Here is a 215,813-nt window from a genome sequence, read left to right as displayed (position 1 = left end):
AAAAAATAAATTAAATTTTTAATTTATTTTACCCCCCAGTTATTGATTTAACTGGGGTTTTTATTGAATGATATAAGGGTTCATTGCCTTGAAATTATCAATCATATTGCATCTAATTAACCCAAAGTTACCTTGATATAAAACTAAAATTATCTACAAATTTTACACAATTCATTTCACTCCACTTTCAATAAAAAAGCTATTTTATTAGCTGAAAACCTATGACTAATTAAAATCAATTGGGATGATAACTGGCTAATTCAGTTAATATTAACGCTGATTGCGTTTTGATTGAAAGCTAAATTGATTCAATATAGTTTAATAAACTAACTGAAGAAATAAAAAAATGATTACTGTAGAATTGAGTAAAAAACCTTAGGTATTAAAAAATATTGAAATTTCAGAATTATTGGTTTAGTATAAAAGTAGGTTAGTCTAATTCACAATGTTGAGTTATATAACTACCTACTGGTGAAGTATTCACAAATTTAATTAATTTATTCCATTATGTCAAATTTTGTAATAATCGGATTTTTATCCGAACAAGAAGAAGAGGGAGTATCAATAGCAATATTGATGGAACCTGATCGTTCGATTGTTAAATTAGTAGCAATGCGAAACGGCAAGAAAATTGAAGGTACTATTGAAGTTAAATTAACCTCAAAGGATTTTGATAGACTGTTATATGATTATCCAGATCCAACAGAGCGTAAGTATTATGTCTATGGCTTGTGTAAAGTAAATAAAAATGTATTATATCCTAATACGTTTCGTACTGTACCGAGAAATCATAGAACGCTAGAACATGTATTTATACATATACTCTTCCTTATTTGTATATCTGGAATTCTGGCTTGTTTACTCTTTGGTTTAGGTAAATTTGTTCTATATATAGTAGAATTATTTTCTTGGCCATAGTTTTGGAATTTTATTAATTCAACAAAATAAACCTCAGTTATTTAACTGAGGTTTATTATTAAAGTTTGGTCTTTCATGAATAGTTATCATTATTGCGCAACAAATTAAAATTCTATAGCAAATAAAGACTACGATGAATAAATAGGTTACTCGTATAAATATGATACTTTTAATAACTTTAAGACTTTTAACAGGTAATCTTTTAAAGATTTAACAAAACTATTGAATTAATTAAATAACATATCTTTATAAATTATCAATCATATTGCATCTAATTAACCCAAAGTTACCTTGATATAAAACTAAAATTATCTACAAATTTTACGCAATTCATTTCACTCCTCTTTCAATAAAAAAGCTATTTAATTAGCTGGAAATCTATGATTAATTAAAATCAATTGGGATGATAACTGGGTAATACAGTTAATATTAACGCTGATGGTGTTTTGATAAAAAGCTAAATTGATTCAATATAGTTTAATAAACTAACTAAAGAGATAAAAAAATTATTACTGTAGAATTGAGTAAAACAGTTTGGGGGATTAAAAAAATATTGAAATTTAACGATTATCGGTCTAACATAAAAACAGGTTAGTCTAATTCACAATGATGAATTATATAACTACCTACTGGTGAAGTAATTCACATGCCTAATTAAAAAAATTGCATTATGTCAGATTGTAAAATCATCGGATTTTTATCCGAAAACAGTGAAAGGGGAGTATCAATAGCAATATTGATGGATCCTGATCGTTCAATTGTTAAATTAGTAGCAATGCGAAACGGCGAACAAATTGAAGGTACCATTGGAGTTGAATTAACTTCAAAGCGTTTTGATAGACTGATAGATGATTATCCTGATCTAAAGAAACGTAAGTATCATGTCTATGGCATGTGTAAAGTGGATTACAATGTATTATATTCTGATTCATCTGATGAAACCACAAATGAAATTAGTTCAAATTCTAATGATCATCTACGGATTCAAAATAAAATCGTAGATGCACTTGCAACTACTTTGGCGTTTCTTTTCCTAATAGGATTAGTGTGTATTTCTGTTTATCTTATAGGCAAATTCGTACTTGCTGTATTAGTGTACATTTTTGACCATTTGAAATTTGATTAATCTAACCAAATAAACCTCAGTTATTTAACTGGGGTTTATTGTTATAGTTTGTTCTTTCATAAATAGTTATCATTATTGCGCAACAAATTAAAATTCTACAGCAAATAAAGACTACGATGAATAGATAGGTTACTCGTATAAATATGATACTTTTAATAACTTTAAGACTTTTAACAAGTAATCTTTTAAAGATTTAACAAAACTATTGAATTAATTAAATAATATATCTTTATAAATTAAAATCCAATATAACAAGATAAAAAACAAGTTAAATTATGTACTTTTTATTGATACACTTCTAAATTAAACACAAAACCCTAACATCATTGTATTCTATGTTTTATGATAGAATATATGTTTAGTTATTTGCTTCATAATTTAATTACCGCTTTAAATCTGGTACATAAATGAAATCAACAAACAATAAATTTTCTGTAGCGCCCATGCTCGATTGGACCGATAAACATTGTCGGTATTTTCATCGGATATTGACCAAACAAACTTTACTGTATACCGAAATGGTAACAACAGGAGCAATCTTATTTGGTAAAGGGAATTACCTTGATTTTAACGTCGATGAACATCCTATTGCTTTACAACTTGGCGGAAGTGATCCCAATGCATTAGCACAGTGCGCTAAATTAGCTCAAAATCATGGTTATGATGAAGTAAATCTTAATGTTGGCTGCCCTTCAGATCGCGTTCAAAATGGCATGTTTGGTGCGTGCTTAATGGGAAATGCTGATTTAGTGGCTAAATGTATTGAGTCCATGCAAGAACAAATTGATATCCCCGTAACGGTTAAAACACGAATCGGGATCGATGATCTAGATAGCTACGCTTTTTTATGCCAATTTATTGAAACAGTGCTACCTTATACTAACACGTTTATTGTACATGCACGTAAAGCATGGTTATCCGGACTTAGCCCTAAAGAAAATCGTGAAGTTCCACCACTTGACTATGAACGAGTTTATCAACTCAAACGAGATTACCCTAACTTAACTATAGCCATCAATGGTGGTGTTAAAACGATCGACGAAATAAAACACCATTTAAATTATGTTGATGGCGTCATGGTGGGACGAGAAGCCTATCAGAATCCCATGTTATTAGCACAAATTGACTCCCAAATCTTTGGCTTAGATACGCAACCCATAGATCCAATAGCGGCAATACGATGTCTTTATCCTTATATCGAACAACAACTTTTACAAGGTGCTCAACTTAATCACATTATGCGTCATACATTGGGTATTTTTAATGGACAAAAAGGTGCAAAACAATGGCGACGCTATCTTAGCGAAAATGCACATAAAAAAGGGGCAGGGATTGAAGTTGTCGAACATGCTTTAAACTTTATTCAGTAACATTGCCAGCGTCATCCTGTTATTATGGTTGTTTAAAAATTAAGCGTAATTGCAGGTGACAAGCAAATCGTTATATACTATTAAGCCATTTTCATGAAGGTCTAAATTCTGTGCGGTTAAATACAAGTCAGCAACAAGCTGTTGAATATGTTTCTGGCCCTTGCCTGGTCTTAGCCGGTGCAGGTTCGGGAAAAACACGGGTTATAATAAACAAAATTGCTTACTTAATTCGTGTTAAGGAATATTTGCCACGCCACATTGTTGCTGTGACCTTTACCAACAAAGCCGCGCGTGAAATGAAAGAGCGTATTGCTCAATCACTCAGCAAACAAGAGGCAAGAGGGCTCAAAATCTCGACTTTTCATACACTGGGTTTGGATATTGTTCGTCGAGAATATAAACATCTTGGCATTAAAGCTAACTTTTCCTTATTTGATGATCATGATCAAACGGCATTACTTAAAGAACTGACTCAACAATGGTTAGATGGCGATAAAGATCTCATAAATCAATTGCGTTCAACTATTTCGAATTGGAAAAATGATATTGTCGACTCAACAATAGCCATAGCTAGGGCTCAAACCAACAAAGAAAAGTTATTTGCTCATTGTTATCAGCTTTATGAAAAACAATTAAAAGCTTGCAGTATATTGGATTTTGATGATCTTATCTTATTGCCTACCTTATTATTAAAAAATAATGAAGAAGTTCGAGAAAAATGGCAAAATCGAGTTCGTTATCTTCTTATTGATGAATATCAAGATACTAATACCAGTCAATATGAATTCATTAAATTATTAGTCGGTAATCGAGCCAAATTTACTGTTGTAGGCGATGATGATCAATCGATCTACTCATGGCGAGGAGCCCGCCCTAAAAATTTAATTTTACTCCAACAAGATTTTCCTAATCTAGAAGTTATAAAACTCGAACAAAATTATCGATCTTCCGGGAGAATTTTAAAAGTTGCAAACATTTTAATTGAAAATAATCCCCATATATTTGAAAAAAAACTATTTTCAGAACTGGGTTATGGTGAACAGCTTAAAGTTATCTCTGCCGATAGCGAAGAGTCCGAAGCCGAAAAGGTGATTAATGATTTAATTGGTCATCGATTTGCGAATAACAGCCAATATGGTCAATATGCAATTTTATATCGTGGAAATCATCAAGCCAGATTGATCGAAAAAATGTTAATGCAATACCGGATCCCTTATCGAATTTCGGGGGGGACTTCCTTTTTTGCTCGAACTGAAATTAAAGATCTCATGGCCTACCTGCGATTATTGACAAATCCCGATGATGATAATGCGTTCATACGCATTATCAACACGCCAAAACGTGAAATAGGGCCAGTCACGATCCAAAAACTAGGGGAATGGGCAAATCATCGAGCTGTCAGTTTATATCAAGCAAGTCATGATATGGGATTTACGGAAGTATTATCTGGCAAACGAATGGAAACGCTACAACTCTTTATTCAATGGTTTGATTCACTAATTCAAAAATCCCATAATGAACCCATGGAAGCTATTCACGAGTTACTGCATGGAATCCATTATGAAAGTTGGATTTATGAAACATCGCCTTCACCAACCGCAGGACAAATGCGAATGCGCAATGTAGAGCAATTAATCAGTTGGTTAAATGATATGTTACAAGGTGATGACATTGACGAAGGCATGACACTTGAACAAGCTGTAGCAAGATTTACCTTACGGGATATGCTAGAACGCAACGAATCCGAAGAAGAACTCGATCAAGTTCAGCTTATGACGCTTCATGCATCTAAAGGACTAGAATTTCCTTATGTTTATTTGGTCGGCATGTCTGAAGGGGTTTTACCGCATCAAAACAGTATTGATGAGGACAATATAGAAGAAGAGCGCCGTCTTGCTTATGTTGGCATTACCCGTGCACAACAAGAACTCACTTTTTCCTTTAGTCGTCAACGCAAACAATTTGGCGAAACAGTCTACGTAGAGCCAAGCCGTTTTTTGCTGGAACTTCCTCAAGATGATCTCAATTGGATAGATGAACGAACAAAATTATCCCCTGAGAAGAATATGCAACAAGGACAAAGCAGACTTGCTATGTTAAAAGCGCAGATAGCCAATGCTAAATAAATATCAATTACAATTAAACTTGATTCGAAAAAATTTAAAAACAGGCGGAAAAAAGCAGATAGAAATTTAAAATTAAAATTTCCAAATAGAAAATGTTTAAGTGATCGATAGAAGTTAAATAAAACCGATAAACAGGTAACCTAAAAATACCGTTATAACGATTAGCAAATATAGACAAATAAAACGATAAATTGATGATATTTTGATAATCTAAGCAGACAAACGACTAAAAATCATTGACGGATCGAAATAGCTTTATATAATACACAGCGTTAAATCAACAAATCAATGATAACATGTCTCCTTAGCTCAGCTGGATAGAGCAACGGCCTTCTAAGCCGTAGGTCACAGGTTCGAATCCTGTAGGGGACGCCATTTCATCAATGACTCACAATGCCCGACCAGGATTAAATCCTTATCTAGACTATACTTTTTATAGTTTCCAACACGACCTAGTACGATCATGAACGATTGACAATGCCAATCTATTAACGGTATAGTTACGGTAAATTCTAATACAGCAACAAAAAATACTGTAAATAGGCTAATTGTAAAAGCCATTGAATCTGCAAAGCCAAGACAAACATCCAGTAGAACAAGCCAAATAATCCACCTAGATTCACCACGTATGTGCAAAGTAAGGTGAAAATTAATCTTGCAGTTTATTAACTCATAAACTTTCTAAAACCTATCTTTGATTTTCACATTAACAAAATTTTTTTAGTCATAATCATCTCTAAAAAAGCCCTCAAAAGAAGGCAAAGTATATAAGATGCTCGCCTTTTCGAGCTATCAGTATTCATAAATTCACCCGTAAATAATTTTGTGAATAATGTATTTGGCTGTATAGTGTGCTTTATTTATACACGAGAAACAGATATGAATATATTTAAGAGATTAGTGAAAGGCGATCTAGGCCTAGCTGTAACTTTTTGGGTGTTCGGTGTTTTATTTAGTGTGATTCTAATTGTAATTTATTTTGCAATTACTTCTATTTTCAACGCATATCACGTTCCAACATCGTTTAGAATTAGCGTAATTTTATTTATTTATTCAATTAATTTTTTAAATTCGATTCTGGTTCTTGTCGGTTTATTTAATCTATTAAAAAATAATGGCGTTACTTATTGGAGAGTGATAGCTATGGTTGTTTGGTTATGCGCGACAGCATATTCAGTCTATGATGACAGCTGCGACATACTACATTTAGTTACGCAGTAGTCTTGCAACTGTTTACATCTGTATTTTTAACATGTAAGCACTCTGAAGCGTTATAAATCGAAGCATGTAATTAGAAAAATTCTCTAATTATTAGGCCATCCATTAAGGTGGGGTGACCAACATCAATTCTGTTCAAATTAGATATCTCTCACTGAAGGGCATTTATTTTGAATATTATCTAGACCATTCAGCCTGTGTGGTGGTTTACTTTCACAGTTTATCATGTCACCCTTCACTAAGCGGGATCAGCAAACAGTAATCGCCTCTAATCACTGGTTACTGCATAATCGTAGCAATTTATTTACTAAAGAACTTGGTGTCTCGAGGCTAGAAGTGATTAGGTCGCTTAACCAATGTGTGCTGTTGATAATTATTCTCAATAACTTCTGTGTGATCATATGTCCTAATTAGCTATTTTAATATTTTTAACTTTTTAAATAAATTGTATTTTTTCTCTAACTATATTGCTGACTTCTTTTATTTTGATGTCAAAATATAATTCAATTTCATTAAGAATAATTAGATATCGTAATATTATTTGTTTATTGTACACGCCGTGCAATAAATGTTAGTGAGTACAAATTTTAGGCATATCTAAACCGCATCGTGCGGTTTGAATATGGATTTTTAATACTGATATTGAGCATTTATTTTGGTAAACGCAATATAATATCTTGTAATACAGATATAGCCTTTTCATCCCTTTTCTTAAAGTAATCGATTGATTTATAGTTGATCCAATTATTTAATTCAATATTGAATTTAGTTATTATTTCATTTGGATATAGTCTTGCTTTAACTGGTTGTCTTTTCCCATCATCAAAGACATGTTCATATGTCGGGAAATTTGTTGGATCATAGCCATTGTTGCTAAGCCAATTGCTAAACATTTTACCTAATGCTATGTCTGGCATTATATTGTTAGGAATAGTATAACCTCTTTGCTCTAAAGGCGCTAACAGTTTTAAAGTCATTTGGTCAAGCATGGAAAAGTGTGTTGGCGGGATTTTTTCTCTATTTATTAAATATCTTTTAATATGGAAAGGTAGATTGGAATAATTTTCGTGTTTACCGCTCATCCAATCAACAACCCATTTTGATATTAAAACAGCAAATTGAGGAGATGCCCATTGACCTAGATTAATTGCCACTTGTGGATGGACCCATACTCCTTGATTTTTTGGTGCTCCTTTATTAACCGTATGAATTAATTCAGAAACATTAATCTTTATTTCGGAAGAAAGGGCAATTAAGAAATCAGTTGTTTGCTTTAATCCGACATAATCATTTAATTTTTTGCCGCACGACTTACAAATAGCAGTAGCATTAACATATCCATCGAAAGCTCGTTGTGGTATTACATCAGTTCCTGTTTTATGTACTATGAGTGGGAAATCAAAAGCTAATTGTTTATCCATAATTTCATCCATTATAAATTTATTTTTTAAACTTTGTACACTACTTTAAATTGTTTGTGTTATCTATTTTATTGCAAGAAAAACCACCAAATCGGTTATCCATGCTTCCTCAATAACATGGATTGGCTTAACATAACCTTTCCATGTATATAAAGTTGATCAATCTCATCTTCGCTAATATCCCATTCTTTGTATTTTTTATTATCGGATATTACAATAAGTTTGTTCTTGATTTTTTGAAGACGTTTTACGTATAGACACTGTCCAAAAGTAAAAACATAAATGCCATCACCAATGAACTCCTTCTTTGAGACATCGACATAAATAGCATCACCACTATCGAATGTTCCCTGCATCGAATCACTGGCTATATTAATAATTTTCAAATCACTAGCATTAATACCCTTAAATATTATTTTTGCTTGATCTAAATCATATTTCACCAATTTAATAACTTGCATAACATCAGAATCAATATAACCTTTACCTGAATAAGAAGTAATATCTAAAACTTCGATGTAAAAATTATCGTCATTGAATTCGTTCGGGGTGATGTTTTCTGAAGCAGAACCATCGGAATTTATAATGATTTTATTAATTTCCAATGTTTTCATTATTGAGCTGATTATATCGGTATCTGGTTTTCGTCTACCCGACAACCAGTGAGCAATACTACCTTGGGTAACATTTAATTTTTCAGCCAAACTCTCCTGAGTTTCACCTAACATTCTCATTTTATTTTTTACTATATTTTGCCATGTGTTAAGCATAAAACTTCTCCTTAACTTAAATTATTACAGTTTGTTTTTAATAGACAACTAACAAAATGTAATATTTTTGATCAAATTAAATTACATTATGTAATACTATCAATGGGTTGTTATTAAGCAACAGAATTTAAAAATTAAGGCAAATAGTAATCATGCTATATGCTTAAGCGATAAAATTTGTTTTTTGAAAGTTCATATTTTGTATTTTGAAAAAGAGATAGGTATTTAATCAATATTTTTAAATTTTGATTCGAACTTAACGACGTTTAAATTAATGATTTGGTTTTTACTAATCCAACTCATTGCGTGTTTTGAAGAGCAATATATTGCTTCAACGGAAGATGGAACTTACCCTGAATTATGATCAATTCGTTCAATATATTGGACATTTGATAATCACTTAAAAATTGCGAGAAATTTATTATTCTGTGACAACATTAATTAATTAAGGATTCATGCATGATGCGAAAAATTTTACTCGTTTATATCAATATATGATGATAGAACAGTTAGTTTTAAAATTAATATTATATTCTTTGGTGAATTATTAATTAAAGAATAAAGATCCTTATTCACCTGAATTAAAAATGAATATTTATGTGTCTTCTGAATTAATGAATTTGATGTTATTAAGTTAAACTTCTTGATTATTGTCTGGTTTAATTGTTTATCAATTTTGTTTTAACCTAACTGAATAATCATGGTCATCATTTTCTAAGAAAAAGCGGAAAATTCATTTCCGCTTTTTTAATAAAATAACCAGTTTATAACTTTAATGCTTGAACACTTTGTACTAAGTCAGCTAGTTGGGTAACAATTTGGTTACCGGTATTCGCTTCGTCACCACCTAGTGTTTTATTGCGCATAAAGTCAGCTTTGATTTGTTGCCAACGTTTAGTTTGTTCTTTTGTTAACACCCCTCGAATTTCAGCAAGTTTAAGCAGATTTTCTTCTGCGCCGTTGGTCAGCAGTTGTGCCTCGCCCAAGTAGTGATCTTCAATAATTTGATTGAGTTCATCATCATTCATTACGGAAGAAACTTTTTCGGCTAATTTGTTCATGTTTCGATAACTACCTTGTAACTTGAACGGCGGTTCTGTTCGATATTTATCGGATTGCGCTGCGCTAATAATGTATTGCTGGTTGACTTTAAAGACCACTTCTCGAATTTTCAGTAAATGACGCAGTACGGCTACAATTTCGCTAATTTCCGCTTGGCTATAGGCATAGCTAAGTTCGTTGGTGTTGAGCGGTTTTCCTTGCGCATGGTCGATAAACTGATATAGGTCATTAAGATCACGCAGTGCCAATGGCGATAATATTGGATTTGATGTTAAGCAGTTTTCAATGTAACTTGATGCAAACACTTCATCCATGCCACCTAAAACTTCACCTAAGTTATAAATATCTGCACGGTTGGCTAACATGTCAGGGATTTTGAAAACTTCACCCGATTCGGTATAAGGGTTGCCAGCCATAATGACACAGAATTTTTTACCCCGTAGGTCATAGGTTTTGGTTTTTTCTTTCCATACCCCTTCAATTCGGCGAGAACCATCACATAACGAAATAAATTTTTGTAAAAATTCTGGGTTAGTGTGTTGAATATCGTCAATATAAAGCATGACGTTATTACCCATTTCGAGCGCTAAATTGAGTTTTTCAAGTTCTTGTCGTGCGGTGGCATTTGGCGCTTGCTGTGGATCGAATGATAATACGCTGTGTCCTAGTGCCGGGCCGTTAATTTTCATAAATATTAAGCCAAGTCGATTAGCCACATATTCCATTAAGGTTGTTTTACCGTAACCTGGTGGCGAGATAAGTAGTAATAACCCCATTAAGTCAGTACGGCGACTTTCACCGACAGTGCCCATTTGTTTTGCTAAATTGTCCCCAATGATTGGTAAATAAACTTGGTTGATCAGTTTATTACGCACAAATGAACTGAGTGGTTTAGCTTTGAATTCTTCAAGATGTAATTGCTCACGTTGTTCATCCAGCACTTCTTGACGCAGGCTTTGGTAATGTTGGAATTGCGGTATAACGACACGTGATTGTTTACGCATGCGACTAAAGAAGTCATCAAGATTGATTTGTAACACCCCTTGTGTAATTGAAGGGTGTTCACCTAATAAATCATTGACGGTGATATCCAGTTCAATTTCGCTGATTGCTAAAGTGATGTTACTTTCTTTATCCAACATGCATAGTAAAGTGGCTTCGGCGATGTATTCACTCAATTTTTGATATTGGGGTAGGGTACAAAGCCCTTTAAACCAACTTTCAATAAGATTCCAACGGTCAGCCAGTCGTTTTTTGAGATTTAATTGCGATTGGTTAAAATCACTCCACATGTGCGATTCTTCTAATCGAGTATTTAATTCTTCATATAAATAATGGCTATATTTGCTTAACGTAAATTGTTGTGGAATTTCAGCTAAGACATAGCTTAAGTATTCGCTTGCCTGTTTAATATGGTAAGGTTCATGTTCGATTGGCTGTTTTTGTAAGAATAGAGTGAGTTCAACCGATATTTCGTGTTGTAGATTTTTTAATCCTTCTTCATGTCCAAATAATGCTTGTATATCCTTACACGTTTTGGCTCGTTCTGGCCATAATCTGACGATATCATTTTTTTGGTTGTGATACCAAAATAGTATCGCTAAGCTACGTGCTAGAGGATTGTATCTGAGTAGTTTGGCGGCTTCACCAAGTGGAACAATTTTCGATAATATTTTTACCGCATCGTGATCATGTATCCCTTTTTCATAACCTTCTCGATAGCGTAAGGCAGCGTAGTCACGTACCGTTTTATTTAGAATTTCGGGTTGATTCAGTTGGCTGATTAAATCTTCATAACTTAAATTATGTTCTTTTTTTAATGCCGAGTTGATGATCGAATAGGCAAGATACTCTGCTCGATAGACAGTAGGGGATTCAGATTCAAGCGAAATAGTCCAAAAAGGTTGATAACTTTCTAATTTTGGATGGACTATTTTTTCTTGGTAATCTGTACCGGTCAATTGTAAGTAAAGATGATGTTCTTTGGGTACAATGGTTAGGTCAAGTTCTTGTGTGTTGACGCTAAATTTATGTCTTGGCCCTAATTTAATGACATTTCCACCCGATTCAAAAATTTCGGATTTGTCACGTAAAGAACGTATTGCTTGATCTCTGGCACTTTTGAAGCGTGATTCAATATCATCAGCTTTGACATTATCAAAAAGCGCACGTAATTTTTCGACTATTTCACGAATTTTCAGCGCTAAAGGATCGGCAACAAAAAAGGCATTGAGTTCGTTTTGATCTGAAAATTTAGCGGTTCGTCTTGGAATACTGTCTAAAATTCTATCAGCAGCAGTGAGTAGCGATTCCGTTCGTCTTGTTCGATCTTCCAGTAGCGCTTGTTTGTGCGTTTCGAATGATTCTAAGATTTCTTCACGTTTTGCCAGTATGTCATTTAAAAACTCTTCACTTTCGCTAAACTGATTTTCCAGTTCTTCAAGTTGAACTAATAGCCTTGATAGTTCATCGTCACATTTTTCTGGCGTGGTGGCTAAGCTTAATGCACTGGCAATACTTTGACTAAATAGTTTGAATTGCGCACCAAATTGCGCCACCATTTCAACACTGGATAGATTTTTCCGTTTTTGGTTAATGCGTGCTTTGGTTTGATTGAGTTTGGCATAAACTTCGGCGATCGATTCAATGATTTTGGTTTGTAGTGTTACGTCATCAAATTTTAATGATGCCATTAATTGCGAAAGCATATCTAAGTTTTCAGACATTTGGTCAGTGGTTTTTATCGGTTCGATAAGTTTGGCGACTGTGTCTGCTTTAGTAAGATATTTTTCAATTTCATCTATTTGGGTGATAAACGGTTCAAGGGCTTTATCACTGCCTAAAAATTCGGCTGTCGCTAAAGATACGATAGATTGGCGTTCTTTTAAGGCTTTTTCCATTATGTCGATCTGATTCAAATCAATATAACGGTAGGTTCTTAATGTCACTAAACTACCTAACTGCATTTTTATCGCATTTAGCGCATCGACATATTCTTGTGTTTCTTGCCAGCTGTCGGGATAGAGTTTGGCTAATAAGTCTTGTTGGTTTGAAATCGCTTCACGCATGGCGCTTTCAGATTGTCGGCGTATGCTTTCCACTTTTTCATATTCATCTATCACTAATTCACTCGTTTGTATAATGTTACGTAGTACAGGCGTAAAAGATAGATTTTTCTCGTCGTTGAGCCAAAAATAGCTGTCAAATAACCGTTTTGTGTCTTCACTTAGTTTGCTGTATAGTTGGGATGAAACCGATTGGTTATCAATTTCACGTGCAATAAAGTAAAGATCTGAAATCCCTCTGACCAGTTCTGCATTACCAATCTTGCCTAAAAAACTGTTGTTAGTTGGTTGTGTTGCTGCAAATTCGTCACTATAAAAGGGGGTTTGCCAAATTTGCATTGGATGAACACGAGTCGGGTCGTTATTTTCACCTTCAAATACCACCATTCGACCGTCTTCAAACACTGCATAACCATGACCTAAAATTGGATTATCAAGTTTTCGTTCGATCATATTGTAGTTGAACAATGCTAAGCGACCTGAACTTGGTTCATAAAATATGTAGAGAACATCTTCCCCATTAGGTGAACGTCTGATACGTCTAAATCTCATACCCGACATGGATTGATCGAAAGTTTTATATTCCCCATTTTGTAGATAATATCCACCAGGAAAGATTACACCATGATCTTCTGGTAGCTGAATACAGGCTTGTCCAATAAAATCGATACGTTGGGCTTTTTGAGTGAGGGTGTTATAGATTAAATAGCGCCAGTTTTCTTCACGATACGGTAAGACTTTTAGCAAAATTAAGGATCCGACTTTTGCGTATTCAATTTTGGCATCATTAATGGATTGATTTTTATCGAGTACTTCTTCACTGTAGATTCCCAGCCCGTCATTGGTGTTGTTTTCACATTTTATGGTTAAGTCACCGCCAATGGTTTCAACAAAAACAGTATCTAAAATATTTACATGAGGGAATCGTCCATTGACGATATTGTCACGTGTGGTTTCAATCCATTCAAAATCGTAAGCTGGTGGTAGCGCTATATCACGTTCACCACGATTATCAATGTAATCAATGGTTTTTTTATCACTCGAAATTGACCAACGAAAAACACGAATGTCACTGACTCGCTCACCAATTTGGAAACTGGCAAGTAGCTTTCCATCTCGTTCAACTAATTGAAGTAATTGTGCATTTTTATAATAGGTGTAGAGTTCATTAAAATCTTGAACAAAACGATCAATATTTAAAAAGGTATTGGATAGATCAACTGAATCGGCTTCGTAATTGCCATCTCGTTCTACAAGTTGATAAAGCGAGAATACGTCTTCGATTTTGGTCTCTTTTTTTAATCCTAGAAAGACGTTGTAACCAAAAAGTAACCAATCACCAAATCGAACTATGTCTCTGGCAATACAGTTATTTTCAGTTCTGATGCGAATACGTCCGATAATTGACATGTCACTTTTGCCAAATTCGGTCAGTCGTTGTTGATTTAGGGCTTCGGTTTTTTGGTTTAGTTCTTGTCCTAGCGAAGTCAAACGTTTACGAAGGATTTCATAAGCACCGCCTTCGGCGACCGCTTTATCGAGTGTTGTTTGTTGTTCGTTTTCTTGTTCTATTTCTGCCATTTTTAACTCTTGATCATTATCCAGAAAGGCGATTGTTTTCGGTAGGCTATGATTGCCTTACCGAAAACAGGTGATAGTGATAATGTTGTTTTAATCATTATCAATAATGTGCAGTTGGGTTAGCTGTCACTTTCTTTTTTGCTATCCGATGGTAAAAATTGTTTAGCTAATGCTTTTAAATCAGTATTTTTTAATTTGTCTTTGATATCAATGTCTTTATTTCCGGATAGGCGTGATAAGACTGATTGTAGAACAGATTGCAGAACAGGGCTTTGGTTAACTGTTCCTTCAATTGCTTTACCTACGCTAATGGCTTTAGAGAAGCTGTTAAAGAAGTTGTCATTACCGCCAACAATTTCAATATTTGCTTTACTAAATGCAGCTGCAAGTACGTCTGCTTGTTCTTTAGCGATTTCTTTATTCGCTGCAATTGCTGCCATTGCTTGTTCAAAGCCTTTTTCGAGTGCCAAGCGGAACTCTTCATGATTTTTAGATTGTTCACTCATAGTGCCCATTGCTTGGAATTTTTCAATTAAACCATTTGCTTCAGCGGTTAGGCGTTCACGTATAATCAGTGCTTCAGCCAGACCTTGTTCTTTCATTGCAGCGGCTTTAGCAAATCCAATGCGTTCATCACCACGTGCTTGAGCGGATAGTTTTTCTTCCAGTATTTTCGCTTCAGTTAGACCTTGTTTTTCAGTTGCTGTCGCTTTCGCTTCAATGACTTTTGCTTCAGATAATCCTTTTTCTTGATTTCCTCTTGCTTCTGCTAATAAGGTTTCAGCGGTAATGTTGGCTTTGACTAATCCTTCTTTTTCTTCCGCTTCGGCACGTGCTTTACGAACTTTTGCTTCAGCAAGTCCAATTGCCGCTTCTTCCGCTTCTATACCTTGAGCAAGTTGTTTTTTCGCTTCGGCTTGTTTTGCAGCAGCTTCAAGTTCGGCTTGTGCCATGGTGCTAAGTTCGACCGCACGATGTTTCGATGCTTGTTCATCCGCTTCGGCTTGTTTAACTTGTTTGACTAATTCTTGCTCTGCTCGTGCTTCGGCTTCGATAATTGTTGTTTGTTTTTCTCGATCCGCTTTGGATACTTCACGCACTTCTTTGATGTTTTCTTCTTCAATCGCAACGGTTTTTTCAACGGCAACACGTTCACGAATCACATTGGCAATATGTTTCTTTTCTTCTTCAAGAACTTTATCTTTTTCGATTCGTTGTAATTCAACTTCACGTTCACGAGCGACGATTTCAAGTGAGCGAGCACGTTCAACACGTTCTTCTTCAATGGCAATTGCACGTAGGCGGTTTTGTTGTGCAACTTCTACTTCACGTAGACGATTTTCTTCACGAACTTCGATTTCTTGTTGCGATTGAATTCTTGCTTGTTCAGCTTTTAATCGCTCTTCTTCTTGAACTTTTAATGTTTCAGCTTGTTCACGTGCTCGAATCGTTTCAATTTCACGTTTTTGACGGGCTTCTGCATCGGCTTGTTGACGCTCAAGTTCTAATTTAGCTTCAATCGTTTCTGTGTCTTTTTTCTTTAAAGCTAATTCAAGATCTCTTTCCCGTTTGTTGGTTTCATCTTTATGAATAGCGGTGATAGCCGTGATTTTGTTAATCCCTTCCGCATCGAATATATTATCGGGATCGAGTGATTTAATTGGTGTTTGTTCTAAGTAATCGATAGCGACATCTTCTAACGCATAACCGTTAAGATCTTTTCCAATCACATCAATGATTCGTTCACGGAAATTCATCCGATCTTCAAAGAGTTTGGCGAGTTCGAATTGTTTACCAACTGTTTTCAACGCTTCCGAAAATTTAGCACTAAATAGGGTGCTGACCGCTTTTTGATCTGACGCACGATCAACGCCGATCGATTTTGCCACTTTTAACACATCTTCAGTGGTTTCATTAACACGTAAATAAAAGGCTACACAAATATCTGCACGTAGATTATCTTTACAGATTAATCCGTCTTTGCCTCGACGTTCTACATCAAAAGTAATCAATGATATTTTCATAAATTCTTTTTTGTAGATTACAGGATAGACTAACGCGCCAGTAAAGTGTACCTTCGGTCTTGACGTCATATCGTTAACAATAAGTGCAGTACCTTGCGGCACTTTTATATAAAATGCTTTAAATAATAAGAAAAATCCAACAATAACAATGAATATAATTCCGATTGTTAACAAGAAAAATATGACTGTATCTTGATTGATTGACATGATTTGTTTTTCTCCAAAAAAATAATTTTGTTATCCATTAAACTCGTCGAGGCTAATAATTTCATAGCTATTATTTGTTTTATCATAGCTTAGCAAAATGGCTTTATCGCCACGTTTGAATTGATATGATTCGTTACATCTAACTTGTAAGATTAGACCTGCTCCACCGTCTTCATACGTTGCTTCACCTTTGGTTTCGCTGACAGTACTGGAACGGATTTCAACAGTTTGACCTAATAATGATTTATGACTATTGGCTGTATTGAGTTTGCTAAAAATAGGGCGTAGAGGTTTTATTGTAAATGCGGTTAAGTACACCGCCGCGATGAAGGCAGTTATGAAAATTATTAATCCTAATAAGTAGTAAATTAGCGCATAATGACTAATTGGTATCATGAAAAAACGAAAAGAAAAATAGCAGATTGACCATCCAAATAAAGAGATTAGGGTAATGACTAATGTCATGGGGACTTCGTTGAATCCTAACTTCATGAGTAAACCGCTAAATCCTGAAGCTGGATTATCAGTTGATAATTGTTTGACATCTATATCAAAATCAATGTCTAAGCAATCAACCGTTAAAACGCCAATTGATGCAACCAACCAATACAGTACGCAAATCGTGACTAATCCACTAAAAATGACGACTGGAAAAGAAAAAAAGATTCCCCAGAAAAGATCCATTATATTTCCTTAAATTTCATTCTTCCAAATAGCGATATTTATAATTTTTAAGTTTAAAAAATAAATAACTATTTTAGTTTGTTTGTTTTTCTTTTAATCTGGCTAAAATTGCCATCGCGCTTTGATTGCCTGTTTTAATTCCTGCTGCTTCGAGCTTGTTATCAAGTGAACTTTCATTTTCTGCTGTTGCCAGTTCATTTTTTGCTTCAATAATGGCAGCATTTTTTTCCTGACGTTTTTTGATACGTTCTAAAGAATCTAACGCCGTTTGTAATTTAGCGGTCGAACTTCCATAACGTTGAGCAATCGCAGTTTGAGCTTTTTGCACGCTTTCGGTCGCTTTGACAATATCAACTTGTTGTTTTAAATTGCGAATGTTAATTTCAGTTTGTGAAATGGTTTGACGCAAGTTTTTTACACTGTCAGAAAAATAGATCACTTGTTTTTGGTAGTTATCATGTTCGTTTTCAAGTGTCACTAATTTTTCAGCAATTTCTAATGCAAGTTCTTCATTATTTGAATCTAATGCTTTTACTGCGTAGCCTTCATATTCAGTAATTTGAGTTTTAACTCTTTTTGCTTCTTTTTCCGCTATTTTTTGTTGAGCAAGAACGTTGGCAAGCGACTCTTTCGCTTGTTTAAGTTCTGCATCGGCGTCTCGGATTTCTTGATCCAATATGCGCAAAGCTTGGGTATCGATAATGGATTCACCGGCTTCGTTAATACCGCCTCGTAGTGCCGTAATCAGTTTTTTGAAAATGGTCATTGTTTAATCTCCTTATTGTTGATATTTATTCTGTAGTTAAATATTAAAGTAATGTTCGTAAGCTTCGGTCGCTTTGATCACATTATCGGATAAGGTTTCTAATTCATAAATGACATTACTTAGTATCGATGTCGCACTAAGCGCACCATACATAATATAGTTAACTGAGCCATCTCCCGTTTTTTCAATCGCAATGGTTGATAATGGGAAAAGTTTACGAGTGCATAAAATTTCTTCGTTAAATTGGGATTGTTGTTTAATTATATTAACAGGCCAAAGTAGCGCTTCAACAATAATTTGTTGATTTGATACACTTAAAAATAGTGGTAAGTCACCATATTCATGCATGATAATATGCAAACAAGCATCAACACCATCAATGATTTCGATACTTGCAGAACCTTGTTTAACTAATTCAGAATTGTTTAATTCATCATAAAGATCTGTAATTAACCAAACTTTATTATTTTTCATTTCGTTATATTCCTGTTTATCATTAAAACGCTGGTTGTTTATTACCAAAGGTTGTCGAAATTGCTTTTCAATGTCGAGTAACCTTGAAGTATTTTCTGGCAAAATCCAAACTTCTTTTTTGATTAAGCCCTGATCACGCAGACGTTGTCGATACTGCTGCTGATAAAAAGCCGAGCTTTTTGTCTCTTTCATTTTTTTCATAAAAATTAGTTAAGATTTTGTTAGTGTTTAATGTGAACAATATTATCATAAAAACATTACATGTAAACATTACATGTAATGTTTTTTTATGATGATTATTTATTCATGAAAAATTGAGTTATTTTTAAATAATTATTTGATTAATTGTGCTTTATTAATAGTTGTCTGTTGAGCAGCCATTAACGATAGGATAATTAATCTTTATTCAGCGCCATATTATTGAATAAATTTGAAACGTGTTCAATTCGATTTGTTGTTTTTTTTGATGTACCGAATTTTAGGCTAGCTTGATCTCCTTTTCTAACAAAAACCCGCATAAGCGGGTTAATTGTCAACATTATGTTATCAGGCGATTTTAAAAATCGATATCTAAGCCGAGTTGGAATGTTCGACCCGGTGCAGTAAATAGATCGAGGTATTTACGATCAGATGAACGATATAACTTGTTATTACTTAAATAATCCCAGTATTTTTGGTCGGTAAGATTATAAATACCACCACTTAACTTGACGTTTTTAGTGATGTTAACATAGCTGGTTAAGTCAATGACACCATGTCCTGCGATTCTAAAATATTCTTCTTTTGAATCAGGAATGGGTTTACCATCATTGTTATAGGATTCCCGTGAAGTTGGGGTGGTTTTTTTGCCTTTTTGGAAAGTTGCATTAATTGCAATACCATAAAATTTATTTGGATCATCCCATGCTAAACCAATGGTACTTTTGAGTGGGGCGATAGAGTCCATTTCAACATATTTGTCACCTAAATAGCTCGATTTTGATTTACCTTGGTTGTAGCCGATTGCAAATTTAGCTGTTAAGCCATTAGCTTGGTCGAACCATGAACCAAAATTAAATTCACTGCTTAATTCGGCACCATAAATGTGCGCTTTATCACGGTTTTCGGCTTGATAAACCAGTCGATTACCCGTTCCGACAAAATCTTTTTTATAGCGTGTGTAAGCGATAAAATTTTTGTATTTATTGTAGAAAGCTGCGGTGGATAAGGTTATTCCTGTCATGGGATGACCTTTAACACCTAATTCAAAATTGTCGCTTGTTTCGGTTTTGAGATTAGAGTCACCAACCAGTACATACATGGTGCTATGCGCTAAATAAGAACCATAAAGTTGATTTTGGTTTGGCATTTGTGCGCTGCGTTTATATTGTAGGTAAGCTGTAAAATTAGGATTGATGTCGTACATCAAAGCGAGTGAAGGTAATAGCTGGAAATCACTGTTACTTTTATATTGTTGGCTTAGTCTAGATGCATCTGCAATGGTGACAGCCATATTTTCTAAATGACGTGGCTTTGTTTTTTGATAAATTGCTCGAATGCCAGGTACTAAGTAATAGTTATGATGATCATTAATATTGAAGGCGATTCGGTCTTCAATAAATCCACCAAGTTGATAAGTACGGCTGTCAGCTTGGGGTTTAGTGTAATCTCCGTCAGGGAAAATCTTTCCATATCTTGGTTTGGCTGATGTATAAAATGGCGATTCGTCCTCACTCCATTTACCATTTAAACCAGCACTTATTTTTTGATTATTATATTGTTTTAGCAAGGTGGTAATAAAATTATAGGCTTTAGTATTGTAATTGGTTTGAATGTTATATTGACCATTTGTTGTATGATTTAGATAGGTGCTGTCATATACATTCGTACGTTGATAATTTAATTGCGTTGTCAGGCTATCTATCCAATTAATATTGGTTGGTGTCCAGTGATCTTTAATTGCCAAATTGAAGCGGTTGTTTTTACTTCGTTGCTTATCATGCGATTCAATTTTTTTACCATTTTTGTCCCATGTATCATAATGAGAATTTTTGGTTTTGTTATTGTAATCAATGGTCGTATTAAGCTGATGCTCATCGGTCATTTGCCAGCTGAAACCCGCAAGAATTGAATTTGAATGGTAGTTTTCCGGATAGTTATTAATTGAGTTTCCGTAATTTCTTCCTTGCTGTCCATCACGACGACTTAATACGATAATTCCGTTTAGTTCATCATCACCGCCTGCTAATGTGATACCTTGATGATAGCTTCTGTCGGTGCTGTCATAATTATTTTGGAATCCAAAATAGCTGGTTTTTCCGGGGTAGAGGTAATAGCTAGCAGTTTTAGTTTGAAACGACACCGATCCACCAAGTGCATTATTGGCATTACTTACCGAAGTTGCACCAGATTGAATATCGACTTTGTTATACATATAGGTATCGATGTAATCGCGTCCTATTCCATACGAGCCAAAACCCGCTCGCCCGACAGAATTGACGCGTCCTTGTGCAATAGGCAGTGGCATTCCGTCAATATCGATAGAAACGCGATTAGCATCTAATCCTCGAATGTTGTAACCTGTAAAGCCTCCTCTGTCCCAACTACTTTTACCACTGCCAGAACCCGATATGTTGCCCGATGCTGAAATCAATGGTTGGTAGCGCATAAGCGTGCCAAAATTAGTTCCGCCGTCTCGTCGAATATCTTGTTCGGAAATTTCAGTATTGATACCCGGCTGTTTGATTGATTCGTGTGCCGTTACTGTCATGACATCGTTGATTTTTTCATCATCATGTTTTTCTGTTGCTATGGCAGGCATAACGAATGTTAAGCCTAAAGCTAGTGTGCCCGTTTTTTTTAAGTTCTTAATGTATAACATGTTTAACCTTCAATCTTACTAATCTAAATTAAATGATTTTTATCATTCGTTAAAAACAGTTTTCGTGATGCTTGATTGTTTTATCGTTACTGTTAAATGCCTTTAATGCTGAATAATCTAAAGTACTTTCAATTGATTATTCTGGGTAAAAAATTTGATAAAGCTGGGTAGCAACTTCATCCACTCGTGGCCCAATGCCAAAAAGATAACTGTCATCAATGGTTTTAATTCGATTATTTTTGTAAGCCGATGTTTCGGTTATGCCAGATATCGTTTGTAATTTATCCATACCCCCTAATTGTTGTATGGAATGGCTGTTTAATAAAATAACATCAGGATTCATCGCAATTAGCGATTCGGCGCTGTAATTTTTATAGCTGTTATGCGTCGCTAGATTTTCACCACCTGCAATGGTGATTAAGGCGTCAGCGGTGGTATTTTTACCGGCAATGGCATTACTTCCTCCCATTGTCATCATGAATAATACTTTGGTTTTTTGGGGATGCGTTTTAATCTTGTCTTGTAGCTTGGAAAGATGGGTTTTTATTCTGGTAATTAATTGATTACCCTCATGTTGCTTGTTGAGTTTTTGAGCAATCTTTTCAATGTTTTGATAAAGTAATTCAACTGTGCCTGGGACACGTGGTAATGCCAATACGTCAACGTTAGCTTGATGCATTTGTGTTAAAACGTTGTCGGGTTCAATATCATTAAAGGCAATAAATAGCGTTGGTTTAAGCGATAATATACCTTCTATGTTGAGCAGTTTCCAATATCCAATTTGGGGTAGATGTTGAGTTGTTGCCGGATACGTACTGGTTTTATCAACACCGACCACTTGTTGATCTTCTCCCAAAGCATAAACAATCTCTGTTAACGATCCCCCAGCAATGACAATTCTTTGATTAGCTGAACTGATATTTATTAAACCTGATAATGTAAGTATAAGTAAAATAACACTCAGGTTTGTATATATTTTTTTAATCATTACATAATTCCTATAGCTAAAATACAGTTGCATTACACTATATTGAAAATGAGAACTATTATCAATAGTGATATGGTGATATTTTTACGTTTTAGTTGGATATTCGGTTTAAAACTAAGGGGAAATAGAGTAAGAACAATGAATGTTATAAGTGATTATTTTGTTAAAAATGGCAAAAAATTGAAAAAAGGAGATTCAAATTGGTAGTAAAAGAATCTCATCACTCATTGAAAAAATAAAAATATCTATCAAAGTATCAAATGGTTAATAAAAAATTAAATAAAATATATTGATAAATGATAATAATTATTATTTAATCTTTACAGAATATTTAATCAGAATGGCAGTTATGAAATCTTTAGATGTTAGTCCTTTTTATGCGTTAAATTCAGCACTTCCTTTTAAGGATCGCTGGGCGGTTATGCCCTTACAGGCAAGTTTACCCGTTGCCCCACACGAAATTGAACAAAAATGGCAAGAAATTCAAAATGCTGATTTGCGTGGTCGAAAGCGTCTTATTTATATTCATATTCCTTTTTGTGATATTCATTGTCAATTTTGTGGCTTTTATCAAAACCCCTTGCGTAAATTTGATACAAGTACTTATATCGATTATTTATTGAAAGAAATTTCATTGGAAATTAATAATAAAGCCATGCAATCCGCCCCCGTTCATGCCATTTATTTTGGCGGTGGTACGCCTTCGGCTTTAGCTGCCGGGCAATTAGCACGCGTTATCCGTTATCTTAAGCAATATGCGCCTTTAGCCCCCGATTGCGAAATTACGGTAGAAGGGCGTATTTCTGATTTTGATGATGAAAAAGTGGATAGCTATATTGAGGCGGGTGCTAATCGATTTTCAATTGGCATACAAACCTTCAATACGACAATCAGACAGAAGTTAGGTCGTCAATCAACAGAACAAGTAATTATCAAAAATTTTGAGCGTATTGCTTCACGTGATAGTGTGGCATTAGTCTGCGATTTGATGTTTGGTTTACCTAATCAAACTATTGAAACTTGGCAACGTGATCTTGAAATCGTCAATGATCTTCCGTTAGATGGTGTTGATCTTTATTCACTAAATTTACTACCTACCACACCGTTAGCAAAAGGGGTAGAAAACAACCGTATAGCGTTGCCGTCAGTAAGTGACAAATGTCATTTTTATCATCAAGGTGCTGAGTTTTTAGCTAAACAGGGGTGGGTTCATTTGACCAATGCGCATTGGGCTAAAACAAGTCGTGAACGTAACTTGTACAACTTTTTGATTAAGCAAGGTTCGCATTTTTTTGGCTTTGGATCGTGTGCTGGTGGTAAATTAGATTCGCATTCGTATATGCTTCATCGTGACTTAAATCAGTATTATATGCAACTTGATCAGGGCAAAAAACCCCTAATGATGTTAACAGGTAAATCCTTATTAGGGGATTGGTTACATCAATTACAAGCAGGCATTGAGAAAGGTCGAGTGGATTTGACTAAATTGACCGAGCATAGTCATTTATTTGATCCTTTAATTAAACAGTGGCATCAAGTTGGTTTACTTCAAGATGAGGATCATTGTTTACGACTGACATTATCTGGTCGTTTTTGGTCAAGCAATATTTTACAAGCTTTGCAGCAGTTGTTATTACAACTGAACAACCCCGAACATATTGAATTACAGCATAAAATGGCAAAGGCTAAGCAAGCAATGAAAGGTCATCCTGCTATGCCTGGTGCACATTCTGAAAAGAAAAATAATCAACCTATTTCACATCATTAAAGGATATTAACATGGTAGATAAGCAAACTCATCTCAGTAATCTTTCAACTTATATGCAAACAAATCCCGAGGAGTTATTAGAAAAAATTGCTCAAGATCATCAAGTGACTTTGACGCAAGTTATTCAAGCCTTACCGGATGCGAAAATTGTTGATGGTTCATATTTTGATATGATTTGGGATGAAGTGACAACTTGGGGCGATGTGTTATTTTTGATCCATACCGGAGATGTGATTGCTGAAATTTCAGGTGAATTACCGCCAGGTTCGCATAGTCAAAAATATTTCAATTTACGTCATCAAAAAGGATTAAGTGGTCATATTAAAGCTGAACATTGTCAATATATTGCTTTTATTGAACGTAAATTTATGAAAATGTCGACAGCTTCGATGATCTTTCTTAATCATATGGGACAATCAATGTTTAAAATTTTTGTGGGTCGTGATGAAAAACATCAGTTAAAACAAGATCAGTTAGAAAAATTTAGAGCATTAGCAAATAAAATTAACTAATGTTGAGATGATAATAGCATGAAAACAATATTAGTTTTTGGTGTCAGTCCAAAATTGGGTACGGGTTATCAGATTTGTCAGTTAGTTAAACAGTGCCAACCAAGTTGGCGTTGTATTGCATTGGTACGAGACGAAACTTTTGCCAAGCAGTTAAGTGAGCAAGGTATTGAGTGTCATGTCGGTGATGCGACCGACTCATCTATGGTTAGCCAGCTTTGTGCATTAGCCGGACCTGACGCCACAATTATTTCAACACTGGGTGGGGAAACCGGAAATTATCTAGCACAACGTATTATTATTGATTGTGCTGAACAAGCCAATATAAGGCAGATGGTGTTAGTCACATCCTTAGGTTGTGGTGATACATGGTCAACATTGTCGCTGCGAGCTAAACAAGCGTTTGGACATGCGGTACGTGAAAAATCGTTAGCGGAAGTTTGGTTACAAACTAGCACGCTAAAATACCTTATATTAAGACCGGGCGGATTACAAAATGGGGAACTAACAGGTAATGCAAAATGCTATTTTCAGCAAGAGGTACATGGACTGATTCATCGTATCGATTTAGCGAAAGTCATTATTGATAAAATAGCGCATCAGCAACTTAATAATAAAGCTTATACTGTTATTGATCCGAATCTTAAATTTGAACATTAAAATAGCATGAATGTAATTAAATCCATATTTTTAGCGAGGATAGTGAGTGCAACGTTATAGTCATCGTTCATTGTTATGGGGACTGTTTATCGTGCTGTTGGTTTTGATGGTTTTATCAGCTAATACGGGTGCTTTAACATTTCCAGTTTCTCAGTTATTGTCATTATCATTTGATGATCCATTGATGAATATTTGGTTGAATATACGTTTACCTCGTATTTTATTAGCAGTGATTGTCGGTATGGCATTAGCAACTTCAGGCGCTGTCATGCAAGGATTATTTCGTAATCCTTTAGCGGATTCAGGTTTGTTAGGCATCAGCAGTGGCGCTGGTTTATTGGTTGGTTTGTCAGTTTTATTTCCGACTATATTTCCACCAATTATGATGCTGTATGGAAAAATGTTTGCTGCTTTTTTGGGTAGTTTATTCATCTGTTTTCTGATCTATCTTTACAGTCTTCATGCCGAGTGTAATTTGGCCAAAATGGTGTTGTTGGGTGTAGCAATCAATGCCATTATCGGAGCAGTAATGGGATGCCTAAGTTATATTAGTGATGAAGCACAATTAAGACAAATGTCACTTTGGTCAATGGGGCATTTGGGTAAAGGATCGTGGGAATTAGTGTTAGTTGCTACTTCGTTAATTATCCCTGCTTTGTTAGCCATTTTGGTCCTTTCTCATCAGCTCAATATATTGCAATTGGGGGATGAAGATGCACACTATTTAGGTATTAATGTTATTCGTTTGAAGCAATATTTGTTGGTGTTTAGTGCCATTTTAATCGGTACATCGGTTGCAGTAAGTGGCATTATTGCTTTTGTTGGTTTGGTGGTTCCTCATATGATTCGATTACGTATTGGGGCTAATCATAGCGTGTTATTACCTGCATCAGCATTGGCAGGTGGCTGTTTATTACTCTCTGCCGATACTCTGGCAAGAACGGTTGTTGCACCGACTGAAATACCGGTAGGGTTATTGACAAGTTTAATTGGTGGACCTTATTTTCTTTGGCTCATTTTAAGGCACAAATAACGGGTATAATTTGACGATGTTGACAGCAAAAAACTTAACTTTTTATTGTGGTACTCGGTGTTTAATCGATGATGTGTCTTTAGATATTCAAGCTGGCGAAATTGCCATTATCATTGGTCCTAATGGTGCAGGTAAATCAACTTTATTACGGCTTTTAACGGGTTATCAGACACCATCATCTGGCGATATTTATCTTTTTGATAAAGCGATGACACAATGGTCTGCTAAGCAATTAGCTAAAGTGAGAACGGTGATGTTACAGCATAGCCAGATGACGTTTCCTTTTACGGTAAAAGAAGTGGTGGCAATGGGGCGAGCACCTTACGGTAAACTTCATTGCGAGCAAGCCATTCACGAAACTATGCAACAAACTGATTGCTTGAAGTTGGCCAACCGAGATTACCGTAGCTTGTCAGGCGGAGAACAGCAACGTGTCCAATTGGCTCGCGTTTTAGCCCAATTGTGGCAAGAGGAGCCAACTGAAAAGCTACTTTTTTTAGATGAACCCACTTCAGCATTAGATTTGTATCATCAGCAACATACATTGCGATTATTAAAACAACTCGCCAAAGAACAGCAACTGGCAGTGTGTTGTGTGTTACATGATCTTAATTTGGCTGCCTTGTATGCGGATAAAGTGTTGCTTCTTAGTCAGGGAAAAATCGTTAAGCAAGGTGCACCTGCTGAAGTATTAACTGTTGAAAATATTAATCATTGGTATGGGGTTGAATTAGGTATTATTCCGCACCCTAGTAATGCTTTGGTTCCGCAACTCTATTTAATGCCTTAATTTTGATAAATTAAGTTAATCAATCGCTCCATTTTTAAGCAATTTCAGTATATAATTAAGAAAACTTAACAAATGGGGCTTATAATGACGAATGAAAATAGTGAAAATTCCGTTCCTGTTTCAGATCTTATATCAGCAAAACCTGTTTTTAGTTGTCAATTTGATGGTAAAGGTAAAGCCAATCCTTTAAGTAATGATTGCCAAGCGACGGTGCAAAAGCCATGTTGGATCCATCTGGATTTTGCTAAATCCGAAACGATTAAGTGGATTAATCAGACAAAATTGATTCCGGATTTAGTGAAAAATGAGTTAATTAAACCCAACCAAATATCGAAAGAAATTCGTTTTGATACGGGTATTTTAGTCGTATTAAAAGGTGTCAATTATACGCCAAATGAATTACCCGATCCGATTGTAACCTTCCGTTTTTACATTACCGATAATTTAATTGTTTCGACCCGACATCAACAAATCGATGCGATTTTCCAATTAAAAGATAATTTAGAAAAAGGAATAGGGCCTGTTGATGTTGCTGATTGGTTAATTCAAGTATCCGAACTCATTAGTGATCAAGTCAATTTATCGTTTGATAGTGTACATAACAAAATTGTTAAACTTGAAGACTTAGTATTAAATCAGCGAATTCTTTCACATAAAGAAATTGGTCGAGTACGTAAACAGTTGATCATTCTTCGCCGATTATTATCTCCGCAGCGGGATATTTTTGTTAAAATTTCAACCGAAAGGATTTCTTGGATTGATGATAACGATCGCCAACGTCTACATGATATTTCTAATCAACAAAGCCACTATGTGTCAGATATCGATAGTTGCTTATTGCGTCTTGCCTCGATTATGGAGCAAATTAATAGCTTTTTGGCAGAATCGACCAATAAACGAATTTATTTAATGTCACTATTTACCATTATATTTACACCAATCACGTTTATAACCAGTTTACTTGGTGTCAATCTTGCCGGTATTCCTTTTAGTGAGCATCCTTGGTCTTTTGTTGGGTTAATCTTGATTCTTATTGTTATTTCTATTGTGTCTGCCATTTGGCTTAAGTTCAAAAAGTGGTGGTAAAAACCCGTTTTAAAATCACGACAACTAAAAAATGATAAAGCTGAATCTTGTAACATAATTAATCAATTAAATGATATTTTAAAAGCTTTAACATGCATTGTTGACGAGGTATTGGCAAAGTGATAAGTGTTGTGCTTTCAATCTTAGTTGATTTTAGCCTTGTGATAAGATTATAAATAATAACTGTCCTCTTTAGGGTATTAGGATTACTTAAGCAGGCTAAGCTTAGTCCCGTTCTTTTAATGCATTGTAAAAATTAGGTTATTTTTGTGTTTATTGTTGAGAATGATTTTCTGCAAATTATTGCGCTTGAATGGCGTTAAGACTTATGTAACAATTTTCAACCTTATTGAGCATTAATAACAGACTCAGCAGGATTGGAAATTTTAAAGGATAATATGATAATTTATGGAGCCTTACCGTATTTGGCCTATCACACTGGTTTTAAGATTGAATGGTACACGACAAAGCAAAAAAGTCGAAAAGAACAAAGTTTGATGTGTTTAGACAAACATATTTTAATTTGTTTTTATTGTCGCATTCTGCCTTGTAGGGATGCTGACAAGGCATTGTTATTGAAGATGTTAAATCATTTAAATTTTAGCGTTAAATCATCCTATCAAACTTATTTTGTTTCAAATTTATGATTAAGACTAATAATTATGCAATCTAATCAAACTTATCGTCTGTTTATTGCTGAAAAGCCCAGTCTAGCAAGGGCTATTGCCGATGTTTTGCCTAAACCACATCAAAAAGGAACGGGTTTTATCAAAGCCGCTAATGGCGATATTGTGAGTTGGTGTATCGGACATCTTTTAGAACAAGCCACCCCAGAAGTGTATGATGATCGCTTTAAAAAATGGGTGATTGATGATCTTCCTATTGTTCCGGAAAAGTGGATTTTGATGCCAAAAGGGAGTACAAAAAGTCAATTTGATATTTTAGTCGAATTGATTAAATCTGCCGATCAGATTGTACATGCAGGCGATCCAGATCGAGAAGGGCAATTATTAGTCGATGAAGTTTTGAATTATTGTCAACTCACGCCCGATAAACGCAAAACAATTAAGCGTTGCTTGATTAGTGATTTAAATGCCAGTGCAGTTGAAAAATCGCTTGAACAATTACGCAGTAATCAAGATTTTATTCCGCTCTCTACGTCAGCGCTTGCAAGAGCCCGTGCTGATTGGTTGTATGGTATTAATATGAGTCGTCTTTGTACACTGGTGGGGCAACGAGGCGGGTATCGAGGAGTGTTATCCATTGGACGGGTACAAACGCCTATTCTTGGTTTAGTGGTAAGGCGTGATTTAGATATTGAAAAGTTTGTTCCCAAACCGTTTTATGAAGTTTTTGCTGTACTTCAAACCCAGCATAATGAAATATTTAAGGCCAAGTGGCAACCTAGCGAAGCTTGTGCTCCCTATCAAGATGAAGAAGGGCGAGTTTTAGTCAAAGCATTAGCCGAAAATGTTTGTCAAAGAATTAAAGATCAAACCGGTATTATTGAGAAAGTCAGTAACAAAAAGAAAGAAGTTGCACCGCCTATGCCATTTAATTTATCTGCTCTTCAAATTGAGATGGCTAAAAAAAATGGGTTAAGTGCACAAGATGTGCTTGATATTTGCCAGTCATTATATGAAAAGCATAAACTGATCACCTACCCGAGATCCGATTGCCGTTTTTTACCCGAAGAGCATCTTAACCAAATAATCAGTGTAAAATTAGCAATCGAAAATAATTGCCCGGATTTACAGCCTGCTATTGAAAACGCTGATTTTAGTTTGCGGACAAAAGCTTGGAACGATAAAAAAGTTGAAGCGCACCATGCCATCATTCCAACACAGCGCAAGGCTAAAATGGACAATTTAACGGATAATGAAAAATTAGTTTATCAGGTGATTGCAACCCAATATTTAGCACAATTTTATCCTGTATATAAATACGCTGAATTACAAATTGATGTTGATATTCAAGGTGGAAAATTTATTGCTAGAGCAACGCAAATGCTTGAAGCAGGCTGGAAAGCGTTGTTTGGAACGAAAACTTTACAAGCTGATCAATCCGAAGCGGATGCAGAGAGTAATGGATTGTTAACTAAATTAGTGAAAAAAGGGGAGGCAGTGCAATGTATCGATGCTGAACTTATCAGTAAAGAAACACAACCCCCTAAACCTTTTAATGATGCAACTTTACTTTCCGCAATGACAGGTATTGCAAGATTTGTTAAAGATCCAGAGATTAAAAAAATATTGCGGGAAACCGATGGTTTAGGCACAGAAGCAACTCGAGCAGGAATAATAGAACTGTTATTTAAACGTCAATTTTTAACTCGACAAGGCAAAACAATTCGTGCCACTCCAGTTGGACGTAAGTTAATTTTATCGTTACCGGATATTATGTCTATCCCCGATATGACTGCGCATTGGGAACGACAATTAGATGAAATCAGTAAAAAGGCGTTTTCTTACCAACAATTCATGAATCAGTTAAATCAATCATTGCTTGAACTTGTAGAGCAGCTTAAAAATGCCCGTTTAAATATACGTGCTTAGTTCCCATATAACTATTAAGGCGACGTAAAGCTTAGATTTGTCGCCTTATTTATTACCACAGCAGATAAAGCCTTCGAAATTGGGTTATGATTGATGCGATTCTTCTTTACTCATTATGGATTTTTCAAAACCAGGATTACTATTATTACTTTCTTGAATAATGCGAACTAGTTGGTCATTAGCACGCTTTAAAAAAGTGTCGTCTTTCAAAATCAATCGATAGGTATTAAGCCTTTTTAAAGGTGCTATGGCGAACTGAGTTGCAATCAGTAAGATAATAAAAATGGTTATCGCGGCAATGATTATATTAATCATTGAATTTGATCTAAAAACGGTATCAAGATTCGATATCACCATAATAAAAGCGAGAATGAACCCAACACATAATAGGATGACTTCTTTAACTAAAAAAGGATTGACTGCCGTTATTTTATTTTGTCTGATACAAAAGTATTGGGTTAGTGAATTTAATTGTAATAAATTGATGATGTTTTTAATGTCAGCATTAATTAACGAAATTGCGATTCTTTCTTTATTCATGTCACCGGTTTGATAAAAACAGACCTTGTCCCAAAGAAGTTTACTTTTAATATTATTCAAGTAATCCTTTTGGTATTTTGGCTTAGGTGTCTTTTCTAAAATATCAGCATATATAATGATATTATCGAGGTATTGATTGGGTGATCTTTTTCGATTGAAAAACCATAAAAATGAAAGTGCGAAAATGATCACGAAATTTAACCAATTAGTCTCGAGTAATGTTATGAGTTCCACTTTCGTTTTCCTTGCGTTGAACAGTATTAGTTATTGTAAATGATATTAAGTTTTGTGTGTATTATTTATATACAAAAAAGCATTTATTGGGGCGATAAGTGCTGTTTTTAAGCTGTTATGACGTTTTTAAAGGATTATTGGTTGACTTATTTTGGCTAAAGGCGTATAAATTGCCCGCCTTTGAGCTTTTCTTACTTTTTTAACTATTAGGTGGTTAAAAATGAGGGTTAAGAAAAGTTGAAATACAAAGTGTTGAGTTCAATTTTATAGGAGAACTATGGACGCTCAATCGGGTCACCCCATATATGGGGAGATGTATTCAAACACAAATCATTATCGGTTAATGAACCTGTCTAAATAATCATTTTTTCAGTTCACGCGCCGAAATTGATCGAACGGTAACGGTGAACGATATGCAATTTTTTACACGCTATCACACAAATTCAAAACATCATGGTGCGCACATCTTAATGTTGTGTTCATTACTTTTTTCAGAAAAACATTTAGAACCACCGAGTTGTATCTAATTCTTAATTAAATTATCTCGCTAAATTATTTTTTGCTCAGCCATCGCTTTGAGTGCGGTCATGCTGTTGCATTAAAGTCTTAGCTATTCAATTAGTTACTTTGCTTATTGTTATTTTTTAACAGTGAGTAGGCATATTTTTGTCTAAAAAATTATGAATATAGGTACATAAGATGACCAAAAACACTACAAAAATTCATTCACAAACAAGCTCAGATATTAAAGCAATTCATGAAGCTCAACATAGCTTAGATAGCATTTTATCTAAATTTCAATCGAGCTTGTCCGGTTTAACGCAAGAAAATGCAAAATCAAGATTAGAAGAGTATGGTAAAAACGAAGTAGCCCGAGAAAAAGTCCCTTCAGTATTTATGCAACTATTAATGGCGTTTAATAATCCATTTATTTTTGTGTTACTTATTTTAGCGGTGGTTAGTTTTGTCACGGATTTCTGGTTACCTTTACAAAAGGGGGAAGAAACCGATCTAACCAGTATTATTATCATTTTAACCATGGTTTCATTAAGTGGTTTATTGCGTTTTTGGCAAGAGTTTCGATCTAATAAAGCCGCTGAAGCGCTCAAATCGATGATTCGAACAACGGCAACGGTATTAAGACGTCCGCATAAGGATATGAATCCTGAACATTTTGAAATTCCGTTAAGCGAGATTGTGCCTGGCGATATTGTCTTTTTATCGGCAGGGGATATGATTCCTGCGGATATCCGCTTAATTGAATCACGGGATCTTTTTGTTAGCCAAGCGGTACTGACAGGTGAGTCTATACCTGTTGAAAAATATGACACTTTAGGCGCCGTTTCACAAAAGACAACCGATGAAATTAATGCATCGGATATTGATAAAGATAATGTTCTTGATGTGAATAACGTCTGTTTTATGGGGACGAATGTGGTAAGTGGAACAGCTAAGGCAATTGTGGTTGCCACAGGTGCAGACACGCATTTTGGATCATTAGCTAAATCCATTGTTGGTTCCCGTGCTGAAACGTCATTCGATCGAGGTGTGAATAGTGTTAGTTGGTTACTGATCCGTTTTATGCTTATTATGGTGCCAATTGTTTTTGTGATAAATGGTATTTCAAAAGGAGATTGGGGCGATGCGGCTTTGTTTGCTTTGGCGGTAGCGGTTGGATTAACGCCTGAAATGTTGCCGATGATTGTCAGTGCTAACCTGGCTAAAGGTGCGGTTGGAATGGCAAAGCGTAAGGTTGTTGTGAAACGTCTTAATGCGATTCAAAATTTTGGTGCAATGGATATTTTATGTACCGACAAAACGGGAACATTGACACAAGATAAAATTATCCTTGAACATCATCTTGATAGTCATGGTCAAGTTGACCCAGCTGTATTAGAACTCGCTTGGTTAAACAGCTATTATCAAAGTGGTATGAAAAACCTAATGGATAAAGCCATTATCCGTTTCACTGAAGAGAAAACCAGTGTTAAAAAAGTCGGGGTTGGACTTTATAAAAAGATTGATGAATTGCCATTTGATTTTGTTCGTCGTCGTTTATCGGTTGTGGTGCAAAATGGTAATGATGATCATTTGATGATTTGCAAAGGTGCCGTTGAAGAGATGCTGTCTATTTCTCGTTATGTTTATCAAGACGGTGAATATTTGCCATTAGATGAAAAACGCAAACAAGAGTTAATCGAACTTGCTCATAACTACAATAAAGAAGGATTTCGAGTTTTAGCGGTGGGATTAAAAAATATTTCTGCTTCACAAACAAAAACGCAATACAGTGTCCAAGATGAGACTGACCTTGCAATTCGAGGGTTCTTAACGTTTTTAGATCCGCCAAAAGAGAGCGCATACGAAGCCATTTCTGCATTAAATGAACATGGTGTAGGGGTAAAAGTTTTAACTGGTGATAATGAAATTATTACCATAAAAGTGTGTCGTGAAGTGGGTCTAGAGCCAGGAACTCCCTTACTGGGTACCGAAATTGAAAAAATGGATGATGATGAACTCAAAGAACAAATTGAGCAACGTACTATTTTTGCTAAATTAACACCTTTACAAAAATCACGAATCATCCGTTTATTACAAGAAAATGGTCATACAGTGGGCTTTTTAGGCGATGGTATCAATGATGCGCCTGCATTACGTGACGCCGATGTTGGTATATCGGTGGATACGGCAACCGACATTGCGAAAGAATCAGCGGATATCATTTTGCTTGAAAAGAGTTTAATGGTGTTAGAAGAAGGGGTAATTTGCGGTCGAGAAACATTCGGTAATATTATGAAGTATTTGAATATGACTGCCAGTTCAAACTTTGGTAATATTTTTTCGGTGTTAGTTGCCAGTGCATTTTTACCTTTTTTACCTATGCTAGCAATTCATTTGTTGATCCAAAATTTATTGTATGATATTTCACAATTATCATTACCTTGGGATAAAATGGATGATGAGTTTTTACAAAAGCCTCGTAAATGGGATGCGCAAAATATCAAACGATTTATGATTTGGATTGGACCAACATCTTCTATTTTTGATATTACTACCTATGCGTTAATGTGGTTTGTGTTCAGTGCAAATAGTGTCGAAGTACAATCATTATTCCATTCTGGTTGGTTTATTGAAGGGTTACTTTCACAAACTTTAGTTGTGCATATGTTAAGAACACAAAAAATTCCATTTGTTCAAAGTACAGCAGCGTTTCCGGTCATTGTGATGACATTATTGATAATGATCGTAGGTATTTATATTCCATTTTCTCCAATAGGAAGTTTGATTGGTCTTGCTCCTTTACCTTGGTCATATTTCCCATGGTTAATTGCCACACTACTATCTTATTGTTTTGTTGCGCAGTTAATGAAACGAATTTATATAAAACGTTTTGGGCAATGGTTCTAAATTTGTTGGTAGCGCAAGTAGGCGATATGGAAGTCGCTTACTAAATAACCAAAATAATTGGTAATACCGTTAATTTATGCTAAAGTAACTACCATTATTGGAGATGGCGAGTATTTTATACAAAATACCTGATAAGGATATTGCTAGTCACTCTTTAAAAATTCCATACATTTTCGTGGTGTGATAACTATAACAAAAAGAGGAAATTAAAATATGAAAACTCCACATAAAAATATTATTGTATTGATTAAAAATCGTAAAAAAAGAACGACAAAAGAACAATTAAGCAAGTAAAAATTCGCTTTATTATTAAATTTTTTAGTTTTTGTTTTATCTGTTATCATCATAAACCCCTTGTTTGGGGTTTATTTATATTTATTGCTTTTTATAAAAGCACCTACATCAACATTGTTTTCACAACACTAATTTTTTGAATAAAGATTGACTAATACGCTATTGATGTTTTATCCCGTATTTATGCCTGATTTTTTAAGATTGTGTGTATTTCATCTTTAAGTTTAAGTTTCTGTTTTTTTAAGTTTTCGATAGTTTCGGATGTGTCGATTTCGATACCTGACTCAATATTTTTAATTTTTTGATCCAAAGCATTATGTTGATCAAATAATTTTTGAAATCGTAAATCTGTATTTTTTAATTTTGAAATTAATTCTCGATATTCTGGAAACATAGTGGCTCCTTATGTTGGCTAATGAATGGTTAAATCGTCGATATTGCATTCTTAGCTTACAATATTACTGATTGTTTTAATAGCAATTTAATGAGGATTTAATGTATGAGTGAATCTATCGTTATAGCCAAAAGCAATGGCAAGGATTTATCTATTATCAGCGCATTAGCCAATCGTCATGGTCTCATTTCTGGTGCAACAGGTACCGGTAAAACAGTGACGCTTCAAAAAATGGCAGAGAGTTTTTCTCATATTGGTGTACCGGTATTTTTGGCTGATGTTAAAGGGGATTTGACCGGTTTGGGTGAGAAAGGGATTTTAACAGATAAACTTAAAGCACGCCTAACAAGCATTGGGGTAACTGATTGGCAACCTGAAGCCTCGCCCATTGAATTGTGGGATGTGTTTGCAGAAAAAGGGATTCCGGTGCGAAGTACCGTTTCGGATATTGGTCCAATTTTATTAGCACGATTATTAAATCTTAATGATATTCAATCAGATGTATTACAACTGGTATTTAAAATTGCCGATGACAATAATCTTTTATTACTGGATTTTAAAGATTTACGAGCCTTAGTACAGTTAATTGGTGATAATGCAAAAAAATTTACGTCTGAATACGGCAATATTTCTTTATCATCGATTGGTGCCATACAACGCAGTTTATTATCGCTTGATCAAGAAGGGGCAGAATATTTTTTAGGTGAACCTATGCTTGATATTCAAGATTTAATGAAAACCGATGCCAACGGTCACGGTATGATTAATATTTTAGCTGCAGATAAATTATATAACTCACCTAAATTGTATTCTGTTTTTTTGTTGTGGTTGCTGTCAGAACTGTTTGAACATATGCCTGAAATTGGTGATCCTGATAAACCTAAATTAGTCTTCTTTTTTGATGAAGCGCATTTACTATTTAATGATATTACCCCCGCTTTATTACAGAAAATTGAGCAGGTAGTCAGACTGATTCGCTCTAAAGGCGTTGGTATCTATTTTGTTACTCAAAATCCTACCGATATCCCCGATACCGTTCTTGGTCAGCTTGGCAATCGTGTCCAACATGCGCTTAGGGCATTTACGCCTAAAGATCAAAAAGCAGTAAAAGCCGCGGCTCAAACTATGCGAGCTAATCCCAATTTAGATACCGAAAAAGTGATTATGGAATTAGCTGTCGGCGAAGCCTTAATTTCTTTTTTAGATGAGAAAGGGCGTCCTAATATGGTCGAGCGTGGTTTTGTTATTGCACCAAATTCTAAAATTGGTCCAATTACACCTGAAAAAATTCCTGAGATTATTAAACAATCGCTATTTTATGATAAATATGCTAAAACTGTCGATCGGCAATCCGCTTATGAGAAAATAAAAGCAGGTTTTTCATTGGATAATTCAGCTAACGTTCAATCAGCTGATGATGATAATTCAACAGAACCAGCTGAAAAATCCAGTAGTGGTGGTTGGTTAGATATGCTAAGTTCTCTGTTTTTTGGTCATAAAGGCCCAAGAGGTGGTCAACAAGATGGCTTTGCGCAAAAAGTTGCTCGAAGCGCAACGCGACAAGTAGCCAATGAAATCGGTCGACGCATTACTCGTGGTATTTTAGGTGGATTTAAACGATAAATGCATTGGGCTTATAATTTATCGTATTGAAACTTAATCTAATATAAACAGCAAAATAGGAGTGTTTGCAATGTTTAAATTGTTTGTGGAATGGTATAAAAGACGATTCAGTGATCCGCATGTGGTATCGTTGATAGTGGTTTTAGTCTTCCTGTTTTTAATTATTTATTTTTTTAATAAAATTCTTTTACCCGTTTTCATTGCAATCGTGCTTTCCTATTTGCTTGATACCCCAGTCAATTTTTTGTATCGAAAGGGCATTCCACGCACTTTTGCGGTTATCATTGTATTACTCATTTTTCTTCTTGTTGTTTTAGCATGTTTTATGATTCTGGTACCTTTAGTTTGGCAACAAAGTATTAGTTTGATAACCAATATTCCAAACATGCTCAATTTTGCTAATAAGTTTTTGACATCACTGCCGGAACACTACCCCGAACTGATTGATGTTGGATTATTTGATTCTATTATTCAAGGCATTACTAGCAGGGTCGTGCAAACCGGAAATTCGTTATTACAATTCTCTATTGTTTCCCTGTTTGGTCTTGTTTCAGTTGCAATTAATGCCGTGCTAGTCCCTATTATGATGTTTTTCTTTTTGAAAGATAAAGCAAAAATATGGGGATATTGTTCTCGTATTCTGCCTAAAAATCGAGGAGTGTTAAATAAAGTCGCCGCTGAAATGGATACGCAAATTGCTAACTATATTGTAGGCAATGTTTTGCATATTCTTATTCTTGGTATTAGCGTGTATATTCCATTTTGGTTTTTTGGTTTAGATTATGGATTATTATTGGCGGTAATTGTTGGGCTTTCGGTGTTGATTCCTTATATTGGGATTATTATTTCAAGTATTCCGGTTATTCTTATTGCTCTATTCCAATGGGGCATCAGTCCAGAATTTGGGTATTTGATTTTCTTTTATGTGCTTATTCAGGCTTTAGACGGTAATTTGTTAGTTCCTTGTCTTTTTTCCGAGAAATTGAATCTTCATCCATTAGTAATTATTTTAGCGGTGATTGTATTTGGTGGATTATGGGGATTTTGGGGAATATTTTTTGCTATCCCACTTGCCACTTTAGTCAAAGCAATTATTAATGCTTGGCCAAATCCGGATGAGATTAATAGTTTTGATAAAGTAAAAGCAGATTAGGTTAATCTGCTTTTAAGATGTCTATTTTGAGTGGTTTTTGAGGTAATCTAAAACCACTTCATGGTGATTACTGGTTTTGAAATCGTCAAAGACTTTTTCGATTTTTCCATCAGTCCCAATTAAGAAACTAATACGGTGAATGCCGTCATAGGTTTTTCCCATAAACTCTTTTTCACCCCATGTGCCAAAAGCTTCACATAATTCATGATTTTCATCAGAAAGCAACGTAAAGTTTAATAATTCTTTTTCTGAAAATCTTGATAACTTTTCTGGCTTATCTGTACTAATGCCAATGATTACCACATTGTATTTTTTGAGGTCATCAGCACAATCCCGTAAATTACAAGCTTGAACTGTACAGCCAGGTGTCATGGCTTTGGGATAGAAATAGATCAACATACGTTGACCTTTAAAGTCTTTAGAGCTTATTAGCTCTCCATCTTGGTCAGGCAACGAAAATTGAGGTGCTTTTTCACCTTCTTTAAGTGGATTAACCATAAATTAATTACCTATGTTAATAGTTTAATATTTTAATCGCTAATGGTATCAAAAACTTTGTGTCATCAATTTAACTTATCTTACTAAAAAAACGACTTGCTGCATCAATAGTATGATTGATTTCTTTATCTGTGTGCATAAGTGACATGAAACCTGCTTCAAAAGCTGACGGTGCAAAGTAAACACCTTCAGTGAGCATATGATGATAGAATTTTTTGAATAATTCAATATCACAATTCATTACATCTTGATAACTGCTTACTTCGGAAGCATTTGTAAAGAAAAATCCAAACATCGCACCCGCTTGATTAACCGCAAAAGGAACTTTATGCTGTCTGGCAGCGGATAAAAGTCCGTTTGTTAGCGTTTTAGTTTTCTCCTCTAATTCTTGATAAATACCTACGTCCATCAATTTGGTTAAGGTTGCATATCCGGCTGCCATGGCAACAGGATTACCCGAAAGCGTACCAGCTTGATAAATTGGTCCGGTTGGCGCTAATTGTTGCATGATATCTGCACGACCACCAAATGCGCCCACAGGCATTCCCCCTCCAATGATTTTACCTAAACAAGTCAAATCGGGGACAATGTCATAATAATCTTGCGCTCCACCTAGTGCTACCCTAAATCCTGTCATCACTTCATCAATAATTAACAATGCCCCATATTCATCACAAAGCGCTCTTAATCCTTGTAAAAACGATTTTTTAGCCGGGATACAATTCATGTTGCCGGCAACGGGCTCAATAATAATCGCGGCAATTTCATTTGGATATTGTTCAAACTGTTTTTTAACTGATTCAAGGTTGTTATAATCACATACTAAAGTATGCTTAACAAAATCATTAGGTACGCCGGGTGACGTCGGATGTCCAAAAGTAAGGGCTCCTGATCCTGCTTTTACCAATAGATAATCAGCATGACCATGATAGCATCCTTCAAATTTAATGATTTTATCACGCCCGGTAAAACCCCGTGCCACGCGTATTGCACTCATGGTTGCTTCAGTACCTGAGTTGACCATGCGTAGCATCTCTATCGATGGCATAAGTTCAGTGACTAAATTGGCGACTTTAGTTTCAATTTCGGTCGGAGCACCAAAACTGAGTCCATTACGCACAGCGTGAATGACTGCGTCAGCTACATCTGGATCATTGTGTCCAAGGATCATTGGCCCCCATGAGCCTACATAATCGATATAGGCTTTTTCATCAACATCATAAATATAAGCACCGTTGGCACGTTCAATAAATAAGGGTATTCCACCCACGCCATTAAAAGCCCGTACTGGTGAATTTACGCCACCAGGTAAAACGGATAAAGCTTGATGAAAGAATATTTCGGATTTTAATGATTTTGTAAACATATGTTGTATTCTCATTGAAGAAATATGGTGGTATTTATTCATAGTTTCAAAATTATTTCAAGCAACTAAACAAAAATTTAAATAATAGAGTTTTTCATTTTGTAATTTCTTTTTTACACAGTATATAATAAGCAGATCAAGACAGTAGGAGAATAAAATGGGCAATGCTTTACCAATTAATTTTACTGATGCTGCAGCGAATAAAGTAAAAGCGTTAGTCACCGAAGAAGAAAACCCAAATCTTAAATTAAGGGTTTATATTACAGGTGGAGGATGTAGTGGATTTCAGTATGGGTTTACTTTTGACGAGAAAGTAAACGAAGATGATTTAGCCATAGAGAAAAATGGGGTATCGTTGGTTATCGATCCTATGAGTTTACAATACTTAGTTGGCGGTACCATTGATTATGTAGAAGGATTACAAGGATCACGTTTTGTGGTTGATAATCCTAATGCAACAACGACTTGTGGTTGTGGTTCGTCATTTAGTGTTTAATCTTCAGACCCAAAAATTTTGGGTCTGCGTTCTAAGCAATAATTCATTTTAGAGTTGTTAATATCATAGATAAAAGTTACTCCAATAACATTTCCTTACCAAACTAATCTTGTCACTAAAAAGTTTAATTATAGCGCTATTTTTTGAGCATACTCAGCCGTTAGCTATTGATCCATTAAACATTATGGATGATTACATTATTTTTGTTCAAGCAGTGGATCTGACTTATCTAAAAAATTGAATTTTATTAAACAACTAAAACATCTTTAATTAAATGATTGATAAAGTTTTTTAGTAAAATGTTGATATAAGTTAGTAATAATATGCTTACAAAGGTGTCGTTAAGACAGTGATAAAATAAGTCGATGAAAGAAGGATAAAGAGAGATAGATGTGGTGCCCGGGGCGAGACTTGAACTCGCACGGCCAAAAAGGCCGAGGGATTTTAAATCCCTTGTGTCTACCGATTTCACCACCCGGGCTCAAAACGATTCGTTAAAAATAAATGCGTTTCGAATGCAGTGCATTTTACCCATCTTAATTTCTACGTCAATAGAAATTTAAAAAAAATTGATTAACCGCTCAATGTTTATCATATTTCCGTTTTATTTTAGTCTGTTTCTCTATAACCTTATCGTTGCGTTATAGAATTATTCTGTAAAAGTTGGTCTTGATTAATTCCTTATTAGGAATCTAATTTATTGGTGATCCATTTAACTAATTTCATTTTCCTTTCTCTTGAACAATAGACCCAATAACCTTTTATCACTGAGGGTATAGTTAATTTTATCAGCCATCTGTCATCTTTTTCGATATCATTAGGAAGAACAATGTCCCGTAACACAATATCGATGTCTGAATTAAGTTTTTTTACAATCCAGTCTGATAACGTCATATTGGCTTTTTTGGCTAATTTTTTCCATTTTATAAATTTTTTTTTCTGAGTATGAAAACAAAAACTTATTTGTTTAGTGTTTGAATCAGTAAACATATTTCTTTCCTGTTAAAACTTCATTAATTTTAAGATTTTAACCTCTATTCCTTAATAGATTAACGCATACTAGGTTAAGATTTTATTTTTGAGATTATTTTTTTGTTTTTAATGGCATTAAATTGATGCTTAAATAACAACAATTACTTGTCATTTGACTGGGTTCGGTCAACTTGAGGAACAACCAAGGATATTTACTCCATTAACATTTGATGTCATCTTTTATGGTTTGTATTTATAACAAACTGCTTACCCGTCTAAGTATATTGTAGTTCACCTTTTTTATAATGACATGAATATCAATTAATATTTAATCAATAATCATGCATGATTAAAATAATCGGTTTAGCATTATTTCTGATTTTAATCACTTAATCAAATTTATTTTGGCGATTAATATTAGATATTTCTTACATGTAACCTATTGAATTAAGTTAAAATAAGTAAATAATTTTAATTCTTTATTTAAGAAATGAATGGAAAAGCAAATTTTCGATCTGGCTTGAAAACCGATTTTTATCGAATTCATCAGACAACATCCTAACTAGGCTTAGGATGAGCGAAGGGTTTCTAGTATTCCTTAATTGTAATTATCAAACTGTCTATCTTTTAAGTAGCATAACAATATGAATTCTGACTCTTAGTTTCAATATAAGTTCAAATTTTTCACGTTTATTAAAAAAATTAAATTGGTAAATTCACTTTTCTTTTTTATTTTAAACATGTATTTTATATACCTGTTTTAGTAAGAGGAAAGAAAACAGGAGTAATAATGTTTTGTATTCAGTGTGAGCAAACAATAATAAAATCAAATGAAAAAGGGTGTAGTTATTCTAAAGGAATGTGTGGTAAAACAGCAGAAGTTTCTGATCTTCAAGATGTTTTAGTCGCCAGTTTGCAAAAGGTTTCATTTTGGGCGGCCATTTGTCGTAGACATGACATTGTGGACAGACAAATCGATAGATGGTGTGCACAAACATTTTTCTCAACGTTAACTAATGTGAATTTTGATGCAGACAGAATGTTGGCGTATCTTGCAGAAGCCGATATCTATTCTCAAAAATTAGAACAGCTAGCCAAAGTTGCTGTACTACAATTTAATGAACATTTACCTGCGTTAACCTATGTAGCCCAATTAAATTTTCCTAAAACTAAGCAAGAATTATTGGATTTTTCTTCTTTAGTGATGTTAAAGCACGATCAAGATAAAGTCGGAAAGGATGTCATTGGACTGCGCTTATTAGCACTATATGGATTGAAAGGGGCAGCTGCTTATATGGAACACGCTGCTGTTTTGGGGCAATTTAATCAAGATATTTACACCGAATATCATGAAATGATGAGTTTTCTTGGCGATAATCCTTCTGACATTAATAAATTATTTCAATTATCCATGCAAATAGGACGATTGAATTATAAAGTAATGGGAATGCTTGATGCCGGCGCTACCAATACTTTTGGCGATCCTATCCCAACTAAAGTCAATACTAGACCTGTTAAAGGTAAATGTATTCTTGTCTCTGGTCACGATTTTCATGATTTGCGTTTGATATTAGAACAGACTCAAGATAAAGGCATTAATGTGTATACACACGGCGAAATGTTACCGGCTCATGCTTATCCTGAGTTAAAAAAATATTCACATTTAGTTGGAAACTACGGTACAGCTTGGCAAAATCAACAGACCGAATTTGCTAATTTTCCTGGTGCTATCGTTATGACGTCTAACTGTATTATTAATCCTTTTACTAAAGGCTATGCAGAGCGCATCTTTACCCGAAGTATGGTTGGCTGGCCAGGTGTCACTCATATTGAAACAGATGATTTTAGTCCCGTTATTGAGTGTGCATTGAACCAACCCGGATTTGATTACACGGAATTAGAGCATTTTATTACTGTCGGCTTTGCCCGTAATACTCTATTAAATGTAGCACCAACGGTTGTCGAACAAGTTAAAGCAGGTAATATTAAGCATTTCTTTTTAATTGGTGGATGTGACGGCAGTAAAAGTGAACGGCATTATTATACCGAAATGGCAAATCAAGTCCCTAAAGATAGTGTTATTTTAACTTTAGGTTGTGGTAAATATCGGTTTAATATGCAAAATTTCGGCAATATTAACGGCATTCCTCGATTAATTGATATTGGGCAATGTAATGATGCTTATTCCGCAGTGCAATTAGCATTGGCGTTGGTTGAAGCTTTTGGATGTGGCGTGAATGAATTACCATTGACTTTGGTTTTATCATGGTTTGAACAGAAAGCTATAGTTATATTATTGACATTATTGTCGCTAGGTATCAAAGGAATTTATGCAGGGCCTTCAATGCCTGAATTTTTAACCGACAATATATTGAATATTTTACAAGATAAATTTGATCTTCGTATGACTTCTCAAGCCAGTAAAGATCTAAATCAAATACTAAATTATTGTGCAGCATAACAAAACTTAAACTGATTGTTATCCTCATATTGTTGATGAGGATAACACCATGATAATTTAGTTTTTTAACTTGGTAATAAAAATTTAATTAGTCATAAAAAGAGGGTTAATTTAATCATTGATATTGCCTATAATGTGAGATGATAAGTTTTTTAAGTAGATAGGAAAAATCAGTGCAATTATCAAGTTTTACCGATTACAGTATACGTGTGCTTCTTTATTTATCCACGGTAGATGGTGATCAGCTAGTCAGTATCGCAGATATTAGTCATTATTTTAAAATTTCTAAAAATCATTTGGTTAAAGTCGTTTATAATTTAAGTAAATTAGGTTATGTCGAGACCAAGCAAGGAAAAAATGGTGGCATTAAATTAAAAATAGAAAAAAAACTGATTAATATTGGTACTGTGGTTAGACAAATAGAACCGCTAAATCTTCTTAATTGCAGTTTATCATTTTGTCATATCAGTCCTGCTTGTCGTTTAAAATACTATCTGTCGGATGCTAAAGAAGCATTTTTGAAAGAGCTCGAAAAGTATACGATAGAAGATATTATGGATCCCAATGTGCAATTAAATAACTTTAACTAACAAGTTTAATTAGCTAAAGTTAATTTAATTAGGTGATTATTTTTTTAAGTGGGTTTTAAGCTGACTTATCTTCAGTTTTATTATATGGGTAGATGATGAGTTTATTATCAAACCATTCTGCACAAAAAATGTCTTCGACTTTTTCATATCCTTGTTTATGGATTTCCTGCATGAGCCAATCTTCATCTTTTTTGAGTTGTTCAAGATTATCTTGACTAATACAGCCATTTTCGATGATCAGTTCAGCAATATCTTTTTCACCTTTCTTAATAATGGTTAGCGAACCATTTAATTCATACCAAACTTGTTTTAATTGACTAAATGAGGATATTCCTTGTATGTTCACTAAAGTTTCAAAATCACGTACAGGCAAGTTTGCCTTGGCAAAATTATCTGTTAATAATTTTCCGTTTTTAACTAACTGAATTGCTTCACCGTCAATCGCATCTCTTAATCGAGAATTTTTTGATTTAATAAAGCGAATTAAAATTAATAACGCTGCCCAAATTGCTACAAGCCCAGCGGCTTCCCAAGCTGAAACGGTTGGACTGAGTAAAGCTCCCCCGACTAACGCACCGATTACCATACTACCAACCTGATCTAACTGAGACATCGGGGCAATTTGACTTTTACCCGATAGTTTCACGTAAATAAGCAAAATGATGAGTGCAAGTAAAAATTTCGGTGCCATTTGTAGTAAATACATTTCCAACCTCCAAATTAAAAAGTTATTTTAAGTGGCATTGATCCATGCCTTTTTAGAGAAATAAAAAATTAAATTTAAAATGGTCGAGATTAAATTTAGTGAGTTCTAATTTATGAAGAATTTTTGTTAAAAACGTGTTTTTTCTTGAAATGCAGGTTTTATTATATCTGATTTTTGAAAAATTAATGAGAAAATTATTGTCAGTTGGATTGTAAATTAATCAAATCTAAACTTGATTTTTTACTGATAGACGTTTATATATAATAGTGATAAGTAATGTGCTTATCACTAACCTACAACATACGAGGAGCTAATAATGGTACAAAAATTTGCTTCATACGGTAGTGATGTTTCAGCTGGCACTTATAAGTGTGCTGATTGCGGTTATACTTTTTCCAATCAAAGTAAAAAATCCTTGCCACCATGTCCGGATCATAACAAAAAACCACATATCAAAAATGGTTGGTATATTGTTTCAGGACAGGGCGATTCAGTAAAAGATCCTCATCCAGATAAAAAAAAGTAGACGACCATTGCTAAAATACATTCGCTATCTATGTGTTTTGGTTATGAATAGTATAAAAAAAGGAGCGTTGCTTGTTTTTCTACTTATGAAAGCTGCATGATGAAATCAGTAACGCTCTAATCATGATTTAATCCTTATCTTTATATGTAAGCTGATCTAAAAAAAGTGATTAACTTAAAGGTGTTAATAAGCGCAAAACGTGTTATCTTTTATAAGATAACGATTTTATTAAATCGAAAATAGTTGCGGATTTTCAGTTTTCAACATCACAATGAATTTTATAATTAGGCAATAAACAAAATATTAACGTAGTTAACTGTCTTTGCTGCCTCGACGATTATATAAAATCGCCGCTTTAGCAGACTTTTTATCCAGTTCTTGTTGGCAGTTTAAACAATATTGTACGCCAGGTAATGCAAGCTTTCGTGCTTTTGGAATAGGATCACCGCATTCAATGCAGAAATCAGCACTTTGAGCACCTTGTTTAAGTTGGCGTCTAGCATTTTCGATAGCATCTGCAATGGTGCTTTCAATTTGTTGATTAACGGCATCGTCAGATGCCCAACCACTAGCCATATTCGATCCTCCTAAAACTGAGATGGTTAGCTTGTGAAATGGTGATTTTTTAAGCTTTTTCAAGGGGTGTCTTTTAAAATCATTTTTATTGGAGATTATTATGCAACAATATGAGCAAGCAACATTCGCCGGCGGTTGTTTTTGGTGTATGGTCAAACCGTTCGATCAATACGAAGGTGTTATTAGTGTGGTGTCGGGTTATACGGGTGGGCATGTAGTAAACCCTACCTATGAACAAGTATGTCAAGGTGATACCGGACATACTGAAGCCGTTCAAATTACGTTTGATCCAAAGAAAATTAGTTATAAAAAGTTATTAGATATTTTTTGGCAACAAATTGATCCTACGGATCAACATGGTCAGTTTGCTGATCGAGGAGATTCTTACCGTCCGGTTATTTTTTATCATAATCAATTCCAACATAATTTAGCACTAGAATCGAAAAAAGAGTTAGAGGCAAGTGGTCGTTTTACTCACCCGATTCAAGTCGCTATTGAACCCGCTGTCGCTTTTTATCCAGCTGAAGAGTATCATCAAGACTTTTATAAAAAACAGTCACAACATTACAATCGTTATTATCAATTGTCCGGGCGTTCGTCATTTTTGTCACAGCATTGGCAAGATAAATCTAAACCTAAAAGTGAGTAAGTTATGCAAGATTACCCTCAGTATCGAAGTCAACAAAAATTAATACATTGGCTATCAGCAGTGCTAGTTATATTAGCGTTTTTGCTGATTATGTTTAAAATCATTCTATCTCATTTTTTGGGAGGGATGCCGAATATCTATTTGTTACATAAATCAATTGGTGTTTTAGTCTTCATTGTAACAATATGGCGTATTAAAGTAATTATCCAATATGGTATCCCTGATGTTTTAGATAAACATCAAAGACTACAGCGAATTTTATCAAAATCTACCCAAGGCTTTATCTATATTTTTCTGTTAATTGTTCCGTTATCTGGGTATTTGATGAGTAGTCGCCCGCTCAATGTTTTTGGTCTTGTTTCCATCCCTGCTATCGATATGCCAAATGAGTTTTATCTGTTTTTCCATAGCACTCATTTAGTCAGTTCATATTTGCTAGCCGTATTAATTTTGGTACATATTCTCGGGGCTTTATATCATTACTTTTGGCTTAAAGATAAAGTTTTACAATCGATGTTGGCAAAATAGTTAGCTTTAAAGGCTGTTTTGCTAATTAAGTTCTTCAATATTAGCTATTAGGTGACTTATGAATAAACTTACGAAAGACCAAGCCATTTCTAAATTAACCGCTATGCAATATCATGTGACGCAACAAAATGGCACAGAACCACCGTTTGAAAATGAGTTTAATGATAATCATGAAGAAGGATTATATGTCGATATTGTATCCGGTGAACCTTTATTTACTTCTTACGATAAATTTGATTCTGGATGTGGTTGGCCAAGTTTTTCTCGTCCTGTTAATGATCATCATATTCTTGAAAAAGCAGATAACAGTTATGGTATGCATAGAACCGAAGTCCGATCCGTAATAGGGGATTCTCACCTTGGGCATGTTTTTAATGATGGGCCTAAAGCGTTAGGTGGATTGCGTTATTGTATTAATTCTGCTGCTTTACGTTTTATTCCGGTTAATAAACTGGTCGAAGAGGGGTATGGGGAATATTTATCTCTTTTTGAAAAACATAAATCTTGATTTCCTATCATTCATTTATTGAATGATAGGCGTTAAATGGTAAATAATAAGATCAACAAACATTAAGGGTATGTTGGTTTAATTTCTTCTTTTAAATAGTGCATAACTTATCAGTAAAAAAACAAAACTGGTTATTAACGATCCTATGATTGGATAGATACCAATAACGATACTCATTTGAGCAAATAAGTTATCGGCTATATAGAAAATAAACCCAAAACTAATGCCGATGATGACCCTAACACCCGTTGACACACTTCGCAGTGGGCCAAATATAAACGAGAGGGCAAGTAACATCATGACAGCAACAGAGACCGGTTTTATGATTTTTTTCCAGAAAAGTAAATCATAATAGCTCGTATCTTGTCCCGAGTTGTGCAGATATTGTGAATATTTATAAAGTCCTGTAGCAGAAAGCGAGTCAGGATCAAAAGCAACAATGTTCAATTTATCCGGCGTGATGTTAGTTTCCCATTTCATGGACATCAGATTTGTTCCATTTACTTTAACCGGATCACTAAAGTCATTTTTTTCAACTTGCGTTAATGTCCATTCATTTTTTTTAAATATGCCATAATCAGCATGGGTTATAGACAATAATTGATTATTATCTGTCGCATAAATTGAAATATCGTTAATGGAATTATCGTCATTAACACGACCAATATAGATATAATTGTTTCCATCTTTTGCCCATAAACTACCTTGTTCAGCTAATAACGAATTGCCATATATTTTTACAGAACGCATATTACGGGCAGTTTGTTCACACTCAGGGGCTACCCATTCACCGATTGCCATAGTAATAATCACTAATGGTATAGCCGTTTTCATAACGGCTTTTGCAATTTTAAAACGGCTAAAACCAGACGTTTCCATAACGATAAGCTCGCTTCGAGATGCCAGTAACCCTAATCCAATTAAGGCGCCTAACAATGCTGCCATTGGAAAAAAAGTTTCCAGATCTTTAGGTGTCATTAAGGCCGTATATATACCAACTGAAAAAGCATCATAATCACCTTTTATTCTTCTGAGTTGGTCTATAAAACGAATAATCCCTGACAAGCTAATAAGTAAAAACAGGCTCAGACCTATTGAGCTTAAAATTGTTCTACCAATGTAGCGATCTAAAATCGAAAACACATTTTTCCCCTTTATGATTTACTGAATTTTAGACGAAGTTTACGCATGAAGATGCTATCCCAGCAATTTAATATCAATGCAATAATAAAATAGGTAATATTAATTAAGTAAAACCAAAATTCAGCATCCATACGGCCTTTCCCAGCATTTGCTTTTATTGAACTGGCTAACAGAAAATAGACCAAATAGAGCAGTAAAGCGGGTAAGATTTGCGAAAGCCTGCCTTGCCTTGGATTTGTGACACTCAGTGGAATAACTAAAAAAGCCATTAATGGAACGGAAACAATCAGTGTTAACCGCCAATAAAACTCAGCTTTGGTTTTGGGCGTTTTCAGCGTTTGCAATTCAGTTAATCCGAGCTGTTGTACATCAATTTTTTCATCATCACTATTCATATCCAATTCTTTAGGTTTGATAATTCCCAAATAATTATGAAAATTTGATATACGAAAATCTTGTAATTGTATGTTTCCTTCGTAACGATTGGCGCTTTCTAACGTAATAATTTGATTGCCTTCTTTGTCATGGCCGGTTTTGCCTTTATTCGCAATTATGATCGAGGGTCTTTCGTTATCTTTAGTTTTTACTTTAGCGATAAAAACATTTTCTAAATTGTTATTATTGACATTACCAATATAGATGACCGAATTTCCGTCAGGAGTTTGTTGAAATTGTCCGGATAATAATCCCGCTAAACTTGGATTTAATTTAGCATTTTCAATTAATTGACTTTGCTTGATATTTGACCAAGGCCCGAACCATAAAGTATTTAGCATTGTTAACGAGCAGGTGAAGATACATAGTAAAAAAACGACTTGATAAGTGACATTTTTTTTCACGCCGCAGGCATGCATAGCAACCATTTCACTGTCTGAATATAAGCGGCCAAATGTAATAAGCACCCCTAAAAAAAGACTTAAAGGTAAAATCAAATCAGCCATATTAGAAATACCCAAGACTAACAAGGGCATGATTAAGTCACGAGGAATATTTCCTTCGATCGCGCTCGATAAAATTTTAATTAATTTTTGAGAAAAGAAAATAAGGAGCAAGATAAACAAAATAGCACCTTGTGTTTTCAATGTCTCTTTAACTAAATATCGACGAATTATCACATTTTACCTATACAAAATTAAACGTTTTTTCAGATCTAATTATTATAAACTGAAATAAGAGTAATTAGTTATCTTTTTGTTGCTATCCCATGATGAATCGATAAAATATTACTATTCGCATTATCTTTTACACGAGAAACATTATGGAATTCTTAATCAAAAACAGTCATACTTTAACGAATCAAAAAACAGAATGTTTAGTTATTTCAATAGATTCAGGTAAGAAACAATCAGACATTGTTAATGAAATCGATGAATTGACTCATGGCATGATTAGCCAACTTATTAAAAGTGGTGATATTAGTGGTGAATTAGGAAAAACCACTCTGTTGTACCCTTGTATAACTGGTTTTACTCAAAAGTTATTATTGGTTGGCTGTGGCAAATGTAAAGAATTTGATTTTTCAAAAGCCAAAAAAGTGATTCAAAATGTGGTGAAAGAGCTAGTTGCTAAAAATATTAAGAGCATCACTTGGGATTTACTAACCGTCAATACTGCCTATAGTTCAATCATTGCAAAACAATTACCGCAAATTGTGAATGATATAACGTATCACTTTGATCTATTCAAAACGGAAAAAGCACCCAAACTGAATCTTGCTAAAGTTAATTTGATTTATGGTGATAAAGAACAAACGCAATCGATTAGTTGCAATTTACAACAGGGTAAAATTATTGCTGATGCTATCTTGGCTACAAAAACGCTGGCTAATATGCCTTCAAATATCTGTAATGCACAATATTTAGCAGAACAGGGTAAATTGCTAGACAAAACTTATGAATCATTAAAAACGACGTGCTTAGGTGAAAAAGAGCTCGCTAAATTAAATATGAATGCTTATTTAGCTGTAGGTCGAGGTTCACAGAATGAATCGATAATGACAGTTATCGAATACAACGGTGCAAAAGACAAAAAAGCGCAACCTATTGTTTTAGTCGGTAAGGGATTAACGTTTGATTCTGGTGGTTTGTCAATTAAACCAGCTGCAAGTATGGATGAAATGAAATACGATATGTGTGGCGCAGCTACCGTTTATGGCGTAATGCAAGCTGTAGCAGAATTAAATTTACCAATTAATGTGGTTGGTGTTATGGCTGGATGTGAAAATATGCCCGATGGTAATGCTTATCGTCCTGGCGATATTTTAACGACAATGTCAGGTACAACGGTTGAAGTGATTAATACAGATGCGGAAGGTCGTTTAGTTTTATGTGATACACTAACTTATGTTGAGCGTTTTAATCCAAAAGCGGTGATTGATATTGCAACGCTAACTGGTGCATGTATTGTGGCTTTAGGACATCATTATACGGGCGTGATGGGAAATGATGAAAAGTTAGTAACACAATTAGTGCATGCATCCAACAAAGCGGATGATAAAGCATGGGCTTTACCAATGGATAATGATTTCCAAGATCAGATTAAATCAACGTGTGCCGATATTGTCAATGCTGGTGGGCGTGATGGTGGTACGATTACAGCGGCATGTTTCTTGTCTCGTTTTACTCAAAAATACCATTGGGCACATTTAGATATTGCGGGTACAGCATGGAAATCAGGTGCAAACAAAGGTGCGACAGGGCGACCGGTTGCTATGTTGATTCAATATTTGTTAGATCAATAAGACGGCATTACTATTTTTATGAAAAAAGTGATTTTCTATCTGTTAGAAAACCAAACAGAAGCAAGCGAAACAGGCATATTGTTTTATGAAAAACTCGCTTGCCAAAAAATTGTCGAGGCATGGCAAGCAAAACAAAGAGTGTTGGTTGCTTGCCAAGATCAAGTTCAAGCTGAACGTATCGATGAATACCTTTGGCAACTGGATACCGATAATTTTGTTCCTCATAATTTAGTCGGTGAAGGAATGAAAGGGGGATCACCTGTTGAAATCTGTTGGCCTCAAAAACGCAGCAGTGGTAATCGTCAATTATTGATTAATTTGCAGGAACAGTTCCCTGAATTTTCTGGATTATATCATGATATTATTGATTTTGTGCCTGTTGAGGAACGATTGAAATCACTTGCCAGAAATAGGTATAAAACGTATAAAGAAAGTGGTTTTAATCTGAAAACAATACCCATATTATGTACATAATGGCTAGTATTGCTATGCTTGGTCATTAAGTTTTCAAACAGTAAATTTAATACTTTATGATAGTATTAAGCCAATTTATTGTTTATCTATTTTATAGTAGAATAATTCCATTTTTATGCCTTGAATTAGGATTAATGCATTTATATGAAAAATTCGACTTATAATCCACAAGAAATCGAACAGCCCATTTACCAACATTGGGAACAGAGCGGTTATTTTAAACCCAACGGTGACAAATCCCAGCCTAGCTATTGCATAGCGATTCCACCACCTAATGTGACAGGTAGTTTACATATGGGACATGCGTTCCAACAAACGATTATGGATGCGTTGATTCGGTATCATCGTATGCAAGGTCATAACACATTATGGCAATCTGGTACTGACCATGCCGGTATTGCAACGCAAATGGTGGTAGAGCGTAAAATCGCAGCCGAAGAAAGTAAAACCCGTCATGATTATGGTCGTGAAGCTTTTATTGAAAAAATTTGGCAATGGAAAGCCGAATCAGGGGGAAGCATTACTAAGCAAATGCGTCGTTTAGGTGATTCGGTTGATTGGGATCGTGAGCGTTTTACCATGGATGAAGGTTTATCTAATGCCGTTAAAGAGGTATTTGTAAGGCTTTATCAAGAGGATTTAATTTATCGTGGTAAACGTTTAGTAAACTGGGATCCGAAGTTACGTACAGCTATTTCTGATTTAGAAGTTGAAAATCGTGAAGTAAAAGGGTCTATGTGGCATTTGCGTTATCCCTTAGCTGACGGCGCAAAAACTGCTGATGGCAAAGACTATTTAGTGGTTGCAACTACTCGCCCCGAAACGCTATTTGGGGATACCGGTGTGGCTGTTAATCCTGAAGATCCGCGTTACAAAGATTTAATTGGTCACTATGTGATTTTGCCTTTTGTTAACCGTCGTATTCCGATTGTTGGCGATGAACATGCTGATATGACCAAAGGTACCGGTTGTGTAAAAATTACACCTGCGCATGATTTCAATGACTACGAAGTCGGTCGTCGACATCAATTACCGATGATCAACATTTTTACATTTGACGGTGATATTCGTGCACAAGCTGAAGTTTTTGATACCAATGGTGAAGCAAGCGATATTTATTCAACTGATATTCCGTCTGAGTTCCAAAATTTAGAGCGTTTTGCAGCACGCAAAGCGGTCATTGCTGCATGTGAAGCTCAAGCTATTTTAGAAAAAATCGAACCGCATGATTTAACCATTCCTTATGGTGATCGTGGTGGAGTAGTGATCGAACCAATGTTAACTGACCAATGGTATGTTCGAGCTAAAGTGTTAGCTGAGCCAGCTATTGATGCGGTGAAAAATGGCGATATTCAATTTGTACCAAAACAGTACGAAAACATGTACTTTTCTTGGATGAATGATATTCAAGATTGGTGTATTTCACGTCAATTATGGTGGGGACATCGTATTCCTGCTTGGTATGATGAGCAAGGTCGTGTTTATGTTGGACGAGATGAAGCTGAAGTTCGACGTGAAAATAATTTATCTGACGATATTATTTTATCTCAAGATGAAGATGTACTTGATACGTGGTTTTCATCTGCGCTTTGGACATTCTCAACATTAGGTTGGCCAGAAAATACGGATGATTTAGCAACTTTTCATCCAACGAATGTTTTAGTTACAGGCTTTGATATCATCTTCTTCTGGGTAGCTAGAATGATCATGATGACCATGCACTTTATTAAAGATAAAGATGGCAAACCTCAAGTTCCGTTCAAAACAGTCTATGTGACAGGCTTGATTCGTGATGAAGAAGGGCAAAAAATGTCTAAATCTAAAGGAAATGTTATCGATCCTTTAGATATGATTGATGGGATATCACTTGCTGATTTACTCGAAAAACGTACTGGTAATATGATGCAACCTCAATTGGCTGAAAAAATAGCCAAACGTACGGAAAAACAGTTTCCAAACGGGATAGAAGCACATGGTACTGATGCATTACGCTTTACTTTAGCGGCGCTTGCATCAACTGGGCGAGATATCAATTGGGATTTAAAACGTTTAGAAGGTTATCGTAACTTCTGTAATAAACTTTGGAATGCTAGCCGTTATGTGCTAATGAACACCGAAGCACATGATTGTGGTTTCAAAGGTGGCGATCTGGCTTATTCATTAGCGGATAAATGGATACTAGCTGAATTTAACCAAACCGTAAAATCTTATCGTGAAGCTTTTGATACTTATCGATTTGATTTAGCTGCTAATATTTTATATGAATTTACATGGAATCAGTTCTGTGACTGGTATTTAGAATTGACTAAATCAGTATTAGCCAATGGTGGACAATCCGAACAACGTGCTGCCCGTCATACCTTAGTCACCGTTCTTGAGGCATTATTACGACTTGCACATCCAATTATTCCTTTTATTACAGAAGTGATTTGGCAAAGTGTTAAACCTTTAATGGAGATTAAAGCCGATACCATTATGTTACAGCCGATGCCTGCATTTGACAGCAAGCATACTGATGACCAAGCCGTTGCGGATATTAACTGGATTAAAGATGTGGTTATTGCTGTTCGTAATATTCGTGCTGAGATGAATATTGCACCAAGTAAACCATTGCAACTATTGATTCGTAAAGCTTCGCCTACAGTTCATCGAATCATCAGTGATAATATCAATTTCATTGAATCGTTAGCCAGATTATCCGAAATTGTCTTATTAGATGAAGGTGAAACGGGGCCATTGTCAGTAACTAAATTGGTGGATGGCGCTGAGCTATTAATGCCAATGGCTGGCTTAATTAATAAAGACGATGAATTAGCGCGTCTTGAAAAAGAGATAGCCCGTATTGACGGTGAAATAGCCCGTATTGCCGGTAAATTATCGAATGCCAGTTTTGTAGATAAAGCACCGGCAGCAGTCGTTGCCAAAGAGAAAGAAAAACAACAAGGCTATATTGATGATAAAACCAAATTGCAAGAACAATATCTTGCGATTAAAAATTTATAGTCTTGCCAATAAAATCTCTCGCTAATTTAGCGAGAGATTTTTTTACCTTGCTCCATTATTGCTTATCGATGATACCTGAAATTGTATATTAACTGACCGCTATTAGGGTTGATAAAGTACCACCATTATAAAATGATACATGTTATATTTGTAATTAGACCATGTGGGCGTTAAGGTAAGAAATGATATATTAAGATTAATATCAATGTTTTACAAAAAAAATTGGTGTTGCTAATTTGCTTTTGAATTAAGTTTACTATATACTTCGAAAATACTTTTATGGGTTGTTAGCTCAGTCGGTAGAGCAGTTGACTCTTAATCAATTGGTCGCGGGTTCGATCCCCTCACAACCCACCATTTTAATATTCCTTTTTCATAATTTTCTAGCTTTGATAGCTTTCAAGTTTACCTGTTTGTTCAAATTAGCATGATGAAATGAAACCATAATTAAGCTTTAATATTATTGATTAAGGTTGTGATAGGTTAATAAAACATCAAAAAGTTAAGGTTTTAAACTTAACCAATAAATTTGTTTTTCAAATGACTATAGGTATTATTATGAATGCATATCTTTATCTTTTTTTCGCTATTATTTGTGAAGTTATCGCTACATCTTCATTAAAATTATCGAATGGGTTTACCCATCTTATTTATTCTATTATTACAATTGTTGGCTATAGCGCATCATTTTATATTCTTTCCTTAGCATTAAAAACCATTCCCGTAGGTATTGCTTATGCGATTTGGTCAGGAATTGGTATTGTGCTTATTAGTTTGATTGCTTGGATCTTCATGAAACAAACTTTGGACTTAGCGGCTGTAATCGGTATGGGATTTATCATGTTTGGGGTAATTATTATAAACTTATTTTCTAAAGTGTCAGGGCACTAATATTATTAATGTCGATTTTGAGATGAATAATTAATCAGTATAACAGTTTGTTTTAATTAAGTTAATCAATAAACAAGGTTAGATGATTGAATAAACTTCAGGTTTAATGGCTATTGAGTAAAAGCACGCTATTGACGTCATAATTAGATTGTCAAAAAGTTTTAGTTATTACCTTTGTTTCAGTATAAAAAATTACATGCTAAGCTTGAATGGTTGCGTTTATCGCTATATCATAGCGCAGCTTAAAAAGACTTTAATCATCAAAATTATAAACGAGTCATCATGTTAATTAATGCTAAAAATATACTGGAAAAATTAAATCCTCATAACAAAATCAATTACGATTCTGTTTTACAAGAAGTCATCGCAGATTGGCAGCACGAAGCAGTTCGCCCTAAATTATTGATTCATAGTTGCTGTGCACCATGTAGTACCTATGTTTTAGAGTATTTGGCGCAGTATGCTGATATTACTATCTATTTTGCCAATTCGAATATTCATCCAAGAGTTGAATATGAACATCGTAGTCTGGTCCAACAAAAATTCATCAACGATTTTAACCTGAAAACAGGGCATCATGTCCAGTTTTTAGAAGCACCTTACCAACCGGCAGAGTTTGTTAAACAAGTTGGGCATTTGCGTGATGAGCCCGAAGGAGGAGAGCGTTGTCATCTCTGCTATAAAATGCGGTTAGATTTGGCAGCGATTAAAGCGCAAGAATTGGGATACGATTATTTTGCGAGTGCATTGACGTTAAGTCCTAAAAAAAATAGCCAGAAAATCAATCAACTGGGTTTTGAAATTCAAGAAATTTTTTCGGTGAATTATCTACCTTCCGATTTTAAAAAAAATAATGGTTATAAACGTTCTATCGAGCTTTGCAAAGAATATGATGTCTATCGACAATGTTATTGTGGTTGTATTTTTGCTGCTAAAGCGCAAGGCGTCGATTTAAAAAATGTTATCGCGATCGCCAAGCAGGGATTAGAAAAGATGAGTTAATACATATTATTATCCTCATAAAAGATGCAAAAAAATAGTTAGTTCACCCTATTAAAAATGGTTTTAACTAACTATTTTCTCTGATAGAAATTAATTTAATAGGATTTTAAAAACGCAACTTTATAACAAGATATTTTTTAACCAAATTGATTAAAAAAAGTAAGATTCGGCTATAATTATTACATATAAAAAATAAAGCGATATTGATTATATCGATTAAAAAGTAATGGATGCTTTGGGGATTATGTGCTGCTTATGTCAAAATTATTTAAATTTGGTTTAGATGTGGGTTCCACAACAGCGAAATGTGTTGTACTTGATGAGTTTGACAATTTTGTTTATACCAATTACATTCGTCATAATACACATATTGTGGCGACAGTCCTCGATTTACTTAATGAAATTAAACAGAAGTTTGGTAATAATATTTGTCTATCCGTCAAGGTAACGGGTTCGGCTGGTATGGGAATATCTGAAAAAGCCGATATTCCTTTTATCCAAGAAGTGGTGGCGGCATCGGAAGTTGTGCAGCGCAACTATCCCGAAGTCAGAACCTTAATTGATATTGGCGGTGAAGATAGTAAGATGATTTTCTTCTTTCCCGATCGCCCGCCCGATATTCGAATGAACGGTAGCTGTGCAGGTGGGACAGGGGCATTTATCGATCAAATGGCAACCTTATTAAACACGCCTGTTCAACAATTTGATCAACTCGCTCAACATCATGACAAAATCTTTCCGATTGCTTCTCGTTGTGGCGTTTTTGCCAAAACCGATGTCCAAAATCTCATTAGTCGTAATGTCTCAAAAGAAAATATCGCCTATTCTGTTTTACATGCTGTTTGTATTCAACTCGTTAATACCTTAGCACGTGGTTATGATATCGTTCCTAAAGTGATGTTAATTGGTGGGCCATTTTCCTTTATTCCAACCTTAGGTAAAGCAGCGCTTAATACGTTGAAATTAGGTGAAGATCAGCTAGTTGAAACGCCTTATCCAACATTGTTGTCTGCTTGGGGGGCGGCAATTCATCCGATTGAACGTGCTGAACTTTCAATTAATAGTTTTATCGAGAAATTAAATGCTTCAACAAAAATTGCAGTGAATCAATCTTTTCGATTATCTCCTCTTTTTAATGAAACCTTATCATTTGATGACTGGAAAAAAAGACGGAAATATATCGATATTCCTCGATTAAATATCGCAGATTATAAAAAGCAAAATGCTTTTTTGGGCATAGATAGTGGTTCAACGACAACCAAAATTACGTTAATTAGTGAAGATGATGAACTACTGTTTACTTATTATGCCCCCAATAACGGTCATTCAATTAGTGCACTGATTAAAGGATTATCTCAATTAAAAAAAGAAATTGAGACATCCAATAAAGATATTGTGATTTTGCGTACGGGTGTCACCGGTTATGGCGAAGAGTTATTAAAAGCCGCATTTGGTATTGATGATGGTTTAGTTGAAACGATGGCGCATTTTGCCGCAGCAAAGCATATTGATCCAGATGTCAGTTTTATCATGGATATCGGTGGTCAAGATATGAAAGCCATTTTTATTGCCAATGGTGTGGTTAATCATATCGAACTTAATGAAGCTTGTTCATCAGGGTGTGGTTCCTTCATTGAAACTTTTGCTAAATCATTAAACTCAAATACCATTGATTTTGCCGATGCGGCCTGTCAATCAACTCATCCCTGTGATTTAGGTACACGCTGTACTGTGTTTATGAACTCTAAAGTTAAACAAGCCCTACGCGAAAATGCCACCATGGGGGATATTTCGGCTGGACTTGCGTTTTCAGTGATTAAAAATGCAATTCATAAAGTGCTTAAACTGCACGATATGCGTAAATTAGGTAATAATATCGTCGTGCAAGGTGGAACTTTTAAGAATCCTGCTGTTTTTCGAGCCTTAGAACAATTAACCGGTGCGCAAATCACCAGCTCAAATATCCCTGAATTAATGGGCGCCTATGGCTCGGCTTTAGTGGCAAAAAATCATTTTGTTGAAAATAATACACCTTCACAATTTATTGGGCTGGATAACTTAGCAAAAGCTGAAGATAACAAAGCGAAACCTTCTCGTTGTAAGGGGTGCGAAAATAATTGTGATATTATGATCTACCGTTTTGCCAATGGACAAAAATATTATTCCGGTAATAAATGTGAACGTTTCTTAAGTAATAATCAATATAAAGATAATCATGCTTTTAACATGTTTGATTATAAAAACGCGCTCTTGTTTGATCGAATCACTGTCGAAAATCCTCAGGCAAAAATTAATATAGGCATACCTCGTGTTCTTGGACAGTATGAAAATTTTCCTTTTTGGCATACTTTATTGACTCAAAGCGGTATCAACGTAATACTTTCACCTTATTCGACCCATAAAATTTATGAACAAGGAGCAGGTACAGTGATGTCTGATAGTATCTGTTTTCCTGCTAAATTAGTACATGGGCATATTATGGAATTAGTTGGTCAAAAAGTGGATCGTATTTTTATGCCTATGGTCGTATTTGAATCATCCCAGTTTGATAATGCAGTAAATAGTTATAATTGTCCTATTGTGAGTAGTTATGCAGAAGTCATACATAGTGCTATCAATCCAGAATTAAAATATGGTATTCCGATTGATTATCCTGTGATGAATTTCACGGATGTGAAGTTACTCAAAAAAAGTTGTGTTCAATATTTACGGTCATTAGGTATAGCGAAAAAAGTCATTGATAACGCCTTTTCGGCAGCATTAATGGCACAGTCCCAGTTTAAACAGAATCTTTACAACAAAGCGATTGAAGTATTAGATAATGCCAAACAAACAGGGCGATATGTATTTATTTTAGCAGGACGGCCTTATCATAGTGATAGCTTAATAAACCATAAAACACCTGAAATCTTAAATGCGCTTGGTTGTGATGTGATTACTGAAGATTCTGTATTAGGTGGCATTAGCCAGTTATCGCCAGAACTTCAAATTTGTTCACAATGGAGCTACCCGAATCGTTTATATGCTGCCGCTTCATTCGTTGCAGAGCAACCCAATAATATCCAATTTGTTCAACTTAATTCATTTGGTTGCGGGCCTGATGCTATTGTTACCGATGAGTGTAAAGCAATTTTAGAATCAAAAGGTAAAACCGGTACGATAATTCGTGTTGACGAAATTACCGCAACGGGTTCTGTCAGATTACGTTTACGTTCCATTATTGAATCGATACGAATGAATCATCAGCAACCGTTAAAAACAGATGAACGTAAAAAAACGGCTATTTTTAGCAAGCAAGATAAGCAACGTCGAACCATTTTAGCACCGTTTATCTCCGATTTTTATTCTCCGCTTTTAACGCCAATTTTTGCGTTATCGGGTTATAAACTGGAAACATTACCTAAACCAGATAAGCGTTCAGTCGAATGGGGATTAAAATACTGCAATAACGAAATCTGTTATCCAGCAACAATTATTGTTGGGGATATTATTAAAGCATTGCGTTCAGGTAAATATGACCGTAATGATGTGGCAATAGGGATAACTCAAACGGGTGGACAATGTCGAGCGAGTAGTTATTTATCGTTGATCAAAAAAGCGATGATCAGTAATGGTTTTGAAAATATTCCCATAATTTCACTTAGTACTGGAAATATTAATGAAATAGAACAACCTGGCTTTAAGCTAAATTGGTTTAAAACATTACCGATAACTTTTTTTGCGATGCTTTTTGCTGATTCACTATCAAAAATGTATTACGCCATTGCGCCAAGAGCGAAAGTTAAACAACAAGCTGATCAGCTTAAAGCGCTTTATATGCATAAATTGCAACAACTTATTCAACAAAAGCAAGGTAAAAAGGCCATCTTCGAACTATTAACGCAAGCCGTTGTACACTTTAATCAAATTGAAACACACCATAAAGATTGTCCACAAATCGGTATAGTGGGCGAAATTTACGTTAAATATAATAGTTTTGGTAATCAACACAGTATTGAATGGCTAGTCGAGCAGGGTATTGAACCGGTTATTCCACCAATGATTGAGTTTTTTGCGCAATGTTTTGTTAATTATGATAGTAATGTCAATAATTATCTCTCATCAAAGAGTTATATCTCTTATCTAATATCCTTTTTTGAAAAGATTGCACATCGGTATATTGATAAAACAAATAAAATTTTGTCCCAATTTAAGTATTATCAACCTTTCCATAATATTCGCGATATGTCTAAAAAGGCTGAAGAAATCTTAAATCTGGCGAATCAATATGGTGAAGGTTGGTTGATTCCTGCTGGCATTATGACATTTGCTGAACAGGGAATTAACAATGTGATTAGCCTGCAACCGTTTGGATGTATTGCGAACCATGTTGTATCTAAAGGTGTTGAAAAACGAATGCGAGATCTTAACCCAAAACTCAACTTACTCTATTTAGACTTTGATGATGGTGCAGGTGAAGTTAATGTGCTTAATCGTTTGCATTTTATGGTAAGTTCATTAAAGTATACCCAGTTACAACGGATTGTTTAAATGTTAAAGTACATGACGATTCAGTGTAAATCATAGTTAAAAAAAGTAATTTATAAAAGGATTGTTTGTGTTATCAATTTATCAATTAAAATCACGATTTCAATCGTTACTTCGTCCCTGCGTTGAGAAATTCTATAGTGTGAACATTACCGCTAATCAGGTCACCTTATTCGCTTGTATGGGCTCTATTTTTATCGCCTTGATTGTGAGTTATTTTATTGAATATCTTTGGCTATTTTTCTTAATTCCAGTATGGATGTTTATTCGAATGGCGCTCAATGCCATTGATGGCATGTTAGCACGAGAGTATCATCAAAAATCTAATTTAGGCGCATATCTAAATGAAATAACGGATGTTATTTCCGATTGTGCGCTATTATTAGTATTTATTCAGGTGCCAAGTGTCAATACTGGTTTAGTGATATTGATTGTGTTACTGTCTTTTTTAACTGAATATAGTGGTGTTTTAGGGTTACTAATTGGTGCATCCAGACGGTATGACGGTCCAATGGGAAAAAGCGATAGAGCTTTTATTTTTAGCTTAATCAGTTTAGGTATTGCTACCGGTTTGTTACCATTGAATTGGATAAATGCGTTATTAGGGATAATTATTTTTTTACTCATATGGACGACTGTGAATCGAATTCGAAAAGGTTTGCAAGAAGCTAAAATTTAACAAGGAGTTGTCGATGCGTCAACAGCAACAAAAAACATTCACAAGCCATGATGGTTGCCAAATATTTTATCGCTACTGGCCTGCAATAGATGCCGATATTCAACCTAATCAAGCGATTGTGCTTTTTCATCGAGGACATGAACATTCTGGTCGAATAGCGCATCTTGCCGACGAACTTGAATTACCTAATTTTCAAATTTTCGCATGGGATGCTCGAGGTAATGGACAATCAGAAGGTGAACGAGGCGATGCCCCCAATTTTGCCACGTTGATCAAGGATGCGAATGCTTTTATTGAACACATTACCCAAGAATATAGTTTAAGACAACAAGATATTGCAATAATTGCACAAAGTGTGGGTGCCGTCATTGCAAGTGCATGGGTACATGACTATACCCCTAATATTCGAGCCTTAGTACTAGGAGCGCCTGCTTTTCGTGTAAAACTTTATGTTCCTTTGGCAGTGTCTGGTTTAAAATTATTATATAATCTGAAAGGTAATTTTTTTGTTAATAGTTACGTTAAATCTGGATTATTGACTCATGACAAACAACGAGCAGAATCATTTAATCAAGATCCATTAATCACTCGACCAATTTCAGTCAGATTGCTACTTGATTTATATTCTGTAGCTGATCGTATTGTTAAAGATGCTAATGCAATAACAGTGCCGACTCAAATACTTGTTTCTGGTTCTGATTTTGTTGTCAGACGCAAACCTCAGAAACAGTTTTATGAAAATTTAGGTACCACTCAAAAAGAATTTCATATTTTGCCTAATTTTTATCATGACACGTTTGGTGAACAAGAACGCCATATCGCTATTGAAAAAGCAAGGCGTTTTATTATAGGGTGCTTTGCAAATCAACCGAATATTCCTTCTTTGGTTAACGCAGACCTTGTTGGTTATACTAAGCAAGAAGCCGATAATTTATCATTGCCTGTGAAGGGAATAGTTAAACCTCTTTACTGGAAATTCATCAAAGCTAATTTAAAATATGCCAGTAAAATTTCTGATGGTATCAAACTTGGAGTTGAAACTGGGTTCGACTCAGGTAGTACATTGGATTATGTTTATCGTAATCAACCTTCAGGAAGTTCAAAATTAGGTCAGTTTTTTGACTATATTTATTTGCAATCAATGGGTTGGCGAGGAATTCGGCAACGTAAAATACATCTTGAAGAATTATTAAAATTAGCCATATCGCAATTACAAAAACACGATAATATCGTCAATATTGTTGATATAGCAGCAGGCCATGGACGTTATATTCTTGAGACAATTAATCAGTTAGCCAAGAAACCTGATTCAGTACTGCTTAGAGATTATAGCGATATTAATATTCGTGATGGTCAAAATTTGATTAATGAATTAGGCTTAAGTCACCTTGTACAGTTTGAAAAGGGCGATGCTTTTAACAGACAGCAGTTAGCTGACCTATCGCCTAAACCAACATTAGCTGTCGTTTCTGGTTTGTATGAATTGTTTAGTGATAACTCATTATTACGTGAATCTTTATCGGGTTTAGCGGATGCTATCCCCAAAGGTGGATATTTAATTTATACCAATCAACCTTGGCATCCTCAACTTGAGTTTATTGCCCGAGCATTAACTTCACATCGTGATGGGCAACCATGGATAATGCGCAGACGGACACAACTTGAAATGGATCAACTTGTCATGGCAGCAGGCTTTCGAAAAGTCACAATGCGTATTGATCAGTGGGGGATTTTTACGGTGTCATTAGCTCAGCGCATTGATTAATTAATTAACGTTATGATGAAGCAGGGTTCTATTCAATTAAACATTAACAAATGTTTATGGCTTATCGGGTTAACGGTATTTTTCTTTGCTAGTTACAATTTTAGCAATGCATTCACAGCTGAACGTAATGATGTCAGTAGCATTGTTTTTGATTGGGAAACGCTCATACCACTTTGGTCATGGACGATTGTGCCCTATTGGTCGATAGATTTAATGTATGGACTTGCTATATTACTAGCAAAATCGAATCAGTCATTAAAAATACTTTGCTTTAGATTATTAACCGCACAAATTATTTGTGTCTGTTGTTTTCTTCTTTTCCCACTTAAATTCAGTTTTGATCGTCCAGCTATGGACGGATTTTTTGGTTTACTTTTTGATTTTCTTATGGGATTTGATAAACCTTTTAATCAAGCCCCATCATTACATATCACATTACTTATTATTTTATGGCAGTTCTATGCTAATTATTTTCAGACTTTTTTCCGTAATATTTTGCATATTTGGTGTTTGTTAATTGCGCTATCGGTATTAACAACCTGGCAACATCATTTTTTTGATATCCCAACTGGTGTATGGGTGGGGTGTTTATGCATATGGTTATGGCCTAATGATGGTATATTTACCCTAAAATTAGCGTTTTTATCAAAACAGTACCGTTGGGCTTTTATTTATTGTTGTTTAACTCTGTTAACCATGAGTTTGGCCATTTATATGAGGGGTTGGGGACTTTGGTTATTTTGGCTTTCTGGAGCATTTTTGTTGGTCGCGCTTAATTATTTCTTGATAGGTGCAAAAGGATTTCAAAAACAATCTAACGGGCATTTTTCACTCGTCGTTATTATATTATATTTGCCTTATTTTATCATTATGTGGATCAATTCACGTTTATGGACGTTTAAGCACCAACCAAACAATTTCATTGAGGATAACGTTTATTTAGGTAGAATTCCTTCAACCTACTATCTGAAACACAATCAATTTACAACTATTGTTGATTTATGTGCAGAACTGCCGATAGGTCAATTTAAAGGTAATTATATGCTAATGCCCATTTTGGATATGACACCGCTCACGCAAGCGCAATGTCAAATGACGGCTGAAATCATTGAACAATATCGACTCCAAGGTCGATTGTTAGTCTGCTGTGCATTAGGTTATTCAAGAAGTGCGACAGCAGTTATCGCGTGGTTGTTGTGGACTAATCGAGCCAAGAATGTTGATGATGCGATAGCTAAGGTAAGAACATGTCGGCGTAATATTGTTATTTCAACTAGACAACGGTTAATATTAATAGAATGGAGCAGAAATCTACATGCTGAAATCTGATCATAATAGAAAACAGTTTCAGACCAATCAAACTGAAATTGTGACATTGTGTAGTTTACTTTCTTTAAGTAAGCAAATTAATATTTTTTCTGGGTTATTAACAATTTCTGCGTTGGTCATTGGCTTTATTTATCTGGCAATTAATGATTCAAATCTGATAAGTTTAATCTGTTTTTTTGTTTTTATTTTTGGCTTAATAAGTCAATATTATGCACTTAGGACTAATTTCGATATCAAACTTTTTGAATATTCGACGCCATATATTCAGGAACCCTCAATAGTGTTGAAAGAGTTAGATCATGCGCTTGTAAAATTAGGTTTAATTAAATCTGATTTTTCTAAATCTCGAACAATGTATGAGCGCGAAAAAGGGACATTACGACTTTTCAAAATTCAAATAGTGACAGTGATGATCCAACTTTTACTCTTTATAGGTGGATTTGCCAGTCGTATTATTTATAATTTATTGTAAAATGATTTCAACATTCATTTTTAAAGTATTAAAAAATCAGCAATTTGAGGAAATAGATGTCTAACTATCAATACCATACTTTATTGTTATTTTTGGGCGTTACTCTATTTTTAATCGTTGCGTCGTTAATTGGTCTCACGTTAAAATATCGAATTCGATCCCCTAATCGCGTTATTGATAATTTAAATACTCGCATTAATGCGTGGTGGGTCATGGTGGCAATTTTAGGTACTGCTTTTTTGATCGGAAAATTAGCCGTCATTTTTTTATTTTTCGTGGTATCGGGTTTAGCATTACGCGAGTTTCTTAATCTGACCAGTATTAGCCGATATGATTATTACGTTTTAATATTTGCTTTCGGAATAGCGTTGCCGGCGCAATATATTTTAGTCGCTGTTTCATGGTATGGTCTATTTAGCATATTCATTCCAGTATACGGTTTTTTAATTCTTTCTATTTTAGCCACAGTGACCGGATCCTCATTTAAATTCTTAGACAGAACGGCCGAAGTACAATGGGGATTAGTCATCACCGTATATAATATCTCTTGTGTACCTGCCTTATTGTCACTCCAAATTGATAACTATCACGACCGAAATTTATTACTTATTGCTTTTTTGGTGTTAGTTGTTCAAATGTCAGATGTTTTGCAGTATGTCTTTGGTAAATTATTTGGTAAACATAAAATTAGCCCAAATCTCTCACCATCCAAAACAGTGGAAGGATTTATTGGTGGCATAATTACAGCCAGTTTTATTGGTAGTTGTCTGTTTTGGATTACGCCATTTAGTCTTATTCAAGCTGGTTTAATTTCACTCATGATCACCTTGCTAGGATTTTTTGGCGGATTAGTTATGTCTGCCATAAAGCGTGATAGGGGGGTAAAAGATTGGGGTAACCTAATTGGCGGACATGGTGGTGTACTTGATCGTTTCGATTCAATCTGTTTTGCAGCGCCTGTTTTTTTTCATGTAGTTAGATATTATTGGGCATAAAATAGTATTAAGTTTAAATTAATAAAAAGCTTTGTATAAATTATAAAAATTTATATCTAAAAATGAGCAAAACAGATTATTTTATGATATAAATACTAGGTATTGTATTAACTTAAGATAGAAAGAAGGACTTAGTATGTTAAAAGAGCAAATGGTAGTAAAAAATTCAACCGGTCTTCATGCGCGCCCAGTAACGGCATTAGTTAAATTAGCCGGTCGCTATAAATCATCAATTGAGCTTGTTTATAACGACAAAGCGATTAAACTAAAAAGTATGATGGGGTTGCTTGGAGCAGGTGTAAAAGGTGGTTCAACTGTTGAAATCATCTGTGATGGAGAAGACGAGCAAGCTGCAATGGATGAAATCCGCGAATTATTTGCTACTGGTTTTGGTGAATAATTGACAAATCTTTATCAAAACAGAATGTTATAAACATATCTATTCCGTCGACTTAGGTCGACGGAATGGTTTTAAAAGGGCGAGAACTGAATACTTTTAAGTAGAACTATTTAATAAAATTAAGCTAATCTTTGATGATTGAATTTAATTCGTGTGGATCAATAGATGGCAATAATTTTGTAAAACCCTTAGTTAAATATATCAGATAGAAAAATCCAATAGCGAGCCAAATTAAACCAACTACCATAGCTGTCGCATCTAAACTAGTCCACAACCACAAAGAAAGTAAAACACCAATTGCCGGTAAAAGACCATATTTGATGATTAACGCGAATGTTTTGGTTTGACCTTCACCTAAATAGCTTTTAATTACACATAAATTGACAAAAGTAAATGCGACTAACGCCCCAAAGCTAATCATTGAAACGACCAATGTTAAACTTAACACCAACGATAATAATGAAAAACATGCTACAAATATTATAGATAAATAAGGTGTTCTGAAACGAGGGTGGATACGATAAAAGATCTGCTTTGGTAATACGCCTTCACGACCCATTGCATAGAAGATTCGTGAAACACTGGTTTGTGCAGTCATTGCAGAGGCAAACACACCTGTTAAATAAGCCGCTTGGAAGAAGTTATACATAAATTCTCCACCTAATCGGCTAATATCGCCCACACGACGAACAACTTCTAAACTTGCGGTATCTTTATTCTCTGCAAAATCAGTCCAATTTGGATAAGCTAAATGAGCACAATAAGAAACGACTAAAAAGATACATCCAGCAATAAGGACAGTCCAAATAATTGCTCTTGGTAGCGATTTTTGGGCATCATTCGATTCTTCAGCTAATGTCGCAATAGCATCAAACCCTAAAAAAGCCAAACATAATATTGCTGCGCCAGATAGTAATCCGCTAAAATCGCCAGCATTAACTGATAATGGTTTCATCATAGCATCAGGCGTTAAATTAACGTTTGTAAATGTCAAAAAGATAAATAAACCGATAAAAATCATTTGAATGATGATCAAAGTGAAATTAACCGAATTAATTAGTTTAATTCCCAAATAATTGAGTAAACTTACACCAATTAAAGATCCTAAAACAAATACGGGTGCAGGAATCGCTGGAAACGCTTCGTTTAAATAAATACCTAAAACCAAATAATTTAAAATTGGTAAAAAAAGGTAATCTAAAATTTGAGCCCAACCAACCAAAAAACCGACTTTTCCACCAAAAGTACGTTGTACATACGAATAGGCTGAACCAGCAATTGGTAGCTTATTGGCCATACGGCAATAGCTCAATGCTGTGAAAAAGATCATGGCAAGGGTAATGATGTAGGCTATAGGTAAGTGTCCATTACTTGTAACAGTGACTTCCCCATAAGTGGTAAAGATCCCCAAAGGAACCATATAAGCTAAACCAAATGCAATCAATGCAGGTGTGGTTAAAACTCGTTTCATTTTTATTGCGGACATGACTAACTTTGCTCCTCTGTCCCAAAAAACAATAAAAAACTACTAAGTATAGTTTTGCCTTTTTACCCGCTAAAAGCGGCAGGGAATTCTCCCATATTATTATAATTATGCAAGTTAATTTTTATTATATTGACATTAAATTATGCAAATTTTGAATTAGATCATTCAATATGAATTATTTCTAAACAAATCTTAATAAAAATAGGTTATTTAAACTCGTAGGCGTGACCTATATTTAGGTTCAGCGTTCTATTATAGATAAGCATAGAAGGATAAAAAATTGAAAAAGCCAAGGTAATTTGTTCATAAAATATATTGTATTTTAAATTGGAGAAAAAGAGATTATTGTGGATTTGATATAAAGTAGTGAAAAAAATATTTTTAGGAAAATTATTGTTTAAAGCTTTTCTATTAACAGTAATATTTTGGATGAATGTTTTAAAATGTAAGAAAATTTGAATAAAAAGTAATTTTGATTTTCCTTGTTACAGATATGCAACCAAAGCATTTACCATTATTCTTACTTTCAGTACTGATTGCTAATGTATATAGTAATTAAATTATTAAATCTAACAAGAAACTAATTATCCGTTCTAGGTGGGGAACAGCTTGCTTATCAGCTAACGTACCTATTATTCATATAAACGATAAAGACGCAATGACTAAACAAAAAAAAAGCCAACAGTTAGGTTGGCTCTATTTTTTAAACAATCTATCTAAAGCTATAGTTTTTACGAGTCTTGTTGATAAACTGTTTTACCACCAACAATAGTCGTTAACACTTTCACATTTTGCATATCGGTTGCTGGAATGGTAAATGGATTGCGATCTAAGATGATCAAATCAGCAAATTTACCTTTTTCAATTGAGCCAATATACTCATCTTGTTTTAGCACATAAGCAGCACCGATGGTTGCGCAACGTAAAACTTCAGACACGGTTAAATTACGGTCACTGTTTAAACGTGGGTGCTGTGCATCAATTTGTCGGGTCATGGCTATTTGAAAATCATACCATTCATTTAATGGATCAATTGGCCAATCGCTTCCAAAGGCGCAGTTGACGCCTGCATCGATATATTGCCCGTGGGCTTCTAAACCGTAATAGCGTTTTTCGCCAAATAGTGTTTGGTATTGTTTAACCATGGCGTCGCTACAGCCTGCCCATTGGAATGAAAACACTACACAAGCATTTAATTGCTTATACCTTGCATATTGATGCGCAGCACTAAGTTCATTGTGCGCTGTGCTAGGGCGGATATCAGCATCTGGTAATGCTTGGCGCATTTTTTCGATTGCATCAAGCACTACTTCAATGGCACCTTCACCAACAGTATGCATATGAGGATGAAAACCGGCACGAGAGGACTCTAAAATTAAAGCATTTAGCATCTCAGTTGAATAGTACAAATCACCATAACGATCTTTTTCATCTTCAAGCTGATAAGGTTGCAATAGTCTTGCTGTCATTAATGGTGCTTGCATTACCCCGTCAACAAACAGTTTAGTATGTGAAATTTTAATACCGGGCTTAGGTTGCCAATTTTTATCATCATAACGGTTTGCAAACTGTTTAACTTTTTCGAGTAATGCCGGAATAGCTTCAATGGATGTCACATCATCTGGCGGTAACTCTCGTGCACCAAATAACCGAATGGTAAGTTGATCTTGCTGTTGCAACTTCAAAAAGGCATCGGCTTGCGTTTCAGTTATCCGTGCGTCCATCACGGCTGTTACGCCTTGTTTGTTTAATTCTGCTTGTGCTAATTTAGCAATATGTGCGGCTTGTTCTTCCGTCAATTTTGATATGCTATCAAAAGCTCGCATAGCCGGTGCATCTTCTAAAATGCCATTAAGTTCACCGTCTTGTGTTCTGCCAATTTTTCCATCTGTCGGTTCGGGTGTGTTTCTATCCAAACCAAATTTTTGCAACGCAATACTATTAGCAACTAACGTATGACAATCGTTAGAAAAAAGGATTACCGGTCGCTGAGTATTGAGTTTATCCAGATCGAAGCGGGTAATATCGGTACCAATTGGTAAAACTTCTTGCCTTAACCAGCCTCGAACTTGTAGCCATTGTGTGCTATTATTCTGACTGTCTTTATCCAAGTGTTTTTGAATAATTGCTAAAGTATCCTCAACGGTTAAACTTTGATAATTCAAATTACATGATGTCAATTGCATGCCACCCCAAAAAGTATGAAGGTGTGAGTCGATTATCCCCGGCATCATCGTTTTACCATGAAGATCGTAAATTGCTGTATCATTATCAACATAGTGATGGCTATTTATTTCATCTGTGGAGCCTGTTGCTATTATGTAACCATTTTTGATTGCTATCGCTTCACAAACTGTATCTTTTTTATCTGCTGTATAAATATAGCCATTAATATAAATAACATCAGCTTTAACCATTATTTTTGATTCCTTAAATAAAGAACGATATAAAAGGTGAACGATACCAGATTTATAAAAAATTTGTCAAATGCAATAATTTTCTTTATTGTGTAAAACGATTATGCTACATATAATCTCTATAGTTACAGCGTCACAAGGTGAACAAATGAAATATCAACAACTCGAAAACCTTGAATGTGGTTGGAAGTGGCACTATTTAGTAAAAAAACATCTAGAGGGCGAGCCAATAACTCGCTATATTGAAAAAAGTGCTGCTCAACATGCCGTAAATGAATTATTACTGTTAGAACATAATCCAACAAGCGTTGTTGATTGGATAAAATCGCATTTGAATCCCGATTTAGATAATCGCATGAAGCAGACTATACGGGCAAAACGAAAACGACATTTTAACGCAGAACAACAATATACACGGAAGAAGTCCATCGATTTGGAATTTTTAGTTTGGCAACGCTTAGCGAATTTAGCTAAACGCCGTGGTTGTACGTTGTCACAAACCATTACGCAACTAATTGAAGATGCTGAGCAAAAAGAACAATATGCGACAAAAGTATCAACAATTAAAGATGATTTACTGTCACTTCTTGATGTAAAGCGTAACAGTAAATAACACAAACTACAGGATAAATAGGTTTAATTATGGGAAAATCCCTTGTTATTGTGGAATCACCAGCTAAAGCAAAAACAATTAATAAATATCTTGGCAAAGAGTATGTTGTAAAATCAAGTGTGGGGCATATTCGAGATTTACCCGTTAGTGGTAGTAGCCAACGCGCTGAGAAAACGACTAAAGATAAAGCCGAGAAGAAAGTAAAACGCTCAGAAAAAGAAGCGTTAGTCAGTCGCATGAGCGTAGATCCTTATCATGGTTGGAAAGCACATTATGAGATTCTACCCGGTAAGGAACGTGTTGTATCAGAACTTAAAAAATTGGCTAAAGATGCCGATATGATTTACCTCGCAACCGACTTGGATAGAGAAGGGGAAGCTATCGCCTGGCATTTAAAAGATGTGATTGGTGGCGATGACAATAAGTACCGTCGTGTAGTATTTAACGAAATTACGAAAACAGCCATTAAAAATGCATTTAATAAACCATCTATGTTAGATATGGATCGGGTAAATGCTCAGCAGGCTCGTCGCTTTATGGATCGGGTTGTGGGCTTTATGCTTTCGCCATTACTTTGGAAAAAAGTGGCTCGAGGTTTATCTGCGGGGCGTGTCCAATCGGTTGCTGTTAGACTTGTCGTTGAACGTGAGCGTGAAATTCATGCCTTTATTCCCGAAGAGTATTGGGATCTGTATGCTGATTTAATGACGCAGAATAAAGCGCAATTAACGTTACAAGTGACACATTATAAAAATGAAGCATTTGAGCCAAAAGATAAAGTAGCGATCGATATTGCATTGGCTGAACTTAATAAAAGCCAGTACCATGTTACCAATATTGAAGAAAAACCAACCAAAAGCAATCCGACAGCACCTTTTATTACTTCCACTTTGCAACAAGCAGCAAGTACCCGTTTAGGGTTTGGTGTTAAAAAGACGATGATGTTAGCTCAGCGTCTTTATGAAGCAGGTTACATCACCTATATGCGTACGGATTCAACCAATTTAAGTCAAGATGCATTGACTATGGTGCGTGATTATATTGGTCAGAATTTTGGGGATAAATACCTGCCAAAATCTGCTAATGTTTACAGCAGTAAAAAGAATTCGCAAGAGGCGCATGAAGCCATTCGTCCATCAGATGTAACAATACTGGCTGATAAGCTTAGCGATGTTGACGCTGATGCGTGCAAACTCTATCAACTTATTTGGCGACAGTTTGTTGCTTGTCAAATGACCGCTGCCGAATACAATTCCACCACAATCACCGTAAAAGCGGGAGATTTTATTTTAAAAGCGAAGGGACGTACATTACGCTTTGATGGTTGGACAAAAGTGCAACCTCAATTATCAAAAAATAGTGACGATAAAATTTTACCGGCGGTTAATGTTAATGATAAATTGGATTTAATTAGCTTAAATCCGAATCAACACTTTACTAAACCACCTGCACGTTATAATGAAGCGTCATTAGTAAAAGAGCTTGAAAAGCGTGAAATAGGACGACCATCAACTTATGCAACGATCATTTCAACTATTCAAGATCGGGGCTATGTACGTTTAGATAATCGTCGTTTTTATGCTGAAAAGATTGGTGAAATTGTTACAGATCGCTTAAATGAGAATTTTAATGATCTTATGAGCTATGATTTCACGGCACGCATGGAAGATGCACTGGATGAAATTGCCAATAAAAAACAAGAATGGCGAGAAGTACTCGATCAGTTTTTTAGTGATTTTAGTAAACATTTGGAAATTGCTGAACAAACACCAGACAAAGGAGGAATGCAATTAAATCCTTTAGTCTTAACGCCAGAAATAACCTGTCCAAATTGTGGACGTGAAATGGGCATTAAAACGGCTGGAACGGGGGTGTTCCTTGCTTGTTCCGGTTATGCATTACCGCCTAAAGAGCGTTGTAAGCAAACAATTAACTTAATCCCTGAACATGAAACCCTAAATATTTTAGAAGAGTCAGAAACAGCCGAAACTGATGCGTTAAGAGCCCGTAAGCGTTGTCCTAAATGTCACACGGCAATGGATAGTTATCTGCTTGATAATGAGCGAAAACTGCATATTTGTGGTAATAATCCAATTTGTGATGGATCGCTTGTTGAAAAAGGTAACTTCAAAGTCAAAAGCTATGAAGGCCCTATTATTGAATGTGAAAAATGTGGATCTGAAATGCATCTCAAATCAGGACGTTTTGGTCTATACATGGGATGTACCAATCCAGATTGTAAAAATACGCGTAAGATTTTAAAAAATGGTGATGTTGCACCGCCAAAAGAAGATCCGGTCGATTTGCCTGAACTTAAATGTACTAAGTCAGATGCACACTTTGTACTACGTGATGGCGCATCGGGAATCTTCCTTGCTGCACACAATTTTCCAAAATCAAGGGAAACACGTGCACCATTGATTGAAGAGTTACAGCGTTTTAAAGATCGTTTACCCGAAAAATTTATGTATTTAACTGAAGCACCAAGTAAAGATCCTGATGGTAACCCATCAATTGTGCGTTTTAGTCGTAAAAGCAAACAGCAATATGTCACATCAGAAGTAAATGGCAAATCAACTGGTTGGGTAATGCAATACGTCGACGGCAAATGGATCAATAGTAAAAAATAGGTAAGAACGCCTGAATGATTGTTAATATCATTCAGGTTAAGTATACGTTTTAGTATAAAGTCGTGTGTTTGTTTGTGCTAAAGTGTGAAAGGAATTACCTTATAATTTCCCTCTTTTTAATACGTATTAATCAAGAGGGAAGTGTATAGAGTTAAAGGAGCCTTTGTCATGAAATTGCAACAATTACGTTATATTGTCGAAGTGGTGAACAACGATCTCAATGTTTCGCTAACCTCCGAAAAACTTTATACATCGCAGCCTGGTATAAGCAAACAGATTAAATTATTAGAGGATGAATTAGGCGTCCAAATTTTTACCCGTGTAGGAAAACATCTTTCAGAAGTGACACCGGTAGGCGAAAAAATCATTGCATTAGCTAAAGAAATCCTCAATAAATCGAAAGATATCAAAATCATTGCTAAAGAGTTCAGTCAGCCAAATCAAGGTTCTTTAACCATCACAACAACCTATACGCAAGCCCGTTATACCTTGCCAGTTGTCATCCAAAAGTTTATGCAACAGTATCCTCATATTATTTTGCACATGGAGCAAGGATCATCTCAACAATGTCTATTGCAAGCGCAAACCGGTCAAGCTGATTTTGCGATAATTACCGATCTTTCGCAGTTAAGTGATGATATGATCGCTTTACCTTGCTACCATTGGAATCAAGCTGTGATTGTCATGAAGGATCATCCTTTGGCTAAAAGTAATATGATTTCAATTGAAGAGTTATCAAAATATCCTTTAGTCAGCTATGATTTTTCTAATGATGGATCAGATTTAAATCAGGCGTTTATTAATGCCAAACAATTACCCAATATTGTATTTAGCACAACTGATGCGGATTTAATTAAAACTTATGTTAAATTGGGTGTTGGGGTCGGCATTGTAGCGAAAATGGCAGTCAATGAAAACATCGATAGCGATTTTGTCGTGCTTAATGCAGGTCATATATTTCCTTATAGTACAACTTATATTGCCTTTGCTCGGTCACTCTTTTTACGTAGCTATATGTACGATTTCATCAGTCAATTTTCACCCCATTTAAATAGACAAACGGTTGATAGACTGATTCTTTGTGATAACAATGTTGAAGTACAAGCTATGTTTAATGGTGTGAAATTGCCAATTTGTTAGGTCATTGATGACTGACATTTGGTAAATTATTCCGAATAAATATTGAGTAAAGTGCGAGGTTTTCGCACTTTATTGTATCGTTTTATTTGTGTCTAGCTTTTAGTATACCGATAACATCTTGAAGGGACAGATTTTGATCTTGTAATAAAACTAACAAATGATAGATCAGATCCGCTGACTCATTTTTAAGTTCTTCTCGGTCATGTACGGTGGCAGCCAGCGCGGTTTCAACGCCTTCTTCGCCCACTTTTTGCGCTATACGCTTGGTGCCATCATGATAAAGTTTTGCGGTATACGATGACTGAGGATCGGCATTTTTACGTGCAGCAAGCAATTGTTCTAATTCATATAAAAACCCCCATTCCGTTTTAGCCTTAGCAAAGCAACTGTTGCTACCGGTATGACACGTAGCGCCAATTGGATCCACTAAAATCAGTAGGGTATCGTTATCACAATCGGTTGAAATGCTTTTTACATTTAAAAAATGTCCTGAGGTTTCGCCTTTCGTCCATAGTCGATTTTTAGTTCGTGAATAGAAAGTTACTTTACCAGTAGTTTGGGTTTGTTTAAGGGCTTCTGGCGTCATGTAGCCAAGCATTAACACATCACCTGAAACATAGTATTGAATAATAACAGGCATTAAGTTATTCACTTTTTGCCAATCAAGCTGACTCGCGTCTAATTGGTTGTCTGAATTGGAAACTAACATAATCGAATCTCTACTCCGTGGTTAGCTAAATACTGTTTAAGTTCTGCAATATTAATAATTTGTTTATGAAATACTGACGCTGCCAAAGCACCATCCACACCAGCATCTTGAAAAGCATCTAAAAAGTGCGCCATTGTGCCTGCACCACCTGAAGCAATTAATGGAACTTGGCAAACTTTGCGTATCGTTTTTAGTTGTTTAAGATCATACCCATGACGAACGCCATCTTGATTCATCATATTGAGTACGATTTCACCGGCGCCTCGTTTCTGTACTTCCTTAACCCAATCTAGGGTATTCCATTTGGTTGCAACGGTACGTTTTTCATCACCCGTAAATTGATAGACATGGTAGTTGTCAGTTTCTTGGTCGTACCAAGTATCTATTCCAACTACAATACACTGCACACCATAACAATTGGCTAATTCCGTAATTAAATCGGGATTAGCTAAAGCAGGGGAGTTAATTGATATCTTATCCGCACCAAAACTTAATATTTGCCCAGCATCTTCGACGGTTTTGATACCACCAGCCACACAAAAAGGAATATCAATCACTTCTGCAACTTTGGCAACCCAACTTTTATCGACCACACGCCCGTCAGAAGATGCTGTTATGTCATAAAAAACCAACTCGTCAGCACCTTCTTCAGCATATCTTTTTGCTAGTGGTACAATATCGCCGATGATCTCATGATTGCGAAACTGTACCCCTTTGACCACTTGACCGTCACGAACATCTAAACAAGGGATTATCCTTTTTGCCAGCATGAAATTGCCTCCTGAACTGTAAATTTACCTTCAAGCAATGCTCGACCGACAATCACACCGGCAACACCACTTTCTTGTAGTGCTTGTACGTCTGTTAATTGTCCGATTCCCCCCGATGCTTGAAACGCGATTTGTGGAAATTGTTGACTTATTTCTTGATAAAGTTTGACATTGGAACCACTAAGTGTCCCATCTTTAGATATATCGGTACAAAGCACATGTTTCAAACCATAAGGTAGATAATCGCCAATCACCTGCTCAAGTGTTTGGTTCGAATTCTCTTGCCAACCATGAATAGCGACATATTTGTTACCTTGCTCATCAATTCGTATATCGAGCGCTAACACTAATGTATCTGCACCATAAGTGTTAAACCATTGCTTAACAAGTTGAGGTTGTTTAATGGCTGTTGAGCCGATGACTACTCGAGTGGCGCCTGCGGCAAGTAGGGCTTTGATATCCTCTTCTGTACGGATACCACCACCAACTTGAACAGGAACTTGTACACCAGCAATTAAGGTTTTAATTAAGGATATTTGTCGAGCGTTGGGATCTCTTGCGCCGGTTAAATCAACAAGATGTAATAGTTTGGCTCCTTGGTTTTGATAATCTTGTAATCTCAGTAGTGGGTTATTGCCATAATCACGTTTGAGATCATAATCACCTTGATGTAATCGAACAACGGCGCCATCGATTAAATCCAGTGCAGGTATGATAGTAGGATAGGTATTCATGACTACATCTCCAGAAAGTTTTTGAGCAATTTTGCACCGGCTAAGCCAGAACGCTCGGGATGAAATTGTACACCGTAAAAGTTGTCTTTTTGCACGGCAGCGGTAAAGTTTTCGCCGTAATTGGTTTCTGCAATAGTTGCTGAGCATAATGGCATCGCGTATCCATGAACAAAGTAAAAATAAGCACCATCTGGAATATCTCGAAATAGATGATGTCCGGCTTTCGGGTAGACTTTATTCCACCCCATATGAGGCAGTGGTAGTCCACAATCGGGGATTTTAATGACTTTTTCGTTTATTATTCCCAATGTATCAACATGACCTTCATTACTGTACTGTGCCAATAATTGCATGCCAAGGCAAATACCTAAAACAGGTTGAGTACACACTTTAATAAGCTCGACTAAGTTGCGTTCTTTTAATTTCTGCATTGCAGCGGAAGCTGAACCAACACCCGGTAACAAAAGCTTATCAGAGTTAAGCACGATATCAGGTTCCAGACTGATAATAGGTTGGTATCCTAATCTTTCAATCGCATATTTAACTGAAGAAAGATTAGCGCAACCCGTATCTAAAATCACAATGTTCATTACAACACTCCTTTTGAACTGGGTAATCTGTCACTTTCGATTTTGATCGCTTGTTTTAAAGTTCGGGCAAAAGCTTTAAATAGACTTTCCACTTTATGATGATCGTTATCGCCTTCGGTTTCGATATGTAGGGTAATACCCATGGCATAACTTATGGAGTAAAAAAAGTGTTCAACCATTTGTGTACTCATATCGCCCACTTTTTGATGAGAAAATTGCGCATTGAATTTCAAATAAGGACGACCAGATATATCCATTGAACATTTCGCTAAACATTCATCCATAGGAATTACCGACGCATAGCGAGCAATACCTCGTTTATCGCCAAGGGCAATTTTCAACGCTTCGCCTAAAGCAAGTCCTGTGTCTTCAATAGTATGATGATCATCAACATGCAAATCACCTTTAACTTGGATATTAAGCTTAATTCCTCCATGGGTCGCAATTTGGTCAAGCATATGATCAAAAAAACCAATGCCAGTATTGATTTGGCTTCCACTTTGTCGGTCTGACCAAACTTCAACCAGTATGTTGGTTTCTTTGGAGTGTCGTTCAACTTTTGCATAACGATCGGCTGTGGTTAATCGTTGCGCAATCTCGCTCCAATTTAAATGTGTTGGGTGATAATGGAGTCCATTAATTCCCATATTTTCAGCGATTTGCATATCTGTGACCCTGTCACCTATAACATAACTATTGGTTTTGTCTAATTTACCGCTAGACAAATAAGGTAGCACTAATTGAATTTTGGGTTTTCGACATTGGCAATTATCTTCAGGAAAATGCGGACAGATAAGTACTTCTTCAAAGTTCACGCCTTGTGATTGAAAGATTTGCATCATTAGATTATGTGGACCGTCAAAATCAGCTTGTGGGTAGCGACTGGTTCCTAGTCCATCTTGATTGGTCACCATGACCAATTTAAAGCCTGCGGCTTGTAGTTTGAGTAACGCCGGTATGACATTAGGCTCAAAAGCAAGTTTTTCAAAACGATCAACTTGGAAATCAATAGGTGGTTCAGTAATTAAGGTACCATCCCGATCGATAAATAAATATTTTTGTAACATGATGACTCCTATTCTATCGTTTTTAGTGCTGTTATAACCGCATCACATTCAATTTGAGTACCAATGGAAATGCGTATAATGTTTTTTTGACCCATTGATTTACTTTGATCGCGTAAAATAATTCCTTGATTCCAAAGGTTATTAAAGACATCTTTATCATCTTGAAATTTAACACACAAATAGTTAGACCAGCTCGGGTAAACTTTTTCAACTATGGATAATTGGGAGAGTTGATCGGCAAATTTCTGTTTTTGATTGTTAATGTATTGAACATTTAACTTCATCGTATTGATACCGTCTTTACTCAGTGCTTGTGCGGCAATATCCGCTACAGGTGTGGCTAATGGATAAGGGGCAATCACTTTTTGTAGAGTATCAATGACGGGTTTGTTCGCAATCGTAAATCCACAGCGTAACCCTGCTAATGCAAATGCTTTAGATAAAGTCCGTAAAATCACTAAGTGTGGATAATTAGTTAGCCAGCTGACTACCGATGATTGTGGTGAAAATTCAATATAAGCTTCATCAATAACAACTAAAGCACGGTCTTGGGCCATATTAAGCAGGGATTTAATATCTTCAGCGTTGATTAAATTACCAGTGGGGTTATTCGGTGAACAGACATAAATTAACTTAACATTCTCAAGATTTTGTTCAATACCGTTAAGATCGAGTTGCCAATCTTTTGTTGTAGGAACGATCTTAGTTTTTATACCCAATGTTTCAGCACTAACTTGGTACATACCATATGTCGGCGGACAATATAAAATACTATCTTGTTCAGGCTCGCAAAATGCTCGCATCAAAAGTTCAATTGCTTCATCTGCTCCTCGACTGACAAGTAATTGATCGGGTTGTACACCGGCATATTGAGCATAGCCCCTAATCACTTGCTGTGGTTGCGGTTCCGGATAACGATTTAGTGTTTGCTGTGTTAACTCAAAATGTGGCGCAACAGGGTATTCATTCGCATTAAGCCAAACATCACCTTGACCGCCAATACGTCTGGCGGATTGGTAGGGTGTCAATTTTTGTACATTTTTTCTCACTAATTGATTAATATCCATTTGCTATACCTACCTTTGATTCGTTTGATTTAATACTGCTAAACGCAATGTAACTGCTTGTTTGTGTGCTGTGAGTTGTTCTGCTTGCGCCATTAGTTCTACTGCGTTACCAATGGCTTTTAACCCATCAGGTGTTAACTTTTGAACTGTCATTCGTTTTTGAAAGTCAGCTAATCCTAAACTGGAGTAGGTAGCAGTGTAACCATAAGTCGGTAATACATGGTTAGTACCCGACGCATAATCGCCAGCTGATTCAGGCGACCAGTCACCAAGAAAAATAGAGCCAGCACTGGTTATCTGCTCGACAAGTTCATCGGCATTTTGGGTTTGCATGATTAAATGTTCTGGCCCATAACGATTACTGATTGCGACACATTGTTCTAAATCTTGAGTGACAATAAGTCGACTTTCTTGCAACGCTTTCTCGGCAATAGCTTGCCGTGATAATTGTGCAAGCTGCTTATCGACTTCTAATGATACTGCTTGAGCCAGTTTTTCATCAGGAGTAAGAAGTACAACTTGTGAATCCGGACCATGTTCAGCTTGTGATAACAAATCAGCAGCAATAAATGCAGGATTGGCTGAACTATCTGCAATAACGAGCACTTCGGATGGTCCCGCAGGCATATCAATTGCAGCACCATCAAGGCGTTGGCTAACCTGACGTTTTGCTTCTGTTACATAAGCATTACCGGGGCCAAAAATTTTGTCTACTTTAGGCACAGACAGTGTACCAAATGCCATGGCAGCAATAGCTTGGGCACCACCTAGTTGATAAATTTCGGTAACGCCACACAGCTCAGCGGCATATAAGATCTCATCCGCTATTGGTGGGGGTGAACACAGTATCACTTTGCGACAACCTGCAATATTAGCAGGTATGGCAAGCATCAATACGGTAGATAACAACGGAGCAGATCCCCCTGGAATATAGAGCCCAACTGAATTGATTGGTCGGGTTACAAGTTGACATGTAATGCCGGGCATTGTTTCAACAGTTACTGTCTGTTTAACCTGCGCTTGATGAAATTTTTTAATATTGCCAACAGCTAATTGCATAGCTTGTTTTAAATCAGGATTAACCCGATCGATTGCCATTTTAATTTCACTGTTGCTTAATTTAATCTGATTAATTTGAACTTTATCAAACTTGTTACTTAAGGCTTTTAACGCTTCGTCACCATATTGCTTAACTTGATCTAAAATATCTGCAACAGATTGACTAATTGAGTCTGATGCAGTCATAGCTGGACGAGTCAATAAAGCGGTTTGTTCTTGTTCTGAACATTGTTGCCAATAAGAAAGTTTCATGCTTTACTCCATCATCTTTTCAATTGGTAATACAAGAATTGAGCTTGCACCTAATGCTTTTAGCTTTTCCATGGTTTCCCAAAATAGCGATTCACTACTAACCATATGTAATGCGACTCGATTTTGTTCGCCAGTTAGCGGTAATATTGTTGGATTTTCAGCACCCGGTAACAAGGCAACCACTTGATCTAATACCTGTGTTGGGGCATGTAACATAATATATTTGGATTCGCGAGCTTGGATTACCCCTTGAATACGTGTCATGACTTTATCAATCAGCGCTTGCTTAATTGGTGGCATTTCGCCTTGTCGTTGAATTAAACATGCTTTGGATTGATAGATAATTTCGATTTCTTGTAAACCATTCGCCTCAAGGGTGGCGCCACTTGAAACTAAATCACAAATTACATCAGCTAATCCTGCTCGAGGGGCAACTTCCACCGAACCGTTTAACAAACAAGTTTTAAATGTCACATTGTATTCAGCAAGATAACGACGAAGTAGGTGAGGATAAGTGGTGGCAATACGCAAATTATTTAAACATTCAGGGCCGGTATAATCGAAATCGCGCGGGGCAGCAATGGATAACCGACAACCACCAAAATCTAAACGACGTAATTTTTTGTACTGAGGATTTTGCCCTTCTGCTTGTCTATCAAGTACTTCTTCTTCTAAAACATTTTCACCCACGATACCAATATCGACCACACCGTCGATAACCAGACCGGGAATATCGTCGTCACGAACACGTAAAATATCGATTGGCATATTCTCAGCAAATGCGATTAAACGTTGTTCTTGAAGATTGATTTTAATGCCACACTGTGCCAGCAATTTTTTTGATTCATCACTTAAACGACCAGATTTTTGCATCGCAATGCGTAAACGCGAATTATCCAACATATTATTCTCCAACTTATCCAAAAAATTTATAAACCACAAACAAAAAACCCTCGGAAGTTTGATCTTCCGAGGGTTTTCTATTTGCTTTCGCGATATCACCGGAAGACCAAATGTCTTCCAGCACCAATCGCCCGAAGACTATTCAGGAATGATGGTGATGATGATGTTTAGTAATAAAAGCGCAAAAACAATTCATAAAATAAAAACCATTAAGTTGATTTATTAATCTAATTTTTGAACAAAATATAACATAAAAAGTCTGCTCGCAACTGTTTTTTTGTTTTTTTATTAAATTTTTGTAAATTTAAATTCTGTTTCAATAGCGTATAAATTATTCCTATCCCAATCGGATATCATCTTAATTTTTCGAAATTTATAGAGTATATTTTTCAGCGTGATTATGGGGTGATAATTTTTTCAACTACTGATTTACACCAAAAATTACAACAACACTCAGTCAAACAACTGGTCATTTGTGGCATGATGAGCCATATGTGTGTGGATTCAACTACACGATGTGCCAATGAACTTGGTTATCAAACGATATTAATTCATGATGCATGTACAACCCGTGATCTTGAATTTAATGATGAAATCATCCCTGCTAAAAAAGTCCATTATAGCTTTATGTCAGCATTGGCAGGATTTGCAAACGTTATCAATTGTCATGAGTTCATACAAAAGAAGATAGATTAAATTTTAAAAAAGACTGAATGATTTGATTGAATGTCAAAGGCGCAGGAAAGACTCTCTATTATTTAATACTGCCAACAAAATAAACGAAATAAGTTTATTTTATTGAGTATATTTCAGGAAGATATCGTTTATGTTTATGATATCTTCCTAATCAATTATTGCATCAATAAAAACGATTTATTCAAACTACTATTCAATAAGTTCAGAATATTTTTGACCTAAAACGCTATAACGACCATTGCCTAATAGTGCAAGACTGAAAGCGGTAATGACCATAAAAGCAGGGTATTCCCAACCACCACCGGTATTGCTGAATGTCCATCCATTATTAAAATGGATAACGGTGATAATGAGTAATTCAATAATGGCTAAAATAGCAATGACACGAGTTAATATACCAACTAACAGTAATGCACCGCCACCAATTTCAAAGACAATGGCGATATAACCAACAAAATCGGGAAATCCAAGTGATTCAAAATATTGTGCTGTACCAGAGGGTGTAAAGACGAGTAACTTAGTGAAACCATGAACCAAAAACATCACACCTAAAGCAATACGTAAAAATAGAGCAGCCAGATCAGTTTGATTTTGTCTCATTTTTATTTTTCCTATATTAAGTTAGAAAATAACTTCAATTGATAATCGTAAAAAATTATAAATAATGCTATTACTTGGTTAAAAATAGGATAATACAACACAGATTGTCTCATAAACGGTAATAGTTAGTAAAGTTATACCTGCTCGATTTATAAAACATTATCTGAATGAAAAGATGAATTTGCTTTTTTCTGGCAAGCTTTACATAGACCAAATCGTTTTTATTAAATTATCAATCAAATAGGTAAAAAATGTGATTATTTAAAATGTTAGTCAAAATACGATTGTTTAAATCAATGCGTTAATATTATTGATTACTAAAGTTATATTCGTGATGGTGTATTACATCCTTAATTGTTATAAAACAATGAGCGGAATATTGTCATCGATTTACACATATCTGGTAAAAACTTCATTCTCTACGTTGCGTTATCATCGCAATAAAACATTAAACTGTTAAATTGATAATGTAATCGTAAAAAGCGCAGTTTTATCTGAAAAGTTTGTGATACAATGCCTTAACTATACTTTATGATTCATTTCTAACGTTAAATTATTAATACTCTCTTTTCTAACTTTAAATATTTAATACGATTCCAGTCCTTTTAAAGATTACTATTTTATGCATATCGTTCAATAAATTATTGGAGTAATACTAAAATGAATTACTATGATTTTTTAGTCATTGCCTTAAAATTATTGGTTGTCTTTATTTGCATTATTTTGTTTTTAAAAATTACCGGAAAAACATCATTGTCTCAAATGTCGAGTATCGATTTTATTGGTAACATGATTTTGGGTGGTATTGCAGGCGGTATTATTTATAACCCTAAATTAACCGTTTATGATTTTTTAATTGTATTACTCATGTGGACGGCAATAATGTACACCTCGAATTATCTGAAAAAAAATAGCCAAAATGCCAAAGCCTTTATTGTTGGTAATCCGATCGTATTAATGGATAAAGGCAAAATAAAGTTGGATGCTTTCACATCAGTAAATCTGGATATATCAAGCTTTGCCGTACTATTGCGGATGAAAAATGTCTTTAATATCAATTCTGTTGAAAAAGCGATTTTGGAGCCTAATGGACAATTAACGGTCGTTAAAAAAGGGGATAAAGATATTTCTGCTATCGTCTTAGAAAATGAAAAACCAAGAAATGATGTTTTAGAGGATTTGGGTAAAAGTGAAGCATGGTTAAAATCGAGATTATCTCGGCAGGGGTATAAAACTTATCAAGGTTTGTACTGTGTTGAATATTATAATCGACGCTTGTATGTGATTCCTAGTGATTCTGTGGATTAAATGATTCAGAACAATAATATTAAATCCCTTAACCATTTCGTTAAGGGTTAATAACCGTGAATGAAAATTTTGATTTAATTGCTATAAAGCGGAGAATTGTTTAACGATTTAGTCACAAAACTTTTTACATCAAAGTCTATCAACGTATCTTGTAGCTTTTCGGCTTCTGCCTTTGATTGACATTGCGTAAAAACACAAGCGCCCGTGCCAGTTAATCGTGTTGGAGCAAATTGCGAAAGATGAGTGATGATTGCGTTTACTTTTGGATAACGCTTGCGCACCACCACTTCACAATCGTTACTAAATTGATCTAAGGATAGCAATTCATTAACGCTTCGAACAGGTGTATCTCGCTTAAGATCAGGATCGTTAAACACCTTGACTGTTGAGATTGCAGTATTAGGGTAGGTGACCAAATACCAATATTCCGGAAATTCAACCGATTGCAACTGATCGCCAATTCCTTGTGCTAATGCTGTGTGACCATAGATAAAAATTGGTACATCGGCACCGATATTACGACCAATCTCAATCAATGTTTGGCGTGATAAATTAAGATTCCATAATTGATTAAGTGCAACTAACGTCGTTGCGGCATTCGATGATGCGCCACCCAGCCCACCACCCATAGGAATTATTTTATCAATCGCAATATCAATCCCTAACTCATGTCGACCAGTATAAGATTTTAGTCGTTGGGCAGCGAGAGTAATTAAATTTTTATCTGAAGGGATATCACTAAATTGAGTGACTAGATTAATCTTATCATCTTCACGAAGATTGAAAGATAATCTGTCACTCATATCGATAAATTGAAATAGTGTTTGTAAATTATGATAATTATCAGGACGACGCTCAGCAATATATAAAAATAAATTTAATTTAGCGGGTGAAAGCCATTGATACATGAAAAATCCTTATTACCGTAAAATCCAATTATCAATTTTTAAGCGTACTCGTTCATTATCATGATTAAGTTCGATCATTGCGGGTAAATCTACCGATTTATTATTAAAAGTTTTCGTCATGTAATTCGATATTTTTAATAGCCACTTTTTGTCTTGTTGCAAAAATTCGGTTGATGCTAAACGCCCCGAATTATCGATTTTATCGTTGATACTGTCGTTAGAAAATCCCTTAAGCCAATTATGTAATGAATTTAAAGGCACATCGATCCTGGCGATTTTATTCATCAAACTTTCAACATTATAATCAGTATAATGCTTGCCATTTTTGTCGATCACTTCAGCATAATTTGGTTCTGCAATTAGTGTTAAAATGTTGGTTCCAACAGGTGTAGTAAGTTTGATTTCATAACGATCTATCGATTTTTGAACAATAAAAAAACGTCCATAACTTCGAGAGTTTTCACTAAAATGAGCAATACTTCCATTAACTTGAAATGCATTTATTTGCTTAAGATCTTGTTGGTGAAGTTGCCATTGTTCTTCAATGGTTGCTGTGTCTTTATGTTTGGTAACTTGACAGGCTGTAAGTAACAAAGGCAGTAAGATCAAAGCGTATTTAAATTTAAACATAATTGCCTCTTCAATGTTAATCAATAATAGGTAAAACATTATAACTGATTATTAAAAGAATAAAAAAGGTAATGAGAAATTAACGTTTTCAAATTTTCATGTATAATAACCTTTTATAAAGGTGCTATAAATCGTCATATCTTACAAACAATTATATAAGAAAATTGCAATGTCAATCACTATATTAGGTGTCAATCATAAAACGGCACCCGTGTCGCTGAGAGAAAAACTCGCTTTTCCCAATGAAATTATTGATAAAGCATTATACAGCTTATATCAACACCCTTTAGTTGAAGGATGTCTGATCTTATCAACCTGTAATCGCACAGAAATTTATCTTAGCTTTGAGCACCAAATTGACTATTTAAGCTTAAAACAATCTGTAGAAAGCTGGCTAGGGCAGTTTCATCATATTGACATTCAACATTATCACGACATGCTTTATTGGAAACAAGGACAGCAGGCAGTTGAACACTTAATGTCTGTTGCATGTGGTATTGATTCAATGGTGCTTGGAGAACCCCAAATATTAGGTCAAGTTAAACAAGCTTATTGTTATGCCCAGCAAAATAATAGCTTGTCACTCAAATTAGAGAAGCTATTTCAAACGGTATTTCGTGTAGCGAAAATAGTACGAACAGAAACGAAAATAGGCTCAAACACGGCTTCCGTTGCTTATGCCGCTTGTCTTATAGCCCGAAATCTATTTAAAACAACGCAAAATTTAAATGTGATGTTAGTTGGGGCGGGTGATACAATTGAACTTATTGCTCGTTATTTAAAACCTCATCGATTCAATCATGTCATTGTAGCTAATCGAACTCGAGAAAAAGCCCTTAAACTAACCGCACTTATCGATGCCGAAATTATCTCTTTACCTGATATTGCAAATCGTCTTAAAAATGTAGATATTGTCATAAGTTCAACAGCGAGTCCGCTACCTATTATTGGTAAAGGAATGGTAGAGCGAAGTTTATTGGCAAGAAATAACCGTCAAATGCTGTTTATTGATTTAGCGGTTCCTCGAGATGTAGAAGAAGAGATCAGTAAACTTGACCATGTTCATCTTTATTCGGTCGATGATTTGCAAAAAACAATTGAGAACAATCTACAACAACGAATGGTAGCAGCTCAAGAAGCACAACACATTATTCGAGAGCAAGCTGAACATTTTTTAGATTGGTTAAAAACGCGTTCTGTGATTGATTATGTAAAACAGTATCGTCAAAATGCTGAAAGTATACAACGTGAACAAGAAGAAAAAGCTTTAAATGCATTTCGGCAAGGTGAGAATATTGAAGATGTACTTGCTGAATTTTCACGTAGGCTAACCAACAAACTGATTCATGCACCAACCCAAACATTACTCAATGCATCAACACATGATTGTGATGATTGCTTTAAAATTCTGTGCAAAGGATTTGGTTTAAAAGGGCATTAACTAACATATATTATTTGTTTACAGGAAATATAACGTATTGGATCAGATTGAATTTTTTGATATACCCAGTCCATGTAAGCGTGTTTGCGAAACCGATAAACAAGGGTATTGTATAGGCTGTTATCGGTCAAGAGAAGAACGTTTCAGCTGGTTAAGCTATACTGATAAACAAAAAAAGGAAGTATTACGTTTGTGTCTACAACGTGCTTATAAGCGTCGTTATTTAGCCATGCTTCAGCAAAAATCTCAGTCTAAACAACGCTCATCACAAGTTGAGCTTGATTTAATAGAATAATTTTATGCGCTTTATCATACAATATCTTGTAATCTTGACTTAGTCAGAGTAGGATTTTTAGGCATTAGGTTAGGTAAGATTTAATCACAATAGTTAATTTAATCGAGATTTTAAAAATGAAAATGTGTATTGCATGTGGCATGCCAATGACTTCAATTGCTGATTATCCTTTGCATGATCTATCTAAAAATTATTGTAAATATTGTGCCAATCAGGATGGTACCATGAAAACCTTTGACCAAAAATGGCATGAAGTAACTTTACGGTATGCCAATAACCATAATATTGACTATTCGATAGCAAAACAAACTGCTTATACTATTTTGAAAAAATTACCGGCGTGGAAGCGTCGTTGGTAGTTGATTTTTTAGGCATTCAAAGCACATTATCATAATATCAGTTGCAGTTATTGCAAAGCTTAGTATAATTGCCAACGTTTACTTATTTACACTTCTAATGCCAGTGTGGCGAAATTGGTAGACGCAGCGGATTCAAAATCCGCCGCCCTTAAAAGCGTGTCGGTTCGAGTCCGACCACTGGCACCAATTCAATCCATAAACTCGTTCTTGCTACAACAGTTTTGACGATAACAGTTCCTGCGATAAATATTTGCAGCTGACTTTGACAGCGTTTTAAAAAATAAGCAAATATTACAAAAATAATTCATTTAATTTGAAAGCAATACTTTCCTAAAAAGTTAATCATACTTTTTAAATATCGTCGACTTATCCTTATATTCTCTTCTTATATCTTTATTCGCACACATGATAAGGAATATCTAAGTGATTTGGATTTTATTTTATCATGCCGATCTATCACCAAATCCAGAATATCGTGCCACAATGTCAGCTTATTTGCGTTTATTAAACTCTGTTATCTGTTATCATCGCTTAGATTAAGTCGCTAGGCTCTCGTTTTATTTTACTGTGAATAAAATAATGTTGATGTGTTAAAGAATAATAAGCATGCGTTTCATGACAGATAAATATCATCATTTGATATTTATCTGCCATGGTTAGTTAGTTGGCGCCGGCATTAAGATATTTTTGCATCTCCTCTGCTGGTACCATTCCGCCACCTGTTGCCCAAACCAGATGAGTAGCATGTTGTAGTTGTTGCGGTGTTAATTGCAGACGTTGCTGATACTGTAAATCGTGATTTACTATGATAGCGCCTTTCATACCAGCAAGAGCCGAAGGTTCTAATTGAATATTTTCGGTTTGATTGAGTAAAGATAATAAATCATACATCTCTTGGTCTGACAACGTATAATAACCGTCTAACAAACGTTCCATTGCACGACCGACAAAGCCTGATGCGCGTCCTACCGCCAGACCATCTGCCGCGGTTAGATTATCAATACCGATATCTTGCACTGAAATCTTATCGTGTAAACCGGTATAAACACCTAAAAACATGCAAGGCGAGTGGGTGGGTTCAGCAAAGATACAATGGACATGATCACCAAACGCCATTTTTAAACCAAAAGCTACACCGCCAGGTCCGCCGCCTACACCACAAGGTAAATAAACAAATAAGGGATTTTCACGGTTAACGACAATGCCCATTTGGTCAAATTGTTGTTTTAGACGTTCGCCAGCAACGGAATAACCCAAAAAAAGGGTTTTAGAATTTTCATCATCGATAAAAAAACAGCTAGGATCCGACTCAGCGGCTTTGCGACCTTGCTCGACAGCGACGCTGTAGTCATCTTCATATTCGATCACATTCACACCATGAGAACGTAACTTCTGTTTTTTCCATTCTCTTGCATCAGCTGACATATGAACACTAACATTAAAGCCCAATTTGGCGCTCATGATACCAATCGATAAGCCAAGATTACCCGTTGATCCTACCGCAATACTATATTGGTTGAAAAACTGTTTAAATTCATCAGAAAACAGTTTGCTGTAGTTATCTTCATAAGATAATAAACCTTGCTCAATGGCTAATTTTTCTGCATGCGTTAAAACCTCGTAGATACCTCCGCGTGCTTTTATTGAGCCGGAAATAGGTAAGTGGCTATCTTTTTTCAACAGTAACTTACCAGCAATATTTTGATTGTAACGTGCTTCTAAGGCTGTTTTCATATGATCTATTTCAACTACATCAGATTCAATAATGCCTTTTGTTGCTAAAGTTTCTGGAAAAGCAATGGCTAAATAAGGGGCAAATCGTTTTAAGCGATTGCTTGCCTCGACAATATCTTGTTGATCAAGTCCCACATAATTTAATCCTATTTCTAATGTTGTAATATTAGGATTAAACCAGTAACAGGGTTCAAGTTTAATCAGTTTATCAACTAAAGGATTATCTTTGATAAGACATTCAATTTCGATTTGATTCATTTTGACTCCTTATGTTGAATGATTAAATCATACCTGATAATAAAAATGTGCAAAGTAATGCAACGACAGAAGCGATAAAAGTAGCACTGGTATAATATTTGAAGATTTCGGTCATTGTTGCGCCACAATATTGTTTAACCAGCCAAAATAATGAATCGGTCACAATTGTACAACCAATTGCACCTGAGCCAATTGCTAATGTGATAATTTCGGGACTGACATTAGGATACATGCTAAGCATAGGTGATACGATCGCTGTGGCTCCCATCATAGCAACCGTTGCAGAACCGACCGCAGCATGCAAAATAATGGCGACGAGCCAAGCTAATAAGATCGGATGCATATCTAATTGCGATAATATATTGGCTAAACTATCACTTAATCCACTGGTTTTTAAAATACTGTTAAATGCACCTCCAGCTCCGATGATTAGCAGAATATTAGCAATAGATGAAAAGCAATTTTCGGTATGATTTAATAATTTACTCATTCCTATATTGCGTCTAAGACCTAAAACATAATAAGCGACAAATGCACCAATAAACATTGCAGTAATAGGGTTTCCAATAAATTCCAGCGTTGCATACAAGGACGTAGTCTTATCAATATTTAACTCTGCTGTGGTTTTGATCAGCATTAATATTATGGGTAATAATACTGTAAACAGCGTAGCAGCTAAGGAAGGTAATTCGTCTTCGGTACGCACTTTTAAATCAGAAAACTCTTCAGGGACTTTTTTAAATGGCATCTTATTTTTAATGATTCGTAAAAAAATGGGTCCCCCCACTAATGAGGCAATAAGTCCAATTAATAAGCCATATAAAATCACACTACCAATATCTGCCCCTAAAGCATTAGTAACATATAATGCGGCGGGATGAGGAGGAACAATACAATGCACAGCCATTAAAGCGGTACATAATGGAATAGCTAACATTAATAGCGAAGTTTGCGTTTTTTTGGCTATTGAAAAAGCTAAAGGAATAAGAAGCACTACGCCTACTTCAACAAATAGGGTGATACCACAAATTAAACCCACTAATACCATGATGACTTCGGGAGATAACCAACGACATTTTTGCAAAGTTATCCCAATGCGTTCTGCTGCACCGGATACTTCCATCATTTTGCCTAGAATCGTACCTAAACCAATTACGGCAGCCAAAAAACCAAGTGTTCCACCGATACCATCTTCAATTGCACTTATCATTGTTAATGGTTTCATGCCCATTAATATGCCAACGTAAAAACTCGATAATAGCAGGGCTAAAAAAGGATGAAGCTTCAATTTTACAATACTGATAACTATTAACAAAATACTACTAATCAACACACCTAAAACCCATATTTGTGAATCCATCAAGAGCTCCTGTTCAATTAAAAAGTAGGGGGGATATTAGATTTTATGCACTCACGGCTGACAAATGATAAATAATCATGTTTGCATGAGTTGAATTCAGTTGAAAAAGTAGTCTGTATAGTGAAATTAATGATTAACTAATTAAATTTAATTGATTAAATTTAATTAAGCAAATGACATAAATAAGTAAAGAAAGTGCATAAAATGTGCAATAATGATCATTACATTACTAAAAAATGAGTTGTTTTTGATCATATATTGATCTGATCAATAAGGTTGAGCATTTTAAACTCACGCTTATTTTATCATTAGTCTATTGACGTAATATGTTTATGACTTAAATAGGACAACAAATGGGTACAAGATGCATTATGGGATTGGATACCACAACTCATTGAATCATTCGTATTTCAATGCATCTAACACTAATTTAAATACATTTGAATGTCCTTTTCGGCTAGGGTAATAAATGTAAAAGGGTTCGTAAGTAATAGCAAATTCTGTTAATAATTCTATCAAACTGCCTTCAGCTAGTTGTTTTTCAACATTGGGTCTACCCATCCAGGTAATGCCTAAACCATCTAATGCAGCCTGTTTGCGTAAATGATTGTTAATCGCAAATTGGGATGAAGGTTGGTACTTAATGATGTGTCCTTGATCCGTAAATTCCCATGTTAATTCTGTTGCGTGCTGGGCTGAAATGCGAAAACCAATTAGTTGATGCTGATCCAAATCTTTAATACATTTAGGAATCATTCTATTTTTAAGATAATTGGGGCTTGCCACTAAAGCCATTGTTAAAGGTTCTGAAATTTTTACCGCAATCATTTCTTTAGGAAGATCATCACCAATACGACAACCCATATCAAATCCTTGCTTAACAATATCAACCCAATTATTATCGCAAACAATTTCTATTTTTACTTGAGGATAATTTTTTAATAAAGGTATTAATTTAGGATAAATAATACTTTCAACCGCAAGGCTCGCGGCATTGATTCGAATTGTTCCGGAAGGTGTATTAAGAAACTGTCCTAATGCGCTGACTTCGTCATTAATTGATTGATATAATGGAGCTAATTGTTTGTAAAGCTGCTCACCAGCTTCCGTAAGAGACATACTGTGCGTGGTACGATTAAAAAGTCTTAAATTAAGGCGTGTTTCTAAATTTCGCATACTATGACTGAGTGCTGAGGATGAAACACCTAACGATTTAGCCGCTTTAACAAAACTCTTTGCTTCAGCGATAATAATAAAATAATTTAGCTCATTAAAGTTATGCATATTGACCGTATTGATGAATTTAATTCATGATACTATAAAAGAATCGCTGGTTTATCTCAATGACATTCCGTTTTAGAATAAATTTAACAATGTTCAATGCTCACTATTACAATTAGGTTGGGAAAAAGAGGGGATATGATGGAATATGTAAAACTAGGCAATACCGATATTGAAGTGTCACGATTTTGTTTGGGCTGTATGAGTTTTGGCGATCCTGCCAGTAAAATGCATGCATGGACACTTAATCCAAGTGAGAGTGAAGCGATCATTCAGCATGCGTTAAATTTGGGTATCAATTTTATTGATACAGCCAATATTTATTCAGCAGGAACCAGTGAAACGTATTTAGGTCAAGCAATCAAAAAAAATATTGCTCGTGATAAAGTTATTTTAGCCACCAAAGTCTATTTTAATGACGGTCACTTATCAAAAGGGGCAATTGAAAAAGAGATAGACGGATCACTTAAACGATTAGGTACGGATTATATCGATTTATATATTATACATCGTTTTGACTATACCACACCAATTACAGAAACAATGGAAGCATTACATAAGTTGGTTCAAGTTGGAAAAGTTCGAGCACTAGGTGCTTCTGCGATGTATGGCTACCAATTTTATAACATGCAACTTGCTGCTGAGCAAAACGGTTGGACGAAATTTGTCTCGATGCAAAATCACTATAATTTATTGTATCGTGAAGATGAAAGAGAATTAATTCCAATTTGTAAACAATTTAATGTTTCATTAACACCTTATAGTCCTTTAGCTGCTGGTCGTCTTGCTCGATTAGAGTGGACGACTGATACGTTACGTAGTAAAACGGATAAAACCGCTATCGAAAAATATGATAGTACCCAACAAACCGATACTAATATAGTAAAAAGAGTACATGAACTTGCTGAAAAATATGGCGTAACAATGACTCAAATAGCATTAGCATGGCAGTTTGCGAAAGGTGTTACCTCACCGATTATTGGTGCGACAAAAACGAAGTACTTAGATGATGCAGTTGGGTCGTTAAACGTCTCGTTAACCCCAGAGGATATCACTTATCTTGAAGAGTTATATATTCCGCATCGAATTGTAGGCGCATTATAAGTGAGCAAGTAGGTCAATTCTCCTTAATAGCATTATCCAGTATTAGGGAGAATCATATTAAATTAGCTTATTTGCACACTTTTAATAGTCAATTTTTCGTGAATTAAAATAAGTAAAATTCTCATTCATTTTTAAACAATATGACTTCGTCCAATCACCTTGTTCATTATATCCATAAAAGGAACATCTTTTTGTCTCTGTTGGTTTGGACTCTTTGTCATCAAAAAATTTAATGATAACTTTATCTAATTGATTTTTATCGTTATATAAAAATATCTTTTCTTCGCTTGACGTGTAAACATTGGCTAAATCCATTTTTAAGATATAAGTATTAACAATTCGAGAAATATTTCCATTTTCATACTGAATATCACTGATCGTCGATGGATTGGAAATACGTTCGATTTTTATTATTCTATTTTGATCATCATAAGTTGAAGACCATTCGATCTTTTTGGCTAAATCCTCTAAATGCAAAAGATTCTGCTTATCATCCAGTTCCATATTTAAATCTAAATCATATTGATTATCTATCGAAAAATGGCTTTTTTTCGTTGCATAGTCGTTTGTGATCTTCACATGATCAATATCAACTGAGACAATGAAACCTTTATCATCTGATAGATATTGTTGGCGATCACTGCCAATAATCTTTTGTTGCTTAATCAGTTTTGAATACGGAATATTCTCAACACTACTAAACAATAAATAGTTGTTAGTGAGCTCAACATTACTCAGTTTTTCATTTTTATTGCAACCAAATAGAATGATTGATAAACCACATACGAAAATGATCCTTTTCATTGCTGTTTCCTTAATTAGTCATAGTATTCGAAAGAGCGTAAAATAAATCGCTTTGTTTCTTCTTGTTCGTTTAAACAATATAATTTTGTCCAATCACCATACTGGTTAGGATCATCGTAAACGCAGTTTAATTGCTCTGTGGGGATTAATTGATTGTGTTCATTGCTTTCATATTGACCATTTTGAGCAATAAAAGCATGTTCGACGCTATTAATGAGCTGCTTCTCTGCATTATAAAAGTATTGCTTTTTATTGAGGTAAAGTGGAACGATATTTGCTTCATCTGTTTTATCAAAAATTTCATAGTATCTTTCAACAACTAATTCATTTTTATAAGTAATTTGATTAATAAATAGATAATTTGAACCACCAATAATGCTGTTTTCAAGTTTCACAACTCGTCCTTGTTCGTCATAGGTTGAGCGGATAACTTCGTTGCCGGATGAGTCAGTTATCGAAACAATATTTTGTTTATCATCCACATTAATTTTGTATTTTGAAAGTTCCTGATTTTTGATCATATATTGTGACTGCTGATAATCAAAATAGACTTTTTTATCGTTCAAATTGTAAAAGGTGATCAAACCATCTGCGTTCGTTTCGATCGTACCAAAATAACTTCCTTCAAATCGCTGCTTTTTAATCAGTTTTGAGTGAGGAGCAACATCATATTGACCATTATTAATATAATTATTGATGATGATTTTATAATCGCTTTGCTTATTATCACATCCTAACAAAGTCAATAGTAAGCAACTATAGATGAGGGGGATTATATATATTTTCATGCTTTTTAATCCTTTATATTTATTTGAACGTCCTGAATGACGAATATATTTAACCACAAATAGATCAGCGATTAAACAGAAAATTTATATATCTTAATCGAATAATGATATAAACTTTAAGTATTATCAAAATGAAAGCTTGATAATTATAATCCTAAATATCCTATCGTTATAAAAATAACACACATTAACAAAGAGTTATATTTTGTAAATATTGCAAACACAATCCAGAAGGAATGATAATGAAAAAATATTTATATTTACCTACCTTAATATTATTGGGGCTCGTGTTGATAGGTTGTGACACAGACAAAAGCAAAGACGTAAAACAATCAGACAAAAAAGAGATCATAGTTGGATTACCCCCTAGTATGCACAACATTTTAATGGAGCGAGTGGTTAAGCCCGAATTAGAAAAAAAAGGCTACAGCGTCAAATTGGTCAATTTTAGTTCTTTGCGAGATGCCAATACCGCGCTGGTTGAAGGGAGTATTGATATGAATGCTGCACAGCATCAAGATTATCTTGACGTCTATAACAAAGAGACCCATAACGACCTTGTCTCATTAGTACACATTCCTTCCATATCTGCCGCTCTATTTTCACAGAAACATCATTCAATCAATGATATTGCATCCAATCAAATCATTGCTATCCCGAATGATCCCTCCAATACTTCTCGATCATTATTGTTGTTACAAAAAATAGGTTGGATCAAGCTTAAACCAGACACACAATCAGGCATAATCACCTTAAATGATATTATAGAAAACAGCTATAATTTAAAATTTAAAACGCTTTTATCAGAAATTATTCCGCGAGTACTCGGCGAAGTTGATTACGCAATTATGCCAGGCGGTGTGGCATGGTTGAGTAAAGTACCAGCTGATAATATATTAATTCAAGAAGAATTATCGCCCAATTTAGAGCTAATGGTTGTCGTTAAAAAAGAAGATCTCAACACGACATGGGCAAATGACGTTAAGCAACTTTACCAATCCGATAAACTTAAAAAATTTATTGAAGAAGATCCGGACGCTAAAGGTCGATTTATTTGGCCAAAATAGGATAGTTAAAAAACAACCAATATCTTTAGGTGGATAAAAGATATTGGTTTTATTATAAAATCTAATCATTTAATCTTATCAGCATTTGAAATTTACCTTCGCTCCATTTTGCTTTAAAGTTATTTTCAACCCATTAAATAACAGCTAATCATGCTATGTTAAGTTTTTTAGGGTTATAAAGTGACATTAGGTTCTATTAAACAAATCGTTATTTTTTTCACTTAACATTATTTAAATCTAAAAAATTTTTTTTAATTTTTTATTAAGAATATTCATTCCAATATTTACAATTTTTTCTTTTTTTAATTTATTTATCTTATTGATTATAAATGAAATATTTGTAATTTTTGCGTGGTGTTTATATATGATTGTGGTAAAATCGCAATCCCCAAAAAAGATAAAATGAAATAAAAGTAATGACTAAAATTAAATATTTTTTAATTGTTGTTTGCAGTTTGGCTTTAGTCGGCTGTTTTGTGCCAAGTAAAATTCAAACTATGATCGATAATCCAACTTCGAACGAAATAAAAGTAACCATTGATGGAACTGAACACGTTATTCCTCCAGTTTCAAAGATCGCTTACTCTTTTGAATTTGGTAAACATACTCTAGTTTATAACCAAGAAACTTTAAATATTCTGGTAAAACCCAATCGAAAGAATGAACTTAATATCATTAATCCAACATTAAATAATTACGTAATAATGAACTTCTATTTTATCGACGAAAAAATGAAACCTGCCGATTATGGTATGCTACTAATGTCCAAAAAATCAAGTATGACCACTGTATCAATAATGTATGATGGAAAGGTAAAGGAAATAGAGTTACCTCTTAGTGTGACAAATGACTTATTTATTGATCAAAGCGAATATTGGTGGAAATATGATCTTGACAAACCTGTACCAGAGAAAATAACGATCAGGGACTCTACCAAATTCTCGACGATAAAAAAAATATACCGGGAAGCGGAGTTTTGGAAAATTGCGCCAGAATATGTAGAAGAATTAGATGATTATGATCTACCTTTAGATAGAGTACGTTTTGTTGAACGTACACCTGAATTAAACAAATTACCGGCGTTTTCTATTCCTGATATTGCTTTAAATTCTATCGCTTGTGAACAAGGACGTAATGATATTCAAGCAAAACTCAATAATTGGCAGCAAATTTTAACCTTAACAGGAAGTGATTTTAGTGAGGGTTATAAAGATTTTAAATCAACAATAATCGATGCCAACACCGAAGCTTTCAAAAATTGTGATGGTTATAGTGAAGCATTAAATGATATTGCTGATGCACTCGAATCAATTAGCGATTTGAATTTTGTTATCTTGCAAGAATAAAAGGAATTGAAGTGTTGATATAAGCATTAAACTTCGTCTTTTTTGTGTTAAGGCATAAAATAATTTTTACTCATTTTATGTCTTAATTTTCAAACAATAATCAATAAAAAATCTATTTTTATAAGGAATACTTCGTTGATTGCTGACTGATTCGTCATAAAAAACACTAACCTAGATAAAAATATATTGATATACATCACAAAAATCAGAAAAAAATATTTTTTTAAACCTCAATCAACCTCATACTAATAACCAATCTTAATTAAAGAAAGGTATATCATTATGATTAAAAGGAAATTAAAATTAGCAGCCATTATCAGTAGTTTTATCCTAAGTACTTCAACTGTTTTTGCTTCAATTGACGATGTGAAAGACCTTAAAATCATTAGTTACAATGTCTATAATGGTATGAAATTAGACGAAACAGACGGAAAACAGAAATTTATCGAATGGGCAAAAGCACAAGATGCCGATATTATTGCCTGGCAAGAAATGAATTTTTTTACTCGTGAAAAGCTTGAAAAATTTGCCGCAAGTTATGGACATAAATATGCGGTATTATTGAAAGAAAAACCTGATGATGCCGCTTTTTTCCCTGTCGCCATTACGTCAAAATATCCTATAGTCAATGTTGATAAAGTCGTGGATAATCTATGGCATGGTGCGCTGTATGCTGATATTGGCAACTATCATTTTGTTATTACCCATATGAATCCATTTTGGACAGAAAAAAGAATTGATGAAATGAATTTAATTATCGATTCTATCAAATATAGCCGTGATCCAAATGGTAAATGGATTATTGCTGGTGATTTAAACTCTTTTTCACCTGCGGATAAAGAAACCTACGATAAAAGTAATTTGTTAAACGATATCAAAGAAAAACAGAAAAAAAGACCGATATTAGAAAATCTTGTTAATGGACAATTAAGTTATACCGTTCAACAAAATTTATTGGATGCAGGGTTTATTGATGCGTTGAAAATTAAAAATAAAGAATTTATTGCGACAGCGCCAACCAAAGTATTTTACGATCAAGCTTCAACACCGCTGCGTTATGATTATATTTATGTGTCCCCCCCATTAAAAAACGACGTTATTGAGGTTAAAGTCTTAAAAGACGATTTTACGGATAATTACTCTGATCATTATCCTGTACAAATGATCATTAAAAATAAATCATCACAACCATAATAGTGAAAGCCATGTATCATTGCATGGCTTTTATCAGTCATTTTTATATGACAGTATTTTCCAATGATAATCATCAAGTTGTGATTGTGATCGCAACATGTCCATTTAAATTCAATTAATATCAAAAAGAGCATCGAATAATCTAACTCGAATTGATGAAATCAAAAAAGTTGTAGGATAAAGATATGAAGAAAAATTGTTTAGTACTGATTATAGTGGGGTTGTTTTCGTTATTTTCATATGCATTGGCAACAGAAGATTTAGTGATATCACAATATCAACATTCGCCGAATAAAGTGTATACCGATAAAGATCAACCAGAAATTACCATTGCAAATTTCAACATTGCAGGCGGGCTTAGAAAGCATAAGGTTAATTTAGATTTAGTTGCTAACGCGATTAAAGCAATGGATGCGGATATCATAACTCTTGAAGAAGTCGATCAAAATACCACACGTAGTGATGGCTTAGATCAAGCAAAAGTGATAGCAGAAAAAACGGGCATGTACTATCTGTTTGGCAAAGCAACGGACATGAAAGGCGGTAATTACGGTAATGCCATATTGTCTAAATATCCAATAGTAAAAAGTAAAACTTTTTTGTTACCCTCTGGTGATTTTGAACAAAGATCCCTGATGTTAAGTCAAATTAATGTGCCGGGCTTTGATTCGCCAATTTATGTGTTTAATACTCATTTTGATTGGCATGAAGAAGATGAGGTAAGAATGTCACAAGCACGTTTTATTAATAGTATTGTTTTTGACGATCTGGACTTAGATGATGAATTTCCTAATTTAGTATCTGGAATTATGGTATTGTTAGGCGATTTTAATTCTGTTAAAAATGATAGAGTCATTAAAGAGCTTGAAAAATACTGGACTTTGGTGAAACAAGAAAATGTCGATACTCGCACTTGGCCAGCAGGAAATCCTGGATTAGATTTAGATCATATTTTTACAAGTCGAAATCAAATATGGCAAGTTGAGCAATTCATTATTCCCAATGATGGCAATGAGTGGAATGGTATCAAATGGCCACTTGTAAGCGACCATATTCCAGTGATCGCTAAATTAAAATTGATTGAGCAATAAAAAATGGAAATGGGCATATAGCCCATTGTCTTTTAGCATTCATTTTAGTTTAGCAATAACATAAATATAAACTAGCTCGCTGATTAATTCGATAAGTGTTTGTGTTACGATGATTGACGGTAAAATGGGTATTGCATTAGGTATGGCTAACGCTAAAGGTAAAATGACTAGCGCATTTCGAGTACCGGCACTAAAAGCTATCGCTCGACTTCCTGCGACGGAAACATGAAAACAACGACCAACAAACCATCCAACTAAAGGGGCGACAATAGCAAAAATTATATAAAATGGAATAACGGATACTACGACTGATAAATTACCCTTCAGCTGAGGTAGAACTGCCAAAATAACGATAAAAAGCGTTAATGCCGTGGCTGGAACGGGTAACATATTTAACCCATGTATCATTTTTTTGCCTGTGTGATTTCGTACAGCCCAGACTTGCATTAAGGTAGCTAAACAGAAAGGAATGACCATTAACCAAATAAAAGCATGGATAAAGGGTTGGAGGTGAATGAGCTGGTTGACCTGTTCACTAATCATAAAAGTTAAGTAAACAGGCAGTAAAAACATTTGTAACAACAATAATAAAGGTATTGCCATCAATAATAAACGGGCATCTGCGCGTCCAAGATGAGAAAAAGTGACAACATAATCAATACAAGGGGCAAGTAACACAAGTAATACGCCCAGTTTAATAAAAGGAGCGGAAGGTAGAAATAGCGCTAATAATCCAACCCCAACAGGTATAATAACAAAATTTGTTATAAGTAATGCCACCATAAATCGCTTGTAAGACCAAAACTGTTTAATCTCAGTCACAGGAACTTGTAAGAAAGTGACAAACAACATGAATGCTAATACTGGATTGATAAACATGTCGAATATTGAGGTGTTGTCTAAACAAAATACCAGACCAATAGCTATCATCACCACAGAAAAATAAATAGCTATCTGATTTTTCTCTAAATTATCTTTGATTTGTTGCATAGTGTCATTATTCAGTAGGCAATAACGAACAGATAGCATATCAGAAATCAACAAATTTAAAGAATGTAATATTCATGCCATTGGATATAAACAGTTATCATTGTATTTCGGTTCAATTCAAATTATTTGATTAATTATTTAGTTCAAATAGCTAATTTTTTGACAGCATCTAAATGGAAAATACCTTGGATTTATTATCCATATCACTATTTTGCTTAAATTTATCACTTAAAATCATTATAGCATTGACAACAACTGAATTTTTGTTGAACTACGCATTCAAATTGGCAAGCATTTATCAAAAATGCGATCTTTGTCACATCAGATAATAAAAGCAAATTCGCTATCTAATTATCAACGATCTTTCATTGTTGAACTCGGTACAAACAATCTTATCCCTATTTTAGGGAAAAAATAGCATTGTATTTCAACATGAAGCCAAATTAGCTTTTCATTTTGAGACAAATAAAAGCTTTTTTTAACAATTTCAATCCACCTGTAATCTGCAATCAAGATCACAATTTATCATCACTCAAATACCTATACTGATATTCATGTTTCGGTCAATTCTTTTGTCGAATTTTTATCAATCAGGAGGTCGTAATGAAAACGTATGTCAAAAATTGGATCACAATTGGGTTACTCAGCGCATTGGGTTTGTCTGTTGATGCGGTGTGGGCTAAAGAATATCAATTAACAGGGCAGCATACCCAAATCACGCTATCTGATAGTGGCAATCAACAAAACGTCACATCGTTTAATATTACTAATCCCGTAACTAATGATTCAATCACTGTTAATACGCTATTTGAGATTACGCTAAATTCGGGGCAAAAATTGACCGATAAAGATTTCCACTTAGATAATTTACAACAAAAAGACAATCAAATTTATTTAAATTTCAGTGGTCATGATATTGAGATTCAAACCCTATTGATTCTCAATGATGATAAACATTTTGCCAGTTATGAACTGCAAATCACCCCTAAAAAACAGGCACTTTCAATGTCAGACGTTTCTATAATGCCGTTTCATTCTCAAGCGCCATTTGTTTACGGCTCCGTTGTCAGTTCGCCGATTATTAGTGATACCTTTTTTATCATTCCCGAAAATCCATTAACCAATACCGTTGCCTATGAAGGTGGTGTGTTGCAAAAAATTCCGCAAGCTATCCCGTTACAAGTCAATCATACCTTGAGTTACAAAACCTATATTGGCACTTATGAAAAAGGGCAATTAAGACGCCATGTAAATGAATTTCTTAATCAAGTTCGCCAGCGACCATATAGCCCGTACTTACATTATAATTCTTGGCTAGATATCGGATTTTTTAATCCCTATACTGAAAAGGAAGCACTGTTACGAATCGAACAATATGGTCAAGAATTAGTTGAAAAACGTCATGTTACCCTAGATGGTTATCTGTTTGATGATGGTTGGGATAATTTAACGGGTAACTGGGGATTTGGTGATAATTTTCCGAGTGAATTTAAAAAATTAAAAACCGCATCAGAAAAATATCACGCCGCGCTGGGTATTTGGTTGTCACCTTGGGGTGGATACAATAAACCACGTGATACTCGTGTTACCAATGCATTAAAACTGGGTTATGAAACCATGGATGGCAAACTCGCCTTATCAGGCCCTAAATACTATGCTAATTTTCATAAACGAATTTTAGAATTAATCCAAAATCAGAACATTACCATGTTCAAACTCGATGGAACAGGTAATGCAGATAAAGTGATCGCCGGCAGCCAATTTACCAGTGATTTTGATGCTGCGATTCATTTAATCCAAGATATGCGTAAAGCTAATGATCATTTATATATTAATCTAACAACCGGTACACAAGCGACGCCGTCTTGGTTATTTTATGCCGACTCTATCTGGCGAGGTGGCGATGATGTCAATTATTATGGACCCGGTAGTAAAGTTCAACAGTGGTTAACTTATCGTGATGCGGAAACGTATCGTTCTATTGTTTTAAAAGGTCCCTTGTTTCCATTAAATTCACTTATGCTGCATGGTATTGTATATGCTAAACAAGCAAAACATTTGCAACAAGAAACCGAAAATGACTTTGCTGATCAAGTTTGGAGTTACTTTGCAACAGGAACGCAATTACAAGAAATGTACATTACTCCTGAACTGATGACAATAAACAATTGGGATACGTTAGCATCGGCTGCTAATTGGGCAAGAGATAACCAAACCGTATTATTCGATACCCATTGGATTGGTAAAGATCCCACAAAATTAGGGGTATATGGTTGGGCGGGATGGACGCAAGATAAATCCATTATTACTTTACGCAATCCGTCAGATAAACCGCAAATTTATTATCTGGATTTACAAAATGATTTAGAGTTGCCGGCAAAGGCAAGTTCACATTTTAAAATCAACATTGATTATCACAGTGAATCTTATGCGCAAAAACCAACGAGTGTGGATAAAACGGCATTAATCACTCTTGAGCCTTTCGAAACAGTTGTCATGTCGCTAATTCCACAATAATTACAATATGCCTTGTCTACAAATACAAGGCATAAAATTAGGCTCAACATAGTCGGTTGAAATGTCAAAGTTTAAAACGGGCTTAAAACGTATGGAACAAAAATAATCTAATGAAACTATTTACAATAGTAAAAAAGCTCATTTTGAACTGATATAATTTTTTCATTCAGGTTTCCTGTTTATCTGATAGGGAACCTGAAAATTAACATCAAATCGATACGACGTTTTTAACATCACTCTCCATTTCGTTGCTTTATTCTGATAATAAACATGAAAACACTAGGTTGTTTTAACCGTTAAATAAAAATAATTTTGTTAACGTTTTCAACCAAAATTTATACATATTTTTCTGTCTATTTTTTGACAAACCCAATATACTTACCAAACTTGTATTTGATAATGATTATCATTATTATTTGTAAGGTTAAATTTAGAGATGTGTTAAATGATTTAATTGTTTTTTATGAAGGAATGAAACATGAGTTATAAAAAGGTAAGTATCTTATTACTCTTTATGAGTTTTTCTTCACAAGCTGAGTCTGTGCTTGAAGATAAAGATACAAAGCAAAATATTGATGAACCGAATAAACCATTAACGAAGAACAATATGGTTAATCGTGACGATATAGACGATGTGATTACTGTCATTGCCGGCTCATCAACGCAAGATGAATTAAAAAAAATAAATAGTGTTATTGCGGGACGATCAACACTTTCATCAGGGCTAATAGAACAAAAACAATCCGATAATGTTGCCGAATTGCTCAATACTTTACCCGGTGTGAGTGCTGCTGGTTCAGTTAGGCCAGGGGGGCAAACCTTAAATATATGGGGTTTTGGTAAAGTTGAAGATGTCAAAATTATTGTAGATGGTGCACAAAAAGGATTCCAAAAATATCAACAAGGATCGATTTTTGTTGAACCAGAACTTCTTAAACAAGTTGAAGTTAACAAAGGTCCACACGATGTGAAGTTTGGAAATGGCGGCTTTGGTGGCGTGATAAAAATGGAGACTAAAGATGCGATTGATCTGCTTGACCCCAATCAATACCTTGGCGCATTAATCAAATACAGTTTTCATTCAAACAATCATCAGAATATGGTGACTGGTGCAGTTTATGGTCGAACACAAGATGACATGTTTGATGGTCTTATTTATTACACCAACCGAGACAGCGGTAATTTTAAACGCCCCGATGGCTCGAGATTTGAGTTTTCAGAAGATGACATGGATTCCTACATGGCGAAACTCAATTTTAGACCCAATGAAGAACACACTTTCACTCTATCAGGTATACGTTCAAAACGGGATTCATGGCAACCTTGGGCAGCCAAATATGTCGAAAAAATGACCCCCCCAACCGCTGCACAAATTAATAAATATGGATATAAAGCAGCATGGTTAAGAAAATTGGTAAAACGTGATCAACAAGATGAATCCGCCCAATTTAAATGGAATTATCAGCCAACTTATAATCCATTAATTAATTTGACGTTACACACCACTTATTCCAAAACCAAACAACATGATACTCGTCCTAATAAATACAATCCGGTGGCTTCATTAGGGACAATGGGTAACGAAAGTTGGGTTAGCTATACCGATAAAACTATCGAGCTTGAAAATGTCAGTATTTTTAACACCGGCGCTATCGATAATGCATTAAAAATTGGATTACAAGCACATCTACATGATCGTGATACGTTAATGTATTACAAAAACTATGCTAAAAAGCCAAATTATAACAATGGTTATTTCCAACCGGCTTACATGCCTTCTGGTAAACAGCAAACTTATAGTTTTTATATTCAAGATGAACTTTCGATTAGTGATTTTGTCTTATCACCCAGCCTTCGATATGATTATGTCCGAAATCACGGTAAAAAGAATTATGCTTCAGCGTATAACGATCCCGATCCTCGTTATGGTCATGACTATTCACCCGTGACCTATTCAGGTTGGACACCACGTTTTGGATCCTATTGGCAAACCACCCAAAATGTCGGATTTTTTGGGGATATCAGTTATGCATGGCAAGCGCCAACTATTGATGAAAGCTATGAAGTCCAGTTTACTCCTAAAAATGGAGGAAGCGGTAAAATTTCGGCAACCAGCCGTCATTTGAAAAAAGAGCGGAATTTATCAATTCGAATTGGGAATATTCTCGATTTTAATAATTTAATACTTGAAAATGATAAGTTACAAGTTCGTAGCACGTTATTTAGACAGCGTGTCACCGATGAGATTTTTGTTACTCGAGGATTCAATGGATCAATATGCGGTCCAGGCAAAGCGTGTCCGCTTGGGCAGGCAAATTATCGTAATATTCCGGGTAAAATGATTGTCAAAGGTTTTGAACTTGAAACGTTTTATGACAGTAAATATTGGTTTGCAAGTGCGACCTACTCAATCCAAAAAGGGGAACGAGATACAGCACCACAAGCACCATGGATGCATCATAAGACCTATGTCGCAACGATTGCACCACGCACCGCAACATTAACAACGGGGTTTAAAATTCCGGACTGGAATGTGAGAGCAGGGTGGAATGCCCAATTTGTACGAAAACAAGATCGCACAGGACTAGAAGACAGAAACCATGATGGTATAAAAGATCTGGGCGCTTATGGATTAGGGCGATCGTCGGGGTATTCAATACATAATCTTTTTGCGAGTTGGCAACCGACTTTTCTGCCTAAAGCCGAAATTAAGCTAACCATTGATAATCTATTTAATAAAGATTATCGACTTTATTTAGGCGAAAACACCTATGGACTCGCCCGAAACTTTAAAGCGAGTGTTTCATACCGATTCTAAACTTCATTTAAATGTGAATACTGCCAGTTTACTGGCAGTTTGAATAAGTCATCAGTGCTGAATCTATCTACCATTTACCTGCCGTTGAGCCACCGTCAACGACCATAATTGTACCGGTAACAAAATTAGAATCCGTTAAATACATGACGGCATTGATAATATCTTGAACCTGTCCAATCCGATTGACAGGAGCCATAGATTTTAATACTGCTTGAACTTGGGGATCGGTAGGATGCATTGGGGTCTCAATAATGCCAGGTGCAATACCGTTAACCATAACATGGCTTGATGCTAATTCTAATGCTAAACCTTTAATGGCACTATTAATACCGCCTTTGATCATAATCGGTAACAAAGCCGGTACAGTCAAATTAGGTTGCATAGCAATGGCAGCAGTAATATTAATGATATGCCCTGACTGATTGGCTATCATATGTTTAGCTGCTGTCTGAGCAGGGTAGAAAAATCCTTTAAGGTTGGTATCAATTAGGGTGTTTAGATCATCTTGTGTATACTCAACGGCGGGTTTAGATATAAATATGCCTGCATTATTCACTAAAATATCGACTTTACCAAATCTTGCAATAGCGTGTGAAAAAAGCAATTCTGCCGTTTGCGGCTTTGCAATGTCCCCAGCTACAAGTAATAAATTATCAGGTTCGCCTAATTTAATCGCTGCTTGTTCTAAACGAGCTTTATCTCGACCATTGGCAACGACATTGAAACCTCGCTCAAGATAGGCTTTCGCTATCGCAAAACCAATTCCACTTGAAGCACCAGTCACAATAACGGTTTTATTTCCTTTATTCATCGAATTTAATTCCTGTTTTGACTCACATTACAGATGATTATATAAGAGTTGAATTGAAATAGAAATTTGATTGCAAAAAGTAAAACAATTTACAAAATTCTAGATCGAACAGTAAATAGAATGAAATCTATTTACTGCTGGTTTAGTTAAATCAACGCATAAGATATTGTTTCGATCGATTAATCCAAATCACTAAAAAGAGTGTGCGTCCTAAACTAAATAAAATATAGGAAAACCACAAACCGTTATTGCCCCATATTGGTACAAAAATAGATTGAGCGATTAACCAAAGTAAAAGGGCAAGGATCATAGAATCACGAATAGAAGATGTATAACTGATGCCTGAAAACACCCCGTAATAGATCAATCCACCAGCAACCACAACCGGAAAAATAACTAACCAATAATGGTATTGTAGACAAAGATTAATGATGTTATTTTGATTGGTTAATAATCGGATTATCGTGGTGTCAAAAGCAAACCAGATTGCAATTAATATCACCGGACAAATCACACACGCTTGTAGTGACCAACGCAAGGTTTGTTGGTATAACGCCATATTTTGGGTGCCTTTAGCTTTACCACTAAAGACACTTGACGCATTAGCAAAACCATCAAATAAATACGCCATTAAGTAATGGATTTGAAACAGTACCGCATTAGCCGCCAATACTTCAGTACTAAAACTTGAACCAATCGAAATAAAATGATTCGTTACAACTAGCAGGCAAATAGTTCGAATCATTAAATTAGTATTAACTAAAATTACCCCTTTTAATGACTGCCAAGAAAGGATCGATTTCAAATCCGTTTTTTGTTGTGATTGTGGTAAATAGCGACCAATAAACCCGATCCCTAACAACGTACAAATCACTTGCGCACTGAGTGTTGCAAATGCCACGCCTTGAATATCCCAATGAAAGCCCCAAACAAAAATGACCGCCATAATAATATTGAGTAAATTAATCAACACTTGCAAAAACAGCACGGCTTTTATTTTGGACATCCCCATTAACCAACCAACCAGCACATAGTTAATCAGTACAAACGGGGCGCCCCAAATTAATATCGAAAAATAGATATCTGCATAATGCCTAACTTCTTGATTCGGCTTGATGATTTGCATTGAAGCACCAAAAATAAATTGCTGAAAAACAATAAATAAAATGCCTAAAACAATCGCAATAAACAGTGGGCGAATTAACGAAGAACGCAGTAATAGTGGATCATCTAATGCTTGTGCCGCAAATCCGGTGGTACTGACACGTAAAAAACCAAATAACCAATAGATGGTATTAAAGATCACCGCACCAACGGCAATGCCTGCAATAAAAGCAGGATTGGGTAGATGACCGACCAATGCAGTATCAACCACGCCCAATAATGGGGTTGTGATAGTTGAAATAATAAAAGGGATAACCAATGCTAAATAATCGTTAAAACGATAACGTTTATTAACGGTGGATTGTGTTGTCATAGATTAAAAACCTAATATAGAGTCAAGAAGCTGTTTGGAATAATCATGACGGACATTACTCAATTGGGCAATATCGTCAACCTGTTCTACAATTCTTCCTTGATAAAAAAACATCACTCGATTACACAAATACGTAATCGTGGTTAAATCATGAGTAATAAAAATACTGGTTAAATTTAACTGTTTTTGTAAATCAGCCAATAACGATAAAATCTGCGTTTGAACAGAAATATCTAACGAACTGACTGCTTCATCAAACAAAATAAATTGCGGATGACAGGCGATCGCTCTGGCTATGCAAATTCGTTGCAATTGACCGCCACTCATTTCATGAGCAAACCGCTGACAGAATGAATGATCTAATCCAACTTGTTCCAATAATTGATCTATTCGTTTTTTTCGTGCTGTCGATGATAACTTTTCGTAAATATCAAGAGGTTCAGCAATAATATTAGCAGCCGTAAAATAAGGATTTACCGAGGCATTATAATCTTGAAATACAGCGCTAATATTACGTCGCTGTGATGAGCATTTCCATGCTCGTTTCGCAATATCTTGCCCGTTAAATAGGATCTTACCCGTATCGGGTTTTTCTAAACCTAAAATAAGCTTTCCAAGTGTGCTTTTGCCACTGCCACTTTCACCAATAATACCCAGACATTCGCCCTGTTTTAACGAGAAAGAAACATCCTTAATGACCTTGTTCTTCTTGCGACTAAACAGACCTTGATGAGGTTGTAAAAAGGATTTGCTTACCTGTTCAACTTGCAATAATGCAGACATTTAAGCACTCTCCAATGTCGGAATAAACATTTTAGGATAAACCACCGAATCAAATTTAGCTAATAACTGTTTGCGCGCGCTGATTAGATAACGGGTGTAATCATTTTCAGCATGGTAAAAGATTTGATCTCGACAGCCTTGTTCAACAATTTTACCTTGTTGCATGACAACAATATGATCGGCAATATGATGAATCACGCCTAAATCGTGTGAAATAAAAATCATGGCGGTAGTTGATTGCTGCTTGATTTGTTCAAACATTTTCAAAATATGGAACTGACTAATCGAATCTAAAGCGGTTGTCGGTTCATCAGCAATGATCAATTCGGGTTTTAGCATTAATGCAATACCGATCATGATTCTTTGTAACATTCCACCACTCAATTGATGAGGATACTTATTATAAATCTGTTTGGGATCATTTAAACCGATTTCTTTAATCATGGTTAGTGTTTTGGCAACGGCCTCTTTTTTGCTTAAGGGAAGGTGTGCTTGTAATGTTTCGATGACTTGTTTGCCGATACGATAAAGCGGATCGAAAGCACTCATTGGATGCTGTAAAATGATCGCGATAGTGTTACCCCGAATCTGACGCAGTGTGTCAGTTGATTGGGTTAAAAGATCGCCTTTCACTTGTCGATTTAACTGAGGTTGTCTAGGATTAAAAAGGATTTGACCTTCGACTTTAAAATAGGGTTCTAATAACCCCATGATCGCTTTACTGGTTAAACTTTTACCACTACCACTTTCGCCGACAATGCCTACGCATTGGTGATGTTCAACATTAAACGAAATGTTATCCAATAACGTTTGACCATTATCAAGGTTAACCGTGAGATTTTTAACCTCTAACAGGGGGTTACACATGTGTTTTTTCCTTCGGATCTAAAATATCTCGCAAACAGTCACCTAATAGATTAAAAGCCGCCACGACGACTAAAATAGCTATCCCCGGATAGACCATTTGCATTGGATGTTGAATCATTACATTTTTGGCTTCACTAAGCATTAATCCCCATTCGGCAGTCGGTGCTTGCACGCCCAATCCAATAAAAGAGAGCGCCGAAATATTCAAAATGACCCAGCCTGTATCGAGCGTGGCTAACACCACTAATTCCGACATAATATTGGGTAACAAATGACGGCGAATAATAAAGCTGTGTGGTGCACCAATGGCACGTGAAAATAAAATATAATTTTTTCGACTATATTTAATCACTGAACTGCGGATCATTCGGCTATACCATGCCCATTTCACCACGATATTAGCAATAATCACGTTTTCAATCCCCACACCTAGCACTCCGACAATCGCTAAAATCATGACTTGACTAGGGAAGGAGAGCATAATATCGCAAAGGCGCATAATAACTTCATCAAGTTTGCCTCGTTGGTAACCTGAAATTAGCCCGATGATTGAACCGACGATAATGGTAATTGTCATGGTTAGTAAGGATAAAAAGAGAGTCGAACGGATTCCATAAAGTAAACGAGAAAAGATATCTCGACCTAAATGATCACAGCCTAGCCAATGTTCAGTTGAGATACTGGCATATTTGCGGACAATACGAACTTTATTTGGATCAAATGGGGCAATATAGGGCGCAAAAATACCCAAAAGAATGATGATGGAGATGATCATCAAACAGCATAATGCCATTTTATTTTTCATCAACTGTCTTGCTAAACTCATGCTAAATCCCCACTATTTTGTAATCGAGGATCCAACCATTGATGCACCACATCAACAATAAAATTACATACGACAAATAAAATCGCCATAACTAAAATATAAGCTTGAATAACAGGATAGTCTCGATTCATGATAGCGGCTATACATAAGCGCCCAAGTCCCGGCCATGAAAAGATATATTCCACAACAAACGAACCGGCAATCAATTGTGGAATTGTCATGCCCAGTGCGGTTATGGTGGTATGTAATGAATTAACTAAGACATGTTTTAAAATTATCGCTCGTTCCTTTAATCCTCGACTACGTGCATAAAATACAAAGTAATTCTGCATATTTTCCAGCATATTATTACGAATAAAGCGAATATAAGTAGCAATATAAACAAAAGATAAAGTTATTGTCGGTAAAATAAGATTTTGCCATGTGCCATAACCATTTGTTGGTAACAGATCTAAATAATTAGCAAAAAACCAAATACACAGCAAACCAAGCCAATAACTAGGCATGGCGGTACCAATAAAAATGAGGATTCGAACAACATGATCGAAGACTGAGTTAGCAAAAATAGCACATAACACGCCTAGCACTAAGCTAACGAATAAAGTAAGAACAAATGATGACACTGCCAAAAGTAAAGTTGGGGTTAAACAACGAATCATTTCATCCCAAACTAATCGATCCCGATGAACGAATGAACGTCCAAAATCCAGATGAAAAGCATGATATAACCAACTAAAATATCGAGACCAAAAGGGCTCATTTAATCCCAACTCTTGGCGCATACTTTCGATGGCTACAGGCGTTGGCATAATCTCATTTAAGCGTAAAGCAACTTCAGCAGGATCAGAAGGGGCAAGGTTGATCAGCAAAAAGGCAATGAACGAGATACCGATCAAAATCGGTATCATCATCAATAAACGTTTAAAAATATAATGTAACATTATGACTAACTAACTATAACGCAATTAATAGTGCATTTTCTCAAAAGGAATATCAAATTGTGATGGAGCAAACTCAATGCCTTTAAGAGATTTAATAGCAATAGCTCGATTGCGTTCATAAGTTAAAGGAATATAGACCGCTTGTTTATGCAATGTTTCAAGCACATAACGATATAGGGCTTGGCGTTCTTGCTCGTCTGTTGAAATCAATGCTTTGCTAATGCTGGCATCAATTTGAGGCTTTTCTTTTAAGCCTTGTTGTGCCATATAATCCCCATATACTGGTAATTTCATACCGGATAAAAAGGATTGCGGATCATAAGGCGTACCCCAAGAAATATCGAATACCATATCAAAATCACCCGCTTTTTGGCGGTCCCGATAGCCTTGTTCTTCTTCACCGTGAATATTAAGTTTTAATCCAACTTGTTCAAATTCATCTTGCATATATTGGGCGATGGTTTTTTGTGAAGCAGTATTACTATCATAATACAGTGTGATTTCGAACGGTTTGCCGTCTTTTTGGCGGTATTGTTGACCGTTTGCTTTTGTCCAACCTGCTTTATCCAAAAGTTGTTGTGCTAATTTAGTATCGTATTGATAAGGTTTTAATCCAATATTGGCATAAGGGATATTGGTCGCCATTAGAGTATCAGCCGGTGCTTCACTGTGATTAAAAATTCCTTCTGAAATATCATTTTTATTAATAATATGTTCAATAGCCTGACGCACATTAACATCACTCAATGCAGGGCGAGTCGTATTCATCAACACGATACGGCTTGAAACAGGTTTAGACATCAATGTCTGAAACTTATCCATTTTCGAAAAACGCTCGAAAGAATCGGCATCCACCATATTTTTGCCATAAATCAGATCGATTTCACCTTTTTCAAGTGCCATCAAACGGCTTTGATTATCCGCAATCACCTTCATTGTAACGGTTTTGAGTTGTGGTTTATTTCCCCAATAATTGGGATTGGCTGTAAAAATGGCATACTGATCTTTTTTATGATCACTTAACACATAAGGCCCCGTACCAATATAAGAATTAACGCCATTTTTGGTTTCACCATTTTTCATGGCATTAGGCGATATAAAACGCATAGGGCGGGTGACGGCAATCTCAATCAAAAATGGATAGTAAGGTTCAGACAGATTGACTTGTAGGGTATAATCATCAAGCGCTTTAATATCGGTAATTAAACGCACCATTTCAAGCCAAGTATGACGATCTTTATTTGAAAGTACGGCATCCCAATTTAATTTAGCGCTATGCGCATCGAATTTAGTACCGTCGCTAAATGTCACATCTTGTCGAAGTTTGAACGTATAGGTTTTTCCTTCATTACTGATTGTCCAGCTTTCCGCAAGCCAAGGTGAAAAAGAGCCATCTTCGTTATAATGGACTAATGACTCATACAGCATATTTTGAGCCCACATCTCGCCAGAATAGAGGTGAGGGTTTAGATCACGAATATCGCGAAAATTAGCAAAAGTGATATCATCTTTAGCGAAACAATTAAGGCTAGCTGAGGCTAATGCGAAAACCATTAACCATTTTTTGGTGCGGTTGAAATGTACTATCATGGGCAATCCGTTATGCAAAAGTTTTTAAAAAATAATCATTGATGCAACTAGTATCAAAAATGTTGTAAATACAATGATTTTTAGCGCAAGAATAGTAGCACAGATGCAAATGATAATAAATATCATCTAGTCTATTTTTTAGCAAAAAACTTACGAAATTTTGTTAAAACAAATCTTAATAGAACGATTTCATCGCAATCTAATTAACAGGGATAATAAATAATCAAACAAAAGTAATAGAATTGCTTTATAATAACTAACGAAAATTTAATTTTTGTTTATTTAGGAAACATTTCATGTCATTTGACTCTCTTGGTTTAGATGCCAAGATTTTAAAAGCACTACAAGAACAACATTACACTCAGCCCACCCCCATTCAACAGCAAGCCATTCCGGTGATCTTATCGGGAAAAGACCTCATGGCAAGTGCACAAACGGGCACCGGTAAAACGGCAGGGTTTGGTTTGCCAATTTTGCAAAAACTCATTGAACTACAAGCCAAAACAGCGAATCGCCCTGAAACAAAAAAGAAGAAACGCCCCCTTTATGCGTTAATTTTAGCGCCAACTCGTGAACTTGCTGCGCAAATTGGTGAAAACATTCGTGATTACAGCCGTCATTTAGCAATTCGTTCATTAGTTGTTTTTGGTGGCGTAAGCATTAATCCCCAAATGATGAAGTTGCGTGGTGGTGTGGATATTCTGATTGCAACACCCGGACGGTTACTCGATTTAGTCCACCAAAATGCTGTTGATCTTGCAACGGTTAAAGTGCTGGTTTTAGACGAAGCCGATCGCATGTTAGATATGGGTTTTATTCATGATATACGGCGAGTGATTGCAAAATTACCTAAAAAACGTCAAAATTTAATGTTTTCAGCAACGTTTTCAGATGAGATAAAAACACTAGCGGAAACGATTTTACATTCCCCTGAAACGGTTGCTGTCGCCAGAACCAACAGTACATCAACACAAATTACCCAATATGTTCATCGAGTAGATAAACGTCGTAAACGGGAATTACTATCGTACTTAATTGGTAAAAATCAGTGGCAACAAGTATTAATTTTTACTCGCACTAAGTACGGCGCTAACCATTTAGCCGAGCAACTCACTAAAGACGGAATTAAAGCTTCAGCTATTCATGGTAACAAAAGCCAAGGCGCCCGCACCAAAGCCTTAGCCGATTTTAAAACCGGACAAATTCGGGCACTAGTCGCCACCGACATTGCAGCCAGAGGATTGGATATTGAACTATTGCCTTATGTGGTTAATTATGACTTACCGCAGGTTGCTGAAGATTACGTGCATCGAATTGGTCGAACAGGGCGAGCGCAAAATCAAGGGCAGGCGATTTCATTAGTCTGTATTGACGAACTGCCACAATTAAAAGCCATTGAAAAGTTGATCAAAAAACCAATACCCGAAATCCATACCGATGGTTTTGCCGTTGACCCAACCATTAAAGCTGAGCCGAAAACAAAATCTTCACCTAAAAAACGGCTATCGAAAAACAATCACAACACGCAAAATCGGTCTAATCAACCCAATAAGCGTGGTGGTGTTAACCGAACAAAAAAACACGCTAACACAAATAATAAACAAAGTCATACTCATTAAAATAGAAGGATATTATCATGGTAAATCGCAGTCGACGTTTACGTAAAAAATTACATATTGAAGAGTTTAAAGAGTTAGGTTTTACTGTCAGTTGGTCTTTTGATGAAGGGACAAGTGAAGAAACCTTAGATAACATTGTTGATCAATTCATTCTCGAAGCTATCCAACCAAATGGTTTAGCATATGAAGGAAGTGGGTATCTAAATTGGAAAGGAATTGTCTGTACTCAAAAACTAGGCAATTGTACCGAAGCGAATCGTGACATTGTCACAAAATGGCTGGAAAGTCATGGTTTAAAAAATATCAAAGTCAGTCCGTTAATTGATATTTGGTGGGATGAATTAGATTTCTAATCGATTTTAAACCATATTTGATTAAGTTAGCTTAATTATTCAATAGCCACAATTGTGGCTATTTGTTTGTAATTCATTTAACTAATTATTCGATTCCTTGACTACGTAAATAATCTTCATAATTACCGGTATAATCGATCACTTTTTCTGGCGTAATTTCAACAATACGAGTCGCTAGCGAACTGACAAACTCACGGTCATGCGAAACAAAGAATAGGGTACCTTGATAAAGTTCTAACGCCATATTGAGCGACTCGATCGATTCCATATCTAAATGGTTAGTTGGTTCGTCCATGACAATGATATTGGGTTTTTGCATCATCAATTTACCAAATAGCATCCGTCCTTTTTCACCACCCGACAGCACTTTAACTTTCTTCTTAATATCATCTTGCGAAAATAATAAGCGACCTAAAACACTTCGTACAGCTTGTTCATCATCAGTAGGTTGCTTCCATTGGCTCATCCAGTCGAACACGGTTAATTCTTCATCAAATTCGTATTCATGATCTTGAGCATAATAACCGATATTGGCATTTTCTGACCATTTAATCTCGCCTTGCTCAGGGGTTAGTTCTCCCATTAAGGTTTTAATTAAAGTGGTTTTACCAATCCCATTGGTACCTAAAATGGCGACCTTCTCGCCGACTTCAACCATTAAATTAAGATTATTAAACAAAGGACCATTATCAAAGCCTTTGGTCAAATTCTCAACGACTAAGGCATTACGGAACAATTTTTTATCTTGCTCAAAGCGTATAAATGGATTTTGACGGCTAGATGCTTTCACTTCCTCCAGTTTAATTTTCTCAATTTGTCTGGCTCGAGATGTCGCTTGTTTAGATTTCGATGCATTGGCACTAAAACGACTAACAAAAGATTGCAGTTCACTGATTTGCGCTTTCTTCTTAGCGTTATCTGCTAATAAACGCTCTCGGGCTTGTGTTGATGCCGTCATATAATCATCGTAATTACCCGGATAAATACGCAATTCACCATAATCAAGATCTGCCATATGGGTACAAACCATATTTAAAAAATGGCGATCATGCGAAATAATAATCATGGTACTTTCACGCTCATTAAGTGTATCTTCTAACCAACGGATGGTATCAATATCTAAGTTATTGGTTGGCTCGTCCAGTAATAAAATATCGGGATTCGAAAAGAGCGCTTGGGCTAATAACACACGTAGCTTCCAACCAGGGGCAATTTCACTCATTAGACCATAATGCTGTTCAATGGGAATGCCGACCCCTAGCAATAGTTCGCCAGCACGAGACTCGGCACTATAACCATCCATTTCGGCGTATTGGGTTTCTAAATCAGCCACTTTAAAACCATCTTCTTCACTCATTTCCGGTAAAGAATAGATCCGATCACGTTCTTGCTTGATTTCCCACAACTCAGTATGCCCCATAATCACCGTATCTAACACGGTAAAGGATTCAAAAGCGAACTGATCTTGACGTAATTTACCTAATCTTTCATGAGGATCTAACGCCACATTACCCGAAGTTGGCACCAAATCGCCACCAATGATTTTCATAAACGTTGACTTACCGCTACCATTGGCGCCAATAAGCCCATAACGATTGCCGTTCCCAAATTTAACCGAAATATTTTCAAATAGCGGTTTACTACCAAATTGCATGGTGATGTTATTTGTACTTAACACTGATCTATACTCTCTAAATGATTAACGCTTTAACTTGATGCTTTTAATACCTTATAAGTTAAAGTTAAAAAATGTGATTTAATGCACATTATGCCATAGTTTAAACCTTTTGAGGATCCTAATAGTTTTGAAGTGAGTCTATAAGGGCTGTAGGATAATTATGAACTTCAATGATCTTATTATCCATAAAGTTAGGTGATTGAAAATAATATCTTTTATCCTTAATAAACAGGTTAAAGATAAAATTGCCTTGGGTTTGTTCTTTTGCTAATCCTTGATAGGCGCAAAGACTGACGTCGTTTTTTAGGTATAACGGTAAATCGTATTCAAGCGTATTAAGTTTGATCTTATTATCATGAATAGTGAGTGTTAAATAAGTCGAACTATAATGACCATTAAAATCTTTTAAGGTCGTTGGTTGATATTGCAAAATAGTATTAATTGCTGATTGATAATGTTGTTTGTATCGTTCTTCTAACTCAGGATGTTGTTCGACTAATGCTTCGGTGACAAAGTCCCCTAGAAAGTATCGGGAATGTTTAGGATTTCGGTAAGAATATAGTTGTGATTGTTCAGTGTGCTTATCGGTAAGTAAAAACCATGATTGCGAACCTAACAGGATATCATAAAGTTTATTATTTTTGGTTAATTCAGCTTTAATATAGATACCATCAGGGGTAAAACCATAATAATGTTCAAAATTAATATCATCGGGTAAATATTCTTCGTGCTTATTTTGCGTAATCTCTAGAATATCGTCTGCACTTAAATGCCAATCTAAACACATTTGGTAATAAATGAGATTTCGAAATTTTAAATCATGACATGACTTAGTCATATTGGTTATCTCATCTTGTGCTTGGCACGAGAAGGTTATTAATAGGCTTGTTATTAGTATTAAAATTTTATTCATTATTTCCAATCTACATTGTTATTTTTTATCATGCTTTTATATTAAGATTAATCTATTGATTGGATTAATATCCAAGCATTGAATTATTATTTAGGTATAGTTGAAAGTTCTTTTAACTCAACTTCGTATAAATCATCAAAGTTGTATATTTTTTTCGAGATGATTTTATTTTTTTCATATTGCGTAATAATTTTATAGTCTTTTCCAAACTCGTCGGGGTGGTAATACGTCGTTTCGATCAATTCGCCTTTTTGATTATATTTGCTCCATAATCCAACTTGAATTCCTGTTCCATTGTAAATCCCTTGGCAACCTGATAATTTTAATGTTCCATTTGGAAAGTATTCTTTTATCGGTTTTTGACATAAGGCATTGTCAGTGGATAAAGTTTGACTAAAATCGTGTTTATTTTCGTCAGCCAAACTTGAATTACATGAACATGAAATGAATACTATTGCGACTAGTGAATATAAATTTTTTTTAGCATTACTCATCTTTTAAATTTTCCATGTTTTTTAGCTGGTTATCTTCTTTCAAACTTAAACTTTATTTGCCATTAAATTCGACTTGTTCATGACTTATCCATTGATTACCTTTCCACTCTCCGTCACACTTTTGCACCCCAGACCAGACAACTTTTGATTTTTTGATATCGATAATGACACATTGATAGTTTTCGTGTAGCCATCGCTCATTGTCTGATATTTCAACATAACCTTTGATAATCGCATCCATTTTAACATAATGTTTATTTTCAGATATTTTAATATTTATTGAGTCAATACCGGTATATTGGTCATCATCATCATATCCTTTGATTTTAGATGTAACCCCATTTTTAATTAATCTTGGATCTGAATAAAGATTGAATTCTTCATTATAAGTTAAGAAGATTAATTCTATTTGATCGGTAATTTTTAGTTTATTCGCAATAGGGACTGGTTTTATAGTTGTACCCACACAGGAAAGGCTAAAAATAAGTAATGTTATATATAATAAATATTTCATCAATCTTTTCGTTGCGTTTATCACATCTTATGGCAAGAGTATACCTTATTTCAGGTAATATTGAATTGTTTATTTTTCATTTAATGTGGATTCTTAATCAATCAATTACTCTGAATAATAACAATTTTTGTGAATACATTTTTTTATTATCCCGCATTTTACGCACTGCAATCCATAGTATAAAAATCTAGAATTGTTAAATACCATTTATTATCTAATTGAGTTAGATAAAATATGAACATATTTTTTTCATCCCTTGGTAAAATACCTGGAAAGTTTTCTATATAAACAACTTTCACTTTTTTAGGGGCTTTTTTATCGGCAATGGCTTGATACTCCTGCCAAACTGGTCTTTTTTCAAATTGATAGTGTTTTAATTCCCAATGATAATAATCAAGCGCTATTTTTAAAGCGTCAATATTACTTTCTTTTTGAAAAAAGATTTGCAAATATCTTTAAACCTCCTAAAAAATAGATAAATGCTTTCTATTCTATCAACAAAAGAAGAACACCAAACATTCACTAGTGCATGGAGGAAGAAATTTCCTTATGGTATTATTAAGCCATCATTTAAAAAAGTTGGAAATTTCGCAAGAGAATTATATAAAAATTAACCAGAAAATTAAAAAGTTTAGAACTATGAAGATAAAATATAGAATTGTTAAAAATTTTAATAAAGAAGAACAAAGTAAATTAGAAAAATTATGAATTAATGTAGGAGAAGGGTGGGATTCATTTGAAATCGAGGAAAATAATCAAAATTTTGAACCAATAAAAAATATGTTGAATAAGGATTGGGATAATGTTGCTCAAAAGAAAGGTTATTTTTCAGAAAAAGATAGATCATTAGCCCCGTATTTAAATATATATGCAAATAAAATGTTGGGATATGCAAAACCAGATGACGAATCTATTGTAGATGAATACGAATATCCATTTGATATATACCCTTATTACAATGGTGTCTTTAAAATAATTAATACTGACAAACAATTTGGAATATTAAGAGGAAATCAAATCGGCTATTATTCTTTAGAAAATGAACCTAATTGGAGAGGAAATGAAATTGCATCGGCAAACAACATTGAAGATGCTTTTTTTGTAAAACCCGAACTTTTTGAAAAAATATTTAGACCTTTAAATATTAAATCTTTGCCAGTTATCAATTATAAAACTCAAACAAAATTAGAAAATGTTGTACAAATAGTTCAACAAGGGATTAGTAAATCTCATTTAATTATTAATAAAACTCAAATCAAAGAAAAAACACATATTGTAAATTGGGATATTGATAAATATGTATTAAGAAATGATTCTTATTATCCATCTTTTGATTCTTCACCCGGTGAATTTGATTTTTTTTATACGCATGAGTATTTTGGTACAGGAGGATTAACTCAAAGAAATACAATAATTTCAAAAAAACTTTATAACATATTAAAAATTAACAATATTAAAGGTTTAAATTATTATCCTATGAAAGGATAATAGAAAAAGTATAAAAAATTAATAAATAGATTTAATCAATATGAAAATAAAATATCGATTTTTTAAAAATTTTTCCTTAAGAGAAGTTTCTAAATTAAAAAATATAAATATTTATGTCGATGTGGGATGTGATGCTTTTATATTCTATGAAAATGACGAAATGAACGAGCAACTTCAATCCATATTCGGAAGCAACTATAAAAACTATGTTTCTGTTGTCAAAACAGAATTTTCAGAAAACGAAAGAATTAATGCCGATTATTTATCAATTGAGTCTAGTAAAATATTGGGATATCCTCAACCAGAAGACTTAGATGGAAATGATGAATTGGAAAAATTTCCTTTTAATGTTTTTCCTTATTTAAAGAACGTATTTGAAATAACAAAAAGAAGTGAAAATTTTGGAATTATTAGAGGAAAGCAAATTGGAAGTATCTCATTATTAAGCGAACCTAAATGGAATAAAAAAGGTATAGGAACAATATATTGGCTTGAAGATATATTTTTTACTACACCTTCAATTTATGAAAATATATTTAAACCACTAAATATACAAAGCAAAAGTGTAATTGGGTATGGTAATAAAAAACCTCTAGTTACAGTAGTTCAATTGTTACCACAAGGAATATCCTCATCTAAATTAAATATAAATGATAATAATATAGATGAGAAAACACATATCCCAGAGTGGGAAATGACTAGGTTTCATTTAAACAATAAAGGATTTTTTCCGTCTTTTGAAAATCATCCTGGAAATTTTGATTTTTTTGTATCTCAAGAAAATTTTGGTTCCGGTCATGCCAATTATAAAGAAGTCTTTGTATCGCAAAAGCTATATCAACTTTTAAAAAATAATAATATAAAAGGACTAGATTATTACCCAGTAAAGAAATAGTAAGCAGAAAATTTATGTTGTTAGGGAGGAGTAACGGATAAAACAGCGAAAAGTTATATTGATAATGCTGTAAAATATGCCAACGCAAAACTAAACGGAACAGAACTTTCAAAAGAAATCTTCCTTCAAGTTCAAAATATAAAGGCGTTTTTCAAAAAGTATTAGACTATGCCAAAAAGAAAACGTGACTATTATTTTTTTGCTAGTTTAGCTTTTAAGTAAAATATTTTCAGACTTAAAAGCATAGCAATGAATAAGAACAACATTATCCAGTAAACATTCTTGTGGTTGTTTTGATGATGTGTTTCTCATTTAATTCATTACATGGATTAGAAATATGTGATATCTCTTTCCTCTTATTCTTTCCAAACAAATTTTTCACCCGATTGTTTTTTTTGTAAACACTCTTCAAAAGAATATTGTCGTGGGCAGGCAAAGCAGTCTTTTGTATTTTCATTGGTAAAATGTAAATCATCAGGGATTTTTATGATGCCATTTATTGGATTTATTTTTTGACTTAAGCAGATCAAGCTTGCATTTGCAGAATCATAATCATTTTTTGCTATTTCAAATGTAAAAAGGATACGATCCCGACCAGTTTGTTTGAAGATTTCTAATTTGTTATTTCTTTCTCGAATAAATAATTGATAAGCGCTTACGCCTATTGTGTTTTGTATTTCGATAATGACATAATCCAATTTATTTATCAAAGAGATTTCAAAAACTCTTTCATAGCTATTTTGGTAATTTAAAAAAACGTCGGATTGCAAAATTATTTTATGAGAAAAAATATCAAAAGTATCCAAAACATAAGTATTTTCGGAATCATCATCTTCTATAATGGGTGACATTGTTTTAGCCGTTTCATGTATATTCTTTTTTTCATTAAAGAAACTAACTTCCACATTTTCTTGATTTAATTGTTTATTACTACAACTACATAGCAATACTATAATAAAAAAGTAACTTATTTTATTTTTCATCACGTTATCTATCTTATCGATTAGAACATTGTTTATCATATTTTATAAATTCTTCGATCCATTTGGTATTTTTTTCTTTATTCAATATTATTAAGTCCACCATTAATTTGTTTAGTAACAGATTCAACATCTAAATCTGTTAAACCTTTATCCATCACCTTTAATGTTTGTTTTATATAAATTGTAGAATACTTATCCTGCTGAGTTAAACGAATGAAATAAATCCTCGGAAAAATCTACTCATCTTTATAATTAGTAGGAGTTTTGTTTGATCTTCATAGGTACTTCTAAATTGGTTTTTTCCAAATAGAGTTGAGCAAGAAAGTGTATTTTTCTTTTTACATCTTTTAATATCAAATTTATCAATCAATAAAGATTAGTTTTAAATGATTATTTTTTTTAATTTACTCATTTATATCGGTTTGCTTACCACCGTTCTTACTAAAAAGGTGATAAGTAAAATCACCGGTTGTTTCATACACTCTCGTTACTTCAATTCATCAATTTCTTTATCCACAAATTTGCGTTCGACAAGCTCACCGTTTTTATAGGTTTCTGTGTACAAAAGTTTGCCTTTTTTGCGTACATAGATATTAGAGATTTCTCGAAAGTTAGAAATAGATAAATGATTATTATATGCGGTTTGTATTTTATCTCTTTTTTGTTATTTAGTTAAACTAATACAATCCGCATAATCACTCATTTTTAATCAGGAACAAAATTATTGATATTATAAAAGACGATATGATAGCCATTACCTATGTTTAACGTTATTTTTTTATAGGTAAATTCAACAAACAGGCTTTGTAATGAGTGAAAATCACGCTCTTTTTTAGATAAGAATTGTGTTGCATATTCAATATACTCAGGGCAACAATCCTTATATTTTTCTGGGTTATCGATTATTTCATTCTGATAGAACTGTTTTTGAACCAAATAAGACTCTTTTCGGATCTCATCAAAATATTTTTCTTGGCAAATGGCTTCTAGCTGTGATGTGGTTTTAATCGCAGTTAATAAAATAAATTTCCCTTTATTGTTATGCAACTGTATATCTTCTTTAAAAGAAAATGGTAAAAATTCAACAGTTCGTATACCATCAATTAAGTCTTGAGAAACCCCATATTCTATTTCACCAGTTAATAGAAAATCTTGATCCTTATTATCTATAAATTCAATTTGCAGATCATCTATACCCAGATACAGCTTTTTAATGATAAAAAGCGTCTTCCCTTTTTGTACCAGTGAAAAATCTTCTTGGTTTAATCCTTTTAATGTTAATTTTTTATTGCCTAACTGAATTAAAACAGGATCATGGTCTAACGCAATGACTTTGCTATAGTTTATGTTTGTTTTTTCCTCTTTATCCGCATAACCACAAGAAGTCAAAAAGCTAATGAGTAAAAGTATAGCTATCGTTTTCATTATTTTCCTAATTGAATAGTAGTATGTATAAAATCTATATTAAATCCTCAATGTTCATGATCATAATGATTTTGAACACCTGAGCTTACACCAGCAAACTCTGCCAAACTTGTCGCATAGTTAGATCTGAATCCATATTCAAAAGTAATTTGGTAAATAGTCGCATTTTTATTTCAATCAAAATTTTCTATTTTTCAATTATTTATTATTTCGGTATGGTTAAAAGCTCTTTTAACTCAGTCTCATATAAATCATCAAAATTGTAAATTTTCTTTGAAACAACTTTTCCATTCTTATATTGAGTTACGATTTTATAGTCTTTGCCGAATTCATCGGGATGATAATAGGTGGTTTCGATTAAATCGCCTTTTTCATCGTATGTTTTCCATAATCCTACAGGTATTGTGGTAGCATTATACATATCCATAAACCCTTCACCTAGCTTAACGCCATTTTCAAAGTACATAGTAGTGAGTTTGGGTAATTCTAAAGAGTCAGTAACTATTGTTTCTATAAGATTTATTTGTCCATTAGGATAATAAATAACATATAATACATCTCCTTTTTTAACTTCATCTCTTACATAGCGGATGAATTTTAGTTTTCCATTTGGGTAAAATCCTTGAGAAGAAATGCCGTCTCGTTGATATGATGACATATAATACACAGATTCTAATTGACCGCCTTTAGTATAGTAAGTTTTTATATAATCCGCTGCTTTATTGCCATTGATATAATATTCATATCGTAGAAAACCCTCCGGAGTATTGGATTCTTTAATTCGTACTGAATGTGACGGGGTAACTTCGGAAATCTTTTTTTCTTCAATGCGTTGAACACATGCCAAAATGCCAACAAAAAAAATAGACACTATTAGTAATTTTTTCATTTTATTCTTAAAAATTTTTATTAATGTTGATTTCCAACCCTTGAGCAAGTTGCTATGTTACTAAGTCCATATTGCCGTAAATACTTTTTGCATCTTTAGGGTGGAATATAATCAAGCTTGATTAAAACTTTATATTTCGTTTGATTTTTTCCCCAAAGAACTCCTACATTATTTCTAGCATCAGGGTGTTTCTTTCCTATATTGACAACAGTATAACAACTAAAAATATTAAGTTGTTATGTTTATTTTTTTATTTATTGTTAACTTACCACCGTTAATATTTATGAGGGTGATAAGCATAATAATCGTTTGTTTACTACACAATCTTTAATTCAATTCATCGATTTCTTTATCCACAAATTTGCGTTCGACAAGCTCACCGTCTTTATAGGTTTCTGTGTACAAAAGTTTGCCTTTTTTAGCAGAAGATAGATCAGCAGATCCATCTGGCTTCTCTTGGTAATCTAATTTATAAAATTTCCAAATTCCAATCGGTAACCCTTTATGGTAATTTGCTTCAAGATAAGTATAACGGAGAGGATAAATATAATAACCGTTCGGTTTCTTCAACACCATAAAAACGGTAGGATCATCCTGACAAATAAGAATTTTGGTAAAAATTTAATTACTAGTAATATTATGATTACAATCTTTAATAATTTCATAGTGTCATCCATTTATAATCTTCTTGGATAGATTGAATTTTGCCTTCAACTGTCACCGGACTGTATCTTTATAGCGGAATAGGGTAACAAACCTTTCTTTGTTTAATCACTATTCTTTATATTGAAAAATTTTTGTACAACAATTTAGAAACATCTTGAGTCATTACAGGATAATTTGAATTTAATCATGTTTATGTTCCTTTAATATCTGAATTAAGTTCAATATATCTACGATTATTGGGTGTAAAATTCAAAATTTTATTTTCCATTAGACTTTTTACTTGTGGAATGGATTTTGCTACGGCAGTATTCGATGAAGGGTACTAATTATTTGTATACAGGTTATCAAGTAATGTGGTCGTGTAGAATGATTAAATAATTAAGATCATAAACGTTATTTGTCACCAATTATTGTAATAAATCGTTTACAAGTTAATGATGAATTGGTACGATGCGTGCAATTTAAAATTAATTTGTTATTTGTAATTTATGTTTTATCTTATTTTTGTCACGATTGTTTGGTCATTTTCATTCAGTCTTATTGCTGTTTATCTCAGTGGACAAGTTGACTCTTGGTTTGCTGTTGTGATGCGTGTTTTGTTAGCTTTTATTACTTTTATTCCTTTTTTTCGATTTCGTGGTATCCGCTTTAAACAGATGATTCTGTTAATGGGCGTTGGAGCCTGTCAATTGGGGATTATGTACTTTTTTTATTATAATTCCTTTCAGTATATTTCAGTACCTGAAGTCCTTCTTTTTACCATATCAACGCCTATTTATGTCACGATTATTTATGACATATTGCAAGGTCATCGTCTTCGATATAGTTATCTGTTAACGGCTATTATTGCCGTTATTGGTGCAGCTATTATTCGCTATGATCATATCAGTCGTGATTTTATTATTGGATTTTTATTAATTCAGGGCGCAAATGTTGTGTTTGCTTTAGGGCAGGTTGGGTATAAACGAATTATGGAACTTTATCCATTGCCCCAACATCAAGCTTTTGCATGGGTCTATTTAGGGGCTGTGCTTGTTGCTAGTCTTGGCTGGTTATTGTTTGGTGATTATTCAAAATTACCTACAACCAACTTACAGTGGGGTATCATTATTTGGCTTGGTGTGATTGCCTCTGGTTTGTGTTATTTTTTATGGAACTATGGCGCAACTAAAGTGGACTCAGGGACATTAGCGATTATGAATAACGTGGTTATTCCAACAGGCATCTTGGTTAATGTCGTAGTTTGGCATCAATCCATTGACTGGATTCGATTTTCAATTGGAAGTGCGGTAATTGTGTTTGCTTTAATACTTCATCACAAAGTAAAACGCCACTCCCCAAAATAAATTAAATAACATTATGTTAAGCCAAATTGTAACATAATGGATAATATCAACGGTGTTGTTATGGATGATAATGCTGTTGATATGAGTAAACTTGATGCAATAGGGCCTTGTAATACCTCAAATTGTCTTGCCATCATATAACAGTTAATCGCAATCGATACTGAGCTTAATAATACAATAACTTGTAATTCCAATACGGGTAATCCTAACAGTTTTCCTGTCACAAATGTAACAATAGGTAGTATTGCCATTTTTATCATACAGATTGTTGCGGTAATGTGTAATTTGTTCCTGATTTGATATTCGGCCAGCCCCATGCCTAATACAATAAGTGATAAAGGTGCTGTCATGTCACTGACCATTTTTGTGGATTGTTGAATGAATTTAGGTAATGCGATACCCGTATAATTAACCGCAATACCGGCAAAAATGCCTAGAATTATAGGGTTTTTGGTGACATTTTTGAATGCTTTAATAAATCCTTTGCTGGAAAGTTTTCCCATTTGTACAAATTCGATCGATACGGTTGCTAGCGTCCATAAAATAAGTGCATTAAAGATGACAATAATCGCAACAATTGGAATTGCACTGTCACCTAGTAGCATTTTTATGATTGGGATACCAACAAACACTGTATTGGTATAGATTCCCCCCATAGCAAACATCGTACTTTCAGAACCATTTAGGTGAAAACATTTATAGGCGATTAAGCAACCTAAAGCAAAAACAATAAATGAGCTACCGAAGAAAACGAATAATAGTTTCATATCGATTTCAGAATGCTCGGAAAAATGGCTCATAATTTGAAAGAGCATAATCGGAAAAGCGATATAAAAGGTGAATTTGGTTAAACTGTCGGTCACCGTTTTTTGCCAGCGACCTAATTTAACCGCTATATAGCCTAATAAAATAAGAATAAATAGCGGTAATGTTGCGACAAATTGTTGTCCTAACGTCGAAAAAAAAGCCATATGATAATTACTATTTATTGATGTTTACGAATAAAATACCATTCTAACTGCGTCGATCGTTTTGGATCAAATTGATAGCCTTCAAGGTTAAAGCTTTTTATATCATCAGGTTGATTGAGGTTATTTTTGATAATGTAACGACTCATTAATCCTCGTGCTTTTTTGGCATAAAAACTAATTACCTTGAATTCACCTTTACTTTCATCTAAAAAAATAGGTTGGATAATCGTCGCTTTTAATTGTTTTGGTTTAATGGCTTTAAAATACTCATTCGAGGCTAAATTGATTAACGTTGGATTTGCAGTTTTATGAAACTCATTATTTAACTGGTCGGTTAATTTATCTCCCCAAAATTGATATAAATTATTGTTATGACCGTTTTTTAGGCGTATCCCCATTTCTAAACGATAGGGTTGAATAAGGTCAAGGGGGTTGAGTAGACCATAAAGTCCGGATAAGATCCGTAAATGAGATTGAGCAAATTTTAAATCTGCTTCTGAAAAATCGTCGACATGAAGCCCTTCATACACATCACCTTTAAAAGCAAGAATTGCTTGTCTGGCATTTTCAAGATTAAATTCTTTATACCAATGTTGAAATCGTTCATAATTTACTTCAGCCAATTTTGGACTAATTGACATCAATTTAGCTAAATCGTCGGCGGATAATTTTTTACACTCTTTAATAAGTATCTCAGAATCTTTAATAAATTTAGGTAGTGTGTGTGTGTTCGTGATAAGCGGACTTTGAAAATCGAGGGTCTTGGCAGGAGAAATTATCGTTAGCATAAAGTGATACACCTATTGTAATTTATGTAAATTGAGGGTATTTTACACCTAATCTTGCAAAAAAGGGGTATAAAAATGAATCAAACCAAAAAAGAAATACATGACCTTCGTTCTTGGGCAAAAATTCGTGAAACATCTCTAGAAATTGCAGAAGCCATTTTTGAGTTAGCACATAATGATGAAAAGCTTGCTGAACAAATTTGGTCAGAAGGTAGTGATGAAGTATTGCCACTTGCCTTTTCTAAAACAAAAGCAGATAGACTGTTTTGGGGTGAACAAACAATCGAGCGTAAAAATATCTAAGTTTTATGAAATTGACTTTTTTAGGCACCAGTGCTGGTTGCCCAACAGCTGAGCGTAATGTGAGTAGTATTGTGCTCGATCTTTTGCAAGAACGAGGCAAATTGTGGTTGTTTGATTGTGGTGAATCCACTCAAATGCAAATGCAAAAAGTTAAATTTAGTCTTGCAAAACTTGAAATGATTTTTTTAACACATTTACATGGTGATCATCTGTTTGGGCTTCCAGGGGTATTAACCACGCGTTCTTTAATGCAAAATCAATCCGCTTTAACCTTAATTGCACCTAAAGGAGTGAAGCAATTTATTGAAACGGTTATCGCAATTAGTCACTCTTGGTTAAGTTATCCACTTAATATCATTGAGCTTGAAGAAGACTGTACGGTTTTCGAAGATGAAAAGTTCAAAGTCGAAGCAACATTGTTGCAGCATCGCGTTCCTTGCTTTGGCTATCGTATTATTGAAAAGGATTTACCAGCTAGTTTAGATATCGATAAATTAAAACAAGATAATATCGAAATTGGCGCACACTATGCACTTTTGAAAGCCGGTAAAACTGTTACCTTAGAAGACGGCCGTGTTATTCATGGTAATGATTATTTAGGATCGGTAAGGCAAGGTCGAAAATTGGCAATTTTTGGTGACACTGTCCCATGTCAAGCCTCAATTGTGCTAGCCAAAGATGTTGATTTAATGGTGCATGAGGCGACTCAAGAGCATGCTTTGGAAGAAAAAGCCTTAGAACGAGGGCATTCTACCACTGTTCATGCTGCAACGATTGCTAAATATGCCAATGCCAAGCAACTTATCATGACCCATATCAGCCCAAGATATAGCCTTAAAGATAATGATAAATTACTTAATGAGGCAAGAAGCATATTTGCTAATACGGAAATTGCGAGTGATTTTTCAACGTTTAATATCTAATCCTTTTCGCCGACTGTTTCGGCGAAAAGGATATTTTTTATAAACAAAAATCTTTAATCAAATTTTCGATAGCTATTTTAGTCGGTTTTAAAAAATCCATTGAAATAAACTCATCAGGTTGATGTGCTTGTTCAATAGAACCAGGACCTAATACAATGGTTGGTGAAATTTGGTTTAAATAAGGCGCTTCAGTACTGTAGTTTACGGTTTGCGCAGTTTGACCAACTAATTTTTCAACTTGCTGTAAAGCAGGATGATCTTTTTTACATTCATAACCCGGAATTGGGGATACTTCATATTCCACCGAAATACGGTTAGGGTATTTGTCCATGACCGGTTGTAAAGCCTGACAGAGATCATGATAAAGCGAATTAACATCGTTGTTTGGCAATACACGAATATCAATAATTAGTTCGCAACAACCACAAATACGGTTTGCTGCATCGCCCCCATGAATGACCCCGAGATTAAGCGTCGGATAGGGAACAGTAAAACCGTCATTATGATACCGTTCTTTAAACTGTTGTTTCAGTTTTAACAATTGTGCGATAGCTAAATTCATGACTTCAATCGCATTTATTCCTTTGTCTGGATCACTTGAATGACCAGACTTACCAATGACTTTGATTGAGTTGGAAATAAAGCCTTTGTGCGCACGTATCGGTATTAATGATGTTGGTTCACCAATGATTGTACAATCGGGTTGTAAGTGAGTAGTTTTAGCAAAAAATGATGCTCCAGCCATGGTGGTTTCTTCATCAGCGGTAGCAAGAACATAAATAGGTTTAGTTAGTTTGGTTAGATCAATATCACGTAAGGCATCAAGTATAAAAGCAAAAAAACCTTTCATGTCTGCTGTGCCTAATCCATATAACTTGTTGTTTTCTTGCGTTAATTTGAAAGGATCTTTAGTCCATTGTCCTTCATCAAAAGGCACTGTGTCAGTATGGCCACTAAGCAGTAATCCACCTTGTGTCTGGTTTTCATTATTTGAATAAGTCGCTAATAAATTAAATTTACCGCGAGTATTCGGTACGGGCTGTATTTCAATTTTGAAACCTAACTCTTCAAACCAGTTTGCTAATTTGTCTATTAAAGGTTTGTTTGAAAAATCGAGTTTTTCATTGGTTACATTGCTGATTGTTGGGGTTGATATCAGTTCACTATAAAGCGTTAAAAAAGAGGGCAGTGCCATACAAAATCACCTTAAATTGCTAATTAAATTAAATCCATTAATAAGATGATAAGCATATCACTTACTGTAAGATTTGCCTATGACTAACGCTTATGTTTCACGCCGTTTTTAATCTGTATTGCTAATTTATTAATAATCCTTATGACTAGAAAACATTCATTTGGTGTGATCAATTGATAAAGATTCACTGATTTTCAATTTTTTAACATTTCTTGCGTTTATTTTGTATGCTGATTTTATTTGTAAAAAACATTTGTTATTATTTGATCATTACTAAATAGCATATAACGATTCAATATTTCGTTAAGCTTGATTATAAATTAATTATCTTGAACAAGGCATGAGTTATGAAACAAATAAGCAAAAAATGGATTATTATCACCGTCGTTATACTTGCTATTATTTTTATTGCATGGCAGCAACTAAAAACGGATGGATATGGTGCGGATTTTTCTAGTGGAAATGGGCGTATTGAGGCAACCGAAATCAATATTTCTGCAAAATTAGCAGGTCGAATTGAAAAAATTAACGTGAATGAAGGGGATTTTGTTAAGGCAGGGCAACCACTCGTTGTAATGCAAACGGATACGTTGCAAGCCAAATTGAACGAAGCTCAAGCCCAATACCTTCAAGCCATCAGTAATGAGGCAAGTGCTAAAGCACAAGTTTCTTTAAAAATGAGTGATAAAATTGCGGCTTTAGCCGGTGTTACTCAGCGTGAAAGTGACTTAGATATCGCTTCAAAACATCTTCAACGTACTACGACCCTTTATCAAAAAGGGGCTTTATCCATTCAACAATTTGATGATGATACCGCTAAATTCAATAGCGCTAAAGCGGCATTAGATTCTGCTCAATCACAAGTGACAGCAGCGGATGCCGCAATAGAAGTTGCACAAGCTGGCGTGGAAAGTGCTAAATCAGCTATTAATGTTGCTGATGCCAATATCAGACAAATCCAAGCCGATATTGATGACAGTACACTCGTTGCACCTGTCGATGGTCGTATCCAATATCGTATTGCTCAATTAGGTGAAGTGATGCCTTCTGGTGGTAAAGTGCTAAATCTGGTTAATTTGTATGACGTTTATTTAACCTTCTTTTTACCCGAAACTGTAGCGGGCAAAGTAGCCATTGGTGACGAGGTTAGATTGATTTTAGATGCCTTACCTGACAAAGCCATTTCAGCTAAAATTTCGTTTGTTTCGAGTGTTGCACAGTTCACCCCTAAAACGGTTGAAACGAAAGATGAACGCCAAAAATTGATGTTTAGAGTGAAAGCACAACTCGATCCTGAATTATTAAAATGTTTTATCAATCAAGTAAAAACGGGTTTACCAGGTGTAGCATGGGTGAGATTAAACCCGAATACTTCTTGGCCAGCTGATTTATCTGATGTAGCCAAATGTCCAACTAAATAATTGGAGATAGCATATGTCAGAATCAGACAATAAGGATTTAGCTTTATTAGCAGAAGCTAAATCTATTGATGATGCAGTGGTTAAAATTAGCGATGTTTCACTGCATTATAAAAAAAATTGTGCGCTGGATAACATTAGTTTAACTATTCCACCAAGGTGCATGGTGGGATTAATTGGACCCGATGGAGTTGGTAAATCAAGTTTGCTGTCTTTGATTGCGGGTGCACATGTTATTCAAGACGGTTTAGTTTATGTTTTAGATGGCGATATGCGAGATAAGTCACATCGTAAAGCGGTGTGTACTCGTATTGCTTACATGCCACAAGGATTAGGTAAAAATCTTTATCCAACATTATCTGTCGAGGAAAATCTTCAATTTTTTGCTCGTTTATTTGGTAATGATGCCGCAGAGCGTCGACGTCGCATTGACGAATTAACAAAAAGTACTGGGCTGTATCCCTTTTTATCAAGACCAGCAGGGCGACTATCTGGCGGTATGAAACAAAAAGTCAGTTTATGTTCTGCTTTGATTCATGATCCTGATTTACTGATTCTTGATGAACCTACCACGGGGGTCGATCCCCTTTCCCGAGCGCAATTTTGGCAATTAATTAATAAAATTCGGCAGCAAAGACCACAAATGAGTGTTATTGTGGCAACAGCTTATATGGATGAAGCACAAAACTTTGATTGGCTTGTTGCAATGTATGGCGGTAAAATTTTAGAAACCGGCACACCTAAATCATTATTAAGCCAAACAGGAAAAGATAATTTAGACGATGCCTTTATTCAGTTGATGCCAGAAAGTGCCAAACAAGGCTATCAAGCCGTTGAAATTCCACCTTTGGATGTGAATAACAATCTACAAACAGCGATAGAAGCGAAAGGGCTAACTAAGCAATTTGGTGATTTTATTGCAGTCGATCATGTTAATTTTTCGATTAAACAAGGCGAGATTTTTGGCTTTTTAGGGTCAAACGGTTGTGGTAAATCAACAACCATGAAGATGTTAACTGGCTTATTACCTATTTCGTCCGGTGAAGCTTGGTTATTTGGAAAACCTGTTGATGCCAATGATATTAATACCAGACGGCATTTAGGTTATATGTCTCAAGCTTTTTCTTTGTATAGTGAATTGACTGTTGAGCAAAACTTAGTGCTACATGCACGTTTATTTGGCATTGAAGAAAGTAAAATACCTGAACGTGTTTCTGAACTTCTTAAACGGTTTGGATTAGAACAAGATGCTCAAAATCTACCTGATAGCTTACCTTTAGGGGTTAAACAGCGTTTATCTTTATCGGTCGCCGTTGTGCACAACCCAGAAATATTAATTTTAGATGAACCGACATCGGGCGTCGATCCGATTGCTCGAGATGACTTTTGGCGTTTGATCATCGAATTATCCCGTAAAGATAAAGTAACGGTTTTTATTACTACCCATTTTATGAATGAAGCCGCAAGATGTGACAGGATTTCTTTAATGCATGCGGGGAAAGTGTTGGCAAGTGATACTCCCGATAATATTATTGCATCGAAAAACGCGTCGACTTTAGAAGATGCCTTCATCCGCTATCTAGTTGATGCAGGTGCTGACGATAGCGATGCACAACAAAAATCGACCGAAGCTTCAGTTACCGCCGACAAATCCCAAACAGTCATCCCACCAGCGAATCATCTTCAAGGATTTAGTTTAACACGGATGATTGGTTGTTTATGGCGTGAAACACTTGAACTGTCGCGAGATCCTTTACGAGCGATGTTGGCATTAATGGGGTCAGCAATCTTAATGCTCGTTATGGGTTATGGGATTACGCTAGATGTCGAAAATTTACGTTTTGCCGTGCTAGATCGTGACCAAAGTGAAATCAGTCAAAACTATACGCTTAATTTGTCTGGTTCCAAACGTTACTTTGTTGAAAGGCCACCTATAACGGATTATGCCGATATGGATGCCCGTTTACGAAGTAATGATATTGCGTTAGCGATTGAAATTCCACCTAATTTTGGACGAGATATTCAACGTGGTGATTCAGTTGATATTGGTGTTTGGATAGATGGTGCCATGCCACTACGAGCAGAAACCATTAAAGGCTATGTACAAGGTATGCATCTTGCTTGGCTAAGTCAAAAAGTGAAAGAAATGTCGGGAAAAGATTCAACCAGTTTGGCGAATATTGAGACGCGGTATCGATATAATCCTGATGTAAAAAGCTTACCGTCAATGGTGCCTGCGGTTATTCCTATTTTATTATTGATGATTCCTTCCATGCTGGCAGCTTTATCGGTTGTCCGTGAAAAAGAGATGGGATCGATTATTAATTTATATGTTACCCCTGTGACTCGTGCCGAATTTTTATTAGGGAAGCAGGTACCGTATATTATTATTTCTATGTTTAGTTTTTTGCTGTTGCTGTTTATGGCGATTACTATTTTTGGCGTGCCAATCAAAGGCAGTTTATTTACCTTGTGTCTGGCTGCTTTAGCTTATTGTATTATTTCAACGGGTCTTGGGCTGTTGGCGTCAACAATTACACGTAGTCAGATTGCAGTGATATTTTTAACCTGTGTTGGCACTATGTTACCTGCTATTCAGTTTTCGGGTTTACTCAATCCTGTGGCTTCATTGGAGGGGAGTGGGCGTTATATCGGTGAAGTTTATCCAACAACACATATGCTAATCATTGCACGAGGTGTATTTAATAAAGCACTGGGTTTTAATGATTTACACAATTCTTTATTCGCATTATTAGTCACTATTCCTGTTGTGCTGTGCGCCAGTATTTTTCTTCTTAAAAAACAGGAAGGGTAGTTATGAAGCAAAGCTTAATTAATATTTATCGATTAGGTATTAAGGAATTATGGGGACTATTACGCGATCCTATCATGCTTCTGTTAATAGGTTACTGTTTTACGTTTGATATTTATATTGCCGCTACAGCAACATCTGACTCGCTTCATCATGCCTCAATAGCGGTGGTTGATGAAGATGATTCACCGTTATCAAGACAAATTGTTGCGGCTTTTTATCCACCGATGTTTAATCAACCTGTAAAATTATACTCAATGGATGAGGTGGATCGAGGCATGGATACCGATAGCTATACCTTTGCTTTAAATATTCCGCCTAATTTTCAGCGTGATGTGTTGAACAATCAAAGTCCTGAAATTCAATTAAATATCGATGCGACTCGAATGGGGCAAGCTTTTGTAGGGAATGGTTATATCACACAAATCATCACGGGTGAAGTGACAGAGTATGTTAATCGTTATAGCAAAGCAACGGATTTACCTGTCAATATTCAAGTTCATACCTCATTTAATCCGAATTTAACTCGCTCTTGGTTTGGCTCGGTAATGGAAATCATTAATATTGTAACGACGTTATCCATTATTTTAACCGGAGCTGCATTAATGCGAGAACGTGAACATGGCACTATTGATCATCTGCTTTCCATGCCTGTCACACCGTTTCAAATAATGATATCTAAGGTATGGTCAATGGGATTAGTGGTGTTAATCTCAACTTGGGTGGCATTACTATTGGTGGTAAAAAGCTGGCTTAATGTTCCAATTAATGGCTCAATTACGTTGTTTTTGATTGGAGCCGCTTTACACTTGTTTGTGACAACGTCACTTGGGATTTTTATGGCTACGATTGCCAAATCAACCGCACAATTTGCTATGTTGTTGATTTTGATTTTATTACCGTTACAAATGTTGTCCGGTGGTAGTACACCAAGGGAAAGTATGCCTGAAGTAGTACAAAATATTATGATGATTGCCCCAACAACGCATTTTGTCGAATTAGGGCAAGCCATACTATATCGTGGTGCAGGGTTGAGTGTTGTGTGGACATCCTATGTATGGTTAATTGGAATTGGATCAATCTTTTTCTTTATAGCATTAAGACGTTTCCGTAGCTCAATTGTTAATATGGGATCGTAAGTCACTTGCTATATGCTGATAAACCATAACCAATCGATTGATTTTTAATGAGTTGGTTATGGTTTATTATTTTTTCAATTTAATTGCCTTCATCTTCTATAATGGTCATTATCATCTTGAATCAATCATATTTACTTAAACCGATCAGTGAATAAAATTGCAATCTTCGTTTATTGAGCTAACTTAATGTTTGTCATTAATATTGGGTTATTACGCCAAATATTTTCATAATTTTATAAATATGAATGATTTTGTCACTAAAATGAATGTAAATGTCATTTCTTTTATATCAGTTATTGTTAAAATTTACCGCAAATTTAGCCAGCTACAAGTGTTAAATCCTAATAAACATAATGGGTTAAGATTAACAGTTGTGGCATTGTTATTTTCTTGAGTAGTAAATAAATTAATGCTTGTGTTTGTCATTTAAGACTGTTGTATGAAAATTTAATGGTTTTCATATGATGAAATTCAGCGCTATTTCGTTAATTTAATTTTAGTGGTCTTGTTGTCGCTAAAAGTTTTCACAAATTTTCAGCAAACGTCACGAAATAAGTAAAGGCTGTATTATTTTTGTTTTGAATTAAGGCTGATTCAACCTTAATTCCTGTATGTCTATCTATCAAGATAGATATTAAAATCTTTAAAGTTCCACCATTTATTCAATTACTAGAACTAGCATGTTTACCAGCGAAAGTAATATTCATTCTTAACGTGGTTTCCATTTAATGGAATAAATGATGAAATGTTTATTAGTTTCGTTTGGTGTTTTTTAATTCTCTTGGCGTTAATCCAAAATTAGCTTTAAATCTTTGTGAAAACCGAGTGGACGAAGAATATCCTATCATTTCAGCGATATATTCTGTTGAAAAATTAGAGGTTTGTAATAAATGAAGCGCTTGTCCCATCACGAGTTTTTCCTTAATTTTTTGTATATTTTCCCCTTCAAGTTTCAATTTTCGATACAACGTTGCTTTACTCATACAGATTTCTTTGCAAATTTCATCAATGGTTATTTTTTTATTGTCTTTTTTATTAAATATTTCAATTACTTTTTGCGTGGTTTCTTTTCGATTGGGTAAACATGCCAAATTTTCATAACCGGAATGGACTAACAGTTTAATAATTTCTTTTCTACGATTTGTAATGATGTCATCAGATGCCCATTCTAAGCATTCTATCATTTGTGAAACACATTTATAAAAGGCAGAATTTGCTTTCCCTGCGGTATATTCATTGGTTTTCTTTGTATTGATGTTGATTGATGTATCATTAAAATCAGAAAATTCAAAATTAATAAGTAATGCAAAATAATTCGTATTTGCGGGTATATTTCTCATGTTCATTGATTGAACATCGGTGAAAAAAATAAAATCTCCTGTATTGCAGGCTAGTTTTTTTTCATTACCAATCACTTTGCAACCACTTAATATAATTATCAGTAAAGGCTTTAAAATCGGTATATTTGATAAATTTTGTTGCTTTTTAGAGGTGTAAATTGAGATATAATTGCTGTTACTATTTGCTTCACTTAACTGTTTAAGTTTTTCAATTTCTACTGCGGTATTATTCATCCTAATTGCCCCATTACTTTCGTGTATTTTTTATCGTGATGATGAAAAACATGTTGACGTTGTTCAGTATATCGTTCTGTTATAAAATTTATGCTTCATACACTGAATCTATTAACGTATAAGCAAACAATAAATAAGGTCACAAAAATTTTTTACACATTTAGTACTCCAGTTGGTTATGGAAAAATGTAAGCCAATGTCCAAAAAGTTGTGGCCTTTAATGGAAATTTACTTATAAAGCTTTGTTACTAAAAAATAATTCACAACTTTTTATAAGCAATGCCATAACCTATCAAACATAATCTATGTGAAAATGTATATTTATTTAACGTATTTTAATTACTCAAAATAAAGCTATTTATTTCGTTTAAAACTGTTTTTTCGAGCTTTGTTATTTCTGGATAAGCATTTTGAAGACATACTTTAGCACTGTATATTCTTCTTTTTTGACTTATTTTTGAACTGTTAGTATGCATTTAATTAACGCTAACAACTCGATAAAGTTAACATATTTTAATCAAAACGTTAACTTTTTGTAAAATAAATTTTATGAGTAAAAAATCAAATTTGCATGTTATGACTATTTTTATATGCCCAATCGTTATTTATCTTAACGTTTATTATGATAAAAAAACGTAATTTAGATTTTTCTGTTGGAAATGCAAAACTTTACAACATTATTCTTCGTTATAATGATTGGTTATTTTTGTTGCTAATTATCATTTAACTAATGGTAATTCATCCCAACGTGTTGTGTAACGTTGGCTAAGCCGTTCTCGTTTGATCTGCCAAGGTGCGGTTTTTCTACTTCCGCCTAATTGAATGGTATTTTTACCCATTTTTTGATTAATGGTATCGATTGTTTTCATTAAGTTATCATTTTTTTGCTGTAAGACTGGCAGACTATTTAAAGCAAATAAGTCAGATTGGCAAAAGCTATCTTTAGCTTTTAAATCGAGTAACATAACACCTGACTTCATAAATAAAAATCCTTTTTTATAAATTGCTGTTAGCCCCTGTTGTGCTGCATGAATAATTACTCTTGAATCATCAGTAGGTGATAGTAGCGGTACGACAATCGAGGGATTGTATTGAATTAAGTCTTGACGAAACCGATTTGTTTTCAAAAAAACAAGTACAGCATTAGCAATCGATTTTTGTTGTCTTAGTTTTTCAGCTCCTCGACTGGCATGAATACGAATGGCCTCTTGCAAATCAAATAATTCACCTGTTAACTGCCCAAAACTACGTGATGTCATAATGTTTTTCTTAGGGGTAGCAATGTCATCTAATTCAATAGCGTTAATACCTTGCAACTCTAATATGGTACGTTCAAGCACGACGGAAAATTGTTGTCTAATTTGTTTTAAATCTGCCTGACGCAGATCCCACGCAGTATGAATGCCTAATGTTTGCAATCTTTTGGCTATGCGTCTGCCAACGCCCCAAATTTCATCAACAGGAAATGATTTTAAAATCTGATCAAGTAAGGCTGAATCGTTAGGAAGGCAATAGACCCCTTGATAAATAGGCTGCTTTTTTGCAATGTGGTTTGCCAACTTTGCTAACGTGTGGGTTGATGCAATGCCAATACTTACCGGAATTCCCGTATCACGTTTTACTATTGCCCTTAAATGTTGACAATGGGTTGTAACATCGCTAAATCCCGCCAGTTTAATAAAAGCTTCGTCAATAGAGTAGGGTTCAATATCGGCAGTATAATGGCTGACAGTATCAAAAACACGTTGGCTCATATCGCCATAAAGTTCATAGTTAGAACTTAATAATGTAATTTGTTTTCGAATGTTAGCCTCAATTTGGTAGGCAGGCATACCCATTGGTACTAAAGGTTTAAGTTCATTGGAGCGTGCGATGACACATCCATCATTATTGGATAAAATGCCAATTGGTTTTCCTTCTAATTTAGGGTTAAAAACACGCTCACACGAAGCATAAAAGTTATTACAATCAATCAGCCCAATCATGCATGACCACGTTTTCGTAAAGAATGAATAGTGTGTATAACAACGCCCCATATATGGACTTCTTTACCCGCTAATGAAATAGGGGGATAAAGTTCATTGCCTGATAATAGATAATGTTGTCCATCAATAAGTCCCAGGCACTTACATGTTAGTTCACCGTCAACAGCTGCAACGACAATATCTTCTATTTGGGGTGCTAATGAACGATCTACTACTAAAAGATCACCACTAAAAATGCCATAGTTAATCATCGATTCCCCCTGTGCTTTAATATAATACGTTGCGCTAGGGTGTTTAACTAAGTGATCGGTTAAGTCCAGTTTGGCTTCTAAATAATCATCAGCAGGCGATGGAAAGCCAGCCCTGACAGGGGTATCAACCAAAGGTAAGTAATTTTTGATAGTGCTATCAACGGTTCCTAGCACAATACAGGATTTACTCAAGAACGTTTCTCCTAAAAATATACAGGTAAAATTTATACTATGTAGTAGTGTTCGTGATAAAAAACGAATAGTGTATAAATATACAGTATAAAATTCTTGATTCAATGAAAAACACTGTAAAAAAATAGCAATGTGACAAAAAATGACCATGTGTAATGGATGATAAGTATATTTTAACGAACCAGTAAGTTTGACGATCTGAATCTAGAATAGTTGAAATAATGGCAGGATTGAATTTGTATTGTTGCAAAAAATAGAGAACAAAATCGCAAGCTATCATAATAATTGATTTAAATTACATTACGGCATTTTACAAAACCACTTAAATAGTTTACATTATATTGATTATTTATTAATTAATTTACAACATAATTCACTATACCTTGTATTTTTGTTCACAGCCCTTATATAAGTGACTAAAGGTAAACTTTAAGTGTGACTTATCGAAATAATACAAAAAGTCAATTTGTTAACCTAACTACGCCTGATGCAATTTTGATTGGTTATCGATGATAAAAAGCGCTATTTAGTTTGTTTTAGCTTAATTTTGATTTTTACTCTAATTTAACGCTCGTTTTTTTTATTTTCTCATCTTTTGTTTTTTATAAGAATAAAATACCAATATTGATATATATCAATAATATTTGTTGCGTTTTTTTGTTTTTTTAGACAGTCAGTATTGCCAGCTCGACACAAGGGCGAAAAGAATCAGATATAATATTTTCCAAGTTATGTTATTTGACATTTAAATATAGCAAGGGTTGTCGTATTAAAAATATTTTTCAAAAACACAAAGTGCGTAAAACAACATTTAGTTATATCAAGTTTTTAAAAAACTGAAAAAAGGTTTTGTCGCTAGTTTTATTATAACTGGGTCATGTTCAGTTTTATTACCTACTTATTTTAGCTCGGTCTATAAATATAAATTCTAATCCAAAGTTACCGACCAATTACCGAATATGTATTTTAAGTAATATTATTTTAGGAGTTTTAAAAAAAATGAATCTAATTTGGTCTGCAGTAGGGCAAGTTGTTAGTTCTTGTCTTCCGGTGTTTTTATTAATTTTTCTTGGTTGGTTATGTGTTCATCAGAATATTTTTACCAAAGACTCCAAGAAGCTATTATCCGGTTTAGTGTCAAACTTTGTATTTCCGGCATTACTTTTTGTGCATACATCACATGCTAAGCCGTCTGAAATATTCAACGGTATTTGGATGATTGCATTTTTCTGTACAATGTCATTTTTATGGATAATTTGTTTTTTAACCAATAAATACATTTTACATAAAGATTTAAAATCAACAGCGATGAACGCGATGTTATGTTGTTTCCCGAATATGGGGGGAATGGGCGTACCATTTTTAACATTGATGTTAGGTGCATCGTCAACCATTTCAGTCGCTGTAGCGAATTTTGTGGTGGCGTTATCATTGATACCAATGACGATTTTCTTATTGGAATTGTGTGATACGAAAATATCTGGCGGAAAAGTAACGGGCAACATGGTATTTAGCGCAGTGAAAAACTCGTTAATGAAACCAATGTTTTTAGCGGTCATTCTGGGCTTAATTGTCAGTGTTACAGATGGAACAAAATGGTTACCACATTTTGTCTTTAATACCTTTGATATCATGTCGAATGCTTGTAACTTTATTTCGTTAATTGCCGTTGGGGTAGGTATCTATGGTGTTAAATTGAATTTTTCAAAACCGTTGATTATCAATGTGATTTTAAAAAGCTTCTTTACACCAGTAGTAGCTTTAATTGCGGTAAACCTTTTTGGTATTACGGGTATGGAGGCGGAAGAGTTAGTATTCTTGTTAGCTATGCCAACAGCATCAACAGCCGTTATTTTGGCTTATAATTGGAATGTTGAGCAAGAACAAGCATCAAGTATCTTTTTTGCTTCAACAATTTTATCCATATTTATTTTACCAACGTTGCTTTTAATTATGCATTTTACGGTACCGGGTGTGCAATAAACAATTTGTTTAAGCGAAAAATAGGTATAAAAAACGGGCATTAAGCCCGTTTTTTTGTTTATTACTTGTTGTTTTTTTATCTTGGCGGTGTTTGCTTTAACATAAGATAAAACAGTATTTTGATAGGATTGTTTATTACAATTTAAATAAATATGTCGCTAATGTAAAAAACTATTTTTGTGCAATAAATACCGCTCGCATTGGAGCAGGATAACCCTCAATGGTTTTACTTAGATCATTTGGATCGAGAAAATCAGCAAGTGAATCAGACGTCATCCAATCGGTTTTACGTTGTTCTTCTAAACTAGTTTGTGAAATATCCACCATTCTGACATCTTTAAAACCGCATTTTTGCAGCCAATTTATCATGGTAGGTACCGATGGAATAAAGTAAACATTGCGCATTTGTGCATAACGTTCACCTGGCATAAGCGCTTGATGTAAATCACCTTCAATAACGAGTGTTTCTAATATTAATTGCCCACCATCAACAAGCTGATCTTTTAATTGGTAAAGATGATCAAGAGGCGAACGGCGATGGTATAAAACACCCATCGAAAATACCGTATCAAAAGCATTAAGCTTTGGTAGCTCTTCAATGCCAAGTGGTAATAAATGTGCTCGTTTATCATCACCTAATAATTTTCTGACGGCTTCAAATTGACATAAATAAAGAGCCATAGGATCGATGCCTACTGCAAGTTTAGCCCCAGCGCCAATCATTCGCCATAAGTGATACCCACTATTACAACCAACATCTAAAACAAGTTTACCTTCTAAATTGTCAATATGATGAATAAGACGTTCCCATTTCCAATCAGAACGCCATTCAGTATCGATATCTATACCATAAAAATGAAATGGTCCTTTGCGCCAAGGCATCATGTTTTTTAATAGCTGAGTAATACGTTGCTGTTCCCCAGTTGAAAGAGGTGTTTGCGTTTTTACGCTGACACCATGCAATAAATCTATATGATAGGGCGTTATAACAGGTAAGTGTTTAATACTATTTAGCCATTGAGTAAAACGGCTATCTAAATTTTGTTTTTGCCAATTGGCTAATTGTGCCGGTAAGACTTCAAGCCAGCTACTGAGCCTATTTTTTGCGATAATCTGGTAAAAATCACCAAAATCGATCATTCTTTTGTGTCCTTATTAATTTGATTTTTGACTGATATATGGATTGATAACTATCCTAAATAACGGCTATTTTATAGCAATGATAGAACCAAAATTGAAACATTGGAACCAAGTGTTAATATGTGTAAAACCTGCTTTGGTTAGGCGTTCATTATGGATTTCGACAGTATCAGTCAGCATGACATTTTCTAACATATTACGCTTTTGACTAATTTCTAACTCACTGTAGCCATTCGCACGTTTAAAATCATGATGCATATTGAACAGTAAGTCATCAATAGTTGAATCAGTAAAACTAAATTTTTCAGATAATACCAATATACCATTGGGGTTTAATGCTTGATAAATCTTATTCAAGACTTGTTGTCGGGATTCGGGTGTTAAAAATTGTAATGTAAAATTGAGAACAACCATGGATGCATTTTGCATCTGGATATTACAGATGTCGTCACAGATTACATCAACGGGCGTATTGGCCTTAAAGGCGTCGATATGGCGTTTACAACGTTCAACCATCGGTAACGAATTATCAATAGCCACAATATGGCAATTTTCATGTTTAATATTACGACGAATAGAGAGCGTTGCTGCACCTAATGAACAACCTAAGTCATAAATCATTGAATTCGGTTGGACAAATCGTTCAGCCAACATACCAATCATAGAAATAATATTCGAATAACCCGGCACCGAGCGTTGAACCATATCCGGAAACACCTCAGCAACTTTTTCATCAAAAGTCCAGTCACCTAATTTATCGATAGGGGTTGAAAATAATTGATCTATTTTTGAATTCATAAAAGTTGAAGTTATAGATAACGAATAAAAAATAATTCTGTTATGATACCACTTTTTTAAGTTAATTTGTTTGAAGCATTATGAATTTTGTTATTCTTTTTATAAGTTTGATGAGTATTTTAGTCATTATTTACTTAGGTAAACGGTGGTTATTTTGGCTAGATTTTCATTTAAATGGTTATTTGAAATTGGCTTATTGGTTAGCATTAGCAACCATAGCTACCACATTTATCCTGTCAAAAGTATTGAATGATTTTCCGGCCTTTTTTGGCATATTGTTCAGTTTAACTATCTGTTTTGTTTATGCGACATTGCTTTTTGACTTTATTCACTTAATAAGTAGAAAAAGATTTAAACCCGATTTTTGGGTGAGTTATGTTTATGTCGGTTGCGTAATTGTACTGTTTATATTTGGTCATCAAATGGCGACTAATTCTAAAATAGTAAATTATCAAGTTACGATTAATAAACAGGCTAATGTTGATCATTTACGTATTGTTCAATTAAGTGATATTCATCTTAATGGGTTAACCCAGCGTAAATTTATCAAGCAAATGGTGGACGAAGTTAACAAACTTAATGCCGATCTTATCGTTATCACGGGTGATACGCTAGATAAACAATTAAAATCATTTACAGAAACTGACTTTAATAAACAATTTTCACAATTGAAATCGAAATATGGTACCTATATTATTTTTGGTAATCATGAATATCTAGCCATTAATAAAGAACATCCTCATGGCGAGGATATTGTTGATGCGTTTAAAGCTGCCAATATGCGCGTTTTACGAGATGATATTGTGTACCTTAGTGATTTGAATATCACGTTAATTGGTCGAGAAGATTTTTCATCGAGTAAGTATGATTTAAAACGAGCGGAACTTGCTGATTTAATGATGTTTGCCGATACGTCTACACCCATCATTTTATTAGATCATCAACCCAAAAATCTTGATGAAACAGCTAACGCCGGAGTTGATTTGATGATTTCAGGACACACGCATGGTGGGCAACTTTTTCCAATCAATCTTTTGTTATCTGTTATTTATAAAAATGCTGATGGGATATATCATGATATAGAAAAACAGTTTACCAGTATTGTAAGTAGCGGTTATGGCTTTGGAAGTATCCCTTTACGCTTAATGACACGTTCAGAAATTGTTGTCATTGATGTGACGTTTGATAATAACAAAGAACAATCAAATCATTCTTTAGAATAGGTAATTAATATTGACTTATCAATTTATTATAAATAATGAACAACTCGCTGATTATTGTTCAAAAATCAAAAATAGTGCAGCTATTGCATTGGATACTGAATTTGTTCGAACTCGAACTTTTTATCCTCATTTAGGCTTACTTCAGGTATTTAATGGTGAATTTGCTGCCTTGATCGATCCTATTGCAATCACCGATTGGCAATGTTTAATCGACATTTTTCGAAATGACGCCATTGAAAAATATTTTCATTCTTGCAGTGAAGATATTGAAGTATTTATGCATCATTTTGATTGTGTCCCAACGCCAATCATTGATAGTCAAGTCCTTGCATCTTTTTTAGATAATCCATTAAGTAGTGGCTATGCCAGTTTAGTTAAAAAATATCTCAATATTGATCTTGATAAAAGTGAAACCCGTACAGATTGGTTGAAACGACCATTGACAGAAAAACAGTGTCAATATGCGATTAATGATGTGATATACCTGTTTCCGTTAATGCAAAAACTTAAATCACAATTAATCAGCAATCATTATTTAGTTGCCGCTTATCAAGAGTGTCAAATGGTTATTGGTCGCAAATGTGAGGTGATCAATCCAGATGATGCTTACCTGAGTATTAAAAATAGCTGGCAACTGAAAGGTAAGAGTTTAGGGCAGTTATATAAATTAGCGAGTTGGCGCTATCAATTAGCTAAGCAGCAAGATATTGCTGTAAACTTTGTGGTCAAAAAAGAGGTGTTGTGGAAAATAGCTCGTTATTCACCCTCATCCTTGTCAGAACTCGATAAATTAGGATTGCATGGAAAAGAGATTCGGTTATATGGCCAACAGATTCTGAATATTTTATCGGAACCTATTCCAGACATTCCAGCAATACGTCGTATTAATAGTTATCCTGATTATAAGGTGATTACAGATCAACTAAAAAATGCAGTTGTCAAGATTGCCTCACAAACAGGGCTTAATGCAGATTTGTTACTATCCAGACGATTAATAAACCAATACGTGAAGTGGAAGATTGATAAAATAGGGCAGGATCCAGAAATTTTATCAGGCTGGCGAAAACCTTTATTTGAACCCTATTGCCAATAAATGTTGCTAATGAGCAGATCATATCTGCTCATTTAATATGACATGTTTTTCAATTATCAATGTCTAAATTTGATAACAATTAAGCAAGTTCAGTTAGCATTGATTCGACAATCAATGAAGATTGTGTTGCAGCCAATTTTAAGAAAGATTGGAAATCAACGGCTGATTCACTATCACCATTATCCGAAATTGCTCTAACCACCACAAAAGGTATCTGATATAACCAACAAACATGACCAATAGCAGCCGCTTCCATCTCAACAGCGATAGCATTGGGAAATGTTTGCTTAATTCGTTCCAGATTGGTTTTTCCATTGATAAATGCATCACCACTACCGATCGATCCTTCAATAGCGTTGACCCCTTGTTTTTTAATACACTCTTTGGCTAATGTTTGGTAAGTTTCACTTGCCTCAAATGCTATCGGGCATCCTGACATTTGACCTGGTTGATAACCAAACGCAGTCAAATCCACATCATGATAAAATACATTTTTCGATACCACGATATCGCCAATGTTTAATGCCGTTGAAAGTCCACCTGCTGAGCCAGTATTGATAACCGCATCAACTTGATAATTACTTAATAATAGGGTGGTTCCTGATGCTGCTGCGACTTTTCCAATGCCTGATTGAAGAAGTACAATTTCACAATTGGCTATTTTTCCAAGATGAAAATCGCAATTTAGATGGCGTTCCACTCTATAATGGGTAATTTTACTTTTTAATATCGCAACTTCTTCTTCCATTGCGGCAATGATAGCGATTCTCATACGATCCTCATGACTAACGTTAAGTAACTTAAATTAAGATGTGATATCATAATTGCTATAGGCTAACTTGACAACATACAACTATCTGGGAGAAGAGAATTGCGCACAATATTTATAACGGGCTGTTCAAGTGGAATAGGGATGATTTCGGCTGTTGCACTCAAACAACGAGGATATCGTGTTATTACTTCTTGCCGTAAAGACGAGGATCAAAAAAAACTTATTGAGCAAGGATTTGAAGCAGTGATTCTTGATCTCAATAATCCTGAATCTGTCACTCAAGCTGCTAAGGAAGTGTTAGCATTATCCAATAACAAGTTATATGGTTTATTTAATAATGCTGGATTTGGTGTATATGGTCGATTAAATACAATCAGTCGTGAGCAGTTAGAATCTCAATTTGCAACTAATTTTTTTGGTGTTCATCAATTAACTCAACTGCTCTTACCCGCCATGATTGAACATAATGAAGGACGAATCATACAAACCAGTTCAATCGTTGGTATTATTGCAACACCGGGACGAGGTGCTTATTCAGCCAGTAAGTATGCTTTAGAAGCCTGGTCGGATGTATTAAGACTTGAATTAGCCAATACAAATATTAAAGTGTGTTTGATTGAACCCGGTCCATTAACAACAGCTTTTTCAAAAAATGTCAATCAAACAGAAAAAACACATCGGATTGAAAATCCACCAATAGCTAAACGATTTACCTTACCGCCCGAGGCCGTTTTGCCATGTTTATATCATGCCCTTGAACATCGCAAACCTAAAATACGTTACAGGGTAACAAAAGTAACCCAGTTAGCGGCGATTGGCAAACGTTTGCTTCCGGATAGATTAATGGATAGAATTTTATTCAATAAATAATGAATCTCAATATTCATAGGACATAATATGCAAAACCCTTTTATTTTTGATGTTAATGAACAAAATATTCAAGAAATTTTAGAAAAATCAACTAAACAGCTTGTGTTATTTTACTTTTGGTCACCAAGAAGCCCAAATTATGAAGAAATGACACAAACATTGACTAAATTAGCTGATGAATATCATGGTCAATTTATTTTAGCGAGTGTCAATTGTGATGAGCAACAGATGTTGGCTGCTCAATTTGGGTTACGTGCCATTCCGACCGTTTATTTATTCCAAAATGGCCAACCTCTCGATGGTTTTCAAGGGCCTCAACCAGAAGAAAAAATTCGTGAATTACTTACTAAAGTGTTGCCTAATGAAGATGAACTTAAGTTAATTGAAGCACAAAATCTATTTAATGAAGAAAAATACGAAGAAGCTTTGCCATTATTAAGACAAGCATGGAAGAATTTAAAGGATCATTTAGGTAAACCAAGATCCGATATTGCATTCATGTTAGCCAAAGCACAGATAGCATTAAAGCAGCTAGCGGAAGCAAAAGATGTTTTAGCTTCTGTTCCATTGCAAGATCAGGATACTACCTATCATGGTTTACAAGCTGAAATTGAGTTATTGGAACAAGCTGCAAATTCTCCCGAATTGCAATTATTACAAGCTGAATTAGAAAAACACCCGGATAATGTAGAGTTGATGATCCAATTATCATCGCAATTAATGCAAGTAGGACGGCAAGAAGAAGCACTTGAATTACTATTTAAGCCTCTTACTCAAGATCTTAATGCAGGTGATGGACAAGTTAAGAAAACCTTACTTGACCTTTTAGCAGCGTTAGGCACAAGTAATCCGTTAGCGGCTTCTTATCGTCGTAAACTTTATACATTACTTTATTAAGATGAATTAGAGAAGATAATCATGATTCAACAATAAATTTATTGTTGAATCATCAGTTTTAGTGTTCGATTACTCGAGGGAAGTTTTCATTACTGCGTAGCGTTAATACTTCAACACCATTATCTGTCACTAAAATAGTGTGTTCATATTGAGCAGAAAGTCCATGATCTTTAGTTTTTACGGTCCAACCATCTTTCATTGTTCGAGTACGCCAATCACCTGTGTTTACCATAGGTTCTATAGTGAATGTCATACCCGGTTTTAAAATAACTCCACCGTCATCAGCATCATAATGTAGCACTTGCGGTTCATCATGATAAACTTCACCGATTCCATGGCCACAATATTCCCTAACAGATGAAAAACCAAATTTTTCTACATATTTTTGAATTGTTTTACCGATTTCTCTTAATCGAATACCTGGTTGAATAATTTTTATCGCTTCATACAAACTATTTTGTGCCACTTCACACAACTTTTCGCCAGCAACGGTTGGTTTTCCTGCTATATACATTCTTGATGTGTCACCGTGATAACCGTCTTTGATAACAGTGACATCAATGTTAAGTATGTCACCATCTTTTATTTTTTTATCAAAACTTGGGATACCATGACAAACAACGTCATTGATTGAAATACAGCTTGTATGTTGATAACCGCTATAGCCGATATTTGCAGGGATAGCTTTTTGAACATTGACAATATATTCATAGCAGATTTTATCCAGTTCACCTGTCGTAATACCGGGCTTGACATAGGGTTCGATCATTTCTAATACATCGGCAGCAAGTTTGCCAGCGATACGCATTTTTTCGATTTCTGTTGGCGTTTTTAACTTAATAGACATTAAATTGTTCCTGTAATGTTAATGGCTATATCCTATCATATAGCGCTATGACGTCAAACCTTGGTAATGAAATAATTAAATATCTTTTTGATAAATAATTAATTTTTATTTTTAAAAAGTCAATATCAGGCTGTCTTTTGTGGTTTGGCTTAAAATAACTAATCTTTGAAACAATTTAATTATATAATAACTTATTATAAAACGAGGTTATGACTATAATGCAGTGTCGCTATTATCAGCAAAAAAAATGTTTATCATGTAACTGGATCAATTATTCTTACGCCACCCAACTTCAAGAAAAACAGAGTAATTTATCAGAAAAAATAACGGAGTTTAACCCTAAAGAGGTTAAGCCGCCCGTTGCTAGCTCAGAAGTAGCTTTTCGTAATAAGGCAAAAATGGCCGTACTTGGCACTGTTGAAAAACCGATATTGGGTATGGTAAATGGTAATGAAGCTATTGATCTTTGCGATTGTCCGCTTTATACCACCAGTATGCAAAATATTCTTAAAATAGTACGAACGTACATCCGTAAACAAGGTTTAGTTCCTTATAATATTAATAAGCGAAAAGGGGAATTGAAGTTTGTCATCATTACAGAAAGTACCACCGAAGAAACAAATGGTTTTATGATTCGATTTGTGATGAGATCACACAAGTTTGTTGAGAAAATCAGAAATTCACTTCAACAGCTTCAAAACAAAATTGAAAATTTACAGGTTGTTTCAATAAATATTCAACCTAATCATTCAGCTATTTTAGAAGGTGAAGAAGAAATTGTTCTTACCCAAAATAGTTATTTGAATTTTACATTGAATCACATTCCCCTTTATATTAAAGCTAAAAGCTTTTTTCAAACCAATACCAATATTGCTAAGAATCTTTATCAAACAGCAAGTGATTGGGTAAATAATTTAAAAATAAGCTCCATTTGGGATCTGTTTTGTGGGGTAGGCGGATTTGGTTTACATTTAGTCAATTCTTCAGATAACAAGAATATAGAATTGACGGGAATAGAAATTAGCCAAGATGCAATAGAGTGTGCTTCCCGCTCAGCACATGAAATGGGTTTTACTCATCTTACCTTTAAATCATTAGATGCAACCCGGTATAGCATCGGACAACAGAATATACCTGACTTAGTATTACTCAATCCACCCAGAAGAGGGGGAGGTGAAACATTAATGCAATTCTTAGCTCAAGTTAAACCTCATTATATTTTATATTCTAGCTGCAATTTATCATCATTAGTTGAAGATATACGCTTATTATCGGATTACCAACTTAATAAAGTTCAATTATTTGATATGTTTCCTCATACAGCGCATATGGAAGTATTAGTTTTATTGGAAAGGAAAGATGGATAGGGTATGATTAATCGCCTTTACAAATAGTTAACAACATAATGCTAATTGAGTAATGCCTATAAAACAATAGGGCTACACAGTGTACCCAATAACAATGATTAAAGTTATGACTCTATATTCAATTGATTAACTGATTGATCAAATAACGATTAAACTTTAATCTATCGAACTAATTAATAAAAAATAAATTAAAAAGTTAAAGGAGATTTTTATGGCTGAGTCCAACATTGAGATAGTTCAAAATACAATAAATAGCCTTCATGAATCCGTTTTATCGGTCATATTGTCAACCATTAATTCAAATGGCGATGTCGAAACAAGTTATTCACCTTATTTTTTTGATGGTAAGAATTACTATATACTTATTTCTGATTTAGCCCCACATAGTCAGAATATCAAAGCTAATGCCCATATCTCAGCTTTTATTATTGAAGATGAATCTAAAACGAAGAACATTTATGCTCGTAAACGTTTAAGCTTTCAAGCCACTGCTAACATGATTGAAAAAGATTCCGAATTGTTTAATGCTATTATTGAGCAATTTGCTTTGCGAGTCAGTAAAATGGTTTATATGTTGTCAGAAATGAAAGACTTTAACTTATTTAAAATTTCACCAATGCAAGGCAGACTGGTTATTGGATTTGGTAAAACCTATCAAATCGATCATCAAACTAATAGTATAATACAAGTTGATGAAAGCTATATTGCCAATCAAAAAGCACAACAACAGAGTTAACACTTTGTGAAATTGATGATATCTAATTGTTTTACATTAAAAGGAATGCGGATGATTACCCATTCCTATCCATGAAATAGACAAGATTATTAAATGTCGATTTATGACCTAACTATCAATAATAAATAGTATTATTGAGTGTTTTCATCTTTGAAATCAGTTCTAATCTGATAAAGCATGAGTGAAAAGCCAAAATTACCAATAGAAGCTTGTAAATTATGATAATATTGAATATATAAAACTCAATTTAGGATAAATAAAGATTATGATACCTGATGTTTCTAAAGCACTTAATTGGTTAGAAAAACATTATACTATCTTACAAGGTATTCAACGTGGACTGGAACGAGAGACCTTACGAATTTTACCCGATGGTTCTTTATCTAAAACGCCTTTTCCCAATAAAATTGGTTCAGCCTTAACACACCCTTGGATCACAACTGATTTTGCTGAGTCGATGCTTGAATTTATAACACCGGTCAATACGAACATTGATTATATGCTCACGTTTTTGCGAGATTTACATCGTTATGCCAGTATTAATATTGGTGATGAAATGATGTGGCCACTCAGTATGCCGTGTTTTGTTGCGAAAGAAGACGATATTATTTTAGCGCAATATGGTTCTTCAAACGAAGGGCGTTTAAAAACACTGTATCGTGAGGGATTAAAAAACCGTTATGGTGCAATGATGCAAACTATTTCAGGTGTCCATTATAATTTTTCTTTACCGACAGCATTTTGGCAAGCAAGAGACGGGGTAAAAAATACTGAAGAGGGTAAAGACGTTATTTCAGAAGGCTATTTCACTTTAATTCGTAACTATTATCGCTTTGGTTGGGTAATCCCGTATCTTTTTGGTGCATCACCATCAATGTGCTCTTCATTTATCCAAGATCCCGAAAAAGCGAAAGCATTCATTGAACAAACTAACGGCAACTGTTATTTACCTTATGCCACATCTTTAAGGCTTAGCGATATTGGTTATACCAATAATGCTCAAAAGCAATTGGGTATCACTTTTAATCATTTGAATACTTATGTCGAGGGATTAAAACGCGCAACTAAAACACAATCTCCCGAATTTAGTCGCTTAGGCATTAAAGTTGATGGTCAGTATCGTCAATTAAATGATAAAGTCTTACAAATTGAAAATGAGTTTTATGCGCCGATTCGTCCTAAACGTGTTCCTAGGGCAGGGGAATCACCTTCAGATGCATTGCTACGTGGTGGAATTGAGTATATCGAAGTAAGAGCTTTAGATGTTAATCCATTTTCACCAATCGGTATTACAGAAGAACAGATTCGATTTATCGATTTATTTTTAATTTGGTGTGCATTAGCACCGGCACCTGAAATGAGCAGTCAAGAGCTAGAGTGCGCAAAATTAAACTGGAATCGAGTTATTTTAGAAGGTCGGAAACCGGAGATTGAAATAACAATGGGGTGTGGAAGTTATCATGAACCAATGGCCAAAGTAGGTCATCAATTATTTAAGGATTTACTTCGTGTTGCTGATGTTTTAGATCATCATGATGAAAAACAGCACTACCGTAAGGTTTGTGAGCGACTTGATGTTATGTTTGATTATCCAGAATTAACTTTATCAGCAAGAACATTACAGGCGATAAGTGATCTGGGAACAGCTAAATTTGGTTTAGCTTTAGCAAGTCAATATAAAAAACAGTTATTGTCAGAACCTTTAGCCGTGTTAACCGATAATGATTTTGTTCAACAGCGCTATATTTCACTCGAAAAACAGAAAAAATTAGAAGAAAATGATAAAGTATCGTTTGATGAATATTTAGCTCAACAAAATAAATAGTTAATATGTTTAAACATCGAGATTATACATTACGATATCGGGCAAATAATGAAGTAGAAATCATTTTGCCCAATAGTCAATTGATAGTAAATAAACCATTAATTGATAAAACTACTTTTACAATTATGGTTTGGAATATTTTTAAACAAAAAAGAGCCGACTGTATTCAAATTTTAGAACATTATGCAGATGAAACTAAATTGATATTATTACAAGAAGCGCAAACCACACCACAATTATTGAACTTTATTACCCGACAAAATAAGATAGCAGACCATGTGCCCGCTTACTGCTTCAATAATATTTATGCTGGTGTGATGACAATTACAGATACATTACCTATCTCTATCTATTCATTTAGAGAAAAAGAACCCCTTATTCGCGTTCCAAAATCCGCTTTAATCACGATATATCCTATTTATAACTCAACACAACAATTGCTGGTTGCGAACATTCATGCCGTTAACTTTAGTATTGGTGTGAAAAGTTATCGGCAACAAATGCATATGCTATTAAATCGAATCAAGGAGCATAATGGACCGGTGATCTTAGCGGGTGATTTCAATGCTTGGAGTCAACAGCGGTTAAATCTTTTATATCATTTAGTAAGTACAATCGACCTCAAACCGGTGAATTTTTCAATTGATATTCGAAAAACATTTATGGGAAGACCATTAGATTTTGTATTTTATCGAGGATTACAATTAGATACAGCAAAAATAATTAGTACTTCGGCATCTGATCATAATCCTTTATTGGTCAAATTTAGATTGGATTTGCAAGATTAATGGTTAATACATCACCTTCTTTGATATCCTGATCGGTCAAATTATTCCAAGTTAAAATATCTGTAATTTTAACACGATAATTTTTAGCTATAGTTACTAAATCATCACCTGCTTTAACTTGATAAGTGATCTGTTTATTGGATTTAGTATGAAGCGTTTTATTCTTATTATTTATTCCACTTGACACTTCGGACTTGATTGCTACTGTTTTGACTTCCAAAGGCATAGTGTTATGAGGCACATCTTGTAAAAGTTCTGTGATTTCGGCTGAAACAAGATTTTGTGCTTGTAGCTTTTTATGTAAATCTTCCGCATAAGAATACGGAACCAGTAAATGAAATGGTCCACTTACAGTTTGTTGTAAATAGCCTGCATTAAAACTTTTTAAGTCGTTAATTGGTATCCCAGTATATTGAGCAATTTTAGCTAATGAAATATTTTTAGACATATCAATTCTAACTAATGAGTTTTCATAGTTACAATCGGGTAATTTAATACCGTAACGTTCACTATTTTTTACAATATCGATAATGGCTAAAATCTTCGGTACATAGTGTCGGGTTTCAGTTGGTAAATCCAGCGCCCAATAATTTGTTGGTAAACCATTTGCTTTATTTTGTGCAATTGCTTTTCTAATGCGACCTTCGCCAGCATTATAAGCAGCAAGAGTTAATAACCAATCTCCTTTAAAACGACCGTTCAGATCTTTTAACAGCGTTATCGCTGAATTCGTTGATGCAATTAGATCACGTCTTGGATCAAATGAGTGACTTTTATTGAGACCGTATTCTCTGGCCGTTATGGGTACAATCTGCCATAAACCGGCAGCTTTACCAGCCGATGTTGCTAACGGATCGTAGGCACTTTCAATCAGTGGAATTAAAGCTAATTCTACCGGTAAATTATTTTGACGTAGTTGATCCATTATGTAATATACATAAGGCTCAGAACGAAGCGCTGTAGTTTCAAAAGCTTTAGGGTTGCGTAATAAAAGCGCTCTTTCTTCTTTAATACGATTATTTTCAGGGACTTTCACATTCAGTTGGCTTATCATATAATGCCAAGGATTTTGAGTAATTAATTTATTATTAATTCCACTACTTTTTAAAAGTCCACTGGTAACGATTGATTCTGAGTTATGTGTTGGATAGACACTACTATTATATTGAGATTGATGGTTTTGGCATGCAACCAAAAACGAACATAATGCTGTGAATATAAATAACTTTTTCATTACCTTAAAACATTAAACATTTATTAAAACCGTATATTATACCTAAAAAATATCCTTTTGGCTTCTAAAAAAAACAAATAAATCTAACTCATTGTTAAAATTTAATTTATTTTGTATGTTTTTTTCTTTACATCGTAGAAAAACATTAATTTGTTTTTCATTTCTTAAAGTAGATGGTAAAGTAATTGATTTATCGGAAATTAAATCATAATAGGCACTAATTTTAGTATCATTTGGTAACATATTTAGTGCAAAATCAAGATTAGATTTGGTATATTCATGACCAGCACAGACTAGGGTATCATCAGGTAATTGGGCTAATTTGTTAAGTGAATTTAGCATTTGCTGATAAGTACCTTCAAATACACGTCCACAACCAGCCGATAACAGCGTATCGCCACAAAAAAGATAAGGCTGACAATAGTAAGCCAAATGACCCAATGTATGACCTGGTACAGGAATTATCTCAAATTTAAAATCGGCAATAATTAATTTATCCCTATTTTCTACATATTGAATAGGTAAAGGAATCTCTTTGGGCCCATATACCTCAATAGAATTAAAATCATTTTGTAGTTTTACCACACCGCCAATGTGGTCTATATGGTGATGAGTAAGCAAAATTGCAAGGGGTGTTAAATTATGTAGATGTAGATAGTTATAAACAGGTTCGGCTGCCCCTGGATCAATGATAATAACTTGTTTAGCATTATTTTCTAATAACCAGACATAATTGTCTTTTAAAACGGGGATTATGTGTAATTTATACATAAATGAAATCCATGCTATTAAGTGACATTTGATAACTATAATGGGTTGGTCTCATGTGAAATAATAGGGTTTAAAACTTATTACGCTGAATTTGATTCTTCAAAAAAAGTATCCACTAAAGTAGGGGACTCAGCTTTAGATTTGGCTATGATATCACATTGTTCATTTTCAGGATGCCCTGCATGGCCTTTAACCCAAATCCAATCGATTTTATGTGTTTGTACCGCTTTATCAAGCCGCATCCATAAATCAACATTTTTGACAGATTTGTTATTTGCGGTTTTCCATCCATTTTTTTTCCAGGTATAAATCCATTTTGAAATGCCATTTTTCAAATATTGGCTATCAGAATAGAGATCAATTTGACAAGGCTCTTTTAATTTTTCTAAAGCGACAATTGCAGCTAATAACTCCATTCGATTATTAGTTGTATTAAAATATCCTTCTGCTAATATTTTTTCATTGTGCTTATATCTTAAAATGGCAGCATATCCGCCAGGCCCAGGGTTTCCAAGACAAGAACCATCTGTGTATATTCTGATTTGTTTTAACATTTTTGCAAACTTTTCGGCAAACTAGGTTGATAATTCCCAAAATGTAACACAATTTAAAAATGGTAAGCAAATCTGAAGATTCTGCTTCCAATAGCGGGTAGGTATCAACATTAATAGTATTTAATGGTAAACTATATCACTAATTCGTAGTTTTCCCAATGTTTGATATAAAGAGAATAACGTGATAACTCATTCTACTCGCCAAATTGTACTCGATACAGAAACAACAGGTATGAATCAAGATGGAAATAATCATTATGAAGGACATAAGATTATTGAAATTGGTGCTGTTGAAATCATCAATCGCCGTTTAACAGGCAATCATTTTCATGTCTATATTAATCCAGAACGCTTAATTGATGAAGAAGCGTTTAAAGTTCATGGTATAAGCAATGAAGCTGTTAAAGATAAACCCATATTCAAAAATATTGCCCATGATTTTATTAAGTTTATTGATGGTGCTGAATTAATTATCCATAATGCATCGTTTGATGTCGGGTTTATGGATTATGAGTTTCGTCTTTGTGGTTTAGATTATAAAACTGCTGATCACTGTATTGTTACCGATACTTTAGCAATGGCAAGACGCCTGTTCCCAGGCAAACGTAATAATTTAGATGTGCTTTGTGAACGCTACCAAATTGATAATTCTCATCGTACACTTCATGGCGCTTTACTGGATGCTGAGATTTTAGCTGAAGTATATTTAGCTATGACGGGGGGACAAACGACATTATCCTTTAATATGGATGAACATAGTCTAGCTAATGGTGAAAACAGCAATACTCTTCAAAGAATAGAGCGAGGATCGACCCCTTTAAAAGTCATAAAAGCATCAGAATATGAACTTTCAGAACATGAAACTGTTTTATCAAAAATTGATAAAAAAAGTGGCGGAGCATTATGGCGCGCCAGTAAATGATTGTTTTCTATTCAATTGGTTGCATATTTTAAAATATCTATTGACGTCATCGAAAATAATCTTTAATATCACGCCTACTTCAGCAGTGATGCCTTGAAGTAGTCTAAAAAGCGGAGCGGTAGTTCAGTTGGTTAGAATACCTGCCTGTCACGCAGGGGGTCGCGGGTTCGAGCCCCGTCCGTTCCGCCAATTTCATCAGTTTTCCCATAATGTTTTTGTTCCAATCCTCTATATAAAATCAATAGTTATTTATTTATAATTCGCCCTTTTGAATTTTAATCAAATAATTGAGTGCTTCTTCGTTATTTTGTAATCCATGATAAAAACAGGCATCCCAATTATTGGGTGTTCCGCCATTATTCTCGTAAATTAATTGGATTTCATATAATTTTTTTATGATGTCTTCTAAATTAATTGCGTTTTTTATATATATCTTTGGTGATTCACATAATTTTGTCCATAAATAAGAGAAATGATTCTTGATTCCTGAAGGGATGACAATATTCTTGATGTGCCATTCAACTATAATTTTTTCTTCATCTTTTACATCTATGGCTATAGGAGTAATTAACGGTGCTCGCCAGTCTGGTTTAAAGTGAGATGACATGATTCTTTTTTCAATAAATTTATCAAAATAAGGGTGAATAGGCCTTTCATGTAATATATCTCCTTTTATTTTTAATGATCGTTCCTTATTGCATCTATCACAAGCAGGTATCAGGTTCTTGGAAAAGAAAGAGTATTCTGGAAAGATTGATTTAGGTAAATAATGATCGATTGTTCCATTGCCATGTCTCCCACACATTGGGCATGCACCTTGAATACTTTCTCTCAGCGATTTAATGAATTTAAGTGCTTGTGGCGGGTTATCATATAAAAGATTCATGTGTTGTTTAAATGCCGATAATGAAGGTATTGTTTCTTCTGACAATGAATTAATAAACCAAGGGTTACCATTATGCTTATCATAATGTTCGTAAGATTTTTTAATAATATCGATATAAGATGAAATAAACCGAATATGTTTTCCTTTTCGATTTTTTTGACAAAGTTCATCTAATTGACAGCTATCAATAATTTCTGCGCTATTATATTGTGGAAAATTTAATTTTCTCATTTTAATATTCCATATTATTCCTTAGCTGTAAGAGGGCATCTGGACTGATTTCACCAATATACTTATCGAGAATTTCATCGAAGGTTAAATCATCTTTAATGTTATCAACTAATTCATTGTATAGATGGATTAACAGATCATCGCCAAAGATTTCATTTGAGATGCTGGTCACATTAGCGCCTAATGTTTGCATTCGTGGCTGCTTAATTTTGAAATCTACTTCGTCCTTTTCAATAATATGAACTTGTGCACTTTGTACTTCTCTGACAATGTAAGGAGAATGAGTAGCGATTATAGCGATGGATTTTGTGGTCTCTAATACATTATTAAGAATTCTCATAAATTGAGAAATAAGGTTAGGATGTAAAAAAGTTTCTGGTTCATCAATAAGCAGTACTGATGCCGGTCCGACATTGGCAAAAACATTTAAAATGAAACGGATAAATGTTGATTGTCCTAAACTTGGATGATATTTTTCGTCATTTTTATATATAACGAGATTTTTTTCCCGGTCAATCGTCGCTATCCTATCAAGCCAACGTTGTTCACCATTGTATCGGGCAAAGTTTTTTATTGCGATTTCGTGGTGTTGATCTAGGTTAGCCGAATGATCCACTAAAAGCGGAACTTTTATTGTTAAATCATAAAATTCTTGGGAAATGATATTACATAATTCGGATATTCTATTGTTTCTTAACACATCTACCAATAAATGATTGTCTGTTTTTTCATTAAAAACCCTGTTGTTCTGAATATTAGGATCTAGCTGTGAAATAGAAACACTAGGATTATTGATAAGTTCTTTGTCAATTGAATTAAGTGTTGCATGATGAGCAAACAAAATAACTTGGTTAAAGTCAAGTTGTGGAACAATTGAGATATGTTTTGATTGTCTATCAGCAAGCGCTTTAACGAGTTCTGTCAGTATCGTTGTTTTTCCACATCCATTTTGCCCTATTATGGTCGCAATGCGACCCCGTAATTTATTCTGATTGGTAAATTTAAATTCGAGTTGAAGAGAATCTAAATTTTTAAACGTAATGTTGAAGGTTTGTTTAGAGTCGGCATTTTCAATGACTTTACCTTGTATAATAGAATATCCATGCCGATAAGCAAAATACGCCTCACTCGTTCTAAGCATAGCTCTACTATACACATCGGTTTTATAAAAATCATCCCACTTTGGTATTCTAGAAGGTTTATCCACATATAAACAAATATCATTTATTTCTTCCAGAATGTTTATTGCTCTTTCAAAACCAATTAATCGGCTGATGGCGCTATAAGATTTTTGATTTGTGAATAAATGAGCAAAAGCTAAATCTATCGAAAAAAGATTTACAAATTTCTCTTTTTTTAGAATTGTAGAAACATACTTATAAGTATTATCTTGATCTTTGAAAGCAAATTTTGAATCAAACCATTCAATTGAATTATCATTTAATCGAATACCTATTTCTGTCGCTAATTGGTATCCAAAATCATTCCAATAACTATCTATTGGTTTTATAAAAACCGATCCTTCTGTTAAAAATTTTGTCGAACAATCAGGAGAACAAAGAAGTATAGTTAACTTTTCCTTTTTTTCCATATTAAAACTGATCCAAAACCAAAATTACCTAAATATGTAATTGTTTTTATATAACACATTTAACATAAATGCAAAGAAAAATGTAATTTAATCAATATGAAAAAATCGTGTTTCATAACGTTTTTTTCTTTTAAAACTCTGTTATATACTTAAGTTGTCACACAATGAATAATTTATCCTAACTTTAGCCGTAATGATTAAGTTTCTTGGAATATTGAATTCATGCTTTGTTATTCGCAATCAAAAATTTTAATAATTATCTATAAGTATACTTAGTTATGTTAAAAAAATGGTTATTTATTATTATAGGTAGTGTTTCATTTTTGCTGGGAACAGTAGGCATTTTCGTGCCACTTTTGCCAACAGTACCATTCTATTTGTTAACCGCATATTTGTGGCTTAATAGTTCAGATCGTCTTTATCGCTGTTTTACTCAAAGTCATTATTATCAAACTTATATACAAAAGATGCTTATTGAGAAAAAAGCATCTAAAAAAAGTTTGTTTAAAATGCTAGCTATGGTTTTTATCGCATTGTTAATCCCATTTATTTTTATTCATTCCTTGCATGTGCGCATTATTTTAGTAATCGTTTTTTTAGCGCATATTGTTATTGGCTTTTATTATTTTAGAAAAAAGAAAATTTAAAGAGAAAAGAAACGTAATTACAGGGTAAGTTACCCTGTAACAATTATAAATATTGCTAATAATCTAGTTCAGACTTTTCTTAATCTCTATAGCAAGTAACGGATTCCACATGGCTCCTGTCGCACTCATCACAGCATCAGCACCGTTTTTAATGAATTGATGATAATGTTCACTGTTGCTAACTCCACCAACACCTATAATGGTAAATTTTAAATCCATTTGTTGACGATATTTATTAAGGCGACTCACCATATCTAATCCAGCCCAACGTATGGCATCGCCACAAATTCCACCTTCCTTTCTATTTTCTCCTAAAGCTGGCTGACCATTTGCGTTAACAGGTTTAGCTGATAAGGTATTAATAGCACTTAATCCATCAATTATCGATCCGACTTTAGTAAGTAATGAAATAATTTTTTCATCATCCGGAAAATAGGCTAGTTTCAATATAAGTGGACGATCGGGAACTGCATTTTTAATTTCATTTACAATGCGTTCTACTTTATTAACATCAAAACAGAGTAATTTACTCGCTCCTTCATTTGGGCAACTCAAGTTTGCTTCAAGAATTGGGGCATTAGTTTCTCTTACTAATTTAGCGGCTAACGCATAATCTTTTTCAATTTCGCCATGTCCTTGTGTTCCTTGAAAGCTACCAATAACATATTGACCTTGACCAGCGGCTTTTACCGCATCAGCCATATCAGGTTGCCAAACATCGGGAGCAAGAGAAGGAACACCAAACGAATTGGTAATTGATAGCGGTTGAGTATAATTTGTATCTGCTAAGACAGTATCAAGATTACTGGATAATTTACCGTTAGGATGAACAGATAGCACATTCGGCAATGGATGACATTTGTGAAATCTTGTTCTTACAGTTTTATAGACGCATAAGTCAAATCCATACGCAAATGCAGCTTTAATATAATTGGCATTTAGAAGGGGACCGGCAGGCATTCCAAATGGTAAATTAACATTAAGATTGAGAAATTGACTGGTTTGGGTTGCGACATGTTCAACGTGACTTAATTGTGTAAAAAGCCCAAAAGGACCGTTTGCATAATTATCTTCGTAACTGATAGTGGGATCGTAAAACGGCGTTAAAGATTTCATAATATCTCCTGTGATGAGCACTTAAAAAAATTCTGATGAAAGAGGGGTATATTTTTGATAAAAAAAATCCTCCATAAAGGAGGATCAATAAATTGAATTAAAAAAGAGTGATACTTAATTTTGGATAATAATTTTTCTTTTTTCACTCTAATCATTCTTAAGTTCTCTTGTACAAACTTGCATGCATTCTAGCTTAATCTATTCAAACTTCAAGCCAATTATAATGATAAATATGTAACTAAATGAAATAGTTGCAGTGTTTTTTTTTAGATTTATCGTTGCAATATGACTATCTTGAAAACTGTTTTGCTTACTTAAGCTACAATGTTATTTGTTTAGATAAACAAATAGCACATAATACTTTAAAAAATATATAAAAATTTTTGTCTAAAAAATAATACATCAGTACATTAATAGTCTGTTTCGAAGTGGAGAATGATTATAAGTAATGCTATTATTAACAACAGTTAATAAATCTGAATAAAATAATTAGGTATATAATAATGAAAAAAGAAAATATTTTTAAACCCTTCACTTTACCCAATGGCGTTGAATTAAAAAATAGAATAATGATGGCGCCAATGACGACCTGTTCCGGATTTTATGACGGTTCAGTCACGCATGATTTAATCGAGTATTATCGAGATCGAGCAGGTGAAATTGGAACAATCATCGTTGAGTGCGGGTTTGTCGATAATAAAGGATTAGCGTTTCCTGGTGCAATAGGTTTAGATAACGATGATAAAATTGAAGGATTAGCTAAAATTGCGAAAGCAATTAAAGAAAAGGGATCGAAAGCAGTCATTCAAGTTTATCACGGTGGTCGAATGGTTGAGCCAAAACTCATTGGTGGACAATCTCCTGTTGGACCAAGTGCTATCGCAGCCCCTAGAGTAGGCGCAGCAACACCGATCGCATTAACGGCAGACGAAGTCGACGACATGATCGAAAAATTTGGTCAAGCGGTACGTCGTGCTATTGAAGCCGGTTTCGATGGTGTTGAAATCCACGGTGCTAACACTTATTTAATCCAACAATTTTATTCTCCAAATTCAAATCAACGAACCGATAAATGGGGTGGAAGCCGTGATAATCGCTTGCAATTCCCTTTAGCAATCTTAGATATCACACATAAAATGGTTAAACAGTTTGCAACGCCAGAATTTATTGTTGGTTATCGTTTTTCTCCGGAAGAACTGGAAGTACCGGGTATTCGTTTTGATGACTCCATGTATCTACTTGAAAAGTTAGCAGACAAAGGTCTGGATTATATCCATTTTTCAATGGGCGCGATTTTAAGACCTTCAATTGTTGATACCCAAGATCCAACCCCGTTAATCAATAAATATGTGGCAATGCGATCTGCGACATTAGCTAAAATTCCGGTAGTAGGTGTAGGTAATGTGGTTAATCAAATTGATGTAGAAACGGCGATTGATAATGGTTACGATTTGGTCGCTGTTGGTCGAGCATGCATCGCTTATCCAGACTGGATTAGCCGTATTGAAAAAGGTGAACAACTGGAGCTAACTATCAGTAGTGACAAACGTGAAGAATTGAATATCCCTGAACCTTTATGGCGTTTTTCATTAGTTGAAGCATTAATTCGTGATGCAAGTCTAAATAATAAGAAATTCAAACCTGGTCAATATCAAGAAAAAGTTAATGATGAATCTTATGAATTTCTTATTAATGTCGAGTTAGGCAAAGATTTCATTAAAGATATGCAACTTGTGAATGCCAATGAGTTTGATAACCAAGTTTTAGATAATTTTGCAGAAATTAAACAACGAATTATTAATTCAAACAGTCCACATGTGGATGCAATTTCTGGGGCTACATCACAGTGTGAAGCATTCAAAAAAGCCGTTACTAAGGCCATGACACAATCGAATAAAGAAGCCATTATTGCTGAAGGTGGTGATCCAAATGATAAATCTTACGATATTGTTGTTGTGGGAAGCGGGGGAGCAGGGCTGGCTTCTGCATTACGAGCTCATGATTTAGGGGCTAGCGTTGTTGTCGTTGAAAAAATGCCTGTTATTGGCGGAAATACCAATAAAGCGTCTGCTGGTATGAATGCAGCTGAAACTAAATTCCAAAAACTTAAAGGCATTGTTGACAGTAAGGATCTATTCTATAAAGAAACTTTGGCTGGTGGTAAAAATAAAAATAATCCGGAATTACTTCGTTACTTTGTTGAAAATGCTCCCGATGCGATTGATTGGTTAGATGAAAACGGTATTGAACTAAGTGGTATTACGACAACAGGTGGAATGAGTATCGACCGTACACATCGACCAGCAAGTGGTGCAGCTGTTGGAGGATTTTTGATTAGTGGATTGGTAAAAAATCTTAATAAACGTGGTATTGAAGTCATGTTAGATACCAATGTGACAGAAATCGTTACCGAAAATCATAAAGTTGTTGGCGTTAAAGTCGTTGAAGAAGACGGCACAAATTATATCATTAAAGCGAAAGCGGTGGTGATTGCAACGGGCGGATTTAGTGCTAACCGTGAAATGGTTGAAAAATATCGTCCTGACTTAAAAGGTTTTGTGACAACCAACCATAAAGGGGCGACAGGTTCTGGTATCATGATCTTAGAAAAACTTGGGGCTGGCACTGTTGATATGGGCGAAATTCAAATCCATCCAACTGTTGAACAAACTACCTCATATTTGATCTCAGAATCTATACGTGGCGGTGGCGCAATTCTTGTTTCTCAAGAAGGTAAACGTTTTGTTAATGAATTAGATACCCGAGATAAAGTTTCAGCGGATATTATCAAATTACCTGAACACTATTCCTATATTTTATTCGATCAACAAGTTCGTGACGAAAACAAAGCCGTTGAAGAGTATGTTTCTAATGATCTCGTTGTTCAAGCCGATTCAATTACTGAATTAGCTAACAAACTTTCTATTGATGCTAATAATCTGTCAAAAACGATTGAACGTTATAATGAGTTTGTAATTAACAAACAAGATGAGGATTTTGGTCGAACGACGGGAATGCGTCATCCAATTAACACCGCACCATTTTATGCAATTAAAATTGCACCGGGTGTTCACCATACAATGGGAGGTGTAACGATAAACACTGAAACACAAGTATTAGATAATGATAAACATGTGATTAAAGGTGTTTTTGCGGCTGGTGAGGTTGTTGGTGGTGTGCATGGAGCAAATCGCATTGGTGGTAATGCTGTTGCTGATATCATTATTTTTGGTATACAAGCAGGTAAAAAAGCCACAGATTACATTAATAGTTAATTGAACTTTGCTAAAAATGGTAAGTTCTACCTACGACTATTCTCAAACATTGATGGGGATGACGGTAACATTAACGCTATTAGAGCAAAATGAAACCGTCGCAAAACTTGCTTTTGCTACCATTAAATTGCTTGAAGATAAATTGACTGTTAACCGCCCAGTTTCGGAGGTTATGTCAATCAATCTTGCAGCAGGCAAACATCCTGTTGAGGTAAGCTTACCTGTATTTTCACTTATTAAACAGGCTTGGCAACTGAGCGTGAATCCCTCAAGTTGTTTTAATATGGCTATCGGCCCTGTCGTCAAACTTTGGAAAATAGGCTTTAAAGGAGATAGTATTCCTGCCGATCATCATATCAAACAACAACTATTATTAACCGATCCATTTGATATAGAATTAAATGATACAACCCATTCTGTTTTTTTAAAAAAAGCAGGAATGGAGATAGATCTTGGTGCTATCGCAAAAGGTTATATCGCCGATGTCATTAAAAATCTGTTACTTGAACATCATATTCACCATGGCATCATAAATTTAGGTGGAAATGTACTAACGTTAGGAGCCTCCCCAATAGAAAAGTCAGGTTGTTGGTGTATAGGGTTAAGAAAACCCTTTTCTTTATTTGATGAGTTAGCAGGTATAATAAAAGTTAAAAATAAATCAGTCGTTACTTCGGGCATTTATGAACGTTATTTTGTGCAAAATAATCGGCTTTATCATCATATTTTCAATCCTTTAACTGGCTATCCTCTTGATAATGAAATTGAAAGCGTTACCGTTATTTCAAATACTTCTATTGAAGGCGATATTTATTCAACGATTTTTTATGGATTAGGCGTAAATGCCAGTGGTGAATATTTAAAAAAACATCCAGATATTTCAGGCATTTTTTTACTAAAAAATAAAACGATGACACTGATCAATCCGAAAAATTTTAATTTTGATCTAATTGATAAACACTATGAAATAAATCTACATTAAGAACCAATGACAATGAAATTGCTAAACTTTTATTGTTTTAAATGAATTAATTACGTTTTTACATTAAAGAAGGAAATTATTATGAACGCAGTGAAAAAACCACCAGTAAAATGGTTACCACTCATAATTATTGCTGCTATTTCAGCAATATTATGGCTATTTGTTTCGCCTCCACAAGGAATAAGTACAGAAGGTTGGCGAACAAGCATTATTTTTGTGGCAACGATTGCCTGTATTGTTGCAGAAATTATGCCAATTGGCGCAATTGGCTTATTAGCCATTACGGTTTTTGCTATTTTAAGACCATCTGGTGCCGCTAATGCAACCGAATCAATCAAAATATCGTTGAGCGAATTGAATAGTAGCTTAATTTGGTTGATCGTTGTTGCATTTATGATTGCGCGAGGATTTATTAAAACTGGTTTAAGCAAACGTATTGCTTATTATTTAGTAAAAATTTTAGGTAAAAACACTTTAGGCTTAGCTTATGGTTTAGCTGTAACAGATGTGGCATTGGCGCCTGCCATTCCAAGTACGACAGCTCGTGCTGGTGGTGTGATTTATCCAATCGCTGAAGCGTTATCGATTAACTTTAATTCTAATCCGAAGGATGAATCAAGAAATCGAATTGGCACTTTTTTAATGTTAACCATAAGTCATATCAATGATATTACCTCAGCAATGTTTTTGACTGCATTTACCGGTAATTTATTAGCCGCTAAATTAGTCACAGAAACATTAGACGTGACATTGGGATGGGGACAGTGGTTTATTGCCGCTATCGTACCTTGTTTGGTTTCTTTTATTGTGATTCCATTAGTTATTTATTTTTTAACCAATCCAGAACTTAAAAAAACACCTGATGCACCAAGATTAGCTGTTGAAGAGTTGAAGAAAATGGGACCAATCACCGCTAAAGAAATTATCATGGGTGGTACGGTAATTTTATTGTTAGGTCTTTGGATTTTCGGTAAAGACTATTTAGGTGTTGATGCAACAACGACTGCTTTTATTGGTTTAACAATTTTAATCTTAACTGGTGTGCTAAGCTGGGATGATGTGAAAGGTGAAAAAGCGGCATGGGATACCTTAATTTGGTTTGCGGCTTTATTAATGATAGCAGGACAAGTCAATAAGCTAGGTGTTACAAAATGGTTAGGCGATACTATCGGTCGTGCAGTAGAAAACCAATTTATTGATAATAGCTGGGTACAAGTTATTATTATTTTGTCTATTGCCTATGTTTATTTACACTATTTCTTTGCTAGTGGCAATGCGCATATTGCGGCGCTATTTCCAGTATTCTTATCTGTAGCCGTGGCACTTCATGTTCCACCAATGATTGCGATATTTGCATTAGTTATTTGTACCAACTATTTTGGTTCCATTACCCAATTTGCCAATGCTCGAAATCCGTTGTTATTTGCTGAAGGTTTTGTTCCAGTCAAAACATGGTGGAAAGTAGGATTTATCTGTAGCGTTGTTAACTTAACCATTGTATTTACCGTTGGTCTTTTGTGGTGGAAAATGTTGGAATTAGGTTAAGAAATAACGTATCTTAGACACTATTCAACAAAAAAACCGTCAGAAATTGGCGGTTTTTTTATCCTCTAATTATGATAATCTCATAACAACATAATCGATAAACTCCAATCATTAATGGCCTGCCAATATTTTTGTTCCTGCTCTAAATCTAATAAAATCAATTTATTACTTTCCACAAAATTAGTGTCAATTTCGAATGTCATTTTGGTCAATTTGTCTTTAACTAATTTTAATCGAAATGCATTCAAATTAATCTCTGTAGAGCGTTGATTATTGATCAGAATGGAGAGCCTGAGTATTTGTAATAATGAAATAATATGTTTAAATTCAAAAAGGCTAAAATAAGGAAATGCTTCAATATTAATTGATTTTCGATGATAACGAACGAGTGTCGATAACAACAGTTGTTGTTCTTCGTTAAATCCCGGCAAATTGCTGTTTTGCAGAATGTAACTTGAATGTTTATGCACAGACGAAAAGTTAATTTTTAATCCTACTTCATGTAAGAGTGCTGCCCAATATAAAATGGATTCCACACAAATTGGAATATCGATTTGTGCTTGCTCTTTCCATTGTAAAAAAAAGTATTTTGCTGTTTTGACAACTTGCATAGCATGACGCTGATCGATATTGTAGTGTTTAGATAAAGATTCGGCGGTTGTTTGACGTATGTCTCGATAATTAGGACCACCGATTAATTCATACAAAACCCCTTCACGTAAAGCATTAGAACTATACTGCAACGAACTTAATCCCAATGCATTAAATACACCACAAAATATTGCCAGTCCACTCACAAAAACCTGTTTACGTTCATCAGATAGTGAAGGGTAGGTAATATCATCAAATGTTTCAAAGTCTAATACATAACTAACTAAATCATCTAATCTCTTCGGGGTAATAATACCGTCACTCACACCAAGATCTAATAGAATATGATGAATAGATTTAATGGTTCCTGATGTACCAAAAGCAACCGTAATATTCTGTTTTTTGATAGTACTAATCATGGTTTCAATTTGTTGCTCGGCTGCAAGTTTTGCGCGTTGAAATGACTCTTCATCAATCTTTTGTTGTGGAAAAAAACGTTTATTAAAGGTTACGCAGCCCATTGGACGACTAGCGACAATGATAGGTTTAAGGTCATTGCCTTTGCCAATCGCAATTTCAGTTGATCCTCCGCCAATATCAATAACAAATTTAGTATCAATTGATGAAGTGGGTTCAGCGGTCATAGTACCTAAATAGACTAAACGGGCTTCTTCTTGACCTGAAATAATTTCTATAGGGTAAGGTAATATTTTAGCTGCAGCCTTCAAAAACTTATGCCTGTTTGATGCAACACGAAGTGTGTAAGTTGCAACAATTCTCACATTTTCCGGAGGAAATCCATTTAAACGTTCAGCAAACAGTTCAAGACACTCTATTCCCCGTTTAATACTCGAGTCACTTAATTGATTATTTTCATCTAATCCAGTCGCCAAATGTATATTCTTTTTATTTTTATAAATTATCTGTGTTGCACCATTAATGATTCGTGCAATAATCATATGAAAACTGTTAGAACCGAGATCAATAACCGCATATTCATTAGATTTCTTCACGTTTAGATATCCTTATTGTTTGGCTTCTAATTGTTTTAAATAATCATAAATAGCATGCTGTGCTCGAATTTTTTTCTTATTACCGCGTTGAACATAATTATTCATGTTTTCTTTATCAATAATTCGTGCTTTGACATTATCATTACATTGGATATTAAAAATATCATGAATAGTTGATTTTAAAATAGGATCAAATATCTTCACACCTACTTCTATGCGGTTATCCAAATTACGTGGCATCCAGTCAGCAGAGGAGATGAAAGTATCTTTTTTACCATCATTTTCAAATATATATACTCGTGCGTGCTCTAAATATTGATCGACGATACTAGTTACATATATATTTTCACTCAGATTGGGAATTTGAGGTTCTAAAACACAGGTTCCTCGAACAATCATTCTAATTTTTACACCTTCGCATGATGCACGGTATAACTGGTCTATCATCTCTTTATCAGTGATCGCATTAAGCTTTAAATAGATGCCTGAAGGTTTTCCTACTTTGGCATTTTGAATTTCTCTTTCAATAAATTCATGAAAACGCAAACGCGTATTTTGAGGGGAAACAAGCAAATGATTGAACGAAACTGGCTTGAATGGATTTTCAATAAAATTAAACACTTTTATTACTTCGTCTGTAATGGCTGGATCGGCGGTTAATAATGAAAAATCTGTATACACACGAGCAGTTTTTTCGTTGAAATTCCCCGATCCAATATGTGCATATCGAACAATCTTGTTTTCTTCACGACGATCAATTAAAAATAGTTTGGCATGAATTTTGAGTTTGGGTTGTGAATAGATAACTTTGATTCCACTACTGAGTAGTCTTTTTGCCCATTTAATATTTGCTTCCTCATCAAATCGAGCCTGAAGTTCAACCACTACGGTGACTTTTTTACCGTTATTAGCAGCATTAATTGCTGCATGGATAAATCGGGAGTCTTTTGCTACCCGATAGATATTCATGCGGATATGGGTTACAGCCGGATCAAATGAAGCTTGTCGCATAATTTCTAATACATGCCCAAATGAATAGTAAGGGTAATAAAGAAGTACATCACGATCTTTAATCGTCGCAAACGCATTTCTAAACTTTTTAAAGCGATTATAAGCCAAACTCGGTAATCGTTTATTTAAAAGGTTTTTTCCACCAAGATCAGGAAAGTTAGCCAGATCTTTAAAATTAGGGTAACGTCCACCTGGCATGGCATCTTGTTCAGTTAATCTTAATTTACTGATTAATAACTCAAATAATGCTTTAGGCATATCTTTTTGATAAGTAAAACGAACAGGTTGTGCCGTCAATCGCTGCTTCAATCCTTGAGACATTAATTCTAACAAACTGTCTAATTCTGTATTTAATTCATATTCTGCATCTCGATTGATATTGATTGAATATGCATTCAGTTCTGTGGCATCAAAAAAGACTTTGAAGATATCAGATAAACAATAACGAAGGATGTTATCCAAAAAGATAATTGATTTATTTTTGGTTGATACTTCTGACGGCAAAAGTACAAATCGAGGTGCGTTGTCGGTTGGTAACTCAAGCAGGGCATAACTTATCTTTTCATCACAGATAATTTCAACGGCCAAATAAGCATGATCATCTTTTAAAAATTGGATCAGTTCTGTGTGACTATCCAGTAATATTGGGGTAATGTATTGTCTTAAATTCTGTTTATAATAGTTTTTTATCCAATCTTCCTGATAAGATGAAAGTTGTCTCTCATTAATTAAGAAAATTTGATTTCTTGCCATTTCAAGTAACAATTCGTTATACAATTGATCAAACTGGAGTTCAAGTTGTATGACTTTCTGATTAACTTGCCTTAATAATAACTTTGCGTTAGAAGTAGCGGACTGTCCTTGTTCCTGTTCAATTAATACATATTTTTTCAAATTGGCGTATTGTACTTTATAAAATTCATCGAGATTGCTGGAATAAATGCCTAAAAATCGAACACGCTCAATAAGTGGATTACTTTTGTCTGCTGCTTCTTGTAAAACACGTTGATTAAAAGCAAGCCAACTAAGTTCTTTGGGAAAATACACTTTTTCTTGTAGCATTCTTTATCTCTTAAAATACAATAATGAAATTTAATACAGGATAACTTAACTTAAAAAAAAAGCTAGCATATCGCTAGCTTTTAATTTAAATATATTAAACAATTTTTGCTTTAAAGCAACTTTACCTAAATACGGTGAACTGAAGTGGTATTCGTTGTGCCACTTGGTACTAAAGCACCTGATACCATGACAATAGTATCACCTTGTTGTAAACCACAAATTTTTACAGCTAACTCTTTACCTAAACGGTAAAAATCATCTGTTGAATTAATAGCATCAATTAAAATTGGCTCAACACCTTTTGTTAGGGCTAATTGATTAACCGTTTTTTGACTTGATGATAATGCTAAAATACGCGCTCTAGGGAAATAATGACGGACTTCACGAGCAGATTTACCACTACGAGTTGCAACAACAATCAAAGGCGCACTTAGACGTTCTGCAATTTCTACCGCACCACAACAAACAGCCGCAGTAATACGTAATTTTTCTTCTTTGGCAGTAAGCTCTAAAGAAGCAGGAATAGTAATGTCTGTACGTTTACAGATAGTCGCCATAACATTAACGGTTTCTAATGGGTATTTACCTTTAGCACTTTCGCCTGAAAGCATGACTGCATCAGTTCCGTCAATAATGGCATTTGCCACGTCACCCGCTTCAGCACGAGTAGGGCGTGGGTTTTTAATCATAGAGTCAAGCATTTGAGTTGCAGTAATAACAGGTTTAGAAGCTTTATTACATTTTTGAATCATCATTTTTTGAGCAAAAATAACTTCTTCAACCGCAATTTCCACACCTAAATCACCACGAGCAACCATGATACCGTCAGACGCTTCCAAAATTTCATCAAAATTATCTAATCCTTCTTGGTTTTCAATTTTAGAGATAATTTTAATCTCTTCACCGCCATGAGATTTCAAATGTGCGCGAATATCTTCAACATCTGAGCGTTTACGAATAAATGACGCAGCGATAAAATCAACACCTTGTTCACAACCAAAAATAAGGTCATTTTTATCTTTTTCTGCAAGTGCCGGTAATTTTATTGAAACACCAGGTAAATTAATACCTTTGTTTTCACCTAAATCACCATTATTCAATACGGTACAGATGACTTCGTTGCCTTTTATTTCTTTGACTTCCATCGCAATTAAGCCATCATCAACAAGAACGCGATTACCCACTTTAAGATCTTGAGCAAAACCTTTATATGTTACAGCTACGCGCTCAGCGTTCCCAATGACTGTTTCGTCAGTTGTGAATGTGAATGTTTGACCTGCAACTAGTGAAACGTCATTCCCACCTTCCAATTTAATTGTACGAATTTCAGGACCTTTAGTATCAAGCATAATTGCTGCTTTTAAACCTGTTTCTTGCATGACTTCACGTAGGTTTTTGATACGATTTCCATGTTCTTCATAATCACCATGGGAAAAGTTCAAACGCATTACGTTCATGCCTGCATTTAATAACTTAGCTAGCATTTCTTTTGATTCTGATTTTGGTCCAATAGTACAAACGATTTTTGTCTTTTTCATAATATTATCTACTAGTTGTTAAGGTTGAAGTTTAATTTTAAATAAACTGTTTTTAATTATGTTCACGCAAAAAAAAACCAATGCCCATGCATTGGTATATAATAAGTTAGCAGTAACCCAAAAAGTTACTTGTATTAACTGCAATCTTTGAAAAATTAAATATTTTCATCAAAAAATATATATCCTTAAAAATCTGTGTTTATTATAGTCTTAACCACACTTTAAATAAAGTTTTTTATCAAAAAAACTAGATTATATTTGACGAAAACAAAAGAAGAATCATCCTAATTAACGAATACAAATGGCAAGATGTTCTTAACGACATTCATTGCTATTACATCAGATCTTTAAGTTGATAAATGAGTTCATTGCTTTCATTTTTCAATGTCAATTGATCTTTGTTCAAGCTGACTTTTGCACCTTCTGTAATCATTTGGGTAATAATGCCATCTAACTTATCTAATTGTTCATCATTACAAAGCATCTTTGTCATACCAACGCCTGCACCTTTGATTGTTTCATTTTCTAAGGTGACTTTTGCGACAAATCGGTTACACATTTTTCCAGTAATATTCATATTTTCGCCAAACTCAAGTTCTGCAGCTTTATCTGAAGAAACATCTTGTCCATTCGCTTTTACCAATACAAAATGGTGATGTAACAAATCTTCAGCTTTGATTTTATTTGATTCTCCACATCCAGTTACTACTAAAGCTCCTACAAATAATGATGTTAATAGTAATGTCTTTTTCATCTTAACTCCTAATGATAGTTTAAATTTGTTATAATAGATTTAATTAAAATTACTTACAAATATTTTACTCTTTATGTTATCTCAACAGCAAATTAAATTTCTAGAATCAATGACTTTCTTAGACAAGCATAAAATATTGAAGCTTGCTAAGAATAATCAAGATCTAGCAAAAATCAATTTAGCGGTAACTCAAGCTGTTTCACATTATCAAGCAAGATTGACGTCTTTACCTGCACAGATTGAATATCCGTCTAATTTACCTGTGGCTGAAAAAAAATCAGAAATTTACCATGCGATTCAGCAGCACCAAGTGGTAATTATTGCAGGTGAAACAGGTTCCGGTAAAACAACACAAATTCCTAAAATCTGTTTAGAATTAGGTTTAGGTGTAAAAGGATATATTGGACATACCCAACCAAGGCGGCTTGCAGCCCGTTCTGTCGCTAATCGCATAGCGGAAGAGTTAAATACCGAAATAGGGCAGTTAGTCGGTTATAAAGTCAGATTTTCTGATCAGGTTAGTGATACCACATTGATAAAATTAATGACTGATGGCATTTTGCTGGCTGAAATTCAAAAAGATAAACTTTTATTGCAATACGATACTATCATTATTGATGAAGCTCATGAACGTAGTCTTAATATTGATTTTATTTTGGGATATCTGAAACAATTGTTACCTAAACGCCCTGATTTGAAAGTGATCATAACGTCTGCAACCATTGATGTTGAGCGATTTTCTAACCATTTTAATCATGCGCCTATTATAGAAGTATCTGGAAGAACCTATCCTGTCGAGGTACGATATCGTCCGCCAATATATGATAACGAAGATGATAAAGAGATTAACAAAAATAGTGATTTTCAACCTATCATTGATGCAATTGATGAGTTATCAAAAGAGAATTCAGGTGATATTTTAATATTTTTAACTGGTGAGCGAGAAATACGTGATTTAGCCGATACACTAAACAAGCTTGAATTACGTCATACCGATATATTACCGTTATACGCTAGGTTATCTGCTTCCGAGCAAAACCGTATTTTTCAACCACATTCTAAACGACGCATTGTGCTTGCTACCAATGTAGCGGAAACTTCATTAACCGTACCCGGAATTAAATATGTCATCGATCCTGGATTGGCCAGAATAAGTCGCTACAGTTATCGAACTAAAGTTCAACGTTTACCGATTGAACCTATATCGCAGGCTTCAGCTAATCAACGAAAAGGTCGATGTGGACGTACTTCAGATGGTATTTGTATTCGTCTTTATGATGAACAAGATTTTTTATCTCGCCCTGAATTTACCGACCCTGAAATCTTACGTACAAATCTTGCTTCTGTCATATTACAAATGACATCGTTAGGTTTGGGTGATATAGCTGCTTTTCCTTTTGTCGAGGCTCCCGATTCAAAATATATTCGTGATGGAATTCGTTTATTAGAAGAACTTGGTGCCATATTCACCAAGCATCATCAATACCATTTAACTCAAATAGGCAAAATTTTGGCACAATTACCGATTGATCCTAGATTAGCCAGAATGTTAGTTGAAGCAAGACGATTAGGTTGCACTAAAGAAGTTATGATAGTAACCGCAGCGTTGTCAATTCAAGACCCAAGAGAACGCCCTTTTGATAAACAACAGGCTTCTGATGAGAAGCACAAACGTTTTGCAGATAAAGATTCAGATTTTATTTCTCTTATTAATTTATGGAATTATATTCAAGAGCAACAAATCCTGTTATCGGGTAATCAGTTTAGAAAGTTATGCCCGAAAGAGTATTTGAATTATCTCCGCATTCGTGAATGGCAAGACGTTTATACTCAAATTCGTCAGACCATTAAACAATTATCTTTTCCAATCAATAGTCAACCCGCAGATTATCGATCATTACATGTGGCTTTATTAAGTGGTCTACTTTCACATATTGGTTTAAAAGAGATTGAAAGAAACGAATACCTTGGTGCTCGAAATATCAAGTTTGCCATTTTTCCAAATTCAGTGTTATTTAAAACTCAACCTAAATGGTGCGTTGCCAGTGAGCTTGTTGAAACCAGCCGACTATGGGGGAGAACAGTAGCTAAAATTGATGCAGAATGGATTGAACCCATAGCTAAACATTTAGTGAAATACAGCTATAGTGAACCTAGGTGGTCAAAAAAACAGGGCACTACAATTGCAAATGAAAAAGTGACATTATTTGGATTGCCTATAGTCCAAAATCGAATTGTAAATTACAGCCAGATAGATCCTGTGTTATCCCGTCACTTTTTTATAAGACATGCTTTGGTAGAAGGGGATTGGTTTACTAATCATAAATTTTATAAACTAAACCAAAAGTTGATTAATGAAGTCGAAGATCTTGAACACAAATCCCGTCGTCAAGACATTTTAATCGATGATGATCAGTTATTTGATTTCTATGATCAGCGTATTGATAAATCAATTGTTTCAGTTAAACATTTTGACAATTGGTGGAAGCAAAAGCAAAAAACTTCACCTGATTTTCTCAATTTTGAAAAACAGATGTTAATTAACCAATCAGCACAATTGATTGATTTAACTCAGTTCCCTGATTATTGGTATCAAGATCAATTCAAACTGCCTCTTAATTATGAGTTTGATTTAGGTAATAACCGTGACGGTGTCACTGTTAGAATTCCTATTGATATATTGAATCAAATCAAAAATGATGGATTTGACTGGCAAGTACCCGGTTTTAGAAAAGAATTGATAGTATCCCTTATTAAATCATTACCTAAGTCTTTACGGCGCAGTTTGGTTCCTGCACCTAATTATGCTGAAGCATTCTTAAGTAGAGTAACATCGATCAAACATCCCTTACTTGAAACATTAGAGCATGAATTTCGAAAAATGACGGGGGTTCAAATTACTCATGAGGATTGGCAGTGGGATCAAGTTCCAAATTATTTAAGAATTACCTTTAGCATTATAGATAATCAAGGTAATGAAATGGCTCATGGCAAAGATCTTAATCTTTTAAAAGAGCAATTAAAAGCTAAAATACAATCAGCATTATCCTCATTGACTACTAAAAAATCAGCAAATCCAATTGAATTAAATAACCTAACCGATTGGACATTTGGTACGCTACCGGCTATTTATGAAGAAAAACAAAAAAATTACACAGTCAAAGCATATCCAGCCATTGTAGATGATCATAAATCAGTCAGTATTAAGTTAGTCGATAATCAAATCGAGCAACAGCGATTAACTAAACTTGGTTTAAGACGTCTTCTCATGATAAATATTCCTTCACCAATCAAATATTTACATGAAAAGTTACCGAATAAATCTAAATTAGGTCTCTATTTTAACTCATTTGGTACTGTACTCGATCTTATTGATGATTGTATAGCCTGTGGCATTGACTATTTGATTGGAAAGAATAATAAACTTATTCAAACTGCTGAGCAGTATCAACAATTACTTGAATATATAAAAGCGAATATTAACCAAGTTGTGGTTGATATAGCCAAACAAGTAGAAGCCATCTTAACACTTCATTTTAATATTAATAAAAGGTTGAAAGGGCGTGTCGATTTATCTTTAGCTTTTGCCTTATCTGATATTAAAAATCAGCTTAATCATTTAGTCTATAAGGGGTTTGTTGCACAATCAGGTTACCACAGATTAAATGATATCTATCGATATTTATCCGCAATTGAAAAACGAATTGAAAAATTAATGCTTAATACGGCAAAAGATAGACAATCAATGAATATTATTGAGGAAATTCAGAATTATTATCATCACTTTTTAAGTAGCCTTTCAAAAAATCAGAAATTAGATAATCGTGTTCTTGAAATACGCTGGATGATAGAAGAGTTAAGAGTTAACTTATTTGCACAGCAGATGGGCACTCCTTATCCAATATCAGCTAAAAGAATTAAACAACAGATTGAGTTGATAAAATCAGAATTATAATAAATTAGCCTATTAGAGAAGGGCGCTAATGCGCCCAAATTAAAGATTAACGATATAAGTCAACAAACACGGTAATATTAGGGCCATTTGTATCTTGTGCAATTCTAGCAATATGATAATACTTGGCACCAGCTTCTATCGCTCTTTTACCTGCTTGATATGAAATTTCCTGATCTGTGACATAATAGCCACGGAATTTTATTGTATTGAAAGGAACCATTTTAGCTGCTGTTCCATCATTTAATTCTTGAATTTTACGACCATCCGAAAGAGTGACAGTGTAACGATTTACGCGCTGTGGTTCGCTCATAACTTCAGGTTTTTCTGAAGTAGGAGTATTAGTTTGTGCTGTTGTAATAGTCGTTGTAGTCGAATTAGTAGAAGAAGCAGTATCGATAACTTTGACTTTGTTATTAAATTTATCAGCATAAAACTTTTCATTAAATGCAGATGGTGAATAATACCCCGGTCTTTCAACCTGCATTGCGGCTTCGCCACCTTGGGCTAAAGCTAATTGTCCTGCTTCGGAATCATAAGGGATTGCATTTTCAGGTTGAAGTTTACGCTCTGGTGCATCTTTCTTAAATAAATAGGCAACAACCTGCAAATTACTTCCTAATTCTGAACGATTATCAATATAGTAAGCATAAGCACCTTTGTTTAAAGCTTCTTTTGCAATTGATTGATTAATATCATATTCACTTGGGAAATAACCACGAATACGAACAATATCATAAGGTTCTAGACGAATAGCTTTAGATTTAGGGTATTCGTAGACTCCACCAAATTGGCGAAAGCTGTCATTTTTCTCTTCGGCTTTAGGTGCATTAGCTTTGTACAATTTAGCATAAACAATACGCAAAGTATCATTAGAAGGGCTGATATTTGTCGTTGTAATATAGAAAGACGCAGCACCTTCTTTGTCTGCTGCTTTAGACATAGCCAACACATAATCGCTATCAGTATAAAATGCACCTCGAACAGAAATTTGTTTGAAAGACTGCAAGTTGCTTGCTTGTTCTTCAGTTAACTGCTGAGCCGCATAAGAATACATAGGAACAAATGTAACCATAGCAGCAATAAGTGTTTTCTTTAAACTCGTCATATTCTATAAACCTTACAATTTTTAAATCGTATATTAAATATTTGTTATTTTAACATAAAAAAATCAGTTACCTAAACTTATTAGCGCATTTAAATTTTTAATGAAAATATATCTGCCTTTAACGTGTAAAATATCTTGTTCTTGTAGTTTCGACAAAATTCGGCTTACGGTTTCAATCGTTAAACCTAAATAATTTGCTATATCACTACGGCTCATAGATAACTTTATGTTTAGTGATGTGTGACCACGATTTTCATATCTTCTATAAAGAGAATATATAAAATAGGCTAGGCGTTCATCAGCCTTTTTCTGAGAATAACATAAAATTAATTTTTGATAGTTATAAATGTCATTACTTAATAACCTAAATATCATGCTTCTGACACAAGCATTTGATTCAACTAAAGACATTAGTTCTTCATAACGCAATTCACAAGCTAAAGTATTAGTAAGCGCTTTAATGTTGTTATTATATATTTTAGTTGATATAGAATCCAGTCCAACAATATCACCAGGTAGATAAAAGCCATTAATCTGTTCTTTATTGTCTGATGTTGTCACATAGGTTTTTACAGCACCAGAATGAATAATAAAAAACCGAGTAAAATCAGTGCTCTTGGATACTATGAGTTCATCTTTAGCATAAGTCTTTTTACGTTCCAAAACATTATTTAAAGTATTATTTAATAACATTGGTAGACATAAAGAGCCTATACTGCATAATTCGCAAGGAACTGAATAACTTTTTGATCGTATATTCTTATTGGTAGTTTGCATAATAAATTAATCATTAATCCAAGTTCAGTTCTAGCCAAGAGTAACATATTTTTATGATAAAACAACAATTGGCCAATTCATATAGTTTAAATTATTAATCAACAAAACGTTCATTTAGTTTAAATTAACAGAAGGCAAGCATTAAAATAAGCATAATAATGAAAAGTATTAATAGGTGTTGGCAATTATATACTAAAGATAATCGATTTTATATTATGATATTGACTATCACTCTAAAAGGTTAAATTACGGTTTGATCTGATAGTTAAAGAACTTTTAATCAATTTTGAATTGAAAGTAGGGTTTAGCAAAACGGAGATATAACTGAAAATCATTTTAAGTTCGTAATAATGATCGTATTTAACATAATATACATTATCCAAATCTTATCCAATTGATTAAAAACAATAAAAATCTAAAATATTTTTCATTCATATGGTTATAATGTTCATGAAGAATAGGGCGTTATATAAGATTTATAAGTAAAAATTAAATCTAGTTCAATGATTTATAATTACGAATTCAAGTTAATTTTTTAAAGCTCACTTATTAATTTATTATAGAATACCCAACTGGCTAAATACAATCCGTTAAATCATAAAAAATAAGCCTTTATGTTTACCATCAAAAAATACAAGCACAATAAATATCATGATAACAGCCAAAATAATTCTAAATTTTCTTTTTTTAAAAAGTTTTTCAATCGTGTTATTTAGATAAGTTCTATCAACATAACTCATATATAATATCAAAATAACCAATAAAACAGCTATTGGAACAGCTAAAACCATATCATTATTAATTGTCATATTTTTGTTTAACTCATTATCTATATCTAACTATAAATGCAATTACCCGGAATTCTTTTTCTTAAAAATAATTGAAACGTTTATCGTAAAATCACTGTCAAAATTACCAAACCTTAAAACGATTTAATCAAAATCCTAATCCTAAATAATAATGTAACATTTATTATCTAGAACGCATAACAAAATTTATACAGATATGTTTTCACATTATTGGGGATTATCAAACTATAAACGATTAAATGAATTACATGATGAATTTTTAAATTTAGATAAAAAACTGGCGGTTAATGCGATGGATTTTGAAACTATCAGCGAACAATTAATAAGGTGTGGCGTAGTAGAAACCACACGTTCAGCAAATACTACTGCAATGTATGCGATTCAATTGGCGCATGGACAAACATTTGATTTTAACAAATCACAGGTTCAAATACACAGAGCACGTTTGAGAAAAATCGGCATCGACATTGCACAGCGTTGCAATCTGGCAAAATTCAGCCCGATTTCAGTTCGAGAAATTCGACAGGTTACGGTATCTGATTGTCCAATTCCTGATTGGTACAAAATGCCACAGATATTTAAATTAGCGTCATAAATTGGTTAGCTGAATGATGAAAATTCACGTACGTTTATCGTGGTGCGGATAATGTATATTATGTTAAATAATATTTATTGTTTAGGAATCCATAAATTCTGTTATTTTATATGATGATAATACTATTTGTTGCCATACTGCGTTATAACCTATTCCTAATTAACATCAACATTCATACTTTAGCATTTAACATTTTTTGCCAAAATTTCTAAAGTTGAATGTTTATTTGACACCAAAAATTATTTGAAATAAATGTATTGAAATTTGAATGAACCAAAACCAAAGCATTTTTATTTAGATATGAAAATAATTTCGCTTCCTGACAATGGCATTTTTAAAACATGATTTTTAATTTTACCCCAAATTTGCATTTCACATGCTTTACAGTTAAATTTCAAAAGGAGCTCTTCATTATTATTTTGTATTAACTTCATTGGTGTCACTTTTGTTTTGACACCTTGAATACCTTTAGCTTGTTTTGGACATAAATTGAACGCAAATCGCAAACAGTGTTTTGTTATCATCAAAGGAACATCATCTTTAATTTCATGAGCTTCATATGCGCTTTCTATTAATTGAACACCATGTTGTTTATAAAACTCACGGGCTTTATGATTATACACATTAGCTAAATAAGTTAATTGATTATCGGGGTAAATTGGTTTTGGATTAGTTTCAGGCTTACGCTTATTGGTTTGGTAGCTTGCTAACCTTGCTGAAGTTAATTTTTCAATAATGTCTCGTCTGAATTGATTAAGTTGACTGCTGGGAATAAAATAAATTATCGATAAATCGATAATAAGCTCAGACAAATAATAAATAGTTTGCCCAAGTTTAGATAGATTATCTTGAATATTTTTTAACGCTTTATCAGTTTGATTCGCCAAATCAAATTGACCAATCAGATCTAATTCGACACAAATACCCTCCTCACTTTTGGCTTTCAACTGAATTCCATGATCGATATTAGACAACACAAACGAAACACCAATACGACGATCGCTTGAATCTTTGAGTAAGTTTTGTTGCCATAAATGATCTAAATTACGATTAACAATAAAAGGCAATTTGATGGTATTAAGCGATTTGGGAATTTCATTAGGATAAACCCGATATTGATTAGCACCTAATTTATCGACTTTATCTGCTCGAAATCCAAACACTTCTCGTTTAATGAGGACATTTAGACCATCACCATTAGTTAACATTTTTTCAGATTTAATATCAATATACTGAGCGGTTACATTAGTTATTTCACCAATTTGTAATCCAATAAATTTTGGCGACTCAAAAGCACCAATGTCAGGTTTTCGACCAGTAACAAAATAGTCTGTATTACCACGGTTAAATGTTCGTTTGGGATCTGGTGTAAAAAAGTATTCTGTTTTGCCACTAGAAGCAGCCGTTAAATTCGATGAATTTGAAAGGATGTTATCCAATTTTTGTCGATAATGTGCAGTAATATTTTTTACATAAGTTAAATCTTTATAACGCCCTTCTATCTTAAACGATCTTACACCAGCTTGGATTAGCGATTCTAAATTATCTGATTGATAATTGTCTTTCATCGATAACAAATGCTTTTCGTAAGCAACAACACGTCCTTGATCATCTTTTAAAGTAAAAGGCAATCGGCAAGCCTGTGAGCAATCTCCACGATTAGCACTACGCCCAGTTTGCGCATGTGAAATATAGCATTGCCCGGAAAAAGCGACACATAACGCACCATGAATAAAAAACTCTATTTTTGCATCTATTTGCTTAAAAATAGTCGTAATTTCATTTAAGTTTAATTCACGTGCTAATACAATTTGCGAAAAACCAACATCGGATAAAAACTTTGCCTTTTCTGGCGTTCGAATATCCATTTGCGTACTGGCATGTAAGTCGATTGGTGGAATATCTAAATTTAAAATACCCATATCTTGCACGATTAACGCATCAACGCCTGCATGATAGAATTGCCAAATTAATTGTCTTGCAGATTCTAATTCATTATCATGAAGTATCGTATTTAACGTAACAAAAACTTTAGCGTAATAACGATGTGCAAATTCAACTAATTTTGCAATATCACTAACCGAATTTCCTGCATTATGACGAGCGCCAAAACTAGGCCCGCCTATATATACAGCATCTGCACCATGTAAAATTGCCTGCATCGCAATTTCAATATTTTTTGCAGGACTTAGTAATTCTAATTGGTTTTTATTCTGATATTGATCCATCTGTGACATCGTTTATTCTCAAAAATACTTCAAATTTTAGTGTTTTAATTTATTGACAAGCGTTATAGTGAATTCACTAAGACTTGTCAATAATAACAGGGTAATACTTTTATTTAATAAAATGTTAATTTGTGATTTCTATTTAAGATAATGTCGTGCTTTTAAAGCCGCTATACGTTTGTCTAATGGCGGATGAGACATAAATAATTCTGAAATTTTGATTTTTTTCGCACCATTTATACAAAATGCCATTATCGATGAATCTTCTTTAGGTTCGTAACTTGTTTTTAACTTTTCTAACGCTGCAATCATTTTATTTGCACCTACCAATTTTGCCGAACCAGCATCAGCATGAAATTCACGGTGACGTGAAAACCACATAGTAATAATACTTGCCAAAATACCAAAAATGGTTTCAAAGACCATAACAATTAGATAATAAATCATTTGGGAAGATCCTCGATTACGTTCATCCATGGCTTGAGTTGCCAATGAAGCTAATAGTCTGGATATAAAAATAACAAATGTATTAATTACACCCTGTAATAAAGTCATTGTAACCATATCTCCATTAGCGATGTGACTCATTTCATGTGCAATGACAGCTTCTGCTTCATCCTGTGACATCATACTTAATAAACCTGAGCTAACGGCAACCAATGAACTATTTTTACTTGCTCCTGTAGCAAATGCATTCATATCATTAGCTTCATAAATAGCCACATCTGGCATTTTTAAACCAAGCTGTTCAGCTTGATGATGAACAATATTTAATAACCATTGTTCTTGAGCATTGGCCGCACGTTTAATCAGTTTTCCTTTAACCGATTTTAATGCTATTGTTTTAGAGAATAAAAGAGATATATATGAACCACCAAAGCCAAATATACCTGCAAAAATCAATAATCCTAAAGTACTGTGAGCATCTACCCCCAATATACTTAGGATAATACCAAAGACAAACAATACTGCTAAGTTAGTCAGTATAAATAGCCCTACTCGCATCATAAATCTACTCCATATTGTTTTTAGCTTTTAATAAAAAAGCCTAGAAAATTGCCTATTATATTAATTCAACAAAAATACTTCTTTCTATTAGATAGGATGGCTATATGTTGTTATATAGAATGATCAGTTAGTTAGTTTTATTTTTGAAAAGATTAAAGCATTGCAGATAGTTTGGAGGAGACCCTATCAGCCACATCCCACACACATATTTTTTACTTTGGCTGCTTCCTTCCGGACCTGACCTGATGAGCAAAGAAATGTTGCAAGAGGACCCATAGAGCCTCCATTGAGGAGGTCGTATTATGCTTGAATCAATTAATTAATACAAACATTTTTTTAATAAAAAAAATTGAACGACCTTTCTTTAATCAATCAAAAAAAGGTCGTTTAATTATCACACGAATACTTACCTAACTTTTAAAGCGTTAGGTTTTTTTCTACGCGATCTCTAAATTTAATTCCTGGTCTAAAGGTAACAACCCGACGAGCAGAGATATCTACACTTTCACCCGTTTTTGGATTTCGACCCGGTCGTGAATTTTTATCACGAATAGTGAAATTACCAAACCCAGATAATTTAACAGGTTCCCCTTTTTCTAAAGCCACTCGTATCTCTTCAAAAAAAAGTTCAACAAGGACTTTAGCTTCTTGACGATCAATATTAAATTTATCGGCAAGACGATCTGCAATATCAGCTTTAGTTAATGTCATAATTATTATTCTCTTAATAGGGCTTTGAAACGAATTTGTAAAGCAGTAACACACCTGCTTACAATGTTTGTTATATCTTCTTCTTCAAGTGTACGTGATTTGTCTTGTAAAATCAAACTGATAGCAAGGCTTTTTTCATCATCCTTAATGTTATCGCCTTGATAAACATCAAACAGATTAACTTTGATAAGTTGCTCACCACCAGCCTTTTTACACTCAGAAATAATATCTGCTGCTGGAATTGTATTTGAAACGACAATAGCAATATCTCGTTTATTTGACGGATATTTTGATACGTCCTGAGCCGACGGTACCTTTTTGTTATTAATTTTAGCTAAATTTATTTCAAAAACAAGCGTTTTACCATTTAAAGATAATTTTTTTTCAATTTCTGGATGCAAAACACCTAAATAACCAATAATTTCATCATTTACAAAAATAGCGGCACTTTGTCCTGGATGTAAAGCAGACAAATTAGATTTTTCATAGCGTACGTCTTGAGCACATCCTAGAATCGAAAATATTGACTCAATATCCCCTTTTAGATCATAAAAATCAACAGCTTTTTTAGGTAATGTCCAATGTTCTTCATATAAATTACCCGTAATTACACCCGATAACATTTGTTCCTGACGAACACCAAATTCACTTTTATCGTCTGGAATAAAGCGTAAGCCAGTTTCAAACAATCTAATTCTTGATTGTTGTCGGTTTTGATTATATAACACTGCGCCTAATAATCCAGTCCATAGTGATAAACGCATAACTGACATTTCACTTGAAATAGGATTAGGTAAGTGAATTTGGTTTAAATTGGGATGCAAAATTTGTTGTACTTTTGGATCAACAAAACTGTAAGTTACAGCTTCTTGATAACCTTTATCAACTAATAAATCTTTTATTCTAGCTAATGAAATTTGACCTTCTGGTTTTGGCTGCATGACAGACTCAATGTTTAGGTTGGCGTTTGGAATATTGTTATATCCATAAATACGCGCCACTTCCTCAACGAGATCTTCTTCTATCTGTATATCAAAACGCCAACTTGGTGCTTCAACTGACCAAATTTCATTTTTATAATTAACTTTACATCCAAGTCTTTCTAAAATATCAGTGATTTTTTGTGTATCAATTGTATAACCAATTATGCTATCAATTTTATTACGGCGTAGTTGTATGTTAGCTGATTTTGGCAATTCAGTTGAACTGGTTTTGTCAATAATCGGTCCGACCTCACCGCCACAAATATCGAGGATAAGTTGTGTTGCTCTTTCCATCGCAATGCTTTGTAAAGCTGGATCAACTCCTCTTTCATACCGATGAGACGCTTCAGTATGCAGACCATATTCACGAGCTTTCCCGGTAATAGCTAATGGTGCAAAGAAGGCCGATTCAAGAAAAATATCTTTCGTCGATTGAGTCACACCAGATTTTTCTCCGCCCATGATACCGGCTAAGGCAAGTATTTTATCATGATCCGCAATAACTAAAGTTTGATCATTCAATTCAGTTTCATTGCCATTAAGTAAAATAACTTTTTCACTTTTTCGAGCATATCTCACAATAATGCCCTTTTCTATTTCGGCAAGATCAAATGCATGCATTGGATGACCAAGCTCTAACAAAACAAAATTTGTTATATCGACAACCGCATCAATAGACCGTATTCCACCACGACGTAATTTTTCTTTCATCCAAAGTGGGGTTAATGCGTTTACATTGATATTTTTGATAACACGCCCTAAATAACGAGGCGCAGCTTTAGGCTCATCAATTTGGATTGATAATGTATCTGAAATTGTTGCAGGCACGCTTTCAACTTGAAGTGATTTCATTGGAATATTGTTCACTGCTGAAATATCACGAGCGACACCAATGATTCCAAAACAATCAGCTCTATTTGGCGTTACACTGATGTCAATTGAAACATCGTTAAGATTCAGGTATTCACGAATATCTTGCCCTAAAGGAGCATCATCAGGTAATTCAATTATGCCATTATGATCGTCCGTTATTCCAAGTTCTGAATAAGAGCAGAGCATCCCTTCTGATGGTTCACCTCGCAATTTTGCGGCTTTAATTTTAAAATCACCGGGTAAAATTGCACCAACAGTTGCACAAGCAACAGTTAATCCTTGACGACAATTTGGAGCACCACAAACAATATCGAGTAATTCTGGTTTTCCAATATCTACTTTGGTAACTCTTAGCTTATCTGCATTTGGATGTTGCTTACATTCAACAACTTTCCCGACTACAACTCCCGAAAAGTTACCGGCCACTTCCTCAACATCATCAACTTCTAAGCCTGCCATGGTTAATTGATCGGCTAAGGTATCGCTACTTATTTCTGGATTGATCCATTCACGTAGCCAACTTTCACTAAATTTCATGTTTTGATCTCCAGAATTAATTAAATTGCTTTAAAAAACGTAAGTCATTCTCAAAGAAAGAACGTAAATCAGTGACACCGTAACGTAACATGGTTAATCTTTCGATTCCCATACCAAAGGCAAAACCACTATATACGTCTGGATCGATACCTACATTTCGTAAGACATTAGGATGTACCATTCCGCACCCTAATACTTCTAACCATTTACCATTTTTAGCTTTAATATCAACTTCGGCAGAAGGTTCGGTAAACGGAAAATAAGCGGGTCTAAAACGAATTTCCATATTATCTTCAAAAAAGCAGTGAAGAAAATCATGTAATAGCCCTTTCAAATGGGTAAAACTAATATTTTTATCAACTAATAGCCCTTCCATTTGGTGGAACATTGGTGTATGAGTTTGATCGTAATCATTACGATAAGTTCTGCCCGGTGCAATAATTCGAATTGGTGGTTTTTGATTTTCCATGGTACGAATCTGTACGGTAGAAGTTTGAGTACGTAATAAACGTTTAGCATCAAACCAAAAAGTATCATGATCTGCTCTAGCAGGATGGTGAGCAGGGATATTTAATGCATCAAAATTATGATAATCATCTTCAATTTCTGGACCTGTTTCAACAACAAACCCGAGTTCACCAAAAAACTCAACTAAACGATGAATCGTTTTGGTGACAGGATGTAGGCCACCGAGTTCAAGTGTTTTACCTGGTAAAGTGATATCAATTGTTTCATTGGCAAGCTTCGCATCAAGAGCTTGACGCTCTAAGAAACTTCGTTTTTGATTTAATAATTCGACAACTTCTTGTTTAGCATCATTAATTTTTTGACCTACAGCTGGTCGCTCTTCCGCAGGAACATCACGTAATGAAGCCATTTGTAACGTAAAATAGCCTTTTTTACCAAAATATTCCACTCGGATCTGTTCGATCATATTAATGTCATCAGCACTTTCAATAGCGGATTTGGCATTGCTTACCAGTTCAACTAATTGAGACATAAAATTCTCCTGCTTATTGTTCATTACATAAAAAAAGCCTCTTTCTGAGGCTTTTATAATTATCTTTCGTTTTTCATTTGCCTCACGAATGCATATCGTCATTAAAGCTAAAAAAGAAACGAAAAATAATTAATATCATCATTAATTCACTTTGTTAAAATAACTATTGCTATCCATAACGATAAAAGCCGAGATAACTCGGCTCTTATAAAGCAATTATAGTGCAGCTTTTGCTTTTTCGACTAATGCAGCAAATGCATTTTTGTCGAATACAGCAATATCAGCAAGAATCTTACGATCGATTTCAATTGATGCTTTCTTTAATCCATTGATGAAACGGCTATAAGAAAGACCACATTGACGAGCTGCGGCATTGATACGTACAATCCATAATTGACGGAATTGACGTTTACGTTGACGACGGTCACGATAAGCATATTGTCCAGCTTTGATTACCGCTTGGAAAGCAACACGATATACACGTGAACGAGCTCCGTAATACCCTTTTGCTTGTTTTAAAATTTTCTTGTGACGTGCACGAGCAATAACACCACGTTTAACACGAGCCATAAATAATATCCTCTAAATAATTAACCAATAAATTAAGCGTATGGAACACACGCTACAACTAAACCTAAATCACCTTTTGACACAGTTGTCAAACCACGTAAATGACGTTTACGTTTGGTTGATTTTTTAGTTAGGATATGACTCTTGTTAGCTTGCTTATGCTTGAAGCCACCAGAAGCTGTTTTTTTAAAGCGCTTTGCTGCGCCTTTTACTGTTTTAATTTTAGGCATTTTACTAATTCCTACTTCGCATTGTTAATGACAATGAAAAAATGGTGTAATTCTCAATAAAATTAAGAATTAGCTTGATGAACCATTATTTCTTCTTCGGCGCAAGCACCATGATCATTTGACGACCTTCAATCTTAGTTGGATAAGATTCAATCGTTGCCAAATCAGCTAAGTCTTCTTTAATGCGATCAAGCATTTCAGTCCCTAACTGCTGGTGAGCCATTTCACGTCCACGGAAACGTAGCGTGACTTTAGCTTTATCGCCATCTTCAAGAAAGCGTATCAGGCTGCGGAGTTTTACCTGATAGTCGCCTTCGTCTGTACCAGGTCGGAATTTAATTTCCTTAACCTGAACAACCTTTTGCTTCTTCTTCTGTTCTTTTGTTGCTTTACTTTTTTCATAGAGGAACTTGCCATAATCCATAATTCGACAAACAGGTGGTTCTGCATTAGGGCTTATTTCAACTAAATCTAAAGCAGCTTCTTCAGCTTGTTTTAAAGCTTCATCCAAGCTAACAATACCGAGCTGTTCACTATCGACGCCGGTTAATCTCACCTCGCGAGCAGTAATTTCATCATTGATTTTATGCGCACGTGTTGACTGAATTCGTTTACTGACTTTAATATCTCATTCCTCCAAATTAATTTATCTTTAATTCATCTGTTCTAATGAACGACTATGAATTTCGTTAAGCAACAATTCTATAACATGTTTCACTTCAAAGCTACCAAGATCTTTACCTTGACGCGTTCGAACTGATATTTTACCTGATTCCATCTCTTTGTCACCACAGACAAACATATAAGGAACACGTTTTAGAGTATGCTCGCGGATTTTAAACCCAATTTTCTCATTTCTCAAGTCTGCTTTTGCTCTAATTCCAACTTTTTGCAGTTTCTCGGTCAATTGTTTAGCATATTCAGCTTGATTATCGGTAATATTGATAACTGCAACTTGCAATGGTGCTAACCAAGTAGGGAAGAATCCCGCACAGTTTTCTGTCAAAATTCCCATAAAACGTTCCATTGATCCTAAAATTGCGCGGTGAATCATGACAGGAACATGACGCTCATTATCTTCACCCACGTAAGTTGCATCTAAACGCTCTGGTAACATAAAGTCAAGCTGAACTGTTCCGCATTGCCATGCACGACCTAAACAATCGTGTAAAGTAAATTCGATTTTTGGTCCGTAGAAAGCACCTTCACCCGGTAAATATTCAAATTCTATGCCATTTTCAGTTAAACACTCAGCTAAGTCTTTTTCTGCTAAATCCCATGTTTCATCTTTACCAATTCGTTTTTCCGGACGAGTTGATAATTTTACAGTTATGTCTGTAAAGCCAAAAGTACTATAAGTATCATAAACCATTTTGATACAGCTATTTACTTCACTACGAATTTGACTTTCTGTACAGAAGATATGGGCATCATCTTGGGTAAAACCACGAACACGCATTAAACCATGTAAAGATCCAGAAGGTTCATTACGATGACAACTACCAAATTCAGCCATACGTAATGGTAAATCACGATAAGATTTTAAACCTTGATTAAAAATTTGAACATGTCCCGGACAGTTCATTGGTTTAATACAGTATTCTCGATTTTCAGAAGAGGTAACAAACATTAATTCTTTATAGTTACCCCAATGTCCTGTCTTTTCCCATAAAACACGATCCATCATAAAAGGGCCTTTCACTTCTTGATAATCGTATTCTTTTAATTTGGTACGAACAAATACTTCAAGCTCACGGAAAATAATCCAACCGTCATTATGCCAAAACACCATTCCTGGCGCTTCTTCTTGCATATGGTAAAGATCAAGCTGCTTACCGATTTTACGATGATCCCGTTTAGCCGCTTCTTCTAAAAATTGCAGATAACTATCTAATTGTTTTTTATCTGCCCAAGCTGTGCCATAAATGCGTTGTAACATTTTATTATCACTGTTACCACGCCAATAAGCGCCAGCAACTTTTTGTAATTTAAAATGGTGGCAAAAACGCATATTAGGAACATGAGGACCGCGGCACATGTCAATATACTCTTCATGATGATAAAGTGCTGGAGTAGAATCTTTAGGAATATTTTCATCTAAGATTGCAATTTTATAAGGTTCACGTCGTTCCCAAAAAACCTCTCTTGCTCGTTCCCAGCTCACCACTTCTTTTTTTACTTCATAATCTTTTTTGGCCAATTCATGCATACGTTTTTCTAATGCATCAAGATCTTCCTGAGTTAAAGAGTGATCTAGATCGACGTCATAATAGAAGCCATTATCAATTGTTGGCCCAATTGCCATTTGCGTATTTGGCCATAGCTGTTTTATTGCATGACCTAACAAGTGAGCGCATGAGTGACGAATTATTTCATGTCCATCTTCATCTTTTGATGTGATAATCGCTAGAGTTGAATCATGCTCGATCAAATCACAAGCGTCTTTACGTTCACCATTAACTCGCCCAGCAATACACGCTTTGGCAAGGCCTGCTCCGATACTTTGAGCAACTTCTAAAACACTAACAGGCTTATCAAATTGACGTTGACTTCCGTCAGGAAGAGTAATAATTGGCATATAAAATCCTTATAACAGTGGTGCGCCACACGAAAGCGCACATGCGTACATAAAAAATTGACCGTGTATAATACCATTTATGTGCTATTTTTCAAATAAACATATGCTTTATCTTGTCACTGTTTTATCAACTCATTATGAGAACAATAAAATTGATTAACTCAACTAAAAATAAGTTACTTTGTTGAGTGATTAAAGTTTATAATTTTCTGCCTATAAATGAAAAATTTGATTGTGAAAAATGATGAAAATATGGATTGATGCTGATGCCTGCCCTAACCCTATTAAAGAAATCCTATATCGGGTAGCGAATCGTAAATCAATAATTATAACTTTAGTTGCAAACCAATGGTTAACTATTCCCACGTCTCCGTTTATAAAAAGATTACAGGTAGTAAATGGCTTTGATGAAGCTGATAATAAAATAATTGAATTAGTTGAAAAAAATGATTTAGTAATCACGTCTGATATTCCATTAGCCTCTGATGTGCTTCATAAAGGGGCTTTTGTGCTAACACCACGAGGTGAACCTTTCACATTAGAAACCATAAAAGAGCGACTTGTGATGCGAGACTTTATGGAAACTATGCGGGCTAGTGGTATACAATCTAAAGGCCCTTCTGCATTTTCAAACAAGGATAGAGAAAAATTTGCCAATCAACTTGATAAATTAGTTCGTGAATTATCAAAAGAAGGGTAATCATTTTTTATAGTGAATAATTCTTAAATTTTCAGAAACAGCTCTCTACTTTTGAATGGTTTTGAACCAACATAAGGTTTTAATGCCATTCGAGTAAACCGTTTAGCCGCTTTTAATGTATCCTCATCACAAAATTGACGATAACCTAATGCCAATACTTCTTTACCCGTAAAGCTGGTACTATTTTCAAGTAAACTACTGATAAAGCCCTTTTCTGACTGATATTGATAATACATCGATTCGATAATTTCATCCCCCGTTGCACTACAATGAAAAAAATCAATGTGATAGCCTAAACTTTCTAATAATGCTAATTCAAATGAACGTAACACATTTTCAGCCGGAACTAACTGCGCTAATTGTTGCAAGCTTTTAAGATAGTGTTCAAAAAGTGTAGGTACGCCAACTTCGGGGACTAAAACTCGATACAATAACTCATTCAAATAAAAAGCACTATATAACGATACAGAAAAAAGCGGCAACGTTAGCGCTATACCTTCAACTTGTCGTAAAGTTTTTATTTCACCCATACCAGAATATTGAACAATAATGGGGGTAAAAGGTTGTAAAATGCCCTTCAGTGAAGATTTTTTACGTCTAGCCCCTTTGGCTAACACCGTTATTTTCCCTGCATTTTCAACAAATAAATCGACTAATAGACTTGTTTCACTATAAGTACGAGTATGTAAGACAAATGCCCTTTGCCAATTTTCCATTTAAAATGCCTTTTATCATATAACTATAATTTTGATTAAAAAGAGTGCTTGATTAAAAAATGAATAATTTTTTTAAATTTTCAACTGAAATTAAACTAAATTTCCGATATAATCAATAGCTAACTAATGAGATGATTATAGGATAACTAATAGAAAACCATGGAACTTTTTTCAACAATATTACTTATAGTGCTAATTGTATCACTTTCAGGTGTGGTAATAAAATTACTACCATTCCAAATTCCGTTACCACTTATGCAAATACTACTGGGTTGTGTTTTAGCAGCTTTTGGTATTTATGTAAAATTTGACCCTGAACTATTTCTGGTATTGTTTATACCTCCATTGCTTTTTGCAGATGGACGAAAAACATCAGTCAAAGACTTTGTACATAATGCCAGAGAAATTGTTGGATTAGCACTCGTTCTTGTCGTTATTTCTATAATTGCATTAGGTTACCTTCTAAATTGGATGTTGCCAAAAGTTGAATTAGCTGCCGCACTCGCGTTAGCTGCAGTACTATCACCTACCGATGCCGTTGCACTAGGTGGAATAGTCGGTAAAGGGCGTATAGAAAAAGAAAAAATGGAGATTATTGAAGGCGAAGCTTTAATGAATGATGCATCTGGTCTGGTATCATTAAAATTTGCTATTGCAATTGCAACCGGCTTGCTTGAATTTAATTTATTACAAATTAGTCTTTCTTTCTTTGTTGTCGCTCTTGGTGGCTTAGCTGTTGGTGTTTTATTTACTTGGTTATATGCACGTATTTTACGTTTAATTAATAAATTAACCCACAATGATCCCGCCATCCAAATTGTTTTACTATTCTTACTTCCTTTTGCTGCCTATATCCTTGCTGAAGAATGTCACTGTTCAGGGATTTTAGCCGCTGTGAGTGCTGGTATGACCGTTAACCATTCTGGTATGATGCGCAACGCCCCTTTGACCGCTCGTTTACAATCAGATAGTACATGGTCGATGTTAACATTCGTATTCAATGGATTTGTCTTTATTTTATTAGGTATTCAATTACCAAGTATTTTAAATAATACTTTTGCTGAAAACCAAACAGACTCCTCTATTGAAGTATGGCAATTATGCTTTATTGTCGTGTTTGTATTTATCGTATTAATGGGAACACGATTTGCTTGGTTATGGGCTATGAAACATATGCCTACTTTACCATTTGGAACAAAACGTCCACTTGCATTCCGTTCTTATACTACACGCGATCTTTGGATTTCCACTTTTGCTGGTGTTCGCGGAGCTATTACCCTAGCGGGTGTATTATCTATTCCAATGACAATTGGTGGTCGTTATCAACTTGTTTTTATCGCAGCTGGCATTATTTTAATTTCATTAATTACTGCGGTTATCGTCTTACCTATTTTATTACGAGGTAGTGTTATTTTAGATAACTCTCAACAAGATAATGAAATTTTGACAGTTAAGGGGCAAATGGCGGAAGAAGCTATTGTGAGTCTTGAAAAAATGCAAAACAATTTACTTCAAGAAACGTCTGAAGCTGGTTTAGATCAAGAAATAATACATGAAGTGGGTTCACGTGTTATCGGTTCTTTAAGACGTCGAACAGGATTAAAAGATTTAGAACAAAAAGCGATGGAAGCTGAAAATCTTGAAAGACGTATGCGTCTTGTGGCAATCGGTGCAGAACGCACAGCTTTACTACAAATGAAAGTTCGTAATGAAGTGAGTGAAGAAACATTTGAACATTTAAATACTGACCTCGATATTTATGAAAAAATGATATCTGGAGATTCATAAATGATAGCAAACAAACATCAGTTTTTAGGCCATATTCATTCACAGTTTGTTGACAAAGCCCCTCATGTTTTGGGGCTAACTTTACGTTGTATTCCGTTTAATTTGAAAAAACAGGCAATTGAACAACTATTACAACTACAATTTAAACATTCATTAGAAGATGGTGATCTCGATTTTTTAGAAAATCGTTGGTTAAAAATTGAAGTTACCGATCTTCAACTTACTTGGTTTGTTAGCTTAATTGATAATAAACTCGTAGTGAGTCGAGAGGAAATTGCTGATGTAAGTTTTATTGGTAATGCAAACGATTTGATTATGATAGCAACCCGGCGCCAAGATCCAGACACCCTATTCTTCCAACGGCGACTAATCGTCGAAGGTGATACAGAATTAGGACTGTATGTAAAAAATCTAATGGATTCCATTGAACTTGATTCAATGCCTAAACTTTTAAGGCTGACCCTTGAAAAAATGGCCAACATTATAGAGTCTGCGCCGAAAAATACATTTTAAACTGATAACAGCTATGGGGGATTATATTTCCCCCTTTTTTATTGATTATATCATCCTCCCTATCTTACTTTTTCTTACCTATACTATTAAAAAAACAGGCATGAATTCTCTAGAAAAGATTGTTTAAATAGCCTATTTATCTGTTACTTAAAAAAATATTATCATCATATTGTGATTAAAATCACAATGTGGCAAAAACTTGATTTTCCTATCTGGTTCATTGTGGCTTAATGAATATTCCTTATCTTTATGGTGCGTATAGAAAATGGAGAAAAATTATGCTCAAAAGAAAGACTAAATTCTTCATGTTTGTTTTTTTGACAATACCTTTTTTTGGGCATTGTTTAGGTTTTCATAACAAAAAAGAGTCGGATTATGTGATTGAACATTTCAAATTTAATAATGGAAAAACTGAAAGTATAAAAATACATTACACTACTCTTGGCAATCCTGACAACAAACCAATTTTAATATTGCATGGTACAACTGGAAGTGGTAGCGCAATGTTAAATAATAGCTTTGGTCATGCATTGTTTGATAAAGGAATGCCATTAGATGCTGAAAAATATTTTATTATCCTCCCCGACGCAATAGGCACGGGTAAATCGTCTAAACCATCTGACGGTTTAAAAGGCGATTTTCCTCATTATGATTATACCGATATGGTTAATGCTCAATATCAACTATTAAAAAATAAGCTAAATATTGAGCATATAGCATTAATCATCGGTAACTCAATGGGAGGAATGAATACATGGAAATGGGTAACGATGTATCCTGATTATATGACAGCCGCTATTCCTATGGCTGCTACCCCTGCGCCAATGTCCAGCCGTAACTGGATTATGCGTAAAATGGTTATCAATGCTATCAAAGATGATCCCGACTGGAACAAAGGTTTTTATACCAAACAACCCGAACAGTTTCAATTAGTCTATAATTACTACAATATCGCAACTAATGGCGGTGACATTGCATGGCAAAAGCAAGCATATAATACGGAAGAAACAGAAAAAATATTAAAAGATAAATTAAACGAACGTGTTACGATGGATACTAACGATTTTTTATATCAATGGGATGCGGCAAGAAATTATGATCCAACCAAAGATTTAAATAAAATCAAAGCACGAATTTTAGCTATCAACTCTGAGGATGATGAAAGAAATCCAGCTTCGACCGATTTAATGGAAAAAGCCATACAGAAGATTCCCAATGCAAAGTACTACTTGATTCCAGCTTCTGAAAAAACTACCGGACATGGCACAACAATGATAGCGGACTTATGGAAAGCCCAATTGATTCTTTTTCTAGAAGAGAATAATTTAAATTAATAGTTGATATTATTTACTTATGAAGTGAATAAATACGCTTAACTATTCACTTCTTTCTTATTAAAAAACTCACAATTAACTAACCTAATATTATAAATAATATAACCATTTTTTAAACTTATAATCTTTCTAATTTTTATCCGAAGATATTAAACAAAAAAAGTCATTTGTTTTAACAAGAGTTACTTACTTATAATGGCAAAATAAACAGGTTTAAATAATTTAAATTAAGTAAAATATTGTATAATTTAGGTAAGTGACAAATCAAAAATCATCAAGAGTAAAACGATAAAATGAAAAATAACGCCAAACAACCTACTTTTTACTTTCACGATTATGAAACATTTGGTATTAATCCAGCTCTTGATAGACCCGCTCAATTTGCGGGTGTTCGAACTGATGTTGAGCTTAATATTATTGAAGAACCTTTAGTTATATATTGTAAGCTAGCACCAGACTATCTACCTAATCCTGAAGCGGTTCTCATTACGGGTATTACTCCACAACAAGCAAATCAAAAAGGAGTGAATGAAGCTCAATTTACCAAATTAATTCATCAAGCATTTAGTGAACCCAATACTTGCGTTTTAGGCTATAATAACATTCGTTTCGATGATGAAGTGACCCGCAATATCCTTTACCGTAATTTTTACGACCCATACGCCTACTGTTGGCAAAATGGTAATTCAAGATGGGATCTACTTGATGTAGTAAGAGCGTGTTATGCCTTACGACCTGAAGGTATTCATTGGCCAACTAACGATTCGGGTTATCCCAGTTTTCGGTTAGAACATTTAACCAAAGCAAATAATATTACGCATGAACATGCTCATGACGCAATGTCAGATGTGTATGCCACTATCGCCATTGCAAAATTAATTAAAGAAAAACAACCTAAATTATTTAACTATTTTTTTACATTGCGCAATAAAAATAAAGTTGCTGAACTTATTGATATAATCAATATGACCCCTTTGGTACATGTTTCGGGTATGCTGGGTAGTTATCGAGGAAATATGTCATTAGTATGCCCTATCGCTTGGCATCCACAACAAAATAATGCCGTCATTGTTTGTGATCTCACTGGCGATATTGATTCAATTATTGATTTACCAGTGAATATAATACGCGAAAAACTCTATACTAAAACTGAAGATCTTGAACTTGATGAGTCTCGCATTCCATTAAAACTCGTCCATATTAACAAATGCCCTATCCTTGCACCGATAAAAACTTTACTGCCTGAAAATGCTAAACGATTTTCCATTAATATTGAAGAATGTTTAAACAAACAACAAAAGCTATTACAAAATCAAATTTTGTTGCAAGATAAAATGCGAGAATTATTTAGCTTAAGTCATGATTATCCGGCTAATACGGATGTAGATGCACAAATATATAATGGATTTTTGAGTAATCAGGATAAACTATATTGTGAAACAGTACAAACAACGCCAGTACAGTTATTAGATAGTTTATCTCTTAAATTTGAAGACCCTCGTTTAAGTACACTTTTTTTTCGATACAAAGCTCGAAACTTTCCTCAAACCCTAACTCATCACGAACAGATGATTTGGCAAGATTATTGTCGTGATAAACTAAATACGCCTAAGATTCAAGATTATATTTTAACTTTAGAATTACTTGCTGAAACTTATGTTCAACAACCCGAAAAATTAGCTTTGATAAAACAGCTTTATCATTACTGCCATTATTTAGTTGGATAATTAAAATTGAGGGGCGTATTATAGACGCCAAATAAAGCAGTCTGTTATTAACAATCAAACAAGTTATTAAATTTTAGACTATGAAACATTTTTTAGCTAAACACGCCACAATCAAACATCGATTATATTCTTTATACTATTCGTTGTTTAGTTATGGTCGCGGATTATTAATTTTAACGTTAAGTCTTTGGGTGGGTAATTTCATCTCTCAGCTCTTACCCATCATGATTCCTGGTAGTATTATCGGTCTTTTAACCCTATTCTTTTTATTAGCTTTTCAAATTATCCCTACTCGTTGGATAAAAAATAGCTGCAATTTATTTATGCGTTATATGACATTACTATTTATTCCTGCTGCAATGGGGATAATGGATAATTACACATTGCTATTAAATAATTGGTTACCCATCATTTTTGGAAGTATTGGTAGTTCACTGTTGGTATTACTATTAACAGCTTGGTTGACAGAAAAACTTCATAAAAAAACAGCCAAAAATTTCGATTTATCAGATAATAATAAGGAAAAACCACTATGATCTGGATGTTACCATTAACTGTTTGTGTATTTCTGATTATTCGAAAAATTGCTTTTAAAATTAAAACACCATTATTTAATCCGTTAGTGATTTCGGTGATAGTGCTTATTCCAATTATGATAATAAGTCAAACCAGTTATTCAGAATATGTTAGTAATGTCGATATTATAAATAAATTATTACCTTATTCTGTTGTCGCTTTAGCCTTTCCGCTCTACGAACTCATTCCACAAATTAAAGCCCGTTGGAAGTCAATTATCATTATCACCTTTAGCGCGTCAATTGCTTCAATGATAACTGGCGTCAGTATTGTATTTTGGTTAGGAGGAAATACCGAAATAGCTGCGTCGGTTTTACCAAAGTCAGTCACTACGGCTATTGCTGTGACGATTGCCAACAACGAAGGCGGTGTTCCGTCAATCGCAGCCCTTTGTGTTATATTGGTTGGCACATTAGGGGGAATTTTTGGTCATCAAATATTAAATATAGCAAAAATAAAATCCGCTTCTGCTAGAGGATTATCAATAGGTGCAGTCTCACACGCAGTTGGTACTGCTCGATGTATAGAAGTTGATTATAATGAAGGCGCATATAGTTCTTTATCATTAGTATTATGTGGTATAATGACGTCTTTAATCGCTCCATTTTTATTTCCAATTTTAGTCTTTATTTTTAACTGGTTCTAACATGAAATTAAAAAAAATAATTAAAAGTTTATTTAGTCTTTGCTTCTTACTCATATGTGTAATTGCTGGCTTGGATTATTGGATAAGCTATGAAACCGCACCTTATATATACCACGATGTAAATAAACTGCCCTATCAAAACGTAGGTGTAGTACTTGGTACCTCCAAATATGTTCGAGGAGGTGGTAAAAATGTTTTTTATCAAAATCGAATTAATGGCGCCATCTCCCTTTATAATCAGCATAAAGTTGATTATCTATTACTGAGTGGTGATGGAGAAGATTCTTTTCAAAGCTACAATGAACCCGTCACGATGAAAAAAGATTTAATTAAAGCGGGAATCCCTAGCGATGCAATCGTATTAGATTATGCTGGATTTAGAACATTGGATTCAGTTGTCAGAGCCAACAAAGTTTTTGACGCTAAAAGATTTACAATTATTACGCAAGAATTTCATTGTGAACGAGCAATATTTATTGCATTAGCCCAGAACATTCAAGCACAATGTTTTGCTGTTCCTGCACCAGATAGTATGAAATTAGTCAGAATTCGTGAAACATTAGCTCGTGTTAGTGCTTTCATCGATCTCTATATTTTGAATAAAGAACCTAAATATTTGGGTCCTGTAATCCCTATCATATCTGAAAAATAATTAATTTTTAAATTTGAATATCATTAAATTTTCAAATTTTATCATAAAGATAAATACTAGATTCATTTAGAATACTATTTGTCTCATATTTTAGATTGCATTTTTATGCAAAAAAAAGTAATATTTAGTCAATTTTTTTAATTTAGCCAACATTTATAATGAATATTGAATTAAGCCATATTAACTGTTTTTATGGTACTCATCATGCATTGAAAGATGTTTCACTTAGTTATCCTCTAGGTGAAACCATTGTATTATTAGGTCAAAGTGGCGCAGGAAAAAGTTCTTTACTAAAAGTATTTAATTTACTTGAAATACCAACATCAGGTGAAATGACAATAGCTAATTCCCATTTTGATTTTTCCAAAAAAATCAGTGATACCACTATCAGACAATTACGTAAAAATGTGGGTATGGTTTTCCAAAACTATAATTTATGGCCCCATTTAACGGTGCTTGAAAACTTGATTGAAGCACCTTGCCAAGTACTAAATTTATCTAAAAAAGAAGCGACTGATAAAGCAATGTTGATATTACAACGTTTGCAAATTGACGAAATGGCAAATCGCTATCCTCTGCACCTTTCGGGTGGTCAACAGCAACGAGTAGCAATTGCCAGAGCATTGATGATGGAGCCACAAATTTTGTTGTTTGATGAACCTACAGCAGCATTAGATCCGGCTATTACATCGCAAGTAGCTGAAATTATTAACGAACTTTCGCAAACAGGAATAACGCAGATTATTGTAACTCATGAAGTCGATTTTGCTCGTAAAGTCGCTTCACAAGTGATTTATATGGAACACGGTGAAATTATTGAGCGAGGACAATTAGAATGTTTTGCTCATCCTAAAACCGAAGAATTTAAAGCTTATTTATCACATTAATGATTATAAAATTGGGTGGATATATGAAAAAAACTTTATTTGCTATTTTACTTGCCAGCGTTGCATTGACGTCTCAAGCATCTGAAAATTTAACTATCGGTACAGAAGCCACTTATGCACCATTCGAATTCACCAATGACAAAAACGAAATTGTCGGGTTTGATATTGATGTGATCAACAAAATCTGTGAAGAAATTAACGCTTCTTGTAAAATTGTTAATCAATCTTTTGATGGATTAATTCCTAGTTTAAAAACGCGTCGAATTGATGCAGCAATTGCTGGGATAGACATCACGCCTGAACGTCAAAAACAAGTTGATTTTACAAAGATTTATTACGATGATAGCTCAATTCAATTTATTACATTGAAAGACACTTTAACAGATTTGGAACAACTAAAAGGTAAACGAATTGGTATTCAAAAAGGGACAACCTATTTGAAATATTTAAATGAAAAATATCCTGACGTTAAACCTGTTAGTTATGATAGCTATCAGTATGCGTTTTTAGATTTAAAAGCTAAACGAATCGATGCGATTGTAGCCAGTTCTTTCGTCGCGGGTGATTGGTTAAGCAAAGAAACGGATATTGTTGCTTTAGGTGACAAAATTACCGATCATGATTTTTTTGGAGAAGGCTTAGGTATTGCCTTACGTAAAGGCAATGATCAGTTAAGAGAACAGTTTAATCAAGCACTTGATAAATTAAAATCAAATGGTGAACTTGACGCCATCTATAAAAAATGGTTTAACAAATAGCTAATAAACTATCAAATTTGATATTATTGTGATCTCGCCGCTTAAAATGCGGCGAATTTATTTTTTAATTTAAATACGGTTTTTTTATGTCAGACTTTTTAGCATATGCAATGAACTGGATAATGTCCTCAATGGACGGTTTTATCGTGCCTTTAACAAAAGCAACATCCATCACATTGTCATTAGCTTTTGTATCAATGATTGTTGGTATAGTTTTTGCTTTTATTTTCACAATTCTAGAATCCGTTCCATTTAAACCTGTTGCATGGCTAATGTCTTTAATTAGCCTTACGATTCGAGCACTACCTGAATTATTAATTGTCGTTGCAATCTATAATGGTTTACCATTTCTTTTAATGGCACTAGATGATGGATTTGATATGTCATTGATATTTACCTCAGTTCATATCCAAATGCATATTGCCAATACTCAGCCCGATCCGTTTTTATGTGGTGTCATTGCATTATCGCTACTTTATGCAGTTTATGCATCCCAAACGCTCAGAGGTGCATTTAAAGCAATACCAAGCGGCCAAAAACAGGCCGCTCAAGTGCTTGGTTTAAGTAAATTTAGAACGTTCTTTCGTATTATCATGCCACAAATGTGGCGCCATGCTATACCAGGATTAAGTAATCAATGGTTGATATTATTAAAAGATACCGCACTAGTCTCAGCCATTGCAATCAATGATCTAATGATGCAAACCAAAACGATTATTGCACGAACCAATCAACCATTTCTATGGTATGCGATCGCTATGGTAATCTATTTGATTATTTCAATCTTAAGTCAAAAAGTGATTGAACGAATCGAAAAACGTGCAACTTATTTTGAACAACCCTCTTCTGCCAAAAGTTTGTAAGGTTAAATTATGTCTGATAATTTTGTTTATTATCTTAAAATCATCCTACAAGGTCTTCCTGACACGTTAAGTCTAGGAATTTTAGGTATCTTAACTGCGGGTCTTTTGGCTATCGTTTTTTCATGCTTATTATCGCTTAATCATTTTGTATTAACAAAGGTAATACGTACCTATATTATTATCTTTACGGGGTCTCCCCTATTAGTTCAGTTATTTTTAATTTATTATGGACCTTCACAGTTTGCTGACTTTTTAAGCCAATTTCCGCGATTTTATGATCTCATATCTTCGCCTTGGTTTTGTGCTTATTTAGCTTTAACGCTAAATAGTGCGGCGTATACCACACAAATTTTTTATGGTGCTTTAAAATCTGTTCCACATGGACAATGGCAAGCTTGTGAAGCTCTTGGTATGAATAAACGACAAACCTTAAAAATTGTCATGCCTTATGCTTTAAAACGAGCCTTATCCACCTATTCCAATGAAGTCGTTTTTGTTGTTAAAGGCACCGCCCTAGCCTCGATGATTCCGGTAATGGATATTATGGGGTATAGCAATCAACTTAATGGTGATTATTACGATTTTTCAATATTTATTGTTGCAGGATTCGTTTACCTCTTGATAAATGGATTATTAAGCACCATTATGAGGATAATAGAGAAAAAAGCCCTCACATTTGAAAACTAATATGAGCCAATTTGATTCAACATCTTTTTTAAAAACAGTCCCACATAAACCGGGCATTTATCAGATGTTTAATGATAAAGAGACGATTATTTATGTGGGTAAAGCTAAAGATCTGAATAACCGACTAAAAAGCTATTTTAATAGTAGTAAAAAAACACTAAAAACGGATATGTTAGTTAGCCATATCCATCGTATTGAATTTACGATTACAAATACCGAAACCGAAGCCCTACTATTAGAACAGACTTACATTAAAAAACATCAACCACGTTATAATGTTCTTTTAAAAGATGATAAAAGCTATCCTTTTATTAAATTAAGTAAAGAAAGACATCCACAATTATCACTTTATCGTGGGGCGATTAATCGCAAAAAAGATGAGTTTTTTGGTCCTTATCCTAGTGGATATGCAGTTAAACAGATTTTAGCGCTATTACAAAAAACGTTTCCGATTAGACAGTGCTTGAACACCACCTATCGGAACAGAACTCGCCCCTGCCTGCAATATCAGATTAAACGCTGTTTAGGACCTTGTGTGCCGGGATTAGTGAGTGATGAAGATTATAACGAACAAGTTAATTATGTGAGATTATTTTTATCAGGACAATCCGATCAGATCTTACAAAAAATCACTGAAGATATGCTAAAAGCAAGTAATGAACTCAATTTTGAAAAAGCAGCAGCATTACGTGATCAGTTACAAGCCATTAAACATATCAACGAAAAACAAGCCATTTACAACAATAATGATAATTTAGATGTTATTGGCTTCCACTACGAGTTTGGTATAGCCTGTATTTATGTCTTATTTATCCGAAATGGACAAACCTTTGGGCATCGTTCTTATTTTCCTAAAGTACCATCAAATACTGAATTGGAAGAAGTAATAGAAACCTTTTTAGGGCAATTTTATTTGCAAGGCAACCAAAATCGTAATATTCCGAAAAAGATCCTACTCAATTTTTCGTTGTCGGATAAACAACCCATGGAAGAGACACTGTCACTTATTGCTGAGCATCAAGTCAAATTGGTTGATGAGCCCAAAGGCGATAATTTAAAGTTACTCAATATTGCAACCGTCAATGCGCAAACTGAAGTGAAGAATAAATTATTAACCAATTCGACAAATAAACAACGTTACGATGCACTTAAAACCTTTTTGGGCATTGATAAAATCAATCGTATGGAATGTTTTGATATCAGTCATTTCATGGGGAAAAACACAATAGCCTCTTGCGTTGTCTTTGATGATAAAGGTCCGGTAAAATCTGAATTTCGCCGCTACAATATTTCGGGTATTACCCCAGGTGATGACTATGCAGCAATGGAACAGGTATTAACAAGACGTTACAATAAAATAGATCTACCCGATGAAAAAATACCTGATGTTATCTTTATTGATGGTGGTAAAGGACAGTTAAACCAAGCCTTACAAGTATTTGAAGGACTCAATGTTAATTGGGATAAACATCACCCTATTTTAGTGGGGGTGGCAAAAGGCGCTGAGCGCAAAGAAGGGCTTGAAACATTATTTTTTGAAGCGCATGGAACTGGACATTATCTTGATGACCATTCGCCTGCTTTATTACTTATCCAACAAATTCGTAATGCATCGCACGATCATGCCATTGTGGGGCAACGAAAAAAAGGGGTAAAACAACTCACCGATAGTGCTTTAGAACACATTGAAGGAATTGGTTCAAAAAGACGGCAAGCATTACTTAAACACTTTGGTGGTTTAAGAGAATTAAAAAATGCCAGTATTGATGAAATAGCACAAGTGCAAGGAATCTCTAAATCGCTAGCTGAAAAAATTTATTTAAATTTACAACAATAACACATTGAAAAATTATAATATTTCAGGCAACATAAGCATTAAGAAACCCCGTTTTTTAATTTTTGTTAATCTATTGATTAATTAAACAAAAAAGAGCTTATGTCACATGAAAATTAATCTTCCTACTATATTAACGTTATTTCGAGTTATTTTAATTCCTTTTTTTGTGCTGGCTTTTTATTTATTTCCAACTGAATGGTCTGGTTTTTTTTCAGCATTAATTTTTCTTATTGCTGCAATAACCGATGTGTTTGATGGTTATTTAGCTAGACGTTTAGGACAAACAACCAAGTTTGGCGCGTTTTTAGATCCAGTTGCAGATAAAATTATTGTCACAATAGCCTTAATTCTGATCACTCAATATTATCAAGCATGGTGGATTTCCATTGCGGCTATAATTATCATTTCACGTGAAATCATCATCTCTGCTTTGCGAGAATGGATGGCTGAGGTTGGAAAACGGAGTAATGTTGCGGTTTCATCTATAGGCAAGTATAAAACTATCGCCCAAATGACAGCCCTAACATGGCTCCTTTGGCGCCCTTGCGATATTGTAATATATGCAGGCCTTGTCGCACTATTTATTGCAACAGTTTTAACGTTAATATCAATGGTGCAATATTTATGGATTGCACAAAATGATTTTTTCGATAATCAATAGGTTTCCAAATGATCGTTTTAAGGCATAAATGATTAAAGCAATATGCCATTTTAAAACGACCTATTTTGCTGATTATTAATACAATGGTGTAATTTACATTCAGAATAAAGTTAAACATTAATCAATCAAACAATTTATCTAAAATTTCTATTGACTGAAAAGATAAGACAGGTAAAATGCACAGCATCCGAAACGCAATTACCTTTAGGTAACTAAGTTTTGAGCCCGGGTGGTGAAATCGGTAGACACAAGGGATTTAAAATCCCTCGGCCTTTTTGGCCGTGCGAGTTCAAGTCTCGCCCCGGGCACCATTTACTACACTTTTCTTATGCGGGAATAGCTCAGTTGGTAGAGCGCAACCTTGCCAAGGTTGAGGTCGCGAGTTCGAACCTCGTTTCCCGCTCCAATATCACATTCAATACAACCTATTGAAGTCAGAAAGGTTTCAATTTTGTTTAATACTTTACTTGTACTGAAATGAAATTTAAAAAATATATTTGTTTAAATACAACTATATTATTAACGTTTATTGCAAATCAAATTATCTCCTCAAACCCAATTAGATTTCCCCAAGCGAAATAAAATCCACAATATGCTCGCATGCTCAACCACACTTTTTTCATGAAATGAATTCCTCATAAAGAATGAGTGCATAATACAGTCCCCATGGTTTTAATCTCTTAAGACATTATTCTACTCAAACTTTGAAGTATCGGTAGCGCAAACACGGAGTCGATGACCATCGGGATCATTTCCTACAAATGTGTATCCAAAATCAAGCATTTGAGGTTCAAGTTCAATTTTAACGTTTAGTTCCTTCCATGTCGAATAAATCGCATCTACATCATTTTTTGTTACATCACTAAATGACAACTCAAAACCACCATAATGATTAGGTTCCTTTGGCGTTATTTTATTAGCCTCTTGGAGCCCCAAAATAAAATTGTTATTCATTAAAAATACAGCAAAGCCAGGATAAGTTTCAACAGGTGGACGCCCTAGTATTTTTGTGTAAAACTCTGTGCTAGCATCGACATCTTTGACATAAACAATAACGCTATTAGGTTTAAACATTTTTTCTTTCCTTTTAGTGATAAAAATTAGTTCAATTAATTTTAGTTATCTCTATTTTGATGTAGCATTGCTGACAACTGTATGTCATATTTAAAATTCAATCTAAATTATTTTGCAAACATAAAGCATGAAAATTAATCGTATAATTACTACTATCATGGTATTGCTACAAAGAGAAAAAATAACTGGTAAAGAATTAGCAGAAAAATTAAATGTATCATTGCGTACTATTTACCGAGATAACCAAGTTATCGAGGGAGCGGGTATACCCATTATTACCTATCAAGGAAGTGCCGGTGGAATAAGTATTTTAAAAAATTATAAAATTAGTAAAGGTCTATTCACTAAAGAAGATGTCATTGTTTTATTAAAAGGCCTCAACTTATTATCCTCACCAGTTTTAAAAGAAAGTGAAAATTTAAGAACACTCGAGAAAATAAAGAGTTTTTTATCAGAACAAGAACTTGATGAAGTGACAAATAACTTAAATCAACTTATTGTTGATTTATCTCCTTGGTTTTCCAAACAAAATATTGATAACAAAATATCTATTATAAGACTGGCACTGAAAGAACAACTGCTTTTATCGTTTGATTATATAAGTATTAGGAATAAACAAGCGACACGTTTAATTGAGCCATATAAACTTATTTTTAAGGAAAAAGAATGGTATTTACAAGCTTTTTGTCTAACTAAAAATGACTTTCGTGTATTTAAATTGTCAAAAATGTCAAACCTTAGAGAAACTAACACTAAATTTATTAGGCAAACAACGCCTGAAGCATTTTCTTTATTCCAAACCGAAATGAAAAAAAAGATTTTTAAAATAAAATTATTAATAGATGAATCGCTTTTGGAACGTATTTTAGATTTTTGTGACGAAAAAGATATTAAGAAATTAAACGAACAACAATATCTTGTAAATTTTGACTTTATTGATGATGACCACAGTTATGGCATTTTGCTGAGCTTAGGTCATCAATGTATTTGTTTAGAGCCTGAACATATACGTCACGAACTGGTTGAACGAGCAGAAAAAATAATTAAATCTTATAAAAAATCGGTCAATTCATTTATTCCAAATTATCCTATCAATTAATTTGTCATCAATAAGTGATTATGGTAATTCAAGTCCGTGAAAGTCAATTAAGTATCACAAAAAACTAGACGGTTAGCAAAAGCAATATTGGTGTCTGTCTTTTATATATAATAAGTTATAAAGTTTAATTCGTACCTCGTTTTCCGTTTCAATATCCATAAAAATATATAAACATATCAAATTCAATAAAATTATATCAAGACTTTACCCTAGCACACTATTAACAGGTACTAAAAGTATAATTAAGCCCCCTCTTTTCATTATTCAATCGGATATACCTAATTATTCCAACTAAATTCAAATAGCATTAAACAAAAACGACTTCTGAAAAAGCCAAAAGATATCGAGTTTTATACTCTTTACATTAGATCTGATAGTTAATATCATATAAGTTTTAACACGGTATAGAATAATAATTATTATCTTTTTTTGTAAAGAAACTCTAAAAATTAAGATATAGATTGTTGTCGAACGACAAACCTAATAGTTATATAAACAGATAACTTAAAACGTTTATAATTACGGAAAAGCTTTTGGGATATGATGAGGCTTAAGTCACAGAAAACAAATTCTCGAAGCTCTAAATTATAAAAATGAATATATTTACAAAAGTAATTTGAATATTCTTCAAAAATTATTGATATCTAACCTAATAGATAACTTGCTAATTATGATAAATAATAAAGTTTATCTACTATCATAGATTTTTTTTTAAGGGAAGCGAAATAATAAGGGATAATTTATGGACAAAAATGCTCAATTTTTTGCAGGCTATTGGCGCAATTCTTTAGTGGATTCTATTTTCGCAAAAGGTGGGTTGGATAGCAAAGACATTGAAAAGTTTTTAATATGTGACTCAGTGGTATTGGAAAACGGTCAAATTAGCAATGAATTCACTCAACAACTTTTTGAAAATGAGCCAGAAGATCGCAAAACTATTGAGGTCAGTTTAAGACCTAAAGTTTATCGAAATATAATTGAACATACTTTTGCCAAAAAAGATATCCCTGAGTTTGTTGTGCCAGTAGCAACCAATGCATTATTGGCAAGAAATGGCAGACTATACCCCTTGAACAATGAAACTATTATATCTCGTGATATTTTAGAGCCACTGGTAAAGGGTTCATTTTCAGTAGGTTCGGTAGACAACCTTGACCTATATTTAACCTCTAATATTGTGTCCGGTATTAATTATCGGGAAGATGAGCAAGGAAATTGTATATTAACGGAAGAAGAATATAGCGTAGCTTGGAAAACCTATTTAAAAGATTGTGATTCACTGCTTAAAGCCATCGCTAAAGATTGGCTTGAAAGTGATAATACTTTTGAGTCATTAAATTACGGCTATATCATCAAAAAAGATGTTATCAAAAATGCAGCTATGCACATAGTTTCTTTATATGACAAGTTACGTGATTCTACAGATGACATCCCACTTTTTAGCAAATTCGCCTCAAAACATTCAACGAAGAAACAACCTTGTTTAGCTGGCAATAGTCTTTTTTCAAAACGAGTGGCTCACTCAGGTGATCAATTTCCTTTAGCAGATGCGCAACGAGATGCATTGAATCATTTTTTAAGTACTGAAAATGGTGAAATATTAGCAGTGAATGGTCCACCCGGAACAGGAAAAACAACCATGCTACTTTCTGTGGTGGCCTCAATATGGGCACAACATGCACTGGATGAAATTGAACCTCCCGTCATCGTAGCTGCTTCCACCAACAATCAAGCCGTTACTAACGTTATAGATGCGTTTGGGAAAGACTTTTCTATAGGAGAAGGCGTTTTTGCAGGTAGATGGTTACCTGATATTGCTAGCTTTGGTGCCTATTACCCTTCTCGAAGTAAATCAGAGAAAGCTGAAAAAATATATCAAACCGAATCTTTTTTTACTCAAATTGAAACTCAACAATACTATGAAAAAGCAAAACAGCACTATATAAATTGTGCGCTACAAGCCTTCCCTGAGTTAGATTTAAAAGATTGCTCTGTCAAAGACATCGTAAATAAACTCCACCAAGCATTAAAAAAAGAAGCGGATAAATTAGAACATATTGAAAAATCATGGCAAAACTTATCCAACCTACGCCAAGAGGTAAAGCAGCTTTATGGAGATTCTCTAACAGATACAAAAAATAAATATGATCAACAGTTACAAACTGAACGAGCAACCAAAAGTCTTTGGCAAAATGTGGAAACATCTTGGCTGCAATATCTAGCTAATGAAAGCATATGGCTTTCACTATTTTCATGGATACCGGCAGTAGCTCAAAAACGCTTATCAAACGCCAAACTTTACCTTAAAAAAATATGGCCGGCCGAACAAAAACAACAATGGCAAACGATAAATAGTATTTCCCAATTTGTTGAAAATAAACTTAACACATTCGAACTAACAATACAAAAAAATCAAAAAACGCTCAAAGAGATAGATCATCTTATTTTAAAGTTAAATCAATCTTTGAATGATTGGCATGTTGCATTACAGCCTTTGGGTATAACTGATAAAGACCAAGAAATAACATTCACTCAAGTTGATACGCTTACAGATATTAAAATTCGCTTTCATGTATTCTTACTGACAACCCATTATTGGGAAGGACGTTGGTTAATGGATATGGAAGAGCTGCTACCAGACCTAGAAAATTGGAAAAGAAAAAATGGTGCTGCACCGACTAAAAAGCGTTGGTATTTACGTATGAAGCTAACGCCCTGTATTGTTTCCACATTTTTTATGTTACCTGATAAATTTATCTACACAGGAGCAGAATATAAGAAAAATTACTTATATAACTTTGCAGATTTACTTATTGTGGATGAGGCTGGTCAGGTATTACCCGAGGTGGCAGGGGCATCATTTTCTTTAAGTAAAAAAGCACTCATTATTGGCGATACATTCCAAACTGATCCTATATGGTCAGTCCCTCCTAAAGTCGATATCGGTAATTTGCAAAAGGCTAAAATTATTTGCAGTTCAGATATTGAAGAGGAGTATGAGCATCTTAAAAAACTAGGAAAAACGGCATCCTTCGGTAGTGTGATGAGAATTGCACAACAAGCTTCTAATTATCATTATGATCCAGAAATGGAGCCCGGGATGTTCTTATATGAGCATCGCCGATGTTATGATGAAATCATTGGTTTTTGTAACGAATTAGTCTATAAAGGAAAACTCAAACCAATGCGGGGTAGCTCACCTGAAAAAGCAAAATTTCCGGCATTAGGTTATTTGCATATTGATGGTATTTGTCAAAAGGCCCATACTGGCAGTCGTTTCAATAAGTTGGAAGCGACGGTTATTGCAAAATGGCTTATCGAGAATAAAGACATTTTAGAAAATCAGTATAAAGAACCAATAAATAAAATTGTTGGCATTGTTACCCCCTTTGGAGCACAAGTTGCTGAAATAAAGAGAGCGATTAAGGAGTCAGAATGTGGAATCAACATTGATGATGAAGAGGATTCATTAACTGTCGGTACAATTCACTCCTTACAGGGAGCAGAAAGGAAGATCATCATCTTTTCAATGGTTTACTCAAAACATGCCAATGGTAATTTTATTGATGATAAATCGAGCAAGTTGAATGTGGCAATTTCACGGGCAAAAGATAGCTTTTTAGTCTTTGGTGATATGGATATATTGGATCCTTCTTCGAAATCGCCAAGAGGAGCGTTAGCCAAATACTTATTCGCTAATCAAGATAATGAATTGTTTTTTGAATATATTGCTAGGGAAGATTTAGTCAAATCTAGCAATAGGGATTATCAAATTATTAAAGGAACAGAAGAACATGATACGTTTCTTCAAAATTCTATAAAAAATGCCCAAAAAGAGATACTTATTGTCTCACCGTGGGTGAGATTAGCGGCTATTGAAATCACCAATATATTAAATGTTATGGAGATAGCTGTAAAAAAAGGCGTGAAAGTTTCTGTTTACACTGATCATCAGCTCAATACATCAAACAAGAATGAAGATAGACAAAAAGAAATCGAAAATGAATTGTCTTATATTATGACGGAGTTTAAAAATAAAGGAATTGAAGCTAAATTTGTTAAAAATGTCCATAGTAAACTAGTGATTAAAGATTATGATCTACTCTGCATAGGTTCATTTAACTGGCTCGGCGCTCAAAGAAAAGGTAGATATGTAAGACATGAAACGTCTATTGCTTATCAAGGTAAAAATAATAATTTAGTCAATGAAATTAAACTTCTAAAAAGTAGCTTTGAAAGTCGATTTTTAAAACGTTAAGTAATATTTGCGCTAGATATTATAAATTATGTTTAATTAAATTATTATCCGAGGAATTTACCAAACAGATAATAGGTATTTGGATACAATTATTTAACGATATTGCCCTTTTCATAATCCATACCTTGCGATGGATGTATTCAATATAAAACAACTGGCAAGAATGATCATGATGATAAAAATAATATACACTGTAGGTGGAGGTCATCAATAAGGGTTAATAATGATTTTATTATCAATAAAATTCTTTTTATTCGGGCATTATTGTGATTAAGATTGTTTAAAAAGATGGGATTTAATCTAACAGAGCGCTTATAGAAAAAGCTAACTGTTAGATTAAACTTATGTCATTAAGTCAATTTCCAGACCTATTTAGAACTACTAAGGCATTTACTGACATTCAAAATTAGCAGGATTATTGGTATTACCCTCACCTTTGTAAACTGTTTTTTGTGGATATGCACATAATGGTCGTTGTAAAGTAAGATTACCATTCTCTATTTTTTTGGCTGTTAGGTTTTTTGGCGGTTGTTGTTTTTCGACCCAATTTACCAGTGATTCAAAACCATTGATCTGGTCTGCACCATCACCACCATTACAATGATCAACGCCAGGTGCCATATAAAGCTTAACAAATTCATCCGTGTGTTTCTGTCCCCCCATTAATTTTACAACGTGATTGTAATAATGAATCGTCCCTTTGGGTGGGATTAAACGATCATCCCAACCATGCCAAATAATCATTTTTCCACCAGATTTATTAAACTGACTCAAATCTGGGTTATCCGTTCCCATAATAGGTCTGAATAAATCGACTGATTCATTAAAATAATCGACAAAGCTTTGGTAGTCCATGTTTTTCCAATCAAGATTTGGAT

General features: G+C 34.4%; 177 protein-coding genes, 7 tRNA genes, 1 other RNA gene, 2 pseudogenes and 1 other annotated feature (1 of these 188 only partly in view). Of the genes and pseudogenes, 97 read left to right on the top strand and 90 right to left on the bottom strand.

The features are described from left to right. Positions 1–507 precede the first annotated feature (507 nt). The 5 genes from ACGH46_RS05830 (at position 508) to ACGH46_RS05810 (ending at position 5,915) form a co-directional block, all read left to right on the top strand. Positions 508–918 carry a hypothetical protein gene (locus ACGH46_RS05830; protein ID WP_065558183.1) on the top strand — a complete coding sequence of 137 codons (411 nt, stop codon included), beginning with the start codon at positions 508–510 and terminating at the stop codon, positions 916–918. Positions 919–1,588: 670 nt separating this feature from the next. Beyond that, positions 1,589–2,044 carry a hypothetical protein gene (locus ACGH46_RS05825; protein ID WP_411604690.1) on the top strand — a complete coding sequence of 152 codons (456 nt, stop codon included), beginning with the start codon at positions 1,589–1,591 and terminating at the stop codon, positions 2,042–2,044. A gap of 407 nt (positions 2,045–2,451) precedes the next feature. After that, positions 2,452–3,414, top strand: a complete 963-nt coding sequence (gene dusA, locus ACGH46_RS05820) for a tRNA dihydrouridine(20/20a) synthase DusA (protein ID WP_267359622.1) — start codon at positions 2,452–2,454, stop codon at positions 3,412–3,414. A 110-nt stretch (positions 3,415–3,524) separates the two neighbouring features. Next, positions 3,525–5,540 (top strand): DNA helicase Rep, encoded by a 2,016-nt coding sequence (rep, locus tag ACGH46_RS05815; protein WP_411604687.1) that lies wholly within the window; start codon positions 3,525–3,527, stop codon positions 5,538–5,540. Between the two features lie 298 nt (positions 5,541–5,838). Continuing rightward, positions 5,839–5,915: transfer RNA gene (locus tag ACGH46_RS05810), tRNA-Arg, on the top strand. A 1,493-nt stretch (positions 5,916–7,408) separates the two neighbouring features. On the opposite strand, the gene ACGH46_RS05805 is transcribed toward ACGH46_RS05810, so the two are convergent. From ACGH46_RS05805 to ACGH46_RS05765, 9 genes are all read right to left on the bottom strand, one after another. Next, positions 7,409–8,179 carry a KilA-N domain-containing protein gene (locus ACGH46_RS05805; protein WP_411604684.1) on the bottom strand — a complete coding sequence of 257 codons (771 nt, stop codon included), beginning with the start codon at positions 8,177–8,179 and terminating at the stop codon, positions 7,409–7,411. Positions 8,180–8,274: 95 nt separating this feature from the next. Continuing rightward, complete coding sequence (locus ACGH46_RS05800) at positions 8,275–8,949, bottom strand: helix-turn-helix transcriptional regulator (RefSeq protein ID WP_267380607.1); 675 nt, start codon at positions 8,947–8,949, stop codon at positions 8,275–8,277. Positions 8,950–9,713: 764 nt separating this feature from the next. Then, a complete protein-coding gene (locus ACGH46_RS05795; protein WP_411604682.1) occupies positions 9,714–14,657 on the bottom strand; it encodes a DNA repair ATPase in 4,944 nt (1,647 codons plus the stop codon). Between the two features lie 119 nt (positions 14,658–14,776). Then, a complete protein-coding gene (locus tag ACGH46_RS05790; protein ID WP_411604679.1) occupies positions 14,777–16,888 on the bottom strand; it encodes a hypothetical protein in 2,112 nt (703 codons plus the stop codon). Between the two features lie 30 nt (positions 16,889–16,918). Continuing rightward, entirely contained in the window at positions 16,919–17,572 is a 654-nt protein-coding gene (locus tag ACGH46_RS05785) for an OB-fold-containig protein (protein ID WP_267350747.1), read from the bottom strand. 73 nt (positions 17,573–17,645) lie between these two features. Next, positions 17,646–18,338, bottom strand: a complete 693-nt coding sequence (locus ACGH46_RS05780; RefSeq protein ID WP_411604677.1) for a PspA/IM30 family protein — start codon at positions 18,336–18,338, stop codon at positions 17,646–17,648. Between the two features lie 36 nt (positions 18,339–18,374). Further along, the gene (locus ACGH46_RS05775; protein ID WP_267359604.1) at positions 18,375–19,004 is read right to left on the bottom strand and encodes a YjfI family protein; all 630 of its coding nucleotides are present in this window, start codon (positions 19,002–19,004) and stop codon (positions 18,375–18,377) included. Between the two features lie 364 nt (positions 19,005–19,368). After that, the gene (locus ACGH46_RS05770; RefSeq protein ID WP_411604674.1) at positions 19,369–21,672 is read right to left on the bottom strand and encodes a TonB-dependent receptor domain-containing protein; all 2,304 of its coding nucleotides are present in this window, start codon (positions 21,670–21,672) and stop codon (positions 19,369–19,371) included. Positions 21,673–21,808: 136 nt separating this feature from the next. After that, positions 21,809–22,660 (bottom strand): hemin ABC transporter substrate-binding protein, encoded by an 852-nt coding sequence (locus ACGH46_RS05765; RefSeq protein ID WP_411598670.1) that lies wholly within the window; start codon positions 22,658–22,660, stop codon positions 21,809–21,811. A gap of 340 nt (positions 22,661–23,000) precedes the next feature. On the opposite strand from ACGH46_RS05765, the pseudogene hutW reads away from it, so the two are divergent. The 8 genes and pseudogenes from hutW to ACGH46_RS05725 all read left to right on the top strand — a co-directional run. After that, positions 23,001–24,314: pseudogene (gene hutW / locus ACGH46_RS05760) on the top strand (heme anaerobic degradation radical SAM methyltransferase ChuW/HutW); the annotation flags it as partial. Between the two features lie 125 nt (positions 24,315–24,439). Beyond that, positions 24,440–24,940 carry a heme utilization cystosolic carrier protein HutX gene (gene hutX / locus ACGH46_RS05755; protein WP_065558198.1) on the top strand — a complete coding sequence of 167 codons (501 nt, stop codon included), beginning with the start codon at positions 24,440–24,442 and terminating at the stop codon, positions 24,938–24,940. Positions 24,941–24,958: 18 nt separating this feature from the next. Continuing rightward, the gene (locus ACGH46_RS05750; RefSeq protein WP_411598669.1) at positions 24,959–25,597 is read left to right on the top strand and encodes an NAD(P)H-binding protein; all 639 of its coding nucleotides are present in this window, start codon (positions 24,959–24,961) and stop codon (positions 25,595–25,597) included. 106 nt (positions 25,598–25,703) lie between these two features. Beyond that, positions 25,704–26,630 (top strand): FecCD family ABC transporter permease, encoded by a 927-nt coding sequence (locus tag ACGH46_RS05745; protein WP_411604698.1) that lies wholly within the window; start codon positions 25,704–25,706, stop codon positions 26,628–26,630. 16 nt (positions 26,631–26,646) lie between these two features. After that, positions 26,647–27,420, top strand: a complete 774-nt coding sequence (locus tag ACGH46_RS05740) for a heme ABC transporter ATP-binding protein (RefSeq protein WP_411596573.1) — start codon at positions 26,647–26,649, stop codon at positions 27,418–27,420. An 84-nt stretch (positions 27,421–27,504) separates the two neighbouring features. After that, positions 27,505–28,506, top strand: a complete 1,002-nt coding sequence (gene zntB / locus ACGH46_RS05735) for a zinc transporter ZntB (protein ID WP_065558201.1) — start codon at positions 27,505–27,507, stop codon at positions 28,504–28,506. A 377-nt stretch (positions 28,507–28,883) separates the two neighbouring features. After that, the gene (locus ACGH46_RS05730) at positions 28,884–29,153 is read left to right on the top strand and encodes a GNAT family N-acetyltransferase (RefSeq protein ID WP_411604671.1); all 270 of its coding nucleotides are present in this window, start codon (positions 28,884–28,886) and stop codon (positions 29,151–29,153) included. 15 nt (positions 29,154–29,168) lie between these two features. Continuing rightward, a complete protein-coding gene (locus ACGH46_RS05725) occupies positions 29,169–31,061 on the top strand; it encodes a DNA topoisomerase III (protein WP_411598666.1) in 1,893 nt (630 codons plus the stop codon). A gap of 84 nt (positions 31,062–31,145) precedes the next feature. Here the strand turns inward: ACGH46_RS05725 and ACGH46_RS05720 are convergent, their stop codons facing one another. Further along, on the bottom strand, positions 31,146–31,835 hold the full coding sequence (locus ACGH46_RS05720; RefSeq protein ID WP_411604668.1) for a hypothetical protein: 690 nt from the start codon (positions 31,833–31,835) through the stop codon (positions 31,146–31,148). A gap of 699 nt (positions 31,836–32,534) precedes the next feature. On the opposite strand from ACGH46_RS05720, the gene mgtA reads away from it, so the two are divergent. Further along, a complete protein-coding gene (mgtA, locus tag ACGH46_RS05715) occupies positions 32,535–35,243 on the top strand; it encodes a magnesium-translocating P-type ATPase (RefSeq protein ID WP_267380630.1) in 2,709 nt (902 codons plus the stop codon). A gap of 475 nt (positions 35,244–35,718) precedes the next feature. Here mgtA and ACGH46_RS05710 read toward each other — a convergent pair whose 3' ends face one another. Next, positions 35,719–35,931 carry a YdcH family protein gene (locus ACGH46_RS05710; RefSeq protein ID WP_065558206.1) on the bottom strand — a complete coding sequence of 71 codons (213 nt, stop codon included), beginning with the start codon at positions 35,929–35,931 and terminating at the stop codon, positions 35,719–35,721. Positions 35,932–36,036: 105 nt separating this feature from the next. Here ACGH46_RS05710 and ACGH46_RS05705 point away from each other — a divergent pair, with 105 nt between their 5' ends. Further along, entirely contained in the window at positions 36,037–37,554 is a 1,518-nt protein-coding gene (locus tag ACGH46_RS05705) for a helicase HerA-like C-terminal domain-containing protein (protein WP_411596577.1), read from the top strand. Between the two features lie 70 nt (positions 37,555–37,624). Continuing rightward, positions 37,625–38,707, top strand: coding sequence for an AI-2E family transporter (locus ACGH46_RS05700; RefSeq protein WP_267350769.1), 1,083 nt, complete (start codon positions 37,625–37,627; stop codon positions 38,705–38,707). Between the two features lie 21 nt (positions 38,708–38,728). Here ACGH46_RS05700 and bcp read toward each other — a convergent pair whose 3' ends face one another. Together bcp and hemL are read right to left on the bottom strand one after the other, a co-directional pair. Then, positions 38,729–39,205: a thioredoxin-dependent thiol peroxidase gene (gene bcp / locus ACGH46_RS05695; protein WP_065558209.1), complete on the bottom strand. Its 477-nt coding sequence runs from the start codon at positions 39,203–39,205 to the stop codon at positions 38,729–38,731. A 70-nt stretch (positions 39,206–39,275) separates the two neighbouring features. Continuing rightward, a complete protein-coding gene (hemL, locus tag ACGH46_RS05690) occupies positions 39,276–40,571 on the bottom strand; it encodes a glutamate-1-semialdehyde 2,1-aminomutase (RefSeq protein WP_267380637.1) in 1,296 nt (431 codons plus the stop codon). Between the two features lie 157 nt (positions 40,572–40,728). Between hemL and erpA the strand changes: the two genes are divergently transcribed. Further along, positions 40,729–41,067 (top strand): iron-sulfur cluster insertion protein ErpA, encoded by a 339-nt coding sequence (gene erpA / locus ACGH46_RS05685; protein ID WP_065558211.1) that lies wholly within the window; start codon positions 40,729–40,731, stop codon positions 41,065–41,067. A 393-nt stretch (positions 41,068–41,460) separates the two neighbouring features. On the opposite strand, the gene ACGH46_RS05680 is transcribed toward erpA, so the two are convergent. Beyond that, positions 41,461–41,548, bottom strand: a tRNA-Leu gene (locus tag ACGH46_RS05680). A 203-nt stretch (positions 41,549–41,751) separates the two neighbouring features. Next, on the bottom strand, positions 41,752–42,057 hold the full coding sequence (locus ACGH46_RS05675) for a hypothetical protein (protein WP_065558212.1): 306 nt from the start codon (positions 42,055–42,057) through the stop codon (positions 41,752–41,754). Positions 42,058–42,829: 772 nt separating this feature from the next. On the opposite strand from ACGH46_RS05675, the gene hcp reads away from it, so the two are divergent. Together hcp and ACGH46_RS05665 are read left to right on the top strand one after the other, a co-directional pair. Beyond that, on the top strand, positions 42,830–44,500 hold the full coding sequence (gene hcp, locus ACGH46_RS05670; protein ID WP_411589728.1) for a hydroxylamine reductase: 1,671 nt from the start codon (positions 42,830–42,832) through the stop codon (positions 44,498–44,500). 173 nt (positions 44,501–44,673) lie between these two features. Next, positions 44,674–45,090: an Rrf2 family transcriptional regulator gene (locus tag ACGH46_RS05665; protein WP_267350772.1), complete on the top strand. Its 417-nt coding sequence runs from the start codon at positions 44,674–44,676 to the stop codon at positions 45,088–45,090. 55 nt (positions 45,091–45,145) lie between these two features. On the opposite strand, the gene ACGH46_RS05660 is transcribed toward ACGH46_RS05665, so the two are convergent. Then, positions 45,146–45,796: a DUF421 domain-containing protein gene (locus ACGH46_RS05660; RefSeq protein ID WP_411604665.1), complete on the bottom strand. Its 651-nt coding sequence runs from the start codon at positions 45,794–45,796 to the stop codon at positions 45,146–45,148. 316 nt (positions 45,797–46,112) lie between these two features. On the opposite strand from ACGH46_RS05660, the gene ACGH46_RS05655 reads away from it, so the two are divergent. Next, the gene (locus ACGH46_RS05655; RefSeq protein WP_065558216.1) at positions 46,113–46,322 is read left to right on the top strand and encodes a hypothetical protein; all 210 of its coding nucleotides are present in this window, start codon (positions 46,113–46,115) and stop codon (positions 46,320–46,322) included. A 312-nt stretch (positions 46,323–46,634) separates the two neighbouring features. Here ACGH46_RS05655 and ACGH46_RS05650 read toward each other — a convergent pair whose 3' ends face one another. Further along, complete coding sequence (locus ACGH46_RS05650) at positions 46,635–46,898, bottom strand: DksA/TraR family C4-type zinc finger protein (protein WP_411604662.1); 264 nt, start codon at positions 46,896–46,898, stop codon at positions 46,635–46,637. Positions 46,899–46,998: 100 nt separating this feature from the next. Here ACGH46_RS05650 and msrA point away from each other — a divergent pair, with 100 nt between their 5' ends. The 3 genes from msrA to msrB are packed head-to-tail and all read left to right on the top strand — an operon-like array spanning position 46,999 to position 48,583. Next, positions 46,999–47,547, top strand: coding sequence for a peptide-methionine (S)-S-oxide reductase MsrA (msrA, locus tag ACGH46_RS05645; protein WP_267350773.1), 549 nt, complete (start codon positions 46,999–47,001; stop codon positions 47,545–47,547). A 3-nt stretch (positions 47,548–47,550) separates the two neighbouring features. Further along, positions 47,551–48,075, top strand: a complete 525-nt coding sequence (locus ACGH46_RS05640; RefSeq protein WP_411596580.1) for a cytochrome b — start codon at positions 47,551–47,553, stop codon at positions 48,073–48,075. 58 nt (positions 48,076–48,133) lie between these two features. After that, positions 48,134–48,583 (top strand): peptide-methionine (R)-S-oxide reductase MsrB, encoded by a 450-nt coding sequence (gene msrB, locus ACGH46_RS05635; RefSeq protein WP_411596581.1) that lies wholly within the window; start codon positions 48,134–48,136, stop codon positions 48,581–48,583. Positions 48,584–48,661: 78 nt separating this feature from the next. Here the strand turns inward: msrB and lptG are convergent, their stop codons facing one another. Further along, positions 48,662–49,726 carry an LPS export ABC transporter permease LptG gene (lptG, locus tag ACGH46_RS05630; RefSeq protein ID WP_065558221.1) on the bottom strand — a complete coding sequence of 355 codons (1,065 nt, stop codon included), beginning with the start codon at positions 49,724–49,726 and terminating at the stop codon, positions 48,662–48,664. An 11-nt stretch (positions 49,727–49,737) separates the two neighbouring features. Next, the gene (gene lptF, locus ACGH46_RS05625) at positions 49,738–50,841 is read right to left on the bottom strand and encodes an LPS export ABC transporter permease LptF (RefSeq protein ID WP_267350777.1); all 1,104 of its coding nucleotides are present in this window, start codon (positions 50,839–50,841) and stop codon (positions 49,738–49,740) included. A gap of 143 nt (positions 50,842–50,984) precedes the next feature. On the opposite strand from lptF, the gene ACGH46_RS05620 reads away from it, so the two are divergent. The 13 genes from ACGH46_RS05620 (at position 50,985) to ACGH46_RS05560 (ending at position 68,003) form a co-directional block, all read left to right on the top strand. Continuing rightward, a complete protein-coding gene (locus ACGH46_RS05620) occupies positions 50,985–52,466 on the top strand; it encodes a leucyl aminopeptidase (RefSeq protein WP_411596583.1) in 1,482 nt (493 codons plus the stop codon). Between the two features lie 18 nt (positions 52,467–52,484). After that, positions 52,485–52,940: a DNA polymerase III subunit chi gene (locus tag ACGH46_RS05615; RefSeq protein ID WP_267350779.1), complete on the top strand. Its 456-nt coding sequence runs from the start codon at positions 52,485–52,487 to the stop codon at positions 52,938–52,940. A 144-nt stretch (positions 52,941–53,084) separates the two neighbouring features. Next, entirely contained in the window at positions 53,085–55,943 is a 2,859-nt protein-coding gene (locus tag ACGH46_RS05610) for a valine--tRNA ligase (RefSeq protein ID WP_411604659.1), read from the top strand. A gap of 281 nt (positions 55,944–56,224) precedes the next feature. Then, positions 56,225–56,300, top strand: a tRNA-Lys gene (locus ACGH46_RS05605). A 201-nt stretch (positions 56,301–56,501) separates the two neighbouring features. Next, positions 56,502–56,834, top strand: coding sequence for a DMT family transporter (locus ACGH46_RS05600; RefSeq protein ID WP_065558273.1), 333 nt, complete (start codon positions 56,502–56,504; stop codon positions 56,832–56,834). A gap of 282 nt (positions 56,835–57,116) precedes the next feature. Next, a complete protein-coding gene (locus ACGH46_RS05595; protein WP_411604656.1) occupies positions 57,117–57,836 on the top strand; it encodes an epoxyqueuosine reductase QueH in 720 nt (239 codons plus the stop codon). A 255-nt stretch (positions 57,837–58,091) separates the two neighbouring features. Then, complete coding sequence (locus ACGH46_RS05590) at positions 58,092–62,366, top strand: acyl-CoA dehydratase activase-related protein (RefSeq protein WP_411604653.1); 4,275 nt, start codon at positions 58,092–58,094, stop codon at positions 62,364–62,366. 67 nt (positions 62,367–62,433) lie between these two features. Further along, complete coding sequence (locus ACGH46_RS05585) at positions 62,434–63,042, top strand: CDP-alcohol phosphatidyltransferase family protein (RefSeq protein ID WP_267359900.1); 609 nt, start codon at positions 62,434–62,436, stop codon at positions 63,040–63,042. 13 nt (positions 63,043–63,055) lie between these two features. After that, positions 63,056–64,807, top strand: a complete 1,752-nt coding sequence (locus ACGH46_RS05580) for a bifunctional alpha/beta hydrolase/class I SAM-dependent methyltransferase (RefSeq protein WP_411604650.1) — start codon at positions 63,056–63,058, stop codon at positions 64,805–64,807. Positions 64,808–64,819: 12 nt separating this feature from the next. Continuing rightward, a complete protein-coding gene (locus ACGH46_RS05575; protein WP_411604647.1) occupies positions 64,820–66,136 on the top strand; it encodes a phosphatase PAP2/dual specificity phosphatase family protein in 1,317 nt (438 codons plus the stop codon). Then, entirely contained in the window at positions 66,123–66,608 is a 486-nt protein-coding gene (locus tag ACGH46_RS05570; protein ID WP_411604645.1) for a hypothetical protein, read from the top strand. The genes ACGH46_RS05575 and ACGH46_RS05570 overlap by 14 nt, the downstream gene beginning before the upstream one ends. A 56-nt stretch (positions 66,609–66,664) precedes the next feature. Beyond that, positions 66,665–67,603, top strand: coding sequence for a phosphatidate cytidylyltransferase (locus tag ACGH46_RS05565; protein WP_411604642.1), 939 nt, complete (start codon positions 66,665–66,667; stop codon positions 67,601–67,603). Positions 67,604–67,739: 136 nt separating this feature from the next. Continuing rightward, positions 67,740–68,003 (top strand): HPr family phosphocarrier protein, encoded by a 264-nt coding sequence (locus ACGH46_RS05560; RefSeq protein WP_065558280.1) that lies wholly within the window; start codon positions 67,740–67,742, stop codon positions 68,001–68,003. 124 nt (positions 68,004–68,127) lie between these two features. Here the strand turns inward: ACGH46_RS05560 and ACGH46_RS05555 are convergent, their stop codons facing one another. After that, positions 68,128–69,489, bottom strand: coding sequence for an APC family permease (locus ACGH46_RS05555; protein WP_411604639.1), 1,362 nt, complete (start codon positions 69,487–69,489; stop codon positions 68,128–68,130). A 731-nt stretch (positions 69,490–70,220) separates the two neighbouring features. Next, on the bottom strand, positions 70,221–71,906 hold the full coding sequence (locus ACGH46_RS05550; RefSeq protein ID WP_411604637.1) for an amidohydrolase: 1,686 nt from the start codon (positions 71,904–71,906) through the stop codon (positions 70,221–70,223). 148 nt (positions 71,907–72,054) lie between these two features. Between ACGH46_RS05550 and matP the strand changes: the two genes are divergently transcribed. The 3 genes from matP to cysB all read left to right on the top strand — a co-directional run bounded on the left by matP (position 72,055) and on the right by cysB (position 76,289). Then, positions 72,055–72,519: a macrodomain Ter protein MatP gene (gene matP / locus ACGH46_RS05545; protein WP_220215114.1), complete on the top strand. Its 465-nt coding sequence runs from the start codon at positions 72,055–72,057 to the stop codon at positions 72,517–72,519. A gap of 29 nt (positions 72,520–72,548) precedes the next feature. Continuing rightward, entirely contained in the window at positions 72,549–75,149 is a 2,601-nt protein-coding gene (topA, locus tag ACGH46_RS05540) for a type I DNA topoisomerase (protein ID WP_267359913.1), read from the top strand. 168 nt (positions 75,150–75,317) lie between these two features. Then, complete coding sequence (gene cysB, locus ACGH46_RS05535; RefSeq protein WP_065558285.1) at positions 75,318–76,289, top strand: HTH-type transcriptional regulator CysB; 972 nt, start codon at positions 75,318–75,320, stop codon at positions 76,287–76,289. Positions 76,290–76,371: 82 nt separating this feature from the next. On the opposite strand, the gene hisIE is transcribed toward cysB, so the two are convergent. From hisIE to hisG, 8 genes are read right to left on the bottom strand one after another with little or no spacing between them, the layout of a single operon-like run. After that, positions 76,372–76,998 (bottom strand): bifunctional phosphoribosyl-AMP cyclohydrolase/phosphoribosyl-ATP diphosphatase HisIE, encoded by a 627-nt coding sequence (gene hisIE, locus ACGH46_RS05530; protein WP_411604635.1) that lies wholly within the window; start codon positions 76,996–76,998, stop codon positions 76,372–76,374. Then, entirely contained in the window at positions 76,992–77,768 is a 777-nt protein-coding gene (gene hisF / locus ACGH46_RS05525; RefSeq protein ID WP_267380329.1) for an imidazole glycerol phosphate synthase subunit HisF, read from the bottom strand. The genes hisIE and hisF overlap by 7 nt, the downstream gene beginning before the upstream one ends. Beyond that, on the bottom strand, positions 77,750–78,502 hold the full coding sequence (gene hisA / locus ACGH46_RS05520) for a 1-(5-phosphoribosyl)-5-[(5-phosphoribosylamino)methylideneamino]imidazole-4-carboxamide isomerase (RefSeq protein WP_411604632.1): 753 nt from the start codon (positions 78,500–78,502) through the stop codon (positions 77,750–77,752). Before hisA ends, hisF begins: the two co-directional genes overlap by 19 nt. Positions 78,503–78,504: 2 nt before the next feature. Then, positions 78,505–79,092, bottom strand: a complete 588-nt coding sequence (gene hisH, locus ACGH46_RS05515) for an imidazole glycerol phosphate synthase subunit HisH (protein WP_220215109.1) — start codon at positions 79,090–79,092, stop codon at positions 78,505–78,507. Next, positions 79,092–80,159 (bottom strand): bifunctional histidinol-phosphatase/imidazoleglycerol-phosphate dehydratase HisB, encoded by a 1,068-nt coding sequence (hisB, locus tag ACGH46_RS05510; protein ID WP_411604629.1) that lies wholly within the window; start codon positions 80,157–80,159, stop codon positions 79,092–79,094. Before hisB ends, hisH begins: the two co-directional genes overlap by 1 nt. Before the next feature lie 8 nt (positions 80,160–80,167). Further along, the gene (hisC, locus tag ACGH46_RS05505) at positions 80,168–81,226 is read right to left on the bottom strand and encodes a histidinol-phosphate transaminase (RefSeq protein ID WP_411604627.1); all 1,059 of its coding nucleotides are present in this window, start codon (positions 81,224–81,226) and stop codon (positions 80,168–80,170) included. A 9-nt stretch (positions 81,227–81,235) separates the two neighbouring features. After that, on the bottom strand, positions 81,236–82,537 hold the full coding sequence (hisD, locus tag ACGH46_RS05500) for a histidinol dehydrogenase (RefSeq protein WP_411604624.1): 1,302 nt from the start codon (positions 82,535–82,537) through the stop codon (positions 81,236–81,238). Between the two features lie 3 nt (positions 82,538–82,540). Further along, complete coding sequence (hisG, locus tag ACGH46_RS05495) at positions 82,541–83,440, bottom strand: ATP phosphoribosyltransferase (RefSeq protein ID WP_220215105.1); 900 nt, start codon at positions 83,438–83,440, stop codon at positions 82,541–82,543. Positions 83,441–83,478: 38 nt separating this feature from the next. Continuing rightward, positions 83,479–83,604, bottom strand: a sequence feature (His leader region). 241 nt (positions 83,605–83,845) lie between these two features. Between hisG and ACGH46_RS05490 the strand changes: the two genes are divergently transcribed. Next, positions 83,846–84,136: an isochorismatase family protein gene (locus ACGH46_RS05490; RefSeq protein WP_411604621.1), complete on the top strand. Its 291-nt coding sequence runs from the start codon at positions 83,846–83,848 to the stop codon at positions 84,134–84,136. Positions 84,137–84,325: 189 nt separating this feature from the next. On the opposite strand, the gene ACGH46_RS05485 is transcribed toward ACGH46_RS05490, so the two are convergent. Beyond that, on the bottom strand, positions 84,326–84,736 hold the full coding sequence (locus ACGH46_RS05485) for a DoxX family protein (protein ID WP_220215103.1): 411 nt from the start codon (positions 84,734–84,736) through the stop codon (positions 84,326–84,328). Between the two features lie 660 nt (positions 84,737–85,396). Between ACGH46_RS05485 and ACGH46_RS05480 the strand changes: the two genes are divergently transcribed. After that, positions 85,397–86,044, top strand: coding sequence for a DUF421 domain-containing protein (locus ACGH46_RS05480; protein WP_220215102.1), 648 nt, complete (start codon positions 85,397–85,399; stop codon positions 86,042–86,044). A gap of 74 nt (positions 86,045–86,118) precedes the next feature. On the opposite strand, the gene ispE is transcribed toward ACGH46_RS05480, so the two are convergent. Both ispE and lolB read right to left on the bottom strand, forming a co-directional pair. Next, positions 86,119–86,952 (bottom strand): 4-(cytidine 5'-diphospho)-2-C-methyl-D-erythritol kinase, encoded by an 834-nt coding sequence (gene ispE, locus ACGH46_RS05475; RefSeq protein WP_411604618.1) that lies wholly within the window; start codon positions 86,950–86,952, stop codon positions 86,119–86,121. Between the two features lie 12 nt (positions 86,953–86,964). Further along, a complete protein-coding gene (gene lolB, locus ACGH46_RS05470; RefSeq protein WP_267380317.1) occupies positions 86,965–87,582 on the bottom strand; it encodes a lipoprotein insertase outer membrane protein LolB in 618 nt (205 codons plus the stop codon). Between the two features lie 169 nt (positions 87,583–87,751). Between lolB and hemA the strand changes: the two genes are divergently transcribed. From hemA to ACGH46_RS05450, 4 genes are all read left to right on the top strand, one after another. Then, positions 87,752–89,023: a glutamyl-tRNA reductase gene (gene hemA, locus ACGH46_RS05465; RefSeq protein WP_411604615.1), complete on the top strand. Its 1,272-nt coding sequence runs from the start codon at positions 87,752–87,754 to the stop codon at positions 89,021–89,023. A 37-nt stretch (positions 89,024–89,060) separates the two neighbouring features. Beyond that, positions 89,061–89,318: a DUF1289 domain-containing protein gene (locus ACGH46_RS05460; protein WP_267380314.1), complete on the top strand. Its 258-nt coding sequence runs from the start codon at positions 89,061–89,063 to the stop codon at positions 89,316–89,318. A 116-nt stretch (positions 89,319–89,434) separates the two neighbouring features. Then, on the top strand, positions 89,435–89,677 hold the full coding sequence (locus ACGH46_RS05455; RefSeq protein WP_267350809.1) for a zinc ribbon domain-containing protein: 243 nt from the start codon (positions 89,435–89,437) through the stop codon (positions 89,675–89,677). A gap of 99 nt (positions 89,678–89,776) precedes the next feature. Further along, a tRNA-Leu gene (locus tag ACGH46_RS05450) sits at positions 89,777–89,863 on the top strand. A 474-nt stretch (positions 89,864–90,337) separates the two neighbouring features. On the opposite strand, the gene dsdA is transcribed toward ACGH46_RS05450, so the two are convergent. From dsdA to ACGH46_RS05435, 3 genes are all read right to left on the bottom strand, one after another. Continuing rightward, positions 90,338–91,669: a D-serine ammonia-lyase gene (gene dsdA, locus ACGH46_RS05445; protein WP_411604613.1), complete on the bottom strand. Its 1,332-nt coding sequence runs from the start codon at positions 91,667–91,669 to the stop codon at positions 90,338–90,340. A 22-nt stretch (positions 91,670–91,691) separates the two neighbouring features. After that, entirely contained in the window at positions 91,692–93,029 is a 1,338-nt protein-coding gene (gene dsdX / locus ACGH46_RS05440) for a D-serine transporter DsdX (RefSeq protein WP_267350849.1), read from the bottom strand. A 399-nt stretch (positions 93,030–93,428) separates the two neighbouring features. After that, positions 93,429–94,313, bottom strand: coding sequence for a LysR family transcriptional regulator (locus ACGH46_RS05435; RefSeq protein WP_411598639.1), 885 nt, complete (start codon positions 94,311–94,313; stop codon positions 93,429–93,431). Between the two features lie 138 nt (positions 94,314–94,451). Between ACGH46_RS05435 and ACGH46_RS05430 the strand changes: the two genes are divergently transcribed. Beyond that, positions 94,452–95,414, top strand: a complete 963-nt coding sequence (locus ACGH46_RS05430) for an aldo/keto reductase (protein ID WP_411598955.1) — start codon at positions 94,452–94,454, stop codon at positions 95,412–95,414. Positions 95,415–95,495: 81 nt separating this feature from the next. Here the strand turns inward: ACGH46_RS05430 and ACGH46_RS05425 are convergent, their stop codons facing one another. Continuing rightward, entirely contained in the window at positions 95,496–96,218 is a 723-nt protein-coding gene (locus ACGH46_RS05425; RefSeq protein ID WP_411604610.1) for a hypothetical protein, read from the bottom strand. A 14-nt stretch (positions 96,219–96,232) separates the two neighbouring features. Continuing rightward, complete coding sequence (locus ACGH46_RS05420) at positions 96,233–97,006, bottom strand: hypothetical protein (protein ID WP_411604608.1); 774 nt, start codon at positions 97,004–97,006, stop codon at positions 96,233–96,235. 242 nt (positions 97,007–97,248) lie between these two features. Here ACGH46_RS05420 and ACGH46_RS05415 point away from each other — a divergent pair, with 242 nt between their 5' ends. From ACGH46_RS05415 to ACGH46_RS05400, 4 genes are all read left to right on the top strand, one after another. Next, entirely contained in the window at positions 97,249–98,073 is an 825-nt protein-coding gene (locus ACGH46_RS05415) for a MetQ/NlpA family ABC transporter substrate-binding protein (protein WP_411604605.1), read from the top strand. A 416-nt stretch (positions 98,074–98,489) separates the two neighbouring features. After that, a complete protein-coding gene (locus ACGH46_RS05410) occupies positions 98,490–99,419 on the top strand; it encodes a hypothetical protein (RefSeq protein ID WP_411604602.1) in 930 nt (309 codons plus the stop codon). Positions 99,420–99,701: 282 nt separating this feature from the next. Continuing rightward, a complete protein-coding gene (locus ACGH46_RS05405) occupies positions 99,702–100,613 on the top strand; it encodes an endonuclease/exonuclease/phosphatase family protein (protein WP_220215092.1) in 912 nt (303 codons plus the stop codon). A gap of 185 nt (positions 100,614–100,798) precedes the next feature. After that, positions 100,799–101,704, top strand: a complete 906-nt coding sequence (locus ACGH46_RS05400; protein WP_411604599.1) for an endonuclease/exonuclease/phosphatase family protein — start codon at positions 100,799–100,801, stop codon at positions 101,702–101,704. A gap of 39 nt (positions 101,705–101,743) precedes the next feature. Here the strand turns inward: ACGH46_RS05400 and ACGH46_RS05395 are convergent, their stop codons facing one another. Further along, the gene (locus tag ACGH46_RS05395) at positions 101,744–102,694 is read right to left on the bottom strand and encodes an arsenic resistance protein (protein ID WP_411604596.1); all 951 of its coding nucleotides are present in this window, start codon (positions 102,692–102,694) and stop codon (positions 101,744–101,746) included. 603 nt (positions 102,695–103,297) lie between these two features. On the opposite strand from ACGH46_RS05395, the gene ACGH46_RS05390 reads away from it, so the two are divergent. Continuing rightward, on the top strand, positions 103,298–105,211 hold the full coding sequence (locus tag ACGH46_RS05390) for an enterotoxin (RefSeq protein WP_411604593.1): 1,914 nt from the start codon (positions 103,298–103,300) through the stop codon (positions 105,209–105,211). 478 nt (positions 105,212–105,689) lie between these two features. Further along, positions 105,690–108,029: a TonB-dependent hemoglobin/transferrin/lactoferrin family receptor gene (locus ACGH46_RS05385; protein WP_411604591.1), complete on the top strand. Its 2,340-nt coding sequence runs from the start codon at positions 105,690–105,692 to the stop codon at positions 108,027–108,029. A gap of 67 nt (positions 108,030–108,096) precedes the next feature. Here the strand turns inward: ACGH46_RS05385 and ACGH46_RS05380 are convergent, their stop codons facing one another. From ACGH46_RS05380 to nikA, 7 genes are all read right to left on the bottom strand, one after another. Beyond that, positions 108,097–108,840, bottom strand: coding sequence for an SDR family NAD(P)-dependent oxidoreductase (locus ACGH46_RS05380; RefSeq protein ID WP_220217252.1), 744 nt, complete (start codon positions 108,838–108,840; stop codon positions 108,097–108,099). Positions 108,841–108,991: 151 nt separating this feature from the next. Then, a complete protein-coding gene (locus ACGH46_RS05375; RefSeq protein ID WP_411604588.1) occupies positions 108,992–110,317 on the bottom strand; it encodes an MATE family efflux transporter in 1,326 nt (441 codons plus the stop codon). Between the two features lie 3 nt (positions 110,318–110,320). Then, positions 110,321–111,100, bottom strand: a complete 780-nt coding sequence (locus tag ACGH46_RS05370; RefSeq protein ID WP_220217250.1) for an ABC transporter ATP-binding protein — start codon at positions 111,098–111,100, stop codon at positions 110,321–110,323. After that, a complete protein-coding gene (locus ACGH46_RS05365) occupies positions 111,101–111,967 on the bottom strand; it encodes an ABC transporter ATP-binding protein (protein WP_411604585.1) in 867 nt (288 codons plus the stop codon). Further along, the gene (gene opp1C / locus ACGH46_RS05360; RefSeq protein ID WP_294827410.1) at positions 111,960–112,793 is read right to left on the bottom strand and encodes a nickel/cobalt ABC transporter permease; all 834 of its coding nucleotides are present in this window, start codon (positions 112,791–112,793) and stop codon (positions 111,960–111,962) included. Before opp1C ends, ACGH46_RS05365 begins: the two co-directional genes overlap by 8 nt. Beyond that, complete coding sequence (gene opp1B / locus ACGH46_RS05355) at positions 112,790–113,734, bottom strand: nickel/cobalt ABC transporter permease (RefSeq protein WP_220217247.1); 945 nt, start codon at positions 113,732–113,734, stop codon at positions 112,790–112,792. The genes opp1C and opp1B overlap by 4 nt, the downstream gene beginning before the upstream one ends. Positions 113,735–113,758: 24 nt before the next feature. After that, the gene (gene nikA / locus ACGH46_RS05350; protein ID WP_411604582.1) at positions 113,759–115,324 is read right to left on the bottom strand and encodes a nickel ABC transporter substrate-binding protein; all 1,566 of its coding nucleotides are present in this window, start codon (positions 115,322–115,324) and stop codon (positions 113,759–113,761) included. Between the two features lie 296 nt (positions 115,325–115,620). Between nikA and ACGH46_RS05345 the strand changes: the two genes are divergently transcribed. Both ACGH46_RS05345 and ACGH46_RS05340 read left to right on the top strand, forming a co-directional pair. Further along, entirely contained in the window at positions 115,621–116,943 is a 1,323-nt protein-coding gene (locus tag ACGH46_RS05345) for a DEAD/DEAH box helicase (protein ID WP_411604579.1), read from the top strand. 14 nt (positions 116,944–116,957) lie between these two features. After that, on the top strand, positions 116,958–117,296 hold the full coding sequence (locus ACGH46_RS05340) for a YggL family protein (protein WP_411604697.1): 339 nt from the start codon (positions 116,958–116,960) through the stop codon (positions 117,294–117,296). 85 nt (positions 117,297–117,381) lie between these two features. On the opposite strand, the gene ACGH46_RS05335 is transcribed toward ACGH46_RS05340, so the two are convergent. The 5 genes from ACGH46_RS05335 to ACGH46_RS05315 form a co-directional block, all read right to left on the bottom strand. Next, positions 117,382–118,974, bottom strand: a complete 1,593-nt coding sequence (locus ACGH46_RS05335) for an ABC-F family ATPase (protein WP_267359707.1) — start codon at positions 118,972–118,974, stop codon at positions 117,382–117,384. A gap of 118 nt (positions 118,975–119,092) precedes the next feature. Continuing rightward, on the bottom strand, positions 119,093–119,812 hold the full coding sequence (locus ACGH46_RS05330; RefSeq protein ID WP_411604578.1) for a hypothetical protein: 720 nt from the start codon (positions 119,810–119,812) through the stop codon (positions 119,093–119,095). Between the two features lie 161 nt (positions 119,813–119,973). Further along, entirely contained in the window at positions 119,974–120,381 is a 408-nt protein-coding gene (locus ACGH46_RS05325) for a hypothetical protein (RefSeq protein ID WP_411604575.1), read from the bottom strand. A 52-nt stretch (positions 120,382–120,433) separates the two neighbouring features. After that, positions 120,434–120,895: a hypothetical protein gene (locus tag ACGH46_RS05320; RefSeq protein WP_411604573.1), complete on the bottom strand. Its 462-nt coding sequence runs from the start codon at positions 120,893–120,895 to the stop codon at positions 120,434–120,436. Positions 120,896–121,053: 158 nt separating this feature from the next. Beyond that, a complete protein-coding gene (locus ACGH46_RS05315; RefSeq protein ID WP_411589789.1) occupies positions 121,054–121,344 on the bottom strand; it encodes a hypothetical protein in 291 nt (96 codons plus the stop codon). 331 nt (positions 121,345–121,675) lie between these two features. Here ACGH46_RS05315 and ACGH46_RS05310 point away from each other — a divergent pair, with 331 nt between their 5' ends. Both ACGH46_RS05310 and ACGH46_RS05305 read left to right on the top strand, forming a co-directional pair. Next, positions 121,676–122,383, top strand: coding sequence for a hypothetical protein (locus tag ACGH46_RS05310; protein ID WP_411604570.1), 708 nt, complete (start codon positions 121,676–121,678; stop codon positions 122,381–122,383). A gap of 40 nt (positions 122,384–122,423) precedes the next feature. After that, the gene (locus ACGH46_RS05305) at positions 122,424–123,278 is read left to right on the top strand and encodes a hypothetical protein (protein WP_411604568.1); all 855 of its coding nucleotides are present in this window, start codon (positions 122,424–122,426) and stop codon (positions 123,276–123,278) included. 356 nt (positions 123,279–123,634) lie between these two features. Here the strand turns inward: ACGH46_RS05305 and ACGH46_RS05300 are convergent, their stop codons facing one another. The 4 genes from ACGH46_RS05300 to ACGH46_RS05285 form a co-directional block, all read right to left on the bottom strand. After that, positions 123,635–124,261, bottom strand: coding sequence for a hypothetical protein (locus ACGH46_RS05300; protein ID WP_411604565.1), 627 nt, complete (start codon positions 124,259–124,261; stop codon positions 123,635–123,637). A 705-nt stretch (positions 124,262–124,966) separates the two neighbouring features. After that, the gene (locus ACGH46_RS05295) at positions 124,967–125,686 is read right to left on the bottom strand and encodes a hypothetical protein (RefSeq protein WP_411604563.1); all 720 of its coding nucleotides are present in this window, start codon (positions 125,684–125,686) and stop codon (positions 124,967–124,969) included. Between the two features lie 205 nt (positions 125,687–125,891). Next, positions 125,892–126,575, bottom strand: coding sequence for a toxin-antitoxin system YwqK family antitoxin (locus tag ACGH46_RS05290; RefSeq protein ID WP_411604560.1), 684 nt, complete (start codon positions 126,573–126,575; stop codon positions 125,892–125,894). A 327-nt stretch (positions 126,576–126,902) separates the two neighbouring features. Next, entirely contained in the window at positions 126,903–127,151 is a 249-nt protein-coding gene (locus ACGH46_RS05285) for a hypothetical protein (RefSeq protein ID WP_411604557.1), read from the bottom strand. A gap of 578 nt (positions 127,152–127,729) precedes the next feature. Between ACGH46_RS05285 and ACGH46_RS05280 the strand changes: the two genes are divergently transcribed. Further along, complete coding sequence (locus ACGH46_RS05280) at positions 127,730–128,587, top strand: carboxylate/amino acid/amine transporter (RefSeq protein ID WP_411596636.1); 858 nt, start codon at positions 127,730–127,732, stop codon at positions 128,585–128,587. An 11-nt stretch (positions 128,588–128,598) separates the two neighbouring features. Here ACGH46_RS05280 and ACGH46_RS05275 read toward each other — a convergent pair whose 3' ends face one another. Then, complete coding sequence (locus tag ACGH46_RS05275; protein ID WP_411598599.1) at positions 128,599–129,558, bottom strand: AEC family transporter; 960 nt, start codon at positions 129,556–129,558, stop codon at positions 128,599–128,601. Positions 129,559–129,572: 14 nt separating this feature from the next. After that, positions 129,573–130,346 (bottom strand): peroxide stress protein YaaA, encoded by a 774-nt coding sequence (gene yaaA, locus ACGH46_RS05270; protein WP_411598598.1) that lies wholly within the window; start codon positions 130,344–130,346, stop codon positions 129,573–129,575. Positions 130,347–130,421: 75 nt separating this feature from the next. On the opposite strand from yaaA, the gene ACGH46_RS05265 reads away from it, so the two are divergent. After that, on the top strand, positions 130,422–130,649 hold the full coding sequence (locus ACGH46_RS05265) for a YccJ family protein (protein WP_220217224.1): 228 nt from the start codon (positions 130,422–130,424) through the stop codon (positions 130,647–130,649). Between the two features lie 5 nt (positions 130,650–130,654). After that, positions 130,655–131,572 (top strand): ribonuclease Z, encoded by a 918-nt coding sequence (gene rnz, locus ACGH46_RS05260; protein WP_411604555.1) that lies wholly within the window; start codon positions 130,655–130,657, stop codon positions 131,570–131,572. A gap of 37 nt (positions 131,573–131,609) precedes the next feature. Here the strand turns inward: rnz and argE are convergent, their stop codons facing one another. Beyond that, positions 131,610–132,767, bottom strand: a complete 1,158-nt coding sequence (gene argE, locus ACGH46_RS05255; RefSeq protein WP_411604552.1) for an acetylornithine deacetylase — start codon at positions 132,765–132,767, stop codon at positions 131,610–131,612. Between the two features lie 347 nt (positions 132,768–133,114). On the opposite strand from argE, the gene ACGH46_RS05250 reads away from it, so the two are divergent. Genes ACGH46_RS05250 through ACGH46_RS05240 form a run of 3 tightly spaced genes read left to right on the top strand, consistent with a single transcriptional unit; the run spans position 133,115 to position 138,136 of the window. Next, a complete protein-coding gene (locus tag ACGH46_RS05250; protein WP_411604549.1) occupies positions 133,115–134,188 on the top strand; it encodes an HlyD family secretion protein in 1,074 nt (357 codons plus the stop codon). A 13-nt stretch (positions 134,189–134,201) separates the two neighbouring features. Further along, positions 134,202–137,000 (top strand): ribosome-associated ATPase/putative transporter RbbA, encoded by a 2,799-nt coding sequence (rbbA, locus tag ACGH46_RS05245; RefSeq protein ID WP_267378660.1) that lies wholly within the window; start codon positions 134,202–134,204, stop codon positions 136,998–137,000. A gap of 2 nt (positions 137,001–137,002) precedes the next feature. Next, entirely contained in the window at positions 137,003–138,136 is a 1,134-nt protein-coding gene (locus tag ACGH46_RS05240; RefSeq protein ID WP_411604547.1) for an ABC transporter permease, read from the top strand. Between the two features lie 752 nt (positions 138,137–138,888). On the opposite strand, the gene ACGH46_RS05235 is transcribed toward ACGH46_RS05240, so the two are convergent. The 3 genes from ACGH46_RS05235 to ACGH46_RS05225 form a co-directional block, all read right to left on the bottom strand. After that, entirely contained in the window at positions 138,889–139,710 is an 822-nt protein-coding gene (locus tag ACGH46_RS05235) for a helix-turn-helix transcriptional regulator (protein ID WP_267350902.1), read from the bottom strand. Positions 139,711–140,429: 719 nt separating this feature from the next. Continuing rightward, positions 140,430–141,695, bottom strand: a complete 1,266-nt coding sequence (locus ACGH46_RS05230; protein ID WP_267359725.1) for a Y-family DNA polymerase — start codon at positions 141,693–141,695, stop codon at positions 140,430–140,432. After that, positions 141,692–142,138 (bottom strand): LexA family protein, encoded by a 447-nt coding sequence (locus tag ACGH46_RS05225; protein ID WP_267350906.1) that lies wholly within the window; start codon positions 142,136–142,138, stop codon positions 141,692–141,694. The genes ACGH46_RS05230 and ACGH46_RS05225 overlap by 4 nt, the downstream gene beginning before the upstream one ends. Before the next feature lie 999 nt (positions 142,139–143,137). Here ACGH46_RS05225 and ACGH46_RS05220 point away from each other — a divergent pair. After that, entirely contained in the window at positions 143,138–144,121 is a 984-nt protein-coding gene (locus tag ACGH46_RS05220; protein ID WP_267350908.1) for an AEC family transporter, read from the top strand. 171 nt (positions 144,122–144,292) lie between these two features. Here ACGH46_RS05220 and cmoB read toward each other — a convergent pair whose 3' ends face one another. Both cmoB and cmoA read right to left on the bottom strand, forming a co-directional pair. Continuing rightward, positions 144,293–145,261: a tRNA 5-methoxyuridine(34)/uridine 5-oxyacetic acid(34) synthase CmoB gene (gene cmoB / locus ACGH46_RS05215; RefSeq protein WP_267378669.1), complete on the bottom strand. Its 969-nt coding sequence runs from the start codon at positions 145,259–145,261 to the stop codon at positions 144,293–144,295. A gap of 66 nt (positions 145,262–145,327) precedes the next feature. Next, a complete protein-coding gene (gene cmoA / locus ACGH46_RS05210) occupies positions 145,328–146,059 on the bottom strand; it encodes a carboxy-S-adenosyl-L-methionine synthase CmoA (protein ID WP_267350911.1) in 732 nt (243 codons plus the stop codon). Positions 146,060–146,139: 80 nt separating this feature from the next. Here cmoA and ACGH46_RS05205 point away from each other — a divergent pair, with 80 nt between their 5' ends. Next, the gene (locus ACGH46_RS05205; protein ID WP_411589806.1) at positions 146,140–147,282 is read left to right on the top strand and encodes a metallophosphoesterase; all 1,143 of its coding nucleotides are present in this window, start codon (positions 146,140–146,142) and stop codon (positions 147,280–147,282) included. Positions 147,283–147,292: 10 nt separating this feature from the next. Further along, positions 147,293–148,375, top strand: coding sequence for a ribonuclease D (gene rnd, locus ACGH46_RS05200; RefSeq protein WP_411604544.1), 1,083 nt, complete (start codon positions 147,293–147,295; stop codon positions 148,373–148,375). 79 nt (positions 148,376–148,454) lie between these two features. Here rnd and ACGH46_RS05195 read toward each other — a convergent pair whose 3' ends face one another. Continuing rightward, complete coding sequence (locus tag ACGH46_RS05195) at positions 148,455–149,147, bottom strand: 5'-methylthioadenosine/adenosylhomocysteine nucleosidase (RefSeq protein ID WP_411596647.1); 693 nt, start codon at positions 149,145–149,147, stop codon at positions 148,455–148,457. Positions 149,148–149,246: 99 nt separating this feature from the next. On the opposite strand from ACGH46_RS05195, the gene ACGH46_RS05190 reads away from it, so the two are divergent. Next, a complete protein-coding gene (locus ACGH46_RS05190) occupies positions 149,247–150,017 on the top strand; it encodes an SDR family oxidoreductase (protein ID WP_411604542.1) in 771 nt (256 codons plus the stop codon). A gap of 27 nt (positions 150,018–150,044) precedes the next feature. After that, complete coding sequence (locus ACGH46_RS05185) at positions 150,045–150,914, top strand: thioredoxin family protein (protein WP_267350917.1); 870 nt, start codon at positions 150,045–150,047, stop codon at positions 150,912–150,914. A gap of 58 nt (positions 150,915–150,972) precedes the next feature. Here the strand turns inward: ACGH46_RS05185 and map are convergent, their stop codons facing one another. Next, positions 150,973–151,761, bottom strand: coding sequence for a type I methionyl aminopeptidase (map, locus tag ACGH46_RS05180; protein WP_267350918.1), 789 nt, complete (start codon positions 151,759–151,761; stop codon positions 150,973–150,975). 218 nt (positions 151,762–151,979) lie between these two features. Between map and rlmC the strand changes: the two genes are divergently transcribed. The 4 genes from rlmC (at position 151,980) to ACGH46_RS05160 (ending at position 156,477) form a co-directional block, all read left to right on the top strand. Further along, positions 151,980–153,128: a 23S rRNA (uracil(747)-C(5))-methyltransferase RlmC gene (rlmC, locus tag ACGH46_RS05175; RefSeq protein WP_411604695.1), complete on the top strand. Its 1,149-nt coding sequence runs from the start codon at positions 151,980–151,982 to the stop codon at positions 153,126–153,128. A gap of 211 nt (positions 153,129–153,339) precedes the next feature. Next, the gene (locus ACGH46_RS05170; RefSeq protein ID WP_411598588.1) at positions 153,340–153,864 is read left to right on the top strand and encodes a HugZ family protein; all 525 of its coding nucleotides are present in this window, start codon (positions 153,340–153,342) and stop codon (positions 153,862–153,864) included. A 265-nt stretch (positions 153,865–154,129) separates the two neighbouring features. Further along, positions 154,130–155,689 carry a glutamate--cysteine ligase gene (gene gshA, locus ACGH46_RS05165; RefSeq protein WP_411604540.1) on the top strand — a complete coding sequence of 520 codons (1,560 nt, stop codon included), beginning with the start codon at positions 154,130–154,132 and terminating at the stop codon, positions 155,687–155,689. A gap of 5 nt (positions 155,690–155,694) precedes the next feature. Next, entirely contained in the window at positions 155,695–156,477 is a 783-nt protein-coding gene (locus tag ACGH46_RS05160; RefSeq protein ID WP_267378689.1) for an endonuclease/exonuclease/phosphatase family protein, read from the top strand. On the opposite strand, the gene ACGH46_RS05155 is transcribed toward ACGH46_RS05160, so the two are convergent. The 3 genes from ACGH46_RS05155 to rnhA all read right to left on the bottom strand — a co-directional run bounded on the left by ACGH46_RS05155 (position 156,455) and on the right by rnhA (position 159,036). Continuing rightward, entirely contained in the window at positions 156,455–157,711 is a 1,257-nt protein-coding gene (locus ACGH46_RS05155) for a transglycosylase SLT domain-containing protein (RefSeq protein WP_267350928.1), read from the bottom strand. The genes ACGH46_RS05160 and ACGH46_RS05155 overlap by 23 nt on opposite strands. A 42-nt stretch (positions 157,712–157,753) precedes the next feature. Continuing rightward, on the bottom strand, positions 157,754–158,482 hold the full coding sequence (gloB, locus tag ACGH46_RS05150; RefSeq protein ID WP_267378695.1) for a hydroxyacylglutathione hydrolase: 729 nt from the start codon (positions 158,480–158,482) through the stop codon (positions 157,754–157,756). Between the two features lie 80 nt (positions 158,483–158,562). Further along, positions 158,563–159,036, bottom strand: a complete 474-nt coding sequence (rnhA, locus tag ACGH46_RS05145; protein WP_267350932.1) for a ribonuclease HI — start codon at positions 159,034–159,036, stop codon at positions 158,563–158,565. Between the two features lie 181 nt (positions 159,037–159,217). On the opposite strand from rnhA, the gene dnaQ reads away from it, so the two are divergent. Together dnaQ and ACGH46_RS05135 are read left to right on the top strand one after the other, a co-directional pair. After that, positions 159,218–159,958, top strand: a complete 741-nt coding sequence (dnaQ, locus tag ACGH46_RS05140; RefSeq protein ID WP_267350934.1) for a DNA polymerase III subunit epsilon — start codon at positions 159,218–159,220, stop codon at positions 159,956–159,958. 112 nt (positions 159,959–160,070) lie between these two features. Further along, positions 160,071–160,147: transfer RNA gene (locus tag ACGH46_RS05135), tRNA-Asp, on the top strand. A gap of 64 nt (positions 160,148–160,211) precedes the next feature. Here the strand turns inward: ACGH46_RS05135 and ACGH46_RS05130 are convergent. Next, the gene (locus tag ACGH46_RS05130) at positions 160,212–161,075 is read right to left on the bottom strand and encodes an HNH endonuclease (RefSeq protein WP_267378698.1); all 864 of its coding nucleotides are present in this window, start codon (positions 161,073–161,075) and stop codon (positions 160,212–160,214) included. 1 nt (position 161,076) lies between these two features. Continuing rightward, complete coding sequence (locus tag ACGH46_RS05125; RefSeq protein ID WP_267378700.1) at positions 161,077–162,666, bottom strand: ATP-dependent nuclease; 1,590 nt, start codon at positions 162,664–162,666, stop codon at positions 161,077–161,079. Positions 162,667–162,944: 278 nt separating this feature from the next. On the opposite strand from ACGH46_RS05125, the gene ACGH46_RS05120 reads away from it, so the two are divergent. Next, a complete protein-coding gene (locus ACGH46_RS05120) occupies positions 162,945–163,313 on the top strand; it encodes a YbaN family protein (RefSeq protein WP_267378702.1) in 369 nt (122 codons plus the stop codon). Between the two features lie 63 nt (positions 163,314–163,376). On the opposite strand, the gene ACGH46_RS05115 is transcribed toward ACGH46_RS05120, so the two are convergent. Then, positions 163,377–164,429 (bottom strand): dihydroorotate oxidase, encoded by a 1,053-nt coding sequence (locus ACGH46_RS05115; protein ID WP_411604536.1) that lies wholly within the window; start codon positions 164,427–164,429, stop codon positions 163,377–163,379. A gap of 503 nt (positions 164,430–164,932) precedes the next feature. Here ACGH46_RS05115 and ACGH46_RS05110 point away from each other — a divergent pair. The 3 genes from ACGH46_RS05110 to ACGH46_RS05100 all read left to right on the top strand — a co-directional run bounded on the left by ACGH46_RS05110 (position 164,933) and on the right by ACGH46_RS05100 (position 170,231). After that, complete coding sequence (locus tag ACGH46_RS05110; RefSeq protein ID WP_411604534.1) at positions 164,933–167,704, top strand: flavocytochrome c; 2,772 nt, start codon at positions 164,933–164,935, stop codon at positions 167,702–167,704. Between the two features lie 16 nt (positions 167,705–167,720). After that, positions 167,721–168,686 carry an FAD:protein FMN transferase gene (locus tag ACGH46_RS05105; protein WP_411604531.1) on the top strand — a complete coding sequence of 322 codons (966 nt, stop codon included), beginning with the start codon at positions 167,721–167,723 and terminating at the stop codon, positions 168,684–168,686. Positions 168,687–168,767: 81 nt separating this feature from the next. Continuing rightward, entirely contained in the window at positions 168,768–170,231 is a 1,464-nt protein-coding gene (locus ACGH46_RS05100; RefSeq protein WP_267378713.1) for a DASS family sodium-coupled anion symporter, read from the top strand. 80 nt (positions 170,232–170,311) lie between these two features. Here the strand turns inward: ACGH46_RS05100 and ACGH46_RS05095 are convergent, their stop codons facing one another. The 4 genes from ACGH46_RS05095 to ACGH46_RS05080 all read right to left on the bottom strand — a co-directional run bounded on the left by ACGH46_RS05095 (position 170,312) and on the right by ACGH46_RS05080 (position 176,200). Continuing rightward, the gene (locus ACGH46_RS05095) at positions 170,312–171,781 is read right to left on the bottom strand and encodes an exopolyphosphatase (RefSeq protein WP_411598954.1); all 1,470 of its coding nucleotides are present in this window, start codon (positions 171,779–171,781) and stop codon (positions 170,312–170,314) included. 66 nt (positions 171,782–171,847) lie between these two features. After that, the gene (gene ppk1 / locus ACGH46_RS05090; protein WP_411604529.1) at positions 171,848–173,908 is read right to left on the bottom strand and encodes a polyphosphate kinase 1; all 2,061 of its coding nucleotides are present in this window, start codon (positions 173,906–173,908) and stop codon (positions 171,848–171,850) included. Between the two features lie 125 nt (positions 173,909–174,033). Beyond that, a complete protein-coding gene (gene pykF, locus ACGH46_RS05085; RefSeq protein WP_267350949.1) occupies positions 174,034–175,446 on the bottom strand; it encodes a pyruvate kinase PykF in 1,413 nt (470 codons plus the stop codon). 334 nt (positions 175,447–175,780) lie between these two features. Next, positions 175,781–176,200 carry an META domain-containing protein gene (locus ACGH46_RS05080; protein WP_267359761.1) on the bottom strand — a complete coding sequence of 140 codons (420 nt, stop codon included), beginning with the start codon at positions 176,198–176,200 and terminating at the stop codon, positions 175,781–175,783. A 73-nt stretch (positions 176,201–176,273) separates the two neighbouring features. Here ACGH46_RS05080 and hrpA point away from each other — a divergent pair, with 73 nt between their 5' ends. Then, a complete protein-coding gene (gene hrpA, locus ACGH46_RS05075; protein WP_411604526.1) occupies positions 176,274–180,155 on the top strand; it encodes an ATP-dependent RNA helicase HrpA in 3,882 nt (1,293 codons plus the stop codon). Between the two features lie 46 nt (positions 180,156–180,201). On the opposite strand, the gene ACGH46_RS05070 is transcribed toward hrpA, so the two are convergent. The 3 genes from ACGH46_RS05070 to ACGH46_RS05060 form a co-directional block, all read right to left on the bottom strand. Beyond that, a complete protein-coding gene (locus ACGH46_RS05070) occupies positions 180,202–181,260 on the bottom strand; it encodes a YdgH/BhsA/McbA-like domain containing protein (protein WP_411604524.1) in 1,059 nt (352 codons plus the stop codon). A 63-nt stretch (positions 181,261–181,323) separates the two neighbouring features. Further along, complete coding sequence (locus ACGH46_RS05065; protein ID WP_065557746.1) at positions 181,324–182,037, bottom strand: helix-turn-helix domain-containing protein; 714 nt, start codon at positions 182,035–182,037, stop codon at positions 181,324–181,326. A 590-nt stretch (positions 182,038–182,627) separates the two neighbouring features. Then, positions 182,628–182,846, bottom strand: coding sequence for a hypothetical protein (locus tag ACGH46_RS05060; RefSeq protein WP_267378726.1), 219 nt, complete (start codon positions 182,844–182,846; stop codon positions 182,628–182,630). Positions 182,847–183,042: 196 nt separating this feature from the next. On the opposite strand from ACGH46_RS05060, the gene ACGH46_RS05055 reads away from it, so the two are divergent. Further along, complete coding sequence (locus tag ACGH46_RS05055; RefSeq protein WP_411604521.1) at positions 183,043–183,441, top strand: phage/plasmid replication protein; 399 nt, start codon at positions 183,043–183,045, stop codon at positions 183,439–183,441. A 290-nt stretch (positions 183,442–183,731) separates the two neighbouring features. On the opposite strand, the gene ACGH46_RS05050 is transcribed toward ACGH46_RS05055, so the two are convergent. The 10 genes from ACGH46_RS05050 to thrS all read right to left on the bottom strand — a co-directional run bounded on the left by ACGH46_RS05050 (position 183,732) and on the right by thrS (position 194,159). Beyond that, positions 183,732–185,669, bottom strand: coding sequence for a peptidase U32 family protein (locus ACGH46_RS05050; RefSeq protein WP_411604692.1), 1,938 nt, complete (start codon positions 185,667–185,669; stop codon positions 183,732–183,734). 138 nt (positions 185,670–185,807) lie between these two features. Beyond that, complete coding sequence (htpX, locus tag ACGH46_RS05045; protein WP_411604519.1) at positions 185,808–186,677, bottom strand: protease HtpX; 870 nt, start codon at positions 186,675–186,677, stop codon at positions 185,808–185,810. Between the two features lie 181 nt (positions 186,678–186,858). Beyond that, positions 186,859–186,954: signal recognition particle sRNA small type (gene ffs / locus ACGH46_RS05040), an RNA gene on the bottom strand. A 140-nt stretch (positions 186,955–187,094) separates the two neighbouring features. Next, on the bottom strand, positions 187,095–187,388 hold the full coding sequence (locus ACGH46_RS05035) for an integration host factor subunit alpha (protein WP_065557741.1): 294 nt from the start codon (positions 187,386–187,388) through the stop codon (positions 187,095–187,097). Positions 187,389–187,393: 5 nt separating this feature from the next. Next, entirely contained in the window at positions 187,394–189,781 is a 2,388-nt protein-coding gene (gene pheT, locus ACGH46_RS05030; protein ID WP_411604516.1) for a phenylalanine--tRNA ligase subunit beta, read from the bottom strand. A 16-nt stretch (positions 189,782–189,797) separates the two neighbouring features. After that, entirely contained in the window at positions 189,798–190,781 is a 984-nt protein-coding gene (pheS, locus tag ACGH46_RS05025; RefSeq protein WP_267359775.1) for a phenylalanine--tRNA ligase subunit alpha, read from the bottom strand. 216 nt (positions 190,782–190,997) lie between these two features. After that, positions 190,998–191,351, bottom strand: coding sequence for a 50S ribosomal protein L20 (rplT, locus tag ACGH46_RS05020; protein ID WP_024496189.1), 354 nt, complete (start codon positions 191,349–191,351; stop codon positions 190,998–191,000). A 32-nt stretch (positions 191,352–191,383) separates the two neighbouring features. Then, on the bottom strand, positions 191,384–191,581 hold the full coding sequence (gene rpmI, locus ACGH46_RS05015; protein ID WP_065557738.1) for a 50S ribosomal protein L35: 198 nt from the start codon (positions 191,579–191,581) through the stop codon (positions 191,384–191,386). Between the two features lie 85 nt (positions 191,582–191,666). Continuing rightward, positions 191,667–192,206 carry a translation initiation factor IF-3 gene (gene infC, locus ACGH46_RS05010; protein ID WP_065557737.1) on the bottom strand — a complete coding sequence of 180 codons (540 nt, stop codon included), beginning with the start codon at positions 192,204–192,206 and terminating at the stop codon, positions 191,667–191,669. Positions 192,207–192,233: 27 nt separating this feature from the next. Beyond that, positions 192,234–194,159 (bottom strand): threonine--tRNA ligase, encoded by a 1,926-nt coding sequence (gene thrS / locus ACGH46_RS05005; protein WP_411604513.1) that lies wholly within the window; start codon positions 194,157–194,159, stop codon positions 192,234–192,236. 244 nt (positions 194,160–194,403) lie between these two features. Here thrS and ACGH46_RS05000 point away from each other — a divergent pair, with 244 nt between their 5' ends. Then, positions 194,404–194,859, top strand: a complete 456-nt coding sequence (locus tag ACGH46_RS05000; RefSeq protein ID WP_411604511.1) for a YaiI/YqxD family protein — start codon at positions 194,404–194,406, stop codon at positions 194,857–194,859. A gap of 23 nt (positions 194,860–194,882) precedes the next feature. Here ACGH46_RS05000 and recO read toward each other — a convergent pair whose 3' ends face one another. After that, complete coding sequence (gene recO / locus ACGH46_RS04995; protein WP_267350971.1) at positions 194,883–195,575, bottom strand: DNA repair protein RecO; 693 nt, start codon at positions 195,573–195,575, stop codon at positions 194,883–194,885. 159 nt (positions 195,576–195,734) lie between these two features. Between recO and ACGH46_RS04990 the strand changes: the two genes are divergently transcribed. The 15 genes and pseudogenes from ACGH46_RS04990 to ACGH46_RS04920 all read left to right on the top strand — a co-directional run bounded on the left by ACGH46_RS04990 (position 195,735) and on the right by ACGH46_RS04920 (position 208,910). Further along, a complete protein-coding gene (locus ACGH46_RS04990) occupies positions 195,735–197,363 on the top strand; it encodes a Na+/H+ antiporter (RefSeq protein WP_065557733.1) in 1,629 nt (542 codons plus the stop codon). Next, positions 197,364–197,876 carry an SCP2 domain-containing protein gene (locus ACGH46_RS04985; protein WP_267350973.1) on the top strand — a complete coding sequence of 171 codons (513 nt, stop codon included), beginning with the start codon at positions 197,364–197,366 and terminating at the stop codon, positions 197,874–197,876. It begins immediately after the preceding gene. Between the two features lie 278 nt (positions 197,877–198,154). Then, entirely contained in the window at positions 198,155–199,210 is a 1,056-nt protein-coding gene (locus ACGH46_RS04980; protein ID WP_411604509.1) for an alpha/beta fold hydrolase, read from the top strand. A gap of 293 nt (positions 199,211–199,503) precedes the next feature. Beyond that, on the top strand, positions 199,504–200,937 hold the full coding sequence (gene sbcB / locus ACGH46_RS04975; protein ID WP_411604506.1) for an exodeoxyribonuclease I: 1,434 nt from the start codon (positions 199,504–199,506) through the stop codon (positions 200,935–200,937). 80 nt (positions 200,938–201,017) lie between these two features. Further along, a complete protein-coding gene (locus ACGH46_RS04970) occupies positions 201,018–201,473 on the top strand; it encodes a CidA/LrgA family protein (protein WP_267359787.1) in 456 nt (151 codons plus the stop codon). After that, on the top strand, positions 201,470–202,159 hold the full coding sequence (locus ACGH46_RS04965) for a CidB/LrgB family autolysis modulator (RefSeq protein ID WP_267350978.1): 690 nt from the start codon (positions 201,470–201,472) through the stop codon (positions 202,157–202,159). Before ACGH46_RS04970 ends, ACGH46_RS04965 begins: the two co-directional genes overlap by 4 nt. A gap of 1 nt (position 202,160) precedes the next feature. Then, positions 202,161–202,796, top strand: a pseudogene (locus ACGH46_RS04960) (vancomycin high temperature exclusion protein); the annotation flags it as partial. A 173-nt stretch (positions 202,797–202,969) separates the two neighbouring features. Beyond that, entirely contained in the window at positions 202,970–203,698 is a 729-nt protein-coding gene (gene artP, locus ACGH46_RS04955; RefSeq protein WP_411604503.1) for an arginine ABC transporter ATP-binding protein ArtP, read from the top strand. Positions 203,699–203,721: 23 nt separating this feature from the next. Beyond that, positions 203,722–204,456, top strand: coding sequence for a transporter substrate-binding domain-containing protein (locus ACGH46_RS04950; protein WP_267350984.1), 735 nt, complete (start codon positions 203,722–203,724; stop codon positions 204,454–204,456). A gap of 131 nt (positions 204,457–204,587) precedes the next feature. Continuing rightward, the gene (gene artQ / locus ACGH46_RS04945) at positions 204,588–205,319 is read left to right on the top strand and encodes an arginine ABC transporter permease ArtQ (protein WP_411589893.1); all 732 of its coding nucleotides are present in this window, start codon (positions 204,588–204,590) and stop codon (positions 205,317–205,319) included. A 9-nt stretch (positions 205,320–205,328) separates the two neighbouring features. Beyond that, positions 205,329–206,006, top strand: coding sequence for an arginine ABC transporter permease ArtM (gene artM, locus ACGH46_RS04940; RefSeq protein WP_411589842.1), 678 nt, complete (start codon positions 205,329–205,331; stop codon positions 206,004–206,006). Between the two features lies 1 nt (position 206,007). Continuing rightward, complete coding sequence (gene uvrC, locus ACGH46_RS04935) at positions 206,008–207,843, top strand: excinuclease ABC subunit UvrC (protein ID WP_411604499.1); 1,836 nt, start codon at positions 206,008–206,010, stop codon at positions 207,841–207,843. A 106-nt stretch (positions 207,844–207,949) separates the two neighbouring features. Continuing rightward, positions 207,950–208,504 (top strand): CDP-diacylglycerol--glycerol-3-phosphate 3-phosphatidyltransferase, encoded by a 555-nt coding sequence (pgsA, locus tag ACGH46_RS04930; protein WP_267350991.1) that lies wholly within the window; start codon positions 207,950–207,952, stop codon positions 208,502–208,504. Positions 208,505–208,727: 223 nt separating this feature from the next. Beyond that, positions 208,728–208,815, top strand: a tRNA-Leu gene (locus ACGH46_RS04925). Between the two features lie 19 nt (positions 208,816–208,834). Then, positions 208,835–208,910, top strand: a tRNA-Gly gene (locus ACGH46_RS04920). 287 nt (positions 208,911–209,197) lie between these two features. On the opposite strand, the gene ACGH46_RS04915 is transcribed toward ACGH46_RS04920, so the two are convergent. Then, complete coding sequence (locus ACGH46_RS04915) at positions 209,198–209,578, bottom strand: VOC family protein (RefSeq protein ID WP_411604496.1); 381 nt, start codon at positions 209,576–209,578, stop codon at positions 209,198–209,200. Positions 209,579–209,705: 127 nt separating this feature from the next. On the opposite strand from ACGH46_RS04915, the gene ACGH46_RS04910 reads away from it, so the two are divergent. Both ACGH46_RS04910 and ACGH46_RS04905 read left to right on the top strand, forming a co-directional pair. Beyond that, entirely contained in the window at positions 209,706–210,677 is a 972-nt protein-coding gene (locus ACGH46_RS04910; protein ID WP_411604493.1) for a helix-turn-helix transcriptional regulator, read from the top strand. A 742-nt stretch (positions 210,678–211,419) separates the two neighbouring features. Next, positions 211,420–214,935, top strand: coding sequence for an AAA domain-containing protein (locus ACGH46_RS04905; RefSeq protein WP_411604490.1), 3,516 nt, complete (start codon positions 211,420–211,422; stop codon positions 214,933–214,935). Positions 214,936–215,325: 390 nt separating this feature from the next. Here the strand turns inward: ACGH46_RS04905 and ACGH46_RS04900 are convergent, their stop codons facing one another. Further along, positions 215,326–215,813 carry the 3' portion of a tannase/feruloyl esterase family alpha/beta hydrolase gene (locus ACGH46_RS04900; RefSeq protein WP_411589845.1) on the bottom strand. 1,027 nt of this gene lie beyond the right edge of the window, so only the last 488 of its 1,515 coding nucleotides appear in the window; its start codon lies beyond the right edge, outside the window; its stop codon occupies positions 215,326–215,328.

The organism is Gilliamella sp. CG22, assembly GCF_046635725.1.
Classification (GTDB): Bacteria; Pseudomonadota; Gammaproteobacteria; order Enterobacterales; family Orbaceae; genus Gilliamella; species Gilliamella apicola_I.
This window is presented reverse-complemented; position numbering and strand designations above follow the sequence as displayed.

Bases quoted from the DNA above. Each gene is read 5' to 3' on its own strand.
- ACGH46_RS05830 (WP_065558183.1), top strand. From the start codon at position 508: ATGTCAAATTTTGTAATAATCGGATTTTTATCCGAACAAGAAGAAGAG.
- ACGH46_RS05825 (WP_411604690.1), top strand. From the start codon at position 1,589: ATGTCAGATTGTAAAATCATCGGATTTTTATCCGAAAACAGTGAAAGG.
- dusA (WP_267359622.1), top strand. From the start codon at position 2,452: ATGAAATCAACAAACAATAAATTTTCTGTAGCGCCCATGCTCGATTGG.
- ACGH46_RS05805 (WP_411604684.1), bottom strand. From the start codon at position 8,179: ATGGATAAACAATTAGCTTTTGATTTCCCACTCATAGTACATAAAACA.
- ACGH46_RS05800 (WP_267380607.1), bottom strand. From the start codon at position 8,949: ATGCTTAACACATGGCAAAATATAGTAAAAAATAAAATGAGAATGTTA.
- ACGH46_RS05795 (WP_411604682.1), bottom strand. From the start codon at position 14,657: ATGGCAGAAATAGAACAAGAAAACGAACAACAAACAACACTCGATAAA.
- ACGH46_RS05790 (WP_411604679.1), bottom strand. From the start codon at position 16,888: ATGTCAATCAATCAAGATACAGTCATATTTTTCTTGTTAACAATCGGA.
- ACGH46_RS05785 (WP_267350747.1), bottom strand. From the start codon at position 17,572: ATGGATCTTTTCTGGGGAATCTTTTTTTCTTTTCCAGTCGTCATTTTT.
- ACGH46_RS05780 (WP_411604677.1), bottom strand. From the start codon at position 18,338: ATGACCATTTTCAAAAAACTGATTACGGCACTACGAGGCGGTATTAAC.
- ACGH46_RS05775 (WP_267359604.1), bottom strand. From the start codon at position 19,004: ATGAAAGAGACAAAAAGCTCGGCTTTTTATCAGCAGCAGTATCGACAA.
- ACGH46_RS05770 (WP_411604674.1), bottom strand. From the start codon at position 21,672: ATGTTATACATTAAGAACTTAAAAAAAACGGGCACACTAGCTTTAGGC.
- ACGH46_RS05765 (WP_411598670.1), bottom strand. From the start codon at position 22,660: ATGATTAAAAAAATATATACAAACCTGAGTGTTATTTTACTTATACTT.
- hutX (WP_065558198.1), top strand. From the start codon at position 24,440: ATGGTAGATAAGCAAACTCATCTCAGTAATCTTTCAACTTATATGCAA.
- ACGH46_RS05750 (WP_411598669.1), top strand. From the start codon at position 24,959: ATGAAAACAATATTAGTTTTTGGTGTCAGTCCAAAATTGGGTACGGGT.
- ACGH46_RS05745 (WP_411604698.1), top strand. From the start codon at position 25,704: ATGGTTTTATCAGCTAATACGGGTGCTTTAACATTTCCAGTTTCTCAG.
- ACGH46_RS05740 (WP_411596573.1), top strand. From the start codon at position 26,647: ATGTTGACAGCAAAAAACTTAACTTTTTATTGTGGTACTCGGTGTTTA.
- zntB (WP_065558201.1), top strand. From the start codon at position 27,505: ATGACGAATGAAAATAGTGAAAATTCCGTTCCTGTTTCAGATCTTATA.
- ACGH46_RS05725 (WP_411598666.1), top strand. From the start codon at position 29,169: ATGCAATCTAATCAAACTTATCGTCTGTTTATTGCTGAAAAGCCCAGT.
- mgtA (WP_267380630.1), top strand. From the start codon at position 32,535: ATGACCAAAAACACTACAAAAATTCATTCACAAACAAGCTCAGATATT.
- ACGH46_RS05710 (WP_065558206.1), bottom strand. From the start codon at position 35,931: ATGTTTCCAGAATATCGAGAATTAATTTCAAAATTAAAAAATACAGAT.
- ACGH46_RS05705 (WP_411596577.1), top strand. From the start codon at position 36,037: ATGAGTGAATCTATCGTTATAGCCAAAAGCAATGGCAAGGATTTATCT.
- ACGH46_RS05700 (WP_267350769.1), top strand. From the start codon at position 37,625: ATGTTTAAATTGTTTGTGGAATGGTATAAAAGACGATTCAGTGATCCG.
- bcp (WP_065558209.1), bottom strand. From the start codon at position 39,205: ATGGTTAATCCACTTAAAGAAGGTGAAAAAGCACCTCAATTTTCGTTG.
- hemL (WP_267380637.1), bottom strand. From the start codon at position 40,571: ATGTTTACAAAATCATTAAAATCCGAAATATTCTTTCATCAAGCTTTA.
- erpA (WP_065558211.1), top strand. From the start codon at position 40,729: ATGGGCAATGCTTTACCAATTAATTTTACTGATGCTGCAGCGAATAAA.
- ACGH46_RS05675 (WP_065558212.1), bottom strand. From the start codon at position 42,057: ATGTTTACTGATTCAAACACTAAACAAATAAGTTTTTGTTTTCATACT.
- hcp (WP_411589728.1), top strand. From the start codon at position 42,830: ATGTTTTGTATTCAGTGTGAGCAAACAATAATAAAATCAAATGAAAAA.
- ACGH46_RS05660 (WP_411604665.1), bottom strand. From the start codon at position 45,796: ATGTATTTACTACAAATGGCACCGAAATTTTTACTTGCACTCATCATT.
- ACGH46_RS05655 (WP_065558216.1), top strand. From the start codon at position 46,113: ATGGTACAAAAATTTGCTTCATACGGTAGTGATGTTTCAGCTGGCACT.
- ACGH46_RS05650 (WP_411604662.1), bottom strand. From the start codon at position 46,898: ATGGCTAGTGGTTGGGCATCTGACGATGCCGTTAATCAACAAATTGAA.
- msrA (WP_267350773.1), top strand. From the start codon at position 46,999: ATGCAACAATATGAGCAAGCAACATTCGCCGGCGGTTGTTTTTGGTGT.
- ACGH46_RS05640 (WP_411596580.1), top strand. From the start codon at position 47,551: ATGCAAGATTACCCTCAGTATCGAAGTCAACAAAAATTAATACATTGG.
- msrB (WP_411596581.1), top strand. From the start codon at position 48,134: ATGAATAAACTTACGAAAGACCAAGCCATTTCTAAATTAACCGCTATG.
- ACGH46_RS05620 (WP_411596583.1), top strand. From the start codon at position 50,985: ATGGAATTCTTAATCAAAAACAGTCATACTTTAACGAATCAAAAAACA.
- ACGH46_RS05615 (WP_267350779.1), top strand. From the start codon at position 52,485: ATGAAAAAAGTGATTTTCTATCTGTTAGAAAACCAAACAGAAGCAAGC.
- ACGH46_RS05610 (WP_411604659.1), top strand. From the start codon at position 53,085: ATGAAAAATTCGACTTATAATCCACAAGAAATCGAACAGCCCATTTAC.
- ACGH46_RS05600 (WP_065558273.1), top strand. From the start codon at position 56,502: ATGAATGCATATCTTTATCTTTTTTTCGCTATTATTTGTGAAGTTATC.
- ACGH46_RS05595 (WP_411604656.1), top strand. From the start codon at position 57,117: ATGTTAATTAATGCTAAAAATATACTGGAAAAATTAAATCCTCATAAC.
- ACGH46_RS05590 (WP_411604653.1), top strand. From the start codon at position 58,092: ATGTCAAAATTATTTAAATTTGGTTTAGATGTGGGTTCCACAACAGCG.
- ACGH46_RS05580 (WP_411604650.1), top strand. From the start codon at position 63,056: ATGCGTCAACAGCAACAAAAAACATTCACAAGCCATGATGGTTGCCAA.
- ACGH46_RS05575 (WP_411604647.1), top strand. From the start codon at position 64,820: ATGATGAAGCAGGGTTCTATTCAATTAAACATTAACAAATGTTTATGG.
- ACGH46_RS05570 (WP_411604645.1), top strand. From the start codon at position 66,123: ATGCTGAAATCTGATCATAATAGAAAACAGTTTCAGACCAATCAAACT.
- ACGH46_RS05565 (WP_411604642.1), top strand. From the start codon at position 66,665: ATGTCTAACTATCAATACCATACTTTATTGTTATTTTTGGGCGTTACT.
- ACGH46_RS05560 (WP_065558280.1), top strand. From the start codon at position 67,740: ATGTTAAAAGAGCAAATGGTAGTAAAAAATTCAACCGGTCTTCATGCG.
- ACGH46_RS05555 (WP_411604639.1), bottom strand. From the start codon at position 69,489: ATGTCCGCAATAAAAATGAAACGAGTTTTAACCACACCTGCATTGATT.
- ACGH46_RS05550 (WP_411604637.1), bottom strand. From the start codon at position 71,906: ATGGTTAAAGCTGATGTTATTTATATTAATGGCTATATTTATACAGCA.
- matP (WP_220215114.1), top strand. From the start codon at position 72,055: ATGAAATATCAACAACTCGAAAACCTTGAATGTGGTTGGAAGTGGCAC.
- topA (WP_267359913.1), top strand. From the start codon at position 72,549: ATGGGAAAATCCCTTGTTATTGTGGAATCACCAGCTAAAGCAAAAACA.
- cysB (WP_065558285.1), top strand. From the start codon at position 75,318: ATGAAATTGCAACAATTACGTTATATTGTCGAAGTGGTGAACAACGAT.
- hisIE (WP_411604635.1), bottom strand. From the start codon at position 76,998: ATGTTAGTTTCCAATTCAGACAACCAATTAGACGCGAGTCAGCTTGAT.
- hisF (WP_267380329.1), bottom strand. From the start codon at position 77,768: ATGCTGGCAAAAAGGATAATCCCTTGTTTAGATGTTCGTGACGGTCAA.
- hisA (WP_411604632.1), bottom strand. From the start codon at position 78,502: ATGAATACCTATCCTACTATCATACCTGCACTGGATTTAATCGATGGC.
- hisH (WP_220215109.1), bottom strand. From the start codon at position 79,092: ATGAACATTGTGATTTTAGATACGGGTTGCGCTAATCTTTCTTCAGTT.
- hisB (WP_411604629.1), bottom strand. From the start codon at position 80,159: ATGTTACAAAAATATTTATTTATCGATCGGGATGGTACCTTAATTACT.
- hisC (WP_411604627.1), bottom strand. From the start codon at position 81,226: ATGGATATTAATCAATTAGTGAGAAAAAATGTACAAAAATTGACACCC.
- hisD (WP_411604624.1), bottom strand. From the start codon at position 82,537: ATGAAACTTTCTTATTGGCAACAATGTTCAGAACAAGAACAAACCGCT.
- hisG (WP_220215105.1), bottom strand. From the start codon at position 83,440: ATGTTGGATAATTCGCGTTTACGCATTGCGATGCAAAAATCTGGTCGT.
- ACGH46_RS05485 (WP_220215103.1), bottom strand. From the start codon at position 84,736: ATGAGACAAAATCAAACTGATCTGGCTGCTCTATTTTTACGTATTGCT.
- ACGH46_RS05480 (WP_220215102.1), top strand. From the start codon at position 85,397: ATGAATTACTATGATTTTTTAGTCATTGCCTTAAAATTATTGGTTGTC.
- ispE (WP_411604618.1), bottom strand. From the start codon at position 86,952: ATGTATCAATGGCTTTCACCCGCTAAATTAAATTTATTTTTATATATT.
- lolB (WP_267380317.1), bottom strand. From the start codon at position 87,582: ATGTTTAAATTTAAATACGCTTTGATCTTACTGCCTTTGTTACTTACA.
- hemA (WP_411604615.1), top strand. From the start codon at position 87,752: ATGTCAATCACTATATTAGGTGTCAATCATAAAACGGCACCCGTGTCG.
- ACGH46_RS05455 (WP_267350809.1), top strand. From the start codon at position 89,435: ATGAAAATGTGTATTGCATGTGGCATGCCAATGACTTCAATTGCTGAT.
- dsdA (WP_411604613.1), bottom strand. From the start codon at position 91,669: ATGAATCAAATCGAAATTGAATGTCTTATCAAAGATAATCCTTTAGTT.
- dsdX (WP_267350849.1), bottom strand. From the start codon at position 93,029: ATGGATTCACAAATATGGGTTTTAGGTGTGTTGATTAGTAGTATTTTG.
- ACGH46_RS05435 (WP_411598639.1), bottom strand. From the start codon at position 94,313: ATGCATAACTTTAATGAGCTAAATTATTTTATTATTATCGCTGAAGCA.
- ACGH46_RS05430 (WP_411598955.1), top strand. From the start codon at position 94,452: ATGGAATATGTAAAACTAGGCAATACCGATATTGAAGTGTCACGATTT.
- ACGH46_RS05425 (WP_411604610.1), bottom strand. From the start codon at position 96,218: ATGAAAAGGATCATTTTCGTATGTGGTTTATCAATCATTCTATTTGGT.
- ACGH46_RS05420 (WP_411604608.1), bottom strand. From the start codon at position 97,006: ATGAAAATATATATAATCCCCCTCATCTATAGTTGCTTACTATTGACT.
- ACGH46_RS05415 (WP_411604605.1), top strand. From the start codon at position 97,249: ATGAAAAAATATTTATATTTACCTACCTTAATATTATTGGGGCTCGTG.
- ACGH46_RS05410 (WP_411604602.1), top strand. From the start codon at position 98,490: ATGACTAAAATTAAATATTTTTTAATTGTTGTTTGCAGTTTGGCTTTA.
- ACGH46_RS05405 (WP_220215092.1), top strand. From the start codon at position 99,702: ATGATTAAAAGGAAATTAAAATTAGCAGCCATTATCAGTAGTTTTATC.
- ACGH46_RS05400 (WP_411604599.1), top strand. From the start codon at position 100,799: ATGAAGAAAAATTGTTTAGTACTGATTATAGTGGGGTTGTTTTCGTTA.
- ACGH46_RS05395 (WP_411604596.1), bottom strand. From the start codon at position 102,694: ATGCAACAAATCAAAGATAATTTAGAGAAAAATCAGATAGCTATTTAT.
- ACGH46_RS05390 (WP_411604593.1), top strand. From the start codon at position 103,298: ATGAAAACGTATGTCAAAAATTGGATCACAATTGGGTTACTCAGCGCA.
- ACGH46_RS05385 (WP_411604591.1), top strand. From the start codon at position 105,690: ATGAGTTATAAAAAGGTAAGTATCTTATTACTCTTTATGAGTTTTTCT.
- ACGH46_RS05380 (WP_220217252.1), bottom strand. From the start codon at position 108,840: ATGAATAAAGGAAATAAAACCGTTATTGTGACTGGTGCTTCAAGTGGA.
- ACGH46_RS05375 (WP_411604588.1), bottom strand. From the start codon at position 110,317: ATGACAACACAATCCACCGTTAATAAACGTTATCGTTTTAACGATTAT.
- ACGH46_RS05370 (WP_220217250.1), bottom strand. From the start codon at position 111,100: ATGTCTGCATTATTGCAAGTTGAACAGGTAAGCAAATCCTTTTTACAA.
- ACGH46_RS05365 (WP_411604585.1), bottom strand. From the start codon at position 111,967: ATGTGTAACCCCCTGTTAGAGGTTAAAAATCTCACGGTTAACCTTGAT.
- opp1C (WP_294827410.1), bottom strand. From the start codon at position 112,793: ATGAGTTTAGCAAGACAGTTGATGAAAAATAAAATGGCATTATGCTGT.
- opp1B (WP_220217247.1), bottom strand. From the start codon at position 113,734: ATGTTACATTATATTTTTAAACGTTTATTGATGATGATACCGATTTTG.
- nikA (WP_411604582.1), bottom strand. From the start codon at position 115,324: ATGATAGTACATTTCAACCGCACCAAAAAATGGTTAATGGTTTTCGCA.
- ACGH46_RS05345 (WP_411604579.1), top strand. From the start codon at position 115,621: ATGTCATTTGACTCTCTTGGTTTAGATGCCAAGATTTTAAAAGCACTA.
- ACGH46_RS05330 (WP_411604578.1), bottom strand. From the start codon at position 119,812: ATGACTAAGTCATGTCATGATTTAAAATTTCGAAATCTCATTTATTAC.
- ACGH46_RS05325 (WP_411604575.1), bottom strand. From the start codon at position 120,381: ATGAGTAATGCTAAAAAAAATTTATATTCACTAGTCGCAATAGTATTC.
- ACGH46_RS05320 (WP_411604573.1), bottom strand. From the start codon at position 120,895: ATGAAATATTTATTATATATAACATTACTTATTTTTAGCCTTTCCTGT.
- ACGH46_RS05310 (WP_411604570.1), top strand. From the start codon at position 121,676: ATGTTGAATAAGGATTGGGATAATGTTGCTCAAAAGAAAGGTTATTTT.
- ACGH46_RS05305 (WP_411604568.1), top strand. From the start codon at position 122,424: ATGAAAATAAAATATCGATTTTTTAAAAATTTTTCCTTAAGAGAAGTT.
- ACGH46_RS05300 (WP_411604565.1), bottom strand. From the start codon at position 124,261: ATGAAAAATAAAATAAGTTACTTTTTTATTATAGTATTGCTATGTAGT.
- ACGH46_RS05295 (WP_411604563.1), bottom strand. From the start codon at position 125,686: ATGAAAACGATAGCTATACTTTTACTCATTAGCTTTTTGACTTCTTGT.
- ACGH46_RS05290 (WP_411604560.1), bottom strand. From the start codon at position 126,575: ATGAAAAAATTACTAATAGTGTCTATTTTTTTTGTTGGCATTTTGGCA.
- ACGH46_RS05285 (WP_411604557.1), bottom strand. From the start codon at position 127,151: ATGGTGTTGAAGAAACCGAACGGTTATTATATTTATCCTCTCCGTTAT.
- ACGH46_RS05280 (WP_411596636.1), top strand. From the start codon at position 127,730: ATGTTTTATCTTATTTTTGTCACGATTGTTTGGTCATTTTCATTCAGT.
- ACGH46_RS05275 (WP_411598599.1), bottom strand. From the start codon at position 129,558: ATGGCTTTTTTTTCGACGTTAGGACAACAATTTGTCGCAACATTACCG.
- yaaA (WP_411598598.1), bottom strand. From the start codon at position 130,346: ATGCTAACGATAATTTCTCCTGCCAAGACCCTCGATTTTCAAAGTCCG.
- ACGH46_RS05265 (WP_220217224.1), top strand. From the start codon at position 130,422: ATGAATCAAACCAAAAAAGAAATACATGACCTTCGTTCTTGGGCAAAA.
- rnz (WP_411604555.1), top strand. From the start codon at position 130,655: ATGAAATTGACTTTTTTAGGCACCAGTGCTGGTTGCCCAACAGCTGAG.
- argE (WP_411604552.1), bottom strand. From the start codon at position 132,767: ATGGCACTGCCCTCTTTTTTAACGCTTTATAGTGAACTGATATCAACC.
- ACGH46_RS05250 (WP_411604549.1), top strand. From the start codon at position 133,115: ATGAAACAAATAAGCAAAAAATGGATTATTATCACCGTCGTTATACTT.
- rbbA (WP_267378660.1), top strand. From the start codon at position 134,202: ATGTCAGAATCAGACAATAAGGATTTAGCTTTATTAGCAGAAGCTAAA.
- ACGH46_RS05240 (WP_411604547.1), top strand. From the start codon at position 137,003: ATGAAGCAAAGCTTAATTAATATTTATCGATTAGGTATTAAGGAATTA.
- ACGH46_RS05235 (WP_267350902.1), bottom strand. From the start codon at position 139,710: ATGAATAATACCGCAGTAGAAATTGAAAAACTTAAACAGTTAAGTGAA.
- ACGH46_RS05230 (WP_267359725.1), bottom strand. From the start codon at position 141,695: ATGATTGGGCTGATTGATTGTAATAACTTTTATGCTTCGTGTGAGCGT.
- ACGH46_RS05220 (WP_267350908.1), top strand. From the start codon at position 143,138: ATGAATCTAATTTGGTCTGCAGTAGGGCAAGTTGTTAGTTCTTGTCTT.
- cmoB (WP_267378669.1), bottom strand. From the start codon at position 145,261: ATGATCGATTTTGGTGATTTTTACCAGATTATCGCAAAAAATAGGCTC.
- cmoA (WP_267350911.1), bottom strand. From the start codon at position 146,059: ATGAATTCAAAAATAGATCAATTATTTTCAACCCCTATCGATAAATTA.
- ACGH46_RS05205 (WP_411589806.1), top strand. From the start codon at position 146,140: ATGAATTTTGTTATTCTTTTTATAAGTTTGATGAGTATTTTAGTCATT.
- ACGH46_RS05195 (WP_411596647.1), bottom strand. From the start codon at position 149,147: ATGAGAATCGCTATCATTGCCGCAATGGAAGAAGAAGTTGCGATATTA.
- ACGH46_RS05185 (WP_267350917.1), top strand. From the start codon at position 150,045: ATGCAAAACCCTTTTATTTTTGATGTTAATGAACAAAATATTCAAGAA.
- map (WP_267350918.1), bottom strand. From the start codon at position 151,761: ATGTCTATTAAGTTAAAAACGCCAACAGAAATCGAAAAAATGCGTATC.
- rlmC (WP_411604695.1), top strand. From the start codon at position 151,980: ATGCAGTGTCGCTATTATCAGCAAAAAAAATGTTTATCATGTAACTGG.
- ACGH46_RS05170 (WP_411598588.1), top strand. From the start codon at position 153,340: ATGGCTGAGTCCAACATTGAGATAGTTCAAAATACAATAAATAGCCTT.
- gshA (WP_411604540.1), top strand. From the start codon at position 154,130: ATGATACCTGATGTTTCTAAAGCACTTAATTGGTTAGAAAAACATTAT.
- ACGH46_RS05160 (WP_267378689.1), top strand. From the start codon at position 155,695: ATGTTTAAACATCGAGATTATACATTACGATATCGGGCAAATAATGAA.
- ACGH46_RS05155 (WP_267350928.1), bottom strand. From the start codon at position 157,711: ATGAAAAAGTTATTTATATTCACAGCATTATGTTCGTTTTTGGTTGCA.
- gloB (WP_267378695.1), bottom strand. From the start codon at position 158,482: ATGTATAAATTACACATAATCCCCGTTTTAAAAGACAATTATGTCTGG.
- rnhA (WP_267350932.1), bottom strand. From the start codon at position 159,036: ATGTTAAAACAAATCAGAATATACACAGATGGTTCTTGTCTTGGAAAC.
- ACGH46_RS05130 (WP_267378698.1), bottom strand. From the start codon at position 161,075: ATGAGAAAATTAAATTTTCCACAATATAATAGCGCAGAAATTATTGAT.
- ACGH46_RS05125 (WP_267378700.1), bottom strand. From the start codon at position 162,666: ATGGAAAAAAAGGAAAAGTTAACTATACTTCTTTGTTCTCCTGATTGT.
- ACGH46_RS05120 (WP_267378702.1), top strand. From the start codon at position 162,945: ATGTTAAAAAAATGGTTATTTATTATTATAGGTAGTGTTTCATTTTTG.
- ACGH46_RS05115 (WP_411604536.1), bottom strand. From the start codon at position 164,429: ATGAAATCTTTAACGCCGTTTTACGATCCCACTATCAGTTACGAAGAT.
- ACGH46_RS05110 (WP_411604534.1), top strand. From the start codon at position 164,933: ATGAAAAAAGAAAATATTTTTAAACCCTTCACTTTACCCAATGGCGTT.
- ACGH46_RS05105 (WP_411604531.1), top strand. From the start codon at position 167,721: ATGGTAAGTTCTACCTACGACTATTCTCAAACATTGATGGGGATGACG.
- ACGH46_RS05100 (WP_267378713.1), top strand. From the start codon at position 168,768: ATGAACGCAGTGAAAAAACCACCAGTAAAATGGTTACCACTCATAATT.
- ACGH46_RS05095 (WP_411598954.1), bottom strand. From the start codon at position 171,781: ATGATTATTGCACGAATCATTAATGGTGCAACACAGATAATTTATAAA.
- ppk1 (WP_411604529.1), bottom strand. From the start codon at position 173,908: ATGCTACAAGAAAAAGTGTATTTTCCCAAAGAACTTAGTTGGCTTGCT.
- pykF (WP_267350949.1), bottom strand. From the start codon at position 175,446: ATGAAAAAGACAAAAATCGTTTGTACTATTGGACCAAAATCAGAATCA.
- ACGH46_RS05080 (WP_267359761.1), bottom strand. From the start codon at position 176,200: ATGAAAAAGACATTACTATTAACATCATTATTTGTAGGAGCTTTAGTA.
- hrpA (WP_411604526.1), top strand. From the start codon at position 176,274: ATGTTATCTCAACAGCAAATTAAATTTCTAGAATCAATGACTTTCTTA.
- ACGH46_RS05070 (WP_411604524.1), bottom strand. From the start codon at position 181,260: ATGACGAGTTTAAAGAAAACACTTATTGCTGCTATGGTTACATTTGTT.
- ACGH46_RS05065 (WP_065557746.1), bottom strand. From the start codon at position 182,037: ATGCAAACTACCAATAAGAATATACGATCAAAAAGTTATTCAGTTCCT.
- ACGH46_RS05060 (WP_267378726.1), bottom strand. From the start codon at position 182,846: ATGACAATTAATAATGATATGGTTTTAGCTGTTCCAATAGCTGTTTTA.
- ACGH46_RS05055 (WP_411604521.1), top strand. From the start codon at position 183,043: ATGTTTTCACATTATTGGGGATTATCAAACTATAAACGATTAAATGAA.
- ACGH46_RS05050 (WP_411604692.1), bottom strand. From the start codon at position 185,669: ATGGATCAATATCAGAATAAAAACCAATTAGAATTACTAAGTCCTGCA.
- htpX (WP_411604519.1), bottom strand. From the start codon at position 186,677: ATGATGCGAGTAGGGCTATTTATACTGACTAACTTAGCAGTATTGTTT.
- ACGH46_RS05035 (WP_065557741.1), bottom strand. From the start codon at position 187,388: ATGACATTAACTAAAGCTGATATTGCAGATCGTCTTGCCGATAAATTT.
- pheT (WP_411604516.1), bottom strand. From the start codon at position 189,781: ATGAAATTTAGTGAAAGTTGGCTACGTGAATGGATCAATCCAGAAATA.
- pheS (WP_267359775.1), bottom strand. From the start codon at position 190,781: ATGTCTCAATTAGTTGAACTGGTAAGCAATGCCAAATCCGCTATTGAA.
- rplT (WP_024496189.1), bottom strand. From the start codon at position 191,351: ATGGCTCGTGTTAAACGTGGTGTTATTGCTCGTGCACGTCACAAGAAA.
- rpmI (WP_065557738.1), bottom strand. From the start codon at position 191,581: ATGCCTAAAATTAAAACAGTAAAAGGCGCAGCAAAGCGCTTTAAAAAA.
- thrS (WP_411604513.1), bottom strand. From the start codon at position 194,159: ATGCCAATTATTACTCTTCCTGACGGAAGTCAACGTCAATTTGATAAG.
- ACGH46_RS05000 (WP_411604511.1), top strand. From the start codon at position 194,404: ATGAAAATATGGATTGATGCTGATGCCTGCCCTAACCCTATTAAAGAA.
- recO (WP_267350971.1), bottom strand. From the start codon at position 195,575: ATGGAAAATTGGCAAAGGGCATTTGTCTTACATACTCGTACTTATAGT.
- ACGH46_RS04990 (WP_065557733.1), top strand. From the start codon at position 195,735: ATGGAACTTTTTTCAACAATATTACTTATAGTGCTAATTGTATCACTT.
- ACGH46_RS04985 (WP_267350973.1), top strand. From the start codon at position 197,364: ATGATAGCAAACAAACATCAGTTTTTAGGCCATATTCATTCACAGTTT.
- ACGH46_RS04980 (WP_411604509.1), top strand. From the start codon at position 198,155: ATGCTCAAAAGAAAGACTAAATTCTTCATGTTTGTTTTTTTGACAATA.
- sbcB (WP_411604506.1), top strand. From the start codon at position 199,504: ATGAAAAATAACGCCAAACAACCTACTTTTTACTTTCACGATTATGAA.
- ACGH46_RS04970 (WP_267359787.1), top strand. From the start codon at position 201,018: ATGAAACATTTTTTAGCTAAACACGCCACAATCAAACATCGATTATAT.
- ACGH46_RS04965 (WP_267350978.1), top strand. From the start codon at position 201,470: ATGATCTGGATGTTACCATTAACTGTTTGTGTATTTCTGATTATTCGA.
- artP (WP_411604503.1), top strand. From the start codon at position 202,970: ATGAATATTGAATTAAGCCATATTAACTGTTTTTATGGTACTCATCAT.
- ACGH46_RS04950 (WP_267350984.1), top strand. From the start codon at position 203,722: ATGAAAAAAACTTTATTTGCTATTTTACTTGCCAGCGTTGCATTGACG.
- artQ (WP_411589893.1), top strand. From the start codon at position 204,588: ATGGACGGTTTTATCGTGCCTTTAACAAAAGCAACATCCATCACATTG.
- artM (WP_411589842.1), top strand. From the start codon at position 205,329: ATGTCTGATAATTTTGTTTATTATCTTAAAATCATCCTACAAGGTCTT.
- uvrC (WP_411604499.1), top strand. From the start codon at position 206,008: ATGAGCCAATTTGATTCAACATCTTTTTTAAAAACAGTCCCACATAAA.
- pgsA (WP_267350991.1), top strand. From the start codon at position 207,950: ATGAAAATTAATCTTCCTACTATATTAACGTTATTTCGAGTTATTTTA.
- ACGH46_RS04915 (WP_411604496.1), bottom strand. From the start codon at position 209,578: ATGTTTAAACCTAATAGCGTTATTGTTTATGTCAAAGATGTCGATGCT.
- ACGH46_RS04910 (WP_411604493.1), top strand. From the start codon at position 209,706: ATGAAAATTAATCGTATAATTACTACTATCATGGTATTGCTACAAAGA.
- ACGH46_RS04905 (WP_411604490.1), top strand. From the start codon at position 211,420: ATGGACAAAAATGCTCAATTTTTTGCAGGCTATTGGCGCAATTCTTTA.